183 protein-coding genes, 1 tRNA gene, 1 other RNA gene and 1 pseudogene (1 of these 186 cut by a window edge) are annotated in these 230,686 nt (G+C 46.5%); 92 read left to right on the forward strand and 94 right to left on the reverse strand.

Annotated features, from left to right (window positions below; genetic code table 11):
- From NDK19_RS02200 to NDK19_RS02215, 4 genes are all read right to left on the reverse strand, one after another.
- On the reverse strand, positions 1-2,521 hold a 2,521-nt coding region (locus tag NDK19_RS02200), incomplete at its 3' end, for a S8 family serine peptidase (RefSeq protein ID WP_250630201.1).
- On the reverse strand, positions 2,518-3,321 hold the full coding sequence (locus tag NDK19_RS02205) for a S8 family serine peptidase (protein WP_250630202.1): 804 nt from the start codon (positions 3,319-3,321) through the stop codon (positions 2,518-2,520). The genes NDK19_RS02205 and NDK19_RS02200, both read right to left, overlap by 4 nt.
- 509 nt (positions 3,322-3,830) lie before the next feature.
- Positions 3,831-4,433 carry a hypothetical protein gene (locus tag NDK19_RS02210; RefSeq protein WP_250630203.1) on the reverse strand — a complete coding sequence of 201 codons (603 nt, stop codon included), beginning with the start codon at positions 4,431-4,433 and terminating at the stop codon, positions 3,831-3,833.
- 150 nt (positions 4,434-4,583) lie between these two features.
- Complete coding sequence (locus NDK19_RS02215; RefSeq protein WP_250630204.1) at positions 4,584-5,405, reverse strand: ZIP family metal transporter; 822 nt, start codon at positions 5,403-5,405, stop codon at positions 4,584-4,586.
- A 141-nt stretch (positions 5,406-5,546) separates the two neighbouring features.
- On the opposite strand from NDK19_RS02215, the gene NDK19_RS02220 reads away from it, so the two are divergent.
- Positions 5,547-6,650, forward strand: coding sequence for an SPFH domain-containing protein (locus tag NDK19_RS02220; protein WP_250630205.1), 1,104 nt, complete (start codon positions 5,547-5,549; stop codon positions 6,648-6,650).
- Positions 6,651-6,776: 126 nt separating this feature from the next.
- Here NDK19_RS02220 and NDK19_RS02225 read toward each other — a convergent pair whose 3' ends face one another.
- From NDK19_RS02225 to NDK19_RS02245, 6 genes are all read right to left on the reverse strand, one after another.
- On the reverse strand, positions 6,777-7,196 hold the full coding sequence (locus NDK19_RS02225) for an STAS/SEC14 domain-containing protein (protein ID WP_250630206.1): 420 nt from the start codon (positions 7,194-7,196) through the stop codon (positions 6,777-6,779).
- 101 nt (positions 7,197-7,297) lie between these two features.
- Positions 7,298-8,086, reverse strand: coding sequence for a DUF1838 family protein (locus tag NDK19_RS02230; RefSeq protein WP_250630207.1), 789 nt, complete (start codon positions 8,084-8,086; stop codon positions 7,298-7,300).
- A 31-nt stretch (positions 8,087-8,117) separates the two neighbouring features.
- Positions 8,118-9,569: a flavin monoamine oxidase family protein gene (locus NDK19_RS02235; protein WP_250630208.1), complete on the reverse strand. Its 1,452-nt coding sequence runs from the start codon at positions 9,567-9,569 to the stop codon at positions 8,118-8,120.
- A complete protein-coding gene (locus NDK19_RS02240; protein ID WP_250630209.1) occupies positions 9,566-10,231 on the reverse strand; it encodes a hypothetical protein in 666 nt (221 codons plus the stop codon). The genes NDK19_RS02235 and NDK19_RS02240 overlap by 4 nt, the downstream gene beginning before the upstream one ends.
- Before the next feature lie 112 nt (positions 10,232-10,343).
- Positions 10,344-10,475 (reverse strand): hypothetical protein, encoded by a 132-nt coding sequence (locus NDK19_RS16865; RefSeq protein WP_262910255.1) that lies wholly within the window; start codon positions 10,473-10,475, stop codon positions 10,344-10,346.
- Positions 10,476-10,519: 44 nt separating this feature from the next.
- Complete coding sequence (locus NDK19_RS02245; protein ID WP_250630210.1) at positions 10,520-11,437, reverse strand: long-chain fatty acid--CoA ligase; 918 nt, start codon at positions 11,435-11,437, stop codon at positions 10,520-10,522.
- A gap of 177 nt (positions 11,438-11,614) precedes the next feature.
- Between NDK19_RS02245 and NDK19_RS02250 the strand changes: the two genes are divergently transcribed.
- The 3 genes from NDK19_RS02250 to NDK19_RS02260 all read left to right on the forward strand — a co-directional run bounded on the left by NDK19_RS02250 (position 11,615) and on the right by NDK19_RS02260 (position 13,723).
- The gene (locus NDK19_RS02250; protein ID WP_250630211.1) at positions 11,615-12,091 is read left to right on the forward strand and encodes a hypothetical protein; all 477 of its coding nucleotides are present in this window, start codon (positions 11,615-11,617) and stop codon (positions 12,089-12,091) included.
- A gap of 97 nt (positions 12,092-12,188) precedes the next feature.
- The gene (locus NDK19_RS02255) at positions 12,189-13,124 is read left to right on the forward strand and encodes a helix-turn-helix domain-containing protein (protein ID WP_250630212.1); all 936 of its coding nucleotides are present in this window, start codon (positions 12,189-12,191) and stop codon (positions 13,122-13,124) included.
- Between the two features lie 5 nt (positions 13,125-13,129).
- Positions 13,130-13,723: a hypothetical protein gene (locus NDK19_RS02260; RefSeq protein WP_250630213.1), complete on the forward strand. Its 594-nt coding sequence runs from the start codon at positions 13,130-13,132 to the stop codon at positions 13,721-13,723.
- A gap of 2 nt (positions 13,724-13,725) precedes the next feature.
- Here the strand turns inward: NDK19_RS02260 and NDK19_RS02265 are convergent, their stop codons facing one another.
- The 4 genes from NDK19_RS02265 to NDK19_RS02280 all read right to left on the reverse strand — a co-directional run bounded on the left by NDK19_RS02265 (position 13,726) and on the right by NDK19_RS02280 (position 19,634).
- Positions 13,726-15,141: a cyclic nucleotide-binding domain-containing protein gene (locus NDK19_RS02265; RefSeq protein ID WP_250630214.1), complete on the reverse strand. Its 1,416-nt coding sequence runs from the start codon at positions 15,139-15,141 to the stop codon at positions 13,726-13,728.
- Between the two features lie 319 nt (positions 15,142-15,460).
- Positions 15,461-16,768, reverse strand: coding sequence for a ribosome biogenesis GTPase Der (gene der, locus NDK19_RS02270; RefSeq protein ID WP_250630215.1), 1,308 nt, complete (start codon positions 16,766-16,768; stop codon positions 15,461-15,463).
- A gap of 93 nt (positions 16,769-16,861) precedes the next feature.
- Positions 16,862-18,328 (reverse strand): aldehyde dehydrogenase family protein, encoded by a 1,467-nt coding sequence (locus NDK19_RS02275; protein ID WP_250630216.1) that lies wholly within the window; start codon positions 18,326-18,328, stop codon positions 16,862-16,864.
- Between the two features lie 196 nt (positions 18,329-18,524).
- Entirely contained in the window at positions 18,525-19,634 is a 1,110-nt protein-coding gene (locus NDK19_RS02280) for a Nif3-like dinuclear metal center hexameric protein (RefSeq protein WP_250630217.1), read from the reverse strand.
- 117 nt (positions 19,635-19,751) lie between these two features.
- Between NDK19_RS02280 and NDK19_RS02285 the strand changes: the two genes are divergently transcribed.
- From NDK19_RS02285 to cdd, 11 genes are all read left to right on the forward strand, one after another.
- Positions 19,752-21,008, forward strand: a complete 1,257-nt coding sequence (locus tag NDK19_RS02285) for an LVIVD repeat-containing protein (protein ID WP_250630218.1) — start codon at positions 19,752-19,754, stop codon at positions 21,006-21,008.
- 136 nt (positions 21,009-21,144) lie between these two features.
- Positions 21,145-21,720 carry a YqgE/AlgH family protein gene (locus NDK19_RS02290; RefSeq protein ID WP_250630219.1) on the forward strand — a complete coding sequence of 192 codons (576 nt, stop codon included), beginning with the start codon at positions 21,145-21,147 and terminating at the stop codon, positions 21,718-21,720.
- A gap of 47 nt (positions 21,721-21,767) precedes the next feature.
- Positions 21,768-23,651, forward strand: coding sequence for a DUF349 domain-containing protein (locus NDK19_RS02295; protein WP_250630220.1), 1,884 nt, complete (start codon positions 21,768-21,770; stop codon positions 23,649-23,651).
- Positions 23,652-23,680: 29 nt separating this feature from the next.
- Positions 23,681-24,907, forward strand: a complete 1,227-nt coding sequence (locus NDK19_RS02300; RefSeq protein ID WP_250630221.1) for an acyl-CoA dehydrogenase family protein — start codon at positions 23,681-23,683, stop codon at positions 24,905-24,907.
- Positions 24,908-24,995: 88 nt separating this feature from the next.
- On the forward strand, positions 24,996-26,594 hold the full coding sequence (locus tag NDK19_RS16950; protein ID WP_250630222.1) for a type ISP restriction/modification enzyme: 1,599 nt from the start codon (positions 24,996-24,998) through the stop codon (positions 26,592-26,594).
- A complete protein-coding gene (gene ligA / locus NDK19_RS02310) occupies positions 26,591-28,630 on the forward strand; it encodes an NAD-dependent DNA ligase LigA (RefSeq protein ID WP_250630223.1) in 2,040 nt (679 codons plus the stop codon). Before NDK19_RS16950 ends, ligA begins: the two co-directional genes overlap by 4 nt.
- Before the next feature lie 66 nt (positions 28,631-28,696).
- Entirely contained in the window at positions 28,697-29,986 is a 1,290-nt protein-coding gene (locus NDK19_RS02315) for a hypothetical protein (RefSeq protein WP_250630224.1), read from the forward strand.
- Positions 29,970-31,097, forward strand: a complete 1,128-nt coding sequence (locus tag NDK19_RS02320) for a glycosyltransferase family 4 protein (RefSeq protein WP_250630225.1) — start codon at positions 29,970-29,972, stop codon at positions 31,095-31,097. The genes NDK19_RS02315 and NDK19_RS02320 overlap by 17 nt, the downstream gene beginning before the upstream one ends.
- A 108-nt stretch (positions 31,098-31,205) precedes the next feature.
- A complete protein-coding gene (locus NDK19_RS02325) occupies positions 31,206-34,262 on the forward strand; it encodes a SusC/RagA family TonB-linked outer membrane protein (RefSeq protein ID WP_250630226.1) in 3,057 nt (1,018 codons plus the stop codon).
- Between the two features lie 39 nt (positions 34,263-34,301).
- On the forward strand, positions 34,302-35,654 hold the full coding sequence (locus NDK19_RS02330) for a RagB/SusD family nutrient uptake outer membrane protein (protein WP_250630227.1): 1,353 nt from the start codon (positions 34,302-34,304) through the stop codon (positions 35,652-35,654).
- Between the two features lie 127 nt (positions 35,655-35,781).
- A complete protein-coding gene (cdd, locus tag NDK19_RS02335; protein WP_250630228.1) occupies positions 35,782-36,267 on the forward strand; it encodes a cytidine deaminase in 486 nt (161 codons plus the stop codon).
- 9 nt (positions 36,268-36,276) lie between these two features.
- Here cdd and NDK19_RS02340 read toward each other — a convergent pair whose 3' ends face one another.
- Positions 36,277-36,762 carry a GAF domain-containing protein gene (locus NDK19_RS02340; RefSeq protein ID WP_250630229.1) on the reverse strand — a complete coding sequence of 162 codons (486 nt, stop codon included), beginning with the start codon at positions 36,760-36,762 and terminating at the stop codon, positions 36,277-36,279.
- A 65-nt stretch (positions 36,763-36,827) separates the two neighbouring features.
- Between NDK19_RS02340 and NDK19_RS02345 the strand changes: the two genes are divergently transcribed.
- Positions 36,828-38,009 (forward strand): trans-sulfuration enzyme family protein, encoded by a 1,182-nt coding sequence (locus tag NDK19_RS02345; protein ID WP_250630230.1) that lies wholly within the window; start codon positions 36,828-36,830, stop codon positions 38,007-38,009.
- Here the strand turns inward: NDK19_RS02345 and NDK19_RS02350 are convergent.
- The gene (locus tag NDK19_RS02350) at positions 38,006-38,863 is read right to left on the reverse strand and encodes a DUF3592 domain-containing protein (protein WP_250630231.1); all 858 of its coding nucleotides are present in this window, start codon (positions 38,861-38,863) and stop codon (positions 38,006-38,008) included. The genes NDK19_RS02345 and NDK19_RS02350 overlap by 4 nt on opposite strands.
- 125 nt (positions 38,864-38,988) lie before the next feature.
- Positions 38,989-40,068, reverse strand: a complete 1,080-nt coding sequence (locus tag NDK19_RS02355; protein WP_250630232.1) for a TolB family protein — start codon at positions 40,066-40,068, stop codon at positions 38,989-38,991.
- A 75-nt stretch (positions 40,069-40,143) separates the two neighbouring features.
- Between NDK19_RS02355 and NDK19_RS02360 the strand changes: the two genes are divergently transcribed.
- The 5 genes from NDK19_RS02360 to NDK19_RS02380 all read left to right on the forward strand — a co-directional run bounded on the left by NDK19_RS02360 (position 40,144) and on the right by NDK19_RS02380 (position 45,665).
- A complete protein-coding gene (locus tag NDK19_RS02360; RefSeq protein WP_250630233.1) occupies positions 40,144-41,061 on the forward strand; it encodes a cell division protein FtsX in 918 nt (305 codons plus the stop codon).
- A 23-nt stretch (positions 41,062-41,084) separates the two neighbouring features.
- On the forward strand, positions 41,085-41,297 hold the full coding sequence (locus NDK19_RS02365) for a DUF3098 domain-containing protein (protein WP_250630234.1): 213 nt from the start codon (positions 41,085-41,087) through the stop codon (positions 41,295-41,297).
- Positions 41,294-42,091 (forward strand): undecaprenyl-diphosphate phosphatase, encoded by a 798-nt coding sequence (locus NDK19_RS02370; RefSeq protein ID WP_250630235.1) that lies wholly within the window; start codon positions 41,294-41,296, stop codon positions 42,089-42,091. The genes NDK19_RS02365 and NDK19_RS02370 overlap by 4 nt, the downstream gene beginning before the upstream one ends.
- A 61-nt stretch (positions 42,092-42,152) precedes the next feature.
- On the forward strand, positions 42,153-44,630 hold the full coding sequence (locus NDK19_RS02375; RefSeq protein ID WP_250630236.1) for a penicillin acylase family protein: 2,478 nt from the start codon (positions 42,153-42,155) through the stop codon (positions 44,628-44,630).
- 63 nt (positions 44,631-44,693) lie between these two features.
- Positions 44,694-45,665, forward strand: coding sequence for an aldo/keto reductase (locus NDK19_RS02380; RefSeq protein WP_250630237.1), 972 nt, complete (start codon positions 44,694-44,696; stop codon positions 45,663-45,665).
- Positions 45,666-45,725: 60 nt separating this feature from the next.
- Here the strand turns inward: NDK19_RS02380 and NDK19_RS02385 are convergent, their stop codons facing one another.
- Entirely contained in the window at positions 45,726-47,297 is a 1,572-nt protein-coding gene (locus NDK19_RS02385) for an OmpP1/FadL family transporter (RefSeq protein WP_250630238.1), read from the reverse strand.
- A gap of 142 nt (positions 47,298-47,439) precedes the next feature.
- On the opposite strand from NDK19_RS02385, the gene lpdA reads away from it, so the two are divergent.
- The gene (gene lpdA, locus NDK19_RS02390) at positions 47,440-48,837 is read left to right on the forward strand and encodes a dihydrolipoyl dehydrogenase (protein ID WP_250630239.1); all 1,398 of its coding nucleotides are present in this window, start codon (positions 47,440-47,442) and stop codon (positions 48,835-48,837) included.
- A gap of 90 nt (positions 48,838-48,927) precedes the next feature.
- On the opposite strand, the gene NDK19_RS02395 is transcribed toward lpdA, so the two are convergent.
- Genes NDK19_RS02395 through NDK19_RS02405 form a run of 3 tightly spaced genes read right to left on the reverse strand, consistent with a single transcriptional unit; the run spans position 48,928 to position 52,129 of the window.
- Positions 48,928-49,728, reverse strand: a complete 801-nt coding sequence (locus NDK19_RS02395) for an alpha/beta hydrolase (protein ID WP_250630240.1) — start codon at positions 49,726-49,728, stop codon at positions 48,928-48,930.
- Positions 49,729-49,731: 3 nt separating this feature from the next.
- A complete protein-coding gene (locus NDK19_RS02400; RefSeq protein WP_250630241.1) occupies positions 49,732-50,877 on the reverse strand; it encodes an ABC transporter substrate-binding protein in 1,146 nt (381 codons plus the stop codon).
- Positions 50,878-50,884: 7 nt separating this feature from the next.
- Positions 50,885-52,129 (reverse strand): BaiN/RdsA family NAD(P)/FAD-dependent oxidoreductase, encoded by a 1,245-nt coding sequence (locus NDK19_RS02405; protein ID WP_250630242.1) that lies wholly within the window; start codon positions 52,127-52,129, stop codon positions 50,885-50,887.
- Between the two features lie 127 nt (positions 52,130-52,256).
- Here NDK19_RS02405 and NDK19_RS02410 point away from each other — a divergent pair, with 127 nt between their 5' ends.
- Positions 52,257-57,014, forward strand: coding sequence for a PKD domain-containing protein (locus NDK19_RS02410; protein ID WP_250630243.1), 4,758 nt, complete (start codon positions 52,257-52,259; stop codon positions 57,012-57,014).
- A 3-nt stretch (positions 57,015-57,017) separates the two neighbouring features.
- Here NDK19_RS02410 and proB read toward each other — a convergent pair whose 3' ends face one another.
- The 3 genes from proB to NDK19_RS02425 all read right to left on the reverse strand — a co-directional run bounded on the left by proB (position 57,018) and on the right by NDK19_RS02425 (position 59,479).
- Entirely contained in the window at positions 57,018-58,088 is a 1,071-nt protein-coding gene (proB, locus tag NDK19_RS02415; RefSeq protein WP_250630244.1) for a glutamate 5-kinase, read from the reverse strand.
- Positions 58,089-58,267: 179 nt separating this feature from the next.
- Positions 58,268-58,633, reverse strand: a transfer-messenger RNA (tmRNA) gene (gene ssrA, locus NDK19_RS02420).
- 69 nt (positions 58,634-58,702) lie between these two features.
- Positions 58,703-59,479, reverse strand: a complete 777-nt coding sequence (locus tag NDK19_RS02425; protein WP_250630245.1) for a hypothetical protein — start codon at positions 59,477-59,479, stop codon at positions 58,703-58,705.
- 58 nt (positions 59,480-59,537) lie between these two features.
- Here NDK19_RS02425 and NDK19_RS02430 point away from each other — a divergent pair, with 58 nt between their 5' ends.
- From NDK19_RS02430 to NDK19_RS02445, 4 genes are all read left to right on the forward strand, one after another.
- Positions 59,538-63,338: a gliding motility-associated C-terminal domain-containing protein gene (locus NDK19_RS02430; RefSeq protein WP_250630246.1), complete on the forward strand. Its 3,801-nt coding sequence runs from the start codon at positions 59,538-59,540 to the stop codon at positions 63,336-63,338.
- 22 nt (positions 63,339-63,360) lie between these two features.
- On the forward strand, positions 63,361-65,262 hold the full coding sequence (locus NDK19_RS02435) for a serine hydrolase domain-containing protein (RefSeq protein ID WP_250630247.1): 1,902 nt from the start codon (positions 63,361-63,363) through the stop codon (positions 65,260-65,262).
- Between the two features lie 269 nt (positions 65,263-65,531).
- Complete coding sequence (locus NDK19_RS02440) at positions 65,532-66,395, forward strand: ABC transporter permease (RefSeq protein ID WP_250630248.1); 864 nt, start codon at positions 65,532-65,534, stop codon at positions 66,393-66,395.
- Between the two features lie 80 nt (positions 66,396-66,475).
- Entirely contained in the window at positions 66,476-67,348 is an 873-nt protein-coding gene (locus NDK19_RS02445) for a GNAT family N-acetyltransferase (protein ID WP_250630249.1), read from the forward strand.
- Here NDK19_RS02445 and gap read toward each other — a convergent pair.
- Positions 67,334-68,329 (reverse strand): type I glyceraldehyde-3-phosphate dehydrogenase, encoded by a 996-nt coding sequence (gene gap, locus NDK19_RS02450; protein WP_250630250.1) that lies wholly within the window; start codon positions 68,327-68,329, stop codon positions 67,334-67,336. The two genes, NDK19_RS02445 and gap, sit on opposite strands and share 15 nt — an antisense overlap.
- A 193-nt stretch (positions 68,330-68,522) precedes the next feature.
- On the opposite strand from gap, the gene NDK19_RS02455 reads away from it, so the two are divergent.
- Both NDK19_RS02455 and NDK19_RS02460 read left to right on the forward strand, forming a co-directional pair.
- A tRNA-Ser gene (locus NDK19_RS02455) sits at positions 68,523-68,610 on the forward strand.
- Between the two features lie 120 nt (positions 68,611-68,730).
- The gene (locus NDK19_RS02460; protein WP_250630251.1) at positions 68,731-70,662 is read left to right on the forward strand and encodes a GAF domain-containing protein; all 1,932 of its coding nucleotides are present in this window, start codon (positions 68,731-68,733) and stop codon (positions 70,660-70,662) included.
- Positions 70,663-70,666: 4 nt separating this feature from the next.
- On the opposite strand, the gene NDK19_RS02465 is transcribed toward NDK19_RS02460, so the two are convergent.
- Positions 70,667-71,929 (reverse strand): M28 family metallopeptidase, encoded by a 1,263-nt coding sequence (locus NDK19_RS02465; RefSeq protein ID WP_250630252.1) that lies wholly within the window; start codon positions 71,927-71,929, stop codon positions 70,667-70,669.
- A gap of 55 nt (positions 71,930-71,984) precedes the next feature.
- Between NDK19_RS02465 and NDK19_RS02470 the strand changes: the two genes are divergently transcribed.
- Both NDK19_RS02470 and NDK19_RS02475 read left to right on the forward strand, forming a co-directional pair.
- Positions 71,985-72,485 carry an acetyl-CoA carboxylase biotin carboxyl carrier protein subunit gene (locus NDK19_RS02470; protein ID WP_250630253.1) on the forward strand — a complete coding sequence of 167 codons (501 nt, stop codon included), beginning with the start codon at positions 71,985-71,987 and terminating at the stop codon, positions 72,483-72,485.
- Positions 72,485-73,075, forward strand: a complete 591-nt coding sequence (locus tag NDK19_RS02475; RefSeq protein WP_250630254.1) for a ribonuclease HII — start codon at positions 72,485-72,487, stop codon at positions 73,073-73,075. Before NDK19_RS02470 ends, NDK19_RS02475 begins: the two co-directional genes overlap by 1 nt.
- Here NDK19_RS02475 and NDK19_RS02480 read toward each other — a convergent pair.
- Both NDK19_RS02480 and NDK19_RS02485 read right to left on the reverse strand, forming a co-directional pair.
- Positions 73,062-73,889 carry a sugar phosphate isomerase/epimerase family protein gene (locus NDK19_RS02480; protein ID WP_250630255.1) on the reverse strand — a complete coding sequence of 276 codons (828 nt, stop codon included), beginning with the start codon at positions 73,887-73,889 and terminating at the stop codon, positions 73,062-73,064. The genes NDK19_RS02475 and NDK19_RS02480 overlap by 14 nt on opposite strands.
- Before the next feature lie 62 nt (positions 73,890-73,951).
- Positions 73,952-74,482 (reverse strand): DUF2911 domain-containing protein, encoded by a 531-nt coding sequence (locus NDK19_RS02485; RefSeq protein ID WP_250630256.1) that lies wholly within the window; start codon positions 74,480-74,482, stop codon positions 73,952-73,954.
- A gap of 245 nt (positions 74,483-74,727) precedes the next feature.
- Between NDK19_RS02485 and NDK19_RS02490 the strand changes: the two genes are divergently transcribed.
- A complete protein-coding gene (locus NDK19_RS02490) occupies positions 74,728-75,129 on the forward strand; it encodes a hypothetical protein (RefSeq protein WP_250630257.1) in 402 nt (133 codons plus the stop codon).
- A gap of 4 nt (positions 75,130-75,133) precedes the next feature.
- Here NDK19_RS02490 and NDK19_RS02495 read toward each other — a convergent pair whose 3' ends face one another.
- Positions 75,134-75,799: an ABC transporter ATP-binding protein gene (locus NDK19_RS02495; protein ID WP_250630258.1), complete on the reverse strand. Its 666-nt coding sequence runs from the start codon at positions 75,797-75,799 to the stop codon at positions 75,134-75,136.
- Positions 75,800-75,809: 10 nt separating this feature from the next.
- Positions 75,810-76,529: a hypothetical protein gene (locus NDK19_RS02500; RefSeq protein WP_250630259.1), complete on the reverse strand. Its 720-nt coding sequence runs from the start codon at positions 76,527-76,529 to the stop codon at positions 75,810-75,812.
- Positions 76,530-76,733: 204 nt separating this feature from the next.
- Here NDK19_RS02500 and NDK19_RS02505 point away from each other — a divergent pair, with 204 nt between their 5' ends.
- Both NDK19_RS02505 and NDK19_RS02510 read left to right on the forward strand, forming a co-directional pair.
- Positions 76,734-79,943, forward strand: a complete 3,210-nt coding sequence (locus tag NDK19_RS02505) for a SusC/RagA family TonB-linked outer membrane protein (RefSeq protein WP_250630260.1) — start codon at positions 76,734-76,736, stop codon at positions 79,941-79,943.
- Between the two features lie 46 nt (positions 79,944-79,989).
- Positions 79,990-81,750, forward strand: a complete 1,761-nt coding sequence (locus NDK19_RS02510; RefSeq protein WP_250630261.1) for a RagB/SusD family nutrient uptake outer membrane protein — start codon at positions 79,990-79,992, stop codon at positions 81,748-81,750.
- A 231-nt stretch (positions 81,751-81,981) separates the two neighbouring features.
- Here NDK19_RS02510 and sppA read toward each other — a convergent pair whose 3' ends face one another.
- Positions 81,982-83,745, reverse strand: a complete 1,764-nt coding sequence (gene sppA / locus NDK19_RS02515) for a signal peptide peptidase SppA (protein ID WP_250630262.1) — start codon at positions 83,743-83,745, stop codon at positions 81,982-81,984.
- Between the two features lie 34 nt (positions 83,746-83,779).
- Here sppA and folK point away from each other — a divergent pair, with 34 nt between their 5' ends.
- The 3 genes from folK (at position 83,780) to NDK19_RS02530 (ending at position 85,369) form a co-directional block, all read left to right on the forward strand.
- A complete protein-coding gene (gene folK, locus NDK19_RS02520) occupies positions 83,780-84,298 on the forward strand; it encodes a 2-amino-4-hydroxy-6-hydroxymethyldihydropteridine diphosphokinase (RefSeq protein WP_250630263.1) in 519 nt (172 codons plus the stop codon).
- A 29-nt stretch (positions 84,299-84,327) separates the two neighbouring features.
- The gene (locus NDK19_RS02525) at positions 84,328-84,900 is read left to right on the forward strand and encodes a SiaB family protein kinase (protein ID WP_250630264.1); all 573 of its coding nucleotides are present in this window, start codon (positions 84,328-84,330) and stop codon (positions 84,898-84,900) included.
- Between the two features lie 85 nt (positions 84,901-84,985).
- A complete protein-coding gene (locus NDK19_RS02530; protein ID WP_250630265.1) occupies positions 84,986-85,369 on the forward strand; it encodes a DUF1987 domain-containing protein in 384 nt (127 codons plus the stop codon).
- Here NDK19_RS02530 and NDK19_RS02535 read toward each other — a convergent pair.
- From NDK19_RS02535 to NDK19_RS02545, 3 genes are all read right to left on the reverse strand, one after another.
- The gene (locus NDK19_RS02535) at positions 85,350-86,039 is read right to left on the reverse strand and encodes a peptidoglycan DD-metalloendopeptidase family protein (RefSeq protein WP_250630266.1); all 690 of its coding nucleotides are present in this window, start codon (positions 86,037-86,039) and stop codon (positions 85,350-85,352) included. The genes NDK19_RS02530 and NDK19_RS02535 overlap by 20 nt on opposite strands.
- Before the next feature lie 4 nt (positions 86,040-86,043).
- Positions 86,044-86,529, reverse strand: coding sequence for a hypothetical protein (locus NDK19_RS02540; RefSeq protein WP_250630267.1), 486 nt, complete (start codon positions 86,527-86,529; stop codon positions 86,044-86,046).
- Between the two features lie 92 nt (positions 86,530-86,621).
- Positions 86,622-87,767, reverse strand: a complete 1,146-nt coding sequence (locus tag NDK19_RS02545; RefSeq protein ID WP_250630598.1) for a DNA polymerase III subunit gamma/tau — start codon at positions 87,765-87,767, stop codon at positions 86,622-86,624.
- Positions 87,768-87,943: 176 nt separating this feature from the next.
- Between NDK19_RS02545 and NDK19_RS02550 the strand changes: the two genes are divergently transcribed.
- The gene (locus NDK19_RS02550; RefSeq protein WP_250630268.1) at positions 87,944-89,620 is read left to right on the forward strand and encodes a glutamine--tRNA ligase/YqeY domain fusion protein; all 1,677 of its coding nucleotides are present in this window, start codon (positions 87,944-87,946) and stop codon (positions 89,618-89,620) included.
- Between the two features lie 23 nt (positions 89,621-89,643).
- On the forward strand, positions 89,644-91,755 hold the full coding sequence (locus NDK19_RS02555) for a tetratricopeptide repeat protein (RefSeq protein WP_250630269.1): 2,112 nt from the start codon (positions 89,644-89,646) through the stop codon (positions 91,753-91,755).
- Here the strand turns inward: NDK19_RS02555 and NDK19_RS02560 are convergent.
- A complete protein-coding gene (locus tag NDK19_RS02560; RefSeq protein WP_250630270.1) occupies positions 91,737-92,924 on the reverse strand; it encodes a putative sugar nucleotidyl transferase in 1,188 nt (395 codons plus the stop codon). The genes NDK19_RS02555 and NDK19_RS02560 overlap by 19 nt on opposite strands.
- Before the next feature lie 51 nt (positions 92,925-92,975).
- On the opposite strand from NDK19_RS02560, the gene NDK19_RS02565 reads away from it, so the two are divergent.
- Positions 92,976-93,626, forward strand: coding sequence for a flavin reductase family protein (locus tag NDK19_RS02565; protein WP_250630271.1), 651 nt, complete (start codon positions 92,976-92,978; stop codon positions 93,624-93,626).
- 141 nt (positions 93,627-93,767) lie between these two features.
- On the opposite strand, the gene NDK19_RS16875 is transcribed toward NDK19_RS02565, so the two are convergent.
- Both NDK19_RS16875 and NDK19_RS02570 read right to left on the reverse strand, forming a co-directional pair.
- Positions 93,768-93,899: a hypothetical protein gene (locus NDK19_RS16875; protein ID WP_262910256.1), complete on the reverse strand. Its 132-nt coding sequence runs from the start codon at positions 93,897-93,899 to the stop codon at positions 93,768-93,770.
- The gene (locus tag NDK19_RS02570) at positions 93,896-96,412 is read right to left on the reverse strand and encodes a PIG-L family deacetylase (RefSeq protein ID WP_250630272.1); all 2,517 of its coding nucleotides are present in this window, start codon (positions 96,410-96,412) and stop codon (positions 93,896-93,898) included. The genes NDK19_RS16875 and NDK19_RS02570 overlap by 4 nt, the downstream gene beginning before the upstream one ends.
- 105 nt (positions 96,413-96,517) lie before the next feature.
- On the opposite strand from NDK19_RS02570, the gene NDK19_RS02575 reads away from it, so the two are divergent.
- Positions 96,518-97,348: a DUF3298 and DUF4163 domain-containing protein gene (locus tag NDK19_RS02575; protein WP_250630273.1), complete on the forward strand. Its 831-nt coding sequence runs from the start codon at positions 96,518-96,520 to the stop codon at positions 97,346-97,348.
- A 129-nt stretch (positions 97,349-97,477) separates the two neighbouring features.
- Here NDK19_RS02575 and NDK19_RS02580 read toward each other — a convergent pair whose 3' ends face one another.
- The 4 genes from NDK19_RS02580 to NDK19_RS02595 form a co-directional block, all read right to left on the reverse strand.
- Entirely contained in the window at positions 97,478-98,677 is a 1,200-nt protein-coding gene (locus NDK19_RS02580; RefSeq protein WP_250630274.1) for a DUF1501 domain-containing protein, read from the reverse strand.
- A gap of 110 nt (positions 98,678-98,787) precedes the next feature.
- Entirely contained in the window at positions 98,788-100,188 is a 1,401-nt protein-coding gene (locus tag NDK19_RS02585; protein WP_250630275.1) for a DUF1800 domain-containing protein, read from the reverse strand.
- Positions 100,189-100,402: 214 nt separating this feature from the next.
- Entirely contained in the window at positions 100,403-101,224 is an 822-nt protein-coding gene (locus NDK19_RS02590) for a glycoside hydrolase family 16 protein (RefSeq protein ID WP_250630276.1), read from the reverse strand.
- Positions 101,225-101,228: 4 nt separating this feature from the next.
- Positions 101,229-102,284 (reverse strand): DUF3667 domain-containing protein, encoded by a 1,056-nt coding sequence (locus tag NDK19_RS02595; RefSeq protein WP_250630277.1) that lies wholly within the window; start codon positions 102,282-102,284, stop codon positions 101,229-101,231.
- A gap of 96 nt (positions 102,285-102,380) precedes the next feature.
- On the opposite strand from NDK19_RS02595, the gene truA reads away from it, so the two are divergent.
- Positions 102,381-103,139: a tRNA pseudouridine(38-40) synthase TruA gene (gene truA / locus NDK19_RS02600; protein ID WP_317207147.1), complete on the forward strand. Its 759-nt coding sequence runs from the start codon at positions 102,381-102,383 to the stop codon at positions 103,137-103,139.
- Between the two features lie 166 nt (positions 103,140-103,305).
- Entirely contained in the window at positions 103,306-104,421 is a 1,116-nt protein-coding gene (locus tag NDK19_RS02605; RefSeq protein WP_250630278.1) for a glycosyltransferase family 4 protein, read from the forward strand.
- 91 nt (positions 104,422-104,512) lie between these two features.
- Here the strand turns inward: NDK19_RS02605 and NDK19_RS02610 are convergent, their stop codons facing one another.
- The 9 genes from NDK19_RS02610 to NDK19_RS02650 form a co-directional block, all read right to left on the reverse strand.
- Entirely contained in the window at positions 104,513-105,598 is a 1,086-nt protein-coding gene (locus NDK19_RS02610) for an aminotransferase class V-fold PLP-dependent enzyme (RefSeq protein ID WP_250630279.1), read from the reverse strand.
- Between the two features lie 25 nt (positions 105,599-105,623).
- Positions 105,624-106,175 carry a Maf family protein gene (locus NDK19_RS02615; RefSeq protein WP_250630280.1) on the reverse strand — a complete coding sequence of 184 codons (552 nt, stop codon included), beginning with the start codon at positions 106,173-106,175 and terminating at the stop codon, positions 105,624-105,626.
- A 29-nt stretch (positions 106,176-106,204) separates the two neighbouring features.
- Positions 106,205-106,822, reverse strand: coding sequence for a bifunctional nuclease family protein (locus tag NDK19_RS02620; protein ID WP_250630281.1), 618 nt, complete (start codon positions 106,820-106,822; stop codon positions 106,205-106,207).
- A gap of 75 nt (positions 106,823-106,897) precedes the next feature.
- Positions 106,898-110,119 (reverse strand): translocation protein TolB, encoded by a 3,222-nt coding sequence (locus tag NDK19_RS02625; protein WP_250630282.1) that lies wholly within the window; start codon positions 110,117-110,119, stop codon positions 106,898-106,900.
- 87 nt (positions 110,120-110,206) lie between these two features.
- Positions 110,207-112,288, reverse strand: coding sequence for a tetratricopeptide repeat protein (locus NDK19_RS02630; protein WP_250630283.1), 2,082 nt, complete (start codon positions 112,286-112,288; stop codon positions 110,207-110,209).
- Positions 112,289-112,513: 225 nt separating this feature from the next.
- A complete protein-coding gene (locus NDK19_RS02635) occupies positions 112,514-112,939 on the reverse strand; it encodes a Fur family transcriptional regulator (protein ID WP_250630284.1) in 426 nt (141 codons plus the stop codon).
- Between the two features lie 43 nt (positions 112,940-112,982).
- Entirely contained in the window at positions 112,983-113,687 is a 705-nt protein-coding gene (locus tag NDK19_RS02640) for a DUF1003 domain-containing protein (protein WP_250630285.1), read from the reverse strand.
- Positions 113,688-113,767: 80 nt separating this feature from the next.
- Positions 113,768-116,503, reverse strand: a complete 2,736-nt coding sequence (locus NDK19_RS02645; protein WP_250630286.1) for a valine--tRNA ligase — start codon at positions 116,501-116,503, stop codon at positions 113,768-113,770.
- A gap of 77 nt (positions 116,504-116,580) precedes the next feature.
- Positions 116,581-118,098 carry an FAD-binding domain-containing protein gene (locus NDK19_RS02650; protein WP_250630287.1) on the reverse strand — a complete coding sequence of 506 codons (1,518 nt, stop codon included), beginning with the start codon at positions 118,096-118,098 and terminating at the stop codon, positions 116,581-116,583.
- A 350-nt stretch (positions 118,099-118,448) separates the two neighbouring features.
- Here NDK19_RS02650 and mnmE point away from each other — a divergent pair, with 350 nt between their 5' ends.
- Positions 118,449-119,816: a tRNA uridine-5-carboxymethylaminomethyl(34) synthesis GTPase MnmE gene (gene mnmE, locus NDK19_RS02655; protein WP_250630288.1), complete on the forward strand. Its 1,368-nt coding sequence runs from the start codon at positions 118,449-118,451 to the stop codon at positions 119,814-119,816.
- Between the two features lie 73 nt (positions 119,817-119,889).
- On the opposite strand, the gene NDK19_RS02660 is transcribed toward mnmE, so the two are convergent.
- The 6 genes from NDK19_RS02660 to NDK19_RS02685 form a co-directional block, all read right to left on the reverse strand.
- Positions 119,890-120,459 carry a Uma2 family endonuclease gene (locus NDK19_RS02660; protein WP_250630289.1) on the reverse strand — a complete coding sequence of 190 codons (570 nt, stop codon included), beginning with the start codon at positions 120,457-120,459 and terminating at the stop codon, positions 119,890-119,892.
- A gap of 497 nt (positions 120,460-120,956) precedes the next feature.
- On the reverse strand, positions 120,957-121,514 hold the full coding sequence (locus tag NDK19_RS02665) for a hypothetical protein (protein ID WP_250630290.1): 558 nt from the start codon (positions 121,512-121,514) through the stop codon (positions 120,957-120,959).
- Complete coding sequence (locus tag NDK19_RS02670) at positions 121,457-121,837, reverse strand: hypothetical protein (protein WP_250630291.1); 381 nt, start codon at positions 121,835-121,837, stop codon at positions 121,457-121,459. The genes NDK19_RS02665 and NDK19_RS02670 overlap by 58 nt, the downstream gene beginning before the upstream one ends.
- Positions 121,816-122,175, reverse strand: coding sequence for a caspase family protein (locus NDK19_RS02675; protein WP_250630292.1), 360 nt, complete (start codon positions 122,173-122,175; stop codon positions 121,816-121,818). Before NDK19_RS02675 ends, NDK19_RS02670 begins: the two co-directional genes overlap by 22 nt.
- 133 nt (positions 122,176-122,308) lie before the next feature.
- A complete protein-coding gene (locus NDK19_RS02680) occupies positions 122,309-122,458 on the reverse strand; it encodes a hypothetical protein (protein ID WP_250630293.1) in 150 nt (49 codons plus the stop codon).
- Between the two features lie 109 nt (positions 122,459-122,567).
- Positions 122,568-123,752 (reverse strand): phosphoglycerate kinase, encoded by a 1,185-nt coding sequence (locus NDK19_RS02685; RefSeq protein ID WP_250630294.1) that lies wholly within the window; start codon positions 123,750-123,752, stop codon positions 122,568-122,570.
- Between the two features lie 82 nt (positions 123,753-123,834).
- Here NDK19_RS02685 and NDK19_RS02690 point away from each other — a divergent pair, with 82 nt between their 5' ends.
- Positions 123,835-125,100 carry a DUF819 family protein gene (locus NDK19_RS02690; protein ID WP_250630295.1) on the forward strand — a complete coding sequence of 422 codons (1,266 nt, stop codon included), beginning with the start codon at positions 123,835-123,837 and terminating at the stop codon, positions 125,098-125,100.
- Positions 125,101-125,906: 806 nt separating this feature from the next.
- Positions 125,907-126,405 (forward strand): annotated as a pseudogene (locus NDK19_RS16990) (transposase family protein).
- Between the two features lie 331 nt (positions 126,406-126,736).
- On the opposite strand, the gene NDK19_RS02700 reads toward NDK19_RS16990, so the two are convergent.
- On the reverse strand, positions 126,737-127,735 hold the full coding sequence (locus tag NDK19_RS02700) for a glycosyltransferase family 9 protein (RefSeq protein WP_250630296.1): 999 nt from the start codon (positions 127,733-127,735) through the stop codon (positions 126,737-126,739).
- A gap of 9 nt (positions 127,736-127,744) precedes the next feature.
- Complete coding sequence (locus tag NDK19_RS02705; RefSeq protein WP_250630297.1) at positions 127,745-128,659, reverse strand: hypothetical protein; 915 nt, start codon at positions 128,657-128,659, stop codon at positions 127,745-127,747.
- Positions 128,660-128,759: 100 nt separating this feature from the next.
- Between NDK19_RS02705 and NDK19_RS02710 the strand changes: the two genes are divergently transcribed.
- Entirely contained in the window at positions 128,760-129,455 is a 696-nt protein-coding gene (locus tag NDK19_RS02710; RefSeq protein WP_250630298.1) for a C40 family peptidase, read from the forward strand.
- A complete protein-coding gene (locus tag NDK19_RS02715; protein WP_317207148.1) occupies positions 129,456-130,049 on the forward strand; it encodes an LOG family protein in 594 nt (197 codons plus the stop codon).
- Positions 130,050-130,187: 138 nt separating this feature from the next.
- On the opposite strand, the gene clpB is transcribed toward NDK19_RS02715, so the two are convergent.
- On the reverse strand, positions 130,188-132,800 hold the full coding sequence (gene clpB / locus NDK19_RS02720) for an ATP-dependent chaperone ClpB (protein ID WP_250630299.1): 2,613 nt from the start codon (positions 132,798-132,800) through the stop codon (positions 130,188-130,190).
- A 282-nt stretch (positions 132,801-133,082) separates the two neighbouring features.
- On the opposite strand from clpB, the gene NDK19_RS02725 reads away from it, so the two are divergent.
- Together NDK19_RS02725 and NDK19_RS02730 are read left to right on the forward strand one after the other, a co-directional pair.
- Positions 133,083-135,899 (forward strand): TonB-dependent receptor, encoded by a 2,817-nt coding sequence (locus NDK19_RS02725; RefSeq protein WP_250630300.1) that lies wholly within the window; start codon positions 133,083-133,085, stop codon positions 135,897-135,899.
- A gap of 37 nt (positions 135,900-135,936) precedes the next feature.
- Positions 135,937-137,295, forward strand: coding sequence for a T9SS C-terminal target domain-containing protein (locus tag NDK19_RS02730; protein WP_250630301.1), 1,359 nt, complete (start codon positions 135,937-135,939; stop codon positions 137,293-137,295).
- 288 nt (positions 137,296-137,583) lie between these two features.
- Here the strand turns inward: NDK19_RS02730 and NDK19_RS02735 are convergent, their stop codons facing one another.
- Positions 137,584-138,444, reverse strand: coding sequence for an N-acetylglucosamine kinase (locus tag NDK19_RS02735; protein WP_250630302.1), 861 nt, complete (start codon positions 138,442-138,444; stop codon positions 137,584-137,586).
- A 197-nt stretch (positions 138,445-138,641) separates the two neighbouring features.
- On the opposite strand from NDK19_RS02735, the gene NDK19_RS02740 reads away from it, so the two are divergent.
- The 3 genes from NDK19_RS02740 (at position 138,642) to NDK19_RS02750 (ending at position 141,887) form a co-directional block, all read left to right on the forward strand.
- Positions 138,642-139,877: an aspartate aminotransferase family protein gene (locus NDK19_RS02740; RefSeq protein ID WP_250630601.1), complete on the forward strand. Its 1,236-nt coding sequence runs from the start codon at positions 138,642-138,644 to the stop codon at positions 139,875-139,877.
- A 115-nt stretch (positions 139,878-139,992) separates the two neighbouring features.
- Positions 139,993-140,829, forward strand: a complete 837-nt coding sequence (locus NDK19_RS02745; protein WP_250630303.1) for a UDP-2,3-diacylglucosamine diphosphatase — start codon at positions 139,993-139,995, stop codon at positions 140,827-140,829.
- Positions 140,826-141,887, forward strand: coding sequence for a glycosyltransferase family protein (locus tag NDK19_RS02750; RefSeq protein WP_250630304.1), 1,062 nt, complete (start codon positions 140,826-140,828; stop codon positions 141,885-141,887). The genes NDK19_RS02745 and NDK19_RS02750 overlap by 4 nt, the downstream gene beginning before the upstream one ends.
- A gap of 292 nt (positions 141,888-142,179) precedes the next feature.
- Here NDK19_RS02750 and NDK19_RS02755 read toward each other — a convergent pair whose 3' ends face one another.
- The 5 genes from NDK19_RS02755 to NDK19_RS02775 form a co-directional block, all read right to left on the reverse strand.
- Entirely contained in the window at positions 142,180-143,721 is a 1,542-nt protein-coding gene (locus NDK19_RS02755; protein ID WP_250630305.1) for a phosphatase PAP2 family protein, read from the reverse strand.
- Positions 143,722-143,733: 12 nt separating this feature from the next.
- Positions 143,734-144,663, reverse strand: a complete 930-nt coding sequence (locus NDK19_RS02760; protein ID WP_250630306.1) for a hypothetical protein — start codon at positions 144,661-144,663, stop codon at positions 143,734-143,736.
- Between the two features lie 257 nt (positions 144,664-144,920).
- Entirely contained in the window at positions 144,921-145,442 is a 522-nt protein-coding gene (locus tag NDK19_RS02765) for a hypothetical protein (RefSeq protein ID WP_250630307.1), read from the reverse strand.
- 71 nt (positions 145,443-145,513) lie between these two features.
- Positions 145,514-146,563: a 3-dehydroquinate synthase gene (gene aroB / locus NDK19_RS02770; protein ID WP_250630308.1), complete on the reverse strand. Its 1,050-nt coding sequence runs from the start codon at positions 146,561-146,563 to the stop codon at positions 145,514-145,516.
- Positions 146,564-146,565: 2 nt separating this feature from the next.
- Entirely contained in the window at positions 146,566-147,969 is a 1,404-nt protein-coding gene (locus tag NDK19_RS02775) for a type III PLP-dependent enzyme domain-containing protein (RefSeq protein WP_250630309.1), read from the reverse strand.
- 303 nt (positions 147,970-148,272) lie between these two features.
- On the opposite strand from NDK19_RS02775, the gene NDK19_RS02780 reads away from it, so the two are divergent.
- Positions 148,273-149,058 carry a hypothetical protein gene (locus tag NDK19_RS02780; RefSeq protein WP_250630310.1) on the forward strand — a complete coding sequence of 262 codons (786 nt, stop codon included), beginning with the start codon at positions 148,273-148,275 and terminating at the stop codon, positions 149,056-149,058.
- Between the two features lie 95 nt (positions 149,059-149,153).
- Positions 149,154-150,203: a proline iminopeptidase-family hydrolase gene (locus tag NDK19_RS02785; protein ID WP_250630311.1), complete on the forward strand. Its 1,050-nt coding sequence runs from the start codon at positions 149,154-149,156 to the stop codon at positions 150,201-150,203.
- A 93-nt stretch (positions 150,204-150,296) separates the two neighbouring features.
- Here NDK19_RS02785 and NDK19_RS02790 read toward each other — a convergent pair whose 3' ends face one another.
- From NDK19_RS02790 to NDK19_RS02800, 3 genes are all read right to left on the reverse strand, one after another.
- Positions 150,297-151,718 (reverse strand): pyridoxal phosphate-dependent decarboxylase family protein, encoded by a 1,422-nt coding sequence (locus NDK19_RS02790; RefSeq protein WP_250630312.1) that lies wholly within the window; start codon positions 151,716-151,718, stop codon positions 150,297-150,299.
- A 111-nt stretch (positions 151,719-151,829) separates the two neighbouring features.
- Entirely contained in the window at positions 151,830-152,402 is a 573-nt protein-coding gene (locus tag NDK19_RS02795) for a 1-acyl-sn-glycerol-3-phosphate acyltransferase (protein WP_250630313.1), read from the reverse strand.
- A 62-nt stretch (positions 152,403-152,464) separates the two neighbouring features.
- Positions 152,465-153,001, reverse strand: a complete 537-nt coding sequence (locus NDK19_RS02800; protein WP_250630314.1) for a DinB family protein — start codon at positions 152,999-153,001, stop codon at positions 152,465-152,467.
- A gap of 87 nt (positions 153,002-153,088) precedes the next feature.
- Here NDK19_RS02800 and NDK19_RS02805 point away from each other — a divergent pair, with 87 nt between their 5' ends.
- From NDK19_RS02805 to NDK19_RS02820, 4 genes are all read left to right on the forward strand, one after another.
- Entirely contained in the window at positions 153,089-154,078 is a 990-nt protein-coding gene (locus tag NDK19_RS02805; protein WP_250630315.1) for a phosphatase PAP2 family protein, read from the forward strand.
- 190 nt (positions 154,079-154,268) lie between these two features.
- On the forward strand, positions 154,269-156,314 hold the full coding sequence (locus tag NDK19_RS02810) for a tetratricopeptide repeat-containing sensor histidine kinase (protein ID WP_250630316.1): 2,046 nt from the start codon (positions 154,269-154,271) through the stop codon (positions 156,312-156,314).
- Between the two features lie 88 nt (positions 156,315-156,402).
- Positions 156,403-161,838 carry an alpha-2-macroglobulin family protein gene (locus tag NDK19_RS02815; RefSeq protein ID WP_250630317.1) on the forward strand — a complete coding sequence of 1,812 codons (5,436 nt, stop codon included), beginning with the start codon at positions 156,403-156,405 and terminating at the stop codon, positions 161,836-161,838.
- Positions 161,839-161,887: 49 nt separating this feature from the next.
- Positions 161,888-163,336, forward strand: coding sequence for an Ig-like domain-containing protein (locus tag NDK19_RS02820; RefSeq protein ID WP_250630318.1), 1,449 nt, complete (start codon positions 161,888-161,890; stop codon positions 163,334-163,336).
- Positions 163,337-163,550: 214 nt separating this feature from the next.
- Here the strand turns inward: NDK19_RS02820 and pdxH are convergent, their stop codons facing one another.
- On the reverse strand, positions 163,551-164,186 hold the full coding sequence (gene pdxH / locus NDK19_RS02825; protein ID WP_250630319.1) for a pyridoxamine 5'-phosphate oxidase: 636 nt from the start codon (positions 164,184-164,186) through the stop codon (positions 163,551-163,553).
- 47 nt (positions 164,187-164,233) lie between these two features.
- On the opposite strand from pdxH, the gene aroQ reads away from it, so the two are divergent.
- Entirely contained in the window at positions 164,234-164,659 is a 426-nt protein-coding gene (aroQ, locus tag NDK19_RS02830; RefSeq protein WP_250630320.1) for a type II 3-dehydroquinate dehydratase, read from the forward strand.
- Between the two features lie 11 nt (positions 164,660-164,670).
- Here aroQ and NDK19_RS02835 read toward each other — a convergent pair whose 3' ends face one another.
- Positions 164,671-164,967: a HesB/IscA family protein gene (locus tag NDK19_RS02835; RefSeq protein WP_250630321.1), complete on the reverse strand. Its 297-nt coding sequence runs from the start codon at positions 164,965-164,967 to the stop codon at positions 164,671-164,673.
- A gap of 68 nt (positions 164,968-165,035) precedes the next feature.
- Between NDK19_RS02835 and NDK19_RS02840 the strand changes: the two genes are divergently transcribed.
- The 6 genes from NDK19_RS02840 (at position 165,036) to htpG (ending at position 172,253) form a co-directional block, all read left to right on the forward strand.
- A complete protein-coding gene (locus tag NDK19_RS02840; protein ID WP_250630322.1) occupies positions 165,036-165,557 on the forward strand; it encodes a DUF7935 family protein in 522 nt (173 codons plus the stop codon).
- An 11-nt stretch (positions 165,558-165,568) separates the two neighbouring features.
- Positions 165,569-168,184, forward strand: coding sequence for a DUF2339 domain-containing protein (locus tag NDK19_RS02845; RefSeq protein WP_250630323.1), 2,616 nt, complete (start codon positions 165,569-165,571; stop codon positions 168,182-168,184).
- An 82-nt stretch (positions 168,185-168,266) separates the two neighbouring features.
- Positions 168,267-169,424 (forward strand): homogentisate 1,2-dioxygenase, encoded by a 1,158-nt coding sequence (locus tag NDK19_RS02850; protein WP_250630324.1) that lies wholly within the window; start codon positions 168,267-168,269, stop codon positions 169,422-169,424.
- Between the two features lie 164 nt (positions 169,425-169,588).
- Positions 169,589-169,942, forward strand: a complete 354-nt coding sequence (locus NDK19_RS02855; protein ID WP_250630325.1) for an STAS domain-containing protein — start codon at positions 169,589-169,591, stop codon at positions 169,940-169,942.
- A complete protein-coding gene (locus tag NDK19_RS02860; protein WP_250630326.1) occupies positions 169,902-170,336 on the forward strand; it encodes an ATP-binding protein in 435 nt (144 codons plus the stop codon). The genes NDK19_RS02855 and NDK19_RS02860 overlap by 41 nt, the downstream gene beginning before the upstream one ends.
- A 108-nt stretch (positions 170,337-170,444) precedes the next feature.
- A complete protein-coding gene (htpG, locus tag NDK19_RS02865; protein ID WP_250630327.1) occupies positions 170,445-172,253 on the forward strand; it encodes a molecular chaperone HtpG in 1,809 nt (602 codons plus the stop codon).
- Between the two features lie 64 nt (positions 172,254-172,317).
- On the opposite strand, the gene NDK19_RS02870 is transcribed toward htpG, so the two are convergent.
- Positions 172,318-174,840, reverse strand: coding sequence for an ABC transporter permease (locus tag NDK19_RS02870; RefSeq protein WP_250630328.1), 2,523 nt, complete (start codon positions 174,838-174,840; stop codon positions 172,318-172,320).
- A gap of 81 nt (positions 174,841-174,921) precedes the next feature.
- On the opposite strand from NDK19_RS02870, the gene NDK19_RS02875 reads away from it, so the two are divergent.
- From NDK19_RS02875 to NDK19_RS02905, 7 genes are all read left to right on the forward strand, one after another.
- Positions 174,922-175,497 (forward strand): hypothetical protein, encoded by a 576-nt coding sequence (locus NDK19_RS02875; protein WP_250630329.1) that lies wholly within the window; start codon positions 174,922-174,924, stop codon positions 175,495-175,497.
- Positions 175,498-175,624: 127 nt separating this feature from the next.
- Positions 175,625-176,107, forward strand: a complete 483-nt coding sequence (locus NDK19_RS02880; protein WP_250630330.1) for a hypothetical protein — start codon at positions 175,625-175,627, stop codon at positions 176,105-176,107.
- Positions 176,108-176,181: 74 nt separating this feature from the next.
- Entirely contained in the window at positions 176,182-176,823 is a 642-nt protein-coding gene (locus NDK19_RS02885; RefSeq protein ID WP_250630331.1) for a TetR/AcrR family transcriptional regulator, read from the forward strand.
- Positions 176,820-178,205 carry a TolC family protein gene (locus tag NDK19_RS02890; protein ID WP_250630332.1) on the forward strand — a complete coding sequence of 462 codons (1,386 nt, stop codon included), beginning with the start codon at positions 176,820-176,822 and terminating at the stop codon, positions 178,203-178,205. The genes NDK19_RS02885 and NDK19_RS02890 overlap by 4 nt, the downstream gene beginning before the upstream one ends.
- Before the next feature lie 49 nt (positions 178,206-178,254).
- Positions 178,255-179,412 (forward strand): efflux RND transporter periplasmic adaptor subunit, encoded by a 1,158-nt coding sequence (locus NDK19_RS02895; protein ID WP_250630333.1) that lies wholly within the window; start codon positions 178,255-178,257, stop codon positions 179,410-179,412.
- A 48-nt stretch (positions 179,413-179,460) separates the two neighbouring features.
- Positions 179,461-182,889, forward strand: a complete 3,429-nt coding sequence (locus NDK19_RS02900; RefSeq protein ID WP_250630334.1) for an efflux RND transporter permease subunit — start codon at positions 179,461-179,463, stop codon at positions 182,887-182,889.
- Positions 182,890-182,980: 91 nt separating this feature from the next.
- Positions 182,981-183,688: an FkbM family methyltransferase gene (locus tag NDK19_RS02905; protein ID WP_250630335.1), complete on the forward strand. Its 708-nt coding sequence runs from the start codon at positions 182,981-182,983 to the stop codon at positions 183,686-183,688.
- Here NDK19_RS02905 and NDK19_RS02910 read toward each other — a convergent pair.
- Positions 183,682-184,377: a response regulator transcription factor gene (locus NDK19_RS02910; RefSeq protein WP_250630336.1), complete on the reverse strand. Its 696-nt coding sequence runs from the start codon at positions 184,375-184,377 to the stop codon at positions 183,682-183,684. The two genes, NDK19_RS02905 and NDK19_RS02910, sit on opposite strands and share 7 nt — an antisense overlap.
- A gap of 6 nt (positions 184,378-184,383) precedes the next feature.
- On the reverse strand, positions 184,384-185,667 hold the full coding sequence (locus NDK19_RS02915) for a sensor histidine kinase (protein ID WP_250630337.1): 1,284 nt from the start codon (positions 185,665-185,667) through the stop codon (positions 184,384-184,386).
- Between the two features lie 103 nt (positions 185,668-185,770).
- On the opposite strand from NDK19_RS02915, the gene NDK19_RS02920 reads away from it, so the two are divergent.
- From NDK19_RS02920 to NDK19_RS02935, 4 genes are all read left to right on the forward strand, one after another.
- Positions 185,771-186,187 carry a DUF1573 domain-containing protein gene (locus NDK19_RS02920; RefSeq protein ID WP_250630338.1) on the forward strand — a complete coding sequence of 139 codons (417 nt, stop codon included), beginning with the start codon at positions 185,771-185,773 and terminating at the stop codon, positions 186,185-186,187.
- 74 nt (positions 186,188-186,261) lie between these two features.
- On the forward strand, positions 186,262-187,617 hold the full coding sequence (locus tag NDK19_RS02925) for a M24 family metallopeptidase (protein WP_250630339.1): 1,356 nt from the start codon (positions 186,262-186,264) through the stop codon (positions 187,615-187,617).
- Between the two features lie 45 nt (positions 187,618-187,662).
- Entirely contained in the window at positions 187,663-188,259 is a 597-nt protein-coding gene (locus NDK19_RS02930) for a hypothetical protein (protein ID WP_250630340.1), read from the forward strand.
- A 119-nt stretch (positions 188,260-188,378) separates the two neighbouring features.
- Positions 188,379-191,006, forward strand: coding sequence for an AAA family ATPase (locus NDK19_RS02935; RefSeq protein WP_250630341.1), 2,628 nt, complete (start codon positions 188,379-188,381; stop codon positions 191,004-191,006).
- Between the two features lie 257 nt (positions 191,007-191,263).
- On the opposite strand, the gene uvrA is transcribed toward NDK19_RS02935, so the two are convergent.
- Positions 191,264-194,110 carry an excinuclease ABC subunit UvrA gene (gene uvrA / locus NDK19_RS02940; RefSeq protein ID WP_250630342.1) on the reverse strand — a complete coding sequence of 949 codons (2,847 nt, stop codon included), beginning with the start codon at positions 194,108-194,110 and terminating at the stop codon, positions 191,264-191,266.
- Positions 194,111-194,257: 147 nt separating this feature from the next.
- Here uvrA and NDK19_RS02945 point away from each other — a divergent pair, with 147 nt between their 5' ends.
- Together NDK19_RS02945 and NDK19_RS02950 are read left to right on the forward strand one after the other, a co-directional pair.
- Complete coding sequence (locus NDK19_RS02945; protein WP_250630343.1) at positions 194,258-195,910, forward strand: S41 family peptidase; 1,653 nt, start codon at positions 194,258-194,260, stop codon at positions 195,908-195,910.
- An 8-nt stretch (positions 195,911-195,918) separates the two neighbouring features.
- Positions 195,919-196,389, forward strand: coding sequence for a flavin reductase family protein (locus NDK19_RS02950; protein ID WP_250630344.1), 471 nt, complete (start codon positions 195,919-195,921; stop codon positions 196,387-196,389).
- Here NDK19_RS02950 and NDK19_RS02955 read toward each other — a convergent pair.
- From NDK19_RS02955 to NDK19_RS02965, 3 genes are read right to left on the reverse strand one after another with little or no spacing between them, the layout of a single operon-like run.
- Positions 196,386-198,071, reverse strand: a complete 1,686-nt coding sequence (locus NDK19_RS02955; protein ID WP_250630345.1) for a GAF domain-containing protein — start codon at positions 198,069-198,071, stop codon at positions 196,386-196,388. The two genes, NDK19_RS02950 and NDK19_RS02955, sit on opposite strands and share 4 nt — an antisense overlap.
- Positions 198,072-198,101: 30 nt before the next feature.
- Positions 198,102-199,220, reverse strand: coding sequence for a hypothetical protein (locus NDK19_RS02960; RefSeq protein ID WP_250630346.1), 1,119 nt, complete (start codon positions 199,218-199,220; stop codon positions 198,102-198,104).
- 21 nt (positions 199,221-199,241) lie between these two features.
- Positions 199,242-200,702, reverse strand: coding sequence for an FAD-dependent oxidoreductase (locus tag NDK19_RS02965; protein WP_317207149.1), 1,461 nt, complete (start codon positions 200,700-200,702; stop codon positions 199,242-199,244).
- A 285-nt stretch (positions 200,703-200,987) separates the two neighbouring features.
- Here NDK19_RS02965 and NDK19_RS02970 point away from each other — a divergent pair, with 285 nt between their 5' ends.
- On the forward strand, positions 200,988-201,608 hold the full coding sequence (locus tag NDK19_RS02970) for a deoxynucleoside kinase (protein WP_250630347.1): 621 nt from the start codon (positions 200,988-200,990) through the stop codon (positions 201,606-201,608).
- Between the two features lie 88 nt (positions 201,609-201,696).
- Here the strand turns inward: NDK19_RS02970 and NDK19_RS02975 are convergent, their stop codons facing one another.
- Positions 201,697-202,206 carry a hypothetical protein gene (locus NDK19_RS02975; protein WP_250630348.1) on the reverse strand — a complete coding sequence of 170 codons (510 nt, stop codon included), beginning with the start codon at positions 202,204-202,206 and terminating at the stop codon, positions 201,697-201,699.
- Complete coding sequence (locus NDK19_RS02980; protein ID WP_250630349.1) at positions 202,187-202,678, reverse strand: 3-isopropylmalate dehydratase small subunit; 492 nt, start codon at positions 202,676-202,678, stop codon at positions 202,187-202,189. The genes NDK19_RS02975 and NDK19_RS02980 overlap by 20 nt, the downstream gene beginning before the upstream one ends.
- 114 nt (positions 202,679-202,792) lie before the next feature.
- Between NDK19_RS02980 and NDK19_RS02985 the strand changes: the two genes are divergently transcribed.
- Positions 202,793-203,431 (forward strand): MarC family protein, encoded by a 639-nt coding sequence (locus NDK19_RS02985; protein WP_250630350.1) that lies wholly within the window; start codon positions 202,793-202,795, stop codon positions 203,429-203,431.
- Between the two features lie 4 nt (positions 203,432-203,435).
- On the opposite strand, the gene pheA is transcribed toward NDK19_RS02985, so the two are convergent.
- The 3 genes from pheA to trxB form a co-directional block, all read right to left on the reverse strand.
- Positions 203,436-204,515, reverse strand: coding sequence for a prephenate dehydratase (pheA, locus tag NDK19_RS02990; RefSeq protein ID WP_250630351.1), 1,080 nt, complete (start codon positions 204,513-204,515; stop codon positions 203,436-203,438).
- A gap of 28 nt (positions 204,516-204,543) precedes the next feature.
- Positions 204,544-205,788, reverse strand: a complete 1,245-nt coding sequence (locus tag NDK19_RS02995) for a M23 family metallopeptidase (protein WP_250630352.1) — start codon at positions 205,786-205,788, stop codon at positions 204,544-204,546.
- A gap of 67 nt (positions 205,789-205,855) precedes the next feature.
- Complete coding sequence (gene trxB, locus NDK19_RS03000) at positions 205,856-206,794, reverse strand: thioredoxin-disulfide reductase (RefSeq protein WP_250630353.1); 939 nt, start codon at positions 206,792-206,794, stop codon at positions 205,856-205,858.
- Positions 206,795-207,066: 272 nt separating this feature from the next.
- Here trxB and NDK19_RS03005 point away from each other — a divergent pair, with 272 nt between their 5' ends.
- The 6 genes from NDK19_RS03005 (at position 207,067) to NDK19_RS03030 (ending at position 214,975) form a co-directional block, all read left to right on the forward strand.
- Positions 207,067-207,678, forward strand: a complete 612-nt coding sequence (locus NDK19_RS03005; RefSeq protein ID WP_250630354.1) for a TetR/AcrR family transcriptional regulator — start codon at positions 207,067-207,069, stop codon at positions 207,676-207,678.
- 48 nt (positions 207,679-207,726) lie between these two features.
- Complete coding sequence (locus tag NDK19_RS03010; RefSeq protein ID WP_250630355.1) at positions 207,727-209,085, forward strand: TolC family protein; 1,359 nt, start codon at positions 207,727-207,729, stop codon at positions 209,083-209,085.
- 13 nt (positions 209,086-209,098) lie between these two features.
- The gene (locus tag NDK19_RS03015; RefSeq protein ID WP_250630356.1) at positions 209,099-210,160 is read left to right on the forward strand and encodes an efflux RND transporter periplasmic adaptor subunit; all 1,062 of its coding nucleotides are present in this window, start codon (positions 209,099-209,101) and stop codon (positions 210,158-210,160) included.
- Between the two features lie 12 nt (positions 210,161-210,172).
- A complete protein-coding gene (locus tag NDK19_RS03020; RefSeq protein ID WP_250630357.1) occupies positions 210,173-213,220 on the forward strand; it encodes an efflux RND transporter permease subunit in 3,048 nt (1,015 codons plus the stop codon).
- 70 nt (positions 213,221-213,290) lie between these two features.
- Positions 213,291-214,004: a prealbumin-like fold domain-containing protein gene (locus NDK19_RS03025; protein WP_250630358.1), complete on the forward strand. Its 714-nt coding sequence runs from the start codon at positions 213,291-213,293 to the stop codon at positions 214,002-214,004.
- 5 nt (positions 214,005-214,009) lie between these two features.
- Positions 214,010-214,975 (forward strand): YheT family hydrolase, encoded by a 966-nt coding sequence (locus tag NDK19_RS03030; protein WP_250630359.1) that lies wholly within the window; start codon positions 214,010-214,012, stop codon positions 214,973-214,975.
- Here NDK19_RS03030 and hslV read toward each other — a convergent pair.
- From hslV to NDK19_RS03075, 9 genes are all read right to left on the reverse strand, one after another.
- Positions 214,970-215,503, reverse strand: a complete 534-nt coding sequence (gene hslV / locus NDK19_RS03035; protein WP_250630360.1) for an ATP-dependent protease subunit HslV — start codon at positions 215,501-215,503, stop codon at positions 214,970-214,972. The genes NDK19_RS03030 and hslV overlap by 6 nt on opposite strands.
- The gene (locus tag NDK19_RS03040; protein ID WP_250630361.1) at positions 215,493-216,269 is read right to left on the reverse strand and encodes an MBL fold metallo-hydrolase; all 777 of its coding nucleotides are present in this window, start codon (positions 216,267-216,269) and stop codon (positions 215,493-215,495) included. Before NDK19_RS03040 ends, hslV begins: the two co-directional genes overlap by 11 nt.
- A 10-nt stretch (positions 216,270-216,279) precedes the next feature.
- Positions 216,280-216,900 carry a 4'-phosphopantetheinyl transferase family protein gene (locus NDK19_RS03045; RefSeq protein ID WP_250630362.1) on the reverse strand — a complete coding sequence of 207 codons (621 nt, stop codon included), beginning with the start codon at positions 216,898-216,900 and terminating at the stop codon, positions 216,280-216,282.
- Positions 216,901-216,907: 7 nt separating this feature from the next.
- Positions 216,908-217,492, reverse strand: a complete 585-nt coding sequence (locus NDK19_RS03050) for a porin family protein (RefSeq protein WP_250630363.1) — start codon at positions 217,490-217,492, stop codon at positions 216,908-216,910.
- 28 nt (positions 217,493-217,520) lie between these two features.
- A complete protein-coding gene (locus tag NDK19_RS03055) occupies positions 217,521-218,033 on the reverse strand; it encodes an HNH endonuclease (protein ID WP_250630364.1) in 513 nt (170 codons plus the stop codon).
- A gap of 76 nt (positions 218,034-218,109) precedes the next feature.
- Positions 218,110-218,427, reverse strand: coding sequence for a rhodanese-like domain-containing protein (locus NDK19_RS03060; RefSeq protein ID WP_250630365.1), 318 nt, complete (start codon positions 218,425-218,427; stop codon positions 218,110-218,112).
- A gap of 28 nt (positions 218,428-218,455) precedes the next feature.
- A complete protein-coding gene (gene floA, locus NDK19_RS03065; protein WP_250630366.1) occupies positions 218,456-219,448 on the reverse strand; it encodes a flotillin-like protein FloA in 993 nt (330 codons plus the stop codon).
- Positions 219,449-219,516: 68 nt separating this feature from the next.
- The gene (locus NDK19_RS03070; RefSeq protein ID WP_250630367.1) at positions 219,517-220,248 is read right to left on the reverse strand and encodes a C40 family peptidase; all 732 of its coding nucleotides are present in this window, start codon (positions 220,246-220,248) and stop codon (positions 219,517-219,519) included.
- A gap of 56 nt (positions 220,249-220,304) precedes the next feature.
- Entirely contained in the window at positions 220,305-221,456 is a 1,152-nt protein-coding gene (locus NDK19_RS03075; RefSeq protein WP_250630368.1) for a Na/Pi symporter, read from the reverse strand.
- 134 nt (positions 221,457-221,590) lie between these two features.
- On the opposite strand from NDK19_RS03075, the gene NDK19_RS03080 reads away from it, so the two are divergent.
- Positions 221,591-222,298, forward strand: a complete 708-nt coding sequence (locus NDK19_RS03080) for an SAM-dependent methyltransferase (RefSeq protein ID WP_250630369.1) — start codon at positions 221,591-221,593, stop codon at positions 222,296-222,298.
- Positions 222,299-222,306: 8 nt separating this feature from the next.
- On the opposite strand, the gene NDK19_RS03085 is transcribed toward NDK19_RS03080, so the two are convergent.
- On the reverse strand, positions 222,307-222,984 hold the full coding sequence (locus NDK19_RS03085; protein WP_250630370.1) for a histidine phosphatase family protein: 678 nt from the start codon (positions 222,982-222,984) through the stop codon (positions 222,307-222,309).
- A 150-nt stretch (positions 222,985-223,134) separates the two neighbouring features.
- Between NDK19_RS03085 and NDK19_RS03090 the strand changes: the two genes are divergently transcribed.
- Positions 223,135-223,557, forward strand: coding sequence for a hotdog fold thioesterase (locus NDK19_RS03090; protein ID WP_394801670.1), 423 nt, complete (start codon positions 223,135-223,137; stop codon positions 223,555-223,557).
- Between the two features lies 1 nt (position 223,558).
- Here the strand turns inward: NDK19_RS03090 and NDK19_RS03095 are convergent, their stop codons facing one another.
- Positions 223,559-224,602 (reverse strand): tetratricopeptide repeat protein, encoded by a 1,044-nt coding sequence (locus NDK19_RS03095; protein WP_250630371.1) that lies wholly within the window; start codon positions 224,600-224,602, stop codon positions 223,559-223,561.
- 64 nt (positions 224,603-224,666) lie between these two features.
- Between NDK19_RS03095 and NDK19_RS03100 the strand changes: the two genes are divergently transcribed.
- The gene (locus NDK19_RS03100; RefSeq protein ID WP_250630372.1) at positions 224,667-225,701 is read left to right on the forward strand and encodes an AI-2E family transporter; all 1,035 of its coding nucleotides are present in this window, start codon (positions 224,667-224,669) and stop codon (positions 225,699-225,701) included.
- Positions 225,702-225,823: 122 nt separating this feature from the next.
- Here NDK19_RS03100 and NDK19_RS03105 read toward each other — a convergent pair whose 3' ends face one another.
- The gene (locus tag NDK19_RS03105) at positions 225,824-228,310 is read right to left on the reverse strand and encodes a YfhO family protein (RefSeq protein ID WP_250630373.1); all 2,487 of its coding nucleotides are present in this window, start codon (positions 228,308-228,310) and stop codon (positions 225,824-225,826) included.
- 76 nt (positions 228,311-228,386) lie between these two features.
- On the opposite strand from NDK19_RS03105, the gene hisD reads away from it, so the two are divergent.
- Both hisD and dprA read left to right on the forward strand, forming a co-directional pair.
- Positions 228,387-229,712: a histidinol dehydrogenase gene (hisD, locus tag NDK19_RS03110; protein ID WP_250630374.1), complete on the forward strand. Its 1,326-nt coding sequence runs from the start codon at positions 228,387-228,389 to the stop codon at positions 229,710-229,712.
- A gap of 10 nt (positions 229,713-229,722) precedes the next feature.
- Positions 229,723-230,686: the 5' portion of a DNA-processing protein DprA gene (dprA, locus tag NDK19_RS03115; protein WP_250630375.1), read on the forward strand. It continues 152 nt past the right edge of the window; 964 of the gene's 1,116 nt are visible here — the first part of the coding sequence; it begins with the start codon at positions 229,723-229,725; the stop codon falls past the right edge of the window.

The following is a 230,686-nucleotide window of genomic DNA, read 5'->3' on the forward strand; positions in this document are numbered from 1 at the left end:
ATACTACGGTGCTGCCTGCGGGTGTAATAGTTGCCACAGGAGCAGGGCTGATATTGATAGTTACAGGCACACGGCTGCCGGCAGAGCAACCAGCACCGGCAAGCGTCATGTCATATAGCCAGAAGTATTTATCTGCGCCCCAATCATTCCCTGTAATCTGCCCTACGGTACTCAGGTTGGCAGGATAGAAGCCCGCAGGAATTCCGCTGTCATCCAAGTAAACAAATACATGGCTTGGATACTCTATGGTAAGCTCATATGCACCGGGGGCAGGGAAAAGAATATTGACGGGAAAGAAGTCGCCTGTAATAGGGACTTGACGTGCCTGCACAATAGAGGTGCTGACAATCTGACCGGTAGCCTGACTTCTAACGCGGAAAATGATAGAAGCCCCGACAATCGGGTTGCCAAAAGAAGTGCTGCCGGTATTGTCAAACATATACATTTTGGCAGAGGCAATCCTGAAAGGCGTGGTTACGTTAAAGAAGACCTTGCCAAAGGCGCTGTAATAAGAAGCGGAAGTATTAATGCCGTTAATGCGCCCCGCACCCGTTGCACTGAAATCGTTCAGTCCTGCATAAACCGTGTTAGGATTCGGCAAGGCACTTGCAACCGCCGATGTAATGGTGGTGTTATTGCCTACGGCGATGCGATTACCGCCCGTAGGCTGGTCGAACCAATGCACTACGTTTGCCGAGCCGCCGCTTACAGTCGCCGTCAGAGTTACAGGGTCGCCGGGCGTACATGAAGCCGTAGCGGAAGCAGCCGTAAGAGCAGGGGCTGCGGGCGTTGTAATACTTGTTGTCGTACTGTTATTGCTTGGTGCACCGTCGCCTGTCAGTGTTGTTTGGGCAACAATGTTATAGGCAGTTGCAGGCACAGCCGCAAAAGTTCCTACCAGCAAAGTACGCACCGCACCCGGGTTGAGTGTGCCCGTGAGAGTTGCCGTAACGGGTGAGCCGCCATTAACGGTAAATTGCACGGGAACGTTGCTGACTGCATTATCGCCAAAGTTGCGGATGCGCACCACTACGGGTATATTGCCCGAGCAAGGAATTTCCGAAGGCAAGATGATTTCTTCCACCCCTACGTCGTTTTGCGGACGGGTAAAGCGCACCAAATAATCTTCTGTTTCGCCTTTGGTATAGCTTCCCGTAGGTGTGATGTCGTTAACGTTGCTTGTTTCTACGCAGACAACGCGCAGGGTAGCAAGCCCGCCTTCCTGTACAACAGTCGGTACAACTACCGATGAAACATTGAGCGTGGCAACCCCCGTGCCGTTAACGGGTGCGGTAGATTGTGCAACCATTTCGCCCGTATCGTTAAAATCGCCGTCGCCGTTCCAGTCCACGTAAATGCGCACATGCTTGTTGGCATTTGCGCCGCAAGTGCCTAAGGTAACACTGAAATTAACGGTTTGCCCTGCGCCCATTTGCGGCGGGGTAACGCTTGTTCTGAAATCGGTATAGCCTGTGCAACCTGTTGCACTGCTGTTGTCAAGCGTTCCGAATACGACGCGGTCTATGCGCGAATCGGCGGGATTGGTAGCACCCGAAGACGCAATCGGCGTACCGCCAATACCGCTGCCGATAATGGCATACTCTTGTGAGCCGCCCGAAAGCGTGCCTTTGTGCGTAAGAGTAACGGTATAGCTGCGCCCGGGAATGGGATTGAAAACAACGACCTGCTCTACGTTATCGCGGTTGTTATCGGTTGTTTGCAATGCCGTTTGTGTAGCTACGCTCTTGTTGGCAGGGTTGAGCTGATAAGGCATTGTCCACGGATAATAGACTTGGCTAGTTACGTTGTCGGTAATGCGTAAGTCCAAATCGTTTATCAACCGCGAAGTCGGGTCGTCAAAATTGCTTAAATCAGGCTCACTAAGCGGCGTTGCGGCAGGGTCGTTCCAACAAACAGTAAACCGCAACGGTTCATTACCCGAAGCAACTACGTTCACGGAAAACGAACCGCCGTTGTTCAATACATTTTGCTGCAAAAGGTGTTGGGAACCCGATGCTGCCACATGCGACAAAATAGTGGCGGCTTTTGCGGTGTTCATTAAGCCCCAACCATAAGTATAATCAGGACCCGGTGCGGGACCCGCTTCATCTGCCGTGTGGATGATTAACCCCCGCAGCGTAGCCGAACGGAAGGGAGTGCTTGGGAACAAGTTGCTCCAATGCTGTTGCAACAAACCCGCCGAACCCGATACGTTAGGTCCGGACATAGAAGTGCCTGTTTTGGTAGCATACGAAGTGTTTGTATCACCGGTAGGCGAAAAAATGAATGTACCCGCCCCCGTAATATCCGGTTTAATGCGCCCGTCATCGGTCGGTCCGCGCGAACTGCTTGGGTTGATTACAACACTGGAAGGACCTGCATAAAAATCAACGATTTGTGCATTGGCTACCACCAAAATGTTTTTGGAATTGGAAGAGGTAGTCAATACGTTATACCCGTCGCCAAAAGCAGGATTGCTTCCCGTTACAGCGCCGTCATTCCCTGCCGACTTGACTATCAAGTGGTTAGGGCATTATTGGCAACTTCATCCCACCACCGAGCAAAAATATCATAATAACCGCCCCATTCTTTCGGTACGTGTGTGATAATATAAGCACCGTAAGAGTGTTGAGAAATGCGCATGCCGTTGGCAGAAGCGGTAGCCATTTCAGCTACATGATTCGTAACATCGTAAGAATGAATTTGTGCCGCACTTGCCATCCCTTTGGCTTCGGGGACAATGCCTGTGGCAGCCAGCGTACCGGCTACGTGCGTAGCATGGTTTGAACCTCTGCCGACAGGTGAAAGCGTGGCGCCGTCCATAATTGTAACCCGCCCGTTAAGTTCCTGATGAGTAGGCAAAACAGCTGCTACCTGATGCCCCTCGGGTGTATTGTCAAATGCTTCCCAAACACCGAAAGTGATACCTTCGCCGTTCAGATTCAGCCCCAAACTGCCGCCTGTCCATAGGCGATTGGCGCGGGTAGTTCGTGCTGCACCTACGTTAGAATTAGGCGATACCATCAGCGGACTTCCGTCGGGCAACAGGTCGATAATGTTGTACAATTTGCCGTCCGTGTAGTGTTTGCCGTACTTGTCTTTCCATTCGGGAATTTTGACCAGTTCGTCCAATCGCTTTTTCAGCGCTTCGATGCGTGCCAGTTCGCGTTTTTGAATTTCTTCCAACGCGGCTTTGTTCGTGCCTTCGGGCAGGCGTTGCCCGGGGATGTCTAACCCCGACCTGTCCTTAACTTGTGCGTGAAGCGAGGTGGTTATGCCCGTTAAAAGGATAACCAGCCACAGTAGTAGCTTTTGTTTCATACTTGTATGCCTTTAATACTGTCAGCATAGCTGATAGGCACAAGTATAGTTTATTGCAACAAGCTAAAAACTTTTTCATTTTGCTAAATGATGGCGCAAACTTTTTAAATGATTAAAACTTAAAATGCGTTTTCCTGCTTTTGACACTTTTCTTACTGAATTTTTGTAACTATCTGATAGTCATTTAGTTATGAATTTATTTTCTTGGTGTTGGGTGTCCAAGGTGTTTTTTGGTAAATTTAGCCCATGTTTGTTAGGAAAAAGAAGAACAAAAGCGGTGTCATCAGCGTACAGGTGATTGACAAAAGCAGCGGGCGGTATAAGGTCATTCAGACCATCGGTAGTAGCGCCAACGCTCAGGAGGTGGAGCGATTAGTGGAAAGAGTTACTTATCCAGTTTTAAATCTTGTGGTGTTCGGGTAATGACAACAGGAGCCATTCACACACAGGACATACACCAAAAAAAGCCATCCTGCGGGGTGGCTTTTTTGATGATGTTCAATCGGTTTTTACTGTTTGATACGCTGTCCGAAGAAGCCAAATTTAAACGACACGGAAGCCGTCGGGCTGCTGAAATCAGCGTTGTTATACCCATCTACGGCAACCCCGTTCACCATGCGATAACCACCCGCAACAGCAATTTTCATAAAGCCTGTGATATTTATTTCTGCTCCTACTTCGGGCGTTACAACGTAAACATTATCGGAGCCGAAATTTTGGCGGGCATTAAAGTCGTTGTCATACAAAGAAACATTACCCCAACCCATTTTAGCACTGGCAGTAATGTGGAGTAATTTGTGAGGATTAAAGTTGTAGCCCAACCAGAAGCCGCCGTGACCAAGTCCTATTTTTTGGTCGGGATTTTTGGCTTTTACGCTGTTGGAACGCCCCAGCCCGTACCCCCCGAAAAAGAATTTCTGGTTCAGTAGCACGGCACCGCCGCCGCCCGTAGAAACGGTAAATTGGTTGTTAATGCTGCTAAATTCAACAATAGGCGCACCAAATCCTGATACTTTGACATGCTTGCCGAGTAAGGTTTCCGGTTCATCTTGTGCAAAGGCTGCGGCAGATAGAAATAAGGCACCAATAAGTGCGGTCAGTTTAAGTTTCATACTGTAAATGTTCAAGTTTGCCTTTGGTTTGCCAAAGCAATGCCGCTTATTGCAAGTGATTGATTTTAAAACGATTGCAGTATTGGTACAAGGAGGCAGGTGTCCTGAAAAAGCACAGGTTCGTTCACCGACGGACATTTTTTGGCAAACTCAGCCCAGTGCTACATCGAGCGTCATCATCACAATAAAACCGGAGATAAAACCCAACGTTGCGATGTCGGTATTTTTATCCAATTGTGTTTCGGGAATTACCTCTTCCACAACTACGAAAATCATGGCACCGGCGGCAAAGGAGAGCGCATAGGGGAGGATGGGAGTAAAAAATGCTACGGCAAATGCACCCAGCACGCCTGCCACAGGCTCTACAAGTGCCGAAGATTGTCCGTAAAGGAAACTTTTAGTGCGGCTCATGCCCATGCGCCGCAGCGGCATAGCCACCGCTATCCCTTCGGGAAAATTTTGCAAACCAATACCGATGGCAAGTGTAACCGCCCCTGAAACACTTGCCTCAGGAATGCCTGCTGCTACCCCGCCGAAAAGTACCCCAACTGCCAGCCCTTCGGGAATATTATGCAGCGTGATGGCCAATACGAGCAGGGTCGTGCGCTGCCACGGTGATTTGATGCCTTCCGTTTCTTTAAAGTTGATGTGCAAATGGGGCAGCAGTTTGTCCAGCATAAACAAAAACAGCGCACCCGAAATGAAACCAATGGTAGCAGGCATGACTTTCAGTAGTTTGCTGGTGCCTTCGCTCATGGCTATGGCAGGTGCAAGCAAACTCCAAAAACTGGCAGCAATCATCACTCCACCCGTAAAGCCCAACATCCCGTCCAGTACGGTGCGGTTCATTCTGCGAAAGAAAAATACCAACGAAGCCCCCGCAGCCGTTACCAGCCAAGTAAAACATGTAGCCAAAAAAGCAGCCGTTACGGGAGGCAGTTGCGCAAGGAAAGCGACAATATCGTCAATCATGTTCTGTAACCGATTGCCTGCAAATGTAACAAACCCTGACGCATTTACGGACAATATGTGCAGTCTTTGGCAGTAAATTACCTGATAGTCTGCTTTTTCTCCGAAAAGTTGCTATATTGCCAACAAACAAACACGACTGAAATGGGTATTTTCAATTTCCTCAGCAAGCAGTTTATTGATATCATAGAGTGGCTGGACGATAGCCGCGACACGCTCGTTTGGCGGTTTGACCATGCCAATAACGAAATTAAATACGGTGCAAAGCTGATTGTGCGCGAATCGCAGGCAGCTTTGTTTATTAATGAGGGACAGCTTGCCGATGTGTATGGCCCCGGAACGCATACACTCATCACACAAAATATGCCCATCCTGAGCACATTGAAAGGTTGGAAATACGGTTTTGAAAGTCCTTTCAAAGCCGAGGTATATTTCGTGAATACAAAAGTTTTTACCAACTGGAAGTGGGGGACAAAAAATCCCATTACGATGCGCGACCCCGAAATTGGGCCTGTGCGTCTGCGCGCTTTTGGCACCTATTCCATTCGGGTGAGCGACCCCGCCAAGTTTGTCAAGGAATTGGTAGGTACTAACGGTCAGTTTCGTGCCGAAGACGTTGCCGACAACCTCCGCAATATGATTGTTACGCGCTTTACCGATATTATCGGCGAAGCAAAAATTCCTGTGTTGGATATGGCGGGCAACGTTAATGAGTTTTCCAACTACATCAAAGAAAAAATCGCCCACGACTTTGATACTTACGGCGTGGAGGTGGTTAAGGTGTTGGTTGAAAATATCTCCCTGCCGCCGGAAGTAGAGGCTATGCTGGACAAACGCAGCAGTATGGGAATTTTGGGCAACTTAGACCAGTACACGAAGTTTCAGGCAGCTAATGCCATTGAAAAGGCGGCCGATAACCCTGCGGGAGGTATGGGTGCAGGTATGGGCGTTGGTATGGGCTTTGGCTTAGGCAATCAAATGATGAATAATATTGTCGGCAACACGGCTGCTCCCAATCCGCCACCGGTACCCCCGACACCGCCCCCTGTGCAGTTTTTTGTGGCTGTAAACGGTCAGCAGCAAGGGCCTTTTGACATGAACCAACTCACGCAGATGGCAACCAATGGGCAGCTTACCCGAGAGTCGTTGGTTTGGATGCAAGGCATGAGCGGATGGACACAGGCCGGACAGGTGCAGGCGCTCAATAGCGTATTTGCTGCTATGCCGCCGCCTCTTCCGCCTATGTAAAGGAGCTTTGAGAACATCGGACTACACAAAAAATCTCGACAGATTTTAATAAACTGTCGAGATTTTTTTGTGAAAATAGATTTAGTTTGTTGCACATTTTGGCAGCATTTTACCGAAGTATGCAAATTAGGTAATCGTTTTTAACCATTCTTTGGCTTCTGCCACATTGTTAAAATATTTGACCTTTACTACTTTGGCATTATCTACGATAGACTCGATGGAAAGTCGGCCGAAAATATCCTCTGAAAGCACAATGGCGTTATATCGGAGACCTGCCTCCACAGCCCGTTTTGCCCAATCGTTATTAGACCAGTCTTGGTCTTCTACCGATATTACCTCACTACTGCTCGTATCTCCCAACAGTTTTGATGTGCCGTATTTTTTTAGCAACTCAATAGCCTTATTAAGCAGTGCTCGATATACTTCACCCTCTGAGTAGCCTGTCAGTGTGATACATACACAATCGGCTTGTTCGTCATAAAACACATCGCCGCTGGCGTTGCTGAAACTGATATCCGGTACTTGGTTTTTGCCATCGGAGCGCATAAAAATAGGAGTAGTGAAGGTAAAAAAAAAGTTGGTTTAGTAGGGGTTGAGTTTTCTATATAACGCAATATGCACCGAATAAATTTCATTCATGGCAAAAATTATTTTCCTTTTTGGAGCTGAGCAATTTCTTCCAGATTTTTAGGCGGTGCAAGCCATAGCGTAGCCTCATTTCGGATATGCGAGCGGATAGGTTCGGGAATTTTATCAAAACTGTCCACCCGATAACAAACTAACTGAATAATTCCTTTTTTACCCTGTCCGAAGAAAGGGGGCAAATCGCCGTAGCGCACCCAACTCAACTGATAGCGATGTTGCAACTTGGTTTTTTTGGGGAAGTAGTAAAAATCGTAGTTTTCATAGGCTTCATACTTGCCGCGGGGCGTGTCCCAATCCAAAAAAACAGGCGAGGTAAATACGTAGCTGTCCCCTATTTGGCGGGCAAGAGTTTTATACCCCGGCCCCATTTTGGTAATCCGCTCGCCGCTGCCTTGTTCTACGTAAGTGGCCATTTTGTCCCCTTGCAATACGTAAGTAATCTTCTGATAAGGGTACTCGATATGCGTTACCTTTTGCCCGTTGTACTCTTTGAGTACCTGATTGGTTTGAGCATCGGTGTAAACGAAAATTTTGCGGTTTAGCTGAATCACACTGTCCTTGCTGACCGGAATCAGGTTGGCTGCGTCTATCCCTTCCATGCGACTAAGCAACTTACCATCGGGGTATGAATAGACCTCGCCGTAGCAATACCAATACACAGGCTTTTTGCCATCGCCAACGCGCATTTCAATAAACTTGTTAAAAATGTCCTGATTAAATGTAATGTTTTGCGCAAATGTGCAGAGGCTTACCATCGCACTTGCAAAGAAAGAAAGGCTGATTTTTTTCATTTTTTTTACGATTAATATGATAATTATGGATTTATTTGCCGAGTATTTGCATTACTTCGCCGACTGCGCGTTCCGCAGATTGGGCGGCTCCTTCCATGCCGGTATGTGTGAAGCAGGTATGCTCGCCGGCGAAGCAAATACTGCCTGCCGGTTTTGCCAGTTGTGGCACCCAGCGGCTGATTTGTCCGGGGGCATATTGGTGATAAGCACCGCCGTTGAACGGATGATTCCCCCATGAATTGACATACAGGATTTCTAAGTTACCGGCAGATGCAGGGCGTATTTTTTTCATTTCGTCAAGCACAAATTTTTTGGCATCTTCTCCGGACAGTTTGTCAAAATTTGCGGCTTCATTGCCAACCATCCATGCCGTAAGCCGCTCTACATGGCCTTGTTCGTTGTAAGTGGCAAAAATTCGCCCCAGCGGGCTGTCCGTCCACATAGCAGGGGGCATTTCATCCTGTTCCCAAAATGCCTCCGTTGGGCGCATGTGTACCTGCGAAATGGGAATATAGGGCATATTCAGGATTGCTTCACGCTGTAAATCAGGTGATTGTACTTCCATAGCAATTTTTCGCAAGGCAGTAAACGGCAGTGTACAAATGACCGCCCGCGCAGTGTATTTGCTTTTGTCTTTGCAATAAACCTCTACGCGGCCTTTCTTTTGGACGATTCGCGCAGTGGCTTTTCCCGTTTCAGGTGCTTGTTTGAGGCGCGCTGCTACGGCTTCGGGGAGTCTGCTGCTGCCGCCTGCTATGCGTAAGGTGGTTGTACTGCCGCCAATGGTGCGCAGGCTGAGACTTCTCAGCACGTGCAGAGCCGAGGTCTGATTGACATCGTGGATATTGGCATTAACATTAATCAGCCGAATGGCTTCATCGGATGCGCCTTTTTGGCGTAAGAAATCAGCATAAGGAATGTCTAAATGTTTAAATTTTCCGCTATACCATTCTTCCAGCTGCTGAAATGGAATATTTTTCATGGTATAGTAGCTTTCTAACATGGCGGGGAGTATATTTTTTTCTGCTGCTGCCAATAAATTATTTTCTGCTGCTGCCCATTCTTGCGTGCCGATGAGTTTTCCTTTGACAAACAGTGCTGTTTCCCGTGCTTGCGGAGGGGCAGGAGGGTGCGCAACGATAGGTACTCCGACTTTTTCTGCCAGCGATAAAATAGATTTATAGCCATTACCGACTTCTATACCACCAACTTCGGGTTTGCCCGGCACATTGTCTAAGGTGAACAATCGCCCGCCAATGCGATTGGTCGCTTCCAATACTTTTACGGAATAGCCTTTTTCTTGCAGTTGCAAAGCAGCATACAGGCCTGAAATGCCGCCGCCAAGTACGAGTACGTCTGTGCGGGTATCTGCTGCCCAGTTGCCGACAAAGTCGGGAGCAAAAAGCAATGATGCGCTTGCAGCGCCTAATTGGCGGATAAATTCGCGCCGTCCGCCATGATTAGATGGATTAATGTTACTCATAGTGCAGGTTCAAATTTTTTCAGGTCAGTTTCTACCAATCGGTTGATAAGTTCTTTTCCTTCGGGTGAGATAATGATAAACCGCGCGGAGGCTTTTACAGGCCCGATGCCCTTGGCGAAATAATAAACATTGATACTTTTTGCCTGCCGACCATCGGCGAAAGTCCAGTGAGTATTGAAATCAACGCGCATACATTGTCGGTAAATTTGTCCGTTGCTAACAGTAACATCTTCAAACCCGACTATTTTTTGGCTAAGCGTGAATGTGCCTGCAGTTATGCGGCCATCGTTTTCATATTTGCGGTAAGGTGTGGTTGCGTACAACGAATCGCCACGGCGCACTTGGCCGGTAAACCAATAGAACGGCTTTTCAAAAACTACTTTGGAGCGGTCGTTGAAAATTTCGCCCAGATAGAGCAGTCCTTTGCGTTTATCAAACGTCAGTACTTTGGCGGCATTGGTGGCATCATAATGCCAGACCGTATTTTCTGTTTCGCCTTTTTCTATGCGTGAAATATAATCCGGTTTGTCGGGCGGAGGTGTATATATCCAGCGCGTGCCGGGTTGGGAGGGATAATAATCGGCTATGCGAACTTTTTGGGCAACGGCCTCCGATGCAAGTAACAGTAACAGACAGTGCGACAGTAAACGGAGCATTTTCATATCTTCCTGATTTTAGGAAAGATACGAATGAATTCCTGAAAAAAGTTAATGAGGTTAATTAATTTTTTAAAGCAAACCCCGACAAAATTTAGTTCTGTCGGGGTTTCAAGTCTTATCCGCGCGATACTTTATTTTCTTTCACCGTAGCGTTGTGCTTGGCATAAGTGGGGCAGGTTTTGTAGGCGCACGATGCCATAAAAGTTACGGCTAACAGGGCGCAGGCAATCCATCCTTTGGTTTTCATAAGCGTAATTTTTGAGGGTGTATAGTTCAAATATAGTTCCAAATTCAATACAAAAGCAAGTTGCATCCGCGAACGTCGCTATTGTCATAACGGCCTAATACGCGAAATGTTGTATCGGACAGTTGCTGTCCGATGTCTTGCGTTTCTATGAAGCAACACGAGTCAATATTAGCGAGGTCAATGATGTTAATGCCTCCCGTGGCACGTTCGGCCGGAGCAAAAGGGTCGTTCAAGTCGCGCAGCAGGATGCGCACCTGTGGCGGCGTTTGAAAAACATCAGAATTGACGGCATAACACTGTGAAAGCAGTTCTGTCATGCCGTATTCTGAGTGTACCTGACAGCCGAAAGCACGGCGGAGGGTTTCATGTACTTCTTGCCGAATCATTTCGCGGCGGCGTCCCTTCATGCCACCTGTTTCCATCACAATCAAATCGGGCAGGTGCATAGGGTACTGCTCGGCAAAATCGAGCAGGGCATAAGTTACACCCAGCAAAATGGTTTTTTTCCCTTGCGAACAAGTTTCTTGCAGGCGCTGTGCCAGTTCGTTGAAATTATGCAGAAAAAACCCCGAAGGTTGAGCTGTGCTTTTCATAAAATCTTCCGCCATAAACACCAGCGAGGAGTTGCCCTTTTCCAGATAAGACGGCAGCAGGGCAAACAAATGATAGTCGGCAAGGTTGCCGTAGAAATATTCAAAAATGCGGCGCGCATTGGCACTGTAAAAAGCCGCATCGGCAACATAGTGGCGGCTGTTGATGCTGCCCGTTGTACCACTGCTTTCAAAAATCACTTCGGCCTCTTGTGGGGTGCTGCCTATGCGGTGGTATTTGAAAAAGTTGATAGGCATAAAAGGTATCTGCCTGATTGTCTGAATGGTATCTATATCTGTTTTTAATGCGGCAAGGTAGGCCGCGTAGGTGTTGCAATGCACGGCTTGATAGCGAAACGCCTGCAAAGCCATTTCGTTAAAATTATTTGCGTTAATATGTTGTAAACTCGTTTTAAATCTTTGCGTAAATTGCATTGGTAAACTTTCTGTTAAACCCAAAAATACTCCATGCTGTCAAGAAATGCTTTAATTGCTTGTTTTTGCTTAGTAACGCTAACGGCCTGCTTTCGGGAGCCCAATTATTCGGTTGTGCCGGAAATAACATTTCAAAATATAGTGGTAAGCCCCGGCCGATTCCCGCAGACAGATTCTATCGCTATTTTTATTACCTATAAAGACGGCGACGGCGACTTAGGCCTTGGCGACCAAGACATCAATCCGCCATTCAATATTACCAATCCGGACGGTACACCCAATCGGTTTTATTACAATTATCTCATCAATGTTTTTAAAAAAGAGCGGGGCAGATTTGTTCCTGTTGTATTTTCCGACCCAAGCGTAACGCTGAACGGTCGATTCCCGCGCTTGAACAACCTACCTACACGCACAGCCATTGAAGGCAGCCTGCGCTACGGGTTTAACTTTTTTTATGCATTTGCCGATGCTTATCGCCCCAGGGTGATGCGCGGCGATACGGTTCGCTTTGAGATACAACTGGCAGACAGACAGTTAAATCTGAGCAATATTGTACAAACCGATGAAATCATCATAGGGCAGGTTAGATAAATATTCCAATTAAACACAGCCTTCAAGTTTGCATTTGTGCATTTTAATATTAGATTTGTCTAATATTAATCTTTAACTCTTTTTGTATTTACCCGTTATGGAAGACTTCAATAGGATTATAGAATCGCTGAGTGTTCGTTTTATTCGCTGTCGGCACTTGGATATTTTACATTCGGTTACGGTTAATAATGCCTACGACGTGGAAAATACTTTAATTGTGGTAGGGGAAGGCTCTACCGTAACACTTGAAACAACAGCGGAAACAGCACACGAAGGCGACATGTTGTTTATACCTGCGGGAAGGGCTTGCCATCTTACCTTTGGTATGCGCGACCGCTCCATACAAATTGGTAATGAAGAATTTATCCATAACAGGGAGCAATATTTCCGCAAACACTTGCCTATACAAGAGTTGAAAAACGGAACAAAATTTCAAAACTATTTTCACATTAATTTTGAAGCAAAAGTTTTTGATTCGGTCAGCTTCTTTACTTCGTTAGACATCCCCCCGTTTGTTATTAAAGGCAATAAACGGCTGTTGCAGATAACCGAAGAAATTGTGCGCGAAAGCGAAGCGGATTCGGTAGGACGCGAGCGGGTTATACAACTGCAAACGGATTTGCTGGTGGTGGAAATCATCCGCCATATTTTGGTTAATCATCAGTTCACCGAAAAACTGGCAACCAACAATACCTATTTCAGAGACCCTCGTCTTATTGACATCTTCACCTATATCAAGAATAATCTGAACGGTGATTTGTCTAACCGCGTGTTGGCACAAGTAGCCAATGTTTCGGAAGACTATGTGGGGCAATATTTTAAAATGCTGACCGGCATCAATCCGCAGGATTACATTGAGTACCAGCGAATGGAAATGGCCGTGAATTTGCTGCGTACCAGTAAGAAAAGTATTCGTGCGATTGGCAATGAGGTCGGCTATAAAGATACGGCCTATTTCTGCCGCCGTTTTAAAATGATGTTTGGTATTCCGGCAGGCAAAATGCGTCGTCGGGAAAGCCTTATGAACCTTTAAACAGGATGCGAAAAAACGATTTAGTAAAAATATTCTTCTTGGCGATGGTGCTGGCAGGAATTTTTACGGCCTGCCAGTCTATCCGCCAGATGCGGAACTTCACTCAGTGCGCTTTCAGGCTGCAAGGATTGAGCAAATTTACAGCAGCCGGTATTGACTTTTCGGAAAAGCGCGGTTTGACCGATTTTAACTTTACCGATGCGGCCAAACTGACAAGCGCTTTGGGAGGAAACAACCCTTTTGTTTTTAGTTTTTTGGCCAATGTGGAGGTAAAAAATCCGAATTCGGAGCCGGCAGCCGTAACTCGGTTAGACTGGATTTTGGCTGTGGATGGCAAAGACATTATTGACGGAGCGGTCAATACGCCTGTGCAAGTAGCACCCAATGGCGGGCTTGCTACCATGCCTGTGGCAGTCAATCTGGACTTGAAAAAGATATTTGCCAATGAAGGGCGCGACGCACTTTTGGGATTTGCCTTTGACACAGTCGCCAAAGGCAACAACAGCACACGAATAGCACTCAAAGTAAAACCCTACATCAATATTGCCGGTTTTGCTATTCCCTATCCGGGCTATATCACGGTAAAAAAAGATTTTTAGCCCTAAATCAGGGTTAGTTTTTTGTTGATTTCCATAGCCATCGCTTCTTGGCGAAGTTCCTTTTTCAGCGATTTAACGTATTCTATCACCTCGTCGAGGTGGCGGTTCATATCGTTGTGGGTAACGTAGGTATAAACTACATACACCGTTTCACCGACAAGCCCTGCTTGTTCGCTGTTCCAAACGCCTTCGGCTTGTTTGCTGGTAGCGCCGCCAAAGCGCTCGGCTAAAAAGTTCAACGTGCGCTCTACGTAAGGCTTGGCATCTATTGCTTTGTCCACGTCAATTGTGGTGGGGATGAAAATGCCGATGTTATTACTGCGTTCTAATCGGTCTATCAGCATTTCAAATATGTTTTGCAACACTGTCGGCACGGGCAATTTTTCATGTTCGCCTACTTTGAGTGAAGGGAAGTCGGGAATAAACGGAATGTAGAAATCGGTTCCGGCATCGGCAGGGTAGTGCTGCAACTCCTCGCTGGTGCTGTTTACAAGGGTAAATATCTGCACCTCATCGCGGCGGATATGCTTGCGCAGCATTTGTTGGACATTTACTAACTGTGCATCTTTTACTTTATCGGGAGGAGTGAGCAAGATAATTTGCTTGACATAATCAAGCAGCATGACAATATCTTGGTCAAGATTGCCGTCTGCGTCTTCATCCAGCGATTCATTCAGCGTTATTACCACATTTTCATATTCGGTGATGATATTGTCGAGCATGAAAGTAGTTTTGACTACATCGGGAAGGGCGGGGTCGTCCAATGAAATGAGGAAATCGGAGCCGTGCTTGCTTTTGTACAACTTGGTTCGTTTTTCAATACCCAAGTCGGCAATTAATTTTTGTGGAACGGGATACTCGGTGTAAACCGTGCGCGCACTTGTTTTTTCTGCCAGACAGTTGGCGAGCATAACCCCGATGCTGGTGGCACCCTGTCCCTCAAATACATTGAGAATCAGTACCATTCTTGCTTTTGCGGAACGCGCCATGCGGCGGTTGGCATCTACTAAATAGCGCCCCAACATCTTCGCCAGTTCTATGGCAACAACAGGATGCCGGTGCAGCACTTCCATGAAATGTTCGCGCCTGATTACGCGCACATCTACGTCTGTGATGGCTTTTACGGTTGCCGAGCGCGGTTGATTTTCCAGTATTCCTACTTCGCCGAAAGTATTACCGGGCATCAAATAGGCGAGCGTCTGCGTTTGGTGGTTGGCTCCCATGCGTTGCACGGCCACAATGCCATTGGTAATTACATAAAGGCTGTCGCTTGGGTCACCCTGCCACACAATGGTTTCGTCGGGAAAAAACTGCCGAAGTTTGGTTTTGGCCGCAATGGTTTGCAATACTTCTTTGGGCAATTGCTTGAAAAGTGCAGACTGGCGCAGCGCTGAAATAGCATTGTCGCTGATTTTCATGGGGTATCGGGATTATGGCAACTAAGTTAGTGTTTACAGGTCTGATTTTTGGCGGCATCTTATCAAACGACATAAAAAAACACCGATTACCCATCGTAACCGGTGCTTGTTGTCATTGAGAGAAACTTTTACTTTGTTGTGCCGATTGGTTCAACTTGAGCTTTTTGCGGTGTACCTTGGCGATAGTAAGCCACAAAAACCAGCATAGCTCCAATGCAGATGAGTAAGAGTAGCTTTTTCATCATGTTTCCTAATCATGTAGTTTGTCGGTAGGTTGAAAAATGCCGTACGAAAGTAGTGTTTTTTTTCAGAAAAACAACTATTTCTGCCTGAAAAACAAGCGGATAGGTACTCCTTCCAAACCAAAATGCTCGCGCATTTTATTTTCCAGATAGCGCTGGTAAGACTCCTGAATGTACTGCGGCAAATTGCAGTAAAATGCAAACGTAGGGCACTTTGCCGGAAACTGGGTGATGTATTTTATCTTCACAAATTTGCCTTTGATGGCCGGCGGCGGATAGTTTTCTATCTCTTTCAGCATTACCTCGTTCAGTTGGGAGGTAGGAATTTTTCTGAACTTGTTGTGATATACTTCCACAGCCTTTTCCATGGCCTGAAAAATGCGCTGTTTGTTAATTACGGAGGTAAACAAAATAGGCATGTAGTCAATAGGCGCTAAACGCTTGCGAATGGAATCTTCTATTTGTTTAGCGGTTTTGCTGTCTTTTTCTACCATGTCCCATTTGTTAATCATCAGTACGATGCCTTTGTTGTAGCGATGTGCCAATGAAATAATGCTCACGTCTTGCGACTCCAGCCCTCGGGTAGCATCCACCATTACGATACATACGTCCGAATCTTCCAAAGCGCGAATGGAGCGTAGGGTAGAATAAAACTCGATGTTGTCCTTAATTTTGGATTTGCGGCGCAACCCTGCCGTATCGGTAATGATAAAGTCCTGTCCGAAAAGCTGGTAGCGGGTGTCTATACTGTCGCGGGTAGTGCCTGCAATATCGGTAACAATGCTGCGCTGTTGCCCCAGCAGTGCATTGAGGAAAGATGATTTGCCTACGTTGGGTCTTCCCAATATGGCAAAACGCGGCAACCCTGCGTGCGGGTCTTCTTCTTGTTCCTCATCAAAATGTGAGGCAATGGCATCCAGCAAATCGCCCGTTCCTGAACCGTTGATGGCAGAAATAGGAAAGATGTTGTCAAAGCCGAGTGCATAAAACTCGCCCGCATAGTTCATCTTAGCGGGCGTATCGGCTTTATTGACAACTACATAAACAGGCTTTTTGCTGCGGCGAATGACGTTGGCAAAGTCCTTATCTAAATCGGTGAGGCCTGCATCCAAATCAACCATAAAAATGACCACGGAGGCTTCCTCAATGGCCAACTCTACCTGCTCTCGAATGGCACCCTCGAAAACGTCGTCTGAGCCATGTACATAGCCACCCGTATCTATGACGGTAAAAAATTTATTGCCCCATTGTGCCTGACCGTAGTGGCGGTCGCGTGTTACGCCGCTTTCGTTGTCCATAATGGCTTTTCTGGACTCAATCAGCCGATTAAAAAGGGTGGATTTGCCTACGTTTGGCCTGCCGGTTATGGCGACAATATTTGCCATGATTTTTCAATGATTGAACATGATGACAGCGACAGCCTCTTGCCGCTATCCGTAATAAACGGGCGCAAATTTAGGGCAAAAAAGCGGGATTGCCTAATGTTGGCTGTCAAACCACCAAGGAGAGGCTATGGGCTGTTGTTTGATTAAAAATGCTTTTTGGCGCATGAATCGCTTAATGGCAGAAGGCCCCATGCGTGTGCCGCCAATTCCCGACATTTTAAACGAGTTTTTCTCACCTTCGTGCACCACGGCGGTCAGTGCGCAGTCGTTGATGCTGATGGCGCCGCCTTTAATGCGTCTGCCGATAGCCATCGCTTCTTCGTTTGTTCCTGCAAATACAGCTCCACTTAGCCCGAAAACGGTACTGTTCGCCTTTTCTATGGCATCCTCTATGCCATGAAACGGCATAACAGGCATAAGAGGCCCGAAGGTTTCTTCGCTCATCACCTTCATATCGGGGCTTACGTTGGTGAGAACGGTCGGGAAGCACCATCCGCCGCCATCAATGGTTTCTACATGCCCCGGGCCGGTCAGAATTTTTGCGCCTTTTTCGCGTGCATCGCGCAGGTGCTCGTTGATGATATCTATCTGCTTGTCGGAAATAATAGGCCCGATTTGTCCGCTCTCGTAGGTGGGGTATGCAAACCGCAGTTGGTTGGTTTTCTGCACCAGCATATCTACGAATTGGTCAAATACGCTGTCTTCCACATAGATACGCTCTATGGAAAGACAGGATTGACCTGCGTTTACTACTGAACCCCACAGCAGGGAAGAGGTGGCATGGTCTAAATCAGCCGTTGCCGTAACAATGGCGGGGTCTTTGCCGCCCAATTCCAAAAATACGGGCTTGAAATGGCGGGCTGCCGATGCATACACCTTCAAACCGGTGGCTACACTGCCCGTAAAGCAAATAATATCGGTCAGTTCTACCAACTGCGCACCGGTTTCGCCTGCGCCTTCCACATACACCAGCACATCGGCAAGTGCAGGTACCTGCGCAATAGATTCCATCAATGGCTTAATAAACCGCGGCGTTACCTCGCTTGGTTTTACTATGACCGCACAGCCTGCCAGCAATGCAGGGATGGTATCTATCAACGACAGCAGCAGCGGGAAGTTCCATGGGCTGATTACGCCTACCAATTGGTACGGTTCTAAGTCTTGTTCAATGCCGATAAACGGAATACTGCTCTGTTTTTCAACCTTTTGACTCAAAAAATCGGTGGCAATGCCGCACCAGCGGTCAATAGAAGATGCGATTAACTGTGCTTCCAGTACCGATTCGGATTTGCGCCCTGTATCAACAGAAAGTGCTTCTATCAGTTGCAGAAGCATTGCCTGCGAAGCGGCTTTCCATTGTTGCAAGGCTGCTACTCTGCCTGCTACGCCAAGTGCCTGCCATTGCGGTTGCGCGGCGCGCATTCGTTGGCAAATAGCCGCCAATTCTGCTGCATCGGGTGGGTGAATGGTGTAATCGTATTGGCCGTTTCGGGGGTTGCGAACCGATAGCGTTTGAGTCATGGGATGAATGTCTTCAAAAATTTTTCTAAAAATAGACATAATGATGATTTATGTCATCATTATTGGTAAAAACAAGCCATATTTTTGTATCAGTCATTGAGAGAGACGAATAAAAAAACTCCGATGGTGCCGGAAACAATTTTTTAGCGTACAGTCATTTTTTCATGCACCAGAGCCCCGCTAAGGAGTAGCGGGGTTTTTCTTTTAACCAAGAAACACGGCCGTTTGTTTAAAATCATGTGAAGTAAAAAACAGGATTGGTGCGAATACTTGTGATTTGTAAGGAAATTTCTGCCGGAATATGCGGTTGCAGATATTCCTGCAACAGTTCGGTAGTACAAATTTCGCTTTCGTAGTGTCCGATGTCTGCAATAACGATTTTGCCGTCGGCATCAAAAAACTGGTGATATTTATAGTCGGCAGTAACGAAGAAGTCTGCTCCTGCTGCGATGGCGTTGTTCAGCAGAAAACTTCCCGAACCGCCACAGACAGCCACTCGTCGCACGGGTTTTTCCAACAATCGGGTATGGCGGATGCAGGGTGTTTGAAAAGATTCTTTCAACAGGTTTAAAAACTGTACTCCGGTCATCTCCTGAGGCAAATCGCCCACCATACCGGCTCCTGTTTCGGGGTTTTCGTTGGCAAGCGGGTAAATATCAAAGGCTACTTCTTCGTAGGGGTGGGCTTCGCGCATGGCTGCAATAATTCTGCTTTGTAAATAAGCAGGGAAAATAGCTTCCAATCGGTCTTCTTCTACGCGCTCCAATTGGTTAGCCTGCCCGATGAACGGATTGGCTTTTTCGTTGGGTTTGAAAGTGCCTTCGCCGCGCAGGGTAAACGTGCAATGGCTGTAATTGCCGATTTGTCCTGCTCCTGCCGCCGCAATGGCCTCACGCACAACGTCTGTATGCGAAACGGGTACAAAAACAGACAGTTTTTGCAAAGTCTCGCGTTTGGGTGCTAAAATTTTCTGATTCAGCAAGCCTATTTTATTGGCAATGCGATGATTGACACCCTGCAACACATTGTCTAAGTTGGTATGGATAGCATAAATGGCAATATCGTGTTTAATTGCCTTGATAACAGTGCGCTCGATGTAGTTGCGTCTGTTGAGTTTTTTCAATCCTGAAAATACAATCGGATGGTGCGCAACAATCAGGTTGCAGTTTTTGCTAATGGCCTCTTCCACAACCTCTTCGGTAGCATCCAAACTGATGAGAATACCTTTCAGCAATTGGCTTTCGCTGCCGATAATCAGCCCTGCATTGTCGTAGGATTCCTGCAAAGCTGTTGGGGCAAGCGTGGCTAACAGTCGCGTAATATGTCCGATGGTAAACGATTGCATATGCTTCAAATATTTGCCGGCATGAAAATTAGGCCATCCGCACAAATTTTTTTCTGTTGTGCAGCAACCTTTCAGCAAAAAGCCGCTCTATACAGGCAAACAAACCTTAGAAAAGCCATGAAAACCGTTTTTAAATATGCTGCCGCAGTCATCGTCATGCTGGCAGTTTTTGGACAAACATTTGCAACCCTTGCACAAAGCAGCCTTTCACAGGCAGGTAAAATCTGGTATGATGACGGGTTTCTATATGTGAATATTATTAACGAAGGTGTGCTGATTATCAACAACTTTGACCCGAAAGCACCTAAAAAAGTAGGGTTTATCCAAATTCCGGGCAATGTGGATATAGCCGTTCGCGGAAATATTATGTATGCCAATTCTCATCAGGATTTAGTGGCGCTCGACATTTCCGATTTGAATGCCATTAGGGAACTGCGACGCATCCCGGCGGTTTTCACGCATCGTCCGCGCCCGGGTGCATGGGATGCCAACACAATTGCATGGCGAACAGGTAATGACCTGCAAAATATCATCCGCAGTGCCTTTGGCGGATTTGGACTTGTAGGCAGAACCGGCAATAACGGTATTGGCATGATGGGCAACACCTTTGGCGTAAACAGTAACCCGCTGGTAATGAGCGCCGCACCTACGGCAAAAGCGCCTGCCAACCGTCCGTCAGGTGGCGGCAAAGGCGGCTCTATGGCCTGTTTCGTACTGATGGACGACTTTTTGTATGCCATTGATTCGCGCGATTTGCTGGTATTTTCCATCAGAAATGCGGCTTCCCCCGAGCTTATTGGTCAAAAAATACCTGTCAATAGCGATATTGAAACCCTTTTTGGCTATGAAAACCGCCTTTTTGTAGGTTCGCAATCAGGTATGTATATTTTCAATGCGACCGAACGCGCCCGCCCGCAGTTGGAGGGGACATATCGCCACGTGCGCAGTTGCGACCCTGTTGTCGTAGAAGGGCAATATGCATACGTAACCTTGCGCAACGGCAGCGATTGCGGCGGCAACGTGAACCAGTTAGATGTGATAGACATCAGCAACCCTTCGCGTCCGCAAAAAGTGCGCACCTACCCCATGACCAATCCGCACGGTTTGGGTATTGACAACGGACTGCTGTTTATTTGTGACGGTCGCGATGGGCTGAAAGCCTTTGACGCAAGCAATCCGCGAGCAATCAAACAGGTGGCACATTTCAGCAACATTCAAACCTATGATGTCATCCCCGATAATCACCGCAAAATATTAATGATGGTAGGCGGCAATAAAATTACCCAATACGACTACCGCGACCCCTTCAAACTTGCCGAACTCAGTGTGCTCGATTTAAGCAGCACATCTGATATTCAGGCAGTTAATCGCTAATGATATTTTTTACAACGAGCTTTCATCTTGCAGAGTACCGTGGAACTTTCCTGCATCCATTTGTTGCGGGAAAGTTTTTGTTTTTTTTCAAATCAATTTATTAGTTTACGGTACGAAGTAACATTGAGGTGAGCGAATGATTTTTACTGACAAACTAAACGCCAGCAATACCGTATCCAAGGGCAACATACTGATTGCAGAACCTTTTCTGCCGTATGGAAATTTTGAGCGGACGGTAGTACTTCTTTGCGAACACAGTGAAGAAAATGGCTCATTTGGTTTGATTTTGAATAAACCTACTTCACTTGCCGTGAACGAGGCAGCAGAAATGTTTGATATAGACCAAAAAATACACATAGGGGGCCCCGTTGAGCAAAATACTTTACACTTTATCCATACATTTCCCGACTTAAAAGGAAGCATTCCCATCAAAGACGGCATTTACTGGGGCGGAGACATTGAGCAAATGAGTCATTACAGCAACCTGCGCCGGCTGAATCCTTCCAACTGTCGTTTTTTTGTAGGCTACAGCGGCTGGGCTGCCCGCCAGTTAGCAGGCGAAATCGAGCAAAACTCATGGATTATCTATCGCGAGTCCATTGAAGGACTTTTTACATGGCCTTCCGATAAAATGTGGCAGACCATATTAAAAAATATGGGAGGCAAGTATCGCGCCTATTCAAATTTTCCTGAAGACCCGCGTTTGAATTAAAGCGAAATTGCTACCTTTGCAAGGTATGCAGTCTCTTTAATTTAAGCATGATTGACCCAACCGAAAACCGTAACGAAGCCTCTGAGCTTAATCAGGAAGCATTAGCGTCAGTTCCTTCTCAGGAAGAACACTCCTTAACGTCCGAAGAAATTTCTATCCACGACGAACATGCCTCCGAGGAAGATGAGCATGATTTGGATATAATGGGCGAACAGGACTTCTCGCAATACACCAAAGAACAGTTTGTAGAAGCTTCTGCGAAATTATTTGATGAAAATAATTTCAAAAAAGTTGATGAACTCCTCCGCCTGATGAAAGTGGAGGTTGACCGCATCAACAAAGAAGAGCGCGAAGAAGCACTGCAAAAGTTTTTGGCAGAAGGTGGCGAGCAGGATGCTTTTGAGTTCAAATCTGATGCCCTGATTGATAAGTTTTATGCCAACTACAAGGCATTAAAAGACAGAAAGGCAAAGTATTACAACGAGTTGGAAAAGCGTCGTCAGAAAAATTATGACGATAAAAACGCAATCCTGCAACAAATCAAAGCACTGGTGGAAGGCGGCGATACCGGCAAAGGCAGTTTGGATAAGTTGAAAGAACTCCAACAAAAGTGGAAAGAAGTAGGCCCCGTGCCTCCCCAGCAAGCCGATGCACTTTACAGCACTTACGATGCTCTTTTAGACCGTTTCTACAGCCAAAAGAGCATTGAGATAGAACTGATAGAGTTAGACCGTCGCAAAAACTTGGCTGCCAAGCAGGAAATTTGCGAAAGAGCCGAAGCCCTTGCCGCCGGCGATAACATCAATGCCGCCATATCTGCACTCAACAAACTGAAAGAGGAATACAAGTCGGTAGGCCCTGTGCCCAAAGACCAACAAGAGGCTATTTGGCAGCGCTTTAAGGCAGCAGCCGATGCTATCTATGAGCGCAAGCGCAAAGCCTCTGAGGAAATGCGCCGCATTTTGGAAGAAAACATGAAAGCCAAACAGGCGCTGTGCGTAAAAATTGAGCCTTTTGCCGAATTCAACTCCGACCGCATTACCGAATGGAACGCCAAGACCAAGGAAATCATGGCCTTGCAGGCAGAGTGGGAAAAAATAGGCCCTGCACCAAAAGAGGTGGCAAAAGATATCAACAAACAGTTTTGGAGCAACTTTAAGCAGTTTTTTGCGGCCAAAGGTCGGTTCTTTGACCAGTTAGAAAAAACCCGCCAAGAAAACCTGAGCCAGAAAATAGAACTGTGCCTTCAGGCGGAAGCACTGAAAGACAGCAACGAGTGGGATGCCGTAACAGCTACGCTGAAAAAACTGCAAGACCAATGGAAAAAAATCGGTTCTGTGCCCGAATCGCAGCGCGAAGCCATCTATCAGCGATTCAAGGCTGCCTGCGACTATTTCTTTGAGCGCAAGCGCAACAAGTCTCAGGCGCAGGAAAAAGAGTTTGATACCAATCTGGCAAAGAAACGCGCCATTTGCGAACAAATAGAAGCCTTGGCAGCAGCCAAAGAAACCGACCTTGCCAAGTTAGAAGAGTTGCATAAGTCATTCTTAGCCATTGGGTTTGTACCGCGCAATCAGGTGGAGAAAATAGCTGACCGCTTGGATAATGCTATCACTTCTTTCCTGAAAAATTTGGATATGCCGGAAGAAGAACGTGAAAAAATCAAGTTCCAACTGCAACTCCAATCGCTGGAAGGCAATCCTGATGCCGGAAGAATCATTGCCAAGCAGGAGCAGGCACTTCGCAAAAAGATTGCGGCCATGGAAAACGACATTTCGCTGTGGAAAAACAATCTGGATTTCTTTGCCAATTCCAAAACAGCAGATAAACTGCGCCGCGATTTCCAAGTGAAGATAGACGCTGCCGAAAATCAGTTGGATAAACTGCGCTCACAGCTTCGTGCCTTGGTAAACACTGTGAATAAAAAATAAACGACAACCTTTTAATCAACCTGCAAGTAATGGATACTTTCTTGGCAGAAAATTTATTGGACACGATTCAGCGTAAAAATGCTCCCGATTTGTTTGAGCATCCGGACTTCTATGGCGTAGATGATTTGCTCACACCCGAGCAGCGCATGATTCGCCAAAGCATCCGCGATTTTGTGAAGCGCGAAATCAGCCCTATTATTGAAGATTGTGCACAACGCAATATATTTCCTTCATTTATTGTCCCAAAATTTGGCGAAATAGGTGCTTTCGGCCCTACAATTCCTGTGGAATACGGCGGAGGCGGCTTAGATTACATCTCCTACGGCATTATTATGCAGGAGATTGAGCGCGGCGATTCCGGTATGCGTTCTACGGCCTCCGTACAAGGTTCGCTGGTGATGTACCCCATCTACAAATTCGGCACCGAAGAGCAGCGCAGGAAGTATTTGCCCAAGTTAGGTTCAGGCGAATATCTGGGGTGTTTCGGGCTGACAGAACCAGACCACGGTTCTAACCCTTCGGGCATGACTACCAACTTCAAAGATATGGGCGACCACTATCTGCTGAATGGTGCAAAAATGTGGATTAGCAATGCTCCCGAAGCCGATATTGCGGTGGTTTGGGCGAAAAACGAGCAAGGCAGAATCCACGGCCTGATTGTAGAACGCGGTATGGAAGGTTTCAGTACGCCCGTTACACACGGCAAGTGGAGCCTTCGCGCAAGTATTACGGGCGAGTTGGTTTTTGACAATGTGAAAGTGCCTAAGGAAAATCTGTTGCCCAATAAGAGTGGCTTAGGTGCTCCTATGATGTGCCTTGACTCTGCCCGCTACGGTATTGCATGGGGTGCCATCGGTGCTGCCATGGACTGCTACGAAACGGCACGCCGCTATGCCATGGAGCGCATCCAATTCGGTAAGCCGATTGCATCTTTCCAATTGGTGCAGAAAAAATTAGCAGAAATGCTTACCGAAATTACCAAAGCGCAGTTGGTGGCATGGAGGCTGGGCGTGCTGATGAATGAAGGCAAGGCTACTACTGCCCAAATTTCATTAGCTAAGCGCAACAATGTGGCAATGGCACTGGAAGTAGCGCGCGAATCTCGTCAGATTTTGGGAGGTATGGGTATTACGGGCGAATACAGCATTATGCGCCACATGATGAATCTGGAATCCGTAGTTACCTATGAGGGTACGCACGATATTCACCTGCTCATTCTCGGTAAGGAAATTACCGGCATTCCTGCCTTTGCATAACGCAGGTTACAGGTATTTAAGTTAAACTTTATCCCTGAGGGCATCAGTCCTTGGGGATTTTTTATACAAAAACAACGTGTTTTTAACCGTGGATTTCAGGGATACGGCTTATTGGAGCAACGCCGATGCCGGCAAGCGGAAAAAATTCTTGTTTTTCCGTGAGATGCTGCGTGTCTGTTTGCACCCTTCGCTGACCAATCGCATGGCCGGTGATATTTTGCAGACCATGCAGGCAGCGTTGCATGACTTAGCAGCTACACCTTTGTTTGCAGATGCCGCTGATATTCTGACAACGGGAAACACCGCGCCTGCATCGCCAAAAGCGGTAAATGAACGCATAAAAGCTCCCTTTACATGCAGTTTGGCACAGGCACTTTTTGTAAACACTACGCCTTGGCAGGGAGCAGATGCCGCACCTGAAATCATCTGCACTTCGGTGCAGAACTATATGCAAGTAGCAGCACAACTGACGGCCACGGAGCAAACTAACGTCGGATTGGCTGATATAGCTGCCTCTCCGCTATTTCTTTACGAACTTACGCAACCCGATTTGTTTCGTCCAACGGCTGCTAATGAAGCGACGGTTCGTCGGGTAGCTGCAAAAAAATATCCCGTAATTGTTGCGGCACTGCCTTACAAGCGCCATTTGCCGATAAGCACTTATAGTGGCAAAGATTTTTTAGTGGCATGGTTGCAGGCTTTGGAACGCTTGCTGCTTCCCAAGGGGGCTATTTATTTGTCGGTAGGCGGAAACTTCCTTACAGGGCACAAATGGCAGTCTTTGCGACAATATCTAGTGAATAATTTTGACAGCATACGCGCTTTTCGTTTACCTGAAGCTGATGACTTGCTCACTATTGTTTTGCAACACGCAGGCAAGGTTCGTGAGTTTTTCACCAACAGGCAGGAGCCACCCGAGAAATTGCTTATTAATGCCGAAAGCAATTGGCTGGCAGCGTCCGAGTGCCCGTTTTTTGAAGGGATACCGCTTTCGGAGGCATTAGATGTTAAGTTTCGGATAGTTCAATCTGACAATCAACTACTTATAAAATTTGATGAGTTTCCGGAAGATGTTTCGGCAGCGATTACGGATACCGCCCGCGAGTACCTGAAACAGCATTACAAGTTTGAAGAACAGTACGAACAAGAGCGCGCCCTACTTGCTGAAACCGCACAAGAACTAACCGATACGGACGAGTTGCAGCAGTGCCGCGTACATCCTGAATTGGGGCAGGAGTTGCGCCGCTGGGTGCAGTGGGCTGAAAGTAAAGATGCTGTACAGTTTGTCAAAAAAATTGAAAAGCCTGATTTTGTATTGGCAAAACAATTTGCAAGTATTGCCCGTTTGTTCGGCGAAATTGAGCGGAAATTTGAGCGAATGGGAGAAAAGGCGGCATTGGATAAAGACAGTATGGCGATGCTTCGGCAGTGGTTTGAGCGGCAGGCGGCGGCTATTGCATCGGTCGGTGCCTTTTTTGACCGCCCCGATTTTGATGCTCCCTTGCGAAGCATCAGTAAAACCGATGTGTTTTACTATATTTTTGCCCTTGTACAATCTGAAGACTATTTAAGAAACTTTCGGCATGTGCTGCGCCATTCAGAGCCCCGCGTATATGCAACAAACGACTTTTGGACGTGGGTAGATGCAGGAGCCGAACAATGGAAACAATACCGTCAATCCATATGACAACAGAACAGGCACAAAAACGGATAGCGGAACTGTCCGAAAAGATACATTACTACAACCACCGCTATTACCATGACAGCGTGTCGGAGATTAGCGACTATGAATTTGACAAGTTGCTGGAAGAATTGGAAGCGTTGGAAAAGCAATATCCTGAATTTGCCTTGCCCGATTCGCCTACACAACGGGTAGGAGGTACCATAACGAAAGAATTTGTACAAGTCAGGCATAAATACCCAATGCTTTCGCTGGGCAATACGTACAGCGAAGGCGAACTGATTGATTTTGACCAGCGAGTGCGGAAACTACTTGGTAGTCAATCATTTGAATATGTTTGTGAACTGAAATGGGATGGGGTTGCCCTGAGCATGACTTATCGGGACGGGTTGTTGGTACAAGGCGTTACGCGTGGCGACGGCGAGCAAGGCGATGATATTACGGCCAATATCAAAACCATACGCACTTTGCCTCTGCGCGTGCAGGCAGACAAATTGCCAAAAGAATTTGAAGTGCGTGGCGAAGGATTTATGAGTAGGGAAGTTTTTGACAGCCTTAACGAGGAAATTGCCGAAGAGAACGAAAAACGGGAAAAAGAAGGCAAAAAGCTGTTGAATTATTTGGCAAATCCGCGTAATGCCGCATCGGGAACGCTGAAAATGCAGGATTCTGCCGTTGTTGCCAAACGCAAAATTAACGCATATATCTACGATTTACTGTGCGAAGAAAATCCGTTTGCCACACATACGGAATCATTGGATTATTTAAAAAAAATCGGGTTTCAGGTGTCTCCGCATTACCGCAAGTGCAGCAATTTGTCAGAAGTTTTTGCATTTATAAAAGAATGGGAAACCAAGCGTGAGCATTTGCCGGTAGATACGGACGGAGTAGTTATTAAAATTAACAGCTATGCTCAGCGAGAAGAGTTGGGTTTTACGGCTAAAAGTCCGCGTTGGGCAATTGCCTATAAATACAAGGCCGAAAGTGCCGCAACCGAACTGCTTTCCATTAGCTATCAGGTAGGCCGCACAGGAGCGGTTACGCCTGTTGCCAACTTGCGCCCCGTTAAGTTGGCGGGTACAACCGTTAAGCGTGCATCGCTGCATAATGCCAATGAAATCGCCCGTTTGGATTTGCACGAAGGAGATACCGTTTTCATAGAAAAAGGTGGTGAGATTATCCCCAAAATTACGGGGGTAGATATTGGCAAGCGCAAAATCGGTGCACCGCAAATACATTTTATCAAAAATTGTCCGGAATGCAATACGCCACTGGTGCGCAATCCCGGCGAAGCGGCTTTCTATTGCCCAAATGAAAAAGGCTGTCCACCACAATTAAAAGGCAAAATTGAACATTTCATTGGCAGAAAAGCCATGAATATTGACAGTATTGGCGGGAAAACGGTTGATTTGTTTTTTGAGAAAGGGATGATTCGCACGCCTGCCGATTTGTACCAACTTCGGCAGGAAGATATTTTGGCATTGGAAGGTTTCAAGGAACTGTCTTCGCAAAACATCATAAACGGTATAGAAGCATCTAAAAACCAACCGTTTAGCCGAGTACTCTTTGCTTTGGGTATTCGTTTTGTCGGTGAAACGGTGGCCGAAAAGTTGGCTGACTATTTCCGAAATATAGATGCCTTGGCTGCTGCCGACAAAGATACATTGATTAACGTGCCCGAAATTGGCGAGAAAATTGCCGACAGTATCATCGCATGGTTTTCCGATGCGGAAAATCGCGCCTATGTGGAGCGCCTGCGGGCAGCCGGTGTGCAGTTGGCTACCTCCGGCAGCCGCGAGATGTTGAGCGATAAATTGGCCGGTAAAACCTTTGTTATTTCGGGCGTGTTCAAAAAATACGAACGTGAAGCACTTAAAGAACTCATTACCCGACACGGTGGCAAAAATGTTGGTTCGGTATCTTCCAAAACCGATTTTCTGTTGGCCGGAGATGGTATGGGGCCTGCCAAATTGGAAAAAGCCGAAAAGTTGGGCGTAAAAATTATCAGTGAAGAAGACTTTGAGCAACTAATAGCGGGGTAGCGCATGTATTTTCATGATTTTATAAAGGGGCCTATTTACGGCTTATTGCTACTTATCGTTATGCTAATGGTCAGAAATAGGCTCGCTCCCAAGCATTTGCGCAATTTTTACCTGCCTGCACTCCTGTTCAAATTTTTGGGAGCGGTCTCTTTGGGGCTGATTTACTACTTCTACTACGGCGGCGGCGATACAGAATTGTATTATGAATTGGGCGTATTCATCAGCAGAAGTTTTTACGAAAACCCGTCGGCTTTTTTTAAGTTGATTTTCGGGCCTTTGCAATATGACCCCGAGACCTATCCGTACCTTGCTGTTAATATGTTTTACCATCGGGGCGATACGGATACTTACTTCTTGCTGCGTTTAGTCGGTGTGCTCAATGTACTAACGGGTGATTCTTATGTGGCAACGGCCTTGTTTTTTGCCACTTTTAGTTTTTTGGGTAGTTGGGCTTTCTATCTGGCGCTTGTTCATATTTACCCCGCATACTACCGTTCGCTGGCACTTGCCATTCTGTTCATTCCGTCGGTAATTTTTTGGGGGTCGGGTCTCATGAAAGACAGTGTAACATTTGGCGGAATGGGGCTTGTGGTCTATGGGTTTTATTTTGGTATTATCCGCCGCGAAAAAATGGTTAGAAATCTGCTGATTGGCGGTTTAGGCTTGTTTTTAGTTGTTTCCATCAAAATTTACATTGTTTATTGCCTGATTCCCGCGCTCATGCTTTGGTGGTTTTTGCGCTTTCGCGACAGTATGCGTTCCGGATTTGCGAAAACAGTTTCAGTACCCTTCTTAATTGTATCAGGCAGTTTTTTGAGCTTTTTTGCCATTGTTAAGCTGACCAGCGACACGGCTTACAGAGTAGATAACCTCGCCAACAAAGCAAGCGTAACGGCTACCTATCTGTATCAACAAGCAGAAGGGCAGGGGTCTGCCTATGAAATTCCGCAGTTTGACGGCTCGTTGAGCGGCTTGCTGAGTTATGCGCCCCAAGGCATCATTGTAACCCTTTTTCGCCCGTATTTGTGGGAAGCTAAAAGCCCCGTGCAACTGATAGCCGCTTTGGAAGGTGCTTTGTTCATTTTTCTTACGGTAAGGGTTTTTTATAAAATCAGGCTTACGAAAATTGCTACCACTATTTTTGTAGAGCACTTTGTATTTGCTGCTTTGGTATTTTCTGTTGGTTTTGCTTTGGCAGTAGGGCTGACTTCCGGTAATTTCGGCACCTTAGTGCGCTATAAAATTCCTATGATGCCTTTTTATCTCTCCGCTTTGATGATTATTTTGGAAAAAAACAAGAAAAGAAAGCGGGATTTTCCCGGAACGATATTTAAATCGCATGGAAAGGTCGCCTAAAATACTTTTTGCGGTCAATCATCGGCTTGGGCGCTCGCCCGGGCAGCGGTTTCGCTTTGAGCAATATTTGCAGATATTATCGGAGGCAGGTTTCAGTTATGATATTTCTCCGCTGCTGCCAACACCGCAAGATGATGCTGTTTTCTATGCTGCAGGCAATTATATAGGTAAGTTGCGCATTATGCTGAATAGCTTATGGATTCGTCTGCGTGATTTGTGGCGTATCAAGCAATATGACATTGTTTTTTTATATCGCGAGGCACACTTTACACGCCTGACAATTTTTGAAAAGCTATTTAAGTGGTCAGGTGTGAAAATGATTGTTGATTTTGATGATGCCATATGGCTTCCGGTTATTTCGGAAGGGAATAAAATGCTTGCATGGTTAAAGAATGCAAGAAAAATTGATGAAATTATTCGCCGAAGTGATTTGGTTATTGTCGGCAATACTTATCTGGCTGCTTATGCACGCCAGTTTAATTCGCATGTGGCGGTTGTTCCCACAACTTTAGATACAACGGTTTTTTACCCCGAAAATCCGCGCTTTGCGCGGACAAGAGCTATGTGTAAAAAAGATAATCAGGCAGTTGTTATCGGCTGGACAGGCAGTTTCAGCACGATTGAACATTTTGAGTACGGTATTCCGGCATTGCTGGAAATCAAAAAAAAGTATGCTGAAAAGGTGCGTTTTAAGCTCATTGGCGACAGCCGCTACAAACATGCAGCGCTTAACATACAAGGTGTGGCATGGCATCCCGATACAGAGTTGGAAGAACTGGGCGAGATAGACATCGGTATTATGCCTTTGCCCGATAATGAGTGGACACGCGGCAAATGTGGTTTCAAGGGACTTACCTATATGAGCCTTGCCATTCCTGCCGTTCTTGCACCTGTGGGGATTAACAAGGATATCATTCGCGATGGTGAAAACGGATTTTTGGCGGCTACTACCGATGAATGGGTGGAAAAACTTTCATTATTGGTGGAAAATGAAGCACTCAGGAAGCGAATTGGTGAAGCCGGTAAGCAAACCGTGTGGGAATTTTATTCGCAAAAGTCTCAGAAAGAGCGTTATGTGCAGTTATTTGAAAATCTGTTGAGCCGACAATAAAGTATTATTGCTGTCGGCTGTAAGAAAATTTGCCTGTTTTTTTTCATTATTAATTTCCGTCTCTTTACCTTGTGAAACCGATTATTTTTCAAATTAATGTTTTCACAAATGAAAAGAGCAGTACTTTTTGGCTTGTGTACGCTATTCTTAGCGTTGGCCGCATTTGCACAGGACAGGCAAATCAGCGGAACTGTTACAGACGGTGTAGAAAAAGTGCCCCTCCCGGGTGTGTCCATCCTGATTAAGGGGACAAGTTCGGGTACATCAACCGATGCAGAGGGAAAGTTTCGGATTAATGTACCCGCCAATGCTCAGGTGTTGGTTTTCAGTTTTGTGGGGTATGTGTCTCAGGAGGTAGAAATCGGTAATCGCACTACCATTGACATTGCGTTGCAGCCCGATACCAAAACTTTACAGGAAGTGGTGGTAACGGGTTACGGTCAGCAAATTAAGCGTGAGGTTACAGGTAACATTGCCAAGGTGGGCAGTGGCGATATCAAAGATATGCCTGTGCCTACGTTCGACAATGCCTTGCAAGGAAAAGCTGCCGGTGTAGTAGTAAACGCAGGCGGCGGTAAGTTGGGGCAGGGTATCCAGATTCGCGTGCGGGGGCAGTCATCTGTTTCTGCTTCTAACGAGCCACTGTATGTGATTGACGGCATTCCCGTAACTACTGCCGACTTGGGTTCTTTTGGCGGTGCAACTAACCCGCTGGCCGACATTAACCCACAGGATATTGAATCAATTGAGATTCTCAAAGATGCCTCTTCCGCCGCCATTTTCGGTTCGCGTGCGGCTAACGGGGTAGTTTTGGTTACGACCAAGCGCGGAAAAGCCGGTAAAACCAATATCAATTTTGGCGTACAATTCGGTAACAGCAAGCCCAGCCGCAAAGTCCGTTTCCTCAATGCACAGGAGTACCGCGATTTTTATCTGATGGCGGCTGCCAACTCCGACCGAATAGACGGTATTCCGGTAAACGACCCGGACTCTTACACCTCTTACATAAAAGATTTTATTGCTTTCAACAGCTTAGGGACAAATGCCGATACAGACTGGGGCTCGCTTGCATTCCAAGATGCGCCGTTGAGCCAGTATGACCTGAACATGAACGGCGGCAGCGATAAGACCTCTTTTTATGTTTCCGGTCAGTTGTTAGACCAGAAAGGCATCCTGATAGGCAACGGATTACAGCGCATGTCGGGGCGTATCAATTTAGAGCACCGAATGTCAAACAAATTTACTTTGGGGGCTAATATGGGCTTGACTCGCACTTTGAACAACCGCATTTCAGGCGACCGCCAGTTTGATAACCCCATGCAGATGGTGGCTATTCCTTCTATTACGCCGCGCATAGACCCTACTACCAACCTGCCGATTGGTACTCCTCCCGGCGACATCAGCCTTCCGGTATATTACAACCCGTTGATTAATGTGGGTAATGCGTATTATAATACAACGGTTTACCGCAATATCAGCACCATTTTCGGGCAGTTGGAGATTTTGAAAGGGCTGACTTTCCGTTCAGAATTTGGCGTGGATATTCTCAACCAGCAGGAAGAACTTTATTACAACAGCAAAACTCAGCGGAACTTTGGTGCGCCGCTTGGCTTGGGTCAGAATCTTTACACCCGCGTTGAGAATTACAACACCAACAACTTCTTTACCTTTGATAAAACTTTCGGCAATCATGGTCTGAATGTGGTAGGAGGTATGTCTTATCAACAATCGCAGCAAAAAAGCAACTTCATTGAAGGCCGCGATTTTCCTTCCGATGCTTATCGCATGATAGTAAGTGCTGCCCGTAAAACAGACGGCAGTTCTTCCGAAACCAATTTCCGTTTCTTATCCTACTTCCTGCGTGCCAACTACAAGTTTAAGGAGCGCTACCTGCTCGGTCTGAGCGCGCGCGTGGACGGTTCCAGCCGATTCGGTAACGAGAGTAAGTACGGCTTCTTCCCTGCGGCTTCTGCGGGCTGGATTATTTCGGAGGAAAACTTCCTGAAAGACAACGATATTGTATCGTTTATGAAGTTGCGTGCCAGCTTCGGGCGCACGGGTAACGCTGAAATTGGCAACTTTCCTGCGCGTGGCTTATTTGCCGGAGCAGGCTATGCAGGCAATCCGGGGCAAGCGCCTACACAATTGGGCAACCCTAACCTAAGTTGGGAAACCACCGACCAGTGGGATGTGGGTATAGATTTTGGCATTCTGAACAACCGCATCAGTGGCGAAATTGACTATTACCAGAAAAATACTACCGGTTTGCTGCTCAATGTAAACGTTCCGGGAACGACCGGTTTTACTACACAGGTGCGTAACGTAGGTGCGATGTCAAACAAAGGGGTAGAAATTGTCATCAATACCGACAATTTGGTAGGCGATTTTAAATGGAAGACAAGTTTTAATGCCGCGCGTAACATCAACACCGTTACCAACCTCGACGGACAAATTATTGAAGCGGGTTTGAACAACATGAGCCGTGCAGTAGAAGGACAGCCTCTGGGGGTTTTCTTTACGGCTGAATATGCAGGTGTAAATCCTGAAAATGGCGATGCTTTATGGTATCGCAACCGCGTACTGCCCGACGGAACACTTGACCGCAGCACGACCAACCGCTACAACGAAGCCCAGCGGGTAGTTATTGGCAGCCCATTGCCAAAGTGGACAGGCGGTATTACCAATACTTTCAGCTATAAGGGCTTTGACCTGAGCATATTCTTTAATGCGCAACTTGGCCAAAAAATCAACTTCTATGGTGCAGGCCGATTCTCATCTGCCAACGGTCGCTTTGAAGACAACCAAACTGCCGACCAGTTGAATGCATGGACGCCGCAAAACCGCAATACCGATATTCCCGAAGCACGTCTGTTCTTCAACAACGGTGCACAACCTTCCAGCCGCTTTATTTATGACGGCTCATTTGTCAGACTGCGCAATGTTACACTTTCTTACAATGTTCCTAAGAATTATGTAAACAAGTTGAAGATGACAAGCGCCCGCATATTTTTTACCGGACAAAACCTTGCAACTTTTACCAAATACAAAGGTTGGGACCCGGAAGTAAATGCGGATGATATTGTGAGCAACATCGCACAAGGCTACGACTTCTACACTGCGCCGCAACCGCGCACTATCACTTTCGGAGTTAATGTAGGATTCTAAGCAAGAGGGAGTTTTTCACGTTTTTAAAAGATTATTCCAATGGAAATCAGAAATATTTATAAAAGTGTTTTTGTCGCCGCCCTTACCATGCTTTCTGTTAGTTGCGGCAACAGGCTCAATGTAGAGCCGACTCAAAGCATCGATGAAACCACTGCTTTGAGCGATGACCAGTCAGTTAAAGTAACCTTAACGGGGGCTTATGACGGCTTGTCGGGAGTCAATGTGTACGGCGGTGCTATTCAATATACGGGAGAACTGCTTGGCGATGACCGCGAAGTTGTTTTTGGTGGTACATTCACCACCTTAGACGAACTTTGGCGGAAATCTATTACCACAACTAACGGCGTAGTTACTAGTATCTGGACTAACTCTTACAACACGATAAACCGTGCCAATAACGTTCTCTCGGCGCTTGAAAAAGTCAATCAACAAGACCGCGCGCGTGTAGAGGGTGAGGCTTTGTTTATCAGAGGCTCGTTGCTGTTTGAACTGGTGCGCCTGTTTGGCAAAACATGGGGGGACGGAAATAATGCTACCAACCTTGGCGTGCCTATTGTGCTGACTCCTACGCGAACCGTTACAGAGGCTGATTTTCGCGCGCGCAATACTGTAGAGCAGGTATATGCACAAGTAATTGCAGACCTGACCAAAGCAGAGCAACAGTTGCCGCTTGCCAACGGCATTTTTGCTACCAAAGGCGCAGCGGCGGCCATGCTTTCGCGTGTGTACCTGATGCAGGGGCGCTATGCGGAAGCTCGCGATGCGGCTAACCGCGTAATCACTTCGGGGCGTTATGCCATGGCACGCAACTTTGCAGATGTATTTACCGAAAGTTCCGGCGACTATGCTCGCGAGCACATCTTCCGAATTGTTATTACCGACCAAGACGGTGTAAATGCGATGAATACCTATTATGCTTCAGCAGCATTTCAAGGGCGCGGCGATATTCGGGTACAAACCAAGCACCTCGATTTATATACGCCGGGCGATGTGCGTAAAGACTTTTTCTATCGCACGGGTGTAAACACATTTACATCCAAGCACCGCGATTTATATGGCGATGTTCCGGTGGTGCGCATTACGGAAATGTTCCTGACCCGTGCCGAGTGCAATTTCCGATTGGGGCAGCAAGTGGGCGCCTCTCCCGTTGCCGATATCAACGCAGTTCGTCAGCGTGCAGGGCTTCCGCCACTTACAACTGTTACATTGAACGACATTTTGCGGGAGCGTAAATTGGAACTGGCATTTGAAGGCCATCAAATTCACGATTTGAAGCGCAACCGACTGCCTGTTAATGCCAATTTTAACTTCAACTCCAATGCATTGGTACTGCCTATTCCACAGCGTGAAATAGACACCAATAAAAACTTAGTGCAGAATCCCGGTTATTAATCGGTTGGATGCGTGTTTTTACCACTGCCGATAGCCTCCTTTAGCTGTCGGCAGTTTTATTTTTTAACCATACAGTTTGTATTGCATCTGTTTTGGCCTAATTTGTATGCCCTTTTTTGAAAAAAATATGGCAAAAACAATTCAACTGAATATTAGCTTACAGGCATATGGCAGCATAGAAGAATTACCGGCGGCCGAGCGCCATTTATTGGAGGAAGCTCGGCGTGCAACTGAAAAGGCTTATGCTCCCTACTCCAACTTTTACGTAGGCGCGGCGCTGCTTACTGCCGACGGCGAGATTATCAGGGGTACCAATCAGGAAAATGCCGCGTACCCTTCGGGTTTGTGCGCAGAACGGACAGCCTTGTTTGCTGCCGGCGCAAATAACCCTGATTTACAGGTGAAGATGCTTGCCGTAACTGCCCGCCGCAAAGGCGAAGCGCACTACACGGCTGCAAACCCTTGCGGAGCGTGCAGGCAGGTAATGGCAGAGTATGAAGACAAACAAAAAAGCCCTATCCGTATTATCATGGAAGGGCAAAACGGTGAAATATGGGTAGCCGAAGGCATTAATGTGTTGTTGCCTTTCCGCTTTAGTAAGGAAAACCTCTAATTTGGCCGATTACATGAGCCGCTCGGCAATCCATTGCGCCAACTCCTCGAGATATTGGCGGTCGGTTTCATCGTAGTCATTCAGTTCGGTGCTGTCCACATCCAGTACCATTTGTACTACACCGTTTTTGATGACAGGTACAACAATTTCTGATTTGGACAATGAACTACATGCAATATGCCCCGGAAATTGTTCCACGTCAGGAACAATGACGGTTTGCGCCTGTTGCCATGTGTAGCCGCATACGCCCTTGCCAAAAGGAATGCGCGTGCAGGCAATAGGCCCTTGGAAAGGCCCCAGAACCAATTGATTGTCTTTAACCAAATAGAATCCGACCCAAAAGAAGTCCATGCCTTGTTTCAGTGCCGCTGCAATATTTGCCAGATTGGCAGTCAAGTCCGATTCTGTTTCGGTCAGCGCCTTAATTTGCGGCAGGAGCGCAGCGTATTTTTCAGCCTTGCCCAGCGAGGTGTCTATAATCAGTGTTTCAGCCATGATGCAAAATTAGGAACAAGTCCGGTGTTTACTTCAAAAATACGCCTGAGTTGCTAACTTGCGACATGGAAAATCAGAACCGCCATTTTGAGACGCTGGCCATTCGCACACAGGCCGAACAATCCGATTTCAGAGAGCACTCAGTGCCCTTGTATCTTACTTCAAGTTTCACGTTTGAAGATGCCGAACAGGCGCGGGCACTATTTGCCGATGAGATACCGGGCAATATTTACACCCGTTTTTCCAATCCGAACAATACAGAACTGATTGAAAAACTGTGCCTGCTGGAAGGTACGGAAGATGGTATCGCCACTGCTTCGGGCATGGCAGCCATGTTTACCAGTATGGCGGCATTGCTGCGTGCAGGCGACCACATAGTGGCTTCCCGTTCGGTTTTCGGCTCCACCCATCAGATTCTGACGCAAATTCTGCCGCGATGGGGGATTACTCATACTTACGCCGATTTAGACCGACCCGAAAGTTTTGAGGCAGCCATACAGCCACATACAAAGATGATTTTTGTAGAAACGCCGTCTAATCCTGCATTAGATTTAATTGATTTGGAGTGGTTAGGAAAATTAGCCGATAAGCGCAATATTATTCTCAATGTGGATAACTGTTTTGCCACACCTTACCTGCAAAATCCTGCCCGATACGGCGCACATTTGGTAACGCACTCGGCCACTAAGTTTATTGATGGGCAAGGGCGCGTTATCGGTGGTGCTATTTTGGGCAAAAAAGAACTGATTAAAGAAATCCGATTTTTTGCCCGACACACAGGCCCTTCCATGTCGCCGTTTAATGCGTGGGTACTTTCCAAAAGTTTGGAAACGCTGGCAGTACGCATGGAACGCCACTGTGCCAATGCTCATGCACTTGCTGAAAAACTACTTGGCAATCAGGAAGTTGAATGGGTGAAATATCCTTTTTTGCCTACCCATCCGCAATATGAACTTGCCAAAAAACAAATGCGCATGGGTGGCGGTATGGTTACTTTTGAATTGAAAGGAGGTATTAAGCGCGCCCGAAGATTCATGGATAATCTGCAAATGCTGTCGCTGACCTCCAATTTGGGCGATACACGCACCATTGCCACGCACCCTGCCACGACTACGCACTCCAAACTGAAAGAAGAAGAGCGCACCGCCGTAGGAATTACCCCCGGGCTGATAAGGGTTTCGGTAGGATTGGAGCATATTGATGACATCTGGCGTGATATAGCACAAGCCATTGCACATTCTGTTTAAAAAAATTTGAAGAAAGCGATAATGCTATTAACCGCAATAGCCAATACAACGGGCAAGAGGTAGGCATATCCTTTTGCCCGCCATTTCCATTGGCCTTCCTCGTTCAGGTAGGGTTTGCCGGGTAAGTTATCAAGCACAAGCGCTTTCGCCGGCTCCTGCGGGTTGTAAATAACGGCTTCTTGCGGGTCATCCATCAGGTCGTCTATCTGGTGCGACAGTGCAAATACATAATGGCTGTCGCCTCTGTCGTCTTCAAAACAGAATCGGAGTTTATAGACCTGTGCGTCATTGACAATCATATTGGTTTTTTCTTTGTCCACATAGTCGGCATAGGTGAGGATGCCGTTGCGCAGCAGGCTGATTGTTTTAGGCACGTGTTTAACCGACAAGTAAATAAACAGCAGGCCGAGCATTGGAAATATCATCACAATAATGGTAACCCACCACGGTGTTATGGCCTCGTTAAATCCTTCTATGCGCGAGTGCTCGGGGCTGTCGGCCGAAAATTCTACTGTTACGCTTTGTTCGGGCATCGCCGTTTTTTCTATAGAATAAGAAGTTCCCAGATACTTTTTTCCCTGATAATCAAAGGTATACAGCCATCTGACCACCGATTCTTCATCAATGCTCCAATTGGTGTATTCGGTTTTGAGGACTTTGCCTTCTGCTTTTTCAAGCTCGCCCATGAAGCGATGGAAAGTAAAAAGATTGCTTTCAAGCCCCAGCAGCAGGAAAAAAATCATTCCTACACCAAAAAAAATCCAGCCAATCATGCTGAAAACGTTATTGAAAGTAACTTGCAGTATTAGCGGAAACGGAACGCTGCGCGGAGGCTCCTGAAACTTGGTGCGCATATGGGATGACGGCTAACAATACATCAATATACAAAAAGTTCTACGGATAATCCAAAATATAAACCCGACGAATTTTCGGGGTTCGTCGGGTTTTAAGATAGCGGACACAACGGTTTTGTCGGTATTTAATCAACCCAGTCTGCGATGAACAAGTTGGTGTCTTTGGTACCTTTATTGTTGCGATTGCTGCTGAAAATCAGTTTTTTGCCATCGGGAGAGAACATCGGGAACGAGTCAAACACTCCGTCGTATGTAACTTGTTCCATATTACCTGTTTCAAGGTCAACCATGTAGATGTTGAACTGAAACCCCCTTGCCGATGCGTGGTTAGAGCTGAATAAAATCTTTTTGCCCGACGGATGGAAAAACGGCGCCCAGTTGGCTTTCCCCAAATTGGTAATTTGTTTCAAATTGGAGCCGTCGGCATCGCAAATGAAAATTTCCATTTCTGTGGGTTGCACCAAACCTTTTTTAAGCAGGTCTTTGTATTCTTTAATCTGTTCGGGCGTTTTAGGTCTGGAAGCGCGGAACACAATTTTTGAACCGTCGGGCGAGAAAAATGCACCGCCGTCGTAGCCCAAATCTTTGGTAATGCGTTTTTGGTTGCTGCCGTCTATGTTCATTACCCACAGTTCCAAGTCGCCGGAGCGCATGGAAGTAAAAACAATTTTATCGCCTTTGGGTGAAACGGTTGCCTCTGCATCATAACCTTTGTGTTTGGTCAGCTTTTTTTTGATGTTCCCTTTCAGGTCGGCAACAAAAATGTCATAGTCGGGGTGAATTTGCCAAACATATTTACCACCTTCTCGCGACGGGGCAATAGGGCAGGCCATGCCTCCTAAATGTGTGGACGCATATAAGATGGTGGTATCGCCCGGCATGAAGTAGGAACAGGTCGTGCGCCCGTGCGAAGTGCTGACCATCTGCGGGCGACCTTTGGACATATCTCCCTCTCTGAGGTCAAAGTAGAAAATCTGGTCGCATTCCAAGCCCCAGACTTTGTAGTTAGACTGGAATACGATTTTTTGTCCGTCAAAGCTGAAATAAGCCTCTGCGTTATCGCCCCCAAAAGTAAGTTGGCGAATGTTGCGCAAGTGTTTTTCCTGCGGATAGCGAAGGCTGTCGGCATTTTTTTCCTGTGCGTAAGCATTGATGCTCAAAGAGCCGACCAATGCTCCGGCAATAGCTGTTTTGAAAAATTTCATCCAATAATTGTTTATCATTAGCCTACAAAGTTATTTTTGTTCAAAACTTACCCCTAAACTCACTTACAACGCAAAATGGCAAAGCCAAATACGAAACAAACCTCTGACAGCAACATCTCTTCGCGAGTCGGAACCTACCAAAGCCGCAACATTATTGTCAGCATAACTGCTGCCTTGTTGCTTATTGGCGCGTTTACCCTATTTGCATTGCATACGAACAGGTTTACAAAAGTAATACAGTCTAGCATAGAAATTCAGATAATGCTTGAAAATGGCTTGGACAGCAAAGACAGCCTGCGCATTGTGAATTTCTTGGCATCTCAACCGTTTATTTTGAAAGTAAACGGCCGGCCTAAAATCAGGTATGAGTCTAAAGAGGAAGCCCTGAAAAGGCTTTCAGAGGAACTGAAAGAAGATATTTTGAGTAACGCACTTGAAAATCCTCTTCGTAACTCATTCATTATCAATATATTACCTGCTTATCATAAAAGCGATAAACTCGCCCGCATCAAGGAGCAACTCAATCGCGAACCCGGTATTTTTGGCGTATCCTATGCGGAAGACGTTATGGATAAAATTGACAGAAATATTCGCATCATTGGGCTTGTTGTATTTGTACTTGTCACACTGTTGATTGTATTGACAGGTTTTTTTGTACATACTGCCATCAAACTTGCGCTTTATTCACAACGGTTTATTATCAGAAGTATGCAGTTGGTGGGTGCGTCCGATAATTTTATTAAAAAACCTTTTGTTGCGCGTGCAGGACTCTACGGGATGTTGAGCGGAATTATCGCTTCCGTATTACTTACAGGCGGTTTGTTTTGGTTATACGACGTACTGCCGGAATTTAAACAAGTACAAGAATGGTCTTCTACTTTGTTAATATTCTTATCTTTGCTGCTCACAGGCGCATTTATTGCGGCGTTGAGTGCTTTCTTTGCCGTTAATAAATACTTGAACCGTTCGCTTGACGAACTGTACCGTCGTTAGTTAAACTATTGAAAATCAAATATATGCAAAACAAAAAAGGCTTTCCTTTTGCCAAACAAAATTATGTGCTGATGTTGGTCGGCGTTGGGGTCGTAATGCTGGGCTTCCTGCTGATGGCATTAGACAGCGAAGAGTTTGGTTTTGGCATACTCGGGCTAACCATCGGGCCTGTTACGGTTTTGGCAGGCTTCGTAGTCGGTTTTTTTGCTATTATGATGAAACCTAAGTCTGAATGAGCGTTTGGGAAGCCATCCTTTTAGGGATTATTCAAGGATTAACGGAGTTTTTGCCGGTTAGCAGCAGCGGCCACATTGAGCTTGGGAAATTCTTTCTGGGAGCACAATTAGAAGAAAACCTGTTGTTTTCCATCGTTGTCCATGCGGCCACTGCATTGAGTACGGTGGTCGTATTCCGCAAAGAAATCGGCAGACTCTTAGCCGGTCTTTTAGAGTTTCGTCGGAATGAAGCATCGGAGTTTGCTGCCAAAATCCTTGTTTCCATGATTCCCGTCGGATTTGTCGGGGTGCTCTTTAAAAAGCAAATAGAATCTTTTTTTGAGGGGCAGATTACGCTGGTGGCATCTATGCTGCTCTGTACAGGTTTGCTGCTTTTGTTTGCCCATTACGCTCGCCCGCAACAGGGCACGGAAGTATCTTTCGGCAAAGCCTTCCTGATAGGTGTTGCGCAGGCAATCGCCATTTTACCGGGTATCTCGCGCTCAGGTTCAACCATTGCGGCGGCGCTACTGCTGGGTGTCAAACGCGAATATGCCGCTCCATTCTCCTTTTTGATGGTCTTACCGCCTATTTTTGGAGCTACTTTGTTGGAAGTGAAAGACTATCTGGAAGTAACAGACCCTGAAAAAGTACCTGTGACTGCTTTGGTCGGTGGTTTTTTGGCGGCCTTTTTGGTTGGTATGTTTGCTTGCAGCGCGATGATTCGCTTGGTGCGCAACAGTCGCTTGCTGTACTTTGCTATTTACTGCCTCTTGGTGGGGGCAGGTGTTTTGGCCTACTTGTTTACTCGCTGATTTATTTCGGATTGACAATTTGAGGTAGTAACTTTTGGGCGTTTTAACCCTTTCACATGAAATGAAAACGCTGAAAAGACTACTACTTGGTTTGTTATTGCTGATTGTAATTGCCGTTGCGGCATTGTACGGATGGTTGTTGAGTACTCGCCCCAAAATGAGCGGTTCGTTAGACCTTACCGCTTTGCAAGATTCGGTAGAGGTTCAGTTTGATGAGTTTGGCATTCCGCACATTTTTGCCAAAAACGAACCCGATGCCTACTACGCGCTGGGCTACGTTCATGCACAGGAACGGCTGTTTCAAATGGAAATGCTTCGCCGACTGGCAGCAGGCCGTTTGGCTGAAATTCTTGGCCCCGATTTGGTAGAAACCGACCGATTTTTCCGTACCATTGGTTTGGCAGAGGTCGCCAAGAAAAACGCACAGGCTCATTTTGCTACCATAGATAAGCCATGGAAAAAAGCTGCGCTTGCCTATCTGCAAGGCGTTAATGATTTTATTGACAAAGGCAGCACACCGCCGGAATTTGTATTGCTGGGTATTGAAAAGGAAAACTACACGCCTGAAGATTTTTACTTGGTCAATGGCTATATGACTTTCAGTTTTGCGCAGGCTTTCCGTACCGACCCCTTGCTGGATAAAATGTATCGCAAACTGGGCGAAGATTACCTCAAAGATTTTTCCCTGAATTTTGATACGACCGTTACCAAAATCCCTGTTTATTTGCCTGAAAATGAGGCGGCTCCAAAGGCTTCGCAAGTTAATGTTACGGGTCGGTTTCCCTCAGACCATCCGCAGGTAAAAACTGCTGATGAGGTGTTGTTGAAGGTTGCGCAGTTGGTTAATCAAATTGACGACCGATTCCCCTTATTGCAAGGCAGCAATGGCTGGGTAATAGCGCCTTCCCGCTCCAAAAGCGGCAAGGTAATTTTGGCCAATGATACGCATATCGGCTATGCGCAGCCTTCGGTTTGGTTTGAGGCACACATCAGCTACCCCGGGCTGAATTTTTACGGCAACTACTTGGCCGGCTTTCCTTTTGCGGTGCTGGGGCATTCGCCCGATGTCGGCTGGGGGCTGACCATGTTTGAAAATGACGACATTGATTTTTACCGCCTTAAAGCAGTTGGTAATCAGCAAGTTCAGATAGACGGCAAAGCACAGGACTTGCAGGTGCGCAAGGAAACCATCCGCGTAAAAGGCGGCAACTCCATTGATTTTGAGGTAAAAACAAGCCCCTTTGGTGTCATCCTGAACGATGTGCTGAAACCAATCAATGATGGATTAAACTATGTCAGCCAAGCAAATGAAGCCCCGGTGGCTATGTGGTGGACGCTGCACGAGTTTCCGACCAATAGTTTGGAAGCGGTTTATATCCTGACCCGTGCCAAAAATTTACAGGAAGCAAGGGTAGGGGCTGCTATGTTAGACGTACCCGGCCTGAACGTCATGTTCGGTGATGCAGCAGGCAACATTGCTTGGTGGGCAACAGGCAAACTGCCCAAGCGCAACCCTGCCGTGCGCCCCGAGTTTATTTTGGACGGCACAACCCTGCAATCGTTGCCACAGGGGTATCACCCGTTTGAAGAAAATCCGCAAAGTATCAACCCTCCTTCGGGTTTTGTCTATTCTGCCAACAATCAGCCCGATGCCGTAAAAGGCTATTTGCAGCCCGGCTATTATTTGGCGAATGACCGCGCCGACTATATCACGGCCTATCTGAACAATGACCGAAAATGGAGCGCAGAGGAAATTGCACAAATGGCGCTTGATGTGAAATCAGGACAGGCTGTGAAAAATATTGCATTGATAGCCGGTGAATTAAAAGGTACGCTGTCGGCTGATGAGCAAAAAGCACTTGACCTGTTGAAGGCATGGGACGGCAACCATACCTTAGAAGCAACAGCCCCCGTTATCTATTACAAGTTGATGCACCACCTGAACGTTGGCATTTTTGAAGATGAAATCGGAGCAGAAGACCTGAAAATTCTGGTTTATACGCATGTATTTTACAGAAGTTTTGCAAAAATTCTTGCCAATACGGAATCTAAATGGTGGGACAAGGTCAATACACCCGAAAAAGAAACGCGTTTGCAAATTATTGCAGCAGCCTTGAAGCAAGCCGTAGCCGATTTGGTACAACAATTTGGCACTAATGATATGACACAATGGCAATGGGGCAAAGTGCATACCATTGAACATGTGCACCCGATTGGCCGCCGCAAACCTTTTGACCGCATTTTTAATGTGGGGCCATTGCCTGTGATGGGCGGTAAGGAAGTCATCAATAATATTTCGTTCACTGTAACGGGCAGCGGTTTGTATCCTGCCTCGTTCGGCCCTGCCATGCGCCGCGTGATTGACTTTGCCGAGCCCTTGCGTTCCAAAAGCGTGTTACCTACGGGCGAGTCCGGGCATTTTATGAGCAAGCATTACGACGACCAAGCCGTTATGTATAACACCGGGCAATACCGTTTTCAGCGAATGGATAAAGCCGATATTGAGGCAAATAGCATTGGCAAATTGCTCTTGTATTAACCGATTAAGAATCGGCCTCCCTTGTGGGGCAGATAGTTTTTCACACACTAAACATTTTTCAATATGCAATACCGCATTTTTGGAAGAACAGGCTGGAAGGTTTCGGAAATTGGCTATGGCATGTGGGGCATGGCAGGCTGGACAGGCTCCGACGACACAGAAAGTACGGCTTCATTAGACTTGTCCGTAGAATTGGGCTGTAATTTTTTTGATACCGCATGGGCATACGGCAACGGTAAAAGCGAGCAACTGCTCGGTGAATTGGTACGCCGCCATCCCGACAAAAAAATTTATGTAGCCTCTAAAATTCCCGCTAAAAATTTTAAATGGCCGGCAAAGCCGGAATATCGTTTGGAAGATTGTTATCCGGCTTCGCACATTGTGGAGTACACCGAGCGCAGCCTGAAAAATCTGGGCATGGAGCGCATAGACCTGATGCAGTTTCACGTGTGGGATGATGGCTGGGCAGACCGCGACGAGTGGAAAGAGGCCGTACTCAAATTGCAAAAAGAAGGCAAAATTGACCGCATGGGCATCAGTGTAAACCGCTGGGAGCCTGAAAATTGCCTCAAAGCAATTGATACAGGCCTGATTGATGCCATTCAGGTAATTTACAATATTTTTGACCAAGCTCCCGAGGATAAACTGTTTCCTGTCGCTTTGGAAAAGAATATTGCCATTATTGCCCGTGTGCCTTTTGATGAAGGCAGCCTGACGGGCACATTTACCATGGAAACTACTTTTCCGCCCGGCGATTGGCGAAGTACCTATTTTGTACCCGAGAATCTGAAAAATACGGTCGAGCGGGTAGAAAAATTAAAACCACTTGTACCGCAAGGACAAACAATGGCTGAAATGGCGCTGGAATTTATTCTGCATCATCCGGCAGTCAGCACGATTATTCCGGGTATGCGCAAAGAAAAACACGTTCGCCAAAACATTGCGGTCAGTACAGGTCGGCCAATGAGTCAGGAACTGTTGGCAGCACTCCGTCATCATCGCTGGGATAGAACGCCCACGAGTTGGTCGCAATAGGCAAGATTTTGGAATTATTTTGAAACCCGACAAGTTTTCAAAACCTGTCGGGTTTATTTATCAGATAGAAAAACCTGCGGTTACGGTCAAGCCAATGCGGCTGCTGCTCATGTTTACCGTCGGCTCGTTTTGCGGCAATCGGTAGATGCGGTAACGGCTGTCAAAGAAACTCGTAATAACGGCTGCATCTAAGAAGAAATTTTCTTTGCGCAAACCTCCGCCAAACGTGATGAAACTGCGGCTTCGGTTATCGTTGGCATCCTGCATGGGGTTTTGGTAGAGTGCATATCCCCCGCGAAGGCGATAATTGCCGAAACGGGCTTCTCCGCCAAGTCGCATATTAACCGCACTTCGGTAAATGGATGAAATGGTAGCGTTGTCACCTGCAAAGGAGAAATTCGGGTCGGGATTAGAAAACCGTGCGCTGCCGTAATCCACCAATTCAACATCGGCCGTAATAAAGCCCCGCTTGCCCAAAATAAACGCTGCGCCGCCATTGATACGCACAGGAGTACGCATGGTATAGCGCGACTCAATCACATCGGTACGGGCACGCTCGTTGGAAAGCACCCTAATGATCGGCTGGCCGTTCCGAAATTCCGTGAATGGATAGTTGTTATACAACACGGCAAGTTGCGCCTCATAACTGTCGGTAATGCGGTAAACGGTAGGTGTTGTAACCGATGCTCCAATGCGGAAAAAGTCAGTCGGGCGCAAAATGACACCTATATTGGCATTAATACCTGTTCCGGTTTGGCGGTTTTTTTCGGTCAATTCCAGATTGTTCAGCGGCAGGCGCTGGCCTCCGGGCAGCGGTGTGGTGCTATTGATGACAGTTTCAGTATAGACTTTGTCTTGTGAGTAGCGCAGCGTAGCGATGCCAACGCCCGCTCCCAGATAGAATTTATCTTTAATATTCAAGCCATAAGCCAAATTCCACTGGCTTTGCGCACCGCTTCTCTTGATATTTTCTGCTTGTATGGTAGGAGCCAGCGGAACAAATGACTCGTAAGAGTTACGGGTGGTATTGTCGCCAAAGAAAGGGTTAATCAGATAGGTGGCATAAGCCAAGCCCTCGAGGCTGAAAATACCGTTTCGTAATTCATCGTCTAAGTCGCTCCATGGTACGCGACCATCGGTGCGGTCTAAGAAATAGTCCACAATAGAATTGCGGTTATTGGTACCTCGATAGTCAATCAGTTCCTGAAAATCGTTGTTGCGCGTCATGGTGATGGCAAAAGTGCTGCCGCGCACCGTACTTTCAGCGCCCCTGTCCGAAGAGAAATGCAAACCTAAGTGATTGAGGTTCAGGTTAAAATTGCCCGCACTTGTTGTTTCGCCCAAAAACGAACTGCGCGTATTGGCGGTGTTTCCCGCAAAACTGAAAGTCATTTCCGACTTTCGGAGCATCCCTAGCCCTGCCGGATTGACAAAGGCAGACGAAACATCGCCGCCGAGCGCTGTATTGGCACCTGCAATGCCCTGAAAACGCGCCGTGCCGCCAAATCGGGTTTGTGAAAAACGGAGCGCATCGTTATAGTAGCCCAAAGAGCCGGGAGCAACGTTTTGCGCAGTTGCTACGCTTGCCATAAGCGCAAAACCTCCCGTAAGAAATATGGATTTGATTCGCATAAGTCGGTTTGAAATAATTTTGACTGCAATTTAATGGATTAACGCAATTTTGACTTTTTGGGTTAAATCTCTCCGCTTCTGTAAAATCTCACATTTAGGCTTATTTTTGCACAAGCGTTTAAACATCCATTTTCTAAACGATATGTCTTCCACAAAATATGATGTAATTGTGATTGGCAGTGGCCCCGGGGGCTATGTAGCTGCTATTCGCGCCTCTCAATTAGGTATGAAAGTAGCCGTAGTTGAGAAAGAAGAACTGGGCGGTATCTGCCTCAATTGGGGTTGTATCCCTACCAAAGCCCTGCTGAAAAGCGCTCAGGTTTTTGAATATATCCAACACGCAAAAGACTACGGAATTGAGGTGAAAGATTATGCAGTCAATTTTGACGGCATGATTAAACGCAGCCGTGGCGTTGCAGGAGGCATGAGCAAAGGTATTGAGTTCCTCTTCCGCAAGAATAACATCACTAAACTGATGGGTTTTGGCAAAGTAAAGCCCGGTAAAAAAGTGGAAGTAACTGCCGCAGACGGCTCAAAAACCGAGTACAGCGCCGAGCATATTATCTTAGCAACAGGCGGACGCAGCCGCGAATTGCCCGGCATTAAGATTGATAACGAAAAAATCATCGGCTATCGCAAAGCAATGGCAATGGAAAAGCAGCCTAAGAGCATGGTCATCATCGGCTCGGGCGCTATCGGAGTAGAGTTTGCTTATTTCTACAACACCATTGGCACAAAAGTTACCATTGTGGAATATATGCCTAACATCGTGCCTCTGGAAGATGAGGAAATTTCTAAACATTTGGAAAAAACTTTCAAAAAAGCCGGCATGACGATTATGACCTCCTCATCGGTTGAGTCGGTGGACACTTCGGGCGAAGGTTGTAAGGTAAAAGTAAAAACCGCAAACGGCTACGAAGAAATTCAATGCGACGTGGTGCTTTCTGCGGCAGGTATTACAACTAACCTCGAGGGAATCGGTTTGGAGGAAGTAGGCATCGCTCACGACAAAGGCAAAGTGCTGGTAGATGAGTTCTATCGCACCAATATTCCCGGCTACTACGCCATTGGCGATATCGTGAAAGGCCCTGCATTGGCACACGTAGCTTCTGCCGAAGGTATTATTTGCGTGGAGAAAATAGCAGGCCACCATCCCGAGCCTTTGAACTATGGCAACATCCCCGGCTGTACTTATTGCAGCCCCGAAATTGCTTCTGTCGGTATGACCGAAAAAGCTGCCCGCGAAGCAGGCTATGAAATCAAAGTGGGTAAGTTTCCATTTACGGCATCGGGCAAAGCCAGTGCCGCCGGAGCAAAAGAGGGCTTTGTAAAGGTGATATTTGATGCCAAATACGGCGAGTGGTTAGGCTGTCATATGATTGGTGCAAACGTTACCGAGATGGTTGCCGAGGCAGTTGTGGCGCGCAAATTGGAAACCACAGGCCACGAAATCATCAAAGCCGTTCACCCGCACCCGACCATGTCCGAAGCCATTATGGAAGCTACTGCTGCCGCTTACGGCGAAGTGATTCATATTTAGGTTAGGTAATTCATTAGCATTATTAGGAAGGGGTCTTGTACTGCGGTGCAAGGCCTTTTCTGTTGTCGCTTTATCGGTTGGAACGCACAATCAGCGCAGGATAGCCCGCAAATGACTGCGGTATTGCTCATAATCACCCAAGTTATGGTGCTTACCGCCTTCTATGACGATAAATTCATCACCTTTTTTGAGCAGATTTTGCAGTTTGACGGTGGAGACAAAGGGCAGCAGTTCATCGGCCGTACCGTGGAAAATAGTAACGGGACACTTTACCTCAGGCAGTAAGCGATAAGTCGGGAACTCATAGCGGAGCAGGCTGCCATAGGGCAAAATAGGCGCATAGGTTTTTGCTACATCTTCCAAACTGTAATAAGGTGTTTCCAAAATCAGGCGTGCCACATCGTGGCGGGCAGCGGCATACGTAGCCAAACCTGTGCCCAACGAGCGGCCGTAAATAATAATTTGGCTACTATTGTATTTTTTGTTGGCAAACTGATAAACTAAATCAGTATCGCTGCGCATATTATCTGCTGTCGGTTTGCCTGTACTTTTGCCGTAGCTCCTGTAATCCCAAACCATGAAGTCATATCCCGACCCAAGAAAAATTTTATTGTACTTTCCCCAGCGTTGCAGATTGTCCGCATTGCCGTGGAAGTATAGCACAAGACCTTTTGACGGTTGCTGTGGGCTCTTGAAATACAGCAAATTGAGCTGTTCTCCATCAGGGGTAAACAGTGTATATTCATCAAAGGCAGCATCAAACCGGAATTGGTAATTTTTCGCTAATTGTACAGGGTGAAATATCGCATAAGACTGCCCGAAATAGACAACTGCCATGAGCAGAAGGTAGCATGCAACCAATGTTCCGATGATGCGGAGGATGATTTTCATGTCCTATTGTAGTCGCTGAAAGTAAATAAATGAATGGTCTGGTGCAATTTCAGGATGAAAAATGGCAATTAAATCAGCCAGCACAAGGTCGGGTCTTGCACTACCCGATTCCCAATAGTCGTTGCCACCGCCCGACAGTTGCCTTTTGTTGTTGTTGAAAACTTTGCCTGTTTGTACGGCCTTTAGCAGTCCAAACCGCGTGTCGGTTTTCCGAATCATATCGAGCGATTCCATACTGCCGGGGTTAATCCAATAGTCGGCGGTTTGAATGCGGGAAAATGCTGTTTCCAAGCTCAACGGCAGGCTGCCTGTTTGTGCTTCCTCTTGCCATAGGTAATCTGCCCCGGCATCTTTCAGCAGATGAGCCATAAAACTGTTGCCGCCCGGCATATACCACGTATTGCCGTAGGGAACATTGGCAAATACGGTAGGCTTCTGTGCAATTTGATTAACTTTTAGTTTGAGTTGCTGATAATTTTGCTCAACTTGATTAAAAATACTATCCGATTTATTGCTTCTGTTGCAAAGTAAGCCGACTACTTTAATCCACTCTGCTCTGCCTAATGGGGTGTTTTCTAAAAAATCGGCATTAATGATAACTTTTATATCGGCGCGCTGTAACAATGAGAGTTTGTCCATATCATTGGCACCTGCATACATCATGACAATATCGGGTTTGAGTTGGTTCAGCAATTCCACATTCGGTTGGTTGCCCGAACCCAACTCGGTGATACTTCCCGCTGCAACGGCCTGCCGCAACGATTGGCTGTACAGATAGGAAGTGCCTGCAAAACCCTTGATAATATTTTGACAATCAATAAGTTCAAACAGATGCGCATAGGTAGTGCCGTATAAGGCCGCACTTTCAATCGGAACGGCTATCGGTTGGCAGTTGTCGGGTATGGTTGGTTTGGGCAATGTTTTGGGATAGAGGGCGTAACGCAATTCATTGCCTTCAAAAGGAGTAACGGTCAGAATTGTATAATCTTTTTGCGGTTCTATGCTGAAAAATTTAGAGTATTTAACGGTGTTGGCTGATTTTGTTGTTGCAGATGTTTCTGCCGCTTGTTGAGAATCGGATTGACAGCCTGCAACAAGAAGCGTTATGAGCAGCCAAGCGCAGCAAAAAAAGTTAGCGAACTGTTTCATACAATGTTTACGATAAATGAGTTGTCAGGGAGCGTGCGGCAGAAGTACCCGCAACGTAGCCGGTTGTCCATGCCGCTTGAAAATTAAAGCCACCCGTAATGCCGTCAATATCAAGTACTTCTCCTGCAAAATACAAGTTGGGTACTTTTTTACTTTGCATATCCGACCAGTCAATATCATTCAGTGATATGCCGCCACAGGTAACAAATTCCTCTTTGTAGGTAGTTTTTCCCGATACCTGATAGGTGTCGTTGCGTAAAATATTTATTAAGCGATTGATGTCTGTTTTTCCGACATCTTGCCATTTTTTATCGGTTGGCAAACCGATTTTAGCAACCAGATATTCCCAAAGTCGGGCGGGCAGGTTTACAGGGTTGCGGTTGCCGATGAGGCGCTGGCCGTGTTCCTGTTTATATTGCAGGAGTTGGCTGCGGAGTTCGTCTTCTTCGTGGTTGGCAGCCCATCGTACCATGATAGAAAATCGGTAATTTTTTTCTGCAATCCATCTGGCGCCCCATGCCGAAAGTTTCAGAATGGCAGGGCCGCTCATGCCCCAGTGTGTGATGAGCAGTGCACCTTCGTAAGAAAATTTACTGTCAATAATCTTGACCATGGCGCGAGGAACGGAGATGCCTTGCAGTTCGGTAATGCTTTCATCGGGCATATTAAATGTGAAGAGTGAGGGCACGGGCGGCTCAATGGTGTGCCCTAATTTTTTGAGCCATTCAAGGCCGCTTTCCTTGGGGCTGCCCCCGCTTGCCACAATCAGTTTGCGACAGAAAACAGGCTGTGCAGTACCTTTAATATGCAAATTAAATCCTTGGCTATCAATGGGTTCTATTTCCGTTACTTCGCATTGGTTCTCAATGTGCACGTTATTGCGATGTGCTTCCTGCATCAATGCGTTAATGATGCTTTGAGAATCATCGGTCGTAGGAAACATTCTGCCGTCTGCCTCTGCTTTTATGGCTACTCCACGCGATTCAAACCATTGCACCGTATCGGTTGTCATGAAGCGTGGCAATAATTTTTTCATGATTTTCTCCCCTCTGGGATAATTTTTACTCATTTCGCTTACGTTAAAACAAGCGTGCGTAACATTACATCTGCCGCCGCCCGATATTTTTACCTTCATGAGTAATTTATTCGCCTTTTCCATCAGCAAAACGCGCTTATCGGGCAACAGTTTTGCAGCGTGAATGGCAGCAAAGAAGCCGGCAGCGCCGCCGCCAATGACTGCTACATCTGCCACAGGTGAATTTTGGGTGAAATTGCGAAACATAACCACAATATTCACGTATTTTCTCTAAATTAGTGGATAACCTGACTGGTCGGTAGCGGAAGTTTATCGCACAAGTAACGTTTAAAGCAGCTCGCCCTTGAAAAGACTTATACTTTATTTGCTTTTCCTTTGGTATTGTGGAGAGGGAGTCGCTCGTCAGTTACAGACGCTAAGCGAAGCGAGTGCTTTGTTTGCACAAGACAGGCTTATCGTTAAATTCAAACCATCTGCATCATTCTCTTTTGCTCAACCTCTGCCACCTGCTGTTAGTGCAAAACTTGGTATTCAGTCTGTTAGGCAAATACATCCTGCTGCCAATCGCATGACGTTTGGTAATTACGAAGTAGCATATTTGTATGAAGTGCATTTAAAGGCGGGTGTCTCTGCCGAAAAAGCCTTGCCATTATTGCAGGCAGAACCGCAAGTCGCCTATGCAGAGCCTATACCACTGCATTACGAAACCTTTGGCAATGAGTCTTTTACGCCCAATGACCCGTTTTTTAATGAAGTACTGTTTCCGGGGCGCATGTACGGGTATCGGCTGGCACGTGTTTTTGAGGCATGGGAAATCAGCAAAGGCGATACAAGTACCGTGATAGCCATAGTGGATTCAGGCGTGCGTACCGACCATCCCGACTTGCGCAGGAATTTCTATTACAACAACCGCGAACGCTTTGGCAGGCCGGGTATAGACGATGACCGCAACGGATTTGTGGACGACAGTTTGGGGGTAGATTTTGCAGAGAACACCAACATTTACAATAATTTTCACGGCACGGCTGTTGCAGGTGTTGCGGCTGCTGTTCCCGACAACAATACAGGTTTTGCCGGTGTGGGGTATAATTGCCGCATCATGCCGCTGAAAGTTACGCGTGTCGGTTCGCTGAATCCCGTCGGGTTATATCAGGCGATTTTGTATGCAGCAGAAAACGGTGCAAAAATCATCAACATTTCCATTGGTCAGGCCACCACGTTTTTGCGCTGGGAGCAGGATATTATCAATTACATTACACATCAAAAGGATGTACTTGTGGTGGCGGCTGCCGGAAACTGGTCGGTAGCTGGCGGTGCCGAGGTGTCCTTTTACCCTGCTGCGTATGAAAATGTGCTGGCGGTTGCAGCCTCCGACAGGCAGGACAGGCGCGCAAGCAACGGGATTTTCGGCAACCACGTGGCTCTGATGGCTCCCGGTGTAGATATTTGGAGCACTTTCACCGGCCCCGATTATACATCTTCGCTGTCGGGCTCGTCATTTGCTGCGCCCTTTGTTGCCGGTGCGGCAGGTTTGATTCGTTCTAAATTTCCGCGATTAAAAGCAGTGCAGGTAGCGGCTCTGCTGCGAGTAACGGCTGATGACGTGTATGCACTGCCCGAAAATGCACCTTTTATTAACAAATTGGGTAGAGGTCGGCTGAATGTGCTGCGCGCTTTGCAAAATGAGGCTACTGCTGCGGCAATAGTTGCTAACCGGATTGAATGCTCGGCAAGGGGTGTTATTGGGCAGGTGGCCAACGATGACACCGCTCAAATATCGGCAGTGTTTCGCAATATGCTCCGCCCGCTTGTCAATGCAAGGGTGACGCTTACAACAAGTTCGCGCTACGCGCGGGTGTTGCAGGGAAGTTTTACGATTGGTCAATTATCTACGCTGGATTCCGTTAGCAATCGGCAACAACCTTTTTCGGTGTACATCGCACCCGATACGCCTCCAGGCGAGGTAATTCATTTCCGACTGAATTACACAGACGGGGATTATTCGGATTGGCAAATGTTTGCCATTACGACCTCAACCAGTCCCATGACTTTCAATTTTAATCGCATCAGCCTTTCTGCTGCTGCCAACGGGCGTATCGGAATGACCGACAGTCAATATCTTTCCGGTATCGGGCTTCGTTTTGATAACCGTCGGATACTGGCTGAAATGGGGTTAATGGTCGGTCTTTCGCCTACGGTTGTTTCTAATAGCGTATATATCAGCCCCGGGCAACGCTCTTCAGACTTTACGCCTATCAAGCATCCGAGGATATTGGAAAGAGGATTGCAGCAAACAGTAGCTTATGCTTCGTTTACCGATGCAATCAATAATTTTAATCGCCTGAATATCAATGTAGAACAAACAATCAGCGGCAGAATCAATACGCCCCATCAGCAGTATATCATTGTGCATTACGACATTACCAACAACTCAACGGCACGCTTTGACAGCCTACGGGTGGGCATTTATGCCGACTGGGATATTGACGATTTGAATAACAGTGCCGGATGGGATGCTGCTAACGGTTTCGGCTATGTGTATAAAAACGGCGGCCTTTGGGCGGGCATTAAGTCCATGAGCGAAGTAAACGGTTATTATGCGATAGATAAAGAGGCTGGTGTTGCCAATCAGTTCAACTTTGCGGATGGCTTCAGCATCGCTGAAAAGTTTACAAGCCTTTCTACGGGAGTGGTACGGGCACAAGCAGGTATGCACCGAGCAGAAGGCGCTGACGTGGCACATGTTGTTACTGCCATTATCTCCCGTTTGGAGGCAGGTGAAAAAAGGCGAGTTTCCTTTGTAATAGCTGTGGGCAGTAGTTTGAATGACTTGCAAAATGCTGTTAATCAGGGTGCTTTACAAGTAAATCCTGCTACGGCACGCAGTCAGCCGCCGATAATGCCCGACTACCTTTGCGGTGGCGATACGGTTCGTTTTGTTCCGGGCAATGGCAGCCGCTTCCGTTTTTATACACCGGACAACTTGCAAACTCCCATCAGAGAAGGTGCTTATTTACCGCTGACAATGGGCGATGAAGGCAAAACATTTTTTGTCAGCGGCTATGACCAGCCGATAGAAAGCGCATTGGTGCCCTACACTGTCAAAATCCATTCAGCAGTAGCGCGTTTCCGCTCCATTGATTCCCTGAACATTGCAGACTCCAATAAGTTGTATCTCTTCGATGAAAGTATCAACGCCATTGCATGGCACTGGGAGTTTGGCGGCGGGCTACCCGTGCAAACTGTAAAAAATCCGATGGTGCAGATCCAAAATCCGGGGGACTATCGCATCCGACTGACAATAACCGATGACAAAGGTTGTCAGGCAGTATTTACTAAAACCGTCAAAGTTGTTCGTTTGGCCAAAGGAAATCGTCCTCAGGTACCGTTTATTCTCTATGCCTGTGAAAACAGCCCGCTATTGATAGCGCCTTCTACGCTGAATGCGCGCAATTTCAATTTTTATCACGACAGCCTTTCGGCAAGGCCTGCCGCTACGGGCAGAAGTTACCTGCTGACCAACAATGCGGTGCGTAAAGTATTGATAACCAGCATAGATTCTGCCTTAGAGAGCCTCCCTGCCGAAGTTGAAATCAGTCGCATCCGTTTGCGGGCTAATTTTGACTATGCGCCGCGTTTTGATACCGTGATTTACGACCGTGTTACTTTTACCGACCGCAGCGTGAGCGACGTTCCGATTACGCGATGGGAGTGGGACTTTGGCGATGGTTCGCCCAAAGTTACCGACCGTAGCCCCTCATACATGTACAATCGGCAGGGGGTGTTCACGGTAAAACTGGTAGTTACGAACGCTTTCGGTTGCAAGGATAGCACCGAGCGAACGTTTCGGGTAGGTCGCAAAGCCCCCGTTCCTACGGTGAGAGATGTGGAAGTTTGCAAAGGGGATTCTGTAACCATCAGACCGTCAGGCGGTTCGAGATTTAATTTTTATTTGAATCTGTCCGATACCCGACCGGTTCATACAGGTGCTTTCTACAAATTGTTAGCCGACCGCAACTTACAACTTTGGGTTACTTCGGTTGATTCAATTGTTGAAAGTGATGCACGGCAGTTGCAGATTGTAGCCATAGAAGCCATTGCCGACTTTGAAGTACCGGAGGTGGTTGGTTTAGGCCCCGATACGCCGCCTACACTTTTTTATGACCGTAGTTTGGGAGCTACGGAGTGGCTGTGGGAGTTTGGCGATGGAACAAGTTCTACTGTACAAGACCCTGCCCATCGCTACGCACGCACGGGAGAGTACCGCGTTCGTTTGAGTATCAAGAACCGGTTGGGTTGTGTGTCATCCATCGAGAAAAGAATTCGAGTGGTTGGGCAAGGTGCCGTACCTGTGGTAGCGGAGCGCATATTTTGCCCGGATGAAACGGTGATAATTGCGCCGTCCAATGGTACGAAGTTCCGATTCTATACTACGCCGCCACCCACAGGACAGCATGTGGCAGAAGGTGCTTCTTGGAATTTGGGCAAATTGACAGCGCCTCAAACCATCTACATTACCAATGCCGACTCTGTACGGGAAAGTTTGCCGCTGACGCTGACCTTGCGAGTAAGCACCCTTCATGCCCGTTTTTCGGCAACAGGTACAGGAGGCATCGTACTTACTGCGGGTGATACCGTGCGGCTAACGGCAGAAAGCAATGCGGCTGTCTCGTGGATTTGGAATCTGGGCAATGGCAAAGCGGCGAGCGGACGCGAAGTTAAAACGGTTTACGAGCGTGCGGGTACGTTCAACGTAACCCTAACCGTTCGTGATGAGTACAACTGCGAACAGACCCTTACTCGTGCCATTACTGTTGAGGGTACGGTTTCCTTGCCGCAAGAACCCGCCATTCATGAGCCCAAAGTTGTTTTATTCCCCAATCCGGCAAAAACAAAGACTGTCGTCGGTTTTGATTTATCAAAATCGCAATTGGTAACGGTAACGCTTGCTGACCATTTAGGACGCATTGTTTGGGAGGGTAGAGTTCAAACCCGTAACGGCAGCATTGAAATTCCGATGCAAAACCTTGCTTCGGGCGGTTATTTCGTGTATGTGCAGTGCAGCGAACTGACGCGACACATACGGCTTATTAAGGAGTAAGCCTTACTCAATAAACAGGTAATCGTAGTGGATGAAGGGCTTTTGTCCTGTTTTGCCTATGCGTTCTTGTAATTTATCTGCGCCGTATTGAGCAATTCCTATTCCGATGAGCTGATTTTCAGGATTGTAAATTTGTACCAAATCTCCTTTTTGAAAATCTCCTGTGATGTGCGTAATGCCAACAGGTAACAAGCTGGCAGCGCGGTCTGAACTGACGGCTTCTACGGCTCCCTGATTGAGAAATACCTTACCTTTGGCAAAATCGCGGCTGTGGGCAATGCGTTTCTTGATGTTCGAGGCCTTTCGCAGCGGCTTGAAATAAGTGCCTGTCTGTTTGTTTTCTAACAATAAATCGGTGAGGATGTGCTGTCGCTTGCCGTTGATAATACGAACACCAATACCCAACTGTGCCACCTTTCGCGACATGTTGCTTTTGGTGAGCATCCCGCCGCGTCCGAAACCTGATTTTTCGGTGCTGATATAGCGGGTTAGGTTCATTTCAGGCGTTATTTCGCTGATTAAATGGCTGTCCGGATGCTGTGGGTGTCCCGTGTAAATACCGTCTACATTGCTGAGAATCAATAGCGTGTCCGCATCCATCATGGAAGCAACCAGCCCTGCCAGTTCGTCATTGTCGGTAAACATAAGTTCTGTTATCGAAACTACGTCGTTTTCATTGATAATGGGTATGATTTGATGTTGCAGCAACCCCGTGAAGCAATTGCGGATATTGAGATAATGATTGCGGTCGCGGAAATCGTCTTTGGTTACAAGCACCTGTGCAACGGTGATGCCTTTCTCTTCAAACAAGCGATTGTAGAGTTGCAGGAGTTGAATTTGTCCGACTGCTGCCAAAACCTGCCGCCTTGTAACTTGGTCAATATCGGAGGCCAGATGCACGCGCCCGCGGGCGGAGGCAACCGCACCGGAGGAAACGAGCAGTACTTCTATGCCCTTATTGCGCAGGGCTGCAATTTGCTCCACCAAGTGGGCGATATGTACTTCATCAGGCTTGCCTTCGGGAGTAGCCAGCACATTAGAACCAATTTTGATGACGACTCTGGAGTAGCTCATGCGATGGTCAAAAGTATTTCAGTTAAGCAGGCAGCAAAATAAAGCGGCATTTCGGAATTCCGGTTTCAAAAAAATCGTTGAAAAACCGCGTCTCATCTGCGTATGTGTGTAATGTGCTTGCAATAGCTCCATTGCTTACAATAAAAAAAGCCTGACAATCAATTTGTTATCAGGCTTTTTAGTGGAGTTGGCGGGATTCGAACCCGCGTCCAGAACACGGCTTTGTCGAGCTTTCTACATGCTTAGTTTCCTTTGGTTGTCGGGAAGGGCCGGGCGGGAAACTCGCCGAAACCCAACCTTAGTTGCTAGAATCTCGCTTGCGCTTAACAACATCGCACAAGCCAGCGCTGCATGGTGATGTCCCGATTGGTAGCCGGCAGCACGTGGGCTACCCGGAACACAGGCGCTTAATCCTCCGGATTAAGCAGCCAGGGCGTAGTTAGTCTCGCCAGTTATCTTTTCGGCAGGTTTTATTTACGGGAAATACCTCCAACTCCCGACATGCTTACTCGCAAACACTCATGCTGTCAAAACCAGTCAACCCCAATAAAAGAATGAACGCTCTGTTTACAAGACCGCAAAAATAGTAAAAAAGTTGCATGTGCGGCAAAAAATTATTGTACAGGCCGTAGGCTGACTACTACTACCGCCGCACCGAAGGTAAGCTGAAACCGCAACAGGTCTTTGCTGATGTCTATAATTTTCCAGACCTCAATTTCATTGCCGTAATCAAAAATAAGGTCGGTGCCGGTGCTGTTAAAACGCCAAGTGCCTTCCAGCGTCTGCGGGTCGGAGGCTGCGCATTTGGTAGGCCCTTCGTCGCGGACAAACTTATTGGCTTTGAAAAAAATATTGAAGTTGTCGCGTACACAGGGAGCAATGCCTCCCGGGAAAGGTTGCCCGTTGAGTGTAACATCTACAATCCGCCATCGCTTGCCTCCTGCGCCTGCCAGCAATCCGCTGTTATTTTTGCTGATAACCGTAAATTCTGTATTGACATAAAAAGAGCCAATAGATTTGACAGTTGTGCGAAATTTTCCCTCCCAGTTGTTGAGGCTGTCGCTTACTGCGTTGATATAATATTCGCCCGCTTCAAGCCCCACAAAACGCACCACGCCGTTATCGGCTGTTTGTTTGGGTGGTTTTACGGGGTTGGTTTCATTGAGCCAATCTTCGCGGGTTCGGTAAATGGCAACTTGGGCATTGGGTACGCCGTCGCCAAAGCCGTTGAGCACATACAACTCCAATACGGCATTGGGTTGCCCTTCACCACAGCCGAACAGCAAAAAAGTAAGTGCCGACAATACGGTAAACCCGATAATTTGCAGTATTTGCCTGATAAAATGCAACGGATGACTTACTTGTGTAGTATGGATTTTGAGTTTTGGCATAGGCAAAAATAAATGATTTGCCATTATTCGCTTAATTTAGTAGAAAGATGCTGAATACATGAAACAAATAAACTTCTATCGCCTTTGCTGCTTGTTTGCACTAACCATTGGTTTGATGGCTACCTCAGCATGGGCTACACACATTGTCGGGGGCGAAATTCAGATGACGCATGTCGGAGGCAATTCGTACCGCCTCACGCTGAACGTTTACTTTGATGCAGTAAACGGCAACCCCGCTGCCATTGACCGTCCTTCGGTGCGTATAGGGGCATTTTCCAAAGCTGCCAATCGGTTGATTCAGGTATTTGAGTTACCGCTGGTAGAGGAGCGCCCTGTGAACTATACAGTGCCTGCTTGTGCAGTTGGGCAAATTGTAACGCGGCGCATTACGTACATTGCGACGGTAGTGCTTAATCCGAATATTTACACCGAAGAAGCCGGCTATTATCTGAGCTGGGAGCGCTGTTGCCGCAACAATGTGATTGACAACATCATGGCGCCCGGGGCAGCAGGGCAGACGTTTTACATGGAATTTCCGCCGCTGATTCGCAACGGGGTGCGCTTTATCAACTCATCGCCTAACCTGACGCTGCCTGTCAGCGACTATGCCTGTGCGGGGCAGCGATTTACTTTTAACTACGGCGCAACCGACCCTGACGGCGACCGCTTGGTGTATGAACTGCGCACCCCTATTAACGGCACGAGCACACAGGCAAATCCTGCTCCTAACCCTCCCAATCCGGGGCCTTATCCCAATGTGCGATTTGTACCAGGCATAGGAGTAAATAACATGATTCCGGGCAGTCCACCGCTGCAAATAAGCAATACGGGTGTGCTATCCGTTACATCTCAGGCAGCAGGGCTGTACGTATTTGCCATTGCCATTTCCGAATTCAGAAACGGTGTAAAAATCGGTGAAACGGTGCGGGAGTATCAGTTGTACGTGTTGAATTGCCCCCGCAGTCGTCCGCCGGTAGCAGAGGTGGACAATCCGAACCGCCCGGGTACTTTTCTGACCGCCCGCGACACTATTCGCTTCAGGGCAGATGATACCAACCGATGCGGCACTTTGGTACTTTCCGACCAAGACCCTAATACCGTCCTTACTGTCAGTGCAGTACCTGTTAATTTTACCGACGCCGCCGGTTTTACCTTCCCCGGGCGCGTAACGTTACCCAACGGCGGAACGGTTCGGCAGCAGTTTTGCGTGCCGGAATGTCCGCAGCGTTTTGATGGCAATGGCAGGCCGTTGCCTTATACTTTTGACTTGATTGTAACCGATAACAGTTGTCCCTTGCCGCAGTCGGACACCGTGCGGGTGAATGTGTTGGTAGAAGTTGCGCCCAATACACCGCCTCAGTTAGTGGCAGATATTGCCCGCTACGATAGCGTGCGGAGGGAATACACCGTTGAGTTGGAAATAGGGCAAAGCCTGAGTTTCAACCTGACGGCAACCGACCGTGAAAATAACACCCTGCGCCAACTGATGGAAGGCATCGGTTTTAATCCTGCTGCCCTTGGCATGACATTGAACGGCGCATTGAGCGGAACACCGCCGTTGCGAAATACTTTTCAATGGACACCCCGATGCGATTTGCTCGCACCCAATGAGGCGCAGCGCGAGTATGTCCTTCGCTTTACTACAACCGACCAGCCGCGTTGTCAGTCGCCGCGGAGTGTACAGACTACTGTTCGTATCATTCTGAAAAACAAGCAGATACCTAATCAAAAACCGGTGCCAACCATTGGCAGTCTGCGCTTTGACCCTGTAACGCGGGTGTTTTATGATACTGCATTTGTTGGCAGCCCGATTAGCTTCCCTGTCAGGGGAACGGATGCCGACCGCGACAGCATTCGCCTGAGTGCCCGCGGGATAGGTTTTGATATGGCAGCCGTGCGTGCCCAATTCCCTACACTGGCAGGTTTGCCGCCTTTAAACGGTACTTTCCAATGGACACCGCCTTGTGATGCGGTAGGAGATTTGCCGCCGGGCAGTAGTCGCGCCTTTGATTTTGAGTTCCGTGTTCAGGACTTTCAGATATGCCCGCCTGCTACTTCCGATTCGGTGGTGCGGGTGCGGTTGTTTGTAAAAACCCGTCCGAATTTGCGCCCTGCGGTGCGTCCGAATTTACCTTTTGATGCCCGCACACGCACTTATTTTGACTCTGTCGTTGTAGGTCGTGCATTTAATTTCACGGTACAGGGAACAGATAATGAACGCGATAGCGTACTCTTGCGTTTACAGGGGATTAACCTCAATCCGCAGGCATTGGGCATGGTATTCCCCGATGTGCGCGGCAGAGCACCTGTTACAGGCAACTTCCGCTGGCCTACCAACTGTTCGCTGTTGGCCGACAGTACCCGTGCACAAGATTTCTTTATAAACTTTCTCATCAACGATTTTGACGAATGTGGCCGTCCTAAATTTGATACGGCACGTGTGCGGTTGCGCATTTTGCCCAATACTACACCTAACAGACGACCTGTGGCCGCTGCTGAATTACCGCTTCGGGCAGGATTTGCTAAATTCTACGTTGATACGGTAGAACTTGGAAGACCCTACACGGCCAATATTTTAGCCGATGATGCCGACCGCGACAGCCTGTTGCTTCGCGCTTTGCCGCGAGGTTTTAATTTGGCAGATGTGGGAATGCGATTCGCCGACCATAGCGGAAGACCTGTATTGCGGTCAGCGCTCACATGGAATCCGGACTGCAGCCTGTTGCCCGATTTGGCAAGAGGCGTATTCAGCCGAACTTTTGAAATTGACTTCCTTGCGAGAGATTTCAGAGATTGCCAGCCTTTTGCTGTTGATACCATTCGTGTGCGTTTGGTGCTGCTGTACCGACAGCAAAACAACCGCGCCCCCGTCATTACGCCAACCGATTTGACACAGACTGCCGCAAAAAGCTATTTCCGCGAAATCCGTGCAGGCGAGCAGGTGCGTCTTACTTTCCGTGCTACCGATGCCGACAACGATACAATTACGCTCACAGGTACGCCCGTTGGCTTTACTTTGGCTGAAACGGGCATGTCGCTTACGCCAAACCCTATCACAGGGCGAGGAACCGTGCAAAGCAATTTTGCGTGGCAACCGCTGTGCAGCCTGCTGACCAACAACCAGCCGAGAGAGTTTCAACTGACTTTCATAGCTTCCGACCGTAGGCTTTGCAACTTGAACCGTGCCGATACCATTCGCATTACGCTGCGCCTGCTGCCTGTGCCGAATCCTAATCCGCCGGTAATTGGTGCGAGTTTAACGCAAGTGCCGCAAACCCGCCGATATCTCATCAATATTCAGCCCGGGCAGCCCATCGCATTTACCGTTCGCGGTGATGATGCCGACCGCGATGTTATCACCGTTTCTGCTGAATCTCAGGGATTTGCACTAACCGATTTTGGTATGAGTTTTCAAAACAGGGAGGGCATCGCACCATTGGAAGTACCGTTTACGTGGCTTCCCGATTGCAATATGCTCAATCGCCGCCGCGAGTTTGACATCCGCTTTGCAGTGCGCGACAAAAGCGACTGCGGTTTGAGCCGAACCGATACGATTCTGGTGCAAATGCGATACACGGCCGAGTTTGACCTGCGCAATTTTCAGCCTGCCAACGTATTCACGCCAAACGGAGACGGCATTAACGATACGTTCCGAATTCCGAACTGGCCGCCTGAAAATTGTCAAAATGAGTTTCTGAAAATTGAAATTTATAATCGCTGGGGTAGGTTGGTTTTTCAAAGCAACCAAAAAGATTTTGAATGGGACGGCAAGGGATTTCCCTCAGGGGTTTATTACTACACCATTTTCTTTACCAACGGCAATTTCAAGGGTACAGTAACCAAGGTTGATGAAATGTAGCCCTGTCTCACTATTTTTGCTTATGAAGTTTGTTTATTTTTTTATCACCGTAAGTGTGGCTGTCGTATTGCAGCAACCTGTTCCGGCGCAAGTTTTGCGCAACCGTGCCGACAGTTTGGAACATTTCATCTGGCAGGCTGCATGGGAGCAACGACAAGCAGCAGAAAAAGCACTTACATTACTTCAAAACAAGGATAACCTGTTGCCTTTCAAAGACTTGGAAGATTTTAGTTTTGCTGCAATCTCTGTCAGCGATGGCCCTATGCTATCCGACTTTGGCAACACTTTGCAACTTTATGCACCCGTAAAGTTATTTTCGGCACGCCGCAACCTGACACGCCAAGCCGCCGATGAGTTGCTGGCAAAGATGAAGCCTTTCAACGTGGTTATTATTGGCTTGCACGGCAAACCCGACCTGTTGCAGGATTCGCGCACCATAGAGTCGGAGGTTGCCTATCTTATCAATCAGTTAGACCGTAAAACCAAAGTGGTGCTGGCCGTATTTGGCAGCCCGATTCAGCTTTTGCAGATAGACCGTTTAGACCGCATAGAGGCAGTTACGCTCACCTACGATGATACGCAAGATTCGCAGGAGCTGATGGCACAGGCTATTTTCGGAGCGATTGGTTTTCAGGGAAAATTGCCTTTTCATCTGCCCCCGATTTTTGACAAAGATACAGGTGTGCCAACGCAGGCATTAGGCCGAATGAAATTTACTTGGCCTGAAGAACTTGGTCTTTCCCGCCTGCAATTGCGCCCGACGGATTCCATTGCACGGCTGGCAGTAGAAAAGCAGGCCACACCGGGCTGCGTAGTGCTGGCAGCTAAAAACGGGAAAGTTTTTTACTACAAAGCCTTTGGTTATCAGACTTTTGACTCTTTGTTGCCCGTGCAGAAAAACCATGTGTACGACCTCGCCTCCATCACCAAAATAAGCACTTCGGTAGCTGCATTGATGAAATTGTACGAAGCCAAGAAAATAGATATTGAAAAGCCTTTTTCGCGTTACGAGAGGTCGTGGGCTAAGACCAATAAAAAAAATCTGACGTTGAAAGAGATTTTGACCCATCAGGCAGGTTTAAAAGCATGGATTCCGTTTTGGCAAAATACCCGCCAGCCCGATGGTACATTGCGTGCCACAGTTTTCAACAAAGATTCTACCCGCACCTACTCATTGAAAGTTGCCGATAAACTTTACATCAACCACAACTATGTGGACAGCATATTGCTGCAAATCAGGGATTCACCATTGGGCAAACGCGGCGAATACGTGTACAGTGACCTCTCTTACTACTATTACCCGCGTATGGTACGGCGTCTTTCAGGGAAAGACTTTGATGATTTTCTGGATGCCAATTTTTATAGGCCTTTGGGGGCATCAACGCTGACTTTCAACCCGTTATACAAAGGCATTGCGCTGCGCAACATCGTTCCGACCGAATTGGATACAGTCTTTCGCAAGCAATTGCTGCACGGAACTGTTCACGATGAAGGCGCTGCTATGATGGGAGGAGTTTCCGGTCATGCGGGTTTATTCGGCAACGCGGCAGACCTTGCCAAACTCATGCAAATGTACCTGAACAAAGGCTTCTATGCCGGCAGGCAATATATCAAGCCCGAAGTAGTTGAGTATTTTACGCGCTGCCACTCCTGCAATGGTAAAGACCCTGCCAAAGCCAACCCGCGGGGCATCGGTTTTGACAAGTTGCGTGGTAATAATACAGCTCCATCCGTTTCCGAACAGAGTTTCGGGCACTCCGGTTTTACAGGTACCTTTACTTGGGCAGACCCGAACAACGGCTTGTTGTATGTATTCCTTTCCAATCGGGTATATCCTACGCGCAACAACAATCGCCTTTCCGATTTAAGTATTCGGAGCAACGTGTTAGAGTCTTTTTACCAACTGTTTCAGAGCAGCCGATAGTTCGGGCTGTGTATAAGGTTTATGTTTGTTTGGCTACCTTTACGGCTGCAATTAACATGCTGTGCAAATTATTAAGTTAAGCGAGTGAGCATTTAACCATTGTTAGGGTCTTGCGACCGCTAACAGGCTTTCGTGAATCCCTAACAGCGGTCGTTAGACCCTGTGAGCGGATTGAGATAAGTTCAATTTAAACTGCTTACTTAGCGATAGTCAATACTTCAGGTTTGGCAGGTTTACAATGTCTGTCAAGTTTGGTTAGATAATCAAATATGGAGCAACCAACTGATAATCAGGAACAATGGACGGAAATTATCCGCCCTGAAACCCCTTGGTGGGACTTAAAATTAGGTGAGTTGTATCGCTATCGCGACTTGGTGCGCATCTTCGTTTGGCGCGATTTTGTGGCCGCCTACAAGCAAACCTTGCTTGGCCCCATGTGGCATTTTATCAACCCGTTTGCCAGTACCATCATCAATACAATCGTGTTTGGTGCTATTGCACAGATTCCGATGGAAGGTGTTCCGCCGTTTCTGTTCCAATTCACCAGCATGATGATGTGGAGCTATTTCACGCGCTGTTTCAATGCTGCTCAAAATACTTTTTTAGGGAATGCGGGCATTTTTAGCAAGGTGTACTTCCCTCGTTTGGCAGTTCCTGTGTCTGGGGCTATCTCTGCATTGTTGCAGTTTGGGATTCTGTTTATTTTTTACCTGTTGAGCTTGGGCTGGTACATTTGGCGCGGCGAACAAGTAAGTGTGGATATAAGTATGCTGGTGTTCTTCCCGATAGCTATGCTGTGCTTGGCATTGTCGGGCATGGGGCTGGGAGCAATTGTAGCGGCACTCACAACCAAGTATCGCGATTTAAACCTGTTCGTCGGCTATGGCCTCTCATTGCTGATGTACGGTTCTGCGGTAGTATATCCTTTGTCCGCCTTGCCGGAATCAATTAAGAAATATGCCTTATTTAACCCATTGATTCCTATCATGGAACTTGGACGAAGTGGTCTTTTAGGGGTAGGCAATCCTTCGGCAGTCAGCATATTCATTAGCCTTGGTGTTTCGGTACTGGTGTTTTTGGTGGGAGTAGCCATGTTCAATCGTGCGGAACGCACTTTCATTGATAGCGTGTGAGTTGGGAAGTGCGTTTCTATACCTCACAAGATATCCACTTGTGGGACAGTCAAGTTGCCCGGTGTAAGAACGCAACCTTTATGCACCGGCGTAGCTACATGGACTATCACGCCGACCGCTTTACCGATGCTTCCTTAATGATTTTCTATCGGCGTAAACTGTTTGCTTTGCTGCCGGCTAATTGTGAGGGCAGTACCTTGGTTTCTCATCGCGGGCTTAGTTACGGCGGTTTATTGCTGGATGGGCAGGCAACCGTAGCAAGAGTAGGGGAGTGCTGGCACTCTATTATCTCATTCCTTTTACAGCAAGGATATAAACAGTTGATATACAAGGTTTTACCGTCTTTCTATCATCGCCTGCCTGCTTTTGAAGACGTGTTTTGGTTACGTTGGTATTGGCAAGCTGCACAAATACAAACAGACATGGGAGCAGTGGCAGAATTGACCGCTTCCCTGCAATTTTCAACAGGCAAAAAGCGGCACATAGCCAAGGCAAAGCAACATCACTTGCAAATCAGAAGTGATGTTGCTGATGTACCTGTTTTTTGGGAACAGATACTCACACCTAATTTGCAAAAGCGGCATGGAGTTTTGCCCGTACATCAGCTCGCCGAAATACAATTGCTAATGAGCCGATTTCCCGATAATATCCAATTTTATGGCGTATATCAGGGTTGTGAACTTGTGGGAGGCACAGTATTGTTCCTTGCTGACAATGCAGTGCACGCGCAGTACATTGCGGCTAATGCCACGGGGAAAGAACTGTCAGCATTAGACTTGTTATTCAGCGAGTTACTGCAACATTTCAAGACCACTCACCGCTATTTCAGTTTTGGGATTTCTACCTATAACAAAGGGCAAGCCCTCAATGAAGGACTTGCCCGATGGAAGGAAGAGTTTGGCGCTCGCACATGGCCGCACGAAACGCTGTTATTGCAATTATCCAAGTCTTGAAATCAGGTCAGCAGTACGTGCAGAGTAACCCGCTTCATTGTCATACCAGCCTACCACTTTCACTAATGTGCCATTGGCAGAGGTCAGTTCCGCATCAAAAATACAAGAGTGCGGATTACCGATGATATCTGCTGAGACAATAGGTTCTTCGCAGAATTCCAAAATGCCTTTCAATGGGCCGTTAGCGGCGGCTTTCATTGCCTCATTGATTTCTTTGGCAGTAGCTTCTTTTTTGAGGATAACGGTCAAGTCGGTAAGAGAGCCATCAGGAACAGGCACGCGCATGGCCGAACCGTCTAATTTGCCTTTCAGGTGAGGCAGTACCAAACCCACGGCTTTTGCGGCACCTGTGGAAGTTGGCACAATAGACACAGCAGCTGCACGAGCGCGGCGCAAGTCTTTGTGTGGGCCGTCTTGCAGATTTTGGTCTTGTGTATAGGCGTGAACAGTGGTCATGTAGCCTTTTTCAATACCAAAATTATCGTCCAAAACCTTTGCCATTGGTGCAAGGCAGTTGGTTGTACAAGATGCATTGGAGATAATTTTGTCGTCTGCGGTAAGTTTGTCATCATTTACGCCCAGCACGACGGTTTTGATATCGTCTCCTTTGGCAGGGGCAGAGATAACCACGCGCTTTGCTCCGGCAGTCAGGTGTTTGCCTGCACCTGCGCTGTCCACAAAACGACCGGTTGATTCCAGCACCACATCAATATTATGAGCAGCCCAAGGTAAATTGGCGGGGTCTTTTTCAGCCAGAATCTTGATAGAATGGCCATTAACAACAATGGCGCCGTCGGCTACGGCCACCGTGCCGTTAAATTTGCCGTGAATAGAGTCATATTTTAACAGATGAGCCAGTGTAGCAGCATCGGTCAGGTCATTGATTGCTACAACTTCTACGTTTGATTTTTCCAGCAAACGCTTGAAAGTCAGGCGGCCAATACGCCCGAATCCGTTAATGGCGACTTTGATTTTTCCCATAATCCGGTTTGTCAGTATTTGATAGGTTTATAATGGCTACAAATTTAAACATCTCAGGCAGATTTGGAAGAATTTGTCGGAATGAATTATTTTTTATCTGACAATCAGCATATTGCATTTTTATTAAAAAAATCTTGCGTTGAAGTATTGCAAGTTTGAATGTGGCTTTGCAACTTTGCACCACGATTCGCACAGAGGGATGGCTGAGCGGTCGAAAGCGGCGGTCTTGAAAACCGTTGTAGGGCAACCTACCGGGGGTTCGAATCCCTCTCCCTCTGCCAAGTGCCTCAGAATTGTTTCTGAGGCACTTTTTTTTATTCATGTAAATCTGCCTAACTTTACGTAATTAAAGGTAGGTGATGCAGGATGTTTGATAACAGAGTAATAATCCGTACTTACACATGAATTTTCTGGACAGGCTCTCATTTGCACAGAAAGTTGCCCTTGTGGTATCTTCAGTGTTAGCTGGTTTTCTTATAATTACGGCTGTCGGTTTCTATGTGTATCAACGTCAAATTATTTTGACAAGCAACGAAGACCGTTTAGAGAGTCAGGTAGAAGACCTGCATCATATGTTCATGATTCACCATCAGGAACAAGTCAAGCGGCTGGCAAGGATACAAGAAGCCGCTTTTAATTTTTTAAAAGTTAATAGTCAGTCTTTGGATTATGATGTTTCCGTAAGTGCAAGCAACATATTAGACAATAACAAGGTTGAGATAACGTTTCGTCCTTATCAGCTGCGCGAATTATATAAATTAGTGGTTGGCCAGCGGATGCGCTTACAGGCATTTCAGAAAGTAGATGGCGGGTATATCAACATTACCAATGAGGTTGCCGGCTTGAATTTTGACAAATATATTTTCATACCAAATAACCAAGCCCCCTTTACTTACGAAGCCGATACACAGATTAAAGAAACTGTCCGATTTGACAGTTTAGACGTGGTAATGGTGCGCTACATACCTTGCCGTCTGGGGCTTACCGATTACGGTTTTCTGAAATTGGAAGTTGTTACAGACTTTAGCGGGCTGTATCAATTGCTGCAAACCAAAAAGTATTACTCTACCGGCTACCCCTACATTATTAACAATGAGGGGACCATCATTTTTCACCCGAATAAAGAATTTTTGATGCAGAATGCCGCATCAGACCCTGATTATGAGGTCTTTTTTAGCAAGATGCGTGCTACGAAGAAAGGTCATCAGGAGTTGGTGAGCAAGCAGTCAAAAGTGGATAAAATACACTTCTATTACTTTATAGAGCCCTATCAGATTTTTCTTGTGATAGTCGTTTCCAAGTCGGAAATGCTCGACCAGCTATTGTCGCAAATTATCCAGTTTATTGCTTTGGTTTTTGGTTTGCTTGTAGTGGTCAATGTTGCTATTTCATACAACTTTGTAAACCGATTGTTGAGGCCTGTAAAAAATATTCTTTATTCGCTCAACGAGATGAGCCGAGGCAACTTTCAGAAGTTGGAAGATACCTCGCGCAGAGACGAAGTGGGCGAACTTACCCAATCTCTTAACAAAGCCATTGAAGGTTTGGAGAGAGCTACCTTATTTGCTACCGACATCGGGCAGCAGCACTATGACACACATTTTGAGCCACTCAGCAAAGATGATAAATTGGGCAATGCCTTGCTGACCATGCGCGATGCACTCAAAGCAAGTGCCGAGCACGAAGCCGAACGGCGGATGATGAGTGAGGCCTTGGCTAATTTTTCTGACCTGATACGCAATGCAGGCACCGATTTGAATGTGCTGTGTCGGCAAACACTTTCTGAATTAGTGAATTTTCTTAACGCACAGCAGGGATGTTTATATCTCGCCGAACACGATGAGTTGATGGAGCAAGCCCGTTTGTCGTTGGTTGCAACCTTTGCTTACGGTCGCCATAAATTCAAGCAAGACACCATTGTATCGGGTGATAATCTCACGGGACAAGTTTATATAGAAAAACGCTCACTGCGTATAGATAACCTGCCGCCTGACTATTTTTCCATTGCTTCGGGTTTGGGTAGTACGCCACCGTCTTGCTTGATGATTGTCCCCATCAAACAGAACGACAATGTGGTAGGCGTTATTGAAATCGCTTCTTTGCAAGTTCTCACAGAAAAGCAACAGGGATTTGTAGAGCGCATCGCCGAGATTCTGGCAGGCTTCATCATCAATGCGCAAAACAATGAAAAAATGCGTCGTATGTTGATTGAAAGTCAGATGTTGGCGGAAAATCTGCGTGCACAGGAGGAAGAGATGCGCCAAAATCTGGAAGAATTGCAGGCCACACAAGAAGAAATGGCACGTCGTGAAAAAAGCCGACTGAACATATAAACCCCTATTTTTCCGTCATTTTTATCAGCAGATTGAACAAACCGCCAAAACCGCTCAGCGGTAAGTTTTCTGCTTTGTCATCAATATTGTGATAATGCGGGTAGTTTTTATCCATCAGGTAAATAAAAAATGTAGGAACGCCTTTTATGCTGAATGGGTAATGGTCTGAATTAGCAGCGGGCGCTCGCGGAATGATTTTAGGTAACGCCTGTAAACTTTCGTTAATGGTTCTGAGTTTTTCAAATTCACGTGTGTGGATGGTGGCATTAACCACGGTTGCGCCGTCTTTGCCTGTGCCTATCAAATCCAGATTCCACAGAAAGTTAATCTGCGAAAGCGGGAACAGCGGGTTGGCGGCGTAGTGCAGTGAACCCAGTAGCCCCAGTTCTTCTCCTGAAAATGCCATGAAACAAACCGAAAAAGGAGGCGGATTTTTGCCGAAATGATGTGCAAGTTCAATCAACATGGCTACGCCTGCTGCGTTGTCGTTAGCCCCCGGAATATAAGCCTGCGTGCCAATGGTGCCCAGATGGTCATAATGGGCAGTAAATACCACAAAGCGTTCAGGGGTTTCAGTGCCTTTGATATATCCAATTACGTTTTGCGTGATATAATTGGTTTTCAGTTGGCTGTCCATTCGGAATTTGATTTTTTGGGCAGATTTGCCAATGGCTTCTGGCTTAGCCAACAGAAACGGAGGTTGTAAAGCCTGACCGCTGATGTGCGCCGTTAGGGTAGGAGAAGTGCCTATCCATACTTTTGCTTTATTCAATTGCGGGATAAGTTCGGGGCAGCGCTCCAGCATCAGGGAGTAGTCCGACATGCGAAAAACGATTCCCTTCCCTTGATAGTTGGTTTGCATGGCATTTCTGACAACTGCCGAATCGCCTTTAGCTAATAATGTATCCAAATATATCAATTTTGCGCTGCCTTTTCCTTTGCCTGACACAGGATTTGGTATAAAATCTTTACCAACTATAAGGGATTTTCCGTCAATGATTAAGACCATCTTTTGAGGGAAAGTATTGGCAGTCAGGGAGAATGATTGGTAATAATCGCTGCCGAAGGGTTGTAAGCCTGCTTCGCGGAAGGCTTTTGCAATCAGTTGAGCGGCTTTTTTATCGCCATCCATGGTGTAGCCTCTGCCTGCCATTTCGGGGGAACAAAGCAAGCGGATGTTTTGGCGTACTCGCTCCATGTCCTGCGCGATGGCCGGAACAGCAAGTGATATACAAAGGCTTGCCAGCAATATTTTCAAATACAACATATCCGATACACGTTATTTTCCGCTAAATTGCGCCAATCAGCGAATTAGTCCAACTATGTATCGTATTCAGGTTGAAAAAGGCAATGCCTATCAGGTAGAAAACAACGGTGAGTTTCCGGTGGTTAATGAGCAGCCACTGCACTGGGACGTATTGCAAATAGCACCCGGTCGCTATCATATATTGCTTGATAATCAGACCTTTAACGCCGAAGTGGTGAAGGCCGATTATCAGGCAAAGTCTTTTACGTTCCGTATCAACAACAGAATCTACCATTTGGCGGCCAAAGACCGATTCGATTTATTGCTTGAAAAAATGGGTATGGGCAATGCTGCCGGTCATAAAATCAATGATTTGAAAGCACCTATGCCCGGCCTGATTCTGGGAGTGAGCGTAAGTGAAGGACAGCAGGTAAAAAAAGGCGATACTTTATTGATTTTGGAAGCCATGAAAATGGAGAATGTGCTGAAAGCACCTGCCGATGCTACGGTTAAGTCTGTGAAAGTGCAAAAAGGCGACCGTGTAGAAAAAAATGCCATTTTGATTGTTTTTGCCTGATGCTGATACCGTCTTACACAGATGTTTTGATAGAGGCAGGTGTGGATGAGGCGGGAAGAGGTTGTTTGGCAGGGCCTGTGGTGGCTGCGGCTGTTATTTTACCCAAAGACTACACACACCCGCTGCTGAACGATTCTAAAAAACTCAATTACAGGCAACGTGAAAAGTTGCAAATGGAAATTGAGCGCGATGCACTTGCAATCGGTATCGGAAACGCTACCCCCGAAGAAATAGACCGCATCAATATTTTGCAGGCCTCTATTCTTGCCATGAACCGGGCAATAGAAATGCTTTCACCTGTGCCGGAACTGCTGTTGATAGACGGTAAGTTTTTTTCAACTCATCTGGCTGTTCCCTATCACTGCATTGTCAAAGGCGACGGGTTGTACTACTCCATTGCTGCCGCATCGGTAATAGCCAAAACCCATCGCGACCATTTGATGCAGGAATACGCAGAGCAATATCCGCACTACGGGTGGCAACAGAATGCCGGTTATCCGACAAAAATGCACTACGAGGCCATTGCTTCGCATGGCATTACACCGCTGCATAGGCGCAGTTTTCGCCTGTTTGCTGCTACAACCGATTGATTTCGTCTAATTTTTTGGCAATTTCTGTCAGCCGATTGAGGTCGCCTCCCTTTACCTCGGCACTCATCCAGCCTCCTTTGTAATTTATTTCGGCAAGAGCCGTTTTCACAGCAGCCCAGTTGCAATCGCCTGTCATCAATTCGGCTTCAAATCCTTTCCAGATGCCTTGTTCTTCGGCCATTTTGCGACTGTACTCCTTTACGTCTATTTTCAGAATGCGCTTGCCTAAAATCCTAATCCATTGCTCCGGCCAGCCGTAGCGTACGATATTACCCACGTCAAAGTACCAGCCTACATACGGCGAATTGATTTCGTCAATATATCGGGCAGCTTCCAGCGGACTCAGTAAAAAATTATTCCACACATTTTCTATAGCAATACTGACTTTGAGTCGCTCGGCAAGTGGCACGAGTTTGCGGATTTCTTCCTGCGAGCGCTTGTAGGCTTCTTCGTAAGATACCTGCGCATTAACCACGGCAGACACCAACAATACGGTAGTAGCGCCCAATTGCGGGCAGGCTTCCAATGCCTCGCGCATGGCATCTAAGCACTTGTCGCGCACCGACTGTTCAGGGTGCGAAAGGGGCGAGCGCCAGTGTTCCCAGCAAACCAGCCCGGGTACAGCCATGTTGCTTTCGCGTGCGGCACGGGCTACTTCCTGCCAGTTCATGCGGCTATCGGGTTCTACACCGTCAAAACCGGCTTGTTTGGCTGTGATAAACTTTTCGGCAATGCTCTCGCCACCGGTTATCATGCTGTATTTCAGGCTTTTTTTGAGCACTAACGGCTTAGAGGCAAAGGCATTAGCAGGCATGCAGCAAAGGGCGGCGTTGCCAATCGCTGTTAATTGTATAAATTTTCTTCGCTGCATACTGATTAAGGAGCTTTTTTCATCGGTACGGCAACTGTGGTATTCTCCCACGAAAGCAGCATTTGCACCTCATTACCCGATGACTTGAAAGAAATAGTAAACATTTCCACAGGCTCATCGGAGCGCGAGGCAGGTACTTTTACTTTCAAAATATCCTCCTCGGCGTTGTAATTAGTACCCCATTGGCCGGTTTCTCTGTTGAAAATAATTGTCCACTCTTGGCGGTCGGGGATAGTCCACAGCGAATAATTGCCTTTGGGCAGTATGGAGCCGGCTATGTCTGTATCCTGTCCAAGTTGGATGACGGTAGCTTCATTAGCACCTGTGCGCCACACTTTGCCGTAGGGCACTACTTCGCCAAAAATAACGCGTCCTTTTTTGGATGGTCTGCAATAAGTTACTTCGGCGCTGAAACCGTTTTTAACGATTTTTTCCTGTGCCTCAGGACTGTACGACTTTGTCCATGTGCGCAGCACAAAAAATGCAATCAGCAATAATACGATAATGCCGGCCGTGATTTTAAGCCATTTTTTCATATCCTGATTCGGTTGTTTGGGTGGATTAAGTTAGATGTTTTTCGGAGAAAATACTGCTGTCTCTGTAAGTTTTGTATCAATTGCACATCATTTCCGATGTTTTCCCGAAACAGATATACGGCAAATGAAAAATCAAACAAGAATTTACAGGATACGGATTGGTAAAAAAAATTACTGAAACAGGCGATAAAATTGCCGATATGTGATTAACTTACTATCGGTTTTAACATGGAATCCTGTAAAAAATGAAGAGTTACATCAGCATATTTCAGCAGATTCAAATAGATGAATCGCTGAAGCTGCTTCGCAAGCATTGGTTCGCACAGACGGCCAACATGTCGGAAAACGATTTTCGGTCGGAAGTGGAGAAAATTGCACAAATGGCAGAACTGCATCGGATTGAAAAAGTATATGATGATACGACGAATTTTCATTTTATCATCGTTCCGCGGTTACAGGAATGGGTGAATGAAAAGATATTTCCTCGATTCATACAAGCAGGCCTTCGCAAATATGCCATTATTATCAGCCAAGAGATGGTTGCACAACTTTCTATTGAGCAGACGATGGAGGAGTATAATGCGTGTAGTTTTCAAGTAAAATATTTTGACAATTCAGAAAAGGCCGAAAACTGGTTGTTAAGATAGCGTGTTATTTGCTTTCATCACCCGCAATGCGGCCGTCCACAATGGTAATTTTTCGGTCGGTGGCATTGGCAAGCGACTCATTGTGCGTAACAATTACAAAAGTTTGTCCTAACTCATCGCGCAGTTTAAAAAACAATTGGTGCAGTTCTTCTGCATTGCGAGTGTCCAAGTTACCGCTGGGCTCATCGGCAAATACAATTTTCGGGCTGTTGATGAGCGCACGGGCTACGGCAATGCGTTGCTGCTCGCCGCCCGACAGTTCGGCAGGCTTGTGTGAAAGCCTGTGCGCTACCCCAAGCATTTGTGCCAGTTCGGTGGCACGGTTGTGTAACTCTTCTACCGGTTTGCCGGCAATGTAGCCCGGCATGGCGATATTTTCCAATGCGGTAAACTCAGGCAACAGGTTGTGGAACTGAAAAACAAAGCCAATTTCCAGATTGCGGAATCGGGCAAGTGCCTGTTCGCCAAGGTTTTGCAATATGATACCATCTGCCGCAACAGTGCCCTCGTCGGGGGTGTCCAAAGTACCCAATATGTGCAACAGTGTACTTTTTCCTGCCCCCGAAGGGCCTACAATGGTAGTAATTTGACCCGTGTGAATTTGCAGGTTGATTCCTTTGAGTACGTGCAGTTGTCCGTAATATTTGTGCAGGTTGCGGGTTTCGAGCATATCCGATGGTTTAGGCAGCCATTTGGCTGATGTGTTTCACCAAAGCTCGCCTTGCAATAGGCAACAACGACTCTTCCAGCGGGCAGGCAACTTTGGCAATTATTGCAAAAGTAGCAGGATTCGGCCATTGCGTAAACCTTCGGGTGAGGTTCAGTTTCAATTGTTCGTAGGTTTGCGTCAGCGTGATGCTTGCGGTTTCCAAATAGGCGGTGTGGATACCGCGGAAACGCTCGTGCCGGTCTTCAAATATTGTAATATGGTAGGTATAAATAATGGTGTCGTGGCTTTGTGCTTTACTCAGGAACATATAGCCTCTGTCGGTATTGAGAGGAGTAATACCCACCGGGCTGATTTCAATTTGCCGCTCGATGTGGTCATATATTTCGCGGGCTTCCTCCAAAGCACCGCCTATCAGAGGGATGGAATAATGTACCAAATCTTCTATAACCCGCATGGTTTCATCATCTTCTACAATGTTTTTGTAAACCAATTGCAGACGTTCAAAATCGGCATGGCTGATTTTTTGCGGAAATTGTTCGTAAAATAGGTTTTTATTGTCACGCAGATGGCATAGGTTGCGATAATGAAAAATTAAATCGGCAAATGCCGGATAGAGTTTCTGCGCGCCAAGTTCCTTCCGTATGTTTTGCAGGTAAGCCAGCAGCACGTATTTCTTGTACTCAAAATCAATTAAATGTTCAGTTAACCAATTGGGGCTGAGCGTATTCATAACACATACACATAGGTTAGTGTACCTAATTTACTAAATGCAAACCAAATTTCAAAAACACGTGCGCTTACGTGCGGCATATTGCATCCGATTACTGCCAAATAAATGTTGAAACATTATTTGATTTTCATTTTCCTTTTTTAGAAATTCATATGGCGTAACTTATAAAGCGCGCCAAGATTATTTTTTCACCAAATTCAAAGTATGAAAATGAAAATCAACAAACTTTTGACAGGGTGGATTCCCATCCTTTTGCTGCTTTTAGTAAGCATGCAGCCGGCTTTTGCCCAGAAACGCATCACAGGTAAAGTAACCGATGCAGAAACCAACACGCCTTTGCCGGGGGTAACGGTTTTGGCCAAAGGTACGCAGACCGGTACTACTACCGATGCAGAGGGAAAGTATTCGCTGAATGTTCCTGCAGGCACTGATATGCTGGTGTTCTCTTATGTAGGTTTCAAAACACAGGAAATAGCCATTGGCAATCAGAGCAACATAGACATTGCGCTGGCGGCAGACGACAAAATGCTGAGCGAAGTGGTTGTAACAGGTTATTTGACCGAACAGAAAAAAGATATTGTAGGTTCGGTAGCCACGGTAAAGTCCAAAGATTTGGTAGCTATCCCTCAAGGTAACGTAGAGCAACAGTTACAGGGGCGCGTATCAGGCGTTACAGTACTTACCTCCGGCCAGCCGGGCGTGCAGAGTTCCGTAAGGGTGCGCGGTTTTACTACTTTGGGTAATAACGCCCCCCTATTCATTGTAGATGGCGTGCCGCTGACCGATGTGTCTGACCTGAACGGTCTTGATATTGAGTCCACTACGGTTTTAAAAGATGCCGGTGCGGCTTCCATCTACGGTGCGCGTGCTTCTAACGGCGTAATCGTAATGACGACTAAGCGCGGCCTGAGCAAACCCGGCAAGCTGCGTGTAGATTATGAAATGCAGTACGGAACTCAGATGCCCGGTGAGCGGCGCACAGGCGTACTCAATCCGCAACAAACTGCCGAGTGGACATTTATTGCCCGCCGCAACGCAGGACAGGCGGCTACACACCCGCAATATGGTTCAGGCGCAACTCCTGTATTGCCCGATTATATCAACGTCGGTGGTGTTGGCGGCTTGTTTGAGGGCGACCCCCGCATTGACCGCAACCGTTACAACATCAACTTCGACAACGGCCCCATCTATCAGATTGTGCGCGGCAACAAAGCCGGTACTAACTGGTACAAAGAAATTACCCGCAATGCACCTATTTTGAACCAAAGCATCGGGCTTTCAGGTGGCGGCGAGGGTAGTCGTTTCTATGTAGGCTTAGGTCAATACGAACAACAAGGTGTCGTGCTGAATACTTGGCTGAAACGTTATACTGCCCGTGTAAACTCCGAATTTACGATTGCCAAAAAAGTACGCATCGGTGAAAACATGCAGGTAACTTTTCGGGAAAACCCCAGCATCGGTACAGATTTGAACGCTCCCCAAGGCGAAAACGACTTGTTTATGGCCATGACTATCAATCCGTTTATACCTGTGTATGACGAGTTTGGCGGTTGGGCGGGTACTGCCGCGCCGGGCTTCAACAACTCCCGCAACCCTGTGGCAGACCGCACCCGCGCCGGCCAAAACAAAGGTTTCAGCCTTGCAACAATGGGTAATTTGTATGCAGAAGTTGAGCCTATTCAGGACTTGATATTGCGAACCAGCATAGGCGGACGATTAGCCTCTTTCCATACTCGCAGCGCACAGTTCCGCACCTACGAACGCTCAGAAAATATCGGTGCTAACTCTGTATCGGAAAGCTCAGGTTTCTCTTATACTTGGACGTGGACTAATACGGCTACTTACAAAAAAACATTTGACAAGCACGCAGTTAAGGGTCTGTTAGGTTATGAATATATCGTAAGTGACGGTTTCCGTTTTCTCAATGGTTTTGGTCTGAATCCGTTCTCGATGGATCCTGCTTTCCGCACTATTTCCACTACTGAAACTGTTGGCCGTCAGACAGGCAGCGGAGGCAACCCTGAGCGCCGTTTTGGTTCACTCTTTGCCCGCGTGGACTATGGCTATGCCGATAAGTACTACATTAATGGAACAATCCGTCAAGACCAGTCTTCCGTATTCGGTGAAAATAATCGCGTCGGTGTATTCCCTGCTTTCTCTGCCGCATGGCGTATTTCAAGCGAAAATTTCATGAAGGGAATCAATTGGATTGATGACCTGAAAATTCGCGGCGGCTGGGGGCAAATGGGTAACTCTCTGATTGACCCCAATAACCAGTTTGACTTATTTGTGGCTACTTCCTATGACATTTCGGGTGTAAACACGGGTGCAGACCCTGCGTTGCGCCAAAGCCGCTTAGGCAACCGAAATGCGAAGTGGGAAACCAATACTACGACCAACATTGGTATAGATGGTTCCTTCTTTAAAGGCAAAATGGACATCATCTTAGACTTGTACCAAAAGCGTACCGATGACATTTTGTATCAAGTACCACTACCGGGCGTCTTAGGACAGGTAACACCTCCTTCCGTAAATATTGCCTCTATCAGCAACAAGGGTATTGACTTGCAAATCATTAACCGCGGCAATATTACCAGAGACCTGCGTTTTGAAACCGACCTGACTTTTACCACTTTTACCAACCGTATCGAGTCATTAGCGCCTGATGCAGGTATTACCTTCTTTGATGCCGGTAATGCTACGCGTTTGGGGCTGACTACCCGCAATCAGGTGGGAAGTTCTTTCTCTCGCTTCTTCGGTTATAAAGTGGTTGGCTTGTTCCAAAGCCCCGAAGATGTGCGCAACTCTCCCGTACAGGACGGCGCAGCACCCGGTCGTTTGAAATTTGCTGATATTAACGGCGATGGTCGCATCACTGCCGATGACCGTACATTTATCGGCAGCCCGATACCTGACTTTACTATGGGTCTGAACTTGAAACTCTCTTACAAAAACTTCGATTTCGAGACTTTCTTCTATTGGGTGGCAGGCGCAGACGCATTCAACGGATTCAGAGTGTTTACCGACTTTTATCCGCTGTTCCCCGGTATTGCCATCAGCGAGCGCGTGCTGAACTCATGGACACCTCAGAACCCCAACGCTACCGTACCTATTTTTGAAAACGTAGCTAATTTCAGTACCAATACGCAAGTGTCTTCTTACTTCTTGGAGAATGCTTCTTACTTGCGCAACCGCAATATGCAAATCAGCTACAACGTGCCGAAAGATGTGCTGAACCGCTTCGGTGCAGAACGTTTGCGCCTGTTTGTTCAAGCTGCCAACTTATTCACCATTACGAAATATACAGGCCTCGACCCTGCAATTTCAGGCGGTGATGCGGGCTTTGGTATTGATGCAGGTGGTAACTATCCTTTTGTACGCACCTTTATGCTGGGTGCAAGCTTAGGCTTCTAAAACATTCTTATTCAACACAATGTATCAAAATCAAAATCTTGTAAATATGAAAAGGTTTCTGATGAAAGCGGTGGGGCTTTCGGTAATAATAACCGTAGCAACTACCACATCTTGTAAAAAGAGTTATTTTGAAGTTGACCCGATTGGGCAGCTCAGCAACAACCAAGTGGCTACCCAGAAAGGCGTTGAGCAAATTCTTATCGGTGCTTACGCAGTGCTGAACGGCTCTAACTGGAACGCTTCTTTCACCAACTGGATTTATGGCAGTGCCAACGGCGGCGACGCAAACAAGGGTTCTAACGCCGGCGACCAGTCGCAGATGAACGAAATTATTCGTTTTGAAGGTCAGGCGGTTAATGGTGATTTTAACCTGAAATGGAATGCCGTATACAATGGCGTAGCTCGTGCCAATCAGGCAATTATTGCGGCAAATGCGCTCAAACCCGAGCAAATTTCGGAAGCCAACAAGCGACGCATCATTGCCGAAGCACGCTTCCTGCGCGGTTTCTATCATTTAGAAGGAAAGAAAATGTTTAACATGATTCCTTACATCGATGAAACCGTAAGCTACAGCGCCGGTAATTTCCGCATTCCTAATGACAAAGACATATGGCCTAATATTGAGGCAGACTTTAAACATGCCTACGACAACCTGCCCGAAACACAGGCACAAGTCGGAAGAGCCAACAAGTGGGCGGCAGGCGCCTTTCTGGGCAAAGTTTTGCTGTTTCAACGGAAATTTGCCGAAGCCAAAACCGTATTTGATGCTTGTATAGCTAATGGAAAAACATCTAAGGGCGAACGCTACGGTTTGTTAGACCAGTACTCCAAAAACTTTAATGCAGACTTTGACAATAACAACGAGTCTATTTTTGCATTTCAGGCTTCGGTAAACGATGGTACGGGGGCAGCCAATGCTAACCCTGACTTGGTACTTAATTTCCCGCATAACAACGGATGGGCAGGAGCAATGCCTGCCGGCTGTTGTGGTTTCCACCAGCCTTCTTTTGACCTTGCCAACTCATTCCGTACTACTGCGGCGGGGCTTCCTTTGCTCGACGGCTCTTACAATTTGCCTGCAAACGAGTTGCGTACCGACATGGGTATTCCTTCCGACCGTCCGTTTACACCGGATCCCGGGCCACTTGACCCACGCATTGACTGGACAATAGGCAGAAGAGGTATTCCATTCTTGGATTGGGGCATTCACCCGGGCAACGCATGGATTCGCGACGCCAGCAACGGCGGGCCTTTCTCTCCTGTGAAAAATGTATTCTATCGCGCACAACAGGGTCGCTTAACGGACAACTCTTCATGGACACCCGGATACACAGCCTTGAACTACAGTTTTATGCGCTATGCCGATTTGTTATTGATGACTGCCGAGTGTGAGGTAGAACTTGGCAACCTCGAGCGCGCCCGTCAACTCGTAAATCAGGTGCGCCGCCGCGCAGCCAATCCGGCCGGCTTCGTAATGAACAACGGTGTGCCTGCTGCCAACTATCGCATTAGTGAGTACACTGCTCCATGGCCGGATGCAGCAACTGCGCGCGCTGCCGTGCGTTTTGAACGCCGACTCGAGTTGGGTATGGAAGGACACCGATTCTTTGACTTAGTTCGTTGGGGAATTGCCGACCAAGTGCTCAATGCTTACTTGCAGTATGAAAGCACCAAATTAGCGTTCTTCCGAGGCGCACGTTTCACTCGTGGTAAGAACGAATATTATCCGATTCCACAGGTGCAGATAGACGTAACAGGTAATGGCCCCGATGGTCGCCCGATATTGCGTCAGAATCCCGGTTATTAACGGGTGATTTAATAACACACACACACACAAACCTGACGGGTATCCACGACTCGTCAGGTTTTTTTCTGATTTTGAACAGCTTATGCGAAATACTTTTCGACAACAGTTTGCGCTTATACATAAAAAAAACAGGAACCATCCCGAAATGAGATGACTCCTGCCTTTATTTTGTCATTGCCATACCAATCGGAGCGGTTAGGCAATATGTGCTAAGGTATGTGGGCTGAAACCTTATTGAATTTTTACCTCATAAGGCCATCTTGCTTGAACCCCCTGATAATTAGGCAATTTTTCAATTTGTTTCAACAGCGGATAAAGGCTGCCTGCTTTCTTTTGCAGGAGGCGCTCTTCCATTAAATCTTCGCTGCCTTGCAAGGCTTCAAAAAAGCTCTTTTTAACAGGGTAGTAACGAACCGCATATTCGCCTTCTTTGATTTTTGCTTCTTTGGCTGCCAGTTGAATGGCATCGTTCAAGCCGCCAAATCCGTCTATCAAACCAATTTTCAGGGCTTGCTCGCCTGTCCACACTCTGCCGCTTGCATATTTCTTCAGCGTGTCTAACGGCATATTGCGACCTTGGGCAGCTTTTGAGGTGAAATTTTCATAACCTTCATTTACCATTCGTTGAATAATCTGCCGCTCGGCATCGGTGAATTTTTTGGTAGGAGTGCCCAAATCAGCATATTCGCCCGTTTCTACGCGGTCAAAAGTAAGGCCGAGTTTATCGGTCAGTAATCCGCTGGCATCGAACAACATACCGAAAATACCGATAGAGCCTGTGATGGTATTGGGTTGTGCTAAAATTTTATTGCAGCCCATGGCCATGTAATAACCGCCTGATGCGGCAACGTCGGACATGGAGGCAATAACAGGTTTTTTCTTTTTTGTTTCCAACACTTCGCGCCACATTACATCAGACGCAAGCGCGCTGCCTCCGGGTGAGTTGATGCGCAACACAACCGCTGCTACCTTGTCGTCATTGCGAACTTTGCGCAACTCTTCGGCAATGGTTTCAGAGCCGATGCTTTCGCGGGTGCTTTTGCCGCTCTGAATATCGCCCTCGGCAAAAATTACCGCTACTTTTTTCTTGCTGTATCCACCTTCTTCCGCTTTGTCGGAAGCATAGGCTTTCAGCGAAACGAAGTTGATTTTTTTCTTCTCATCGGTAATGCCCAGCTTTTTGCGAATAGTTTTTTCTACTTCATCGTAATAAGCAGTGCGGCTGATGAGTTTATATTTTACTGCATCTTCGGGCATTTGTACGAGCATGTTGTCGGAGATATTGGTGAGCTCTTCAAATGAAATGCCGCGTGATTCGGCAATGCCTTTCAGATAATGGTTGTAGATGCTGTTCAGATAGGCACTGATTTGCAGGCGGTTAGCATCGCTCATTTTGTCGAGCATAAAAGGCTCTACGGCACTTTTAAAATCGCCTACACGAAATATTTCGGGCTTTACGCCGATTTTCTCAAATAAACCTTTGGCAAAACCAATCTCGGCGACCAAGCCGTTAAACTCCATGCCTCCTTGCGGATGCAGAAAAATTGAATCGGCTACCGAGATAATGTAATAGGCAGGCTCGGACATGGTTTCCGAATAGGCATAGATAAACTTGCCCGATTTTTTAAAATCTTTCAATGCCGTGCGGATTTCTTCCAATGTGGCAAAACCTGCCGATATATTGCCTGCGTCTAAATAGATACCCTTAATTTTATCGTCATCTTTTGCTTTCTCAATGGCCTGACGAAGCTCGAGCAAACCGATGGTACGTTGTGAAGGCATTCCCGGAATCTCTAAATTTTCCAGCGGGTTATCTTCTTTACGTTCATTCACAGGTCTGTTAAGGGAGAGTTTCAATACACTGTTGTCTGCTACTTCGGTCTTTTCCTTATCGCCTGCTGCCGAAGCAACAACAAACAACAACAATACACCTAATAAAGTGAGTAAAATAATGCCCACCATGGTGGCAAAAACGAATTTGAAGAATTGAGCCATGTTCAGATTATGTTTGCGGTAAAACTACGTTTTTATGCCCAAATATACTGCCCATTTGCTGCTTGGCACAAACATGGGTAATCGTTGCGATTATTTACATTTTGCCCTGAAAGCGATTCAGGAACGGGCAGGATACATTTACGGCGTTTCACCTGTTTACGAAACTGCGGCTTGGGGGTTTACCGACCAGAACGATTTTTTAAATCAGGCACTGACGCTGCAAACTCATTGGCAACCCGAAGAATTACTGGCCGTTTTGCAAGAGATTGAACAACAGGCAGGCAGGCAGCGACTTGTTCATTGGGGGCCGCGAACGCTGGATATTGACATTATTGCCATTGACGATTTGGTCATTGAATCTGAACGGTTGGTAGTGCCGCATCCTGCCATGAGGCACAGGAGGTTTGTTTTGCAGCCCTTGGCAGACCTTGTTCCCGATTGGCGACATCCTGTATTGGGGCTTACCTGCGAGCAGATGCTGGCACTCTGTACGGATGACACAGCCATAAAAAAATATGACGGTTGCGGTATTTTTGATTCTAAACGAATTTAAGTATAAATTGCACGTAAATTTTGCTAAGCATGAGTGCTACTGAGCAGCCTTTCAGTATTTATCAATTTTTTAGCCAATTGAAGTCGCACCATTTTTCAATGGTCGCGCAGGGGCTGATTTCGCAGGATATCCTTTCACTAATTGCACTTAGTTTGAAGCGTCGGCCTGACAATGAGGTAGTTGCCCGAAGGCTGTTTGCTCTTGTTGTTGAGTTGTCGCAAAATATTTTTCACTATTCGGCCATCAAAGAATTTTCAGTAAAAGACCAGCGCGAAATCGGCGTTGGTATTGTAGCCGTAGGTGAGTCCGATACGCACTATTTGGTAGCTTCCGGCAATGTGGCACATACGGAAAGCGCCTCCTACATAGCCCGTCAATGCGACCATATCAATACGCTCGACTCCGAAGAATTGAAGCAATATTACAGAGAGCAGCGCCGACAACCTGCACGCGAGGGAAGCGTAGGCGGCAGCATAGGACTGATTGAGATAGCTAGAAAATCGGGCAGCCCTATTCACTACGAAATCATACCGATGGAAGATGGCAACGTGTTCCTTATTTTTGTTGCCAAAGTAAGCAAGTCGGTTTCTTATGCCGACTGACAACAATTTACATTGTTTGCTGCGTTATTTTATTGCATGTCTGTCTCCTGTCAGCAGGGAAAAATTACCGGAAACATACATATCTATGGAGAACCTGTTCATCAAAGCCGATACATTCATTCCCGAAATCAATTTTAATGCACAATCGGGAGAGTTGAATATCAGCGGTGAATCTTATCATGAATATACGCTGGAATTTTACCAACCGGTTTTTAACTGGCTGGCGGAATATTTGAAAACACCCGGGCGCAATATTGTTCTGAATTTCCGCATGTCTTATTACAATACGAGCACATCGCGGCGCTTTTTGGAACTTTTTGATATGTTGGAAGAGTATCAAAAGCAGCAAAAAGGCACAGTTACCGTAAATTGGTACTACAAACCCGAAGATGTGGACATGAAAGAAAGCGGGGAGGAATATGCCGACGATGTAGCACTTACTTTCAACCTTATACCCCTAACAAAATAGCAGGGTTGAGGCATATGCTCAGGTAATAGTCGCGCTCGCTTGGGGCACACACTCCGGGGAAATCGCCCGACTTTCCGAGCATATCGGTTATCAGTTGAAAATGCAAATGCGGCGGCCAATGCCCGTTTTCCTGTGGTTCGCCAAACCATGCGAATGTTTGCCCTTTGGCTATTGCTTTCCCTTCGTACAATCCCTCACACGAAGCAGCCGAGAGATGCCCGTACAGGGTGAAAAATTGGCAAGAATCCAGTTCATGCCGTAAAATAATTGTGTAGCCGTAATCACCGAAGTTGTTATTGTTGGCAAAGCTATGGACAGTACCTGCCAAAGGTGCACTAACGGGTGTACCTGCCGATGCCCAGATATCTATGCCCAAATGGATTGTACGAGCTTCCGTTGTGCCGTCAAAATGTCGGCTGCGATGGTATAAGAAACGGTCTTCATTGTATCCGCCAATGGCTGCAACGGCTTTTTGCTGTTCCATTTCCCCGAAAATATATCGGCTGAATGCTTCCGTATCCGCTAAGTTAATTTGGTGGAGTGCAGGATTGCTTGCAGTCAGGTTGATGTGCCAAATATTTTCACCGTTCAGGTTGAAAGGCACAACAGGGGCAAAAGAAAGTCTGTGTTTTATCAGCGTATTTGTTAAAGCTTGATGTAATGTTTGCATAATGTTACTCAATATCTAAACCTAACAGGTTGCGCAAATCGTTCAGCAAAGGATTTTGCTCTGCAAGGAAATTAAATTTGTCGGTATTGGTATAAATTTTTGGCGAAGCGCCTGCTTCGGTTGCCGCTACTTCTATTGTTTCAAGGGTCAATGAGGAGTGGTTCAGTTGCTTTTTCAGAAAGCCGAGCAGCTCGTTCCGCACCTCTTTGAAAGCATCTGCATCGGTCGCATTGGTACGCAGTGCATGTGTGATAACCGGATACTGAAAAGTAACGGGCTTCCATGTCAGCATACTGACTACCAGAGGTTTACCATTTTGTTTGTAGTATTCGGCGAAAGCATCCCATGCGGCCTGTACTTGTTCGGGCGTGGGAGGCGGGCTTTGCATTGTTGCCGTCGGTTCTGCTGCAACAAGAGGCGGCACATCGGGAGGCGGCGCAGTGTCTTTGGGAGCAGCCACCGGCGGCGGGTTTTTCTCAACAACAGGCACTTGTATTTTGGGCGCACTTTTCAGCGGCGCATAACCTGCCGTTAAAGGCTTTTGCGCAGGCGCTTGCCCTTGTGTCTGGGGCTGTCGGGCTATCAGTTCAGTTTTTTTTTTAACTCCTCGGCCAGTTGGGCAAGGTTGATAGCGGAGGTCAGATGTGCCATTTTCATCAGGGCTATTTCTACGTGTAGCGCTTGGTCTTTGCTGGCCTTGTAGTGAATATCACAGTCGTGGCCAATGGTAAGCGCCGAAAGAAGAAAGCCCGTGCTCACTTGGTTGGCTTGTGCAATATACCGATGTTTGACCTCATCGGAAACCTCGAGCAGTTGCACCGTAGCATTGTCTTTGCAAACCAGCAAATCGCGCAGGTGCTTGTTCAGGCCGATAATGAAATTGTGCCCGTCAAAGCCTTGTTGCAATATTTGCCTGAAAATCAACAGCGCAGAAGACAAATCGCTATTCACCAACGCATCGGTTATTTGGAAGTAATAGTCATAGTCCAGAATATGGAGGTTGGCGATGGTCTGCTTGTAGCGGATGCTTCTGTCGGTTGAAAAAGTTACAATCAGGTCAAACATAGAGAGCGCATCGCGCAGAGCGCCGTCTGCCTTTTGCGCAATCAGGCGAAGTGCTTCGTATTCGGTGGCAATGCCCTCTTTGGCGGCAATGTTTGCCAGATGGTCTGCCATGTCTTTAATCTGTATCCGATTAAAGTCAAATATCTGACAGCGGGAGAGGATAGTGGGTAGAATCTTGTGTTTTTCGGTAGTTGCCAAAATGAAAATGGCATAAGGCGGCGGTTCTTCCAACGTTTTCAGAAAAGCATTGAAAGCTGCTGTGGAAAGCATGTGCACCTCATCTATGATATACACTTTGCGTTTGCCGAATTGGGGCGGGTAGCGAACCTGCTCAATCAGGCCGCGGATATCATCTACCGAGTTGTTGGAAGCAGCATCCAATTCGCTGATATTCAGCGATGTGCCGTTGATGAAAGCGCGACATGAATCACATTCGCCGCAGGCTTCGCCTTCCGGTGTAAGATTTTGGCAATTGATTGTTTTTGCCAGAATACGGGCACAGGTGGTTTTTCCTACGCCCCGAGGGCCGCAAAACAAAAATGCCTGTGCCAAATGGTTGCTCTTGATGGCATTTTTGAGTGTGGTAGTAATATGTTGCTGACCTACTACGGTTTCAAAATTAGCAGGACGGTATTTCCGGGCAGAGACAATAAAATTTTCCAAATGCTCTAATTCGGTGCTTGGGTTTTTCAGGTGCAAGTTAGCAATTTTTCCTGATACATACCTCCTTGCTTGGGTGTGGCCTGCCTGTAAGTATTGGCGGAAAAATACGGTTATTTAGCAGTTACTTGCTACTTTTGCCACCTTAAAAGTATTGAGAAGTTACCACAAGTTTCGTAATGGAAGCAACAGAACATAAATCATCGGTCAATTTTATTGAACAAATCATAGACAGTCATAACGAGTCCGGGCGTTTCCAGAAGCGCGTACATACGCGGTTCCCGCCCGAGCCGAACGGATATTTGCATATCGGCCATGCCAAGTCTATTTGCTTAAACTTTGGCTTGGCTCAAAAATACAACGGCAAATGTAACCTGCGTTTTGACGATACCAATCCGGCAACGGAAGATGTGGAATATGTGGACTCTATCCGCAACGACGTTCGCTGGCTTGGCTTTGAGTGGGACGGTGAATTTTTTGCTTCCGATTATTTTGACCAATTGTATGAATGGGCAGAACAACTTATTCGCAAAGGCAAGGCGTATGTAGATGACCAAACTGCCGAAGAGATAGCCGCTACGCGCGGAACACCGACCGTGCCAGGCAAGGAAAGCCCTTTCCGCAACCGCAGCGTCGAGGAGAATCTGGATTTGTTCCGCCGCATGAAGGCCGGAGAGTTTGATGAAGGCAGCAAAGTATTGCGTGCCAAAATAGATATGTCATCGCCCAATATGCACATGCGCGACCCTGTGCTGTACCGCATCAAGAAAGCGCATCACCACCGCACGGGCGACCGCTGGTGCATCTATCCGATGTACGACTTTGCCCACGGGCTCAGCGATTCTATCGAGGGCATCACGCACTCTATCTGTACGCTGGAATTTGAAGTCCATCGCCCGCTGTATGATTGGCTGATTGACGAGTTGGGCATTTATCACCCGCAACAAATAGAGTTTGCACGCCTGAATCTGGCCTACACGGTCATGAGTAAGCGCAAACTGCTCGAGTTGGTAGAAGGAAAATATGTTAGCGGTTGGGACGACCCCCGCCTGCCGACCATTTCAGGCCTTCGCCGACGCGGCTATACACCTGCTGCCATCCGCCATTTTGCCGATAAAATTGGCGTTGCTAAGCGCGATAACATAATTGACGTAGCTTTGTTGGAGTTTTGCATCCGCGAAGATTTGAATAAAACGGCCCCCCGCACAATGGTTGTTTTGCGTCCTTTGAAAGTGGTGATTACCAACTATCCCGAAGGACAAACTGAGATGCTTTCGGCTGTTGTAAACCCCGAAATGCCTGAAATGGGCAGTCGCTCTGTACCGTTCGGAAGAGAAATTTACATTGAGCAGGACGACTTTATGGAGAACCCGCCCAAAGGTTACTTCCGCCTGACACCCGGAGGCGAGGTGCGCTTAAAATATGCTTATATCATTCAGTGTCAAGAAGTTGTAAAAGACGAAAACGGCAATGTTACAGAGTTGCGCTGCATCTACTTCCCCGAAAGCAAGAGCGGTTCGGATACTTCGGGTAAGAAAGTGAAAGGAACGCTTCACTGGGTAGCCGCACACGATGCGGCAGAAGCAGAAGTGCGCCTGTACGACCGCTTGTTTACTATCCCCGACTTATCGGAAATTCCCGAAGGCCAAGACTGGAAGGATTTTATCAATCCGAAGTCGCTGGAAGTAGTGAGCCATGCCAAGATAGAGAAGAGTCTTTTGCAGGCTGAATCGGGTAGTTTGTGGCAGTTTGAGCGGTTGGGTTATTTCTGTACCGACCCGGACACTACTCCTCAAAAGCCCGTATTTAATCGCACAGTTACGCTGAAAGATACTTGGGCAAAAGCAGCACATTAAACAATCGTATAAATATCGGGGGGATGCCACGTACTTTCATTAAGATAACCTTATGGATAACCGCCGGATGGTTACTAACCGCTAACGTGTGGGCGCAGCGCGAAGTTTACAACCAAATACTGGAAGACTTCAAAACTGCTAAAACCATTAATGACAGTGTCGGGTATTATGTCCGACTGGCTAGTACCAGTCGGGCTTTTAGCCTGAAAACAGCTATCAGCCTTTCCAAGAAAGGGCTTGCCGTTGCATGGCGCGCCGGTGATACGCTGTCGGTGATAAAATTGCTCAACATGCAGGCTTCTGCGTATATCTTGCGCTCCGATTACGATTCGGCAACCATGCAGTTAGAGCGTGCCCTCGCTTTACAGCAGGCGGTTAATGACAGCGCCGAGTTGGCTACCACATACAGCCATTTTGGTTTTATCAACAGGCGGCAACACAATTACTCCAAAGCGTTAGATTATCATTTGGATGCGCTGAAAATTCGCAGTCGGATTAAAGACTTCGGTGGTATCAGCATTTCTTACAACAATATCGGCGATGTATATGCCGACCAAGCAAAATATGAGCGCGCGGCAGAGGCATACATGGACGGTATTCGGTATGCGGTGCAAGGGAAAGACGACATGCGGCATATTTCCAATCTGGCAGATTTAGGACTTGTTTACTACGAACTGAAAAAATATCCCGAGGCAATTAAAATTATTCGGGAAGCCCTGACAATTTCCGACCGCATTGGCGGCACATATAAACTCCCTGAGATTTACACAACGCTTGCACGTATCTATCAGCAACAAAAAAAATATGACGATGCGCTGGAATATCTCAACAAAGCCATTGAGCATAGTCAAAAAAGCGAATTTGTAACCAATGATGTGAACGTGTACGGCGAAATGTCAAAGTTATACTGGGAACTTGGCAAGCGGGATTTGGCAATCAACAGCGCACTGCAAGGGCTGGAACATGCCGTGCAACACGACAACATCAATTTGCAACTCCAACTTTCCTACACGCTCTACGAGTATTACAAAACCCTGAATAATCCGGCCAAGGCGTTAGAATACTACATTATTTACCGCGATTTAAAAGAAGTTGCCAATGAGCGCCAACAAAATTTACAGTTGGCCGAACTTGAAACCCAGTACGAATTGGAGCGGATTCAGCGCGACCATCAGGCCAAATTGACGGAAAGTGAACGGTCGTTAAAAAATCAACGCATTGTATCAATAGCAGTTATGGTAGCCTTGGTGGCTTGTATTGCCCTTATCGCCATTTTGATGAGGAACAATAAAGCCAAAAAGCGCCACAATGAGGTGTTGATAAAGCTCAACAAAGAACTGAAACGCCAGCAGGAAAATGTTTTATCGCTGAAAGAAAATCTGGAACGCACCGTTGAAAAACGGACGGATGAACTCAAACAAACCATTGACCAACTGACTGAACAAAATCAGGATTTACAGCAGTTCTCATACATCATCTCTCATAACATACGCTCTCCGATTGCACGCATCGCCGGATTGATTGATATCATTAAAATTGAAAACAGTGGTACCCAAGCAATCAACGAAGAGATTATTATGCACTTAGACAAGGCAGTTATCAGCCTTGATACGGTCATCCGCGATTTGAACCAGATTCTTTCCATCCGTAAGGGCATCAATAAATCCAAAGAAATGATTTCTTTTCAGGAGGTCTTTGAATGGGTAACACTTACGCTGGAAAATGAAATAGCATTGGCAGGTGCAAAAATTTATCAGGATTTCAGCCAATACCCGGGTGTGTATTCAATTAAGGCATACCTACAAAGCATTATGTACAACCTGATTTCAAATGCCATCAAATACCGCCGCACCGATATTGAACCGCAAATTCATGTGATTTCTTACAGAAACGGCGATTACGTTTGCCTTGAAGTAAAAGATAATGGCATCGGTATTGACTTACAGGCCATAGACCCCTACAAAATTTTTGGGCTGTACCAACGTATGCACACCCACGTAGAGGGCAAAGGTCTGGGACTGTATTTAGTTAAGTCGCAGATAGAGGCGCTCAACGGCAAAATTGAGCTCGAGAGTGAGTTGATGAAGGGTAGCAAGTTTACTGTTTACTTCCCCGCTCACACGCTTTTGATTTGATAATCAGCAGCTTGCCGAAAAATATTTTCCCAAAGTGAAACATCGGCTGTTGTCCATGCTTGTCCTTTGGATGCTTTCATGCGTGCTGCGGTTTTAATAAATTCATCAAAACGGTAGGTTTGCAGTCGGGCAGGTGTTCCCCACGAAAACGGCGGAATGAATTTGGGAGGCAGGCCTGCGTCAAATAAATTCATGGCAGGGCCGCCAACGGTTGCCGTATTAAAGGCAGTGCCAATACCCGTAAAACTGTAGTCGCCCAGAAAAAGCCCCCCAAACCGACGTTCGGAAGGTGCGAACTGGCTGCTCGCGTAGTTCCACAGGTTGATATTGCCCATGGTATTTTTCATGTTGGAAGCAGTAGTTCCTGCGCCCAAGTTGCAATATTCGCCGATAACGCTGTTGCCCAAAAAACCTTCGTGGGCTTTGTTGCTGTAACCTGTGAGTACACTGTTACTGATTTCGCCTCCTGCTTTGCAGTGGTTGCCTACGGTTGTATCGCCGCGGATAATTGCCCCCATGTTCAGATGTGCCCCCTCGCACAGGGCAAAAGCGCCTCTGATAAGACTGCCTTCGCCTACGACCGCATTTTTACCGATGTAAATAGCACCTGTCTCGGCGTTCAGCACCGCTGATTTGATAACAGCCCCCTCTTCAATGAAGATGTTATCGGCCGCATAAATGGCTGTGTGTTTATCGGTAATAACTGCACTGCGTCGCTGTTGCCTGATGGCGGCTATGTCGGCCTCAATTGCCGTGCGATTCAGATTAAAAATATCGGTTAGCTCCCTGATAATCAAGGGGTATTTGTATGGATTTGGTCGGGAGGATGCTGCTTCTCGTACCTCTTCCACTCGGTTGTACAGCCGAGGTGAGTGGAAAGCAACCGGATAATTATCAGCCCACAGGCTTTCGCCGATGGAGAGTTGCCGCATGTCTTGCAAAAGTTCGGCACTTGGCAATACACCGCCGCCGATGTACATAATGCTGCCTTTGGCAGGGGTTAGCGGGAAAAAATCGGCCAGATAGCCCACGGTAAGCCATGACATAGGTATGGTCGGGAAATGAAACGCCCATTTTTCGCGGATGCGCCAAATACCTGTACGCAGTTCGGCAATCGGGCGGGATACCGTCAGCGGCCAAAGGCGACGATGTGCCTCAACAGTATCCATAAAAACAATTTGTGAAAACATTTGCAGCCAAAATCGGATTATAGCAAAGATATGGAAACAATCAACTTTGCAACTTTTCGCGCATCTGACTTTGAGCAGATGGAAAAGCAATTTCGCACAAACTTGATTAATTCGCTCAGCGGATTCAAAAGTGTCTGCCTTGTAGGTACTCAAAGTAAGGAAGGCGTTACTAATCTGGCAATTTTCAGTCAGGTGTTTCATGTGGGGGCTAATCCCGCACTGATAGGGATGTTGGTGCGCCCCGATTCGGTTCGCCGCGACACACTCATTAATTTGCAGGAAACGGGCTTTTTTACGCTCAATCACATCCGTGCCGATTTTTTCAAAGAGGCACATCAGACTTCTGCCCGCTACGACAGGTCGGAGTTTGAGGCAGTCGGGCTTACACCGTTTTACACAGAAAACATCAAAGCACCCTATGTGGCAGAGTCTTACATACGTATCGGTTTGTCATTTGCAGAACGCCACGAGCTCGCTATCAACGGTACCGTGCTGATTATAGGTAGGGTAGAGGAGGTTTTTGCTCCGGCAGACTGCGTAGCGTCCGACGGTTATCTGGACATTGAAAAGGCCGGTACTATCACCTGTTCTTCGTTGGACAGCTACCACACCACCCGAAGGCTCGCGCGTTTGAGCTATGCCAAACCTGACAAGCCGCTAACGGAGATTACAGGTGTGTAAGGAAGAAAAATATACAAAAACCTGACAGGACTTGACAACCTGTCAGGTTTTTGTGCTTGTTTTCAATAGATCACACAAAAAAAATCGCAAACCACTTGCGTTTTTGCATATACACAAGCTAATTTGGATAATGCCAAAATTTTATCTCATCCAAACCGAAAAGGCATAAAAAATGCCAATCAGCAGCAGCAGGTAAACTACCAATGCGATATACATTTGCCGCCACGAACGGAAAAACGGTGGCAGATGTTCTTTTTCTTCCTCGTTGCTCATTTGCCGTAAGAAATCAGGTTAGTAAACAAACGGTAAGCGCCTGAAACACCCGCCGGCAGTTGGCGGAAAAAGGCATAACCGGTGTAAATAAATGCTCCTTTGCCGTATTTGGCAAACAGCAGGCCGCCTTTCAGTTGGTCAGAGCCCGGGTCGGCACAGGAGATAACGGTTTCGTACTTATCGTCCCAGCGGTCGGCGAAATAGAGGCCGCGCTCCTGTACCCAGTCTTTAAAATCATCCTGCGTGATTTTATTCGGGCTGTTCAGCAGTGGGTGATTCGGGCTGACAAAAGTAATGGGCGCATCTTCCAGCGTTACGCGCTCGCGCGAAATACGAAACGGATACGGGCCGATTTGTTGTGTACCCAACCCAAAACTCACGTTGTACTGCACAATCAGCGTTCCGCCTTGTTCCACATAATCCAACAGTTTAGGGCTGTGAAATTTGATGCGGGGGCGTGCATTATACGCGCGAACGCCCGTGATGATGGCATCAAATTGTGAAAGATTCATATTGTCAAAATTATCATCGGTCAGATTGACTACCTGATAGCCTATCTGGCGCAAACTTGCGGGGATTTCGTCGCCTGCACCATCGTAATAGCCGATGAGTTTGCCCTTGGTTTGGATATCCAACTTGACAATTTTTGCCGTAGCCATTGGGTACAGCATCTGAATAGGAATGTGAGGATAGTTGATTTCTTCCAGCCCATGTGCAGGCTCGCCGTTAATCATCACGCTGATTTCTGCCGTGCTGCCCCCGTCAGGCGGGAAAAGTTGAAAATTGACGGTTTTCTCCTCTTCTTTCATTGCCAGTGCAAAGTCAATGAAAGCGGGTTTGCTGCGCCAGCCCTGTGGTAGAACCAATGACACACGGCCTGATGCATTGTTGCGCCCCGCTTTAAGTAACAAGCTGATCTCCTTCGGGTTGCGGTCAGAAAACACGTAAACTTTATCCTTGATATTGGCAGTAACGGGCGGCACTATCTCAAACGGTCGGTATTGTTCGCCATCTACGCGGTGCGTCCACTTATACATCATCGGGATGCGGTAGGTAAGCTGTACGCCGTCTAACTCTACTCCAAAAAGTACGGTGTGTTCGGGCGGAGTTTCAGGTAGACCGACAAGCTGCCAGTCATCTACCTGATACATGCCCTTATTGAGCGGTTTAATGAGCCAATAAGGTTGTGAAATAGCTAACTTTTCCGACAGACGATATTTATTCTTGATGATTTGCGGCACATTATTGACAAGTAAAATGTCTTTGCTTGCTTTTCCTCCGTTTGAGCGCTCAAATCCCTGTGCAAACTCTACGTCATAAATCCGCCATTTGAAGGGCAAGTTGCTGCGGTTGAGTACAGTGGTTATGGTACTTACGCTGTCGCCTGCCACTGCCGAGTAGTCTTCTGCCACAATTTCAAACCAAAGGCCGGCACATTCGCGAATGACCTCTTTTACTTCCTCTTTTTTTACATTTATCCAATAGCGTTCATCGTCGTTGGCAGGTTTCCATTTGTTGAGGCTGCGATAGACCTGCAACAGTAGCGGTACAACAGCCGAAGGATTTTCAGGATTAAATCGGGCAATGGCTTGGTCAATCAGTTTGCCGATTTTTTCGCCCCCTTTGATGCGCGTCCATGTGGTGTTGATACCGTCAAATAAATCATTCTGTGCGCGGTCGCCCATAATGTGCTGCACGTATTCCATGCGGGTGCCGCGTTCTTTGGCCGCCCCAAAACCCTGACTTTTGTGCTGGCTGCGGCTATCCATAGCAATGTCGTAGTAGCTTTCACCCAACAAAGGATTGTACGTGCCTACATCCATCGGCAAAAACAGGCTTTCATCAATTTTGGCTGTATCGTTTACGCCGCGCCATTTGTTCCAAAGCAGGCGTTTAGGTTGCCATACCGATACGTATTTTAGTTGTTCGGGAAACATTTTAGGGTCTGCCGCCGCACGAAAGGCATCCTCTGCCAACAGTGCAGAGGAGGTATGATGCCCGTGCCCGCCGCTACCATCGGTGGGAAAACGCGTGATAAGCACATCGGGGCGGAATTTGCGAATTGTCCAAACCATATCGGCCAGTACGCGGGTGCTGTCCCAAAGCAGCAGCGTTTCGCGTGGATTGCGGGAAAACCCGAAGTCGTTGGCCGTGCTGAAAAACTGTTTGCCGCCGTCTATTCGCCGCGCTGCAAGCAGTTCCTGCGTGCGTATGACACCCAGCAAGTAGCCCTGTTCGCTGCCGATGAGATTTTGGCCGCCATCGCCTCTGGTCAGTGACAAATAAGCGGTTTCGTAGTGTTTATGCTTGGCGAGGTAAGCAATCAGGCGCGTGTTTTCATCGTCGGGGTGGGCAGCTATGTAAAGCACAGAACCCAGCACGCGAAGTTTTTTTAGTGCCAGTTGCAATTCGCCCGTTTTCATCGGCTTCAGTGCCTGCGCACCGACACCACAGGGTAGGAGCAACAGCAGCGTACACAATAAGCCCCACTGTTGCAGGTGTAACTTTTTCATTATCATATACCTTTCAATTCCGGCGAAATTAAACAGTTATCGGCAATGTGCCGCCGCTAATGAGCGACAATTCTTATATTAGCTGCCGATTAGAAAACTGAACTCATGCAAAAAAATATTTCATTCATTCTGGTAGGTTGTTTGATGTTGTGCATTGTCGGATGCAACAAAAAAACGGGTGATAAGGGCGACTTGCCTTTTACATTTGAGGCGAAACACATTGAACGCGATTTGGCCACGCTGTGGCTGCGCAAGTCGGACAGTTCCGTTGTAGATACAACTCATCACATCCTGTCTATTCATTATCCGGTTATCAGCGATTGGGAGAATGAGGAAGCACAGCAGATTTTCAACACATTGGTAAAAAATATAGTAGATGAAAATATTGCCATGTTTGAAAAAGAAATGGTTCCCGGTGATTATCAGGAGAAGGTATGGCTTGACTCCGCAGAAGCTGCCAATTATATTTCCATCGGGAAAAATACATCTCTCCACATCAATTACCTGCCCGGTATTATCAACGAAGATTTTATCGCCGTCCAATTTGCATTTGATGCTTTCTATGGCGGGGCGCATGGTATGCAGTATTTTCAGCAGCTAAACTTTGATGTATCCAATAAAAAAATCTTACAATTATCTGATTTATTTATTCCTAATGCTGATTACTTAGCGCAGTTATCGGCTTATTGTCGCAATGATTTGCTGAGCCGTGTCAATGAAATAGGCTCCGACTCCACCATGATAGAGCAGGGAGTTGAGCCTGTGCTTGCCAATTTCAAAGATTTTGAACTGACTTCGCAAGGAATTAAAATTTATTTTTCGCCTTACCAAGTAGCTCCGTATGCTTCAGGGCCGCAGGAAGTAAAAATTCCATACGCCAATCTGGAAAAAATATTGCGCCCCGACGGCGTATGGAAGAAAATTCAAAAGAAATAGTCGGAAAAATTTAAAGTATAGCCTACCGGAATACGGATTTTAGCGGGTAATACCGATGAACGCTGATTGAAGTGTTTCAGGAAGAAAAATCTGCCGATTGATAAAAGCGTTTTAATGCGCTTCAATTGCCTATACCAACCGAATCGGTTCAAAATTTCGCCCCAGTACGGCGGCAATGTCGGCTTTTAGCCAGTCCTGCACTAAGTTGGCATAGATGCTGCGGAAATCAATTTGATATTTCAAATCGCCGTTGTCCAAATTGCTTAGGTCGGGCACAGGGTTAAATACTCCCGTTTTTTTCAACGATGCCCCCATCAGAAACAGGCAATTAGCCGTTCCGTGGTCGGTGCCGTTGCTTGCGTTTTGTGCCACGCGCCTGCCAAACTCCGAAAAAGTAAGCACTGCCACGTGCTGTTGTTTGCCGATACTTTTTAAATGCTGCATAAAAGCATAAACAGCCTCACTGTATTCAGTCAGCAGGCGGGTTTGTTGCTGATTTTGGCGCACATGTGTATCAAATCCGCTGAGTGATACGTAATAGACCCGTGTTTGTGCACCGCCATTTATCAGTTCTGCCACTGTTTTCAGGCGTTTAGCCAATGCGCTGTTAGGATAATCCGCATAGCCGTTTTTTATCTCTGATTTTTGGTAAATATAATCGGCAGATGAGATGGTTTCGGCCATCGTTTTATACAAATACGCTACATTTTCATGGGAGTCATCCGCAGGTTTACCATATTTTGCAATATTTTCGTACACGGGGCTGTGTACTGCCTGATAGAGTTTTTTCGGGTCTTGCAGAGCAAGAGCTTTTACGTTATGTCCTTTCAGTGCAAGGCTTAGCGTATCATCTAATTCTATTGCCTGATGTGATTGGCAGATACCGTTGCACTGCGAATCAAGATAACGCCCCAGCCAGCCCGTAGTCAGGTACTCATCGGAGTTGCTTGCCGTATGCCAAATATCCATTGAGCGAAAATGTGAACGGTCGGGGTTCGGATAGCCGACGCTATTGACTATGCTGACTAATCCGTCGTTATAAAGGCGACGAAATTTTTCCATAGCGGGGTTTAAAGCCAACTCATCGCTGATTTTTAACGCATCGTTTGCTGGGATGGCAATGGTTTGTCGCTCGCGGTAGTAGATGTCGTTGCGGTAAGGAATGACCGTATTCAGCCCGTCGTTTCCACCGGACAATTGAATAACGACCAGAATTTTATCATCAGGGCTAAGTGCCTGTGCTTCAAAGGCTTTCAGGAAAGCGGGAATCATCATCGTGCCGGCGGCTGCCAATGAAGATTGTTTGATGAAATGTCTGCGGGAAGCCATAAGCGATTGTTGATTAGTTGCGATTTTGGGTGATATAATTAGCGGCTGTGGGCAATTTCAGCATTCATGCGCCCAACTTTGCTTTTTTTACTGCATCTTGGTAAATAGTATTAACAAAGTTGATACTCAGGCAAAGATGCCAGCGAAAGGCTTATAAACTGAACAGCTGCTTCACGATTGGCAGTTGGTGTGTTTCTGAGTATTAGTTGTTTATTGGCATCCGACAATTTATTTTGCAAAAGGTAGGCTGCCAATTGTTCCAATATTTCCTTTTCTGAACTGCCGGATGCAATTTTTGAAAGCGCGTCCCAGTTTGCCGTTGCTTTCAGTTTGCGGAAGTTGCGCTGCGCCAAAAACTCCGTATTTACGTCGCCATCATCTTTTGCTTCTACGGGTAGTTCTATCTCGCGCATGATAGAAAAAGGCAGGAGCGTACGCACCATAAGTGTTGAACTGTCAATCCAGTTTTTACCTTCTGCCCAGCCGGCCACATTGGGTGGATAAAACACCACTTGTCCCAGTAATTTTTGGATAAATAGCAACGCATTTTCAGGCTCAAATTGTAGCCCGAACTGACGACGAAATTGCGTAATATACTCCACAGGCGCTTTAATACGGCTGCCGATATTTTTTGGTGAATAAAACCAATCGGAAGTAAAAATTTTATTCATTAGTTTACCGATATCGTATTCGCTTTCGTAAAAAATGTTTGCAAGTTCATTGATGATACCTTTATCAGGAGTATTATTTACAAAATGCCGATATATTTTGCGGGTAACAAAGACAGCAGTTTCCCGTTTGTCCAAAATCATGCGGATAATATCTTCACCGCCCCAGTTACCGCGTTTTCCCATAAAAGTTTTCAGGTCGGTATCATGAAAAAATCGGCGAAAAACAAACTCTCCTTGTTGGTTGAAGCCCCAGCCCGTAAAAGCTCTTGCTGCTTCTTTAATATCGGTTTCGGTATAATTGCCGCGACCAAGTGTAAATAATTCCATCACCTCGCGGGCAAAGTTCTCATTGGGGCTGTTTTTTCGGTTTTGCTGATTGTTCAAAAATTGCAGCATTGCGGGGTCTTTGGAAATGCTCATTAGCAAATCGCCAAATTTGCCTAATGCCTTTTCGCGTATCAGATTGTTTTGCAGTTGCGCAAAAAAGGCATTGAGCGTGCGCGTGGCAAAATGTCCGTGCCAAAACAGAGTCATTTTTTCGCGCAGACCTGCCTTGCTTTCCGCCATTTGCCTCATCCACAACAGGTTGAGCTCGCGCCCGCGATTCAGTGCATCCATTGCCATTTCTTTGCGTTCTTCTTTGTCGCTAAAAAGCAGTTTTACAACTCTTAACTCATTGTCATTCAGCAGGTTTAACGACTGATAGGACTTGCTGTCCGAAAAAATGGCTTCTACGTGCTTATGGATGGGCAGTTGCAGGGCAGTTGGCAGTTGCTCGGGCAGCAGCCCAAATCCGGCGCGCAGATAAAGATGTTGAAGATGTTGTTGGTTGCTTGGCATGGCAAATCGGGTTTGTTTGCTTGTTTTGACAGATTCAAAAGCCGTTGGTTTAACGATTAAAAAAATCCCGACAGGTTTTAAAAACCCGTCGGGACTTTTGGTTGCCGGGTACTAAATGCTGTGATTATGCAATCAGAATCGCCAACACAAACATGCGGATTGTTGCTAATAATTTTTAATCTAAAGCCCCAATCCAAATTCTGAAATGGCTAATTTATTTTACTTGCTTGTCATTGGCATAAACTCTCACCCAGTCCACTTCCATGCGTTGCGGCCAGATGGTCTCATCCACACCTTTAAGGCCACCCCAATTGCCACCTACCGCAATGTTCAATATCAGATAAAACGGCTTATTAAAAGGCCATTCCTTCTCGGTTTTATGTTCATTGGGGAAAGTAAAATATTTTTCTCCATCAACAAACCAGTCAATTTTTTCGGGAGTCCAGTCAATAGAATAGATATGAAACTTCTCTGAGCAATCAGGAACTTGCAGCGTATCGCCGCGTTGCGTGCCGATAGAGTGGTAATAGGCCTTGGTATGAACTGTTCCGTGAATAAAGCCCTGATTGTGGCCAACGTGTTCCATAATGTCAATTTCGCCGTCATCAGGCCATTGAAGCGGGTCTTTGGAGGAAAGCATCCAGATGGCAGGCCATGTGCCTCTGCCTTTGGGTAACTTGGCACGCACTTCTATACGGCCATAAGTAAAGTCACCTTTACCCTTGCTGATAAGTTTTGCGGAAGTGTAAGGATTATTTTCCATGCTGTCTTTGTGGGCTTCAATAATCAGGATGCCATTTTCAATGCGTGCGTTTTTAGGATTAGCCTTCGTGTAATATTGCAGCTCCTGATTACCCCAGCCGTGTCCGCCTACATCATAGCTCCACTTGGTAGTATCGGGCATACCGTTACCGTCAAATTCATCTTGCCAAATGAGTTTTGCTTCATTGTCGGCTATTTCCTTGTTCTTTTGAGACTGGCAAGCACCTAATAACAAGGCAACCATCGTTGTACACAGTAAAATCGTTATTTTCATGGTTTTAGAAAGTGAAAAATGAGATTAACAGTTCTAATGTAAGAAAAATAAAAAACAGTGTGGCATACCAAAAAGTAAAAGCAGACAATTTCAGCATCGTCATCATGCGTCCTTGTCCATACATGCGCCTGAAGGCTTTATAATTGTACAGCAACAGAATCACGTGTGGGATGGAAACGCACCAGCCCATCCATTCATCGTGGATGGCAACGTCAGCCAGCACACGCAACCCCATAAAAACCATACTGATTGAGAAAACAAAATAGACAAACGATTGTAAATAAAGCGTATTGACAAAGTGTTCAATATAATAAAAAGGTGAAAAAGGATAGATAACCCGCAGCGTTACAGCAAGCAGTGGTAACATAACAATCATCATCAGCGGAATATTGCCAAGAATTTCATTAATAAACATTGGCAAATCGCGCTGTCCGATTTTTAACAATTGCTTTGCAACTATTTTATCTAAATCTTTAATAAAATTCGCTTCTCTGATATGTAAACCATGATTTTTCAGACTGTCTAACAGCGCACTTTCTGTCATTGTCGGGTCTTGGATGGTGCGAAAAAACCAGTTGTTGCCTACGCTGCGCAAAGAGGAGTCGGAATTTTCGTTAGTAGCATTTGCCTGCGAAATGGCGCTGAAGTTAATATCCCCGCGTACAGTGATAAGGTTTTTTTGTTGCCTGATACTGTCCATAACTACCTCATCTTTCCCCAAAGCTCTGATGGTCAGGTTTTTAATTCCTGCGACATAGCCAAATACAAAAAAGTATAAAAGACTCATCAGAATATAAAGCCGCACCGGGTGGATATAGTGAATGCGCTTACCTTCATTAAACGCCTGACTCAAATAGCCCGGGCGAAAAATAAAAGGTACGATACTTCTGCCAAAACGGGAATCAAGCGTAATATAGTTGTCAAATAAATCGCGCAGCAGTTGCAAAAAAGATACGCGGACAACAGTATTTTCCTGACCACATTGGGGACAGTAATTGTAATGTGCAGGATATTTCAGTTGGCAGTTTAGGCATTGTCCGCCTCTAATTCGATGTCGCATGGGAAAAACAACCGTTTATTGGAATACAAATAAAACTGATGTTGTCCAAAATGCGACAAAGCAAGGTGTTTCTTGTAATTTTGCACCATTACAAGCATGATGCAGCGTTACTTTCTGGAAATAGCCTACAAAGGCACTCGCTATCACGGTTGGCAAGCACAAGAGAATACTACGCTGACCGTTCAGGGAGAACTCAATCGGGCTTTGGGATTTATTCTCAGGCAGCCCGTGGTAGAAACCATCGGCAGTGGCAGAACGGATACGGGCGTACATTGCAAAAGCCAATACGTGCATTTTGATACGGCAAACCCGATTGAGAATATCTCAAAATTTATCTTTTCCCTTAATCGCTGTTTGCCTCCTGATATATTGGTTAAGAATTGTTTACCGGTTCATCCTGAGGCCAATGCGCGTTTCAGTGCTTTGAGCAGGGCTTACGAATATCATATTACCCGCGAAAAAGACCCTTTCAGCAAGGATTTGTCTTATCAGTTCACGTATGCCTTAAATCTGGATGCCATGAATGAGGCTGCAGCTTTGCTGTTGCAATACGATGATTTTCAGTCATTTAGCAAAGTAAAGACGGATGTAAAGACCTTCCGATGCAAGGTTATGTATGCTTTTTGGCAGGCTACCGATACGGGTTGCATCTTCCATATCAAGGCAGACCGTTTTTTGCGTGGAATGGTACGAGCCATTGTTGGCTCGCTGCTCGACATCGGGCTTGGGAAGCGAACCATAACCGATTTTCGGCAAATGATAGAAGTCAAAGACCGAACGCAGGCAGGGCGCGCCGTGCCTCCACAGGGGCTTTTTCTTTGTCAAGTGGAATATCCGGCAGATATCTGGCTTTAGGTATGAATTTGTAATTAATTCAATATAAACTTTTACTTTTTTTAGTTTAAAATTTTGCTAAATACTTAGTTCTGCTTAAAATTGGTAAGGGTTTTGCGGCTTAAAAGATGTTAAATTGAACCAGCATTACCACGGCAATGAATTGTACTACACTGACAAATGAGCGATGAAAATTTGTATTGTTATTAATTCGTCTTGGAATATTTATAATTTCCGCGCCGGACTGATTCAATCGCTGAAAAAAGGAGGACATGAGATTGTAACTATTGCCCCCGATGATGGGTACGTAACGCATCTTGAAAAATTGGGCTGCCGACACCACATCATCGAGATTGACAATAAAGGCTCCAATCCGATTAACGATTTTTGGTTATTTACCCAATTGGTGCAAATATATGCGGCAGAAAGGCCGGATGTAATTTTACACTACACCATCAAACCTAATATTTACGGGACTTTTGCCGCCACAATGCTTGGTATCCCGACCATCAATAATGTAACAGGATTGGGTACTGTTTTTTTGCATCGCAATCTTACTTCCCGCATTGCTCATAAGCTCTACCGTTGGGCATTCCGATTTCCGCAGACTGTATTTTTTCAGAATCAGGAGGACAGGGATTTGTTTGTAAACATGAAACTTGTACGTCCTGAAATTACAGATGTATTACCGGGTTCAGGCATTGACGTAGATAAGTTTATACCTGCTCAAACTAAGAAAAATACAATTTTTACCTTCTTGCTGATAGCGCGTGTGTTGTATGACAAAGGAATTTTGGAATATGTAGAAGCTATTCGCCTACTGCGCAGTAAAGGGATTCAGGCAAAATTCTGGTTGTTGGGCAAGATAGATACAGAAGCCGGTTTAGGTATCCCTCCGGAAGAAGTTGCGGCATGGGAGGCCGAGGGATTGATAGAATACTTAGGTACTACGGATGATGTTATCTCCGTTATTCGCCGCTCAGATTGCGTACTTTTGCCTTCCTATCGGGAAGGTACGCCCCGCACGCTGTTAGAGGCGGCCAGTTTGGGTAAACCCATTATTGCAACCGATGTTCCCGGCTGTCGCGATACGGTTCAGCACGGTTTCAACGGTTTCTTATGTAAAGTAAAAGACCCGGCAGACCTCGCCGCACAGATGGAAAAAATGATGCAGGCAGATGAAGCGACATTGGTGCGCATGGGTAGCAACAGCCGCAAACTTGCCGTAGAGCGTTTTGACCAAAATATTGTGATTTACAAATATCAACAGGCGCTTGCTTCCGTGATAGCCGAAACAACGTAGATACGGAAAAAATATCAGAATTTTATAAATATTTGAAAATCAAAAAGTTAAACCCCAACCGTCTTTTAAAACTGTTGGGGCTTTTATATGCCTACCATCGTGCCATTAAGTCGCTCAGGTGCTGAAACACCTCTTTGGAGTGGGTCGGAAAGTTAGCGATTCGTATTTGGCTGTCTTTCAGGTTGCCATAGCCGCTGCCTACTACAATGTGATGTTCTTTGCAAAAGGATATGAAATCGGCAGCAGGGCGATTCAGCACGTTGGCTACGATAACTGTTGCAGAGCGGTGTGCCGGATTTTCTACAAATAATGAAAATTTATCAGGATGCTTTTGCAGATTGTGATATGCAATGGCAGCTTTGCCGTCTGTTTCCTGACGCAGGGCTTTTATGCCGCGGCGGTTCATGTCTTCCGCCACTTTGCCCAACAGATAAATCCCCAGCATATTAGGGGTTTCGGGGGTTTCGTTTTTGCGGATAGCACTTGCCAATGAGGGCAGGGTATGATAAGTGCCAATACTCTTACCCTTGCTTAGTAACTGCTCAGCTTTGGCAAGGCATCTTTCATTGAATATCCATACGCCCAAACCGGCAGGCAGACCAAAACACTTTTGAACGGAGAAAAACAAGCTATCTATCTGCGTAAAATTAATAGCCGGATAGGGTGCAGATGAAACGGCATCTACTATCAGCAGCGCATCGGGGAATTTCTTCCGCAAGGCATAAATATCTGCTAAAGGCATGGCAACGCCTGTACTGGTTTCATTGTGGGTAATGCAAAGCAATTCAGGCGATTGAAAATCAGGCATTTGTTCTAAGTCAAAGCCTTGCCCGAGTGGGACTTCCCATTTTTCTGCTTTGCGTTGCAGTTGTTTGCTGAAATCGTAGAACTTTTTTGAGAAACTGCCATTGACCAAATGCAGCGTTGTTTCTTCGCTCATATTTTGGATGGCGCGTTCCCACACTTCGGTTGCAGAGGCCGTAAAAGCAATGTGATAGCCTTCGGGTAGCTGAAACAACTCGCGCAGTTGTGCCAGCGTATGGGCTACTACCTGCTGAAAGGTTTTGCTGCGGTGCGAAATGGCACAAATATTTTCTTTCAGAGCGGTTTTGATGTGCCCCGGAACGGTGTGAAACAATTCGGAAGGCCCCGGGGTGAGGAAGTAAGTGTGTGCCATAGTTTGATATTGTTTTAAACGGAGATTATGCAGGCAACTGATGAATCATTTCATAAACCAAATGAGTGGGCAAGCCCATCACGGTAAAGAATGAACCCTCAATTTTGTAGATGCCAATCATACCAATCCACTCTTGAATACCGTATGCGCCCGCTTTGTCAAATGGTCGGTAATGCTGAATGTAGTGCGCTATTTCCTCTGCTGTAAGTTCCCGAAAATGGACTTTTGCTACATCGCTGCGGGTGATTATCTGCTGAGGGGTCATCAAACTCACACCGGTAATTACTTGGTGCACTTGGCCGGAAAGCATCCGCAACATGGTGGTAGCTTCTGCTTCGTCTGTGGGCTTATTTAGAATATTGCCTTTGCATACCACGACCGTATCGGCAGTTATAACTACCTGATTTTCTGTGAGTTCACCTTCAAAAGCACGTGCTTTTTTTTCGGCTAAATAGGCTGCCGCATTTTCTGCACTGATATGGGCGGGGATAGTTTCATCGGTATTTTTTACCTGTACTGAAAAGGTAAAGCCCATTTCGTTCAGCAATTGCCGACGGCGTGGAGATTGCGAAGCCAATATAAGTTGTAAATCAGTGCGTACCAATTTTATTTACGCTTGTTGAGTTCGTCCCTGATTTTGGCAGCTTTTTCGTAATCTTCTGCCTCAATTGCCCGCTGAAGTTCACTTTCCAATTGTTCTACGGTCATGCCGGCAAGTCCTTCGGGCGTAGTCAGGCGCTTTTCGCTGCTGCGTTCCGGAGCGCTTGCGGTGGTCATTTCCATATCCTCCTCATCTTCTTCCTCCATGTCGGAAATAGTGATGCCTGCTTCCGAGAGCACGTCTTCATAGGTGTAGATGGGCACATCAAAGCGCAGCCCGATGGCTATTGCATCGGAAGGACGGGCATCTATCTCTATGCGCTCATACGAGTCGTTGGCAGAGCAAACAATTTTGGCATAAAATACTCCTTCGCGCAGTTCAGAGATGATTATTTCGTGTATATCATAGTGGAAGGCTTTGGCAAAAGCCTTAAAAAGGTCGTGTGTCATGGGGCGCGCAGAGGTGATTTTTTCTATCTCAATAGCAATTGCCTGCGCTTCAAACATGCCGATAATAATGGGCAAACGTCGTTTTTTGCCAACCTCCCCAAGTACTAACGCAAACGAACCCGATTGCGACTGACTTGATGAAAGACCAAGTATTTCGAGTTTTATTTTTTCCACTTTGCCTTCCTTAGTAAAAATAGTGTGCGAATTTAACAAAAGTTCACCTAATCGGTGTAGTAAGTACCGCAAAAATCAAAAATCATATCCTAACGTAAAGTAGAACACAGGTTTTTGAATTTGTTCGTTTTCAATTCCCCATGCTGCGTCAAACTTTGTATAGTAGCTGCCCAACAGCATGGTTCTCACACCGCTTCCTAAGCCAATCAGGAAGGGGTTTTTAAAGTTAGATACACGGGCTGCAAAGGGCTCTCTGATAATCTCTATGGTATTCAGTGAGTTTTCGCGGTTAAACGGACTTACACCGCTCCACGAAGCCCCAATATCGGTAAATGCAACAAATTGCAGGTTGCGGAAGAAGTTGGACGTAATGGCGCTTTTGTAAAAATATTTTAGCAGCGGCAGGCGGAGCTCTGCATTAAAGAGGATGTAGCTGCTGCCGCGCAGTTTGTTCCAGTTAAAGCCGCGCAGATTACCTACGTATTGCACAAACAGCAGGTCGCTCAGGTCTTTTCCGGGGCGGGTAGCATCTACAAACAATGGGTCTGTATTAGGAACGGGGTCGCTTTGGTTGCCTATCCAGTTAGCCATGCCGCCGAGCCGATAGCTTTTTCTGCCCGGCCCGAAGAATTGCCCGTAGCTGAAGCGCCCTGCAAACAGGAGTGAGCCTGTAAGTTTGCGATAGGTGCGTGCGTCTATGGTCAAGTTGCTGAAATTCCTGCCACGTCCCGATATACCAACCCATGTTTCGTAGCGTGCCATAGCGCGTGTGCCTTCCATCAGGTTTGGCCCGAGGGTGAGGCTGTTATCAAACACAAACTCAAAGCCGATACCGCCATAGCTGAACGAGCGGTCGGGCAGTTGCTGTACGGCAGGGTTAATGTCGCTGGTGGGTGTAAAAGTTGTGTTGGCAAAAAATGGACTTGCCGAAACGCGAGTGGTTACGCTGAAAGGATAAGATGCGCTCCCTTGCAGTTTGTTCAGTGCATATTTTTGCACAAAATCAAGAGGCGATATGGTCAGTGATTGTCGGTCAAAGCGTACTTTGTAATCAATGCGTTGCTTTAAATATCTGTATTCTGCATAGTACATGGCGCTTCGGAGCGTAGTAAGACCAAACAAGCCCGCATTGAATTTGTGATTTTCTAAGGCATCGCTCATGCTGGCCTCTAACACGATACCAAGCCCGCGCAGAGGGTCTGTGATGATGGAAGTAACGAGGTTGTCGGCACTGAACTTGCTTTCATAGGCCTGTGCTTTGCTGAAACTGAAATTTTTATTAGTTCCCTGTTCAAATGGGCTGAGCGGGCGATAGTTTTTGAGCAATTTCTTTTTGTCGGTTTTGGTGAAGGTATCAAACCGATAGTTTTCGGTATCTATCTCATCCGATTTTTTGGTGGTATCTGCGGCTGCTATCTTTTTTTCTTCCTTCGGGGTTACGGGTTGTGTGCCTGCGGTTGTCGGCAACTGGTCGCGCTCTGCTTTCTGCCGCATTTGGTTGAGTCGGCGAAGGTCGAGCAGTTGCTGCCGCGCTGTTTTCAAGGTAAAAAGTGAGTTGCGGATATTGAAATCGGTGATATTAAACACGGCTTCGCTGCCCTGAAAAAGGCTGATGAAGGTAAGTTGTTTACCCGACAGGTCATAATATTTTATGCTGTGCGGAAAGGCCGAAATTTGGGTGCTTACTTCATCTTTGAGGTCATAGCGGAACAGGTGATGGATGCCGCGCTGGTCGCTCAGGAATAAAAGAGTGTTTTCGGAAAGAGCAAGCGGGCGGCTGTCGTAGCTCAATGTATTGGAGATTCGTTTCAATACATTTTTTTGCTGCGGGTTGTAAATGAACAAGTTGAAACGCGACAGATTTTCTTCTTCTATGGGAGAGGCTACACCCAAAGTATCGTTGGTGCGATTCGAGCTAAATACAATTGCGTAGTTTCTGCCTTTTAGGAAAGCCGGATTGATATCGTCTGCATCATCGTTGGTGATGCGTGTAATCTGGTCTTTTTCAAGGTCATAGGTGTAAATATCGCTGCGGATGCCCTGTGTGGCACTGAGAACTAATCGCTTGCCGTCGTCTGAAATTTCCATGTCCCGAATGCTGCTGAAAGTCGGGAATGGCCGATGAGTGATTTTTTGCTTTTTGCCGATTTTTATTTCACTGAGCCGGTAGTTATCTTCAAATGTATTGATGACAAGCAGGGTTTGTGCGTCTTTCCATACGAACAAGGGCAGTATTTTGTCAATTTCCTGATTGAGGACACGGTTGCCGCCGCGCATCAATACAGATTCTTTTTTGCTGCTCAGGTTGCGCAGGCGGATATGATAGCGGCCTTTGTTGTTTTGAGCGTAGGCAATCAAGTCGTTGTCTTTGGGGTTGATTTTCACCCGATTAAAAGACATGTTCTTTTCATTGGGAAACAGCCGCGATTCGGCCAGTACATACTGGTGGTTTTCTCGCATGTTTTTGGCTTGTTCCAAATAGAAATTTCGCCAATTGTTTAAGAAACGCTGGTAAGCTATGCCCAGTGTATTTTCAATGCTGCTTTCTTCATTGCGTACCAATCGGGTGAGGTTTAAAATATTGGCAACATTGGTCTTGCCGTATTTCTCTACAATGAAGTTCCAAATGGAATGGCCTATCATGTGCGCTTCTTCGCCTTCCATGTTGGCAATTTTTTTTAGTTTTCTGTTTTCAAGCGCATCACGCATGTAGTCGTCCATTTCGCTGCTCCAGCCGTAGGCAATATAGCGCGCGGCACCCGGCAAAAACCAGTCGGGCAGGTTGAGCAGGTAGGAACTCTGCAATACATCCCGCAAGTTGCCGCCGTACATCATTTCCGAAATGAGCATTTCCGAAATATGCAGCCGCAATTCTGCGCGGTAATTGCTTTGCAGGCCTGTAAAAGCGATTTCAATTTCCGATTTGGCAAATCGTGTTTGGCCTGTTACGGCAAAACCCTGTTTATCTACTCCTATGTTGCTTTGGTGAATATCTTTGACAGAGGGGTAAACAAAAATTTTGATTTTATTAAAAGGTGCATAACCTACAAAATCGGTAATGGTCGGAAATTCCTGCTCGGCTATGGTTGCGGTCAGTTTCGCCAAGTCTTCATTGTTGTCGTAAAAAAAGATGTTGAAGTTTTGGCTGGAAATATACTGCCAATCAAAGTTCTTGTACTGGATGCGGTTTTTGCCGAACATGCCGGTGCTGTACTGTGCGTGGGCTATTCCTGCCACTGTTGATAAGCACACGGCTATATAAATGGTTTTCAGCGCAATGCGAAAATGTTTCATCATAACAATTTGCGTATTGCTGCTAAGTTAATAAGAAACCTTGTAAGTTTTTCCGGTTGCGGTAACTTGATTGCCGCAACCGGAACCCCGCTAATTAACGGGAATAAAGAAGAAATCACCTTCGGGGTCGCCGCTGCTGTGAGGGAAATCACCACTGTGCGGTTGAGGCGTCAAATTCTGAACTGCACGGCGAATATCGTTGATGGTTAGCAGGCCGTTGCTGTATTTGCCTCTGCTACGGAGCGCCTCTAACAATTTGGCCGCAAAAGGTGAATGAGCTCCCGGAAGTCCGTCCGATACATATTCCTTACCACCCGAAGTCAGGTATTTGCGGGTTTTGAGCAGGTATTTGCGTGCTACCATTTCGCGGATGGACAGACTTAATTCGGCAGCACCGCGATTGCGGGCAATCGCCGGCGAGAATGTGCCGCTGAAACAAGCATCCATTACCAGAAATACATGGTGGCTGTTCGAGCGCTCAAGCGTATTGCGGATGAAGTCGTGCGATATCCAGCTTGAACCGTCTATCTCCATGTGCGCAGGTAGTCCATCATAAGGAATGATAAAGCCTTTTTCCAAATATGGAATGAAAAAGCCGTGGGCTGCTATGAATATGAACAATTGGTCATTGTACTGATAGTTGCGGCTTGCCCATTCGATTATTTTACGCTCAATTTCGGCCTTACTGCGCGGGTTGATTAACAAATCCACTTCAAAATTATACACATTTCTCAACTCTTGTGCAATGGCGTATACATCGCGTACGGGATTGTTCAGTTTGTCCCAATGCACATATTGGTCAATACCAATCAGCAGTGCATAATTTTTTCCTATCAGGTTTTTGGTTTCATTTTTTTCAGTTGTCGCAATTGGGATATCTATCTTGGGGACTTGGGAAACACGGGCAATATATTTGTAAGTCTTTTTGGTCTCGTTGTTACAAGCATCTTTGGTAACAAAGTAAATAGTGTTTTCACCCTCATTAACCGGTATGGTGGCCGAGAATTGAAAACGCTGACCGGTTGCATCGTTGGGTATTAGCTTAGCTATGGTGCTATTTAGCTGCACCTCCCTAACGCCACTGATATCTTCAACAGTGCCTACTACGGTAATTTTAGCATCGGCTGCGCTAACCACTCCCAAACCACGACTGTTGGCTTCGGCAAGCAATGGGCTGATAATTGTTACAGTCGGGCCTTGCCGGTCATCTTTGGCAATAGAGGTTTGTTTGCGGATATCTAAAGTTGCCAAATTTTCTTTGGCGGGTGAATAGGGGTCAATATTAACTGCCTGTCGGAAATCTCTTTCGGCTTCACTAAATAAACCCATTTCCATTTTTGCCAAGCCTCTCAAATTGAGTGTCCAAGCATCTCGGGGCACAATTGATAAAGATTGGTCAAAATCCTGAATAGCCTCATTGTACTTCTTCAGGCTGACACGTACGGCTCCGCGTTTATCAAATGCCGATTTGAGGTCTTCTTTGTAATACTTAATAATATGATTAAGTTTTTCTTCTGCTTCGGCATAGCGGCCTTCTTCTGTGAGGCTTTGCGCTTCGCTCAGTAGTTTTTTAACAGGCGAACCTCCCATATCGGATGTGTTCGGCTTGGCAATTTGCTGCTGGCCTGTGGGGCGGTTAATATTCGTCGGTGCGTTGTTGGCAATGTTGGTTGATTGTTGAGAGTAAGACGGCCAATCAGTTGCAGAATTGTTGAGGATTTCCTGTGTGGCAGCCATTTCTGCATATGTGTTGGCACGCTCATAGAATCCCATGCTTCTGTAACATTCACTGATACCTTTCAGCGATTCCACTTTATCCGACTCTTTCTCAAAACATCGGATAGCATCTTCATATTTGCTGAGCTTCTGATACGCAAGCCCCATGTGATAATAAACATCAGTAAATGAGGGATTTATTTTCAAAACTTCCTTGAAATCGGAGAGAGCGTTAGCATATTGTCTTCTGTTAAGGAAGCATATCCCTCTGTTAAACAGCACTTTTGGAATGCGGATGCCCGGTTGCAGGTAACGATTGTAGTAAGTAATCGCTGTTTCGTAGTCCTTTTTAAAAAAAGCATCGTTGGCTTTGTTCAAGTCGGCAAGGTTTTGAGCCGTTGCCCTGCTTGCAATAATACATAAGATTATTGCCAAGGTAAGAATGTAACGCTTCATAGGGGTAAATTAGTTTTGTTTGTTATGAAAACAAGAATCAATAGTACTTTTCTAATAGTGAAAATAATGCCAATTTATGCAAAGCTATCATTTGGTCAAAATTCAAATGAAAGTTGTAAAATTTTAGTTATTTAGCAATGTATACAACAGAACTCTACAATTTCTGCAAGTTCTTGGAAATCAATTAAAAAATAAATAATCGGGAAGTTTTTTAGTATTGGTAGCTTATGCTTTGTTAAGGCAATTCTTACAAATCCCTTGCGCCAACCACTCAAAACTTTCTGCATGAAAACCTGCGGGAAGTGCAGGTTCGGGTAGGGAAATGTGCAAACAGTAGGTGTGTTCGCACTGCTTACAGAAGAAATGCAGATGGCTGTCGCTGTGTTGGTGGTGTGTGCAACTTTCGGGACACAATGCGAAGCGCATAATACCTTTTTCATCGGGGACTTTATGCACAAGTCCCTGTTCTTCAAACGATTTGAGTGTGCGGTAAATAGTTACGCGGTCAAACTCATCAGGCAGAAAATTTTCCACATCTGCATGGGAGAGAGCATAGCCTTTATCAAAGAACAATGCCAGCATGGCCTCCCTGATTCTGGTTTTGCGAACGCCTTTCTGCTCCAACAGATTCCTGATGTGTTCCGTATGCATTTTTACTGATTTTACACAAAGATACGCAGAATTGAGGAAGTCTTTATCTGGTATGCTTGTCCGATATTTTATCCAAAATTTGCCCCAACATTTCTATTTGTTCCTGCTGGATGGCAAGCAGATGCTGTTGCTGTTTCATCATCAGGTGGTCAATTTTTTCATGTAACATCCTGATTTCCACTTCTGCTTTCAGGTTAATCATGTAGTCTTTGCGCGAGCGGTCGCGGTCTTTTTCATCCTGCCTGTTTTGACTCATCATGATGATAGGCGCTTGAATAGCCGCAAGGCATGAGAGCAGCAAGTTGAGCAAGATAAATGGGTAAGGGTCAAAACCCGGGCGGAGCAGGTAAACATTAACTGCAATCCAGCACAGAATAAAAATGCCGAAAGCGATAATAAAAGTCCAACTGCCTCCAAACTCTGCTACGCGGTCGGCCAGTTGCTGCCCAAGGGTAAGGGGCGCATCCGCATTTTCTTCCAACTTATCCGATAGCAGGGTTTGGTCGCGGAGCGATTCCAGCACGGTACGACTCAATTCATCCAACTCGCCTATTTGCTGTTGCATGGTTTGGGCGAGAAATTCAGAGCGAAATGTATTCAACTCTGTGATGGACAAACTGCTCTGTTCGGTAAAGTCGGGGTAGATTTTTCTGATAAATTCCAGCAAAGGGGCTTTAATGGAATTGCCGTACACCCGTTCCACATCGGGAAACTCTCTGCCTGAAATGTCGCTCCGGAAGGTATTCATAATTGGTGATAAAAAACCGCCAATAAAGATAAGTGCTTTATCGGCGGTTGAAAGTTATGTAAAATGAATGAAGAAAATTTCTATCGCAAGGCTGCTATGGCTGCTTGCAAGGCTGCTATTTTGGCTTTTGCATCGGCTTGTTTGCGGCGTTCGTTTTCCACTACTTCGGGCTTGGCATTGGCTACAAAGCGTTCGTTGGAAAGTTTCTTTTCCACCGAATCCAAAAAGCCCTGCTGATAGGCTAACTCTGCCTCCAACTTTTTGATTTCCTCTTCGGCATTGACCGATTGCGACAAGGTTACGAAGCACTCGTCGCCTTTGACTACAAAACGGGCAGCATTCTCAGCAGTTGTATCGCCGTAGGTCAGGCTTTCCAAATTTGCCAATTTAATTATCAAACCTTCAAATTTGGCATAGCGTTGCGGTTGAGCGGTTTTGATTGCCAGCGGCAATTTTTCTTTGGGCGAAAGTCCTTTGCTGTTGCGCAGGCTGCGTACTTGCTGGATAATTTCAAAGGCAATTTCCGCTTCGCCAAGCAACGCAGTTTGTGCCTCGCTGATGGCTTGTACGGTAGGATAAGGCGCAACAATCAAAAAGTCTTTTCCTGTGCGTTCGCGCAGCCCGTGCCAAATTTCTTCGGTGATGAACGGCATGAAAGGATGCAGCAACTTCATCAAGGTTTCAAAGAAATTGACAGTTGCGGCAAAGCTCGCGGCATCTATCGGCTGTCCGTATTCAGGCTTCACCATTTCTAAATACCAAGCGCAGAAGTCGTCCCAAATCAGTTTGTAAACGGCTTGCAGGGCATCGGAAATGCGGTATTTTTCGTAATGGTCTTCTATTTCGGCAATAGCACTTTGCAATTTGGCCTCAAACCAGTCAATCGCGGTTTGGTTGGTGGTTGGCATGGCAAGGTTGGCATCTTGCTCCCAGCCCTTCACCAAACGGAAAGCATTCCAAATTTTATTGGCAAAGTTGCGGCCTTGTTCGCAAAGTTTTTCATCAAACGGTAGGTCGTTGCCCGCGGGCGAACTGAACAGCATCCCTACGCGCACGCCGTCGGCACTGTACTTGTCCATCAGTTCCAGAGGGTCAGGGCTGTTGCCCAACGACTTGGACATTTTGCGCCCCAACTTATCGCGCACAATACCCGTCAGATAAACATTTTGGAAGGGCTTTTCTTTGCGGTAATAGTAGCCCGAAATAATCATGCGGGCAACCCAGAAAAACAGAATTTCGGGTGCGGTTACAAGGTCAGTAGTGGGGTAGTAGTATTTAATATCCTCATTGTCAGGGTCTAACAAGCCGTCAAACACTGAAATCGGCCACAAGCCCGAAGAGAACCACGTGTCTAATACGTCTTCGTCTTGGCGAATATCAGCAACAGTGGCAGGGCGCGGCACTTTGAGGCTGTTCATGCTGTTGTAGGCATCGGCTTTTTGCTGCAACTCCTGCAAGGCTTCTTCGGCGGTGAGGCAAACGGCAATGAGCGAATCGTGCGCGGTGCTGTCGTAATCCACTCCGTTGATGTACCACGCCGGGATGCGCTGCCCCCACCACAGCTGGCGGCTGATGCACCAATCACGCACGTTTTCCATCCAATGGCGGTAGGTGTTTTTGAACTTGGCAGGGTAAAAACGGATGTTGTCGTTCATCACGTTTTCCAGCGCAGGCTCGCAGAGTTCTTTCATGCGCACAAACCACTGCACGGAAAGGCGCGGCTCTACCACCGCATCGGTGCGCTCCGAATAGCCGATGTTTGCCACGTAGTTTTCGTCCACGCGGTCTAACTGCCCGATTTCTTCCAGATGCGTCGCAATGATTTTACGCAATTTGAAGCGGTCAATTTTATCGTATTGCTGCACCAACTGACGCTCTGCCTCATTGTTAAAAACATTGGCATTGAAAGTACCGTCGGCATTGAGCGTATCAATCACGGGCAGGTTGTGGCGCAGCCCGATTTCGTAGTCGTTGATGTCGTGCGCAGGGGTTACTTTAAGGCAGCCCGTACCGAACTCAATATCTACGTAGTCATCGATAATCACGGGCACGGGGCGGTTCACCACCGGCACGATGATTTGTTTGCCGTGCAGGTGCAAGTAACGCTCGTCTTTGGGGTTTACGGCAATGGCTACGTCGCCCATGATGGTTTCGGGGCGTTGGGTGGCTACTACGATGTACTCATCGCTGCCTGCTACTTGGTAGCGCACATAGTAGAGTTTGGATTTGGTTTCCTTGCGAATCACCTCATCATCTGCCAGTGCGGTTCTGCCTTGTGGGTCCCAATTGACCATGCGCAGCCCGCGATAGATATAGCCCGCTTTGTACCAGTCCAGAAAAACTTTCAATACTTGGTCGGAAAGTTTGGGCTCCATCGTAAAGCGTGTGCGCTCCCAATCGCAGCTTGCGCCCAATTTTTTCAACTGTTCCAGAATGATGCCGCCGTATTTTTCCTTCCATTCCCACGCATATTTGAGGAACTCCTCGCGGCTCAGGTCGCGCTTGTTGATGCCTTTTTCTTCTTTGAGCATCTTGACAACCTTTGCTTCGGTGGCGATAGAGGCGTGGTCAGTGCCGGGCACCCAGCAAGCCTCGTAGCCGCGCATCCGCGCACGGCGCACCAAAATATCTTGAATCGTATTGTTGAGCATGTGCCCCATGTGCAGCACCCCCGTTACGTTGGGCGGCGGAATAACTACGGTGTAGGGCTTTTTATTAGGGTTAGGCGTGGAACGGAAAAAACCTTCCTGCATCCAGCAGGCATACCACTTATCTTCGGTCTCTTTGGGGTTGTACGTTTTGGCAATAGACGACATACGGAAAAGTCAAAAATGAGTGGCAAAGATAGTGTCTTGCAGGGACTTTTGCTGTGGTGTAGCTGTAAAAGCCAATACTACCCCTGCTTTCGCATTGGTGCTGCAAGTGCTTCCACATGCCTGATTTCTATTTTCGGATTGCTTAATTTTTTGACAATGCGCTCGTTTTCTGCTTGTACTTCCGGGTCTTGCTCCATGGCTTTTTGCCAAAGCCGCGCCTGTCTTGCCGCTTCTTCGTGATTGACCAACGGAAAAGGATAGTCTGCCCCGATGCGGCACTTGTAGAATTGTTGCTCCATCGGTGTCATTTTCCATGGCTCGTGGATGAGCGGTGCGGGCACGTGCCAGAGTTCGGGCACCCATTTGCGGATGAAGTCGCCTTGCGGGTCGTGGTCGTAGGACTGTTTGACGGGGTGGTAAATCCGCAGGAAGTGATGCCCCACCGCAAAACTCTGCATCTGGAACTGCGGGTAGTGGATACCCGGCTCAAAATCAAGGAATTGCCGTGCCAGATGTACCGCGCCCGGTCGCCAATCTTGCCCCAAGGTATGCGTGAGCACCGATACCAGCATGGCACGCATCCGAAAGTTGAGGAAGCCTGTAGCCACCACAGCACGCATACAGGCATCTACCAGCGGGAAGCCTGTCATGCCGTTTTTCCATGCTTCTATGTATGCAGGAACGACAGTTTTGGCAAATTTTTCATGCGCACGGTTGATGTATTCGGTTTCCATGCGACACTCCATCTCAAATTTCTGGATGTAATGACAGTGCCACCAGAGCCGCGACTGAAAATTGCGCATTTGCAGCGGCATAATGCCTGCTTGTTCTTGTTGCCTTGCCAATTGATATACCTGCCTGATACTCAGCGCACCAAAGGCAAGATAGGGCGACAATCGGCTGCAACTGCGGCGGCTCAACTCGGGCTTGGACATGTGGCGGTTGTAGTTTTGCGCCCGCTCACTGAAAAAACTGTTAGCATAGCGCCATGCGTTGGTTTCGCCGCCCGGTTGAAAATTTTTATCATCTTTCAAAACAGCAGCGGGCAGCGGCAGTATGCGGCATTTTGGTTGCCACTCATCGGGCAAGACAAGCGGATGCAATGCCTGTAAATTAACCTTGTCCTGCGGGGCATCCATGCGGCGTTGCCATTCTGCTACCCAGCCGTGCCGTGTGCGCAGCCCGCGGATGGTGCCGTTGCAGGGGAACTCTTGCCATGTAATGCCTTTGCTTTGACAAAATTTTTTAACGGCTTTATCTCTTGCGAAAGTGATTTGCAGGTTGCTTTCTTCGTAGGAGTACAGAAAACGGATATCTAAAATATTGGCTAATTGTTCAAATACTTCTACTGTTTCTCCATAAAAAATATACAATGGAATGCGAAAGGGTGCTAACTGCTGCTGCAAATCGTCTAAACACTGCCTGACGAAGCGCCAATGACGCGGGTCGCTTTCGGGGCAGTTCATATAGAAAGGTTCAAAGCAAAAACAGAGTAGGGTAGGCAGCCCCGTAGCAATGGCTGCCCGCAACGGTGCATGGTCGCGCAGCCGCAAATCCCGTTTGAACCATACTATCTGGCAGGCTGTCCGTTGCAAAGTTTTCTCTTGTTTTTTATACACAAACCTGAGAGGCCTTAGAGCCTTTCAGGTTTTTAAATACTTGTTTTTCAATAATTTATACAAAAAATTTTTCGCAAACTACCTGCGATTCTGTATAGCGTAATTGTGATGGTGCGCTCATACACCAAGGCATATGCTGTATTTCACCTGTTTGTTTTTTTACAACTAACAGACAGGGGTTAGGGTTTGCAAGCAATATATGGTTTTGCGATTTATCATTGAACCGAAAATTTGAACCGGCGAACTTTACATTTTAGCAGAAGTATGCCGACAATAAGGGCAGCAAGTCAATTCTAACGCTTAATTTGCAACTTATTTATTAACCGATGCTCAACGATACCATAATAGCATTAGCAACACCGCAAGGAGTGGGCGCAATCGCGGTCATCCGCCTTTCGGGACAGGATGCGATTACCGTTACCGACCGATTTTTCCAAAAGGCAGGTAAAAGTAAAATGCCATTGACTGCACAAAAAACACATACTGTCCACTTTGGTAATATCGTTGCTGCCGATGGCGAAATTATTGACGAAGTAGTGGCAACACTTTTCGTAGCCCCTCATTCTTTTACCAAAGAAAACGTGGTGGAAATTTCCTGCCACGGTTCGCCTTTTATTGTGGAGCGCATCATTAGGCTTTTTTTGGAAGCAGGGGTACGCCTTGCCAAACCCGGGGAGTTTACGCAGCGGGCATTCCTCAACGGGCGCTTTGACTTGGCACAAGCCGAGGCGGTAGCCGACCTCATCGCTGCCGATACCGAATCGGCGCGACGCAGCGCCTTGCACCAAATGCGTGGCGGATTTTCTAACGAAATTAAAAAACTACGCGAAGAGTTGATAAATTTTGCATCGCTGATAGAGTTAGAGTTAGACTTCGGTGAAGAAGATGTAGAATTTGCCGACAGAAAGCAATTGACCGATTTGGTACAAAAAATTATTGCATTTTTAGAGCGTTTGATGCAATCTTTTTCGCTGGGCAATGTACTTAAAAACGGCGTACCGACCGTTATTGCAGGCAAACCCAATGCGGGCAAATCCACGCTGCTCAATGCCTTGCTCAACGAAGAAAAAGCCATTGTTAGCGAGATTCCGGGCACTACGCGTGATTTTATTGAAGATACCCTTGTGATTGAGGGCATTAATTTCCGATTCATTGACACTGCGGGACTGCGGCAAACCGATGACCGCATAGAGGCAATCGGGGTGGCGCGCACCCGCGAAAAAATGGCACAAGCCGCGCTCATCATCTATCTGTTTGACCTGTTGGAAACGTCGGTCAGCGAAGTAGAGGAAGCTGAAAAAGAATTGCAACAATTGGGCAAACCTTATTTGCTGGTGGGCAATAAAGTGGACAGAACCGTTCCCGATTTGGCACATCATCCGCATATTATCCGCATTTCGGCGGCAGAGCGCATCGGGTTGGATGAGCTGAAAGCCGCCCTGTTGGAGGCTGTCAATGCCCGCCCCGTTGCCGTGGGTGAAACCGTTGTTACCAACCTGCGCCACTACGAAGCCCTTAGCAACGCTCGCCGCGCCCTTACCGACGTACTGCACGGTTTGCAAAGCCACGTTACCGCCGACTTTGTGGCAATGGACATCCGCCACGCTCTGCGCGCCTTAGGCGAAATTACGGGCGAGATTACAACCGAAGATTTGCTGGGGAATATTTTCAGTAAGTTTTGTATCGGTAAATAAATTTTGCAAAAAATAGAGTTTAGGCACTGATTCGGCAATCCTGCGTTATGCAGAAGGGCAGGGGAACAGTTAATTACTCAACATTTTTGCGGTAAATATCTGCAAGGGCAATCAGGCAATCGCCGATTTGCACCTGTGCGCTGATGTCGGTTTCCGTGTGCATCAGCCAATCGTTCGTATCGGTGCGGGTATAGGTTACTACCTCTGTTTGGGTGCTGTCCACCAATACGTATTGTTTGAGTGAAGCAAGTTTGAGGTAGCACTTCAGCTTGTCCGTGCGGTCGTAAACGGCAGTACTTTCCGAGAGCACCTCTATGACAATATGCGGATTGAGCAACACGTCCAAACCTTTTTGCGGCAAATTTTCCAGCACGACCTTATCGCATACCACCGTGATGTCGGCATAGACGTACTTATCGCACTGGGGCAATTTGATGAGCAAATCGCTTGGATAGACTTGGCATTTTTTGCCTTTCAAGCAAGCATACAACTCACCTAAAATATTACTCACAATTCGGTTGTGAGGTTCTTGCGCGCCTGCCATTGCCACAGTTTGCCCTGCGTGGTATTCGCTTTTGAAGTCGGCTTGGGCTTCTTGGGCTAAGTAGGCTTCGGGTGAGATTGGGGCTGTTTGTATTTCCATTGCTGCCAAGTTGTTCAAGCGAATATACGAAAATTTGCCGACGGGTAAGAGCAATTACGGTGTCAATATCTGTAAAGCATTACCTGCGGAATGTAGCGAAAATCGGCATGATTATAAGAATGGCTGCGATTGTTCTCATGGCATATTGCATTGATACAAATTTATCCCAAAGCACAAAAAGCAAAATTTTTATCGCTTTTGGCAAGGCACGTTTTCCCACAAACGGTATTAAACGCAAGTTTGCGATAGAATCTTGAAAAAATTAAATTTGATTCGTTATTGTAATTGTAGGGACAACGCATGCGCGTTGCACGTCGCTTGTCCCTACGCATATACCCACATCAGAAAAATACAATTCAAAGGCGTGAATTTTTGCGCTAATGCTTCATTTTGATTTTTCTGATGTATAATGTTTTGATTATCAGATAATTAGCAAATAATTCGCGTTAAGTATGTTGATTGTCCAGCTGTTAGCGAATAGTTCGCTTTAAAAGAACTTAATGGCTGACAAATGCTTTGTGGTAGTATAAAATCACATGTTCAGCCGCATGGGAGATTATGCCACGCAAATCGAGTGGTTCTGTAAATCTTTCCCGGTTAATGGCATCTTCGCTGCGCATTTGGTTCATTCGTTCTTTGGGAATAAAGGTGGCAGAACGGCTGACATGGTCGTAAAGAATTTCCAAATAGGATTGCTTGTAAAAAATCCATCCTTTATCTCCTTGCATAGTATAAGGCACCTGAACCCGCGTATATTCATCGGTATTTTCCATGATTCTAATCTCTGAAAGATATACCATATTGAAGCCTTCGTCTGTTTTGCGGCTGATGATTAAATGGAAAGTCGGTATGGCAATATTTTTGGCAGGATAGAATTTGTACATAAACTCCATGGCCTCATGGTTGCAAAAATCGGTAAAAGACGAATCGCGTTGCCAGACGCTCATTTTTTGACTGTCAAAAAGTTGCTCATACTTAACAGCCTTAATGCTGTCGGCTATGCGTTGTTTTTCAACTCTGTCAATGCTGTCGCGCGTCTTTTTTTCGAGTGCCAAACGTATGGCTTCTGCTTTTGCTTCCTCTTTTGCTTTTTGGATACTGTCGGCAATTCTTTTTTGTTCGGCTTCTTTGAATAGTTTTTGTGCTGTGGCAATGCTGTCGGCGCGCTTTTTTCTAGGGCTTTACGCATTTCCGCCTCTTTGGCTGCTTGCTGTGCCAATACAATTTTTTCTTTAAGGGTTTTTATTTTACTGAGGTTTGGCCCATTTTGCTCTGCAATGGTAATTTGTGCAAAAGCTGTTTCCATATCGCCCTTTTTGTAAGCTTTTTCAGCCGCTTCATAGGCTGCTAATGCTTTCACAGGGTCAGGGGTATCCAATAGCCAATGTTGGTTCGGGTATTCAGATAGCCGTGCCCGGAAAAATAAATAACCAGATTGTCCCCTTTTTCTAACTTATTGGCAAAGTATTCAAACTTGTCAAAAATATTTTTCCTTGTGGCGGCCTCATCAAAAAGCGTAACAATGTTTTCCGGCTCAAAGTGATAATTAGCAGTCAGTACGTCAATCAGGTCGCGTGCATCTTTCACGGCATTGGTCAGTTGGCGAAAGTGCACATATTTATTAACGCCAACCACAAAAAGATAGTTTTTGCCCTTTTGGCTAAAAGAAAATAGGTTGGGTTTTTCTTGCCTGTATCTCCCTCTCGTTTCCGGCATAGTAGTAAGTAGTCGGGTTTGTCGTAGTTTACTTGCAATATTATAAAAAAACTTGATGTAAACTCAAATAAATGATGTTCAATGCAGGCGGATTTAGAATTTCCTGCTTTGCGTTGCCGGATTACAGTTGTTCTTACTGTTGTTGCTTTGTTCGGAGAACGTAGCTTGCCGTTAGTGCGGCAATGGCAATTGCAAGATAAATCAGCCCCTCGGTTGAAATGCCCCCGCTCAGGCTGTAAATGGCACTTACCAGTAATAACATGCCTGCAATAAATGCCAACATAGCAAAAAAGTTTTTGTTCATCATGGGAATAAATAAGTTGAATTTGAAAAAAATATCGTTGGTAGTTGTAACGCCGCCAACGATATTTGTGTATTGTCAAAGAAAATGCTTAGCCGAGTGCTTTCACTCCCGGCAATACTTTGCCCTCTATGAGCTCGAGCAGTGCGCCGCCGCCTGTTGAAACATAGGACACATCGTTGCTATAGCCTAATTGGTTGATGGCTGCCGCTGAATCTCCGCCACCGATGAGCGAGTAAGCTCCGTTTTTAGTGGCTGCTACTACCGCTTCGGCAATTTCAATGGTTCCGCGGGCAAAGTTGCTGAACTCAAAAACGCCCATAGGGCCATTCCAGAGGATGGTTTTAGAGTTCTGAATGATTGCGGCGTACTCGGCGCGTGCTTGGGGGCCGATGTCCAGCGCCATCCATCCCGGTGCAATCTCCATGCTGTTCACTAAATGTTCGGTAGCATCGTTGCTGAAAGAGTCGCCAACGACACTATCTACGGGTAGGAGCAGTTTTACGCCCTTTTCTTTGGCTTTTTTTACCAAATCCAGTGCTACGTGTAATTTATCATCCTCACAAAGCGAATTACCGATTTCGCCGCCTGCCGCTTTGAAGAATGTGTAGGCCATTGCACCGCCAATCAGCAGATTATCTACTTTGCCTAACAGTTGTTCAATAATGAGAATTTTATCGGAAATTTTTGCGCCGCCCATAATAGCCGTGAAAGGCCTTTCGGGATTGTTCATTATTTTTTCGGCATTCTCTAATTCTGCCTGCATCAGATAGCCGCAGATTTTGTCAGTGAAAAATTGTGCGACAATGGTAGTAGAGGCATGTGCGCGATGTGCCGTTCCAAAAGCATCGTTTACGTAAACATTGCCCAGTTTGGAAAGTTTTTCGGCAAAATTGACGTCGCCTTTTTCTTCTTCTTTGTAGAACCGCAAATTTTCTAATAATAAAACTTCGCCGCCGCGCAGGTTTGCAGCCTTGCTGAATGCCTGCTCTCCGATACAGTCATCGGCAAAATGCACGGGGGCTTCGAGCAATTCGCTCAGCCTGCCAACGATGTGTTTCAGCGAATATCTTTCTTCGGGGCCTCCCTTGGGTCTTCCCAAGTGCGACATCAGGATGGCACTGCCCCAGTCGTTCAATATTTTTTTAATGGTAGGAACGGCCGCTCTGATGCGCGTATCGTCAGTAATTTGAAAATCATCGTCTAAGGGCACATTAAAATCAACGCGTACGAGCGCTTTTTTGCCCGCGAAAGAGAATTCATTGAGATACCTCATAAAAAAGTTAGGTTTAGTTTTTTTCCGTTTTGACTTCGTAAACTTAGCCAATTTATTGTTTTTTGCAGCAAAACGCAGAAAAATGAAAACACCTTTGATTACAAATGATGCCGTTGTGCTGGGATTGCTCCTCTCGGTGCTGGCTTTGGTTTTTTATACTTCAAGCCAAAAAACGCCTTTTTGGACGAAGTTTTACGGCATCGTGCCAAGCCTGTTGTTGTGTTATTTCATCCCTTCGTTGTTCAATACTTTCGGGCTGATTTCGGGCGAGGCATCAGGATTGTATAAAGTGGCTTCCCGTTATTTTTTGCCTACTGCGCTTATCTTGCTGACTATCAGCATGGATTTCCCCGCTATTGTCAGGCTTGGGCCTAAAGCACTCATCGTTTTTTTGGCCGGCACGCTGGGTATAGTCATCGGCGGGCCGATTGCCTTGCTGGCTATTGCGGCAATAGACCCCTCTGTTTTGCAAACAAGCGGCGGCGATGAAACATGGCGCGGTATGGCTACCATTGCGGGTAGTTGGATAGGCGGCAGTGCCAATCAAACTGCCATGAAAGAAGTATTTGGCGCAAGTGATAAACTTTTTTCAACGATGATTGCCGTTGATGTCATTGTGGCAAATATATGGACGGCCTGCCTGCTCTACGGCGCAGCCCGTTCGCAAAAGGTGGATGCCCTGCTCAAAGCCGATGCTTCGGTAATTGAAGAAACGAAAAATCGCATTGAGGCCTATCGGGCAAGCATTATGCAAATTCCTGCGCTGCGCGATACAATGAATATTATGGCCGTAGGCTTTGGCGGTACTGCCGTTGCGCACCTGCTCGCCGATTGGATTGTGCCTGCCTTAGACACACAAAAAGAGTTTTTGGAATCCATTTACCTCAGTTCGGTTATTTCAGCCTTTTTTTGGATTGTGCTGATTGCCACCACCATAGGTTTGCTACTGTCTTTCTGGCAGCCTGCCCGCCGGTTGGAAGGGGTAGGAGCATCGCGGATTGGCAGCGCCTTTGTGTATTTGCTGGTGGCTACTATCGGTATGCAAATGGATGTGCTGGCGATTTTTGACAATCCGATATTGTTTTTGGGAGGCGTTATCTGGATGTTGAGCCACGTAGGCATTACGCTGCTGGTAGCATGGCTGATTAAAGCACCCTTTTTCTTTGTGGCAGTGGGCAGTCAGGCCAATGTGGGCGGTGCGGCTTCTGCGCCCATTGTTGCCTCCGCTTTCCATCCTGTCCTTGCGCCCGTTGGAGTGCTGCTTTCCGTATTAGGCTATGCCTTAGGCACTTACGGTGGATGGTTGTGCGGCGTAAGTATGCAGATTATATTTGAATGGATGAAATGATTGTAGGATTTTGTGCGTTTGTAGAAACTCGGGTAAAGGTGGTAAAACCGTAGGTTTGCCATCTTTACAGGTCTGATAAAATCCACTTTCGCAAAACGCTGTTAGACGTTTTATATTTCTGCCGTTGTGTATGGTAAGACTTATGAAAAAAACTATGCTTTTGTAATTGCATAAGTCCTAATATTCCTTACACACGATAAGTGGTTGCTTATAAGCAACGTGTAACGAGATACAAACAACAGCAAAGGATGTACTACTCTGCTTACTTACAAGCTGCAACTTCTATTAACAAATATTTAACATTAGAAATTTGGAAATATAAGGGGGGGTATTTACTTGCAGATGTAAATTTTAGACCTTTTGTGTATTGATTATCAGCGAATTGATTAATTTTGTGTAGTGATTTTATCAAATGTAGATACAATATGGCCAGTATTTTCTACAATCTCAACAATGATAAAAAATGCAGAGCTGCTACGGGCTTAACTCTTGAACAATTTAATGCCTTGGCAGACGTTTTCAACCAATACTACAAGCCCAAATTAGGTCATCAGTATTCCAAACCTCCTGTTTTGACCAATTCCAAAGAGGCACTTTTCTTTGTCTTGCATTATTTGAAAGCCTATCCTACATTGGAAAATATGGCTTTATATTTTAACGTGGATATCCGTACGGTTTCTGATTATTTGAAAATAACTAAAAAATCTTTAAAAGCAGCCTTAAAAGCACAAGATGTTTTTGTCAATAAGGTATTTAAAAATCAATCAGATTTTGATAAGGCCTTTGAAGGCGTGGAAGATTTGATAATGGATTGTACGGAAATACCGATACAACGACCTGATAATCAGGAGGAACAGCGGGGATATTACTCAGGAAAAAAAACGACATACAGTAAAAATGTTGATGATTAGTGATAGTAAAAAGCGAATTTTATATGTAGGTAAATTATGGACAGGCAGCGTACATGATATAACCATTTTTAAAGATGAATTTTCATGGATTAATTTCAGAGGCAAACGGACACATGTAGATTTAGGATTTCAGGGTATGGAAAGTATCATATATAACGCACGGGTTGTAAAACCCCATAAAAAGCCTAAAGGGAAGTTGTCAGGTGATTTTGAAAGAAGCATCAACAAAATATTTTCAAGTTTTAGGGTAAGAGTAGAAAATGCTTTGGCAGGTTGTAAACACTTTTTCATTAACCAAATTAAGAGTCGTATGAAGTGTAGAGAACAAATATTAGAAAATTTTCAGCTAAGTGCAGGTTTATATAATTACAAATTAAAATTTTCAATCAATTGATTTTCAGTTTCTTAGCTTCCAAAAAGTCTAATATAGTCTATTGTAAAATGCAAGCTCATTCAACTTTACAACAGGTATATTTGTACTCTTTACAGTACCGTCAGCAAACTGTGCAACAACCAACACGCCGAAAATGAGAATCTTCGCATTGACAACTTGTGGGATGTGCGATAGAAACAATGGCTGCACTGATGGGACTGTAGCGATGCGTAAAAAACCTGCACGATTGAGGCCGATGAGTCAATATAAACGCAGTTACACAACCCCGCCGCCAGTTCGTGGTAGAGCGTAATAACTTGTCGCAGTTGCATGTTGAGTTCGGGCTGTTGGCTCAACTGCTTAATGTCCGGCCGATGATGTCGTCCGTTGAAATACTCATTGCGCAGCGGAAATGTCCTTGGGGGCAGGCTTTGTACCCGTGCAAACCGCAAGGGCGGCAGTCTAATGGTTCGGCGGTTTCTATCACCGATTGTTTGTCGGAAAGAGGCCCGTAGCCAAAGGCCGGCACGGTAGAGCAGTAAATGGCACACACGGGCGCATTAACGGCAGAGGCCAAGTGCATAGGTGCAGAGTCATTGACGTAGTTCATCACAGCACTTTCCATTAGTGCCGCAGAGGCCAGCAGGCCGAGTTTACCTGCCAAATTTTGCAGATTGGGACGCGCTGCCTGTTGCACAATCTGCTCGCAGAGTGCCGCATCTTCCTTGCCGCCCAACAGCAGCACATGCAGATGGGCAGGCAGTTTATCAATCAGTTCTACCCACTTTTCCAAAGGAAACTGCTTGGTAAACCATACCGAGGCCGGAGCTATACAGACGTAGGGGTGTTGCTGAAATGCCGCCGCCTGTTCGTAATGCTTAGGCAGCGGATATAGACGTGGTTTGGCCGGTACATTGTCGGTTAAAGTACTGATTAACTGTTGATTGCGCACTGTTTCGTGCGTGCCGTCGCCAATGCGGTGCGGATAGCGACGGGTAAAAAACACACTCAACGGGTTTTTGTCAAAACCGATGGTTTGTTTGGCTCCTGAAAGTACGGTAAACAGCCCCGAAGCCGCAAAGCGCTGCACATTGACCACATATGCGTACTGTTGTTGCCTGAGCTCGCCGATGAGCCGCCACATGTTGCGGTATTTATCCTGCTGCTTATCCCATACCCACAGGCGGCGAATGTGGGGGTGTTTTTCCAAAAGGCTTTCATTTCCTTTGCGCAAAAGGAAATCAATTTCCATAGTATTCTGATACTGTTGGCAGATTTTTTCTATCAGTGCCGTTGCAAGAATAACATCACCTATGAAAGCGGTTTGTATAATGAGCAGGCGTTGAGGCATTGCAGGGGCTTATTTTTGGGCGCGAAAGTAATCATTAGCCGCCAATGGCAGCGGTAGAAAGATATTTTCTTCGCGGTCATAAATCAGGTAGCGATATATTTTTTGCACAGCAGTTTGTGTTTCCGCAAACCGAATATCATTGTAGCGGTCTTGGTTAATATCCTGTAAATCAAAGTATTGTTTGCTTTTGCGTGTCATTTCGGGCACGTTTTGGGCGGTCAGCGCAACCGATTGTCGCAGAGGAAGATATTGGATAACATCGTCATGTGCGGCGGTAGTTATAAAAATCGCCTGTGGAACGTACACATCTTTTGCAGTGTTCTGCATGGCTACCCAAAGTTTGTATTCCTGATGTTGGGGATGAATCCCAAAGTAGTGCATTGTTTTATTGGGGCAGGCGGTCAGTTTGAGGCTTAACAAAGGGGATATTCTGCTGAGAAAGTAGCTTTTCTCACGGCTATTCATAGGAGTTGGCAGTGCGGGTTTTGAATTGCCCGAACGGATAAACTGCATGGGTTTGCTGCCTTCGGAAAGTTTGCCGCGAAATTGTCCCACTGCAATGCTGTCTTGTGTAAAAATTTGAATATCAAATACTTGACTGCTATCAGCCCAGCCTTCCGCCCAAATCACTTCGCCTTTTTCGTGTAAAAAACCATTGCCCGTAGCATAAATTTTGTCATGGACAGGCACGAGCAACAAGCGAATAAACAACGAATCGCCTGTCGGATAAGCCACTTTGAGATATTGTACGGGTTCATCGCGCACTTCGGAAAGCCACGGGCTACTTATCAGATAGTCTTCCGCAACGGCTACTTCATTTGTCAGGGCGGCTGTTTCGGTATCGGTTGAAGAACTTTGGCAGGCCAATGTGCCGAGCAGCGTCAATAACAGCGGGGCAAGTCTTTGCAAACTCATTTTTTTCATGTGCTTAAAAATGCTAAATTAAGTGCCGGTTAGTTTGCTGTTTCCAAGCGAAAGTTAGCAAACTTGCCCCGATTTCCCCGTTTTAACCGATGAACTAAACATGAACATACCGGGTATTACCTTTTTGAAGGACAGCAAGGGCAATCTGTGGGGTGCACAGATTGATATTGCCATGCATCAACAACAGTTTGAGCGATTTTTTGACCGACTAATCGCAGCCCGCAATACGCAAGGCATCCAATTTTTGAAAGACAGCAAAGGCAATGTTACTATCTGTCAGGTAGATTTACGTATCCATCAGCAGGTTTTTGATGATTTTTTCAACGCTTTGATAGAAGCCAATCAGCCGATAAAACCTCAACCGCCTGTGGCTACTCCTGCCAATTCGCAGCGCAGCGAGATGATTAACCGCATGTTGGCACATGCCCGCACGCTGATAGGCACGCCCTACCGAAGTGGCGGAACAACGCGTGAAACAGGCTTGGATTGCTCGGGGTTTACCCAGTTGGTTTTTCAGGAGGCAAATATGCCCGTGAAATTGGGGCGTTCTTCGCGCGACCAAATTTTGCAGGGTACTTCCGTGAGTGTAGACCAATTGCAGCCCGGCGATTTGGTGTTTTTTGCCACCACCGACCACGACCCTAACCGCATTTCGCACGTAGGCATTGTTACGAAGGGCGGAACGCAGCAGGAAGCCATGTTTATTCATGCCAGCACCTCGCGCGGTGTAATTGAGCAACCTATTTTTACGGATTATTTCAGGCCGCGTTATCGCGGTGCAAGACGTGTCGTTTAAATGAGCAAGATGAAATCTATTTGTGTGTATTGTGGTGCAAACAGCGGTGTAAACCCTGTCTATATAGAAACAGCTACTGCCGTAGGTAGTTTTATTGCAAACCATCATATGCGTTTGGTCTATGGAGGAGGCAGAGTAGGCATGATGGGAGCCGTTGCCGATGAAGTGCTGCGATGCGGCGGTAAGGTAACAGGCATTATTCCCGATTTTTTGCTTAGCGCCGAGGTCGGGCATACCAAACTGAATGAGTTGGTGGTGGTAAAAAGTATGCACGAGCGCAAAACCAAAATGTTTGAAATATCGGATGGATTTTTGGCGCTGCCCGGCGGTATGGGCACTTTTGAAGAGTTGTGCGAAATTCTCACATGGGCACAATTGGGCTTGCATCAGAAGCCTATTGGTGTGCTGAATGTGAACGGGTATTATGACAAATTGCTCGATTTTTTGGATTATGCCGTTCAGCAGGGGTTCTACAAGCCCGAATATCGCGCCATGTTGTTGCACGATTCCGATATGGAAAGCCTCTATCAAAAAATGTTGGCTTACAGCCCTTCCGGCGTACAAAAAATTATGAAGGACAGAAGCAAAATTTAGTTACGCTTTTCGCCTGCGCGAGGTTTGTGGCGGCGTTGTCTGACGATTGAGTATTATTTTTCCCACCCCGACAGTCGGGGGTAAGTACTTGCAAACTTACCCCCGAAAGCGAAAGGACGGTTGGGTGCAGGAACCGCGCTATTCCAATTCAACTTCGGTAATATTGACAAATCGCAACTGATTGCCGTCAAGCTCGATGAGCACAGGGTTGTCTTTGGTTACTTTGCCTGCCAAAATTTCCTTACTCAGCTCGTTCAGCAGATAGCGCTGCATGGTGCGTTTCAGCGGCCTTGCGCCAAACTGCGGGTCGTAACCGATGTTGGCTAAATAGTCCAAAGCCTCGCGGGTTGCGTCTATCTCTATGCCATTCTCCTTCATGCGCTGCTGAATTTGACGGAACTGGATGTCCGTAATTTTGCGCATTTGCTGGCGAGTCAGTGGCTGGAACATAATCACCTCGTCTATGCGGTTCAGGAACTCGGGGCGAATAGTTGATTTGAGCAACTGGAACACCTCTGCCTTGGCGCGTTCGGTTACTTCCTCCGCATTGAACTCGTTGAGCTCCTCAAAGCGCTCGCGGATGATATCCGAACCTGTGTTGCTGGTCATGATGATGATGGTGTTTTTGAAGTTTGCCACGCGACCTTTATTATCGGTCAGGCGACCATCGTCAAGTACCTGCAACAAAATATTGAACACATCGGGGTGCGCTTTTTCTATCTCGTCCAACAGGATAACGCTGTACGGTTTGCGGCGCACGGCTTCGGTGAGCTGTCCGCCTTCATCATAGCCCACATATCCGGGAGGCGCACCGATGAGTCGGCTCACGCTGTGGCGTTCCTGATATTCGCTCATGTCTATGCGCACCATTGCGTTCTCGTCGTTGAAGAGGTATTCGGCCAGTGCTTTGGCAAGCTCGGTTTTACCCACGCCTGTTGTTCCCAAGAAAATGAAAGAACCTATCGGCCGCTTGGGGTCTTGCAAACCTGCACGGCTGCGACGCACGGCATCGGCCACGGCGCGAATGGCTTCTTCCTGTCCGGCTACGCGCTTGCCAAGTTCTTCTTCCAGATGCAGCAGTTTTTCCCGCTCGCTTTGCAGCATTTTGCTTACCGGAATACCTGTCCATTTAGCAACTACTTCGGCAATTTGCTCGGCTGTTACTACGTCTTTTAGCAGCGACTTGTCTTTGGAAAGTTCTGCCATTTGTTGCTGCAAGGCGGCTAATTTTTTCTGAGCCTCGGGAATTAAGCCGTAGCTCAACTCGGCCGCCCGTCCGTAGTCGCCGTCGCGCTGTGCCTGCTTAACTTCGTTTTCGTAGGCTTCAATCTTCTCTTTTTCCTGTTGTATGGCCGTGATGATGTCTTTTTCCATCTGCCAACGGCTGCGCATGGAGTTGCGCTTGCTTTCCAACTCGGCTATCTCGGCAGTGAGTACCTTTTCTTTTTCGGTATCTTTCTCGCGGCGGATGGCTTCGCGCTCAATTTCCAACTGCATGATTTTGCGCTGCACCTCGTCCAACTCTTCGGGCAAAGAGTCAATCTGGATTCGCAAACGCGCTGCCGCTTCGTCCATCAGGTCAATGGCCTTGTCGGGCAGGAATCGGTCGGAAATGTAGCGGTCGCTCAGTTGTACGGCTGCAATAATGGCATCGTCTTTAATTTGTACGCCGTGGTGCAGCTCGTACTTTTCCTTGATACCGCGCAAGATGGAAATAGCATCTTCGGGCGAAGGTTCATCTACCATAACCGCCTGAAAACGACGCTCTAAGGCCTTGTCTTTCTCAATGTATTTCTGGTATTCTTTGAGCGTAGTTGCACCGATGGCGTGCAGTTCGCCGCGCGCCAATGCAGGTTTTAACAGGTTGGCCGCATCCATTGCGCCTTCACCGCCACCGCCCGCACCTACGAGCGTGTGGATTTCGTCAATGAACAGAATGATGCTGCCTTCGCTGTCAATCACTTCTTTGATAACCGATTTGAGGCGCTCTTCAAACTCGCCTTTATACTTCGCACCGGCAACTAACAAGCCCATGTCCAAAGAGGCGATTGTTACCGATTTCAGGTTTTCGGGAACGTCGCCGTTTACGATTCGCTGTGCTAAGCCCTCCACAATGGCAGTTTTACCAACACCGGGTTCACCCAACAAAATAGGGTTGTTTTTGGTGCGGCGGCTGAGGATTTGCAGCACGCGGCGAACTTCCTCATCGCGCCCGATGACGGGGTCAATTTTGCCCTGCCTTGCCAGCTCGGTGAGGTTTTTAGAATAACGCGCCAGCGACTGATATTTGGCTTCGGCGTTTTGGTCAGAAACGGTGCTTCCTCCGCGCATTTCTTTGATGGCTGCCATGAGGTCTTTCTCCACAAAACCCGCGTCTTTCATCAGTGCGGCAACTTTGTCTTTGCCACCCAGCAAGCCTATTAATATGTGCTCAATAGCTACATAAGAGTCCTTAAAGGTGGTTAGCGCACGCTCGGCGCGTTGCAGTGCGGCGGCGGCATCGTTGGAAAGATACGGCTGCTGCCCCGTGGACTTGGGGTAGCCGTTGATATATTCTTCTAACTTGCTTTCTAAAAGCGCGCGATTGATGCCTAATTTTTTGTAAAAAAACTGTGTGATGTTTTCATCGGACAGCAGTACCGCTTTCAACAAATGACCCGTTTCAACAATTTGCTGTTGTTTACCGGATGCAATTTCGGAAGCCTTTTGAACGGCCTCTTGTGCTTTGATGGTGTATTGGTTGAAGTTCATTGTACGATTTGTGTTGTTTGCCTCGCTAATTTGAAAAAATCTATTCACAAATCAGCAAACTATGCCCCAAATCATTTTTTACTGCCTTTTTGTCTGTAAAAAATACAAAATTACCACCTTTTGCTTAAAAAAGCTGCCATTTTGACATATTTAACCTTGCGTTAAAGCAGGGTTGCGCTTCTTACACACAAACATAACATTGCCTACACACTGAGGTAAAAGCCCGCCAATAGCTTTGTGGCATCAAAAAAATAACCTCGTTTATCATTTTCACTAATGTGTATGTTGTGTAGAAAATTACTTTTCGTTCTGTCGCTTGTTCTGTTTTCGGGACAACTTTTAGCCCAGCAATTGGGAACGATTAAAGGTACGGTAAAAGATGCCGCAACAAAAGAAGCCATTATCGGTGCCAACATTGTCATTGACGGAACGGCAACCGGAAGTTCAACCGACTTAGACGGTAACTTCTCCATCAAAATAGCTCCTGGTAGTTACAACCTGAAAATCAGCTACGTTTCTTATAAGCCTTTGCTGGTGGAAAATGTGGTGGTAGAAGTTGGTAAAGTAGCGCTTATTAATGCCTTTATTGAGGAAGACTCCCGCGCTTTGAGCGAGGTAGTCGTTACGGCGGAGAAACAAACCAACACCGTAGTGGCATTGGTGAATGAAATCAAATTTGCCGAAAACGTAATGGTGGGCATTTCAGGCGACCAGATTCAACGCACGCAAGACCGCGATGCCGGACAGGTGGTGCGCCGCATTGCAGGTGTTTCGGTAGTTGATGACCGCTTTATCGTAGTTCGCGGCTTGGGCGCACGCTACAATACCGTAATGCTGAACGACATCCTCACGCCAAGCTCCGAGGTAGATGTAAAATCTTTTTCTTTTGATTTGATTCCAAGCGGTGTAATTGACCGCATCACCATTTCTAAGGCAGGTGCAGCCGATATGGCAGGTGAATTTGCCGGCGGTGTTATCAAAATTTACACCCGCAACGACCCCGAAGAAAATAAAACTTCCTTCTCTCTTTCTACGGGTATCCGCGCAAATACCACTTTTCAAAGCGTTAAACGCTATCAGGGCAGCAATACCGATTGGTTGGGCTTTGACGGCGGTTTGCGCCAATTGCCTGCTGACTTCCCTAACCGCAATACGTTTGTGAATGCTCCTATGAGCCAGCGCACAGCACTTGCAAACGAGTTGCCTAACATATGGCTTGCCCAGCCGTATAACGTCAGCCCCGATTTACGCATGAATTTCAATACGACTCGTGCGTTTGATACCAAAAAAGGCTGGAAAATCGGCAACCTGACAGGTATTAGCTACAGCAATACGCATCAGTACGCTTTGGTGCAGCAAGACCGCTTTATTTTCAACGGTGCTACGCAAACCAACGATTTGCCCGAAGCTACTTACAAAGACGATTTGTATTCTAACAACGTGCGTTTGGGCATTATTCACAACTGGACACTCCGCCTGAACGACCGCAATAAAATAGAGTTCCGCAATTTGTTCAACCAAATGGGAACTTCTGAAACCACCATCCGCGATGGCAGAGATTTCGGTATCGGTTTGGATTTCCGCAACTACGCTTACCGCTACGAACAGCGCAGTATCTATTCCGGTCAGTTTAGCGGCAAGCATACACTGAACGAGAACTCGAGCCTGAACTGGACGGCAGGTTTCAACTACACCAACCGCCGCGAGCCGGACTTGCGCCGATTCCGCACCCGCCGCGCCGATGGTACCGAAAATTTTGAAGTAATTGAAGCTCCTACCGGCGGTGCACTGTTTGAAAATGCACGTTTTTACTCCAATTTGAACGAAATTGGTGCTACCGGTGCGGTTAATTACGAGCGCAAAATCAAATTGGGCAAAGACGAAAGCCTGATTACTAAGCTGCGTGCCGGTGCTTATGTAGAACAGAAATCACGCACATTTGAGGCGCGTTGGTTCTCCTATGTGCGAGCCAGCGGATTGTTTGACCGCTCCGTACTGACACAACCTTTTGACCGCATTTTTGCCCCTGAAAACGTAAATGGCACTACCGGCTGGACGTTTGTAGAAGGCACCAAACCAAGCGATACTTACGATGCGCAGAATACGCTTGCTGCCTTCTATGTTTCAGCGGCCATCCCCGTAACGAAGAAATTTAATGCAACCATTGGCCTGCGCGGTGAATATAACCGCCAACAGTTGCAAACACGCGGCATTGGTGGCAACCGCATCAACGTGGATAACCCGATTCTGAGCCCGCTGCCTTCATTGAACCTTACGTATGACATCACGGAAAAAATGTTAGTGCGTGCGGCCTATTCTGCCACAATTAACCGCCCCGAATTCAGAGAGTTAGCCCCGTTCCTTTACTATGACTTTACCAACGACTTTAACTTTATCGGTAATCCCGGTCTGAAAATTTCAACCGTACAAAACATTGATTTACGTTGGGAGTTGTATCCTTCTGAAACAGAGCAGATTTCCGTAGGTGCGTTCTACAAGAGCTTTAAGAATCCGATTGAAATTGCGGCAGAAGTTACAGGCGGTGGCTCTACCCGTACTTACAGTTTCAAAAACGCAGACGCTGCCACTAACTTCGGCATTGAGGCAGAAGTGCGCAAGTCGCTCTACAACCTGAGCAGCAGCAAGTTCATTCAGGATTTGACACTTGTGATGAATGCCGCACTTGTGAAAAGCGATGTGCGCTTTTCAGGAGATGTAGCACTTACGCAGGAAGACCGCCCGCTGGCTTTCCAGTCGCCCTACCTGTTCAATATGGGCGTTTTCTACAACAACGAGGAAAGCCGCACCCAAGTGAATATGCTTTACAATGTAATTGGCCCGCGCATCAATATTGTGGGTAACATCCAACAATTCCCAAGCATCTATGAAATGCCGCGCAACGTGATTGACCTTTCTGTTACGCAGGGCATCGGCGAACATCTGGAAATCAAAGTCGGTGTACAGGATTTGCTGAATGCGCCTATCCGTTTCTTGGAAGACACCAATCGGGATGGCAAAGCGGTGAAAGGTGCGGACTTGAACTTCATGAATTTCCGTCGTGGACAATACTTCACGCTCGGCTTGACCTATAAATTTTAAACCGTTTTCTTACTTAATTCAATTAATCAAACCACTCATGAGAGCAATCTTGAAATTATTTTCAATTGCGGCAATTGCATTAACAGTTGTTGCCTGTGGCAGCAAGAAGGACGACGGCCCTGTTGAAACAGGTGCTCGCGATGCGCAAAACCGCGTAATTCTGGAAGGTAACATTACTGCCAACCGCACGTTGGTTGCATCCGAAAAGTACATTCTCAGAGGCTTTGTGCGCGTGAAAGCAGGTGCTACATTAACCATTCCTCCCGGTACTATCATCTTTGGCGACAAAGCTACTTCCGGTACATTGATTGTTGAACGTGGCGGCAGACTAGTTGCTGACGGTACAGCCAACCAGCCTATCGTATTTACCTCATCTCAACCTGTTGGTCAGCGCTCTTATGGCGACTGGGGCGGTATCGTATTGTTGGGCAATGCACCTACGAACAAGCCTACTACAACTTTGATTGAGGGTATTCCTGACGGCCCTTACGGCGGCAATGACCCAAGCGATAACTCTGGTATTTTGCGCTATGTACGAATCGAGTTTTGCGGTATTCCCATCACGCCCGGTAATGAAATCAACGGCTTGACCATGGGCGGTGTAGGTCGCGGAACCACGATTGAATACGTACAGGTTTCTTTCTGCGGCGACGATGCTTTTGAATGGTTCGGCGGTAATGTAAACTGCAAATACCTCATTTCGCATCGCAACTGGGACGATGATTTTGACACAGACTTTGGTTACAGCGGCAACGTTCAATTTGGCGTAGTTCTCCGCGACCCTGCCATTGCCGACCAATCTACGTCTAACGGCTTTGAAAGCGATAATGATGCAAACGGTACAGGCGATTCTCCTTTTACTTCTTGCACTTTCTCAAACGTAAGCGTTTTCGGCCCGCTGGGCAGAGGTGCTGCTAACGTAAACTCCCTGTACGGTCGTGGTGCTCACCTGCGTCGCAATACCGAAAATTCTATCTTCAACAGCGTATTTACAGGCTGGATTGAAGGCTTGCGCCTCGATGGCTCTGCTACACAACAGAAAGTAAATAACGGTGCTTTGGATATCCGCCGCAATTTCCACGCTGCTCACAGCCGCAACATCAACGTGGCAGGCGGTGCTACTTTGCCCGAAATAGAGGCTTGGTTTAATGCCCCAGTACGCGGCAACCGCGTATTCAATTCATTGGCCGATTTGGGCCTGAACGCACAAAACTTTAACATGACTGCCCCTAACTTCCTGCCTCAATCAGGTTCTGTATTGCTGACAGGTGCTTCATTTGGCGAAGCTAAATTGCAAAACAGCTTCTTCCAGCAAGTTTCACACATCGGCGCTTTCGGTACCAACGATTGGACTCGCGGCTGGGCTAACTTTGACCCCCAAAATACCAACTATTAATACCCTATTTGATAAAAAAATTCGGCTTGGCCGGATATATTACACAGACACATTAGCTTCCCTGAAAAACCTCTGCCATATTGTGGCAGGGGTTTTTATATGTAGGGCGGTTGTTGAGCAATTGATACAAAACCTGAAAGGTCTGATAAACCTGTTAGGTTTAAAACTCTGTTTTTCAGGAGATTATATAAAATAATTTCCTGAGTCACTTCCGCTTTTAATGACATCATACAAGCGCAGATTGTTGCTATGGAGGGGGTTAATTTTTACGAAGCACAAAATACTGCTTCATTGTTGGCTGTGATACAACGCCAGCCCTGCCGCAGGCTCTTCTAAAATATGCTGCACATGCAAGCCCTTGTCGGCGGCTGCTTTGCGCAACACATTCGCATAATAAAATGCAACCGAGCCTGTAAAATGGACAGGTAGCCGTTGCGCATCAGGAAATTTCAGCACTCGCTTATCCAAAAAATTGCTGAAACTTTGATAGACCGTTCGGTAAGCATAGGGATGCGACAGATTATCAAACAAAAACTTGGAAAATGAGGCCATATAGCGGCTGGGCATCGGTTTCTGATAGGCATTTTCCAATACCTCGTCGCGCGTAAGCGAATAGCGTTTGGCAAAAAGAGTATGCAAGTCTTGCGGAAGGTCGCCGTTCAGATAGTCCGTAACCAACTGCTTGCCCAAGTGGCCACCGCTGCCCTCATCGCCAAGCCAAAACCCCAGATTGACTGCATATTGTGTAATGTTATCGCCATCAAACAATGCAGCGTGTGAGCCCGTTCCCAAAATGCAGGCGATTCCCGGCTGTCTGCCGCAAAGTGCTCGCGCCGCCCCGAGCATGTCCGTATCTACGGAAACAACAGCCATCGGAAAAAATGTTTGCAGCATGTTTTTTATCAACTCTTGGTTTTGTGCTGTGCCGCAACCCGTGCCGTAAAAAAACACCTGTTGCACCAATGCGGTTATATCGGCCGACTCTTGCGCCAATTGCGGCAACAAAACCTCTTTTAACTCGGTTGTCATTTGGGTGGCTGTGGCAAAGTAAGGATTGATGCCCTGTGTGCGTGCCTGCAAGGTGCTGCCATCGGGGCGAATAAGCCGCCAAGCTGCCTTAGTGGCGCCACTGTCTGCTACTAATATCATAAAACGGTCTGTCCAATATTAAATTTTGAGCGAAAATGCCTAAGTTAGTCGGATAGTACAAGTCGGATGTTAAATTTGTGTTAATAAATACCACATCAGACTTCTGACCCATGATGCAACCTTTTTTTTCGCTGATTGCACCCAAAGGGAAAAAACAAAAAAATACGCCGCCACCTATGCCGCCATCAGGACAAAACATCAGTACAAGGCAACTGTTTCTCAATCACTTAGCACAAACAACGGATTTCCCCCTGCTTCTTGAAATCAAAGAAGCCGAAGGGATTTATTTGATAGATGAACAGAATCGCCGTTATTTTGATTTGATTTCCGGTATTGGTGTGAGCAATATCGGTCATCGGCATCCGGCAGTCATCAAAGCGATTAAAAAGCAACTGCGCAAGTATTTGCACCTGATGGTGTACGGGGAGTATGTACAAGCGCCTCAGGTAGAACTCGCCAAGCGATTGATGCTGACCCTGCCGCCTTCGTTAGACAATTTTTATTTTGTCAATTCGGGCAGCGAGGCCATAGAGGGTGCTATGAAACTTGCCAAACGCTACACAGGCCGAACAGGGTTCGTCAGTTGCCTGAATGCCTACCACGGCTCCACGCAAGGTTCGCTCAGCATCAGCGGCAGTGAAAAATTCAAGACTGCTTATCGGCCATTGCTGCCCGACGTGCGCCACATCCGCTTTAATGAACCCGATGATTTGGCATTCATTACGGAAGAAACGGCAGCGGTTGTTATTGAAACCGTACAGGGCGAAGCCGGTGTGCGCGTGCCGGATAAATCCTACATGCAGGCACTGCGAAAACGCTGTACCGAAACAGGCGCGCTGCTTGTTTTGGACGAAATTCAGTCAGGTTTTGGCAGAACGGGCAAATTCTGGGCTTTTGAACATTTTGATATTGTACCCGACATTCTGGTAAGCGCCAAAGGAATGGGCGGAGGTATGCCTATCGGGGCGTTTATTGCACCCAAGCATATTATGGATGTGCTGAAAAACAATCCTATTTTGGGGCATATTACCACTTTTGGTGGCCATCCTGTATCTTGTGCGGCGGCTTATGCTACGGTAGGCGTAATTCTGCGCAACAAGTTGCATGAGAAGGCACAACAAAAAGCCGAATTGTTCAAAAAACTTTTAATACATCCGCGCATTAAGAGCATCCGCAATGCCGGGCTGATGATGGCCGTTGAGTTTGAGTCGTTTGAGGTGCTGAAAGCCGTGATTGACAAAGCCATTTCCTACGGTGTTATTACCGACTGGTTTTTGTATTGCGACAATGCCATGCGCATTGCCCCGCCGCTGACCATCAGCAAAGACGAAATCCGCGAAGTGTGCGGCATCATTTTAAAGGCCATCAACAAGGCCACCAGTACCAATCCCGATATCCTGATGCGCGAGGACATAGAGCCGATGCGCCCCTGATACGCAAAAGCAAAAAATTCATATACAAGCGCCGTTATTCAACAAGGAATTAACGGCGTTTTCATTATGTATTTACCTGTGAAGCAGAACTTTGCAGTCAAATGTTCCTGCAAAGATGGAAGCAAAAGTTCGCAAACGCCGCCCTGAAATTGTTGTCATTTCCGATGTTCATTTGGGTACTTACGGCTGCCATGCCAAAGAATTGAATGCTTATTTGAAAAGCATTCGCCCCAAAATTTTGGTACTTAACGGCGATATCATAGATATTTGGCGTTTCAGCAAGCGTTACTTCCCAAAATCGCATTTGCAGGTGCTCAGGCGCATTTTGCGGATGATGGAACGCGGCACGAAAGTTTATTACCTCACAGGCAACCACGACGAACTGCTGCGCCGTTTCCCTCGTATCAGTACCAATAAGTTCACACTGGCTAATCGGTTGGTGCTGCCTTGCGGCGATAAAAAAGCATGGATTTTTCACGGTGATATTTTTGACGTATCCATTCAACACGCCAAATGGCTGGCAAAATTGGGCTCGGTTGGCTACGACCTGCTCATTTTGATGAACAGTGCGGTTAATTTTTTTGCCGAAATAATGGGCTACGAAAAGTTGTCTTTCTCTAAAATGGTAAAAGACAAGGTCAAAAAAGCAGTAGAACACATTGGAAAATTTGAAAATGTGGCTGCGGAACTGGCCATAGAAAAAGGATACGATTACTTCATCTGCGGACATATTCATCAGCCTGCCAACAAACGCATTGTAACAGAGGCAGGGCAGGTGCAATACCTCAACAGCGGCGATTGGGTGGAAAACCTCACTGCGCTGGAATTTGAAAACAACGAGTGGCGAATTTATCACCACCGAGAGGCAGAGCGTTTAGATACTCAACCCATTAAACAAGCCGCAGTTGCCGAGCCGTTGGCACAGGCTGCTTATCAACCCGAAATTGCATGAAAGTACTGTATGCCATACAGGGTACGGGCAACGGCCACATCGCACGTGCAAGGGAAATCGTGCCGATACTAAGCAAAATGTGCGAGCTGGATTTATTTATCAGCGGCAGCAACTCACAAGTGCAGTTGCCCCACGAGGTGAAGTTTCGCAGCAAAGGGTTGAGCATTTTTTACGATAAATCCGGCGGTGTGAGCCTGACAAAAACCATAGCCAACATTCGCCCCAAGGCGCTGATTCGGGAAATCAAGGAATTGCCCGTAGAAAAGTACGACCTGATTATCAACGATTTTGAGTTTATTTCGGCACATGCAGCCCTGTTGAAAGGCGTGCCCTGCGTAGGTTTCGGGCATCAGGCGGCGTTTCGCTCGGCGGCAACTCCTCGGCCGCGCCGCCGCGACCCTGTCGGAGAGTTGATTTTAAAGCATTATGCACCCGCTGACTCGGTCATCGGCCTGCATTTTGACCGTTATGCGCCATCCATCCATACGCCTATTATTCGCAGCGAGGTGCGCAGTTTGACTCCTCAAACCAGCCGTCATTTCACGGTATATCTGCCGCACTATGACGATAAACTGCTGATAAGTATTTTGACAGAACAAAAAGACTGTCATTGGCATTTATTTACAAAAAATGTGCGCTCCATTAATGCGCACAAAAATGTAACACTTTTGCCTATTGACAGTAAAAACTTTACACAAAGCCTTGCCAACAGCAACGGATTGGTAACAGGTGCAGGTTTTGAGTCGCCTGCCGAAGCCATGTTTTTGGGCAAAAAAGTATTAGCACTCCCCATCCGAGGACAATACGAGCAAAAGTGCAACGCCAAAGCACTGAAAATGATGGGAGTAACGGTTGTAAAAAAGATTGGCAAACGTTTCCCGCAAAAACTCCGCACATGGATAGAAACAGCACAGCCCGTAGCCGTTGATTATCCCGATATGACAGAGCAAATATTGGAGCACGTGCTCAGTCAGAAAGAAATTTCGCAGGCTGTCGGCTCAAAGGTGTTTTCTTTACCAACCATTTTCAGACAAACGGGGCTGTTTCGGTTGGGTTAGTCGGATGATAAAAAAACCGTAACAGGTCTTGGAACCCCATCACGGTTAAATGCCTGATTAACGCGAATTATTTGGCTACTATTGAAAAAATTATATTTTGACTTAACCGCTGTTAGGGTCTCCCGACCACTAACAGGGCGCCGACTATCCCTGCCGGCGATTGGAGACCCCGTCAGTGGATAGTCGGCTTTTTTGTTAACAACTTACCGGCTATCAAATTTTTTGAAAAAAAATTGTTTAGACCAGAAAGGCATTAGTGGCTTATCAGGTTTTGTACCAATTGCTCAACTGCCTACTCCGCGTTGTCTCTCCTTGCGCGGGCAATAGCCAGTTTCCCGATTTGTTTTCCCGATTCAAGCCCCACTTCACAATCAAAACGGAAGTGAATACAGCCGTAAATGCGTGATTCGGAGGCTTCTTTTGCCCATTGCTGCAAGGCGGTTGCATCTTGCGGGAAAAAGAAGCTCAACACTTCTGCCGCAGCCCCCGAAAAGGTAGAGTGCCCCGAAGTATAAGCGGGAAAGTTGGGCAACCCGATAGGGGTTTTAATGGCAGCATCTAACTGTTGGGGGCGGGGATAGTAATAGTAGTATTTGATGTCCCAACAACTGATGGCTGCATCCATCAGCACAGTTCCCGTAAATGCGAACACACGCGCTGCACGCAGTTCATTGAGTCGGTAGCGGTGCGCTAACTCACCTGCCCGACGATTCCAGTGCCCGGGCGGTGTGTAACTTCCCGGCCCGTCTGACCAGTAGGAAGCAATGCGATGCTCCTCGCGGGTGATGCTTTTGCTGTATTTCCGCAGTTCGTCCAATGCGCGCCGTGTTTCTTCGCTGTTAGGGGCAGGCGGTGGGCCGGGGCGCAATTCGGCTGTTTGTGCCGCCGTAAAATGCCATGGTTGCAAAAAGCCGAATCCGGGCAGCAGGGGAGGGCGTGCGGGTATTTCTTGGCTTACCCACACGGGAGTCATGCCTATTCCCTTGGCATTGGCAATCATGTTATTAACCAACGATTGATTGTTAGACTGTCCCATGCCGTCGGCTCTCATGCGTCGCAATATTTGCTCGGCAACGGAACGTCCCAGCATTTTTCCTGCCTCTATATCGCTTTTTGTGTAACGGCCTGAGCGCAAGCTGCTTTCCCAGTGGTCGGCGGCGGTTTGTTCCAAGGAGGCTATTTCGTTGGGAAACAGAACTTTAAGTATTTCCAATGAAACAGCCGCTACTGTAGCATCCTCGGAAGGGTAAGAAGGTATTTCGTTTGCAGGCAATACGGCTTTTACACGACTGTCGTTTTGATGCGCAGCCTGCCGTTGATAGAGGAATTTATAATGCCATGCCGTAATCAGCGCATCGTATTGTGCCGCTCCCAAATAGGCAAATGCACGTGCCGCATAGGGAGGGCTGGCAAAAGGGAATTTAGGGTCAGCACCGGGGTTATTGGGGTCGGGGACAGGGTATTTGCCGTCAGCCGTCGGGGCAGGCGGTAGGTTATAGCGTGCGGCTAGTTCACGGGCTATTTCGTTCCAGCGAAATACAGCGCCCGCCCCCCAATAGCGGATTCTATCCCGCTGCGCATTCGTAAGATTGTTTTGCAGCGATATAAGTTCCTCTATTTCAGTGCGATAGCTGCTGCTATTGGCAGGAGAGGGCATAGGCAAATGAATGTCCGTAACTCGGGCAAGTACCAGCGGTTGCCAACTGCCTCCCTGTCTGTCAATTTGTGCGGGCTGTACAGGGGCAAAGTCGGGTAAATCTAATTTTTTGCTGCAACCCGCAAATGCAAGCAGCACAGCAAACAAAGTATAAAGTGATAAACGAAGCGATTTCATAACAGTAATCAATTAGTTGGTTTTTTTAACATAAAAAGCGTACAGTACACCTAACGAAAAGGACGTAGCCTGTCCCACATTGCGCCCTTGCACTACTTGGCTCAACTGTGCCGTCAGCGAGAGCTCCGATTGATTGGGCAGGTCATACGAAAATTTGCCATAGCAACCGATGGCTGTTCCAATCATCCGATTGGTGGGGAATGGCATGTCATGCCGACGAATATCATCACCGCTGAGTGCTGCCTGATGGTCGGCGAATACTTCTACTTGTGTATTTTTTTTGAGATAGCCAATCCGAAGCGTAGCATCGGCTGCATGAGGTACTTGTACTTCGTTGGTGTAAAACAACTGACCATCAAACTGATAGGCATCGCGGAAAATGCGAATATTGCTGCGATAGGTAAATCCAGACTGCGCCGTGGCATACCAGCCCCGATTCAGGCGATAGTGCACGATTGCCCGTGCAGAAGCCGTTTTTGCCCCCAAACCAATGGAAAAAGGCAGCCAGTCGGGTACGTAGCGGGTAGCAGGCACACTGCCTCCCAGTGTGATAAAAGATGAAAGCGCGCCGATTTCCGTTGGTTGATGCAGCCAGCGATATTTTGCCCACAGCGACAAATCCTGTATGCCGCGCATCCCTTTCATATTGCCGGCACTCGCTTCATTGGCTATATAGGGCAGGCTGAACATCAGATTCAAACGTTTATTTACCCCGTAAGCGGCCATTACGGCGACGCTTTGAGAAGTTAGCGTGCCGATATTTTCATTATTGCGCTTTAAACTGCCTTCCCAATACTGCTTCCATTGCGAACGGCTGTATTGTAACACACTGCACAATTCATAGGGCGACATCATGAGCCCATCGGTGGGTGTTTGTCCCCAAACGGAACAGATGCTTAGGAACATGGCAAAAAGCCATGCACCTGTAAGTTTTATTTTCATAAACAGATAGCGTTAATTGATAGGAATCAGAAATTCAGCAAATGGCAGTACACCTTGAAGGGTGCGCAAATGCTTGATTTTCAGTAAGTAACAAATTGATTAAAGCAGAGAAAGAATAAGCAAGTGAGCAAAATGAATCGTTGTTTGCGTTGGAAGCACTGTTAGCGTCTAAAGACGGCAACAGGCTTTTGGGAATCCCTGCCGTTGGCAAAAAGCCCCGATAGCGGATTTAGATAAAAACGATTTAATTTGCACACTTATGCTGCTTGTGGAGGTGGAGTGGGGATTGATGAAACGGGGGAGCAGTAACATACGCCTACATACCCCGCTGTTTGAATGGTAGAACTTGTGTAAAATATTACTTCAATTACTGAAAGCGAAGCGAAAAAATAATAATCGGATAAATTTTTTAGCAATTTCAGCGCACTGCTTACAGGCGATGGAGCTTCTGTTTCCTGTTGTACCATGTCTGCCAGCGCAAAAAACTGCTCGCGGGCAGCCTGATTGCTTTGCAACACCGTGTAGAGGGTGTCATTTTCGTAGCGCTGCTCAACTATGTTGTAAAACTCATTGCGATTTCTAATGAGCTGATGATTCCCGTCCGACTGCCACTCGGCCGTGTAAGGAAGAGAAACGGGCAGTTTGATAACAACTTTTTGCCCCGAATATTGAGGCAATACATGGTTATGACAATGCCACACGAGCCACTCGGCCGCATGATGCCGCAGCAAATGGTAGGTAAATAAACAAAGCAGCCCTATCGCAATCAGTTTTTTCATCAACGTTTGTAAGTTGTGAAAACGTTCTAAAAAAAGCAAATAAAGGGCTGCTCTTTTGAAGTCTGATTTTTTTACATTTCGCTGTAAACCCAAATAGCTTCTTCTATTTCGGCCTGCGTAGCGGGAATATTGAACCGACAAGAACCGATTTTGTCAATCAGGCTGAGAAAAATAGTACCGTTTTGGTTCTTTTTGTCCTGCAATGCTAAACGGGCGATATCGGAAACAGCGTCTTGGGGGATGGCTACCTTGCCGTACAGATTGAGCAGGTAGTTTCTGATTTCCTCATAGCTTTCTTGCGGGAGCAGGGTTTTATGCACGGCCAGCCACGACTCGGTTATCATGCCGACAGCGATGGCTTCTCCGTGCAACAGTCTGTTGTCTTCGGGCTGATTTTCAAGGAAATAGCTCTCAATGGCATGACCGATGGTATGCCCGAAATTGAGAATCTTGCGCAGACCTTTTTCGGTGGGGTCTTGCTCTACGACCGATTGTTTGAGCGCCACCGAATGAGGGACTACTTCTCCCCAATCAAGCATTTGAAAATCAGATGGTTGGCAAAGTTCTTGCCATGCTTGTGCATCTGCTATCAGGCCGTGTTTGAGCAACTCGGCAAAGCCGGAGCGCAACTCCCGCAGTGGCAGCGTATCCAGAAAATGCGTGTCTATCAGCACATAGGCGGGTTCTTGAAAAACGCCAATGTGGTTTTTAAATCCCTGAAAATCAATGCCTAATTTCCCGCCTACGCTTGCATCTACTTGTGCGAGCAGCGTAGTGGGAATTTGTACGAACCGAATGCCGCGCTTGTAAGTGGCAGCGCAAAAACCACCCATATCGCCAATAACGCCGCCGCCCAGATTGATAAGCAAAGCATTTCGGTCGGCCTGTGCTTTGGTTAGTGCATCCCAGATATGCGCACAGGTTTGCAGGTTTTTATGTATCTCTCCCGCCGGAATGACAATCAGCTCATGGTCGGCAGGCAGCACAGGGGCTATCAGCGGATAGCAACAGAAGTGCGTATTTTCGTCGGTCAGCACAAAAACCGCCGACCACGATTGTTGCAAAACTTCGGTAAGGCTTTTCTGAATCGCCCCGATGCGCACATAATCAGGTAGTTGCATACTTATTTTGAATTGTATCCCAAAAGTTCCAGCATAGATTCGCTGTCTTGCTCATCGCTGAAAAGTCGTGTGGTCAGGTTGCCTTGCCCGTCTATATCTATCAGCACATGCTTGGCGCAGGGGATGAGGCAGTGTTGCAGCCCGCCATATCCGCCAATGGTGTCCTGATAAGCGCCTGTATGAAAGAATCCGATGTATTGCGTGGTCGGATTGTTATTTTCATCTTCAATTTTTGGCAGGTAAATATTGATGGTTACGGCATCGGAGTTGTAGTAGTCATCGCTGTCGCAGGTCATGCCTCCGAGGTTTACCTGTTGGTATTCATGACTCCAATTATTTACGGGCAGCATGATGAAACGCTGTCCTGTTCCCCACGTATCGGGCAGATGCGTAATAAATGAGCCGTCAATCATGTACCAGCGTTCGCGTTCATTTTGCAGTTTTTGGCCGAGAACCGAGAAAATAATCGCGCCGCTTTCGCCAACAGTAAAACTGCCAAACTCTGTGATGATATTGGGCGTTGGAACAAAATTTTTGTCGCACACATACTTAATTGTGCGAACGATTTCATTGATAATCTGCTGATAAGGATAATCGTGGTGGAGAGAAGTCTGTATTGGTAAGCCGCCGCCAATATCAATGGTGTCAAGTTCGGGGCATATCTTTTTCAGTTCGCAATACTTATACACAAAGCGGTTCAGTTCTGCCCAATAGTAGGCTGCATCGCGGATGCCGGAGTTGATAAAGAAATGCAGCAACTTGAGTTTAGCTTTCGGATGATTGGCTATTTTGTTTTTGTAGAAATCCAGTACATCGCTGTAGCGAATGCCAAGGCGCGAAGTATAGAACACAAAATCCGGCTTTTCATCGGAAGCTACGCGAATACCCACATTAAAAGGCCCTTCCAAGTCATCATAGGCATGTATTTCATCCATATGGTCTAATACCGGAATCATATTGTGAAACCCATCCCTGATTAGCGCTTTAATACTATCAGTGTATGTTTTGCGCTTAAAACCATTGGAAATAATCAAAATATCTTTGTTGATTAGCTTTTCTTCGTAAAGTTTACGAACGATGGAGATGTCATAGGCAGAAGAGGTTTCTATTTGTGCATTGTGCTTCAGGGTCTCTTCAAGAACAAACTTGAAATGCGAGGATTTTGTACAGTAGCAGTACGTATAACTGCCCTGATAACCACACTTTTCCATCGCGATGGAAAAATACTCTCTTGCACGCTCTATCTGTTGGCCTATCTTAGGTAAGTAGCTGATTTTCAAAGGAGTGCCATATTTGCGTATAATATCCATCAGCGGAACATTGTTGAAATAAAGTTCATCGTTTTCAACGCGGAAATTGTCAGTCGGAAAATGGAAGGTCTGGCTAATCAGGTCAATGTATTGCATTTTGAAACTTTCATTAAAGACGATGCAAGTTAATCAGCTTTTCATAGAATCGTGTTGCGTTGGTGTTAAAATCCCGAAACCCGTCAGTTCGTTTTTTTAGTCTATGCAATATTGGAAAAGTTCTATTTTAAAAAAGAAGACCGTATGCCACAAGGTAATTTTGATGTAATAAAAAGAAAAAAAACGCATAAAATATTGCGTGAATAATGCTTTTTAGCCAATTTTGTACCACTGAAAGTTTTTACAAACCCTATGACAATTAATTCTTTGAATCATTCTATTTTCTTTCGGCAGACTATGACAATGAAACTCTACTCTTGTGCGCGAAAAACGGTATCCGCTCTCATGTTCTTCTTGGTAAGTTTGTCGTGTTTGGCCGGAGAGATTGTAATTACAGGGATGTACAACGGCAAAAACATCTATGTGCACAATCCTATGAACGGCAGCAGCGGCTGCATCAGCAGCATACAGGTCAATGGCAAAGTTTTGGCAGCGCCACAGTCTTCTGCCATAGACATAGACCTGTCTCATCTGAAAATGAAGGACAAAGTTGAAATCAAAATCACGCATGGTGATAATTGCCGCCCGAAAGTAATTAACCCCACGGCGATTGCCGAAAAAGCTGACTTTCAGTTTGGTTTTAGCGAAGTTACTGCAACTACCATTGAGTGGGTTGGCCGTGGTGAAAACAAAGACAGTAAATATTTCATTGAAGTTTTCCGCAACAACACTTGGCACACCATCACCACCAAACAATGTGCAGCACAAACAGGTAACAACAAATACAGCATACCTGTCAATCACACGGAAAGCATATGCAAGTACCGCATCAAATATTACAATATGTCCACCGGTGAGTCTCAATATTCACCCAATATGGAGTTTTTGCCTGCTGCACGTAAAGCAGTGAAAAAGACTGTGGCAGCCAATAAAATTGAACTCAGTAGCGAGACAGACTATGCATTGTTGGACAATGAGTACAACGTGGTGCTAAAAGGAAAAGGCAGTGTCATAGACCTCAATAATCTGAAAAAAGGTGAGTACCATTTGGTATTTGATAATCAGATTGAACTTTTGGCCAAAAACTGAAAAACTTACAACTTGCAAACATATTGCCGACCGCACTTGTTCTAAGTGCGGTTTTTTTTATTTTTATCCACCATCAAAAAAAATATTTGCCGAAAATGAAAAACCATTACTATCGTCCGCTTTGGTGGCAAGTCTTAGGAGCAGTCCTGTTTGTTATGCTTGCCAATGCCTGCCGTCCCCGTGAGCAGGCTTCCGAAAAAGAGTATTTGAAAAGCCCCGAAACCGGAGTGCGCACGGGAGGCGTTCGTATCATTTCTATTGAAACCCCTTCCGGCAAGTTTAATGTATATACCAAACGGATTGGGAACAACCCCAAGATAAAACTTTTGTTGCTGCATGGCGGCCCGGGAGGCAATCACCTGTTTTTTGAACCGTTTGAGAGCTTTTTGCCCGAGCAGGAAGTAGAGTTTTACTATTACGACCAACTGGGTTCTTATTTATCGGACAAGCCGACCGATTCCAGTTTGTGGACAACCGAGCGTTTTGTGGAAGAAGTAGAACAGGTGCGCAAAGCACTTGGGCTGAACAAGGACAACTTCTACTTACTGGGACACAGTTGGGGCGGTATTCTTGCCATGGAATATGCACTGAAATATCAGCAAAACCTGAAAGGTCTGATAATCAGCAACATGATGAGCAGTTGCATAGACTATGGCAACTATGCAAAGGATGTATTGGCCAAACAACTCCCCCCCGATGTGCTGGCTCAAATCAGAGAAATTGAAGCCAAAGGCGACTTTTCCAATCCCAAATACATGGAGTTGCTGATGCCTCACTTTTACAAGCAACACGTTTGCCGATTGGAGGAGTGGCCGTTTTCGCTAAATCGTGCATTGGAACTCACCAACCCCGATGTGTACGTAATCATGCAGGGGCCGAGTGAGTTTGGCATAGCAGGAAGGCTGGCTAAGTGGGAGCGCACCGCCGATTTGCCGAAAATACAAGTGCCTACGCTGGTGATTGGTGCACAGCACGATACGATGGATCCTGCATTTATGAAAAAAATGGCCGATATGCTGCCGCAAGGTCGCTCGCTGATATGCCCCAACGGCAGTCATTGCGCCATGTGGGACGACCAAGAGCATTATTTCCCGGGTCTGATTAGTTTCATCAAAGATGTGGACGCGGGCGTGAAAATGAAGTAATTGAACAATTTATCAACAAGGGTGTAAAAATTTGCGCATTGCCTACCACAAACATGCAAATACGATGTGCTTGCAGTAGGCAATGCAATATTTTTATTGCGGCAATAGCGATAAAATTAATTCCCAAAGCCCTGCCACGTGTTTTTCTTCTACATTGACCTGTCCGAAAACAACGCGAATGGTATAGCGTCCGTTGAGTTTGGTATGGGTCAGAAAATAGCGGCCTGTTTGGTTGATGGCAGCCATCAGGTCGCTGTTTTTTTGATTGACAGATTCGTTGGTATCTTCGGGTGCAGGTTTCAGGCTGAAACACACCAGATTTAAATTAACAGGCGCCATAATTTCAAAGCGACCATCGGCAAGCAACCACTGTTCAAACTGCTTTGCCAGTGCCATGTGCTGCCGCAGGATAGCTTGAATCCCTTCTGCTCCATAGCTGCGCAGCACAAACCATAATTTCAAAGCCCTGAAACGACGACCCAAAGGCACACCCCAATCGCGGTAGTTATTGACCATTTTGTCTAAGGGTGTTTTCAGATACTCAGGCATAATTTCAAAAGTGCGCAAAAGGGCAGCTTTGTCTTTCACGTAGTAGGCAGTGCAGTCAAAGTTGGTAAGCATCCACTTGTGCGGGTTGAAAACATAGCTGTCGGCAAATTCCAGCCCTTTGGCCATGTGCCGATATTCAGGCAGCAGGAGGGCTGTGCCTGCATAGGCTGCATCTATATGCAACCAAATATGGTTTTTTTGGCATATGTGGCCGATTTCTTCTACGGGGTCAATGGCTGTTGAGCTTGTGGTGCCAATGGTGGCAACTACGCACAGTGGCACATAGCCCGATGCACGGTCTTGTGCTATGGCAGTTGCCAAGGCTTGCGGCTGCATGGCAAATTTGGCATCCGTAGGGATTTTTATCAGGTTTTCGCTACCTATACCTGCAATCCTCACGGCTTTTTCAATAGAACTGTGTGTTTCTGAGGAGCAATATACGCGAAACGCGGGTTGCCCGCTGAATCCTTTTTGGTTAATGACGCAAAGTTGAGCTTTGTTATAGTTTTCACGGGCAGTCAGAATGGCGCACAGAGTGGCAGTAGAGGCAGTATCTTGAATGACCCCGTGCCACTCGGCAGGCAGGTTGCACAATCGGGCAAGCCATTGCATTACGCGCTCTTCCAGCTCGGCGGCGGCGGGAGAGGTTTGCCAAATCATACATTGGGCGGCCATCGTAGCGGTCAGCATCTCTGCCAACACCGAAGGGGGGCTGCTGTTGGCAGGAAAGTAGGCCATAAAGCCCGGATGTTGCCAGTGTGTCATACCGGGCAGGATAATTTGTTGAAAATCTGTGAAAATCTGCTGAAAATTTTCGCCTGCAACAGGTGCCTCCGCAGGCAGTTGGCGGAGAATGTCTCCCGGTTGAATGTCGGGCTTAACGGGGTACTGCTCGATGTTTTGCAGGTAGTCTGCTATCCAGTCCACCAGTTGGTGCGCATATGTGCGAAAATCAGTTATAGTCATATCGTACGAAAAAATAAATCAATATTGCATTACACAAGCATAAGGTTGCTCGCCGATTTTTAAATCAGAAATCCCCAATCCAAATTCCAAAATGTCTATTTATTTTGCCTGTCAGCCCGAATAGTTTTCAGGGTAAAGTGCCATATCCTTGCGGTAGTAAGTTTTCAGTTGGGCAATATCCGCTTCTATATCGCCCGAAGGGAACAGGAGCGGGTGTACGCAAATTTCTTTGTTTTTGTAGTCTATGGAAACAGGCACAATGGGTACATTGGCTTTAAGTGCAATATAGTAAAAACCTCTTTTCCAGTCGCTTACATATTTTCTTGTACCTTCGGGTGCTATGATGATTCCCAACTCTCCCTCAGTCTTGGCAAATTTATCCGCTACTTGTTCGGTCAAGTTGTTTTTTTTGCGCCTATCTACGGGAGTGCCGCCAATTGCATAAAAAAAACATCCATAGGGCGGCTTAAACAGTGTGTGTTTAGCTAAAAATTTCGTATTTTTTCCATAGCCGAGTATGTAACGGGCAATCAGTGCCACCATGAAATCCCAGTTGCTGGTATGCGGCGCAACAATCATCAGAAATTTTGTAATCGGCGGATTATACCGCGTAAGCCTTTCGGAATAATCAAAAGCTTTCCATCCAATCAGTTTGTAAATCAACTTACACAGTGCAGCAAGCATATGTTATTGGTAATCATAAAAATACGGTCTGAAAAGTAAAGTAACTGAAAGGTATTTATTAGTCAGCGTTGTTTTTTCAAGGCTTCGGTTATTCGGTCAATTTGCTGTAAATGGTGTTTGATGTGATAACAGCAAAAATCTATGGACTGATGAATACTGAAAAATCCGGCAACGGGATGCCTGAAAATATTTTTGTTTAATAGTTCGGGGGGGAAACTCTCGAGCATATCGCGCCACTCTGCTCGCAGTAAATCCCATTCTGCCACAACCTTATCGTAGTCGGTTTCCTCATCGGGGATGAGAGCCTGAACGGGTGCTTTAATTTTGACTGGCAACCGCAAAATGGTTTGCGTCAGCAAATAGCTCGCCTTTTGCATGAGGCCGTTTTCTTGCAGTTGGGGGCGTTGCAAACTTTTTTTAATAGCGTTCAATATCCCTGTTTCGGCAATAATCAGGTGTTTCATTACCTGCAACATAGACCACTCGCCAATACCCGGTCGGAAGCATTGTGCCTCCGGGGAATGGGAAGCTACCAGTGCCTGCATGATAGAGCGCCAATGCTCCATTTTTTGGAAAGCCTGTTCAAGTGCCGCTTGCATATGTTGATTTTAATTTGCAAAATACGGTAAAGGTTCGAATCTTTGATGTGAGCACCGTATTAATTACCCGAAAATATCCTTTAACGAATGTTTCAAACCGAAATTAACCACTTTCTGCAATCATGGGAGTCCGAATGGCTGACTTTGTTGATGCGATATATCAGCCAAATGGGCTATCAACCGTTTTACATTGCTGTTTTGCTGACCGTTATTTTCGGTGTAGATACCCGCAAGGGGCTGTGGGTGTTGCAGGTATTGATGTGGGTAGGTATTATCACTACGTTTTTGAAAGAGTTGGTCGCGCTGCCTCGTCCGCTGGATGTAGATAATACGCTTAAATTTATGGGTACAAACTACAACCAGACCAATACGTTGTTTTCCATGCGCGGTGCGGAGAGTTTTTGGGCGATGCTGCCATCGGATGTGATTGCCTATTATAGGGAAAACAGACTTACGTCATTTGGTTTTCCTTCGGGGCACGTAAGTGGCGCGGTGGCATTTTTTGGCGGACTTGCATTGGCTTTTCCGTTGTCTGCTGTCAGAGTTATTTCCTTGATTATCTGTTTATTAATGCCTATTTCGCGCCTGTATTTGGGTGTACATTTTCTCGCTGATGTGCTGGGAGGCTTGCTTATCGGTAGTGTCGGCCTTGCGGTTTTACAAGTGTGGATGCGCAACACTGCCACAAAACAAAGGCCGCACAAGCGTGTGCATGTAAGCAGCCTGATTTGGTGGTTTATTTTGCCAATAGTGCTATTATTTATGCCGCATATGAACAGAGAACTGTTAATTATTTTGTTAGCTTGCAATACATTCTACTTAGCCTTTACGCTTTTAGGCAACCCCATGCCGAACGGTGGGATTCTGCGGCGCTCCTTTTCTGTGGCCATAGCTTTGGCAAGTTTTATTGGTTTTAGCATCCTTAGCAACAATATTTTGCGATTGTTGAACGTTATGGATGAAAATATTCAACAATTGGTTATCCGATTTGTTGAGTTTGCCATTGCTTTGATACTGGCTTTGTACATCAATTTCAGAATCAGACTGATGCGACCGGAAATTAAAACAACTACTTGACAGGCTGAGAGTTATGTGTAAAAGGCAACTATTCTTCCCTTACTGTGCAGGCTGTAAGACGAGTTGCTGCATTTTACTTTTTTGGTGCATTACCATCTTCTTTTCTTATGCTCAACCATCCGTACCTGCTGCAATTGACAGCCTAAAGCAGTTGTTAAAAAGTCCGGGGATGTCTGAAAATGCAGACATCTTGAATCAACTTTCTTTACTCTATCAGAATATAGACAACGAGCAATCCTACCAGTATGCGGTTCAGGCTTACGATATTGCCGAAAAGCAGCAAAATAAGCGAGCTAAAGTACTGGCAGTTATTCAAATAGGTGAGTATTATTTGAGTCGGAACAAGCCTCAGGAAGCCTTTCCTATTCTGCAACAGGCATATATTGCAGCCAAGACGCTGCAAGATTCGTTGCACATGGGGATTGCCAAAGGCAAAATGGGAATTGCGCTTTATTTGGAACTGAAATACATACCTGCCATCAGCTACCTGCAAGATGCCATCAGGTTTATTAAGCCTTACAGCGAAGCAGACGTGTATCGCGCCAATTTTTTAAATACGCTCAGCTATATTTTCAGTAAAAGAGGTTTTTACACTACGGCCATAGAGTATGCACGAGAGGCACTTGAAATTCGGCAGCGGATAGACCCTACCGGTGAAATGACTGCCCGCTCGTTGAATACACTTGGTGAATTTTATCTGTTGCAAAGCAATTTGCGCAAGGCGATGGAATATTTTAACAGCGCATTGCAAATTAATCGTAGTAATCATAATAAAAGAGGTATTGCCATTATGCTGACCAATATTGGCAATGTTTATTTACAAGAAGGCAATTACAGGGAAGCCGTCAATAACTTGCTTTCTGCTTTGGAAATTAAACGAAGTATCAAGTCCACGCCTCGCGAAATAGCCATTACCCAATTGCTGCTTGGCAAGGTGCATTTGGCAGAACAGCAACCGGTAAAAGCACATCAGTATCTCAATCAGGCGCTGTCAGTTTTTGTCAATGAAGGCGATAAGTATTATGCCAGCATGGCCTACGGCGAAATTGCTAAATATTTTGCCGCTATGAGGCAGTTTGATAAAGCATTGGAAGCGCATCAAGAATGCATCGCAATGGCGAAGATGGCCGAACAGCCGCCGCTGATTATTGCCGGCTACGAAGCGCTCGCACAGACGTATCTGCTGATGAATGATGCAGAAAACTTTTTCAAATACTACAAACTTTACAGAATTGGCAAGGACTCTCTTGACAAAGAACTAAAATCTTTGGAGGTAATTCTCATGCAGGAGGAATTAGACCGCCGCAAGCAGGAATTACAGGCACTTAGTATTCAAAACAAGGAGATACAAGCCCGCAAAGAACAAGAAAAAGCGCAGTTGCAACGCAATTTTTTTGTTGTGGTGGCGCTCGCCGCACTGATAGTAGCGGTTGTAGTGGGCTTATTGCTCAAAGCACGCTTGACAGACAAAAAACGTTTGGAGCTGCAAAATCAGATTATTTCCGGTCAAAATCAGACGCTGGAAGTGCAAAAACAGGAGTTGCAAGAGTTGATTACTGCCAAGGACAAATTGTTTTCTGTTGTTGCGCATGATATCAGAAGCCCGCTGGCGGGACTTTCCTCCATGATAGATTTGCTGAACAGGCGTCAGGTCAATCTCAATGAGGAAGATACTCAATCGGCCTTGCAGCAAATCAGTAAATCGCTGGCCAATGTTTACCAACTGCTGAACAATCTGCTGGATTGGGCACGGCTGCAAACAGGCTCTTTCGTTTTCGAGCCGGTGAGCATTACGCTTGCGCCTGTTGCCAAAAAAACAGTGGAACTTTTTGAGCCGCAGATTTCTGCTAAAAACCTGCGGATAATCAGCAACATTCCATCCGATTTGACGCTGTCTGCCGACAAAAACATGCTTGAATTTATACTGCGAAATGTAGTTTCTAATGCTATAAAATTTACGTTTTCGGGCAAAGAAATAATCATAGAGGCAGAGGAGTTGGCAGATTGCATTCTCATACGTGTAAAAGATAACGGCATTGGGCTTAGTGAAGAAGAGGCGGCTAAAATTTTCAACCTGCCAACCTCCCGACTTGGCACCAAAGGCGAACGCGGTGCAGGTATCGCATTGAGCATCTGTAATGAATTTATGGCCAAACACGGCGGCAGCATATGGGCTACGCCAAACCCCGAGGGCGGCAGCATTTTTCACCTGAAATTCCCGATACCCACTGCATAAATTGATTTTGTTGTATTTTTTCTCGTAATTGACACAGAATACGGCTGTTGCCGCTTATTCCTGTTTTTTTGCTAAACAACAACAATTTATGAAAACCTCCGTGCTTCGGTACACCATTCGGGTAATAGCCCCCTTGTTAGTACTCACTTTTGCCTGTGGCAAATTCGGCAAAAATACCCTGACTGTTTCCGGCAAAAATTTTGGCGAAGAAATCGCTTTGCAGCAAAATTTAGTCATTCAATTTGGCGAAGATATCGTTCCTGATTCGCTGATTGACAAGTGGTTAGAGATTTCGTACCTGAAAATTACGCCTGAGGTCAAAGGGAAATACAAGTGGAACTCCCGCAACGAATTGGTTTTTTCGCCCGAATCAGGGTTTAAGCCGAGTACCAACTACACGGCCGAAGTTACCGACAAAATTTCCTCGCATGTGCCGGAGCGTTTTAAGCTAAGCGACGAACACGTATTTAAATTTCATACGCCTTACCTGACTTTGCGCAGTCATGAAATATTTTGGGCAATGAACACCCGGAATCAACCGGAACTGCGCGTGCGCATGAATTTTAACTATCCTGTCAGCCCCGAGACTGTTAGCCGCAGTACCAAAGTACAGGTAGAAAGTTCGGAAGCAAGCCACAAACTTCAAACGACAGAACCTGCCGCTGCTGCCGTCATTATTGCCATAACAGGCGCTCAACAGCCTGATAACAAGCCGATTAATATTAAGATTGATGCCGGCTTGACAACAGAAGGCAGCGATTACAAAGCGGAGGCTATCTCATTTGGCGAGATAGTGCCCGACCGCAGCGACTTCCGCATTTTGCAAACCGAAACCGAGTATGACGGCGAGCAAGCCTATGTATATGTTTACACCAACCAGATGATAGGCATGAACGCCGACGACCTGAAACGTGCACTCATCATAAGCCCGCAGGTTGCCTATACGGTAGAATTGCTGGATTACGGTTTTTTGATTTCAGGTAATTTTTCAACCGAACAAAGCTATAAACTCACCATCAGCAAAGCGCTCAAAGGTATTTTCGGAGGCACACTCAAAGCCGATGCCGAGCAGCAGATTGTGTTCGGAGAGGTGCAGGCGGGCATCCGATTTTCAGCAAAAAAAGGCATTTACCTGACCAACAAAGGCAATAAAAATATAGGAGTACGCATCACCAACATTCCGCAAGTTTCGGTTAAGATTTTCAAGGTTTACAAAAACAACCTGTTGAGTTACCTGCGCGAATCGGGTGCTTTCTATCAATACGATTATGAGTATGACTACGAAAGCGACTATGACAGCTACTTTTACGGCGATTTTGCCAACTACGGCGACCTGATTTTTGAAAAAGAATACGCAACCCGCGACCTGCCCAAAGTCGGCAGCGAACAACTGATTAGTCTGGATATTCGCGACGATAAGCCTTTCAGAGGTATTTATGTGGTACAAGTGCAGTCCACGCAAGACCAGTGGCTGCGTGCCAATAAATTGGTTTCGCTTTCCGACATTGGGTTGGTGGCCAAAGCAACAGGCAATGAGGTGGTTGTGATGGCCAATTCCATTATGACCGCACAACCCGCAGCAGGTGTGGACATAACCTTGGTCAGCACTAACAATCAGGAGATTGCGACGCTGAAAACAGATGCCAACGGCATTGCACGCTTTGCAGATATGAAAACCAAAGCGCCGGGTTTTGTTACTGCCATGATTTTTGCCAATCAGGGCGACGATTTTACCTACATGCACTTTAAGCAAACGCAGGTAGCTACTGCACGCTATGAGGTAGGAGGGATGCGGGAGAATAGTGCCGGTCTTCAAGCGTTTCTGTATGGCGACCGCGACCTCTACCGCCCCGATGAAACCATGTACCTGAAAGCCATCGTGCGCGACGGGCAATGGAATCCGGCTAAAAATCTGCCCGTCAAACTGCGTGTTTTGCTTCCCGACGGCAAGGAGTTTATCAGCAGGCGCGGTATGCTGAACGCACAGGGCACGTATGAAACTTCCGTACAAATTCCTGCAAGCAATGTAACCGGTACTTATACGGTAGAACTGCTCAGTGGCAATGATGTTTTATTGCAATCGCGCAACGTAAATGTGGAAGATTTTATTCCAGACCGTATCAAAGTGAATACGAATGTGGATAAAACCGTAGTTAGAACAGGCGAAACCGTGAATTTCAGTGCACAGGCCGTAAACCTGTTCGGCCCTCCGGCGCGCAACCGCAAATACGAGGTAGAAATGTCGCTGACGCGTAAGGCCTTTACTGCCAAGCAGTTACCCGATTACGATTTTACGCTCAGCGGCCGTACCGATGTCTATTTTGAGCAGGCCACAGCCTCCGGCACAACCAATGAGGAAGGTAAGTTTTTTGCCAACTTTCGCATTTCACCCGCCTACAAGAATCTGGGCGTATTGGAAGGGAAAATTTACTCTACTGTTTTTGATGAATCGGGTAGGGCTGTAAATCGCCAAACCAAGTTTGAGGTGCTCACCCAGCCCCTGATGTACGGCATCAAAAACTTTACGCGTTATGCCGATGTGCGTCAGCCTGTTTATATCCCCATTGTGGCGGTGAATCACAAGGGAGAAGTACAAAGCAGTGCGAAGGCACGCGTGGTAATTGTGCGCTACCAGTGGCAAAATGCCTTGGAGCGTGAAGAATATTCCCAATATTACAGGTACGTATCCCGCAAGAAAGAAATTGTGGTGAAAGATGAAACCATTTCGCTATCGGGTACTTCTACGACTTATCCTTTTGTGCCGATGGAATCGGGAGAGTATCAGATACGGGTAGCACCCACCGGCGACGATATGGCTACTTATGCCGCACAGGATTTTTATGCCTATTCGTTCGGCATGGCCACCTCTACCTCTTTTGAAATCAACCGCGAAGGTTTGGTACAGATAGAAACCGACAAGGCATCTTATCAGGTTGGCGAGCAGGCCAAACTCTTATTTAAAACGCCTTTTAAAGGCCGTATGTGGGTAACAATTGAACGCAATGAGGTTTTAGACCAGTTTTTTGTAGATACCGACGGACGTACAGGCTCACTTACTTTGCCTGTCAAGAAGGAGTACTTGCCCAACGTGTATGTAGCTGTTACGCTCATCAAACCTGCTGACGACAGCTCTATACCGCTCACGGTGGCACACGGCTATCGCAACCTGACAGTTGAGGATGGGAATACGAAACTGGACGTAAAAATTACGGCAGCGGCGAAGTCGCGCTCCAATACCAAACAGGAAATTGTAGTGCAAACCAACCGCAAACAATCTGATATTGAGGTAACACTGGCCGTAGTGGACGAGGGGATTTTACTGCTCAAAAACTACCAGTCGCCCGATCCGCACCGTTTCTTTTTTCAAAAACGCGCGTTGGAAGTAAACAGCTACGACCTGTATCCAAAGCTATTCCCCGAACTGAAAGCCTTGCAGCGCAACTACGGTGCCGATTACTACGATTTGGGTAAGCGCCTCAATCCGTTAGCCAACAAGCGGGTGAAACCTGTTTCTTTTTGGAGCGGAACGCTGCGCACCAACGGCAGCGGCGAAGCACGTTATACGATTGATATTCCGCAGTTCAGCGGCGAGTTGCGCATTATGGCAGTTGCTGCCAAAGACAACGCATTTGGCTCGGCAAGTACCTCCATGACCGTTGCCGACCCGATGGTTATCAGTATGGCACTGCCGCGATTCCTCAGCCCCAATGACGAAATAGAAGTGCCTGTTATGCTGGCAAATACTACTGCCAACAATACACAGGCGCAGGCCAAACTAAGCACTACGGGCGCTGTGGAAATTGTGGGCGAGTCGTCGCAAAGCGTTGCAGTTTCTGCCAATGGCGAAAATCAGGCAATGTTCCGCCTGAAAGCTAAACCACAGATAGGCGAAAGCCAAATTAAGGTAGAGGTAAGCGCTTTGGGTGAAAAATTCACACAAACCATCAATTTAGGTGTGCGCCCTGCTGTTTCTTTGCTGAAAGCCAGTGGTTCGGGGCGCGTAGAAAGCGGCAAACCGCAACAAATTGACCTGCTGCGCGACTATCTGGCAGGTTCCGTAGATGCCCGCCTGACCATCAGCCGTTCCCCTGTTATGGAATTTGGCAAAGAATTGAACTATTTGCTGCAATACCCTTACGGATGTGTAGAGCAAACCATTTCTACGGCTTTCCCGCAGTTGTACCTTGCAGAATTGATTCCCGCGCCGAAAAGCAACCTGATGTCGGTAGGCAAAAGTGCATTGAATGTGCAGGAAGCCATCCGCCGCATACAAACCATGCAACTGTATTCGGGCGGTCTTGCCTACTGGCCGGGCGGTGCCGAAGAAAGTTGGTGGGGCAGCATCTATGCATTACATTTCCTCACAGAAGCCCGCAAAGCAGGTTACGAAGTGGATGCCAAAATGCTCACTAACTTGACAGGGTATGTAAGCAGCAAAGCCAAAAAGAAGAGCATGGTGGATTATGAGTACTACGATGCAGCCAATCAGCGCAAGAAAGTGAAAGTTACGCCGCGCGAAGTGCCTTATTCACTTTACGTGATGGCACTGACGGGCAAGCCGGATGTTTCCACCATGAACTACTATAAAAATCGCAGCAATACACTTTCCTTAGATAGTCGCTACCTGCTGGCTACTGCCTACATGCTTGCCGGCGATGTAGCTTCTTATCGTAAGTTGTTGCCTACACAGTTTAGCGGAGAGCGCGCCGTTCAGGCATTTGACGGCAGTTTCCATTCTTACCTGCGCGACCAAGCAGTTGTACTCAACGCATTAATTGAAACCGACCCTCAAAACGGACAAATTGCTGCAATGGCGCGTCAGCTTTCGCAGCAATTGAAACAGGCAAAGTATATCAATACGCAGGAGGCCGCATTCTCCTTGCTGGCATTGGGTAAATTAGCCCGCAAAGCAGGAGAGTCGGAGGCTACGGCCGCAATTACTGCCGATGGCAAAAAAATAGCCGACTTCAAAGGTGCAACCCTGACCCTGACAAGCAAAGACGTAGCAGGTAAAAAAGTCCAGATTCAGGCACAGGGCGGCAGCCTGTACTACTTCTGGGAGATGGAAGGCTTAAACAGCACGGGCGCTTACCCCGAAGAGGACAGCTACTTGAAAGTGCGCCGAGAATTTTATGACCGAAACGGCAACCGCTTGAATACTAATGCGTTTAATCAAAATGACTTGGTAGTAGTTAAAATCAGTTTACAAACGACCAACGGAGCAACCGTGCCGAATGTAGTGGTTTCTGACCTGATTCCTGCGGGTTTTGAGATTGAAAATCCACGTATCAATTCTCTGCCCGGCATGGCATGGACAGAAAAAGCAACCGCCCCGCAGCACACCGATATTCGGGATGACCGCATCCACCTGTTTACTACCGCAGGGCCGGGTGTATCGGAGTTTTACTACGTGGTGCGAGCTGTAACCAAAGGCACATTCCGCATGGGGCCTGTAAGCGCCGATGCAATGTACAATGGTGAATATCATTCTTACAACGGAGGAGGGGAAATAACCGTGCGCTGATTCGTTTGTAACATTGTAACACCTGCATATTCCGACTATTTTTGTACATATGAAAAAAATAGCCTTTTTAGGGTATTTGCTCTGTGGAATTTTTGCCGCCTGTATCCCTATTGTTGACCGATTTGAGCCTGAAATAGAAGTACTTACGCCACTGCAAACAAATTATTTCATTCAGGACACCATCAGATTGGTGCTAAGTTTCGGGGATAACGACCGACTGGATTCGGCAGTGATAACTATCCGCAAAACAGGTGATGTAAGCGGCAGCGGCCAAATCTGGAATCCAACCTTTAACCGCCGCTTACTTGGCAGGCGGTACGACGACACCTTGCGCATTGTCATTCCTGCAAATGTGCAGTTGGGAGCTTATGAGATGACCGTGCGACTGTTTGATTTTAGCAAAAATCAGCGAGTGCAACAGTTCAATTTTAATGTGTTGGGTGATGCCCGACCACCGGTTATCAGGCAACTCGCCCTGACAGGTTTACGGCAGGATGCTGCGGGTAACTATTTGGTTTGTCGTCAGTCGGTGCTCAACCTGACGGGTTCTGCAACAGACAATATTCGCATCCGAGAAGTAAAAGCCGAAATTGCGGGTGTGTTCAGCGTAACGCGCCTCATTGGCAGCGAAGAAGTCCGTTTTGACAACCTTTTTGCTCGCGACTTGCGCATTCCGCCAACCGTTGCTGATAACACACGGCTTGCATTGGTAATCACCATTACAGACCAGAGTAACAACAGCACTACCCGTACATTTAACCTCATCCTCAGTTGCGACGACGAAGCTCCGCAGATTCGGGTGCAAACAACAGAACCGCAAATCAATGCAAACAGAGAGGTTAATCTGATTGAAGGCGATGCATTTCGCATTTTGACGGGTACCATAACGGATAACCGCCGCTTAGGTCGTTTGGCTGTTACTTTCAATGCCCTTAATGCAAGACGCGACACGGTTTTCCGCGCCAATTTGACAGGAACAACAGTGCAGTTGGCTACTTTACTCGGCAATCAGCGATTTCTGCCGCCCGCAAACGCAACGGCAGGCAGCATTTACGAAATCAACCTGTTTGCGGCAGACAGTGCGGGCAACAATGCAGAACCTTTCCGTATAGTGCTCAACATCACCAAAGATGAGCCTCCGCAAATCGTATTGGCAGAAGCCCGTATCAGAGGGGTACTTACAACGCTTTCACTGACCCAGCCTAATGTGTTGCCCATTGGAGCAGAGTTAGTGATTTTCGGCAAAATATTGGAAGACAAGGCGTTAGAGTATGTACAAATTTTCTGGGGGCCTGCACAACGTCCTGAGCGTGTGGTAAACCTGACGGCAGCACAACTTACCGTACTGCCTTTTGACCTGTCAGCCCCTAATTCTGTTAATCGCTTCGTAATTACTGAAAGGGATGCGGCCGTAAGCAAGGAGTTTATTTTGCAGTTCCGTGTAAAAGACACTCGCAACCCCGAAGTGGTGCAGACTTATCGGTTCATTTTGCCGTAAGTCGGTGCACAACGGAAAATGTCCTTCATTGAATCTTTGTCGGCAGGGATTTAAAACCACATACAGAGATTTTAAGTCCCTGCCGGTAGTTTATTGCAAGCCGTGTTCAATTAAAAATCGCATGGTATAAGCACACAGATTAGTGTTGATTCTTTAATCCGACATCCTCAATCCGAATCCCGAATCGCCGATTTATTCTGCAAGCCTGCTTGTTTTAGGGTGCAATCCGATAGATTTTCCATGAACCATCGGCCGCAAACTCATAAACGATGCGGTCGTGCAGGCGACTGCGGCGGCCTTGCCAAAATTCAAAATAATCGGGAATGAGCCGATAGCCTCCCCAGTTTTGCGGACGGGCAGGTTCTTTGTCCGCATATTCGGCTTCTAATACCCTCATTCTGTTTTCCAGAACCTCCCTGTTCGGCAAAGGGCGGCTTTGTTCGGAGGCAATCGCCCCGATTCGGCTCATCAAAGGACGGCTGTTAAAATACTCATCCGACAGTGCAGGCTCAACCATCTCTACTTTTCCCTCAATGCGCACCTGACGCTCCATCTCTACCCAGTGAAAAGTGAGTGCAGCAAACGGATGTTGTTGTAAGTCAATGCCTTTTCGGCTTGCATAGTTAGTAAAGAATACAAAACCACTGTCCACGTGTTTGAGCAAAACAATGCGTGCCGAAGGTCTGCCGTTAGCCCCGACCGTAGCCAAATTCATGGCGGTAGGTTCAGGAATACCGCTGTGCAGCGCTTCGTGAAGCCATTTGTTAAACTGCTCAAAGGGAGAGGCGGCAGCGTCCTGCTCATTAAAAGTATGGCGTGTATATTCCTTGCGGATATCTGAGATTTGCATAACATTCGTATTTTAGGCGAAGTTACAACGACAAATCCACATCGGAGATGACAGAAATCATCATTATTAACGGCCCCAACCTGAACTTGCTCGGCAAACGCGAGCCTGAAATTTATGGAACCAATACTTTTGAAAATTTTTTTGGTCTGCTGCAAAAAGAATTTAGTAATGTGGCAAATATCTCCTATTTTCAGTCCAATCACGAGGGCGTTATTATTGACAAACTGCACGAAGTAGGTTTTAGCGGTGCCGGTATTGTGCTGAATGCGGGCGGACTTACGCACACTTCGGTCGCTTTGGGCGATGCTGTGGCAGCCATTCCGTCGCCCGTGGTGGAAGTGCATATTTCCAATATTCATGCCCGCGAACCGTTTCGCCACCACAGCTATATCAGCAAATATGCCAAAGGTGTAATTGTTGGTTGCGGGCTAAACGGCTATCGGCTGGCAGTCATGCACCTGTTGCAGATGTGAAAATGCCCGCTTTATTTCCGATTAAAAACAAAGCCCCGTTCGGTTTCGCGCTCTTCAAAGTCTATTTCCAGACCCAACAAAAACATCATCTGGCGTTTTTCATACAATACGGGGATGTCTTGTGTGGTGTACTGTTGGTCGCCTTCGCGCGGTTTGTCAAAGCCCAAGCGATAGCGCGCACCGCCGCAGCCCGATGTGCCTTCTGCAATTACGCGAAGAGCATAACCTTCGGGTATGCCTTTGTTTTGCATAATGTAGCGGATTTCATTAGCTGCCGCCGTTGTTATCGTAACAGGTTGCAGTTCCATGTTTTTTTAACTGAAATTTGCAGCAAAAGTAGGCAGATTACCTAAATTTGGCTGATAAAAGTGCTTTTATGGAAATACTGACAGAATTGTTGAAGATTATTATCCCTGCCGGCATTGTGCTTTATGGCATGTACTTGACCGTTCGTACATTTTTAAACAAAGATTTTGAACGTCGGCTGGTAGAATTAAAGGCAAAATATATTGATGTTACCCTTCCGTTGCGTTTGCAAGCATATGAGCGAATGGCGTTGTTTCTGGAACGCATTTCTGCCCCCAACCTGCTCATGCGATTGAATGACAGCGAATTGACAGCCGTTCAGTTGCAAAGCATTTTGCTCGAGGAAATCAGGAGCGAATTTGCTCACAACTTTTCACAACAGGTTTACATGAGTGACGAAGCGTGGGAAAAAATTCGCACGGCCATGGACAATATGGTAGCCATGATTAACGATTCTGCCTCCGAAGTTGCTCCCGACGAGCCCGGTATAAAGCTCGCCAAAGCGATTGTCAGCAATATTATTGCCCAAAACGATGACATTACGGGCAATGCCTTGAAGTTTTTAAAAGCAGAAGTTCGTAACTTCCTGTAAATCATTCATGCGTGCCGGACACTCCTGAACATATCCCCCCGCAGGATGAGGAGAATAAGCCTCAGAACGAAAAAGACCCGCTTGCCGAGCGGATGAATCGTTTTTTGTCTGAAATATTAACCAATCGGGAAGCTATTCAGAAGTCGCGAGGAGAGTATCATCCGCTTGAGCAAGACCCTGAGTATCAGCTGCTTTACGAAAAAGGCCTCTACGATGCCACCAAGGACTATGACATTAGCCATTATCCGTTTTACGTGCCGCCAAGGCAGCGTGCGGAAAATGAAAAAAAAGAAGAAGCCGAAAGCACTTCCATCGATTGGAAAAAAATTGAGCAAAAAGTTTATCTTAAAGCATTTATAGAGCCGGAAGAAGACGAACTGGAAGAACAAATCAGAGCAGTGGCGCAGCGGCGGGCTATTCCCTACGAAAAAACCCGCCAACTCATTCTGGAACGGCTTGCCAAAGGCAAAGATGACTTTGAAAGATTCATTTATGAAGATGTTTTCAGCAAAATTGCCATTCTGATTTTTACTATCGGGGTGGGTATGCTGATTCGCTACGGCATTGCCGAAGGTGTACTGCCCGAATGGGCGCGTGTCGGTATCGGCTTGCTGATATCGGGCATCTTGTTTGGTATTGCCAAACGCATGGAACTCAGTAATGAAACTTTCAGTTTGCTGTTCGCCACTTCTGCGCTTTCTATTCTGTATTACACTAACTATCTGGCGTTCAAGGAGTACCACTTTCTTAGTCAGCCCGTTGCTTTTTTGCTCATGCTTGTCATTATAGGGCTTTCGCTGTGGCTTTCGCTGCACTATGAGCGCCGCTATTTCGCTATTTTGGCCATTATCGGCGCATATATTACGCCTTTTGTAATCGTTGGTGAAAAAATTTACTATGACTACTTTTTCAGCTATTTGCTGCTAATTACCATTGGCATCATTACGGTTGCATACTTCAAGCGCTGGGTGTTGCTGAATTATCTCACCTTCATTACTACCGTGCTAATTTTTACGGGTTGGATGTGGCGTGTGAATTTGGGCAACCTGCCCATGCTGCAAACGGGGCTTGTGTTTGCTACCTTGTTTTACCTGACTTACTTTGCCATGCATTTGCTGCACAGCCTGCGCCGCTTAGAGGATGAAACAGAAGTTCCCATGAGCGAGCGGGACTTGTTCTTTTTTGCGCTGAATGCTTTGTTTTTTGTGTGGACTGTGTACCGTCTGCTGAATGCTCATTTCCTTGTGGGTGATTATTTCGGCTGGTGGCTAATGGGGCTGGGGGTATTCAACGGTACATTTGGTTGGTGGCTCTACACTAAAAAAGACAGCGACCTCTATATCAGAAAATACCTTCAAACTTTTGCTTTGTTGGGCGTCAGTGCAGGTATCGTATTTATTTGGCATACAAAAACTACTCTTCATTTGGCTTGGTTGGCCGAAACGCTGGCACTCTTGCTGCTGACCCGTTATTGGCGGACTGCCTTGTTCAGAGATGCCGCGCTGCTGACCTTTACCGCTTCGCTGATTGCCTTGTTTACCATTTGGTATGCCACTTATGCGGGTGCAACTACTCCCGATTTTCTGTTTAACGATGCGGTACTTGCTACGCTTGCTTCGGTTGTGATTTACGTGGGTTGTTTGATAGTAGTGCGTATGCAGGTGCAAACGCAGCAGGCCAACGAACGGCTCATGTTTCTTACATATGATGCACGTGCATTTCAGGCATTGCTGGCCGGCGTCAGTGTGCTGTTGATTTACTTATGCGGCAATATAGAATTGACCTATCACCGATTTTCGCACCCCTCGTTAGAGCGTCTGGTCATCGGAATTTATAATACTATTTTCGCGATGTTCTTGTGGCTGGCCGCTACGCGCATTCAAAACATCCGATTTCAGAAAATTGCCAATTATATCCTCGTAGCTGCTGTTTTTTCCTATATCATTTTTGCACATCCGGAAGTTGTGCGCTTGCGGAACGAATTTCTTACAGGCACAGCCAAAGCCGTTTGGTTTTTTGTTCATTATATTAACCTTACGCTCGACCTGACAGCTATTTATTTGCTTCTTTCTTACCAATACGGAATCTTTAACCCTGCATTGCAGCAAGCAGATGAAGAACAAAGCGCACATGACATAAACTCTGCAAAAATTGATTACGTGGTATGGTTGGCATGTATTGCGTTGGTGTTCCATCTTACCGCCGAGCTCGACCATTTCTACATATTGTTCGGCTACAATCCCGATTTGCCCGTTGCCGAAAGTATTGGGCAATTGCTTGAACAAACGCGCTTGTTTTTGTATCCTATCCTGTGGTCATTCATTGCTTTTGGGCTGATGCTGCTCGGCGTAAAATTGCGGGTAAGAGATTTTCGCATCATTGCATCCGCTTTGTTGGGTGCTATGCTCATCAAGCTGTTGGCCTATGATATCTGGCGGGTTTCGCGCTTTACGCAAATCCTTTTGTTGATTATCATCGGCGGTTTGCTGTTTATCGTTTCATACCTCAATACTCAACTGCGCCACTTTTTGGCAGAAGGCACACTCGACATTGACGAAATTTACCGAAAACTGACAGGTAAAAAGATGCCGCTGCCACCGCCGCCTGCCGATGAAGAAACCTCCTAAAAAAAGCGTTCAATTGCATTTTTGGACAAAAAGCACTATACTTGTTACACTAATTAATGTCATGTCAATAAACTGTTAGCCCATGCCTATCTATCATAAACTCGGCAAAATTCCGCATAAGCGGCACATCACTTTTGAAAAGCCCGGAGGCGGCTATTACTACGAGCAACTGTTTGGTACAGAGGGCTTTGTAGGTATGTCAGCGCTGATGTATCACATTTACCGCCCGACTATGGTAAAAGAAATTGTCAATTCGTACAGCGTTGCTCCAAAAATTGCCGTTGAACATAACATCATGGCACGCAAACTGCGTGGTTTTCAAGCCCCTGCCGCCGATGATTATTTGCAAAGCCGCATTCCGCTCTTTGTCAATAACGATTGTACTATCGGGGTGGCTGCTCCACGCAAAAGCGTAACCGATTATTTTTACAAAAACGGCGACCACGATGAAATGCTGTTTATCCATAAAGGCAGTGGTAAATTGCGTTCACAAATGGGGATAATTCCTTTTGAATATGGCGACTATCTTATCATTCCGCGAGGTATGATTTATCAATTGGAATTTGACGGTACGGATAACCGCATTTTGTGGATGGAGTCCCGTTCGCCTATCTATACGCCCAAGCGTTACCGAAACTGGTTTGGGCAATTGTTGGAACACTCTCCTTACTGCGAGCGCGACTACAAGTTGCCTGCCGACTTAGAAACTTATGACCAAAAGGGCGATTTCATGATTAAAGTGAAAAAGCAAAACATGATTCATGAAATCATCTATGCATCTCATCCTTTTGATGTGGTAGGGTGGGATGGCTATAATTTCCCTTACGGTTTCAGCATCCACAATTTTGAGCCTATTACCGGACGGATTCATCAGCCGCCGCCTGTGCATCAAACCTTTGAAACCGATGCGCTGGTTGTTTGTTCGTTCTGTCCACGCCTGTACGACTATCACCCGCAAGCCATACCTGCACCATACAATCACAGCAACATAGATTCGGAAGAAATTCTTTACTATGTGGACGGTGACTTTATGAGCCGCAACGATGTGGAAATCGGGATGTTTACTCTGCATCCGGGCGGCATTCCGCACGGGCCGCATCCGGGCGCAATGGAGCGCAGCATCGGCAAAAAAGAAACCAAAGAACTTGCCGTCATGATAGACACTTTCCGTCCGCTGGCACTAACCGAAGAGGCTATGCGCTTAGACGATGGCATTTACTACAAATCCTGGATGGAGTAACACCCTGCTGCCAAGCAAGCAATCATGCAAGCCATTCCGATAGGAGTGGCTTTTTTTGTGATGACTACGACAGATAAACTTTACAGCTTGCATAAAATTAATAGCTTTGTGAAGTAAAAAAAGGCGATGCCCAACACAACCGAAACCTTAAAAAAACGTTAAAAATGGTAGAAGTAAAGAAAGAAATCGCGCAAGGTGTAGTCATAATATCGGTAAAAGGCGAGTTGGATGCAAGTTCCGCATTGGTTTTTGACAATGCAGTGGAGGCAGTTATAGCCGAGCGTCCGGCTTCTATCCTGATAGATTGCAGCGCTTTGGAATATGTTTCCTCTCCGGGCATCGGGGTGTTTATTTCACGGCATGGCGAGTGTGAGGATAAGAACATACGTTTTGCACTTTGCAACGTAAGTTCCAAAATCAGCAACGTATTAAAAATTTTGGGTTTAGACCAAGTAGTAAAAGTTTACACAACTACCGATGAAGCAACAACAGCAATGGGAGCATCACATCAGCCTTAATTGCAGGCGCGAATCGTTAAATACGCTGCGGCAATTTACCAAAGATGTGTTGAGCAGATGGGCAATCACAGACGAACAACAATACCTGCTTGTACTTGCATTGGATGAGGTGTGTGCCAATTTGATTATCCATTCGCACAGTTGCAACGATTCGGATACCATTGATATTAAAATCAGTCGTGCTAATGACGGGGTTTATTTTGAGGTAAGAGACAGCAAACCTGACAGTTTTAACATGGCACTGTATGAAACCCCTACCGTCAGCCAGATTCTTTGCGAAAAGAAACGAAGCGGCATCGGTCTGTTTCTGGTTAAACAAATCATGGATGAAATTATGGTAGAGCAATCTGCCGATATGAAAATCTGCCGCATGAAAAAAAAACTCAGTTTTTGACCCTGTCAAAAATCTGACGTTTTGTCAGTTGTGGGCTAACCTTTTGCACAATGTGCTTACTGGCATGAAATTAGACGATTCGCCAATCGGTTTAACGTCTAATCAGATATGCAAGAGAAAGGTTCCATCTCCATTCATACCGAGAATATTTTTCCGATTATTAAGAAGTTTTTGTACTCCGACCATGAGATTTTTCTGCGTGAGTTGGTGTCCAATGCCGTAGATGCTACGCAAAAACTCAAAAGTCTGGCTGCTTTAGGCGAATTTAACGGTGAAATCGGGGAAACCCGCATCAAAATTAGTCTTGATAAAAATGCCAAAACCATTACCATCAGCGACCGCGGTATTGGCATGACTGCCGAGGAAATCAAGAAATACATCAATCAAATCGCATTTTCCGGCGCTAAAGAGTTTGTTGAAAAATACAAAGACAAAGACCAAAGCCAGCAACTCATCGGTCAGTTTGGTTTGGGCTTCTACTCTGCGTTTATGGTGGCCGAAAAAGTGCGCATTGTAACCAAGTCATGGCAGGAAGGCGCACAGGCTGCACAGTGGACATGCGACGGCAGCACCGAGTTTGAAATTGCCCCTGCCGAAAAAGCTGACCGCGGAACAGATGTGATACTCCACATAGCGCCCGATTCGGAAGAATTTTTACAGCCTTTCCGCCTGCGCGAAATTTTAACCAAATATTGTAAATTTTTACCGGTAGAAGTAGCGCTGGAAGACGATGTTATCAACAATACACAGCCACTGTGGACAAAAGCACCTGCCGACCTCAAAGACGAGGATTACTTGAACTTCTACCGCGAGTTGTATCCGATGGCAGAAGACCCGCTGTTCTGGATTCACCTCAATGTGGACTATCCGTTCAACCTGACAGGTATTCTGTTTTTCCCGAAAGTGAAAAACGAACTGGTGAACCGCAACAAAATTCAATTGTACCAAAAGCAGGTATTTATTACCGATGAAGTGAAAGATATTGTGCCTGAGTTCCTAACCTTGCTGCATGGTGTAATTGATTCGCCCGATATCCCGCTGAACGTTTCGCGCAGCTTCCTGCAAGCAGACAGTAACGTTAAGAAAATCAACAACTATATCACGCGCAAAGTAGCCGATAAGTTGCAAGAACTCTTCAAGGCAGACCGCGAGGCCTATCAGCAAAAGTGGGAGGGCATAGATATCTTCGTTAAATACGGAATGATTAGCGATGATAAATTTGCCGAGAAAGCTCCTGCATTTGCATTGCTCAAAAATACGCAAGGCAAATACTTCACTTTTGACGAATACAAAGAGCATGTTCAGGCCAATCAAACCGACAAAAACGGCAACCTTGTATTACTCTACACTAACAATCCCGAAAAGCAAGATGTTTACATACAGGCAGCAGAAAAACGCGGTTATGACGTGCTGCTGCTCAATGGTGTGATAGACAGTCATTTTACCGGATTTTTGGAGCGCAAATTTGAAAAAGCACAATTAAAGCGCGTAGATGCGGAAACCATTGACAAACTGATTGAAAAATCTGACCTTGCCGATGTTATTCTTTCCGAAGACGAGAAAAAAGAGGTAATTGAGTTGTTCAAAAAAGTGAGCGGAAAAGAAACGGTTGAAGTGTCGGCACTTTCTACGGATGAACTGCCCGTAAGCATTGTAGTGCCGGAGTTTTTCCGCCGCATGAAAGAAATGGCAATGATTGGCGGAGGCATGGACTACATGAGCAACTTGCCCGACCAGATGAATATTGTCATCAACGGCAACCATCCGCTGATTAACCGCTTGGTTAAAGCACAGACGGCAGAGGAAAAAGAAAAAATTGCCCGCCACACCTACGACCTTGCTTTGTTGGCACAAAACATGCTAAATGGCAAAGATTTGACTGCTTTCCTGAATCGCAGTTTGGAGTGGCTGAATTAAAATTTTGTTTTGCCGATATTTTGTAAGCCCTGCACACAACGCAGGGCTTTTTTAATTGGTTCAATTACGTTTCGGAGCGCAGCACCTCCAACGGCGGACGATTGATGACAGAGCGGCTGTTCCACAGACCTATGAGCAACGTCAGTGCCGTGATACTTCCTACGGTTGCCAGCGGCAGCAATAGTTTGGGCGCGAAAATGATTTCAAAACTGAAATACGACAATGCCCATGCTGCGGCAAGTGCCAACAGTACACCTGTAAGAGATGCAATCAGCCCGATGGACAGATATTCCACGGCGTTGATTTGCAAAATTTGGCGGCGCACGGCACCCAATGTGCGCAAAAGGACACTCTCCTTCATGCGCTGGTAACGGCTGATAATTACCGAACCGGCAAGAACCAACAAGCCCGTCAGGATGCTGAACATAGCCATGAATCGGATGGCAAATGATACTTGGTCTAAAACTTCATCCACAGTCTTCAAAATCAGACCTAAATCAACCACGGAAACGGTAGGAAACTGTTGCACTAATGCTTGCTGGAAACGCGCCGATACTTTTTCGTCGGGTACACGGGTTACAAGTACGTGAAATTGAGGAGCATTCTCCAATACGCCGGCAGGAAACAGCACTACGAAATTGGTCTGCACACGGGAAAAATCTACCTTTCGCAAGTGGCCAATGACGGTTTCAATTCTTTTTCCTTGTACGTCAAACGTAATGCGGTCGCCTATGCGAACTCCCATTCGGTTGGCATAGGGTGCATCAAATGACACAAAAACAGTATCTTCGGCCTTGCCGCGCCATTTGCCGCCGGCATCGCGCTCCGAATCTATCAGCGAATCGCGGTAGGTAACGCGATATTCCCTGTCTAATGCCCATGAAGCAATTTTTGAGGTACTGTCGGCCTTGATGGCTTGCACCGAACGGCCGTTTACCGCCGATACACGCATCGTTACGATGGGGACTTGTTGCAAAAGCGGCAAGTTAAATTGCTTCGCCAAGCGATTTACATCGTCTCGCTGACTGTTTTGAATATCAAAAAGCACCATATTGGGCTGATTTTCGCGGCCTGCAAATTGTACCTGACTCAGCAGCAAATCTTGCATAAAAAATAAAGTGGCAATGAGTGCCGTTCCCAAGCCTATGGATAAAATCAGTGCAAGTGTCTGATTATTAGGTCGATATAAATTGGCAAAGCCTTGTCGCCATACGTAGGGCAGCGACAAAGAGGCAAATTTGCGCAACAACCACATCAGCAGGTAGGCGGTAGCAGCCAGCAGTATAATTGCCACCGCTACTCCAACCATAAACATTGCGGCCTCTACCCACGAGCGCACCTGCAAGCGAGCAAAACCTGCCACAAATAATGCGGTCAGCAGATAGACCGCAATCACCGCCCAGTCCCATTTTTTGCTGTCCTCTTCGTAAGAACTGCGCAAGGTACGCAGGGGCGATACGTTGCGCACGCGTAGCAGCGGCGGCAATGCAAATAAGAGCGCAATCAGTACGCCCGCTGCCATGCCTCCCCAAAGCACCTCCGGAATCAGGCGCGTACTTACCTCTACGGGCAGGAAGTTTCTGAAGACAACAGGCAATAAGGATTGCAGCGCAGCCCCCAGCGATGTTCCGATGACTGCCCCCGCAGCACCCATCAATAAAATTTGCAGCAAGTAAATCAGAAAAGCCTCTCTTCCTGTTGCACCCATACAGCGCAAAACGGCCACCGACGGAATTTTTTCGGCCACATACACATGTACGGCACTTGCTACGCCTACGCAACCCAATAGCAGTGCAACAAATGCCACCAGATTTAAAAACCGATTCAGGTTTTCAAATGCTCGCCCAAGGCTTTGTTTGCGGCTTTCTACGGTTTCTACATTAAACCCTGCGTTATCAATGGATGCCTCCCACTTTTTCAGGAGCGATTCTACATCAGTGCCTTCTGCAAATTTGAAATAGTAGCGATAGTTGAGTCGGCTACCTTTTTGCACAAGTCCCGTGGAGTCCAGCAAGGCAATGGGGATATACACGGGCGCTGCCACAGTGCCCACAATCCCCGACTGCCCGGGCACTTGCTGCAAATTGCCCGCAATAGGAAATCGCAATTTGCCGACAGTAACCGTATCGCCTATGGAAGCCGCAAATTGCAGCATGAGCGTATTGTCCACCAATGCCGCCGATTGTTGCTGGAAACGGCGTGCAGCAGCGGCAGGCTGTGTTTCTATTTGTCCATAGAAGGGAAATTCGCCGCCGAGGGCGCGCACCTGCACCAACCGTATCCCTTTTGCCTTCGGGAAGTAAACCATTGAAGCAAAAGAACACTCACTTGCTTGTTGAGCGGCCTCCGTTGCTACAAGACGCATCAGCGAATCGGGCAGGGGGCGACTGCCCGAAATCACTAAGTCCGCACCCAAAAGTTCTTTTGCCTGCTCATCAATATCTTGCCTCAAATTGCGATTGAAAGAATTGATTGCCACCAAAGCCGCAATACCCAATACGATGGAAGAAAGAAAAAGCAGCAGTTTCCCTCTACTGCGGCGGCTGTCGCGCCATGCCATGCGCCAAAGCCATACAAACAGTTGCATGTACAGTGATTTTTATGCTGCAAATTAAGGTTTTGCGTCATATTATCGCTTAATTTTGGTTAGCAGAATGCGGGGAAGTTTATGCACATCATAGAACCTTTTTACCGTTGGGAAAATCTTTATACTGCCGAGTCGGACGAACGTTCGCCGTTCTATGGCAGAGAGTATGACCTGAATGTATGCCGCAACGATATTTACGGCTATTATATCCATCCGGCATGGGATGAGTTTGGTTCGGAAACGCTGTATTTGAAAATAATTTACACCGACTACAAACATAAGTTTGCCATTATAGAGTTTATCGGCGAGTGGAACGATGCCATCCACAATGATGTCAGTTATCTGAAACGCAATTTGATAGATTACATCAACCGTGAAGGAATTATTTACTACATCCTTATTGGCGAAAACGTGCTCAATTTTCACGGCTCCGATGACTGCTACTATGAAGAGTGGTACGAGGATGTAGAAGATGAGGGTGGCTGGATTTGTGCCATCGGTTTTCGCGAACACATCATTGATGAATGGAAAAGGTTCAATGTGGACAGTTACATCAACTACGGCGGTAGCCTTGAACTGACCAATTGGCGCACCATGCATCCGCTCAAACTATTTCAGACATTGAAGGCAGATTTACAGCGCCGTTTAGGAGCGTAATGTAATTTGCAGCGGTCTTTTTGATTGGTTGAAGCCACCAATGGGCAAAGCAGGATAGTATATTTGTTTTCGCAAATAAAAGAAGGTTGCTGCTGCTCATTTAATAAGTGCCGCTATTATCAACGGTGTGCTTGCCGCATATCCGATATTCAATAAAGCCCCATACATACCCAAACGCATAGAAAATATTGCCTATTTATGGTGGCTCTTTTCCGTCATTGCAATTGTATTGGCAACCGTGCAGTATCTATGGTTGCAGTACAAACTTTTATTTGGTAAACTTCCTGATTTTCTGACAGTTGCCATATTGATTTTTATTGCAAGCAAGATTTTTTCAGTCAATACCAAGGTCGGGCTTGCATGGAAGGTACTGGTAAATGGGCAGGCAAAAGCGTGTAAACAACAGTACTATCAACGCCATGAAAGTATGCAAAAAATACAACGGTTGAATTTCAAAAGTGTGGTTTATGTAAAGCCTATACAGATGCGACTTGAAGAGTTAATCTTTATAGACGACCTTCATTACCGTTACATGCCTCGCGATTTTAATAACCGTGCTCATGCTAACTACTTTGGTATGGACTCTGTACTTGTATGGCGTAATCAATAAAAATCTCCTATGGAAACTTTGAAGTTATTAAAAGTTTCCATAGTTTTGTGCGTTCTTAAACAAAAAGCAAGACTTTGGAACTCAAAGAACGCATATTACAGGAAGCCGACCAGTTGTTTCATGCCTATGGCATTCGCAGTGTCAGCATGGATGACATCGCACGCAAGGCAGGTGTTTCCAAGAAAACCATTTACCAGTACTACAAAGACAAGGACGACTTGGTGTCTGTGATGGTGCATGAAATGCTTTCACAGGACATTCGTCATTTTCAGCACATCAGCGAAAAAGCCCAAGATGCCATAGAAGAAGTGATTCTGGGGGCAGAGCAGATTAAAAAAATGATTCGGATGGTTAATCCGGTAGTTGTTTTTGACCTGCAAAAATATCATCCTAAGGCGTGGAGCATCTATAAAAACTTCAAAGAGCAGTATTTCCTTGGTGCGCTGATTCGGCTGATGCATCGCGGCATAGAGGAGGGGTACTTTCGTAAAGACATTAACGTAGAAATACTCGCCAAAATGCGCGTGGAACAAGTTCAGATGGGTTTTGACCCCACGCTTTTTCCTTTTGACAAATACAATGTGATGGATGTACAGTGGGCTTTTTTTGACCACTTCATTCATGGCATTGTTACTTTAAAAGGTTATTCCAAACTCATTCAGTATCGTCAGGTTTATTATCAAAACGAAAAACTTTCACAATCACTACCTTCATGAGAACCGCTCTCACATTTGTTTTCATCGTGTTTATTCTGCCGTTTGTGGTGGCACAAGGCGCACTTTCGGCAGGAAACAACCCCGAAAAGGTGGTTTTGCAGAACTATACGCTCGAGCAGTGTATAGACTATGCCATTAATCACTCGTTGTCCGTAGCCAATTCCAAAGCAGATTTGGAAATTGCCAAAGCGCAGGTAGGCGTTACCCGTGCCGATGGTTTGCCGCAGATTAATGCAGGAAGCAGCATGTCGCACAACTACAAACTGACGGTAGCATTCTTGCCGGCACAGTTTGTCAATCCCAATGCGCCTGCCGGTGAGTTTGTGGCACTGCCATTTCAGCCGCCGTTTCAGGGCAATGCTGCCGTTTCCGCCAATCAGATGATTTTTGATGCCACATGGTTTTTGGGGCTTCGTGCTGCTGCCGTATATACGCAACTGGCCGAGAGGAACGTTATCCGCAGCAAGGCAGAAGTAATAGAGGGAGTAACGAAGGCGTACTACGGGTTGCTCATTTCGCAGGAGCGCATGGAACTGCTCGATGCCAATTTGCAGCGCGTGGAAACGCTTTTCAACGAAACCAAGGCAATGTATTCCAACGGTTTTGTAGAAAAAATTGATGTGGACAGATTGGAAGTAAGCCTTAATAATTTGAGAACGGAAAAACAGCGGGTAATGCGCCTGATTGAAATGAGCAAATCATTTCTCAAATTCCAAATGGGGCTTCAGCAAACCGATGAAATCACCTTGGGGGAATCGCTGCAAAAAATTAATCCCGATGTGCTGCTGTTGCAGGCACAAATGCAGGAATCATTTGACTACAAGTCCCGCCCTGAGTACAGCCTGTTAGAAACCCAACGAGAACTGAATATTTTGGCCATTAAACGCGACAGGCTGGGCTATCTGCCGCGCTTGTCTGCCACATTTCAGTACGGCGGCTTGGTCGGCCCTTCTAATGCCGGCGATTTGTTCAAATTCGGCAACTGGAACGGCTTTGGCAACGTAGGGCTTACCCTGAGCGTTCCCATTTTTGACGGTATGCGCCGCCATTACCTAATTCAAAAAAGCCGCTTGGAGTTGATTAAAACGGAAAACACCATGCAGAACTTGCGCCGCAGCATTGATTTGGAGCAACAGCAAGCACAAACCAATCTGGCCAATGCGATGGACAACCTGCAAACACAGCGCAGAAACATGAATTTAGCGGCAGAGGTGGCACGTATCAGCCGCATCAAATACAAAGAAGGCGTAGGCTCTAACTTGGAAGTTATCAACGCCGAGAACGATTACAAGCAGGCCGAAACAAGCTACTACAATGCACTGTACGAGGCACTGATTGCCAAAGTTGATTTAGACAAAGCCAAAGGTAAACTCATCAAATAACAGCAAAACTTAGCTTATCACACCAACTCACCAAATATTTATTACAACCATGACAAGATATTATGCTTTTGCGCTTACCGCCCTTATGGCCGTAACCGCTTGCAATAAACAAGTTGATGATTCTCCGGAAGGTAAACGCAAGCGCCTGTCGGAGTTGAAAGAACAAGCCGCTAAAATTAAGTCGGAGATTGCCGTTTTGGAGGCAGAAATAGCCAAAGCCAATCCAACGGCAGCAGTCAAAAAATTAGTTGAGACAGAAGCCTTAACCGCGCAGGATTTTGCGCATTACGTAGAGGTGCAGGGCAACGTGGCCTCCGAGCAAAACGTAATGATTGCCCCCGAAATTGCGGGCGTAATTATCAAACGCTACGTGCAGGTTGGCGATATGGTGCGCAAAGGACAGGTGATTGCCGAAATAGATGCCGAAAACATACGCAAGAATATTGCCGAGATAGAAACCCGCTTAGAACTGGCGCGCACCGTTTATGAGCGTCAGGCAAACCTCTGGAATCAGAAAATAGGCTCCGAAGTGCAGTATTTGCAGGCAAAAAACAACATGGAAGCCTTGGAAAAAACACTGGCCACAGCCAAAACACAACTGAACAAAGCACTTGTGAAAGCGCCTATAGACGGTATGGTGGAAGACCTGATGCAAAACGTGGGCGAAATGGCTAACCCTGCCATGCCTATGGGGCGCATTGTAAACATTGCGCAGGTGGAAATCAATGCCGATGTGTCGGAGGTTTACACTACCTCCGTTAAGCGCGGCGATGAGGTGCTGGTAGCATTTCCTGCCGTAAACAAAGAGTTGCCACTGAAAGTAAGCATGGTTGGTCAGTTCATTAATCCGACAAACCGCACTTTCAAAATTCAGATGCGCACTGCCAACCCCGACGGGCTGTTGAAGCCTAACTCGTTGGCTGTCATTAAAATACGCGACTTTTTCCGCAAAGATGCCATCGTAGTGCACTCTCACCTCATTCAGCAGTCGGCCAATGGCGAGCAATTTGTTTACGTGCTGCGCGATAAAAACGGAAAGAAAACAGTGGAGCGCGTAGTTATCAAAACCGGTAAGTCATACGGCGGCAAAACACTGGTAGAACAAGGGCTCACCCTCGGCGACCTTATCATTACCAAAGGTTATAACGAAGTGGTGAATGGTGATGAGGTAGAAGTAAGCACTGATAAAGTAGCTCAAAAACAATAAGTTACGCAGTTTCTTTTCACGCAAATCTTTCACACGATTTTTCACGCAATGGAAGAAAATAAAGACATCAAGCGAGAGTTCGGCCTGAGTACGCTGTCAATTAAAAACCGCACCAGCGTGTTCATTCTGACTTTCATTATTGTTGTGTTCGGATTGATTTCCTACAACAATATGCCCAAAGAGTCCTTTCCCGAAATCGTATTTCCTACGATTTACGTGAACACGGTATATCCCGGCAACTCGCCCGTAGATATTGAAAACCTTATTACCCGACCTATTGAAAAAGAAATCAAAGGGCTGAAAGGGGTGAAAAAAGTAACTTCCACCTCGGCACAGGATGTTTCGGTTATAGTGATTGAGTTTACGGAAAAAGTGCAGATATCCAAGGCATTACAGGATGTAAAAGATGCCGTGGACAAAGCCAAACGCGACCTCCCAAGCGACTTAGACCAAGACCCGAGCGTAATGGAAGTGGATTTGTCGGAAGTACCTATCGTAACGGTTAATATTTCCGGCGACTTTGAAATGGCTCAATTGAAAAAGTATGCCAAATATCTGGAAGAGGTTTTTGAAGCATTGCCCGAGGTGTCCCGCGTAAATATCACCGGCGCTTTAGACCGCGAGATTCAGATTAATGCCGATATCTACAAAATGGAAGCTCGGCGCATCACTTTTTCCGATATTGAAAATGCGGTACGTGCCGAAAACGTTACCATATCGGGTGGTGAGGTACTTACCGACGGCTATCGCAGGTCTATGCGCATTTCGGGAGAGTTTAAAACCGCCGATGAAATTGCAAACATCATTATTAAAGCCGAAGACCAAAATGTGGTGTACCTTAAAGATGTGGCCGAAGTAAAAGACAGCTACATTGAGCGTAAAAGCTATACCCGACTGGCAACGCAAGATTTTCTCAAAACAGGAGGACAGCCGGTTGTTTCCCTGAACGTAGTGAAGCGTAACAAGGAAAACTTGATTGCTGCCGATGCAAAAATTCAGCAAATACTGGCCAATGCCAAAGCCTCGGGTGCTTTGCCTGCCAACCTGAACGTTATCCTCACTAACAATCAGGCAGACCAGATGAAGGTGCAAATCAGCAACTTGGAAAACAGCATCATTTTCGGGATGATTCTGGTAGTAGGTGTATTGCTATTCTTCATGGGCTTGCGCAACGCAATGTTTGTAGGAATTGCCATCCCGCTTTCCATGATGCTTTCGTTTATCATCCTGAGCTTCATTGGCGCTACCATCAACATTATGATTCTCTTTTCGTTAGTATTGGCGCTGGGGATGTTGGTGGACAACGCAATTGTGGTGATAGAAAATACCTATCGCCTGATGGAAGAAGGCAAAACCCGTTTGGAGGCAGCTTTGCAAGGGGTAGGAGAGGTTGCAGTACCCATCATCACCTCTACGCTGACTACATTGGGCGCATTCCTTCCGCTGATGTTTTGGGGCGGATTGGTAGGTGAGTTCATGAAGTTTTTGCCCATCACGCTGATTGTTGTGCTTTCAGCCTCTTTGTTTGTGGGGTTGGTGGTAAACCCCGTTGTGGCTGCAACTTTCATGAAGTTGGAAAGCGACCAAACCGCACCGAAGCCATTGGTTCGTTTTGCTATGTTGTGCTTCGTGTTGGCTGTGCCCGCTTATTTCTTGGCCGATACCTACACTTGGGGCAATATACTAGTAACACTTGCAGTGCTAACCCTTGTCAATGTGTTCTTTTTCCGTCCGGCTTCGCGCTGGTTTCAAGACGTACTGCTTACCAAATTGGAAGTGTTGTACAAAAACACCATTCGTTTTGCCTTGAAAGGACGTTTGCGCCCGCTGTCGTTTTTCTTTGGCAGCATTGTGCTGATGTTTGCAGGTATCATCATCTACTTTGGCAGCAAGCCAATGGTTGAGTTTTTCCCCAATGCAGAGCCGTCTATTGTTTACTTGTACATAGAAGCACCGTTAGGGTCAGACGTAAATACGACCAATCAACTCACGGAAGCTGTTGAGAAAAAAGTTTACGAAGTGCTGCGTCCCTATGAAAAAGCAGTTAAGGCCATTATTACCAACGTGGGCGAGGGAACAAGCAACCCCAATGATTTTTCGCAAGGCAATTCCGTTACTCCGCACAAGAGTAAAATTACCGTAAACTTTGTAGAGTATTCACTGCGTGGCGGCCTGAATACCCGCGAAGCACAGCGCGAACTCAGCGAAATGGCCAAAACCATACCGGGCCTGAAAATCGTAACCGATGCCCAAAGAAGCGGCCCGCCTGTGGGAGCTCCTATCAATATTGAAATTATTGGCGATGACTATCTCACGCTGATACGCGAGGCCGAGAAAATGCAGGAAATTATAGAGAAAAGCAACATTGCAGGCATAGACGGCTTGAAAATAGGCATAGACATCGGCAAGCCTGAACTGCTGTTGCAAATTGACCGCGCCAAAGCCCAGCGCTTAGGACTTTCTACCTCCATGCTGGCAATGAATATGCGGACAGCCATTTATGGAAAAGAAATTTCCAAAATTAAGGACGGTAAAGACGATTACCCCATCAACCTGCGGCTTGGCGATAACTTCCGCTATGACCTTTCGCGCCTCAACGACCAGAAAATCACTTTCCGCGACAACAAAGGCCGTTTCAGTCAGATTCCCGTTTCTGCGGTTGCCAGCATGGAATACACTTCCTCATTTGGTGCGGTAAAACACAAAAACAACGAACGCTTGGTAACGCTGACTTCCAATGTAACGGAAGGTTACAATGCCAATGAAGTAGTTTCACAGGTAAAAGAAGCACTTGCCGACTATACGCTGCCCCCGGGTTACAGTTTCAAATTTACAGGCGAGCAGGAAGAACAGGCAAAATCAATTGCATTTTTGATGAATGCCATGCTGATTGCATTGGCACTGATTTTCCTGATTCTTGTATCGCAGTTTAATTCTCTTACGCAGCCACTGCTGGTAATGGCAACCGTGCCTTTCAGCTTGATAGGCGTATTCCTCGGGCTTGCGATAACCCGCTCCGATTTTGTGGTGATTATGACCGGTATCGGTATTATTTCGCTGGCAGGTGTGGTTGTAAACAATGCCATTGTATTGATAGACTGTGCCAATATGCTCATAGCAAACCGCAAGCGCGAGTTGGGCTTATCCGAAGATGAGCGATTAGATGCCAACGAAGTGCGGGAAGCACTCATTCAGGCTGGCTTTATGCGCCTTCGTCCGGTATTGCTGACAGCTATTACCACCGTTTTGGGCTTAATTCCGCTGGCCATCGGTTTGAACGTTGATTTCTTTGGCTTGTATTCTCATTTCAACCCCGATATCTATTGGGGCGGTCAAAATGCCGATTTCTGGGGGCCTATGGCATGGACGGTAGTATATGGGCTTACCTTCTCTACCTTCTTGACGCTGGTAGTAGTGCCTGTGATGTACTTCCTTGCCGACCGCCTGACTTATCGTTTAGGTAAGTTGTTTGCATAAGCGTTAATTGTAGTATCTGATTTCGTTAGTAGTCAGTGTTGCCGCACCCTTTGGGTGTCGGCAACCTTTTTTTGTATAGTTTTGCAGCCTTATGAATGCTGCCGAAAACAAGCTGATTTATCGCCGACTTTCCCAAAAGGGCTTTAAACCTTCGCATGTAGCCGAAGTAGGTGTTTACTTGCCCGAAACGTCTAATATTCTGGACTATATCAAACAAGGTATCCGCACCACGCTCGTGGAGGCAGACCCACGCTATGTGGCAGCCATTCGGGAATATTTTGGCGATAAATACCCCATTACGCTGCATCCCGTAGCAGTTTTTGACAGCGAAGGAACCATTGAGTTGATGAATCGGGCAGCTTCTACTTTTGCAAGCATATTGGAGAGCAGCCCTGCGCTGGTAAACGATGCTTACAAAAAACAGGATGCCGATAAATTTACCGTTCCTGCTAAACGATTTGACAGCTTAGACGACGGTACGATAGACCTGTTAAGCATTGACATAGAAGGTTGTGAGTGGTATGTGCTTAAACACATGATAAGCCGTCCTGCCGTTATTTCGGTTGAAACCCACGGCAAGCGCTACATCAATCCCTTTATTAACGAAATAACCCAATGGATGGAAGACAACGGCTATGAGCTTTGGTACAAAGACTCTAGCGACAGCGTGTATATCCGTCGCGGGTTGTTTCCCGTAACGGCTGCCGACCGCAGGAATCTCCTGTTCAGCGAGTGGCTGCTTGCATGGAAGCGGTTCAAAGCCAATGTAAAGGATGCTCTATTGGGCAGAAATCAATGATTACCTACCGTCAGTTTGAAGCCCACACCGTGCAGGTTTTCAATGGCGATTCTTTCATCGGCTTTCAGGTATTTGCGCAGTCGGGAAATGAATACGTCCAAACTTCTTCCGGCAAAATAATCGTCTGTTCCCCATATTTCCTGTAAAATTTCTTCGCGTTTCAATACACTTCCTTTGTGGCGGCAGAAAAGTGCGAGCAAGTCGGCTTCCCGTTTGGTAAGCAGTTGTTTGCTGTCGCCGTTGATGAGCAACAGGTTATCCATATCAAACAGATAATTGCCTATGTAATAGGTGTTTGTTGCAGTCGGAGGGGCACTCACTTTGCTGCGCTTCAGAAATATCTGAATTTTTAAGTCCAATTCTTCTATGCTGAAAGGCTTTGTCAGGTAGTCATCCGCGCCAAGCCGCAGCCCGTTGATTTTATCTTCCTTTTGCGATTTGGATGTCAAAAAAATAATGGGAATTTCAGCGTCCAATTGCCTGATTTCTTTGGCAAGCGAAAAACCGTCTAAGTCGGGCAGCATTACATCCAGCACGCAAACATCGGGGCGTTGTGCCTTAAAGGCAGCAAGCGCATCTTTTCCGTTTTCGCAATGACGGACGAGGTAGCCGCGCAGTTCCAAATTGTCCTTAGTTACAAAACCCAGACTCAGGTCGTCTTCTACATACAAAATTTGAGGAGTTGGCATGAGCAATTATTGGGATTGTTTGGGTATCACGATTTCAAAAATGCTGCCGCCGCTTGGGGGGCAACTGAGCCTGATTTGCCAGCCGTGCGCTTTTACGATGTTGCCCACATAGTGCAAACCAAGCCCAAATCCTTTGACATTGTGTAAATTACCGGTAGGAATGCGGTAAAATTTTTGAAATATTTTTTTGCGGTATTGTTCGGGAATGCCCGGGCCGTTGTCTGCTACGCGCAGAATAACCCGTTCGTTTTCCGATAGTACCTCCAAAGAAATTTCCGGATTTTTACCCGAATACTTAACGGCATTGTCCAACAAATTGATGATAAGGTTAGTCAAATGGCTGCTGTCGGCATTGATTATTGCCGGAACTTCGCTCAACGATAGTTTTATCAAGGCTTCAATGCCTTTTTCCTTTAATTGCAACTGAAAATAGCTGACCGTTTCGGCTGCTAATTCATTGAGATTCAGGGTTTCTTTCTGCAACGTCAGCCCGATTCGCTCGGCGCGGTTGGCCTGCAATACACTCTCTACTTGTTTTTGCAGCCGCTGCGTTTCTTTTTTGATGATTTGTGCATAGCGAAAAAGCCGCTCGGGCTGTTTCACAATATCGGGATTCATCAGTACGTCGGATGCTATGTTGATGGTAGAAATCGGCGTTTGAAATTCGTGGGTCATATTGTCCACAAAATCCTTTTGAATCTCGGCCAGCCGTCGTTGTGCCAGAATCACATAGAGTGCATAGGCAAAAAACAGCACCAATGCCAAAATCAGGAAAGAGGAAAAAGCCCACAGCCGCATATCGTACAACAGATATCGGTTTTTATGTGGAAAACTCACGCCAAAATAGTAGATAAATTTGTCGTATTTGGGTAATTCGCGACGGGTAACGGCCTCCTCTTTTTTGTTATTGCTGTGTCGGATATAGCTTCCGTACATCATTTTATCCGTCGTGCAGTCGTAGATACCGTATTCAAAATCAAGTTGCAGGTTACGCTTGCTGAACTCGCGTTTGAGGTACGATTCCAGAATGTTTACGTCAATCACATCATTTACATTTACGATAAAATAGTCCGACGCTACCTGATTGACTACATCGGCAATGGGCAGCGTGCTTTTATTATAGGCTGCAATTTGCTCGGCAACCGTTTGGAGCGCAATGTGGATGCTTTGGTCTAATTGCTTTTCTTTCAAATTAAACGCATTGCTCACCCAGTAAATCTGTGTGAGGATAATCCCGATAATGCTCAGCGTAGCGGGAATCACTAATCGGCGAATGGTTTGGCGCTGCATTAACAAGTCATTAACAAACCTTATCAATTCATTAACGCAAAGATTGCAGGTCTTTACGTTCTTTTGCAAAAAGAATGTTTCACCATTAAATAAAATCCTTGCCATGAAAAAGCAATTCTTCTTCACACTGGTGTTTGCCCTGATGGTTTCCGTAGTTTCATTTGCACAAAATGTACAAACAAAACCGGTTGCACAAAACAGCAATCTGGCCGTGTTCCAGTGGGATAAAACTACTTATGACTTTGGCAATATCCCTCAAAATCAGCCTGTTACGGCTGTTTTTAAGTTCAAAAATACGGGAAAAGTACCATTGGTAATTACCAGCGCGGTAGGTTCTTGCGGTTGTACAGTTCCCAACTGGCCAAAAGACCCGATTGCTCCGGGCGAATCAGCAGAAATTAAAGCAACCTTCAATGCGGCTGCGGCAGGTGCTTTCAACAAAACCGTCAGCATTACGGCCAACGTAGAAGGCGGAACAGCCATTTTGACACTGAAAGGCAACGTAGAAGTGAAGCAGTAAGTAATTACCGTACATATTTTGCTCATTGCCGTTTGTTGGTATATATTGCCGACAAACGGCAATTTTGTTTTACTATGTTCCGAAAAATATCTGTATTTATGGTTGCCTGCTGCTGGGCAACCCTTGTAGCGGCACAAAGCAATTTACCGCGCATTTTATCTTTACAAGAACGTGCAGTTGTTCGCGACCGTTTGCTGGAAGAACGCATGACCACCGTATTGCCTGCGCTGATGCGCGAAAATGGCATTGACCTGTGGCTGCTGATTGCAGAGGAGTATAACGAAGACCCTGTTATGCGCACCATGCTGCCCTCTACGTGGATTGCCGCGCGCCGAAAAACCATTTTGTTCATTTACGATAAAGGCGGCAATCAGGGGTTGGAACTGCTGGCGGTTGCCCGCTACAATGTCGGTAATTTGTTCAAAGCTGCGTGGATTCCCGAACAAGAGCCCGACCAATGGAAGCGTCTCATGCAACTGATAGAAGAACGCAACCCCAAGCGAATTGCACTGAACTACTCGGAAACATTTGCTCATGCAGACGGCATCAGTCGCACCGAATATGAGAACTTTATGAGCCGTTTGCCCGAAAAATTCAAGGCCAATGTAGTTTCGGGCGAGCGTTTGGCCGTAAACTGGCTGGAAACCCGCACTCCTTCCGAAATGATGATATTTGAGCAGGCAAGCCGCATTGCGCACCTGATTATTGCCGAAGGACTTTCCGAGAATGTGATTCAGCCCGGTGTTACCACCACCGACGAGGTGGTTTGGTGGTATCGTGAACGCATGGCCGAACTGAAATTGCAGGCATGGTTTCACCCCACGGTAGATGTGCAGCGCCCCGACCAGCCACTCTACTCTTTTGCTTCCCGCCCCGACGGGCAAACGGTTATTATGCCCGGCGATGTATTGCACATAGATTTTGGCTTTGAGTACATCGGTATGCACACCGATACCCAGCAGATGGCATATGTGCTCAAACCCGGGGAAACCGATGTGCCCGAATATCTGAAAAAAGCACTGGCTGTCGGCAATCGTTTACAGGACATTCTGACCGGCCATTTTAAAGCAGGCAGAACGGGCAACGAAGTGCTGAAACAAACGCTTGCACAGGCCAAAAAGGAAGGCATCAATCCGCAGGTGTATTCGCATCCGCTGGGTATGCACGGCCACGCCGCCGGCCCTGCCATCGGTATGTGGGACAATCAGGAAAGCGTGCCCGGCACAGGAGAATATCCGCTGCGCCCCAATACGGCCTATGCCATCGAGCTGAACGTGAAAGTGCCGCTGCCCGAGTGGAACAACAAAGAAATACGCATCATGCTGGAACAACCTGCCGTTTTTCAGGACAACGGACAGGTTCGCTACATAGACGGGCGACAAAAAGAATGGCTATTAATTCCAAGAAAAGTACAATATTTGAAGCCGTAAGAGCAACCGGATACATCCAAACTGCGTATCACTATGAAATTGAACATGCCAGTTTTTATGCAAAAGACCTTGCGCAATATCATCATCGTCATCTTATTGATTTTTGCGGTCAGCTATGCCAAAGCGCAAAACGACAGTACTTTTACTCCACGCAAACAGTCTGCAAAGGCCGACGATGGTACGCGATTTATTGACCGCGTCCGTTTCGGGGGTAATTTCAGCTTTCAGTTTGGTAACGTAACTTTTATTGACGTATCGCCTTTGGCCTTCTACCAGGCAACACCACAGTTGCAGGTAGGCGTGGGTGCTACCTATCAGTACATTCGTTTCAGTTTCAGAGGCTTCAATACAACGGCTAACAGCATTTACGGCGGGCGTGTATTCGGGCGATTTTTCCCGTTTTCCACTTCTCCGTTTTTTGCTCATGCAGAGTACGAAAGCCTGAATGCCGCCTATTTTGACCAATTGGTAGGCGAAGTACGCCGCGGATGGATTCCGGGCACATTTTTAGGAGCAGGTTACAGCCAGCGGATGGGGCAGCGTGCGGCATTCAACTTTACGGTACTTTACAATTTCTCATGGAATCAGTTTCGCTCGCCCTATGCAAGTCCTTGGGTGGTGCGTGCCGGATTCCATTTTTAGCACATTGGCAGTCTGACGCCTGCATTGAATCAATCGGGTTGTCAGAAATATCATAATTTCTGTGTATATTTCGGTAACGTTTGTACGCGGTCAATTTTTTTCAATCAGAATAACAGGCAATGATTTTCAGAAGTAAAAAAACGCTGGACAAAAACTATAAGTTCAAAGACTTAAAGGTTTACAGCTCTACCGAATGGCTCGCCGACGGTAAGAAGAAATACCGCACAGTCTTTGAAAACATGGAGACTACTTACCTTTACTGCGAGCTTTCGTTTTACAATAAACTGTTTGATGAGGAAGATTGGGAATGTAATATTCTCATCCGCTGCTATCGTCTGACCGAAAAAAATAAACGCGAAGAAGTCTGTGAAATAAAGTTAGATAATTATAGGGTATCGGCAGAGGACAATATTGTCATGGTACGTGAGGGTTGGGGCAACCAATCGCCGGGCGTATTTTGGACACGCGGCGACTACCAGTGGGAAGCCAGCATAGACGATGAGATAGTGGGTAAAAAGAAATTTTATGTAGAAAACGGAGGCCCCGTTTCCGATACAGAGAACCCGTATTTTGAAATTGAGCGCATCAGACTCTACGAAGGCCCCAACAAAGGCGTAAGTGTGGAAGACCGCGTTTATTACACACAGTTTGATGCCAAAGATACCCGTTATGTATGGGCCGAATTTACTTTTCAGAACATGCAAAGTAATTCGTGGTACTGCGAATTGTTTTTCAATTTCTACAACGACTCGGCACAACTCAAAGGCGTAACCACCGAATTGCGGCGCATCAACCCCGAAGAAGACACTGTTACCATAACTACCGGCTGGGGCAGTGATACGCGCGGTTCTTGGTATGTGGACAAGTACACCTTAGAAGTAATTTTTATGGATCATCTGGTAGCTGTTGTGCCTTTTGCCACCGGCGACAGCTACGTAAGAGGCGAAAGCCCCCTGCTGCGCGGTAACGACATACATCCGCCGCAGCAAGCCTTTACCGATGAGGAGGTAGATGAGCCGATGGATGTGGTTTTGCAACGCTTAGACAATCTGGTAGGCTTGCAAAAAATCAAAACCCGCATCCACGACTACATTCATTACTTGAAGTTTTTGCAATTGCGCAAAAGTCGCGGGTTTGATGAGAGTCGCAAAATCAATCTTCATGCGGTTTTCAAAGGAAATCCGGGAACGGGCAAAACCACTATCGCCAAAATGCTCGGTAAAATCTACAAAAATCTCGGCCTGCTTTCCAATGGGCGCGTACATGAGGTAGGCAGAGCAGAGCTTGTCGGACAGTATATCGGCCAGACCGCACCGAAGGTAAAAGAACTGATTGACAAAGCTCGCGGCGGCATCTTGTTTATTGATGAGGCTTATGCACTTGTTCGCAACCCTGAGGATACCAAAGACTACGGGCATGAAGTGATAGAAACGTTGGTGAAAGAAATGTCCGACGGCCCCGGCGATATTGCCATTATTGTAGCAGGCTATCCCAAAGAAATGGATACCTTTTTGGAGGCTAACCCGGGTCTGAAATCCCGTTTCGGAATGTATTTTGACTTCCCCGACTACGTTCCGCAGGAAATGCTTAAACTGATAGAAATAGCCTCCGAACAGCGACAGATTAAGTTTAGCAAAGAAGCCTTTGATTTTCTCTACAAAAAAATTGTAGAAAAATTCCGCAGCCGCGACCGCACTTTTGGCAACGCCCGATTAGTTAATTCGCTGGTTGATGAGGCCAAAATGAATATGGGGTTGCGTGTGATGCGCCAAAGCAACCATGCAGACGTTACGCACGATATGCTGCAAACCGTAGAACTGGTTGATATTCAGCGCATTTTCCAGCAAGATTCACGATTGCTGCCCGATATTCAGGAAGACGAAATGATGCTGGAAGAGGCACTCTCCGAGCTCAACAGCATGATTGGCCTGACGGAAATTAAAAATCAGATTCACGAACTGATAAAGTTAGTCCGTTTTTACAGAGAAACCGGCAGGGACATTCTGAATCGCTTTTCGCTGCATACGGTTTTCAAAGGAAATCCCGGTACAGGCAAAACAACTGTTGCAAGAATTATCGCCAAAATCTACAAGGCATTGGGCATTTTGGAACGCGGACAGCTGGTAGAGTGCGACAGGCAATCATTAGTGGCAGGTTTTGTCGGCCAAACAGCACTGAAAACCAAAGAAAAAATAGACGAAGCCATCGGAGGCGTATTGTTTGTGGATGAGGCCTATGCACTTGCATCTAACGGAATCGGTAACGACTTTGGCCACGAAGCATTAGAAACCATTTTGAAGCAAATGGAGGACAGACGCGGTGAGTTCATTGTTATAGTAGCCGGCTACCCTGAAAATATGGACAGATTTATTGAATCTAACCCGGGCTTAAAATCTCGGTTCGATAAAACCATGATTTTCCCGGACTACTCCGTAGACGAACTGTATCAGATTGCCGTTGCTATGCTGGCTTCGGAAAACCTGCATTTGGCCGATGAGGAAGTGCAGGCATATTTGCGCCGACAGTTGCAACTGATGCATGAGAAACGCGATAAATATTTCGGCAATGCCCGCTCGGTGCGCAAGTTTATCAGCGAAGTTATTCGCAAGCAACACCTGCGCATGACCACCCTTGACCGAAGTGCGCGCACCGAAGAAGCACTGCAAACCGTCATCCTGAGCGATATGCAAAACATCAGTGCCGACGAAGAATCGTTGATGGGACAACGGAAAATCGGTTTCCGATAAAAAAAATCAGCAATCACAATAAAAAGTCCGACGGGAATATTTCCGTCGGACTTTTTATGTGAAGCAGTTGAGCAAAGTAAAACGCACACACATTTACGCCGAAGTTACATATGCAAATATCGCAACGCTTATCCGCTGTGATTATATACAAAAGTGCAGCAGATTTTGCGAAAGATTTTTGTGTAAATTATTGAAAAACAAGGGTTTAAACCTAAATGTTCTATCAGCCCCTTCAGGTTTGTCTATAAATGGCTTCTTTACTGAATCCCCATTTCAATTTTGAGGAAATGTCCTGTGTAGCTGGTCGGATGATGGATGATTTCCTCGGGTGTGCCTTCAAAAATGATATTGCCGCCCTTTTCGCCGCCTTCCGGCCCTAAATCAATCAGGTGGTCTGCTACTTTAATCATATCCATGTTGTGCTCAATAACCAGTACGGTATTGCCTTTGTCCACCAGTTTATTGAGTACGTCGAGCAGGTGTTGGATATCTTGAAAATGCAGGCCTGTTGTCGGCTCGTCGAGGATGTAGAGTGTATTACCCGTATCTTTTTTTGACAATTCGGTTGCAAGTTTTACCCGCTGCGCTTCTCCTCCGGAGAGCGTGGTGGCGTGTTGCCCCAGTGTGATATAACCCAAACCGACATCGTTCAGCGCCTTAACCTTGCGCAAGATAGAAGGCTGAAATTCAAAAAATTCTACGGCCTGCTCTACGGTCATGTCCAGCACATCGGCAATAGATTTACCTTTGAAACGTACTTCCAATGTTTCGCGGTTGTAGCGCTTGCCCTTACAAGTTTCGCAGTCCACCAATACGTCGGGTAAAAATTCCATCACAATTGTTTTTTTACCTGCCCCTTCGCAAGTTTCGCAGCGCCCGCCCTTAACGTTAAACGAAAAGCGCCCGGGCTTGTAGCCCCTGATTTTAGACTCGGGCAACTCGGCGAATAAACTCCGAATGTCGGTGAACATGCCTGTGTAGGTCGCCGGATTGGAACGCGGGGTGCGCCCAATGGGAGTTTGGTCTATTTCAATAACTTTGTCGATGTGTTCCAGCCCTTCAATGGCTTCATAGCTGAGCGGTTCTTTTTTGGCATTGAAAAAGTGGCGATTCAGAATAGGGTAGAGGGTTTCGTGAATTAACGACGATTTACCGCTGCCCGAAACGCCTGTTACGCAAATCATTTTGCCCAGAGGCAGTGTTAGCGTTACGTTTTTCAGGTTATGACCTTTTGCGCCCCTCAATACCAGCGAATGGCCTGAGCCTTTGCGCCGCTTTTCGGGCAAGACTATTTGCAGGCGATTGCTCAGAAAATCGGCTGTCAGACTTTTTTGTGCCAAAAATTCTTTCGGGCTGCCTGCTGCTACCACTCTGCCGCCATGAATACCCGGCCCGGGGCCTATGTCAATTATATAATCCGACTCGAGCATCATGTCCTTGTCATGTTCTACCACAAGTACGGTATTGCCCAAATCGCGCAGGTCTTTCAGAGCCTTGATGAGTTTCATGTTGTCGCGCTGGTGCAGGCCGATGCTTGGCTCATCCAAAATGTACAATACACCGACTAACTGCGTGCCTATTTGCGTAGCCAGACGAATCCGCTGGCTTTCACCCCCTGAAAGCGTGCGCATGGTGCGGTTCAGCGTCAGGTATTCCAGCCCTACATCCTTCAAAAAGCCTATGCGCTTGTTAATTTCTTTGAGTACCTCGGCGGCAATGACGCGCTGCCGTTCGGAAAGACGAGGGGGCAGCTCTGCAAACCATGCCGACAGTTCGCGAATATCCATTTCGGCCAGTTGCGCAATATTTTTATCGGCAATGCGGAAATGCAGCGACTGAATTTTCAAGCGCGCACCGTTGCAGGTAGGGCAGGTTTTAGACTCCATAAATTCTTTCACCCATTCCGAGGTGCTTTCTCCGCCGTGTTCTAATTGCTTTTGCAAAAATGTGATGATACCCTCAAACTTTGTGTACCAGTCCTGCCCCGGGTATTTGACCGATTTGACGGGAATTTCTTCGCCCGTACCGTAAAAAATAGCCTGAATTACTTCCTCGGGCAGCTTGTAGAAGGGTGTGCTGATGCTTTGTTTGTACTTTTTCAGGATGCTTTCCAACTGTTTAAAAATCCAGATGTCGCGATATTCGCCCAGAGGAGCAATAGCACCTTGGCTGATACTCAGCGTTTCATCGGGAACAACGGAATTGCGGGTAAATTCTTCAATTACACCCAACCCGTTGCAGGTTTCACATGCGCCGTAGGGCGAATTGAAGGAAAACATGTTGGGCGCGGGCTCGTCGTAGGCAATCCCCGATTCAGGATCCATCAGGTATTTGGAATAGAAACGGGTTTGACCGTTCTCGTCCAGTGTCATCACAATGCCTTTGCCTTCTTTCAGTGCTGTTTTCAGCGACTGTGTGATGCGGAAACGGTCGGCTTCACGAACAATTACGCGGTCTATAATAATTTCTATATCGTGAATTTTGTAGCGGTCAAGCTGCATTTTTGGCGTAATGTCCATCACTTCACCATCCACACGAACTTTGTTATAGCCCATTTTGCTAATCTGAACAAACAGCTCGCGATAGTGCCCTTTGCGGCCTTTGACTACGGGGGCTAAAATGCTCAACTTTTTATCGGCAAATTCGGAAAGCAACAGTTCGATAATCTGGTCTTCCGTTTGCCGAATCATTTTATTGCCTGTAACGTAGGAGTAGGCTTCTCCTGCACGGGCAAACAGCAGACGCATAAAATCATAAATTTCGGTAGTAGTACCGACTGTACTGCGCGGATTGCGCGAGGTTGTCTTTTGCTCAATTGAGATTACAGGGCTTAATCCGTTGATTTTATCAACATCGGGACGCTCCATATTGCCAATAAAACTGCGCGCGTATGCCGAAAAACTCTCCATATAACGGCGCTGCCCCTCTGCGTAAATAGTATCGAAGGCAAGGGATGATTTCCCGCTGCCGCTGATGCCTGTAATGACAACCAGTTGATTGCGAGGGATGGTTACGTCAATATTTTTCAGATTATGCTCGCGTGCGCCGTAGATTTCAATCAGTTCTTCTTTGCTACCGGAGGGCTTACCATTTTGTGCCGACATACCTGTAAGGTGGTTGAAACCGCAAATTTAGCCGATGATTCAGAGTAAAATAAGCCGTGTTTGTTTTTAATTCACCAAAAAGCACGGTAACTGTCATACATTTGCTTAATTTTAGAGTTATAGCATTATAAGTCTGTTTTTTGCCGTATGAGCGATAGTCGTTATTCCCAATTGATGGTACGAGTTCCTGTTTTTATAGCCCTTGCCATTTGTGCAGGCATTTTTATCGGCGCAAAAATGTTTGGTTCTCACTCGGGCAAATCCACGGGAGATGTAATCAATAACTCCAACAAACTGCGTGAGATACTGAATTACATAGACAAGTACTATGTGGACTCTGCCAACACCAACGACCTGACCGATTATGCCATTAAACGCATGTTGGAAAAATTAGACCCGCATACAGTTTACATACCGGCCAAAGACATGAAAATCATGGGCAATCAGTTGAAGAGTCATTTTGAAGGCATCGGCGTTCAGTTCACTATCCTGCGCGATACGCTTCAAGTAGAACTTCCACTGGCAGGAGGCCCTGCCGAAGCTGCCGGTATCAGGGCAGGAGATAAAATTGTGTATGTGAACGGCGAACGCATTGCAGGTATCGGGCTTACCAACCGAATGGTATATGACAAATTGCTGGGTAAAAAAGGAAGCCAAGTAAACTTGGCAATTGTGCGCAAAGGGTTTAGAGATACGCTTAGCTATGTGCTGACACGCGACAAAATTCCGCAATACAGCCTTGAAGTTGCTTACATGATTGCCGATAAAACAGGCTATATACGCCTTGCCCGCTTTGGTGAGAGTGCTTACGATGAGTTTAAGGTGGCTCTGGAAAAACTGACTGCACAGGGCATGAAACAACTGATATTTGATTTGCGCGGTAACAGCGGGGGGTATATGGACAGAGCGGTTAAAATTGCCGATGAGTTTATCGGCGGCGATAAACTGCTTGTGTACACAGATGGCCGCGATGACTCACAAGACGAACAGTTTCATGCTTACCGCAACGGCTTGTTTGAGAAAGGCGCTGTTATTCTGCTCATAAATGAAGAAAGCGCATCCGCATCCGAAATTGTGGCAGGTGCGCTGCAAGACAATGACCGCGCTTTACTTGTCGGCAGGCGCTCTTTCGGCAAGGGGCTTGTGCAGCGTCCCATCATGCTTTCCGATGGCTCGGAACTGCGCCTGACTATCTCCCGCTATTACACACCAAGCGGGCGCTCTATTCAAAAACCGTATGAAGACGGAAAAGCAGAACAATATGCCGACGATTTCTCCCGCAGGCTGGCACATGGCGAGTTGTTCGTTGCCGACAGCAACCGATTTGATGAAAAATTGAAGTATAAAACTGCGTTGGGGCGCACCGTTTACGGCGGCGGCGGCATCATGCCCGATGTCTTCGTACCTTCCGATACTTCTTATCAAACCCCTTACCTGAATAGCATCCTGAGCGCCAATCTGCATCGGGAGTTTACTTCCAACTACATCGCTAATCATCAGGCAAGTTGGAAAAGCAAGCCGCTTTCTGTTTTCTTAGAACAGTTTAACGTATCTGATGCCATGCTTCAATCGGTTATAGAGGCAGCCGACAAAGAAAAGCTGACTTTCAATGCCGCACAGTGGAACAAATCGAAAAAATACTTCACTACGCTGATAAAAGCGCTGATTGCCAGAGGTATATACGGCGAAGAAGGCTTCTACCGCGTGATGAATCAGCAAGACAAAGTCGTGCAAAAAGCCCTGACACTGTTTGATGTTGCCGGTAAAATAGAGAAAGGTGAACCTGTTGAAATCAATTAACAACTTGTATGAAGCGCTCCTTGCTTAAATTCAAAAACTATGAAGTCCACTCCGTTACTACCGTTTATGCGGGCAATAAAAATGCAAATATTGCCACATGGATGATGCAAAGCGGCATGAAGGGGACTTTTTTAAGCGTAGCTCTCTACAAAGTTGATTACACCATTGAGCTGGTACGGCAAAGTGGCATACTCAATATCAACCTGTTGAGTATGGAGCAAAAAAACTTGATTAACAAATTGGGTAGAAAAAGCGGCCGCAACAGCGATAAGTTCAAAAATCTGCCTCATGCAATAGATGAACGCGGTTGTCCGTATCTTACGGAAGCCATCGGTTATGTAGCCTGTGAAGTACACGACACGGCAGACTCCGGCGACCACGAAATTTTCACCTGCCGTATCATACGGCAGGTAGTTCTAAACCCTGAAAAAGAGGTACTTACATACAAATATCTGAAAGATGCAGGTTTGATTCGCTAAAACTGCATCGTAACGGGGTAGCAATATTTTATTATTTTGATTATCTCCCTGTTTGTTGGTGAAAAGACAGGCCTGTAGCAGCAGTTAAGTGTGATTTTTTTGCCGCTCTTGGTTTTTCTGATGGATTTTCCGTTGAAAAACCTGCCTTCTATCAGGCTGTCCCACCACATATCGTACTCCTGTTTTTCATATACATCAAACGGTACGAGGTCGGCATGAGTCATTTCCAATAATTCTTCTTTGGTATAACCGATTATTTCTGCAAAGTTGTCATTCGCACTCAAAATCCTCTTGTCAATACCTATTTCTACCACTCCCAACAAGATATTAACTGCTATACTTTTGTTGGATAATTCATCATTAATACGTGCCATTTCTTCTTGCGTAGCGGCGAGTTCCTCCATATTTTGGCGCATTTCTTCCTCGCGGGCACGCAGGTCTTCGGTCTGATGCTGGCTTTGCTCGAGGAGTTCTTGTGTACGCTGGTTAATGCGCGTAGTAATGATAATAGAGGCTGTTATGTTAGCCAATCTTTCCGCCATTTCTACAATTAGCGCATCAAAAGGGCGGAACGAGGCAAATTCCATGACACCGATTACTATGTCATTTTGGAGCATTGGCACAATAAGCAGATGAGTAGGGGCAAGCTCGCCAAGGCCGGAGGCAATCTGAATATGCTCTTCCGGTATATTATTGGCGATAATATGCGCTTTTTCCATGAAAACCTGTCCAACCAATCCTTCTGAGGTAGAAAATTTTTTAGAAATGTACTTTCGCTTGCCGTTTGCGTAGCAGGCAATCATTTCTAAGTAAGAATGGTTGCCTGCCTCTTCGTGCAAAAACAGCGCACCCGCATTGGCATCTATGTAGCGTGTAATCAACGAAATAGCCCTGTCGCAGGCTTTCTCCAAGTCCTGACTGTAGGCGCGCAGCACATCGGAAAGTTCAGCCTGATGCAGAATACTTTTTTTGCGAATTTCCTCGCTTGCTTGCAGGGTTTTCAACTCTGCAAGAGAGGCGAGTAGTTCCTGATTGGTTTGTTCGGCCGATGCTTTTTGACGGCTGAGTTCTTTTAGCAGCTTCTCTGCTTTTCTTTTATCGCTTTCATTCAGGCGCACAAATATCAGCATAGATGCCATGTTGATGATAGCGCTCAGAAATATCAGCAAAAGAAAAAAATATGGTTCTTGCAGGATACTGTTATTTATATCGGGAATTTCTATCCAATCATTGGAGAAAGGCAGTAGAACAACAGCTGCTACGCCGAATACTGCTGATGTCAATAGTGGCGCTCTCTCTTTGGCATACGAAAAAATATTCCACGGTAAAATCCAAAAGGCAGTAATAATAATGCCTAATATTGCCAATGGCAATTCATTTTCCTTAACAAGAATTATGTGGATGATAAGTATGCTTAAAAAGAAGGCGTTAATAAAGAGTAGCCTGCCTGCCAAATGATAACCTGTAAAGATTATGACATATGACAATATGATGCATAATACATCAAAAGTAACAACTACTGTTAATTGGGGTATGTAATATGAGGCTATACCTCCTCCAAGCAAATAAGCAAAAAATGAAATAATGATAGAAAAGTTAGCGGTTTTAACCCGCATGAGGATATCGCTGTCGTCTATGTAGGTTGTGCCTACCTCGGTCAGTTTACTCAGAAAGTTGCTCATGTCTGTTGTACTGTGTTCATTGACGGCGAATTATTGCCCGGTAGGCTTAAATTCGCGCTTGGTTTCGGGCTTAAATTTAGTATTTGTTTTCTCAATTATTTGCCACGAAACACCGTCCGGCCCCGTAAAAACGAAACTGTTTTCGCCAAATTCGTTCTTTTGAATGGGGGAAGATTTAATTTGTTGTTTTTTAATCAGTTCGTAAACCATGTTCAGTTTGGGGGTGTAAAGCGAATGGAGGGTGATACCTAATTCGCCAATGCGTTGATTTTCGCTGCGGTCGGGCTTAGGGGCACGCGGTACAAAAAATTTGAGTTTGCCGCAAATATTATTGGGCGAAACAAAGCCGCGATAGTAATGGCTGTATCCTTGCGGCATATCAAATACACGGCGGGGGCCTTTTTGCCAATCACCGTCTATCACGGGAGCAGGTTCTTCGGGTTGCAGCCCCAAGGCTTCGCTGTAATAGCGCGTAACTGCCGCCATATCGCCTTTAATAATGAAATCGTGGTGGGTAAATTCGCTGGTTTGAAGAGGCGCATTGGGGTTAATGGTGCCGTAGCCCGGGATTTGGTAGCCGTAGCGCTGAAAAAATACATGCACAAACCACTCGCCGTAAATAGCCGTTTCCCGAACGCCTGCGGGACGGTTAAAAAAGCCCGGTTTACCGCTGCTCAGGTTGTAGAGGTCGTCAAAAATAGGTTCTATGGGCAGCCATTTTTCGCCATTTGCCCGTTCTAACTGATAAATATCTACAATGCGGGTGATGTCTTTGGTCATCATAACAGCCATGCGTTGCCCGATGGTTTCAGGGATACCATAGCCCACACCAGGGCCAAGAGGTTTTTCCCATGCCAGCAGCCGCAACAGGCCGTGGCTGTCCACCTCACCATTTTGCAATCTGTAACTTTTTAAAGGTGAATCAACGCCGTAGATGGCTTTTGCTTGCGCCGCAGTTATTACTGCACTGTCCACCACGCGGAATCCGAATTCGGCAAAGTAGCGAATGTGAAACTGCGGACGGTCGGTGCCGACCATTACTTCATAAACCCCGCTGATGCCCGTATCGGGCAATTGCATGTTTTGTTGAGCGATGGCCGCATATCCGACCATTAATAGTAAAGTTGTTGCTGCAAATATTTTTTTCATGAGTAGATGTTTTTAAGGTAATCAACTTATTTTTCCCAGTTGTCTTCCAAGAATGCGCCCGAAACTCAGCGCAGGTGTAATTAACATGCCGCCACAGAATGCATTGCCGCTGGTTGCCGCTGCTCCGAGTACCTCACCCGCAGCATACAGCCCATTAATAACATTTCCCTGTCTGTCAAGTACTTGCAGGTTGGCATTGACATGCAGGCCGCCGAAACTTATCAGTGAAGAGGTATAGCTGAGCATAGCATAGAAAGGCGCTTTGCTGATAGCATGTGTGAGAGTGCTCCTGCCAAACTCAGGGTCATTTTTTTCGGCAACGGCTTTGTTATAAGCCTCTACGCTTTTTTTCAAAGCCTCTGTTGGGATGCCTGTTTTGGCGGCCAATGTTTCTATGCTGTCGGCTTGTTGAATAAATTTACCATCAAGGGCGGCTTTTCTTATCTGCTCAGGTTTCCAACCGCGAATGACGGGTTCGCCATCATCAATAGACGGGTCATCAAAAATAAGCCAAAATTTTTCGCCGGGCTGGCGGGCAATGATTCGTTCGCGTACATCAGGGTCTAATTCATCCTCATTCAGAAATCTTTTACCTTCCGCATTCACATAAATCTCTCGTGGCGGGCGGTATTTAGAGGTAAACACCATTGCCCATGCGTTCCAATAGTCGGTTCTGCCCGAGCCGGGCTCCAATTCCACACCTCCTAAACTGGAAATATGTTTTTCGGCCCAGCGGAAAGCAGCACCTGCTTTTTGAGCAACCATAATGCCATCGCCGGTAGATGTAAGCGCCGCGGTACTCAATAAACGCGGTCTTTCGGGATGTACTTTTGCAAAAAATTCGGGGTTGGATGCATAGCCACCGGTCGTTAGTACTGTGTTTTTTGCAAAAAAATCAACTTTATTTTTGTTATGGCGCACTCGCACACCCACTACCTGATTTTTATGGACAATCAGGTCGGTTAATTGGTGTTGCAAGCGCACTTCAATATGGGCAGATTTTACATATTTCTCCCATAGCGGTAATATGGTTTGGAAAATAGAGCGTGCGGCATCCGTTCCCCAATAGGTTCGGGGCGTTTGGTAGGGGACGTGCCCGAATACCAATTTGGGAGTTGTCGGCTCAAAGGGGAATCCTAAATCTTCCAGCCAGTCAATGGTGTGGGGCGCTTCACGGGTTGCCAATGCTACCAGCGCGGGGTCGGCGGTATTTTTACACACCCGCATCACATCTTCATAGTGTTTTTCGGGGGAGTCGTCTATGCCCATGGCTTTTTGCCGCCGCGTTCCTCCGGCGCTCATATGACCTGCCGAAAGGTGCAAAGTCCCGCCAATTTTGTCGGCCTTCTCAATCACCAGTACTTTAGCTCCCTGTTCGGCTGCCGTAATGGCGCAGGGCATTCCGGCAGTTCCTGCCCCAACAACAATCAAATCGTATTTTTGAGCCGCACATTGGCCAAGCAAGTCAGAAACGTCATTCATCGTAACAAGTCCGATAAGGCCTATTTGTTTAATAAAATGCCGCCGCGGATGCGAATTTTCATTTTCCATTATTTTACAGGTATTTATTTAAAAAACTGTTTGTCAGTAAGTTGCAAGGCGCCGGTTGCAAATAGTTAATCAAGTTAATCAATTTATTCAAACCTGCAATTAAACAACTACTTTTTTAGGTCGGTCTTATTTGTATACCTTTGCCCTCCTGATGCCAACCCAATGGAGCAGTACTACGAGCTTTTTTTTTGCAAAACCCTGTTAAACAAGCAATTAATGGAATCCATTATCTGTATTGATGGTGTCGTAGGCGCCGGAAAGACAACCCTTGGTGAGATTGTTGCCAAAGAATTTGCGCTGGAGTTTTTCCGCGAACCTGTGGACGACAACCCGTTGTTAGACAAGTTCTACTATGACCAAAAGCGATACAGTTTTCCTTTGCAGGTGTATTTTCTGAACAAACGTTTTCGCATGTTAAAAGAGGCATCGCAACTCAGCGGCTGTGTGATGGACAGAAGCATTTACGGCGATGTGATTTTTGCCAAACTGCTGATGCTGGGCGGCAATATGTCGTCGGAAGAGTTTGCACTTTACGAAGAACTGCTGCACAATATGCTGGAGCATGTCAGCCGCCCCCGACTGATGGTCTATCTGGATATTACGACGGATAACGCCATTGCACGCATCAAAGAAAGGGGCAGAGATTTTGAGCAAGTTGTGCCGCGCGACTATTGGGAAGCGCTGAATCAACATTACAATGCATATTTTAAGCATTACAATTTCTCCGAACTGCTTACGATTGATGCCAATGATTTGGACTGGCGCAAGAGCAAGGAAGATTTGCGCTATGTGCTCGAGCTGATAGACAGTAAATTAGGCGCGGTAAAAACCAAATAGCCTGCTTGCATTAGAACATGCTGTTTTGCCGCAAAGGATTGCTGCGCGGTTTTAATCCGACATCCCAAATCCGCACTCCGAAATCCTGTCAGGAATCGGTTTTAAACCATTCCAATTGTCGGTTTACCGCGGCAACAAACTCATCGAGGCGGTCATTGCGGCGGTCGGTAAAGTAGTGCAACACATGGTTGCCCGTCAGTTCAACATTGATTTGCCAACTGCCCAACCAACCGTAGTAAGCCAAAATAAACCCGCTGATAGCCAGCGATGTACCTATCCAATAGCCTAAAATACTTTTGTAGGTAGCCAGTGCAGCAAAACTGCCGACAACAGCCCCGATAATCAGCGGAAAAGTCAGCCGCTTGAATTGCAAATTCAACCCTTTTATCTTTTGCAAAGGTAAATTCCGCCGAAGCGATTTGGCCTCAATCAGCAGCCGTTTGGCTGTCAGTGAAAGATGTTGCCCGCCGTCGGTGTGATAATCGCTGATAACATTTTCATACTGCTGCAACCACGGGTAATAATAGGTATAGTGATACCGCCACTGTCGCGTGGTTTGCCCGCTTGCTACCCTGTATTTAAAGTTTGTAGTCGCCATGCTTTTGCAGGTAGTTCACCAATCCGCCTTCGGCAAGAATATCCATCATTACTTGCGGCAGAGGGGCTGCACGGTGCAACTTACCCGTAGTTTTATTGAGTACGGTTCCTTCGGCCAAGTTAATTTCCAACTCATGCCCCGTTTCGATGTCATGTTTGGGGATTTCCAACAATGGCAACCCGATATTAATGGCATTGCGATAGAAAATCCGTGCAAAAAATCGTGCAATTACAGCCGAAACACCTGCCGCCTTAATCGCCACCGGTGCCTGTTCGCGCGAAGAGCCGCAACCAAAATTATTTCCGCCGACAATAATATCTCCTTTCTGCATACGCGTACGGAAATCAGGGTCGAGGTCTTCTAATACGTGTGAAGCCAACTGGCTGATATCCAGTGTTTTAGTATATTTACCCGGAATAATTCTGTCCGTATCGATATTATCGCCATAGGCGTGTGCAAATCCTGTTATCATAATCTGTCTGCTGCTGTAAAAATGTTTTTTTCCAAATTTAAGCGGTTTCCCGCAAAAGAAGCATTGTCTGGCTGCTTTTACCTAATTTCGGAACTGAAAAACCCATAAACACGTATGTCTGACTTAACAGCTTTTGCTTTATTGTGCTTCACCTCGTTTTTTACCATTCTCAATCCAATTGGGGTGATGCCTGTTTTTATGACCATGACTGCCGATTTGGATAGTGCTGCCAAAACCAAAACAGCACGCAAGGCTGCGCTTACCTCATTTATCACCATGGTTACATTTGCATTTACAGGTAAGTTGTTGTTTCAGTTTTTTAACATTTCTGCTGATAGTTTTCGAGTAGTAGGAGGGATTATCTTTTTCTCGATGGGCTACGAGATGTTGCAGGCGCGCCTTTCCCGCATGAAAGTCAGTGAAGAAGATGTGCGGCAGTACGTAACCGATATTTCCATTACGCCACTGGCTATCCCGATGATATGCGGCCCCGGTGCCATTACCAATTCCATTGTGCTGATGGAAAGCGCCGGTACTTTTGAGAAAAAAGCAGTGCTCATAGGTATGATGGCACTTGTGAATGCTATTGTCTTCGTAGTGCTTTGGGGCTCGGCAGGCATCAGCAAAGCCCTCGGCGACACAGGCAATAAAATACTGATGCGCCTGATGGGGCTGATAGTGATGGTAATTGCAGTTGAATTTTTCTTCAGCGGCCTGCGCCCGATTTTACGCAGTATATTTAATGTGGGCTAAAATGTCAAACTAATTTTACATAGCTGCCCAATAGTTTGATATGGTCGCCGTGCTTAGCCAAAATAGGTGCAATTGCTTCATCCTCGCAGTGCCCGTCAAAATCTATGAGGAACCAGTAATTGAACTTTCCTTTTTGCTTGGCAGGGCGGCTTTCTATTTTGGTAAGATTAACGCCTGCCTCGTTGAAGTCGTTGAGAAAACTTGCCAAAGTACCTGCTTTGGTGTCGTTGTCTAACTTAACAATGAGACTTGTTTTTGAACCTGCTGCTTTCTGGTTGTTAAAATCTTTGCTGATAATCAGAAAACGGGTGCGGTTATATACGCTGTCTTCAATGTTCTCGAACAACAACGGAAGTTTGTGGATAGTAGCGGCCACACGTGCGCATATTGCTGCTGCATAGGGCTCTTCCGAGGCTAACTTGGCTGCTTTGGAAGTAGACTCTACGGGGATTAGCTCCACATTGCTATCGCCAAAATATTCGTCTAAAAAGCGTTTGCATTGCCTAAAAGCAATGTCTTTTGAGTAAATCTTTTTGATATGCGAGAGTCTGTCTTCCATAGAAGCAAAAGTGAAGTGAATGTCTAACGGCACTTCGGCTACAATTCGCACATCGGAACTGATGAGCAAGTCTATGGTTTCGTGTACAGAACCTTCTCGGTTGTTTTCAATCGGGATAACTCCAAATCGCACCCTGCCTGTTTCTACGCTTTCAAAAACCGACTGGATGGTGCTTAAAGAAACATAGTCGCTGAGTGCACCAAAGCGGCTTTCGGCTGCCTGATGCGTAAAACTGCCTTCCGGCCCCAGATATGCTACCCGTTCGGGCAGTTCGAAGTGTCGGCTGGCTGCAAATATTTCCAAAAAAATGGCCTCTATTGCTTGTGGAGCAATAGGGCCGGTGTTGATTTTATTGAGTCGGTCTAAAATGGCCTTTTCCCGTTCAGGCCTGTAAATAACAGCGTTGTTGCTTCGTTTCAGATGCCCTACTTCCCGCACAAGTTCCATGCGCTTGTTAAGCAGGGTGAGCATTTGATTGTCAATAGCATCAATTTGCTCTCTAATTTCTGTTAATTTCTTTTCCATGAAAAAATCAGCCGTGCGTATTTAGCTTTTATCTGATTCTGATTCTCCTGCCCGGTCTGAGCATTGTTGAGGCCGACAGGCCGTTAAGTTTCATCAATTGACGCACAGAAGTACGGTATTTTTGTGCAATTCGCGAAAGCGTATCGCCGCGCTTTACAATGTGGGAAACAACCTGCCGTTGATTAAGCAGGTGTTGGAAATGCTCCGGGCTGAGATGAAAGATGTTGCTAATGATGGTGCCCTTCTCGAAATCGTAGATATATTTAGGGTCAAATGCGTAGCCGTTGTATCGCACTTCGTAGTGAAGGTGAGGCCCTGTGCTGCGTCCTGTGCTGCCGCCAAGCCCTATGAGCTGTCCAGCGGAAACGGTATCGCCTATTTGCAGTACTTGTTTACTCAGGTGTGCATAGAGTGTTTCAAGTCCGTTGCTGTGCCGCAATACCACAAAATTTCCGTATCCCCCGCGCTCATAGCGCCTGATGCGCACAACGCCGTCAAACGAGGCATAGACGGGGTCGCCTGTGTTCAAGTCCAAATCTACGCCATGATGCCATCGCCAGCCTCTCATACCAAATTCCGACGTAAGTTTAATGCTTGCCAAGGGCGGCGACCACCGCTGCTCTTTCAGCGAATCGAACAGCACCAGCGGTATCGTATCGCGCAGTTGGCGGATATCAAATTTGTAGGGATTGATGACCTCTGTATCCCAAATGGAGTAATAGTCGCTGATAGTTACCCATGTGGAATCAATATTGACTTCTTCCGATACGATAACGATGTCTTCTTCTGCCACGTCGTAGAGGTCGGTTGTATCTTCCCTGAGCAGTGAGCGTTTCATGCCCAAGTCCAGAAAATCAAGTGCGGGGCGATTTTCGTTGAACAAGTCTTTGATAATCAATGAATCGTTGTCGAAGCCTCGTGTTTGGAGATAGTTGCGAAGTGCTTTTCGCATCTGCTCCGACTGTGCTGCATTGCCGTCTTGTATGCCGCTTGAACCACCTGTTGCCAAGTATTTGATTCGTTCACTGCCGTTTCCATTGGCTATCAGCGTATCGGTTACACTGTTTTCGCCCTGTCCTTTTTCAAAGCCTTTGGTTCGTTTACCGTTAATTAATGCTTCATCAGACGGCTTCCACCGGCTACCGGGTATAGTAAACTCTATAAAATCACCGGAACTTTCTTTCTTTGTTGCTTTTTTCTGTGCCAGCAGCATTTCTGTTGGCAAGAATAATATCAGCAAAAGATAAAAAGTGATAGTGAAGCTTTTTTTCATAAAGCATAATTTGTAGTGAACAAAACATAGGGTTTGTTAGAGAGGGGCAAATGGATGGGCGCACAGATTAGTGCAAGCCCTTTGCAGCGAGAAAGCGCTCGGCGTCCAGCGCTGCCATGCAGCCCGTACCTGCCGCAGTTACTGCCTGTCGATATACGTGGTCTTGTGCATCGCCGGCTGCAAAAACGCCTTCTATGTTAGTATGAGTAGAGCCCGGCTTAGTTTTAATGTAGCCGTTGGCGTCCATATCTATAAAGCCTTTGAAAATATCTGTATTGGGCTGATGACCAATGGCCACGAAGAAGCCCTGAATGGGAATATCACGCTCTTCGCCGGTTTGTACATTGCGCACGCGCATGGCCTCTACTTCGTTTTCGCCTAAAATATCGGCAGTTTCCGTATGCCATAATACCTCTATGTTGGGAGTATTGAGTACGCGCTCCTGCATAATTTTAGAAGCACGCATTTCGCCTCTGCGCACCAGCAGATATACTTTTTTGCAAAGTTTAGACAAGTAAGTGGCTTCTTCTGCGGCCGTATCGCCACCGCCTACTACGGCTACATCTTTGCCTCTGTAAAAATAACCGTCGCAAACAGCACATGCCGATACTCCGCGACTGTTAAGCCTTTGTTCGGCCGGCAAACCGAGCCATTTGGCAGAAGCACCGGTAGAAATAATAACGGTATAAGCCTCAATCACGTGCGAATCGTCAATAGTTACCCGATGCGGGTAAACAGAAAAATCAACTTTGGTGGCCATGCCTGAACGAACTTGTGTACCAAAGCGCTCGGCCTGACGCTGAAAATCCATCATCATTTCCGGCCCTTGAATACCGTCGGGATAACCCGGGTAATTTTCAACTTCGCTTGTAATAGTCAATTGACCTCCGGGCTGGCTGCCTTGATACAGAATGGGGTTAAGTCCGGCTCTGGCTGCATAAATGGCTGCTGTAAATCCCGCAGGGCCTGAGCCGATAATCAGGCATTTAGTAGTTTCTTGGGTCATAAGTTTGTTTTCCTAACTATGTTGAAGGGTGTTAAAGTCGCGTAACAATAATTGCAAAGGTAAATTTTTTTGGGCATAAAACCGAACGCAATCATTGGCTTACGGTAACAAATAACCCGTAGGAGTACTTGTAAAGAGCCCTAATGTAAAAAGTTTAACAATTGCTTGCAAAAATGAACAGTGTTTAGTAAAATTGCAGTGTTAAATATATGTCTTGCGTTTACTTGAAAAACGGCACTAATCATCGGTGCATTGTTTAGAGGGAGACACACATGGGTGTATTAGAAAGAAAAGAACGTGAAAAACAGGAAATGCGCGAGCTGATTTTGCAAACAGCCACCCGCATGTTTTTGGAAGAGGGCTACGAAAAAACTTCTCTTCGGAATATTGCTGAAAAAATAGAGTACAGCCCTGCTACTATTTATCTGTACTTTAAAGACAAAAAAGAACTGTTTTATGCCATCCACGAGCGGGCATTTGAAAACTTTTTTGCTCATATGTCATCGGCGGAGACAATTGCCAATCCAATGCTGCGACTGCGCCGAATGGGAGAGTTGTACATAGAGTTCGCTTTTCAAAACCCCGAGCTGTACGACCTGATGTTCATTATGCGTGCGCCTATGGAAGCCATAAAAGAAAGCCGAGCAGAGTGGGGCTGCGGGCCACGTTCGTTTGAGTTGCTGCGCACCACGATTATCAACTGCATGGAAGCTAAATTGATGAAGTCCATGGATGTAGATGTGGCTGCTCTCAGCATATTTTCTTTCATACACGGTTTTACGTCAATGACCATCCGCGACAGACTGATTATGTATCCGAAAGAAAGCCTTAGGACACTGCTGGAAAAATCATTGGATAATATGATTGACCTGATGAAAGCGTAATTTTTTTACTGCTACCCAACACTGTTTATTTATTAACACCTATTTATTATGAACCTACACCTTAAAAAGGCTGCATTTACTCTTTGCTTGCTTCAATTGCTTGCAACCGTTGCCGCTGCACAGGGAAGTATTTTGGAGGAGTACATCAGAGAAGGTTTGCAAAACAACGATGCCGTTCGGCAACAAAACTTTTTATTGGAAAAAAACATGTATGCGCTACAGGAAGCGCGCGGGCTTTTTCTACCGCAAACTACCATTAACAGCACTTACACAACCGCAACAGGTGGTCGTCGCATTAACTTTCCCGTTGGCGATTTGCTCAATCCTGTTTACAGTACGCTCAACAGACTTACTGCCAGCAATCAATTTCCGCAAATTGCCAATGTGAACGAGCAATTTTTTCCGCGTAATTTCTATGATGTAAAAATAAGAACCATACTTCCGCTTGTCAATGCAGAAATTTATTACAATCGTCTAATAAAAAAGGAACAAATCAGCTTCCAGCAGGCAGAAGTGAACGTGTATAAGCGTCAGTTGGTAGCCGATATCAAAACCGCCTACTATCGCTACTTGCAGGCGGGGCAGGCAATCGGAATTTATGAAAATGCACTGGCCTTGTTGGCCGAAAACCGAAGGGTTAATGAAAGTTTGGTGCGCAACGGCATGGTCAATACAAGCGTTTTGGCACGTATAGACAGCGAAATTGCAAAAGTAAAAGCACAGGCCGAAGAAGTACGAAACAATGAGCGCAATGCAGCAGCTTATTTTAACTTCTTGATTAACAGAAATTTAGATGAAAAGATACTTCGCGATACCTTGCTCAGCAGCAACCTCACAACGATTGTGGCCTCCGACACGAGCATTGCTGCACGTGAGGAACTTCAAAAACTGCAAAGTGCAATCACCATCAATCAATTTGCGCTGAGGCTCAACAGAAGTTACTGGCTGCCCAAAGTCGGGGCTGCGTTGGATTTGGGTTCACAGGGCTTCGATTTTGCTTTCAATGACCAAACGCGCTACTTGTTGTTTAATTTGACAATAGATATTCCCATCTTTTCGGGCTTCCGAAATGTCAATAAAATCAAACAAGCGGAGCGCGATATATCGGCCTTGCAAGCGCAACAAAGTTATGCAGAAGACCAACTGCGCCTTCAGTTGCAAACACTCATTAACAGTTATCGGACGGCAGTAGAGGTTTATAAGGCCAATGAAACACAAGTAGTTAGCGCACGAAGATTCTACGGCGACACCTTCAAACGCTACCGCGAAGGTCAGGCAAACTACATTGAGTTGCTCGATGCACAAACCCAACTTCTCAATGCTCAATTGCAATTATCCATTGCTCAGGAAAATATTTTAATCAGGCTTGCCGAAATAGAACGTGCGCAGGCTTCCTATCCATTATAAAAAATTTATTGCCATGAAAAAAATATTGTATTTACTTGTGCTGTCCTCCATAGCCTTTGCCTGCTCGGATAATAAGGCGGCACAGAAATCAGCCAACGACCACAACGAACCACCTGCCAAAGGTGAGGTTATTCCCGTAAAACTTGCCGTGGCGCAAGTTCGTGAAATCTCCGAACCCATCAACGCTGCCGGGCTGGTCGCATCGGAGAACGAAGCGCGCCTTTCATTCAAAACGGGCGGAATCATCCGTAAAATCTATGTAGAAGAAGGGCAGGGTGTACAGGCAGGGCAACTGCTGGCTTCGCTTGACCTGACTGAAATTAACGCACAAGCCACGCAAGCGAGCGAAGGACTTGCTAAAGCCGAACGCGACCTGCAACGTATCACACGCCTCTATGCAGACAGTGTGGCAACTTTGGAGCAATTGCAAAATGTAACCACAGCCTACAATATTGCCCGACAAAACGTGGAAATAGCAAAGTTCAACCAAAGTTATTCCGAAATACGGGCAACTTCTTCAGGAAAAATTATCCGCAAGCTGATGAATGAAGGAGAGTTAGTAGGCCCGGGTACGCCCGTGCTCTTTTTGCAGGCAGCAGGTTCGCAAAGCTATGTCATACGTGTAGGCGTTGCCGATAAGGACAGAGTACGCCTGCAAGTAGGCGACCCGGCTGTTGTGCGCTTTGATGCATACCCGGGGCAAGAGTGGAGCGGCAAGGTCAGCAATTTGGCACAAGCCGCCGACCCTTCCAACAGCCTTTATCAAGTAGAAATAAAATTGACAGCCGGCAATGTTCCTGTATTGGTTACAGGGCTTTTTGCAACCGTAACCATTACACCGACTATCAATCAGTCGTTGGTCGCCATCCCGATTGATGCCATTATTGAAGGCAGAGGCAATGAGGCTTTTGTGTTTGTTCCTAAAAATGGCAAAGCACAAAAATTACCCGTTAAGGTTGCTTTTATTCGCAATGCTGAGGCTTTTATCGCAAGCGGCTTGCAGGGTAATGAAAAAATTATCACATCAGGTTCAGCATATCTGACCGAAAATGCAAATATTTCTATCAATCCATAACGTTCGGGCAAGATGAAGATATCAGAATATGCAGTCAAAAACTATCAGTTTACGCTGGTAGTATTCTTGGGCGTTTTATCACTGGGTATTTTTACCTTGTTTAATATGCCACGCGGAGAAGACCCGGAGCTGCAAAGCCCTCAGTTTCCGGTAGTGGTGGTGTATCCCGGCACAAGTCAGGCCGATATGGAAGAATTGGTGGTGAATCCATTGGAAAAACGCATCAGCGAATTAGATAACTTGAAGCGGATACAATCCACCATATACGACGGTTTAGCCCTTATCAATGTTGAGTTTCTTTACAGCGAAGACCCTGATACCAAATATCAGGAAATGGTACGCGAGGTAGAAGCAACGCGCAAAGATTTACCAAGCGATATTTTCAGCATTGAGGTGCGAAGAATATCGCCTTCAGATGTAAATATTTATCAGTTTGCTCTTATAAGTGCCAATGCTCCTTACGAGCAATTGCGGGAATGGTCGGAAAAATTGGAAAAACGCTTAGAAAAAATTCCTGCACTCAAAAAAGTCAAAACATGGGGCTATCCTGCCAATGAGGTGGAGGTAGTACTGAATTTGGAAAAGATGGCACAGCAAAAAATTCCTGTTTCAAGAGTGATTGGTGCCATACAAAGTGAAAACCTGAACATCCCCGGTGGCAGCCTGAGTGCAGGAACGCGCAAGTTCAACGTCAAATCCAGCGGTGATTATGAGTCAATAGAGGAAATCAAAAATACCATAGTCGGCAGCAACGGCACTAAGGTTATTTACCTGAAAGATATTGCCGATGTTCACACCGACTATGAAGACGAAAAACACCTGACCCGATACAACGGCCATCGTTCGGTTTTTGTAACCGCTGCGCAAAAAGACGGCCAAAACATCCTGAAAGTCAGAGATTTGGTAGAACCTATTGTCGCTGAATTTCAAAAAGAATTACCGTCCAATATTGCCTTTGCCAAAGTTTTTGACCAAACCAAAAGTGTTGAAAAGCGACTCTCCCGATTTGGAATTGATTTTATGATTGCCATTGGGTTAGTGCTTATTACCTTGCTGCCGCTTGGCTATCGGGCATCAATAGTGGTAATGATTTCCATTCCGCTTTCGCTTGCCATTGGCTTGATTTTGCTCAACGTCTTTGGCTTTACCATTAATCAACTCAGCATTGTCGGAATGATTATCGCCTTGGGCATTCTGGTAGACGACAGTATTGTAGTAGTAGAAAATATTGAGCGCTATATGCGCGAAGGCCACTCACGTATGGAGGCAGCCATTATGGGTACTAAGCAAATTGGGTTGGCGGTTGTAGGGTGTACGGCTACATTGTGCTTTGCCTTTATGCCGTTAATGTTTTTGCCCGAATCTGCCGGAGATTTTATCAGAAGTATGCCTGCGGCAGTAATTTTTACTGTCATTGCATCTTTGATAGTATCCTTAACAATCGTTCCCTTCCTTTCGGGCAGGCTGCTTTCGGAGCACCATAGCCAAGGCGGCAACCGATTCATGCGCGGTTTGCAATGGGTAATTTCCGGTTCGTTCAGCCGTGCGCTGAACTGGGCACTGAAACATCCGGCATTAACCTTATTGGCAGCAGCACTTATTTTTGGCGGCAGCCTGTTGTTAATCCCGTTGGTGGGTTTCAGCCTGTTTCCCAAGTCGGAAAAGCCCATGTTTCTTATCAATGTAGAAACGCCGGTAGGCACTAATCTGGCAGAAACAGACCGCATCACGCAATATGTGGACAGCATACTGACAACCTATCCACAGATAAAAAATTTTGCCACTAATGTAGGAAAAGGCAACCCGCGTATTTATTACAATGTAGTTCAGAGAGAAGAAGCTGAAAATTTTGCCCAAGTATTTGTTCAACTCAATACAACGCGTACAGAGGAAAAAGTAGCGCTAATAGATACTTTGCGGCAGAAACTTGCCAATTATCCCAATGCACGCATTGAGGTAAAAGATTTTGAACAAGGCCCGCCGTTGGAAGCACCGCTGGCATACCGCATCATGGGCGACAATTTAGACACCTTGCAGTTTCTGGCAGCACAAATAGAACGAATATTGTTGGAAACCGAAGGCACCATTTATGTCAATAATCCCATCAAAACGATGCCCACAGATTTGCGGGTAGTTGCCAATAAGGCCAAAGCGGGAATGTTGGGTGTGCCTGTCAGCGAAATTGACCGCATGATTCGTCTGGGTATTGCGGGCTTAAATATTGGTAAGTTCCGCGATGATGCGGGCGAAGAAGCCAATATCAAACTCACGCTTGCCAAAACCGGAAGCGTGCAAGATTTGAGCGTATTTGACCGATTGTACGTGAACAATATTCAGGGAACGGCTATTCCTTTGCGACAACTGGCTGACATTCAGATGGAAACATCGCCCAATCAGATTCGCCACTACAACAGGACGCGCTTTGTAACGGTTTCGTCTTATCTGACCACCGGTTATCTGACCGATAATGTGAATCAGGAAGTTGTCAAAAAATTGGAAAGTTACCCTTGGCCAAAAGGCTATACCTACATGGTGGCAGGCGAGCAGGAAAACAAAGAAAAAAGTTTCGGCGGCCTTGGTACTATCATATTGATTACAGCGTTCGGCTTCTTTGGCATTCTGGTGCTGGAATTTAAAACCTTCAAAAGTACTTTCATTGTGCTTTCGGTCATTCCTTTGGGTATTATTGGTGCTATTATGATACTTTTACTGACCGGTAATACGTTCTCCTTTACAGCCGTAGTCGGATTAATAGCACTTGTTGGTATAGAGGTAAAAAATTCCATCTTATTGGTTGATTTTACAAACCAACTGCGCGAAGAAGGGCTTCCATTGGATGAAGCCATCCAGAAAGCGGGCGAGATTCGGTTTGTCCCCATCGTGCTAACCTCATTGACTGCCATCGGCGGCCTTATTCCCTTAGTATTGGAGTACAGCCCTTTGTATTCGCCGCTGGCATTGGTGCTGATTGGCGGATTGATTAGCTCTACGCTGCTTTCACGGTTGGTAACGCCCGTTATGTACAAGTTGCTGCCGCCGCGCATTGTTACAAAAGCCTGACCTGCAACGCTCAACAGGTTTCGTTCGTCATTGAAATGAACTAATTTTGAAACTGTAAAAACAGATACTTATGCGATTTCAATGGCCGGCCTTTTTGCTGTTTGTTCTGATGATTAGCGCCTGCAAGCCGCGAGAAACTTTTTCTCCCGGCTTTGCTTTGCAGATAAAGGTTGTCAATTTTAATAACCAACCGATAGAAGGGGCAACGGTTATCCTTTATGCTGACCAAGAAGCCTTTATCAATGACCGGCAGGTGATTCCGCCTAAACAGACTGACAGGAACGGCACAGCTATATTTACAGGCCTCCCATTCGGCACTTTGGGCTATTACGCAAGCGTTGAGCGGGGTTCGGCCAATAATTGGAGCGACCCTCTAAATGCCTCCATATCTTTCAATACCCGCGATTTGGAATATACCAGAACGATTCGCATTACCGAATCCACTATTCAAAATGCCCTTGCGGGGAGGTTCAGCCGACGCTGGCGCAGGGTTTCTTACAATCTCAACGGTACGGTGAATACAACCTGTACGTTTACTCAGGTGCACGAGTTTCGTCGCGACAACTTTATCCATATTTTCAACGCTCCGGGTTGTCCTAATGCGGGGCAACAAGTCAGTGCCACCGTATGGGCTGTTGCACCCGACAACCGCGGGTTGATTTTGGGTGGAGCTACTACAGGACGCCAACTTTCCATCACCGACTTAACGGCTACCACCTTACGCACCACCGAAACCCCGCAGGCCGGCCTGATTATCATTGAAGAATATCAACTCATACAATAAAAGCCATGCCCATACGCATTGTTGAACACTACAAAGCGCCTGCTTATTTTTTCAAAAATCCTCATTTACAAACAGTTATACCAAGCCTTTTCCGAAAAGTAAAAGGGGTGAATTATCAGCGGGAGCGGATTGAAACGCCCGACGGTGATTTTTTGGATTTGGATTGGGCAGTACAAGGCAGTCGCAAATTGGTTATTGTAACCCATGGGCTGGAAGGCAGTTCAGACAGGCATTATGTAAGAGGATTAATTAAGGTAATGTTCCGCGCAGGTTGGGACGGTTTGGGCTGGAACTGTCGCAGTTGTAGCGGCGAACCTAATCGTTTACCGCGCTTTTATCATCACGGCGATACGCCTGACTTAGATACGGTGGTACAACATGCCATCCGTAAAGGCTACGAACAAATTTTGCTTGCCGGCTTCAGTCTTGGCGGCAGCATGACGTTGAAATACCTTGGCGAACGAGGGGAGGCCGTTGCTCCGCAAATTAAAAAAGGATTGGCAGTATCTGTTCCTTGTGATTTGGCAAGTTGTGGCGAAGAACTTTCCAAACCGGATAAAATTTTTTATACCAATAAATTTTTGCGACGCTTAGAGCAAAAAATCAAGTTGAAGTCGCAGATAATGCCTCAATATATCCGCTATGAGGATTTTAAGAAGGTGAAAATTTTTAAAGACTTTGACAACCTGTTTACGGCTCCGCTGCATGGCTTCCGCGATGCAGACGATTATTACAGCAGTGTGAGTTCCAAAAAATTTCTGGACGGTATTCGCGTACCTACGCTGCTGATTAACGCGCTGAATGACCCTTTTTTGACAGAAGCGTGTTTTCCCAAGCAACAGGCAGAACAAAACCCGTATTTGCATTTGGAACTAACCACGCAAGGAGGCCACGTAGGTTTTCAACTGCCCGGCACTAACGAAACTTACGTAGAGCAACGGGCAATTGAATGGGTAAAAGACCTGTTATAATACTTCAATAATGAAGTTATGGTTGGTATAAATACAGATATCGGCGGCAACAGTCAGCGATTCGCGTACCATTTCTTCGGCTGAGAGGTGTGTGGCGTGCTTTTTGAGTGCCAGCGCTGCCGATTGGGCATACATAGCCCCCGAGCCGATGGCAGCTATCTGATTATCAGGCTCTAATACATCGCCCGTACCTGAAATGATGAGGATTTCATCTTTGCCGGCAGCAATCATCATTGCTTCCAAGCGGCGAAGAAAGCGGTCGGTGCGCCAATCTTTGGCAAGTTCAATGGCCGCGCGCTTCATATTTCCGCCGTAGGCACTGAGTTTTTCCTCGAAGCGTTCCAAAAGGGTGAAAGCATCGGCTGTTGAACCTGCAAACCCCGCCACCACGCGCCCTTCGTTGAGCTTGCGGATTTTGCGAACATTGTTTTTGGCAACAGTAGCTCCCATGGTTGCCTGACCGTCTGCACCAATGGCGATTTTCCCGTTGTGAGCAATTGCTACTACTGTTGTCGATTTAATACTCATCGTCTGCATTAAGGTCTTGGTTAGAAATGTATGGTATGCGTTTGTTATTTTTGTCAATTTTACTTACCAATGCAATCGATCGCTTGATAAGGTTGGCATTACCCGGCTGTCCTTGTCCGGGAATGACTTTCTTGGCATCGGAAAAGCGAAAATACAACTTTTCCAGATTTATTGCCCATTCGCTTAGGGATGTTTTTGGGTGAATGGCAGGATAGCGGGCTGTTGGAGATACAATAAAATAACCGGCATGTAACAGTTGGCTATCGGGTAAATAAATTGACAAGCCGCTATCGGAAAAGCCTTTGCCATGTGGAAAAAATGTAATTTGTCGCTTGCCTATTATCAGTGATGTATCGCCGACAATGGTAATAGCTACCCGTATTCGGTAGCTCTGCATCAATTCGCAGGCAGTGGCGGAGTCGGCAATGAGGGCTGCTCCTCTGCTTTGCATGTATGCGATAACAGCAATTCGGTCTTCGTTTAATTCATTGATAACAAGGTACTTAATCGGCTTACCGCCTGCTTTCCTGATGTTCTTTTGCAATCGCTTTGCTTGCTGAATATCCCATGGAATACCGCTGAGGATGCCGCCGTTTCGTGTTTGAATGTACACCTGATTGGCGGGAACATCGGCTACGGGCAGCCATTTAAAACAGGTGGCAAGGGCTACATCGGGTGTAATGTTTTTCAATGCGACACCGTGTTTTACCCGCTCACTGCTTTGTGCCGATGCGTAGTGGGCGGTTAAAAACAATAAGTAACCCATGAGGAAGCGTTTACAGCCAGCAATAAACCACGACAAGCTCGCCAAAGTTTTCCCGACGGAGTAGGGGGAAAACAACGCCGTTGTCGTCCTGCACCCTCCCATTGATTTGATTGCCATTTAATGTGATTTGTAGTTGCGTTCGGAACTCTAATGAGCCAACTCTGTGCCATTTGTAGAGGGCTTCTTTGGCACACCATATGGTAGTAAGCTGTTGCAAATCCGCCGCTTGCCTGATTTCTTCGGCTGAGAAAACGCGTGGGGCTATTTTACGGATGCGCTCATGCGGCCACTCTATGTCTATGCCGCAGGAGGCGCTGCGGTGGATAATAGCTGCCGCAAACCCCGTTGTGTGGGAAAGCGATAAGCGAGCGGTTTCATGTTCCCAGAAAGGACAGTCGCAGGCATCTTTCTTGATTGCGCCGCCTTTCAGCCCGACCATAGTGGCGAGTTGCTGTGCCAAAACACGGGCGGCGATGCTTTCGCTTAGCTTGGTATGAGATTTTCCTTGCGGAATAGGGTAATTAACTTCATGCCTTGTCAAAATTTGAAGCAATTCGGGGAGGGTTTCCGTAATTTCCCAAAGCCCCCAAATTGCTTCTTCGCCTATATGACTAATTTTTACGACCGGCAAGGCTGTATTAGTCTAAGCCAAAACTGATACCTACATTGATGCTGAACACGCGGTTATACACATTGCCGCTTGCCTTAGTAACATCGGCAAGCCCCAATCCGTAGCGGGCATCTAAGTAGAGCCATTTGGCATCGCCAAGGTCATAGTGCAAGCCTCCGCCCAGATTCAGACCAAAGTCGGTGTTGCTGTAAATATCTTTGGCATTCACTTTGGCATTGCCCACTTGCAGTTCTGAGTTCATCAAAAAGCCCAAATAAGGCCCTGCCATCAGTTTAGGACGCACCTTTCCTTTTCCAAAGAAATAGGAAAGATGTACGGGTATTTCCAAGTAGTTGATATTCAGCTTACTGTTGGAGGTTTTGGCGCCTTTCTGCGCATAGTTGATTTCGGCAGTGATGCCAAAAGTTTCTTTTACGCTGTATGTGCCGAAAGCGCCAAAGTTGATACCCGTTCGGCTGTCTGTATTCACATTATCGCCTGCGAAATTTGCGAAGTTCAGGCCGCCTTTCAGGCCAATTGAAATAGGGCTTTGTGCATAGCCAAAGGTCAGAATACCCATGGCAAGACACAGGAAAAGGATTAGATGTTTCATTGGAAGTGCTCATTATTGTTGAGCAAAATTAATACTCAACATGATTTTGCACCAAATAAGGTTTCCAACTTTCATCGCCCATACCCGAAAAATCGCGGAGGAAAACTACATAAGAAGGACGAAAAGGTGCATAAGGCAGTGGCATATTTGCTTCTTCGGGTGTGTAATCACCTTTTTTGGTGTTACATCTTTTACAGGCCGTTACCAAATTTGTCCAAGCGGTTTTTCCGCCGCGCGAACGGGGGATAACATGGTCTAAGGTAAGGTCTTCGCGGGAGCCGCAATACAAACAACGTCCACCGTCGCGTTTGAAGATATTGTGCCTGTTCAACATTACGTTTTTGAAAGGCACATTTACGTAGTGATATAAGCGAATTACAGACGGTACTTCAAAGGCGCGTGTTACGGTTCGCAGATAAAGATTTTCAACCTTATTAACTACTTCCGCTTTTTCCGAAAACAGTAAAATAATTGCTTTGTACACGCTGCAAACGGTCAATGCCCGATAATCTGCATTCAGTACAAGAACTTTTCTACCCATAATTCAAACGGATAAGAAGCTGATTTTCTGTTTTTTCGTAAGTTACTACACGCGCCCTGAAAACACAAGTAACTTGCTAATATTCTACCGGAAAACCTGCGAAGGAAAGCTCCATAAATCCGCCTGCATTGAAAACATTGGTAAATCCGGCATCCAGCATTAACTGAGCGGCTTTTCCGCTGCGATTTCCGGAAGCGCAGTAGAGATAATACGTCTTCGATTTATCATATTGTTCAAATTCGGCTGCAAACTGCCCGCCTAAAAAATCCACATTAGTAGCACCTTCAATGTGGCCTGCTTCGTATTCGGCAGGTGTGCGCACATCTATGAGTACACCTGCATCCTGTGCACGTTTTTCCCTGAGTTCGTCAGGAGTCAATCTGATAACAGTCATTTGTTTGAAATGGTTTTAAAACAAAAAATTATTTAGGGCTTTCAGGTTTTTTTACCCCCATCGGGTTGGCTATGGCTTCTCTCATTTCGGTATCGGCCTGTAAATTTTGCAACTTGTAATAGTCCAAAATACCTATTTTGCCGCTTCGGAGTGCTTCTGCCATTGCCAGCGGCACTTCCGATTCGGACTCAATCACCTTGGCGCGGGCTGCCTGGGACTTGGCCTTCATTTCCTGCTCTACTGCAACCGCCATTGCGCGGCGTTCTTCGGCCTTTGCCTCTGCAACTTTCAAGTCAGCGCTTGCTTGGTCTATTTGCAATTTAGCGCCTACATTTTCGCCAACGTCAATATCGGCAATGTCTATGGAAAGAATTTCAAAGGCTGTTCCTGAATCAAGACCTTTGGAAAGTACTAACTTGGAAATTTTATCGGGGTTTTCCAATACGTCTTTATGCGATTGGGAAGAGCCGATGGATGTAACAATGCCTTCGCCTACGCGTGCCAAAATGGTTTCTTCGCCTGCACCGCCTACCAACTGCTCAATGTTTGCCCGCACCGTAACGCGTGCTTTGGCAATGAGCTGAATACCGTCTTGTGCCACGGCTGCAACGGGAGGCGTATTGATAACTTTCGGGTTTACAGACATTTGCACGGCATCAAATACATTTCTGCCTGCCAAGTCAATGGCGGCGGCTTGCTTGAAAGTCAATTTGATATTGGCTTTATCTGCCGAAATAAGTGCTTTAATCACCGAGGGCACGTGCCCGCCTGCCAAGTAGTGGGTCTCCAAATCGCTGGAAGTCAGGTTAAGACCTGCCTTGGTGGAGGTAATCAACGACTCTACAATGATGCGGGGCGGCACTTTGCGTATGCGCATAAAAACCAAATCCAGCAGCCCCACTCGCACACCGGAGAAGATGGCGGTAATCCACAGATTGATTGGTACAAAGTAGGTAAGAGTGGCGATACCGATAATGATAAGCGCCAGAATGGTAGCTAATGAAACTAAATCGAATCCCATGATATCGTTGTTTGTTTGTGCTATGTTACAACATTCTGTCCGATTAGCCAACTATTTACTGCAAAAAACTATTTCCCTGTATTGGCAATAGGGGTGGCGGGGTTAAACAGGCGGGTAGCAAAGGCGTAGTGCCTGCGCCAGTACTCCGAGGTGATAAAGTCTGTAACAATAACGCCTTTGCTGGTGGTAGAGTGGATAAACTTGTTGTTTCCCAGATAGATACCCACGTGAGTAAGCAGGTTGGAGGTTTGATAAGTGTTCGTAAAGAAAACCAAGTCGCCGCGTTGCAACTGATGAGTGCCCAGTACGATTTTACCGTAGTAAGCCTGTTCCTGCGAGCCATGCGGAAAATCGCTGATACCCGATTGGCGGAATGATACCGCCACCAAGCCCGAGCAGTCAATGCCTTTTCTGCTCATACCGCTAAAACTGTGAGGCGTGCCTTTGTAGGTTTCCGCAATACGTATGATTTCTTCGGCAGTTACTTGCCCGATATTGATTTTCTTTCCTAATCGGTTGTTTTTAAATATTTCGGCTTTGTGCTTGGCATCGGGAAATTTGCTTTGAATAAAACTCAGCGCACTGTCCAAGCTGATATCGTGAAATTCGGGAGGCGTGTCGCTTTTGTTCTCTTTGGGGGCTGCTTCGATTGGCTGTGCATTTACTTGTTCCTTTTCTTTAACAGGTGCTTTGGCTACTGTTTTCGCTTTTTTGGAAGATGCACCGGTTTTGCCGGAAGGTTTACAGCCGACTACGGCTAACAAACCGACAGTTGTTAGTAATACAATGGTACGTAACATAGTGAAGGGATAAAAACAGGGTTACAACTTTGTTACGCAATTTGCAAAAACAGTTCCTATTTTTCCGAAAAGAAGATGAGCAAAAAAGGAATAGCAAAAAAAGTCAGCAGCAGGTATAAGAATCCTGCTAAACGATAACGCATAGCAACTTTACCCAGCATTTGTGCCAGCACGAGCGGGAGTTCTTTGACTACGGGAATAAAGAAGAAAATACAAACACCGATTGTATTAAAGAGCAAATGTGCAAATGCAATGCTTAACGAGGCATCTACGTTGCTTAAAGAAGCAAATAAGGCTGTAAAAGTTGTACCTACATTAGCACCCATAATGAAAGGAAAAACTTGCCGGAGCGATGCTTTTTTACCGGCTACCAAAGGTACTGCAAACGAGGTGGTAACAGAGCTTGATTGGAGCAGCGCCGTAGAAAACACCCCCCAAAAAAGGGATTTATAACGCGTTCCAAAAACAATTTGCTCCATTTTTTTGCCAACATTGTAAACAAACAGGCTTTTAAGCGTGAGAACCAACCAATAAATTGACAGAAACAGCAAGAAAACGGCAGCAATGGCCGTAACCAACGGATAGTTGGGCAACAACTGGGTAACATATTTTGCCGAATACTCTATCCAACCGTGTGTTCGGTTGCCAACAGTTGCATTAGTGCCGGTTACGAAAAGAGAAGATATCAGTATGCAAAGTTTACTCAGAAAGTGGGTGTAATATTCTAACGGCAGAATAATCGCAGCGGTCAGAATGTTAAAAAAACCGTTAAGCGTAGCAGCCGACAAAGCGCGTTGAAACTCTTTGCGGCGGATAATGTGGTTAAAAGCTACGACCGTTGCCGTAACGGTTGTTCCGATATTAGCGCCGATGATAATGGGAATGGCATGTTCAAGGCTGATTGTGCCCGAGGCTACTACTGCTACAGTCATGGAGGTTGTAGTAGAACTGCTCTGGATAATAGCCGTAGTCAGTAAGCCGATAAAAAGCCCGATAAAAGGATTGCTTGTAGCCGTTAATATACTGTCTATTAGTTCTTTACTTAGCATGTTACAGGCCATGCTCAACAGGTCGAGCGAAAACAGGAATAACAGGACAGGGCCGGCCAACCAAAAGATTTTCCAAAAAGAGGTTTTGTAAATCTTATGAATCAGTGCAGGTGAGGAAACATCCTTTGGTTGTTTGCTTGTTTGTGCTGTAACAGGCATTTCAACTATTTGTCTTACTTTTGTCAGTTACTTTTGCAAATGCCTTCTTACGAAAGACTTTGACTTGCAAAAATATATTGACCTAAAGTTTCGCTGTCTGAAATGGCGTTAATTTATTGTTAAACTCTTCTTGATTGGCTGTGATATACCTCATTCCGCTTCCGCTGACCGATACCTTAACGACTGACAATCTGTTAATTCCGCAGGCGCGTGAAATTATTGCTTCAACCGATTATTATTTAGTGGAAAATATGCGGACAGCGCGACGCTTCATCTCATCGCTAAAAACCGGACGGATAATAGAGCAACTGCGTTTTTTTGAGCTCGACAAGCGAACCAATTTGCAGCAAATGGCCGAATACTTCAAGGAAATTCCGCCGGATGCTGCCGTAGGGGTAATGTCCGAAGCGGGTTGCCCGGGCGTTGCCGACCCCGGGCAGGTGGCTGTGCAATATGCGCACCGAACAGGTAAAAAGGTAGTACCGCTGGTGGGGCCTTCATCTATCCTGCTTGCGCTGATGGCATCGGGTTTCAACGGGCAATCGTTTGCATTCAACGGCTATTTGCCCATTCAGAAGCAGGATAAAATAAAAGCACTCAAACATTTAGAAAAAGAAGTCGGCCGCGGGCAAACACAAATTTTTATAGAAACCCCTTATCGGAACGATGCACTTGTAAATGATATGTTGGCGCATTTGCAACCACACACACAACTGTGCATTGCCGCGCATCTGACTGCACCCGATGAGTTTATCAAAACACAAACAATCAGCGATTGGCAAAAAAATAAGCCGATACTTGGCAAAGTACCGGCTGTGTTTCTTTTAGGAAGCGCATCGTAATTACTGTCTCAGGAAATAACCTTGTGTGCATGGAAATCGTGTGGTTTGTCATTGCTGATTGCAGGCGGCAAATGCACGAAATGTTCCGTGCTGTTGGCTATTTTCAAATGAAACTTTTCACCGTCATGATGTAACACGTACAAACACAGATTGCCATGGTCGTATTTATCCATTTCCGTCATAGGTGTTTCTAACAATAAACTAAGGATGATGCGCATGGCCCTTCCGTGCATACAAACAAGCACACGTTCTTCATGGGTAAACTGCATGATATGACGGATGGCAACCTTCTGTCTTTCAGCGACTTCCAGCGGACTTTCTCCGCCCGGAACCTTAACGGTAAGGTCGCCGCTGCGCCACGAGTTGAGCATGTCAAAATATTGCAAGTCGTCCTCATTGCTCAATACTTTACCTTCTTTGTGTCCCCAACTGATTTCGTTCAGGCCGGGTAACACCTGCATCGGAACACCTCTTAGAAAAAAAGGTTCAACGCTTTGCCAAGTTCTTTTGAGTGCAGACACGTAAATTTTATCAAAATTTACATGGCGGTAATGTTCAAAAAAGGCTTGCGCTTGACGTCTGCCGGTATCGTTCAGGTTGGAATCGATACCACTGCCTTGCACGAAACCACGCTTGTTAAATTCGGTTTCTCCGTGCCTTATGATGTAAAGTTCTTTCGTTGCCAAGGGTAAAAATGTTTTCAAATAAACTCAATTAGGGTGTAAGTGTGTTGTTTTTCATATTAACTTGCTTGGGCATCACTTTGTTAGCCTTCGCAAAAAATTGTGCAAAATTAACTATCCTTACACATCTAATAACAACTATTGAGCCACTCTATGACGAAATTCATTAAGCAAGTTACTTTGGAGCAAATAAACGCACACCGCCGTGAGGATATGACCACTCATTTGGGGATAGAGTTTACAGAGGTGGGCGAAAATTTTCTTGCAGCCCGTATGCCTGTGGATGACCGCACCCGTCAGCCTATGGGATTGCTGCACGGTGGGGCATCGGTGGTGCTTGCCGAAACGCTTGGCAGCATGGCGGGTTTTCTTATGTTACCCGAAGGCAAGGCTTGTGTAGGTTTGGAAATTAATGCCAATCACATACGCAGCGTGCGCGAAGGATATGTGTATGGCAAAGCAACGCCGCTGCACATCGGTAAAAATACGCATGTGTGGGATATTAAAATACACGACGAGCATCATCGGTTGGTGTGTGTAAGTCGTTTGACGCTCGCCGTGATTCATGCGGAGTAAACTATCGGCAGTTTGGCTGCATTTCCGCTATCGTTTGGCGTTCTCCTTTGGCAAGCGATTGTTTCCACTCATCGCAGGCCGATTTTTTATTGCCTGTTGCAAGATAGGCCAGCCCTAAATAATAGTGAATGTCATCGGTAGCGGGGTTCATCTGAAAGGCTTTTTGCAATACGGCCAGTGCGCTGTCGGGCTTGTTTTCTTTCAGCGCCAAAATTCCGCCGTTGCGAACAGCCCAACTGTTGTCGCTGTCATAATAGAGTGAAAGTTGCAGGTCTTCTCGGGCGGCTTTCAGGTTGCCGGTCATCATATGTACAAATGAACGGTTATTGAGGAAATATGCCTGTCGGGGATTTTTGGCAAGTGCCTGATTGAGTTTTTCAAGTGCTTCGGCATATTTCCCCTGTGCTATTAGAACCGAGGCTATGTTGTTGAGTGCAAAGTCGTTTGCGGGTTGCAGTTGAAGTGCTTGCTGAAAGTCTTTCATGGCCGCGTCATACTGTTTTTGCGCAAACAACAAGGTGCCGCGGTTGATGTATGCATCTGTATTGCGGACATCTAACCTGATGGCTTCCGTAAAGTCGGCCAATGCTTTTTCTGGTTGTTTTAGGCGGGCGAAAATAACTCCGCGACTGACAAAAACATATGCCGAATCTTTGTAAGCAGGTATCACTTTTTCAATATCGGCCAGTGCTTCCTCCATTTTGCCTGTTTCAAAAAACGCATTGGAGCGGTTGTAATAAGCATCGGTAAACGTACTGTCAGCCCTTAGCGCACCCTGATAAGAAAGAATGGCGGCCTCGTGCCTGCCCAGCGCTGCCTCTGCCACCCCCCAGTTGTTCCATGCATCGGCAAAAGAACTGTCTTTATTGACCGCTTCTTTAAACAATCGGATGGCTTCCTCATAGTTTTTTTGTTGGAGTGCTGCTTTGCCCCGCAGAAAAAATTTACCGGCCTCTTGATTGACTTTACCTGCCTCATCGGACGAGCAGGCTGCTGCCAGTGCAAATATTGCAACCGTCAGCATTGGTGCAAGTATTCTTTTCATCACTTTTTTATGATTTCCCATGGGAGAGTTATTAACTTGAACAGCGAAATAACTACCTAACCGTATGCAAATATACACCCCCCAACAGCGTCTTGCGCTTCATGTTTCACTAATACTGCTGCTTGGTTGTGCCATTTTGTACGGGCTGCTGGATTACATACCCGCCTTGATAGGAAGCATTATTCTGTATGTATTGTTCAGAAAAATGAACCTTTTTTTCACACAAAAAAGAAAGTGGAATCCAAGCCTCAGTGCCATTCTGATTATCGTACTGTCGCTGTTTATTATCATTATACCGCTAATTACCACAAGTGTGATGATAGCCAAAAAAGTGATGGTATATGCGGCTAATACCTCTGCATTGGTTAATTACCTGACAGGATTTCTGAAAAATCCGATGATAGTTGAGTTTCAGGAAGTAACCGGCTTAGACTTGCAAAACCCTGAACTGCTTCAGAAAATTGCAGGAAGGGTTGGGGAGTTTGCAACAAGTCTTTTTACGCCGATTCTTTCCGGAACATTGAATTTATTTGTCGGCATCAGTATTATGTATTTCATCCTTTACTATCTGTTTGTCAATGAGCAGACAGTTATTAATGGGGTTTACTACTACCTGCCCTTTGACACAACAACCGTGCGCCAAATGTTCACCGAACTGGAAAACAACGTGAAAACCAATGTTTTAGGGCAAAGTTTGATAGCATTTATCCAAGGGGCGTTAGTGTCCATAGGTTTCCTGATTTTTAGCATTCCCGATGCTCTTTTTTGGGGAGTCATCAGTTTTTTCATGGCATTTATTCCTGTTTTGGGTACGCCTTTGGTTTGGGTGCCTGCCGGCCTGATAGCTATCAGTCAGGGCAATACTTTTGGCGGTGTAGGTTTGATTATTTATGGCGCAGTACTTGTAATGAATATTGACAATGTGCTTCGCTTTTCCATAGCACGGCAGTTAGGCGATATACACCCGCTGATTACCATTTTGGGAGTAATATTCGGGGTTAATTTTTTCGGTATTCTCGGCTTGGTCATAGGCCCTCTGCTGATTTCCTACTTTTTGGTGCTTGTAGAAGCCTACAAGCGGGAATATGCAAAAGATTGATAAAGAGGCACTTATATTGTCAGTTTTGCCGATTTGCTTTAAATTGTCCATCAATCATCAGGCAAACAAAAAATCCCTGTCCAAATTAGCCGACAGGGATTTTTTATGGGATGCAGGCCAATTTATTTTTTCCTGTAAAACATTAGCCCGATAGACGTTGCGAGCACTGCTACCAGCACGTAAGAGGCAATCATGGTTAGCAAGCTGCCTTGGCGATAAATAGCAGGGTCAAACTTGCAAACAATTGTGTGCTTTCCTTTGGGAACAGCTAACCCGCGCAGTACATAATTGACGCGAACAAACTCACCCGCATCTTGCCCGTCAATCTTTACTTGCCAGCCATCGGGATAATAGATTTCGGAGAATACAACAAAACCATCGGCAGGGCTGTCATACTCATAAGTCAGTTGGTTGGGGGCATAAGCCGTGAGTTTGATGCTTGCACCCGCACGCGGATAGCGTCCGGCCTTTGCCTGTGGAAACTTCGCAATATCAACTACTGCCACAGAATCAGGGGAGAGCTTGGCAAGGGCTGCCATTTCTTCATCGGCACTGTTTACGGCTTGCAGTTCGCCAATAAACCACGCATTACCCAATGCCGCAGGGTTGCGCAGCACACCTTCCGCACTGCCCGGATTCAGAATTAAATACCTTGTATTGAGCATGTTAAGTGCAGGCGTGCGACTGAAATCAGGCATACGACCTTTCTGCAAACTGTCTATCAGAAACTTAATTTCTGTTTCTAAACGACGGTTAATCAAATCCTGATAGCGACGGAGTTTAGCGGCAAAATATCCACCTACGGACTTGTGGTAGTAAGAGGTTGCCGCATCATTGAAAGGATTGTTCAGGTTCAGCACACGATAGCTGAGGTCTTTGTCTTTCAGAATAGCCTCATCGGCAGGGCTTGGTGCATGTGCAGCCTCTTTTGCCTGTGGTTGGAAAGAATCATTATTCAGATAGCGCTTGCCTACGCTCCAATTATCAAATATAATCAAGCCGCCAACAACGGCAGTAACAATAGCCAGTCCTACTTTTTGCTTGATATGCAGATAAATTAGTAAAGCTGCTGCCGAAATAAGCAGGAACGAGCGGATGGCATCGCTGCGGAACATTGCTTGTCGGTCTGCTTTGACTGCATCAATCAGGCTGCCAAATTGCTCATCGGCAGGGCCGCTGAAACTGAACGAGCCGCTCATGATGAAAAACAGCGCACAAAGGCCGCCTGTAAGCCCAAAAGCAATCCCCAGTTTTTTGAACCAGTCAGGATGTTCTTTTTCGGAAAGGAAAAGCGTGCGTTGCAAGCCCATAGCCGCACCAATAACCATCAGCATAACCGCAAGGCTTAGCGCCATGGAAACGGAGCGGAACTTGTTAAAACCGGGGAAATAGTCAAACATGAGGTAGTTGAATGACGCAAAGTTGCTTCCCCATGAAAACATAAACATGAGCAATACTCCCCCCAGCATCCAATAGCGTTGTGGCGGGGTTGCTATCATGAGAAACCACACAAACAAAAAACAGATGATAGCACCTGCATATACCGGAGCGTTAGTGAACGGCTGGTCGCCCCAATACATGAAAGGCGAGCGCGTAGTAAACTGTGTAAACTCTTGATTGCCGATTTGGCCTGAGCGCATCACATCTTCCAGAAAGCGATAAGTTGCGCCTTGTGGGTTGAGTTTCTCGTTGTTGCTGCCCCCGTAAAAATTGGGCAGTATCAGTGTGAAAGTTTCTGCAATGCCCTGACTCCAACTGAAAGCATAATCGCGGTTGAGGCCGTCTTGCGGATTGGCGGCCTCCTCGCCGGGCAGTGGCGTGAGTTCCGCTTTGCCTCGTTGCGAATATTTGCCGTAATCTGCTGTCGTAAGCAAGCGGCCTGAGTTAGCTGCTACCGCGAGCCCTGCGGCCAGCAGCAACACGCCCACAGTTTTGGCAAATGCCGGCAGTTTTTGTTCCTGAACAGCGCGTATCAGTTCGGCTACGCCGTAAACGGCACATACAAAGGCAAGGTAGTAGGTAATCTGCAAGTGGTTGGCGCGAATTTCAAGTGCCAATGCAAGAGCGGTTAATGCAAAGCCTTGCAATAGTTTACCCCTGAAAGTCAGATAAATACCTGAAAGGACGAGCGGGGCATAAGCAATTGCCCATGCTTTGGTCATATGACCGACTTCAATAATAATAAGGTTGTATGTTGAAAGCCCGAAAGCCGCCGCTGCTATTGCCGCCACATAAGGGCTCACCCCAAAAACAGCAAGTGCAATAAACATGCACAGCATCGTCTGGAATAACATATGCGCCGTTTGTCCCGAAAAAAACAAACCTTTGAAAATACGGTCAATCACTGCAATGGGCTGGTCGGGAAATACAGGATTCAGCACATATACGGGCATACCGCCAAACATGCTATTTGTCCACATGCTCGGCTCGGGGTTTGTTGCGTTAAAATCGCGCACTTCCTTAGAGCCACCTTCGTAGCGGATAATATCATCCTGCGCAAGGGATTTTCCTTCAAAAACTTCGGGCGAAAAGTAAATGGCAGTTATGGCATAAAAAGCAAGAATGCTGATAATATAGGGCAACACCTTGCCAATCGTGAGTTGTTTCATGTAATACGCAATGGATACTTAGCGGACAAAGGTAATTAAAAAGTAAGTGTATATTTGCACAAACATTTCTTTCAACATGCAACTGTTTCAATTGCCTGCTCGCAGCGAGTGGCCTGATTTAGTGGCAAGACCTGCCTTAGACCTCAAAGCAATAGAAAAAAAAGTAAAGCCGATTATCAAAGAGGTAAGAAAAAACGGCGATGCTGCTTTGTCTAAATTTACCAAAAAGTTTGACGGTGTTAAGATGAAGCAGTTTGAGGTTTCACAAGCGGAATTTGAGGAAGCCGAAAACTTGGTTTCCGATGAATTGAAAGCAGCCATTCGCACCGCACATCAAAATATTCACACTTTTCACTCGCGCCAACACGAACATTTTTCACCGATTGAAACCATGCCCGGTGTGCGTTGCTGGCGGAAGAGCGTACCGATTGAAAAAGTAGGGCTTTACATACCCGGCGGCACTGCTCCGTTGTTTTCTACCGTTTTAATGTTGGCTACTCCTGCTGTTATCGCAGGTTGTCATCACATTGTGATGGTTACTCCTCCGGGACGCGACGGCAAAATCAACCCTGCTATTTTGTTTGCCGCCAAAGTGGCAGGTGTGCAAAAAGTTTACAAAGTAGGTGGAGCTCATGCCATTGCCGCCCTTGCTTTTGGTACAGAAAGTATTCCAAAAGTAGATAAAATTTTCGGCCCGGGCAATCAGTTTGTAACTGCTGCCAAACAGTTAGTTGCCAAAAGAGGAACAGCCATTGACATGCCCGCAGGGCCATCGGAAGTGGCTGTTTTGGCAGACCACACCGCCAATCCTGCTTTCGTAGCTGCCGATTTACTCTCACAGGCTGAGCATGGTATTGACAGCCACGTATTGCTGGTTACAACCCATGAACCCCTGATAAGTGCCGTTGTAGATGAAATCCGCGAGCAGTTGAGCGTATTGCCGCGTCGTGCATTGGCTGCCGCATCACTGACGCACAGCAAGTGCATAGTGGTTGCCGACCAAGAAGAAGCCATTGACCTGTTGAATGAGTACGCCGCCGAGCACCTTATTTTGTCTGTTGCCAATCCTGACGAAGTGGCCAATAAAATCATCAACGCCGGTTCCGTATTCTTGGGGCACTACACTCCCGAAGCCGCCGGCGACTATGCTTCCGGCACCAATCACACACTGCCAACCAATGGCTATGCGCGTGCCATTGCAGGTGTTTCGGTAGATAGTTTTGTAAAGAAAATTACCTATCAGCAGATTTCCGAAGAAGGACTGCGCAACATCGGGCCGATAGTAGAAACTATGGCAGAAGCCGAGCAACTGCATGCTCACAGACAAGCCGTAACTATCCGATTGCAACATCTTGCCAATCAGCCTGTTGAGCCTGTTGAAATAATCTCTTCCGATAACTAATCAGGCGATTATGGCTAAACTTTACGAAGTTGCTTTGTCATTCATTCCCCAAATCGGGAGCGTGCTGACAAAGCAACTTGTAAGTTATTGCGGCTCTGCCGAGCAGGTTTTTAAAATCAGCAAAGGAAAACTACTCAAAATACCTAACATCGGCGAAAAGACCGCCGCTCTGATTAGCGAACATCAGGCAGATGCCCTCAAAAAAGCAGAGGCAGTACTGAAACAAGCCGAAAAAGAGCAAGCTAAACTGTTGTTTTATACCGATGCCGATTATCCGCTGAGGCTCAGGCAGTTTGCAGATACTCCCGCGGTCATCTATTGGCAAGGCAATGCCGATTTGAACGCACCCGTAACAGTAGGCATAGTGGGTACACGCAAGGCAACCAAATACGGCAAAGCCATTACCGAGCAAATCATTGCCCAATTGCAGCCGCTGAAAGCAACTGTTATAAGTGGACTTGCCTATGGTATAGACATTGTTGCACATCGCGAGGCACTCAAATATGACTTGCCGACCATTGGCGTAATGGGAAGTGGTTTAGACCGCATTTACCCGCATGAGCATGCCTCCACAGCCCGTCAAATGATTGCCAACGGCGGACTTTTAACAGAATACACCTTCGGAACATCGCCCGCAGCGCCTCACTTCCCCAACCGAAACCGCATTATAGCTGCACTTTCGGATGCTGTCATAGTGGTTGAAGCTGCTGCCAAAGGAGGGGCGCTTATTACGGCAGAGTATGCCAATCAGTACAACCGCGAGGTATTCGCCGTACCGGGTAATTTGGGTCAAACCTATTCGGAAGGTTGTAACTACCTGATTCAAAACCACAAAGCGCATATTTTCACCTCTGTGGAAGCGATGGTCGCCGCCATGAACTGGCACAATGAAACCCAAGGACAGGCAGGCAAATCAGCCGCAAAATCGCATCAAGTAAGTGTTCTGAATTTAGCCAAAGAAGAGGCAGAAATAT

Source organism: Rhodoflexus caldus (genome assembly GCF_021206925.1).
GTDB lineage: Bacteria > Bacteroidota > Bacteroidia > Cytophagales > Thermoflexibacteraceae > Rhodoflexus > Rhodoflexus caldus.

What these genes read in the sequence shown, in the direction of transcription:
- NDK19_RS02205 (WP_250630202.1), bottom strand. Translation starts at nt 3,321, where the DNA reads ATGAAACAAAAGCTACTACTGTGGCTGGTTATCCTTTTAACGGGCATA.
- NDK19_RS02210 (WP_250630203.1), bottom strand. Translation starts at nt 4,433, where the DNA reads ATGAAACTTAAACTGACCGCACTTATTGGTGCCTTATTTCTATCTGCC.
- NDK19_RS02215 (WP_250630204.1), bottom strand. Translation starts at nt 5,405, where the DNA reads ATGATTGACGATATTGTCGCTTTCCTTGCGCAACTGCCTCCCGTAACG.
- NDK19_RS02220 (WP_250630205.1), top strand. Translation starts at nt 5,547, where the DNA reads ATGGGTATTTTCAATTTCCTCAGCAAGCAGTTTATTGATATCATAGAG.
- NDK19_RS02225 (WP_250630206.1), bottom strand. Translation starts at nt 7,196, where the DNA reads ATGCGCTCCGATGGCAAAAACCAAGTACCGGATATCAGTTTCAGCAAC.
- NDK19_RS02230 (WP_250630207.1), bottom strand. Translation starts at nt 8,086, where the DNA reads ATGAAAAAAATCAGCCTTTCTTTCTTTGCAAGTGCGATGGTAAGCCTC.
- NDK19_RS02235 (WP_250630208.1), bottom strand. Translation starts at nt 9,569, where the DNA reads ATGAGTAACATTAATCCATCTAATCATGGCGGACGGCGCGAATTTATC.
- NDK19_RS02240 (WP_250630209.1), bottom strand. Translation starts at nt 10,231, where the DNA reads ATGAAAATGCTCCGTTTACTGTCGCACTGTCTGTTACTGTTACTTGCA.
- NDK19_RS16865 (WP_262910255.1), bottom strand. Translation starts at nt 10,475, where the DNA reads ATGAAAACCAAAGGATGGATTGCCTGCGCCCTGTTAGCCGTAACTTTT.
- NDK19_RS02245 (WP_250630210.1), bottom strand. Translation starts at nt 11,437, where the DNA reads ATGGCTTTGCAGGCGTTTCGCTATCAAGCCGTGCATTGCAACACCTAC.
- NDK19_RS02255 (WP_250630212.1), top strand. Translation starts at nt 12,189, where the DNA reads ATGGAAGACTTCAATAGGATTATAGAATCGCTGAGTGTTCGTTTTATT.
- NDK19_RS02260 (WP_250630213.1), top strand. Translation starts at nt 13,130, where the DNA reads ATGCGAAAAAACGATTTAGTAAAAATATTCTTCTTGGCGATGGTGCTG.
- NDK19_RS02265 (WP_250630214.1), bottom strand. Translation starts at nt 15,141, where the DNA reads ATGAAAATCAGCGACAATGCTATTTCAGCGCTGCGCCAGTCTGCACTT.
- der (WP_250630215.1), bottom strand. Translation starts at nt 16,768, where the DNA reads ATGGCAAATATTGTCGCCATAACCGGCAGGCCAAACGTAGGCAAATCC.
- NDK19_RS02275 (WP_250630216.1), bottom strand. Translation starts at nt 18,328, where the DNA reads ATGTCTATTTTTAGAAAAATTTTTGAAGACATTCATCCCATGACTCAA.
- NDK19_RS02280 (WP_250630217.1), bottom strand. Translation starts at nt 19,634, where the DNA reads ATGCAATCGTTTACCATCGGACATATTACGCGACTGTTAGCCACGCTT.
- NDK19_RS02285 (WP_250630218.1), top strand. Translation starts at nt 19,752, where the DNA reads ATGAAAACCGTTTTTAAATATGCTGCCGCAGTCATCGTCATGCTGGCA.
- NDK19_RS02290 (WP_250630219.1), top strand. Translation starts at nt 21,145, where the DNA reads ATGATTTTTACTGACAAACTAAACGCCAGCAATACCGTATCCAAGGGC.
- NDK19_RS02295 (WP_250630220.1), top strand. Translation starts at nt 21,768, where the DNA reads ATGATTGACCCAACCGAAAACCGTAACGAAGCCTCTGAGCTTAATCAG.
- NDK19_RS02300 (WP_250630221.1), top strand. Translation starts at nt 23,681, where the DNA reads ATGGATACTTTCTTGGCAGAAAATTTATTGGACACGATTCAGCGTAAA.
- ligA (WP_250630223.1), top strand. Translation starts at nt 26,591, where the DNA reads ATGACAACAGAACAGGCACAAAAACGGATAGCGGAACTGTCCGAAAAG.
- NDK19_RS02315 (WP_250630224.1), top strand. Translation starts at nt 28,697, where the DNA reads ATGGTCAGAAATAGGCTCGCTCCCAAGCATTTGCGCAATTTTTACCTG.
- NDK19_RS02320 (WP_250630225.1), top strand. Translation starts at nt 29,970, where the DNA reads ATGGAAAGGTCGCCTAAAATACTTTTTGCGGTCAATCATCGGCTTGGG.
- NDK19_RS02325 (WP_250630226.1), top strand. Translation starts at nt 31,206, where the DNA reads ATGAAAAGAGCAGTACTTTTTGGCTTGTGTACGCTATTCTTAGCGTTG.
- NDK19_RS02330 (WP_250630227.1), top strand. Translation starts at nt 34,302, where the DNA reads ATGGAAATCAGAAATATTTATAAAAGTGTTTTTGTCGCCGCCCTTACC.
- cdd (WP_250630228.1), top strand. Translation starts at nt 35,782, where the DNA reads ATGGCAAAAACAATTCAACTGAATATTAGCTTACAGGCATATGGCAGC.
- NDK19_RS02340 (WP_250630229.1), bottom strand. Translation starts at nt 36,762, where the DNA reads ATGGCTGAAACACTGATTATAGACACCTCGCTGGGCAAGGCTGAAAAA.
- NDK19_RS02345 (WP_250630230.1), top strand. Translation starts at nt 36,828, where the DNA reads ATGGAAAATCAGAACCGCCATTTTGAGACGCTGGCCATTCGCACACAG.
- NDK19_RS02350 (WP_250630231.1), bottom strand. Translation starts at nt 38,863, where the DNA reads ATGCGCACCAAGTTTCAGGAGCCTCCGCGCAGCGTTCCGTTTCCGCTA.
- NDK19_RS02355 (WP_250630232.1), bottom strand. Translation starts at nt 40,068, where the DNA reads ATGAAATTTTTCAAAACAGCTATTGCCGGAGCATTGGTCGGCTCTTTG.
- NDK19_RS02360 (WP_250630233.1), top strand. Translation starts at nt 40,144, where the DNA reads ATGGCAAAGCCAAATACGAAACAAACCTCTGACAGCAACATCTCTTCG.
- NDK19_RS02365 (WP_250630234.1), top strand. Translation starts at nt 41,085, where the DNA reads ATGCAAAACAAAAAAGGCTTTCCTTTTGCCAAACAAAATTATGTGCTG.
- NDK19_RS02370 (WP_250630235.1), top strand. Translation starts at nt 41,294, where the DNA reads ATGAGCGTTTGGGAAGCCATCCTTTTAGGGATTATTCAAGGATTAACG.
- NDK19_RS02375 (WP_250630236.1), top strand. Translation starts at nt 42,153, where the DNA reads ATGAAAACGCTGAAAAGACTACTACTTGGTTTGTTATTGCTGATTGTA.
- NDK19_RS02380 (WP_250630237.1), top strand. Translation starts at nt 44,694, where the DNA reads ATGCAATACCGCATTTTTGGAAGAACAGGCTGGAAGGTTTCGGAAATT.
- NDK19_RS02385 (WP_250630238.1), bottom strand. Translation starts at nt 47,297, where the DNA reads ATGCGAATCAAATCCATATTTCTTACGGGAGGTTTTGCGCTTATGGCA.
- lpdA (WP_250630239.1), top strand. Translation starts at nt 47,440, where the DNA reads ATGTCTTCCACAAAATATGATGTAATTGTGATTGGCAGTGGCCCCGGG.
- NDK19_RS02395 (WP_250630240.1), bottom strand. Translation starts at nt 49,728, where the DNA reads ATGAAAATCATCCTCCGCATCATCGGAACATTGGTTGCATGCTACCTT.
- NDK19_RS02400 (WP_250630241.1), bottom strand. Translation starts at nt 50,877, where the DNA reads ATGAAACAGTTCGCTAACTTTTTTTGCTGCGCTTGGCTGCTCATAACG.
- proB (WP_250630244.1), bottom strand. Translation starts at nt 58,088, where the DNA reads ATGAGCTACTCCAGAGTCGTCATCAAAATTGGTTCTAATGTGCTGGCT.
- NDK19_RS02425 (WP_250630245.1), bottom strand. Translation starts at nt 59,479, where the DNA reads ATGCCAAAACTCAAAATCCATACTACACAAGTAAGTCATCCGTTGCAT.
- NDK19_RS02430 (WP_250630246.1), top strand. Translation starts at nt 59,538, where the DNA reads ATGAAACAAATAAACTTCTATCGCCTTTGCTGCTTGTTTGCACTAACC.
- NDK19_RS02435 (WP_250630247.1), top strand. Translation starts at nt 63,361, where the DNA reads ATGAAGTTTGTTTATTTTTTTATCACCGTAAGTGTGGCTGTCGTATTG.
- NDK19_RS02440 (WP_250630248.1), top strand. Translation starts at nt 65,532, where the DNA reads ATGGAGCAACCAACTGATAATCAGGAACAATGGACGGAAATTATCCGC.
- NDK19_RS02445 (WP_250630249.1), top strand. Translation starts at nt 66,476, where the DNA reads ATGCACCGGCGTAGCTACATGGACTATCACGCCGACCGCTTTACCGAT.
- gap (WP_250630250.1), bottom strand. Translation starts at nt 68,329, where the DNA reads ATGGGAAAAATCAAAGTCGCCATTAACGGATTCGGGCGTATTGGCCGC.
- NDK19_RS02460 (WP_250630251.1), top strand. Translation starts at nt 68,731, where the DNA reads ATGAATTTTCTGGACAGGCTCTCATTTGCACAGAAAGTTGCCCTTGTG.
- NDK19_RS02465 (WP_250630252.1), bottom strand. Translation starts at nt 71,929, where the DNA reads ATGTTGTATTTGAAAATATTGCTGGCAAGCCTTTGTATATCACTTGCT.
- NDK19_RS02470 (WP_250630253.1), top strand. Translation starts at nt 71,985, where the DNA reads ATGTATCGTATTCAGGTTGAAAAAGGCAATGCCTATCAGGTAGAAAAC.
- NDK19_RS02475 (WP_250630254.1), top strand. Translation starts at nt 72,485, where the DNA reads ATGCTGATACCGTCTTACACAGATGTTTTGATAGAGGCAGGTGTGGAT.
- NDK19_RS02480 (WP_250630255.1), bottom strand. Translation starts at nt 73,889, where the DNA reads ATGCCTGCTAATGCCTTTGCCTCTAAGCCGTTAGTGCTCAAAAAAAGC.
- NDK19_RS02485 (WP_250630256.1), bottom strand. Translation starts at nt 74,482, where the DNA reads ATGAAAAAATGGCTTAAAATCACGGCCGGCATTATCGTATTATTGCTG.
- NDK19_RS02490 (WP_250630257.1), top strand. Translation starts at nt 74,728, where the DNA reads ATGAAGAGTTACATCAGCATATTTCAGCAGATTCAAATAGATGAATCG.
- NDK19_RS02495 (WP_250630258.1), bottom strand. Translation starts at nt 75,799, where the DNA reads ATGCTCGAAACCCGCAACCTGCACAAATATTACGGACAACTGCACGTA.
- NDK19_RS02500 (WP_250630259.1), bottom strand. Translation starts at nt 76,529, where the DNA reads ATGAATACGCTCAGCCCCAATTGGTTAACTGAACATTTAATTGATTTT.
- NDK19_RS02505 (WP_250630260.1), top strand. Translation starts at nt 76,734, where the DNA reads ATGAAAATGAAAATCAACAAACTTTTGACAGGGTGGATTCCCATCCTT.
- NDK19_RS02510 (WP_250630261.1), top strand. Translation starts at nt 79,990, where the DNA reads ATGAAAAGGTTTCTGATGAAAGCGGTGGGGCTTTCGGTAATAATAACC.
- sppA (WP_250630262.1), bottom strand. Translation starts at nt 83,745, where the DNA reads ATGGCTCAATTCTTCAAATTCGTTTTTGCCACCATGGTGGGCATTATT.
- folK (WP_250630263.1), top strand. Translation starts at nt 83,780, where the DNA reads ATGCCCAAATATACTGCCCATTTGCTGCTTGGCACAAACATGGGTAAT.
- NDK19_RS02525 (WP_250630264.1), top strand. Translation starts at nt 84,328, where the DNA reads ATGAGTGCTACTGAGCAGCCTTTCAGTATTTATCAATTTTTTAGCCAA.
- NDK19_RS02530 (WP_250630265.1), top strand. Translation starts at nt 84,986, where the DNA reads ATGGAGAACCTGTTCATCAAAGCCGATACATTCATTCCCGAAATCAAT.
- NDK19_RS02535 (WP_250630266.1), bottom strand. Translation starts at nt 86,039, where the DNA reads ATGCAAACATTACATCAAGCTTTAACAAATACGCTGATAAAACACAGA.
- NDK19_RS02550 (WP_250630268.1), top strand. Translation starts at nt 87,944, where the DNA reads ATGGAAGCAACAGAACATAAATCATCGGTCAATTTTATTGAACAAATC.
- NDK19_RS02555 (WP_250630269.1), top strand. Translation starts at nt 89,644, where the DNA reads ATGCCACGTACTTTCATTAAGATAACCTTATGGATAACCGCCGGATGG.
- NDK19_RS02560 (WP_250630270.1), bottom strand. Translation starts at nt 92,924, where the DNA reads ATGGATACTGTTGAGGCACATCGTCGCCTTTGGCCGCTGACGGTATCC.
- NDK19_RS02565 (WP_250630271.1), top strand. Translation starts at nt 92,976, where the DNA reads ATGGAAACAATCAACTTTGCAACTTTTCGCGCATCTGACTTTGAGCAG.
- NDK19_RS16875 (WP_262910256.1), bottom strand. Translation starts at nt 93,899, where the DNA reads ATGAGCAACGAGGAAGAAAAAGAACATCTGCCACCGTTTTTCCGTTCG.
- NDK19_RS02570 (WP_250630272.1), bottom strand. Translation starts at nt 96,412, where the DNA reads ATGAAAAAGTTACACCTGCAACAGTGGGGCTTATTGTGTACGCTGCTG.
- NDK19_RS02575 (WP_250630273.1), top strand. Translation starts at nt 96,518, where the DNA reads ATGCAAAAAAATATTTCATTCATTCTGGTAGGTTGTTTGATGTTGTGC.
- NDK19_RS02580 (WP_250630274.1), bottom strand. Translation starts at nt 98,677, where the DNA reads ATGGCTTCCCGCAGACATTTCATCAAACAATCTTCATTGGCAGCCGCC.
- NDK19_RS02585 (WP_250630275.1), bottom strand. Translation starts at nt 100,188, where the DNA reads ATGCCAAGCAACCAACAACATCTTCAACATCTTTATCTGCGCGCCGGA.
- NDK19_RS02590 (WP_250630276.1), bottom strand. Translation starts at nt 101,224, where the DNA reads ATGAAAATAACGATTTTACTGTGTACAACGATGGTTGCCTTGTTATTA.
- NDK19_RS02595 (WP_250630277.1), bottom strand. Translation starts at nt 102,284, where the DNA reads ATGCGACATCGAATTAGAGGCGGACAATGCCTAAACTGCCAACTGAAA.
- truA (WP_317207147.1), top strand. Translation starts at nt 102,381, where the DNA reads ATGATGCAGCGTTACTTTCTGGAAATAGCCTACAAAGGCACTCGCTAT.
- NDK19_RS02605 (WP_250630278.1), top strand. Translation starts at nt 103,306, where the DNA reads ATGAAAATTTGTATTGTTATTAATTCGTCTTGGAATATTTATAATTTC.
- NDK19_RS02610 (WP_250630279.1), bottom strand. Translation starts at nt 105,598, where the DNA reads ATGGCACACACTTACTTCCTCACCCCGGGGCCTTCCGAATTGTTTCAC.
- NDK19_RS02625 (WP_250630282.1), bottom strand. Translation starts at nt 110,119, where the DNA reads ATGATGAAACATTTTCGCATTGCGCTGAAAACCATTTATATAGCCGTG.
- NDK19_RS02630 (WP_250630283.1), bottom strand. Translation starts at nt 112,288, where the DNA reads ATGAAGCGTTACATTCTTACCTTGGCAATAATCTTATGTATTATTGCA.
- NDK19_RS02635 (WP_250630284.1), bottom strand. Translation starts at nt 112,939, where the DNA reads ATGCATACGGAACACATCAGGAATCTGTTGGAGCAGAAAGGCGTTCGC.
- NDK19_RS02640 (WP_250630285.1), bottom strand. Translation starts at nt 113,687, where the DNA reads ATGAATACCTTCCGGAGCGACATTTCAGGCAGAGAGTTTCCCGATGTG.
- NDK19_RS02645 (WP_250630286.1), bottom strand. Translation starts at nt 116,503, where the DNA reads ATGTCGTCTATTGCCAAAACGTACAACCCCAAAGAGACCGAAGATAAG.
- mnmE (WP_250630288.1), top strand. Translation starts at nt 118,449, where the DNA reads ATGCTCAACGATACCATAATAGCATTAGCAACACCGCAAGGAGTGGGC.
- NDK19_RS02660 (WP_250630289.1), bottom strand. Translation starts at nt 120,459, where the DNA reads ATGGAAATACAAACAGCCCCAATCTCACCCGAAGCCTACTTAGCCCAA.
- NDK19_RS02675 (WP_250630292.1), bottom strand. Translation starts at nt 122,175, where the DNA reads ATGCCGGAAACGAGAGGGAGATACAGGCAAGAAAAACCCAACCTATTT.
- NDK19_RS02680 (WP_250630293.1), bottom strand. Translation starts at nt 122,458, where the DNA reads ATGTTGGCATTTATTGCAGGCATGTTATTACTGGTAAGTGCCATTTAC.
- NDK19_RS02685 (WP_250630294.1), bottom strand. Translation starts at nt 123,752, where the DNA reads ATGAGGTATCTCAATGAATTCTCTTTCGCGGGCAAAAAAGCGCTCGTA.
- NDK19_RS02690 (WP_250630295.1), top strand. Translation starts at nt 123,835, where the DNA reads ATGAAAACACCTTTGATTACAAATGATGCCGTTGTGCTGGGATTGCTC.
- NDK19_RS02700 (WP_250630296.1), bottom strand. Translation starts at nt 127,735, where the DNA reads ATGCCTCAACGCCTGCTCATTATACAAACCGCTTTCATAGGTGATGTT.
- NDK19_RS02705 (WP_250630297.1), bottom strand. Translation starts at nt 128,659, where the DNA reads ATGAAAAAAATGAGTTTGCAAAGACTTGCCCCGCTGTTATTGACGCTG.
- NDK19_RS02710 (WP_250630298.1), top strand. Translation starts at nt 128,760, where the DNA reads ATGAACATACCGGGTATTACCTTTTTGAAGGACAGCAAGGGCAATCTG.
- NDK19_RS02715 (WP_317207148.1), top strand. Translation starts at nt 129,456, where the DNA reads ATGAGCAAGATGAAATCTATTTGTGTGTATTGTGGTGCAAACAGCGGT.
- clpB (WP_250630299.1), bottom strand. Translation starts at nt 132,800, where the DNA reads ATGAACTTCAACCAATACACCATCAAAGCACAAGAGGCCGTTCAAAAG.
- NDK19_RS02725 (WP_250630300.1), top strand. Translation starts at nt 133,083, where the DNA reads ATGTTGTGTAGAAAATTACTTTTCGTTCTGTCGCTTGTTCTGTTTTCG.
- NDK19_RS02730 (WP_250630301.1), top strand. Translation starts at nt 135,937, where the DNA reads ATGAGAGCAATCTTGAAATTATTTTCAATTGCGGCAATTGCATTAACA.
- NDK19_RS02735 (WP_250630302.1), bottom strand. Translation starts at nt 138,444, where the DNA reads ATGATATTAGTAGCAGACAGTGGCGCCACTAAGGCAGCTTGGCGGCTT.
- NDK19_RS02745 (WP_250630303.1), top strand. Translation starts at nt 139,993, where the DNA reads ATGGAAGCAAAAGTTCGCAAACGCCGCCCTGAAATTGTTGTCATTTCC.
- NDK19_RS02750 (WP_250630304.1), top strand. Translation starts at nt 140,826, where the DNA reads ATGAAAGTACTGTATGCCATACAGGGTACGGGCAACGGCCACATCGCA.
- NDK19_RS02755 (WP_250630305.1), bottom strand. Translation starts at nt 143,721, where the DNA reads ATGAAATCGCTTCGTTTATCACTTTATACTTTGTTTGCTGTGCTGCTT.
- NDK19_RS02760 (WP_250630306.1), bottom strand. Translation starts at nt 144,663, where the DNA reads ATGAAAATAAAACTTACAGGTGCATGGCTTTTTGCCATGTTCCTAAGC.
- NDK19_RS02765 (WP_250630307.1), bottom strand. Translation starts at nt 145,442, where the DNA reads ATGAAAAAACTGATTGCGATAGGGCTGCTTTGTTTATTTACCTACCAT.
- aroB (WP_250630308.1), bottom strand. Translation starts at nt 146,563, where the DNA reads ATGCAACTACCTGATTATGTGCGCATCGGGGCGATTCAGAAAAGCCTT.
- NDK19_RS02775 (WP_250630309.1), bottom strand. Translation starts at nt 147,969, where the DNA reads ATGCAATACATTGACCTGATTAGCCAGACCTTCCATTTTCCGACTGAC.
- NDK19_RS02780 (WP_250630310.1), top strand. Translation starts at nt 148,273, where the DNA reads ATGAAACTCTACTCTTGTGCGCGAAAAACGGTATCCGCTCTCATGTTC.
- NDK19_RS02785 (WP_250630311.1), top strand. Translation starts at nt 149,154, where the DNA reads ATGAAAAACCATTACTATCGTCCGCTTTGGTGGCAAGTCTTAGGAGCA.
- NDK19_RS02790 (WP_250630312.1), bottom strand. Translation starts at nt 151,718, where the DNA reads ATGACTATAACTGATTTTCGCACATATGCGCACCAACTGGTGGACTGG.
- NDK19_RS02795 (WP_250630313.1), bottom strand. Translation starts at nt 152,402, where the DNA reads ATGCTTGCTGCACTGTGTAAGTTGATTTACAAACTGATTGGATGGAAA.
- NDK19_RS02800 (WP_250630314.1), bottom strand. Translation starts at nt 153,001, where the DNA reads ATGCAAGCGGCACTTGAACAGGCTTTCCAAAAAATGGAGCATTGGCGC.
- NDK19_RS02805 (WP_250630315.1), top strand. Translation starts at nt 153,089, where the DNA reads ATGTTTCAAACCGAAATTAACCACTTTCTGCAATCATGGGAGTCCGAA.
- NDK19_RS02815 (WP_250630317.1), top strand. Translation starts at nt 156,403, where the DNA reads ATGAAAACCTCCGTGCTTCGGTACACCATTCGGGTAATAGCCCCCTTG.
- NDK19_RS02820 (WP_250630318.1), top strand. Translation starts at nt 161,888, where the DNA reads ATGAAAAAAATAGCCTTTTTAGGGTATTTGCTCTGTGGAATTTTTGCC.
- pdxH (WP_250630319.1), bottom strand. Translation starts at nt 164,186, where the DNA reads ATGCAAATCTCAGATATCCGCAAGGAATATACACGCCATACTTTTAAT.
- aroQ (WP_250630320.1), top strand. Translation starts at nt 164,234, where the DNA reads ATGACAGAAATCATCATTATTAACGGCCCCAACCTGAACTTGCTCGGC.
- NDK19_RS02835 (WP_250630321.1), bottom strand. Translation starts at nt 164,967, where the DNA reads ATGGAACTGCAACCTGTTACGATAACAACGGCGGCAGCTAATGAAATC.
- NDK19_RS02840 (WP_250630322.1), top strand. Translation starts at nt 165,036, where the DNA reads ATGGAAATACTGACAGAATTGTTGAAGATTATTATCCCTGCCGGCATT.
- NDK19_RS02850 (WP_250630324.1), top strand. Translation starts at nt 168,267, where the DNA reads ATGCCTATCTATCATAAACTCGGCAAAATTCCGCATAAGCGGCACATC.
- NDK19_RS02855 (WP_250630325.1), top strand. Translation starts at nt 169,589, where the DNA reads ATGGTAGAAGTAAAGAAAGAAATCGCGCAAGGTGTAGTCATAATATCG.
- NDK19_RS02860 (WP_250630326.1), top strand. Translation starts at nt 169,902, where the DNA reads ATGAAGCAACAACAGCAATGGGAGCATCACATCAGCCTTAATTGCAGG.
- htpG (WP_250630327.1), top strand. Translation starts at nt 170,445, where the DNA reads ATGCAAGAGAAAGGTTCCATCTCCATTCATACCGAGAATATTTTTCCG.
- NDK19_RS02870 (WP_250630328.1), bottom strand. Translation starts at nt 174,840, where the DNA reads ATGCAACTGTTTGTATGGCTTTGGCGCATGGCATGGCGCGACAGCCGC.
- NDK19_RS02875 (WP_250630329.1), top strand. Translation starts at nt 174,922, where the DNA reads ATGCACATCATAGAACCTTTTTACCGTTGGGAAAATCTTTATACTGCC.
- NDK19_RS02890 (WP_250630332.1), top strand. Translation starts at nt 176,820, where the DNA reads ATGAGAACCGCTCTCACATTTGTTTTCATCGTGTTTATTCTGCCGTTT.
- NDK19_RS02895 (WP_250630333.1), top strand. Translation starts at nt 178,255, where the DNA reads ATGACAAGATATTATGCTTTTGCGCTTACCGCCCTTATGGCCGTAACC.
- NDK19_RS02900 (WP_250630334.1), top strand. Translation starts at nt 179,461, where the DNA reads ATGGAAGAAAATAAAGACATCAAGCGAGAGTTCGGCCTGAGTACGCTG.
- NDK19_RS02905 (WP_250630335.1), top strand. Translation starts at nt 182,981, where the DNA reads ATGAATGCTGCCGAAAACAAGCTGATTTATCGCCGACTTTCCCAAAAG.
- NDK19_RS02910 (WP_250630336.1), bottom strand. Translation starts at nt 184,377, where the DNA reads ATGCCAACTCCTCAAATTTTGTATGTAGAAGACGACCTGAGTCTGGGT.
- NDK19_RS02915 (WP_250630337.1), bottom strand. Translation starts at nt 185,667, where the DNA reads ATGCAGCGCCAAACCATTCGCCGATTAGTGATTCCCGCTACGCTGAGC.
- NDK19_RS02920 (WP_250630338.1), top strand. Translation starts at nt 185,771, where the DNA reads ATGAAAAAGCAATTCTTCTTCACACTGGTGTTTGCCCTGATGGTTTCC.
- NDK19_RS02925 (WP_250630339.1), top strand. Translation starts at nt 186,262, where the DNA reads ATGTTCCGAAAAATATCTGTATTTATGGTTGCCTGCTGCTGGGCAACC.
- NDK19_RS02930 (WP_250630340.1), top strand. Translation starts at nt 187,663, where the DNA reads ATGCCAGTTTTTATGCAAAAGACCTTGCGCAATATCATCATCGTCATC.
- NDK19_RS02935 (WP_250630341.1), top strand. Translation starts at nt 188,379, where the DNA reads ATGATTTTCAGAAGTAAAAAAACGCTGGACAAAAACTATAAGTTCAAA.
- uvrA (WP_250630342.1), bottom strand. Translation starts at nt 194,110, where the DNA reads ATGTCGGCACAAAATGGTAAGCCCTCCGGTAGCAAAGAAGAACTGATT.
- NDK19_RS02945 (WP_250630343.1), top strand. Translation starts at nt 194,258, where the DNA reads ATGAGCGATAGTCGTTATTCCCAATTGATGGTACGAGTTCCTGTTTTT.
- NDK19_RS02950 (WP_250630344.1), top strand. Translation starts at nt 195,919, where the DNA reads ATGAAGCGCTCCTTGCTTAAATTCAAAAACTATGAAGTCCACTCCGTT.
- NDK19_RS02955 (WP_250630345.1), bottom strand. Translation starts at nt 198,071, where the DNA reads ATGAGCAACTTTCTGAGTAAACTGACCGAGGTAGGCACAACCTACATA.
- NDK19_RS02960 (WP_250630346.1), bottom strand. Translation starts at nt 199,220, where the DNA reads ATGAAAAAAATATTTGCAGCAACAACTTTACTATTAATGGTCGGATAT.
- NDK19_RS02965 (WP_317207149.1), bottom strand. Translation starts at nt 200,702, where the DNA reads ATGAATGACGTTTCTGACTTGCTTGGCCAATGTGCGGCTCAAAAATAC.
- NDK19_RS02970 (WP_250630347.1), top strand. Translation starts at nt 200,988, where the DNA reads ATGGAATCCATTATCTGTATTGATGGTGTCGTAGGCGCCGGAAAGACA.
- NDK19_RS02975 (WP_250630348.1), bottom strand. Translation starts at nt 202,206, where the DNA reads ATGGCGACTACAAACTTTAAATACAGGGTAGCAAGCGGGCAAACCACG.
- NDK19_RS02980 (WP_250630349.1), bottom strand. Translation starts at nt 202,678, where the DNA reads ATGATAACAGGATTTGCACACGCCTATGGCGATAATATCGATACGGAC.
- NDK19_RS02985 (WP_250630350.1), top strand. Translation starts at nt 202,793, where the DNA reads ATGTCTGACTTAACAGCTTTTGCTTTATTGTGCTTCACCTCGTTTTTT.
- pheA (WP_250630351.1), bottom strand. Translation starts at nt 204,515, where the DNA reads ATGGAAAAGAAATTAACAGAAATTAGAGAGCAAATTGATGCTATTGAC.
- NDK19_RS02995 (WP_250630352.1), bottom strand. Translation starts at nt 205,788, where the DNA reads ATGAAAAAAAGCTTCACTATCACTTTTTATCTTTTGCTGATATTATTC.
- trxB (WP_250630353.1), bottom strand. Translation starts at nt 206,794, where the DNA reads ATGACCCAAGAAACTACTAAATGCCTGATTATCGGCTCAGGCCCTGCG.
- NDK19_RS03005 (WP_250630354.1), top strand. Translation starts at nt 207,067, where the DNA reads ATGGGTGTATTAGAAAGAAAAGAACGTGAAAAACAGGAAATGCGCGAG.
- NDK19_RS03010 (WP_250630355.1), top strand. Translation starts at nt 207,727, where the DNA reads ATGAACCTACACCTTAAAAAGGCTGCATTTACTCTTTGCTTGCTTCAA.
- NDK19_RS03015 (WP_250630356.1), top strand. Translation starts at nt 209,099, where the DNA reads ATGAAAAAAATATTGTATTTACTTGTGCTGTCCTCCATAGCCTTTGCC.
- NDK19_RS03020 (WP_250630357.1), top strand. Translation starts at nt 210,173, where the DNA reads ATGAAGATATCAGAATATGCAGTCAAAAACTATCAGTTTACGCTGGTA.
- NDK19_RS03025 (WP_250630358.1), top strand. Translation starts at nt 213,291, where the DNA reads ATGCGATTTCAATGGCCGGCCTTTTTGCTGTTTGTTCTGATGATTAGC.
- NDK19_RS03030 (WP_250630359.1), top strand. Translation starts at nt 214,010, where the DNA reads ATGCCCATACGCATTGTTGAACACTACAAAGCGCCTGCTTATTTTTTC.
- hslV (WP_250630360.1), bottom strand. Translation starts at nt 215,503, where the DNA reads ATGAGTATTAAATCGACAACAGTAGTAGCAATTGCTCACAACGGGAAA.
- NDK19_RS03040 (WP_250630361.1), bottom strand. Translation starts at nt 216,269, where the DNA reads ATGGGTTACTTATTGTTTTTAACCGCCCACTACGCATCGGCACAAAGC.
- NDK19_RS03050 (WP_250630363.1), bottom strand. Translation starts at nt 217,492, where the DNA reads ATGAAACATCTAATCCTTTTCCTGTGTCTTGCCATGGGTATTCTGACC.
- NDK19_RS03055 (WP_250630364.1), bottom strand. Translation starts at nt 218,033, where the DNA reads ATGGGTAGAAAAGTTCTTGTACTGAATGCAGATTATCGGGCATTGACC.
- NDK19_RS03060 (WP_250630365.1), bottom strand. Translation starts at nt 218,427, where the DNA reads ATGACTGTTATCAGATTGACTCCTGACGAACTCAGGGAAAAACGTGCA.
- floA (WP_250630366.1), bottom strand. Translation starts at nt 219,448, where the DNA reads ATGGGATTCGATTTAGTTTCATTAGCTACCATTCTGGCGCTTATCATT.
- NDK19_RS03070 (WP_250630367.1), bottom strand. Translation starts at nt 220,248, where the DNA reads ATGTTACGTACCATTGTATTACTAACAACTGTCGGTTTGTTAGCCGTA.
- NDK19_RS03075 (WP_250630368.1), bottom strand. Translation starts at nt 221,456, where the DNA reads ATGCCTGTTACAGCACAAACAAGCAAACAACCAAAGGATGTTTCCTCA.
- NDK19_RS03090 (WP_394801670.1), top strand. Translation starts at nt 223,135, where the DNA reads ATGACGAAATTCATTAAGCAAGTTACTTTGGAGCAAATAAACGCACAC.
- NDK19_RS03095 (WP_250630371.1), bottom strand. Translation starts at nt 224,602, where the DNA reads ATGAAAAGAATACTTGCACCAATGCTGACGGTTGCAATATTTGCACTG.
- NDK19_RS03100 (WP_250630372.1), top strand. Translation starts at nt 224,667, where the DNA reads ATGCAAATATACACCCCCCAACAGCGTCTTGCGCTTCATGTTTCACTA.
- NDK19_RS03105 (WP_250630373.1), bottom strand. Translation starts at nt 228,310, where the DNA reads ATGAAACAACTCACGATTGGCAAGGTGTTGCCCTATATTATCAGCATT.
- hisD (WP_250630374.1), top strand. Translation starts at nt 228,387, where the DNA reads ATGCAACTGTTTCAATTGCCTGCTCGCAGCGAGTGGCCTGATTTAGTG.